The 230,686-nt window shown below is 56.1% G+C and carries 183 protein-coding genes, 14 tRNA genes and 3 rRNA genes (2 of these 200 running past the window's edge); 85 read left to right on the forward strand and 115 right to left on the reverse strand.

The genetic code is table 11. From position 1 onward, the window contains the following. On the forward strand, positions 1–279 hold the 3' portion of the coding sequence (locus JYB84_RS10385) for a DUF7832 domain-containing protein (RefSeq protein WP_207320026.1). 171 nt of this gene lie to the left of the window's left edge; 279 of the gene's 450 nt are visible here — the last part of the coding sequence; the start codon falls outside the window, past its left edge; the stop codon is at positions 277–279. 552 nt (positions 280–831) lie between these two features. On the opposite strand, the gene JYB84_RS10390 is transcribed toward JYB84_RS10385, so the two are convergent. Then, positions 832–2,382, reverse strand: a complete 1,551-nt coding sequence (locus JYB84_RS10390; protein WP_207320027.1) for a dipeptidase — start codon at positions 2,380–2,382, stop codon at positions 832–834. A gap of 199 nt (positions 2,383–2,581) precedes the next feature. On the opposite strand from JYB84_RS10390, the gene JYB84_RS10395 reads away from it, so the two are divergent. Further along, on the forward strand, positions 2,582–4,747 hold the full coding sequence (locus JYB84_RS10395) for a M3 family metallopeptidase (protein ID WP_207320028.1): 2,166 nt from the start codon (positions 2,582–2,584) through the stop codon (positions 4,745–4,747). Between the two features lie 222 nt (positions 4,748–4,969). Next, entirely contained in the window at positions 4,970–7,120 is a 2,151-nt protein-coding gene (locus JYB84_RS10400; RefSeq protein ID WP_207320029.1) for a M3 family metallopeptidase, read from the forward strand. A gap of 87 nt (positions 7,121–7,207) precedes the next feature. Here JYB84_RS10400 and JYB84_RS10405 read toward each other — a convergent pair whose 3' ends face one another. Both JYB84_RS10405 and JYB84_RS10410 read right to left on the reverse strand, forming a co-directional pair. Continuing rightward, positions 7,208–8,068, reverse strand: a complete 861-nt coding sequence (locus tag JYB84_RS10405; protein ID WP_228290968.1) for a M23 family metallopeptidase — start codon at positions 8,066–8,068, stop codon at positions 7,208–7,210. 83 nt (positions 8,069–8,151) lie between these two features. Further along, positions 8,152–9,036, reverse strand: coding sequence for a 6-pyruvoyl trahydropterin synthase family protein (locus JYB84_RS10410; RefSeq protein ID WP_207320031.1), 885 nt, complete (start codon positions 9,034–9,036; stop codon positions 8,152–8,154). A gap of 338 nt (positions 9,037–9,374) precedes the next feature. On the opposite strand from JYB84_RS10410, the gene JYB84_RS10415 reads away from it, so the two are divergent. After that, entirely contained in the window at positions 9,375–10,100 is a 726-nt protein-coding gene (locus JYB84_RS10415; RefSeq protein WP_207320032.1) for a DUF4336 domain-containing protein, read from the forward strand. A 66-nt stretch (positions 10,101–10,166) separates the two neighbouring features. On the opposite strand, the gene yejK is transcribed toward JYB84_RS10415, so the two are convergent. Next, on the reverse strand, positions 10,167–11,195 hold the full coding sequence (gene yejK, locus JYB84_RS10420) for a nucleoid-associated protein YejK (protein WP_207320033.1): 1,029 nt from the start codon (positions 11,193–11,195) through the stop codon (positions 10,167–10,169). Positions 11,196–11,272: 77 nt separating this feature from the next. On the opposite strand from yejK, the gene JYB84_RS10425 reads away from it, so the two are divergent. The 3 genes from JYB84_RS10425 to JYB84_RS10435 all read left to right on the forward strand — a co-directional run bounded on the left by JYB84_RS10425 (position 11,273) and on the right by JYB84_RS10435 (position 13,588). Beyond that, positions 11,273–11,488: a YejL family protein gene (locus JYB84_RS10425; protein ID WP_207320034.1), complete on the forward strand. Its 216-nt coding sequence runs from the start codon at positions 11,273–11,275 to the stop codon at positions 11,486–11,488. 68 nt (positions 11,489–11,556) lie between these two features. Then, a complete protein-coding gene (locus tag JYB84_RS10430; protein WP_207320035.1) occupies positions 11,557–13,341 on the forward strand; it encodes a DUF3413 domain-containing protein in 1,785 nt (594 codons plus the stop codon). Positions 13,342–13,511: 170 nt separating this feature from the next. Then, positions 13,512–13,588: transfer RNA gene (locus JYB84_RS10435), tRNA-Pro, on the forward strand. A gap of 108 nt (positions 13,589–13,696) precedes the next feature. Here JYB84_RS10435 and JYB84_RS10440 read toward each other — a convergent pair. The 5 genes from JYB84_RS10440 to JYB84_RS10460 form a co-directional block, all read right to left on the reverse strand. Then, complete coding sequence (locus JYB84_RS10440; RefSeq protein WP_207320036.1) at positions 13,697–14,266, reverse strand: DUF7010 family protein; 570 nt, start codon at positions 14,264–14,266, stop codon at positions 13,697–13,699. 362 nt (positions 14,267–14,628) lie between these two features. Then, positions 14,629–15,333 (reverse strand): hypothetical protein, encoded by a 705-nt coding sequence (locus JYB84_RS10445; RefSeq protein ID WP_207320037.1) that lies wholly within the window; start codon positions 15,331–15,333, stop codon positions 14,629–14,631. Between the two features lie 1,556 nt (positions 15,334–16,889). After that, entirely contained in the window at positions 16,890–18,119 is a 1,230-nt protein-coding gene (locus tag JYB84_RS18470) for an efflux RND transporter periplasmic adaptor subunit (protein WP_207320038.1), read from the reverse strand. A gap of 51 nt (positions 18,120–18,170) precedes the next feature. Continuing rightward, positions 18,171–20,540: an ABC transporter permease gene (locus JYB84_RS10455; protein ID WP_207320039.1), complete on the reverse strand. Its 2,370-nt coding sequence runs from the start codon at positions 20,538–20,540 to the stop codon at positions 18,171–18,173. A gap of 6 nt (positions 20,541–20,546) precedes the next feature. Further along, positions 20,547–21,263: an ABC transporter ATP-binding protein gene (locus tag JYB84_RS10460; RefSeq protein WP_228289590.1), complete on the reverse strand. Its 717-nt coding sequence runs from the start codon at positions 21,261–21,263 to the stop codon at positions 20,547–20,549. Between the two features lie 375 nt (positions 21,264–21,638). Here JYB84_RS10460 and JYB84_RS10465 point away from each other — a divergent pair, with 375 nt between their 5' ends. Further along, on the forward strand, positions 21,639–23,843 hold the full coding sequence (locus JYB84_RS10465) for a sensor domain-containing diguanylate cyclase (RefSeq protein WP_207320040.1): 2,205 nt from the start codon (positions 21,639–21,641) through the stop codon (positions 23,841–23,843). 32 nt (positions 23,844–23,875) lie between these two features. Here the strand turns inward: JYB84_RS10465 and nadE are convergent, their stop codons facing one another. Next, complete coding sequence (gene nadE / locus JYB84_RS10470; RefSeq protein WP_207320041.1) at positions 23,876–24,706, reverse strand: ammonia-dependent NAD(+) synthetase; 831 nt, start codon at positions 24,704–24,706, stop codon at positions 23,876–23,878. A gap of 223 nt (positions 24,707–24,929) precedes the next feature. Here nadE and JYB84_RS10475 point away from each other — a divergent pair, with 223 nt between their 5' ends. Continuing rightward, a complete protein-coding gene (locus JYB84_RS10475; RefSeq protein WP_207323185.1) occupies positions 24,930–25,583 on the forward strand; it encodes a LysE family transporter in 654 nt (217 codons plus the stop codon). A gap of 1 nt (position 25,584) precedes the next feature. Here JYB84_RS10475 and JYB84_RS10480 read toward each other — a convergent pair whose 3' ends face one another. After that, a complete protein-coding gene (locus tag JYB84_RS10480) occupies positions 25,585–26,931 on the reverse strand; it encodes a sigma-54-dependent transcriptional regulator (RefSeq protein ID WP_207320042.1) in 1,347 nt (448 codons plus the stop codon). Between the two features lie 37 nt (positions 26,932–26,968). Beyond that, the gene (locus JYB84_RS10485) at positions 26,969–28,651 is read right to left on the reverse strand and encodes a sensor histidine kinase (protein WP_207320043.1); all 1,683 of its coding nucleotides are present in this window, start codon (positions 28,649–28,651) and stop codon (positions 26,969–26,971) included. 378 nt (positions 28,652–29,029) lie between these two features. Between JYB84_RS10485 and JYB84_RS10490 the strand changes: the two genes are divergently transcribed. Further along, the gene (locus JYB84_RS10490) at positions 29,030–29,686 is read left to right on the forward strand and encodes a hypothetical protein (RefSeq protein ID WP_207320044.1); all 657 of its coding nucleotides are present in this window, start codon (positions 29,030–29,032) and stop codon (positions 29,684–29,686) included. Positions 29,687–29,882: 196 nt separating this feature from the next. Then, positions 29,883–30,221, forward strand: coding sequence for a hypothetical protein (locus tag JYB84_RS10495; protein ID WP_207320045.1), 339 nt, complete (start codon positions 29,883–29,885; stop codon positions 30,219–30,221). Between the two features lie 4 nt (positions 30,222–30,225). On the opposite strand, the gene JYB84_RS10500 is transcribed toward JYB84_RS10495, so the two are convergent. The 3 genes from JYB84_RS10500 to JYB84_RS10510 are packed head-to-tail and all read right to left on the reverse strand — an operon-like array spanning position 30,226 to position 33,304. Continuing rightward, positions 30,226–31,779, reverse strand: coding sequence for a PhnE/PtxC family ABC transporter permease (locus JYB84_RS10500; RefSeq protein ID WP_207320046.1), 1,554 nt, complete (start codon positions 31,777–31,779; stop codon positions 30,226–30,228). Next, positions 31,776–32,447: an ATP-binding cassette domain-containing protein gene (locus JYB84_RS10505; protein WP_207320047.1), complete on the reverse strand. Its 672-nt coding sequence runs from the start codon at positions 32,445–32,447 to the stop codon at positions 31,776–31,778. The genes JYB84_RS10500 and JYB84_RS10505 overlap by 4 nt, the downstream gene beginning before the upstream one ends. A 2-nt stretch (positions 32,448–32,449) precedes the next feature. Then, entirely contained in the window at positions 32,450–33,304 is an 855-nt protein-coding gene (locus JYB84_RS10510; protein ID WP_207320048.1) for a putative selenate ABC transporter substrate-binding protein, read from the reverse strand. A 172-nt stretch (positions 33,305–33,476) separates the two neighbouring features. Between JYB84_RS10510 and JYB84_RS10515 the strand changes: the two genes are divergently transcribed. After that, a complete protein-coding gene (locus JYB84_RS10515) occupies positions 33,477–34,151 on the forward strand; it encodes a response regulator (RefSeq protein WP_207320049.1) in 675 nt (224 codons plus the stop codon). Beyond that, on the forward strand, positions 34,142–35,485 hold the full coding sequence (locus JYB84_RS10520) for an ATP-binding protein (protein WP_207320050.1): 1,344 nt from the start codon (positions 34,142–34,144) through the stop codon (positions 35,483–35,485). The genes JYB84_RS10515 and JYB84_RS10520 overlap by 10 nt, the downstream gene beginning before the upstream one ends. A 1-nt stretch (position 35,486) precedes the next feature. Here JYB84_RS10520 and JYB84_RS10525 read toward each other — a convergent pair whose 3' ends face one another. Further along, positions 35,487–36,182 (reverse strand): 2OG-Fe(II) oxygenase, encoded by a 696-nt coding sequence (locus JYB84_RS10525; protein ID WP_207320051.1) that lies wholly within the window; start codon positions 36,180–36,182, stop codon positions 35,487–35,489. Between the two features lie 117 nt (positions 36,183–36,299). On the opposite strand from JYB84_RS10525, the gene JYB84_RS10530 reads away from it, so the two are divergent. After that, positions 36,300–37,556 carry an HD-GYP domain-containing protein gene (locus tag JYB84_RS10530; protein WP_207320052.1) on the forward strand — a complete coding sequence of 419 codons (1,257 nt, stop codon included), beginning with the start codon at positions 36,300–36,302 and terminating at the stop codon, positions 37,554–37,556. A 122-nt stretch (positions 37,557–37,678) separates the two neighbouring features. After that, on the forward strand, positions 37,679–37,996 hold the full coding sequence (locus tag JYB84_RS10535; RefSeq protein ID WP_207320053.1) for a DUF3135 domain-containing protein: 318 nt from the start codon (positions 37,679–37,681) through the stop codon (positions 37,994–37,996). An 18-nt stretch (positions 37,997–38,014) separates the two neighbouring features. On the opposite strand, the gene corA is transcribed toward JYB84_RS10535, so the two are convergent. The 7 genes from corA to gmhB form a co-directional block, all read right to left on the reverse strand. Beyond that, the gene (gene corA, locus JYB84_RS10540) at positions 38,015–38,962 is read right to left on the reverse strand and encodes a magnesium/cobalt transporter CorA (RefSeq protein ID WP_207320054.1); all 948 of its coding nucleotides are present in this window, start codon (positions 38,960–38,962) and stop codon (positions 38,015–38,017) included. Positions 38,963–39,367: 405 nt separating this feature from the next. Beyond that, a 5S ribosomal RNA gene (gene rrf, locus JYB84_RS10545) occupies positions 39,368–39,483 on the reverse strand. A gap of 226 nt (positions 39,484–39,709) precedes the next feature. After that, positions 39,710–42,602 (reverse strand): 23S ribosomal RNA (locus JYB84_RS10550). Between the two features lie 284 nt (positions 42,603–42,886). Further along, positions 42,887–42,962: transfer RNA gene (locus tag JYB84_RS10555), tRNA-Ala, on the reverse strand. Positions 42,963–43,094: 132 nt separating this feature from the next. Continuing rightward, positions 43,095–43,171 (reverse strand) — tRNA-Ile (locus JYB84_RS10560). Positions 43,172–43,370: 199 nt separating this feature from the next. Continuing rightward, a 16S ribosomal RNA gene (locus JYB84_RS10565) occupies positions 43,371–44,913 on the reverse strand. Together the 16S, 23S and 5S rRNA genes with 2 tRNA genes alongside form the textbook arrangement of a ribosomal RNA operon. A 397-nt stretch (positions 44,914–45,310) precedes the next feature. Next, positions 45,311–45,865 carry a D-glycero-beta-D-manno-heptose 1,7-bisphosphate 7-phosphatase gene (gene gmhB / locus JYB84_RS10570; protein ID WP_207320055.1) on the reverse strand — a complete coding sequence of 185 codons (555 nt, stop codon included), beginning with the start codon at positions 45,863–45,865 and terminating at the stop codon, positions 45,311–45,313. A gap of 174 nt (positions 45,866–46,039) precedes the next feature. Here gmhB and JYB84_RS10575 point away from each other — a divergent pair, with 174 nt between their 5' ends. Beyond that, positions 46,040–47,383, forward strand: coding sequence for an aminopeptidase P N-terminal domain-containing protein (locus JYB84_RS10575; protein ID WP_207320056.1), 1,344 nt, complete (start codon positions 46,040–46,042; stop codon positions 47,381–47,383). 141 nt (positions 47,384–47,524) lie between these two features. Here the strand turns inward: JYB84_RS10575 and JYB84_RS10580 are convergent, their stop codons facing one another. Both JYB84_RS10580 and JYB84_RS10585 read right to left on the reverse strand, forming a co-directional pair. After that, on the reverse strand, positions 47,525–48,808 hold the full coding sequence (locus tag JYB84_RS10580; RefSeq protein WP_207320057.1) for an NAD(P)/FAD-dependent oxidoreductase: 1,284 nt from the start codon (positions 48,806–48,808) through the stop codon (positions 47,525–47,527). Between the two features lie 3 nt (positions 48,809–48,811). Beyond that, positions 48,812–49,852 carry a proline racemase family protein gene (locus JYB84_RS10585; protein WP_207323186.1) on the reverse strand — a complete coding sequence of 347 codons (1,041 nt, stop codon included), beginning with the start codon at positions 49,850–49,852 and terminating at the stop codon, positions 48,812–48,814. Positions 49,853–50,067: 215 nt separating this feature from the next. Here JYB84_RS10585 and dapA point away from each other — a divergent pair, with 215 nt between their 5' ends. From dapA to JYB84_RS10610, 5 genes are all read left to right on the forward strand, one after another. Next, positions 50,068–50,982 carry a 4-hydroxy-tetrahydrodipicolinate synthase gene (dapA, locus tag JYB84_RS10590; protein WP_207320058.1) on the forward strand — a complete coding sequence of 305 codons (915 nt, stop codon included), beginning with the start codon at positions 50,068–50,070 and terminating at the stop codon, positions 50,980–50,982. 24 nt (positions 50,983–51,006) lie between these two features. Beyond that, positions 51,007–52,008 (forward strand): 4-hydroxyproline epimerase, encoded by a 1,002-nt coding sequence (locus tag JYB84_RS10595; RefSeq protein WP_207320059.1) that lies wholly within the window; start codon positions 51,007–51,009, stop codon positions 52,006–52,008. Between the two features lie 34 nt (positions 52,009–52,042). Next, complete coding sequence (locus JYB84_RS10600) at positions 52,043–53,590, forward strand: aldehyde dehydrogenase (NADP(+)) (protein WP_207320060.1); 1,548 nt, start codon at positions 52,043–52,045, stop codon at positions 53,588–53,590. Positions 53,591–53,694: 104 nt separating this feature from the next. Continuing rightward, positions 53,695–54,366, forward strand: a complete 672-nt coding sequence (locus tag JYB84_RS10605) for a GntR family transcriptional regulator (protein ID WP_207320061.1) — start codon at positions 53,695–53,697, stop codon at positions 54,364–54,366. A 90-nt stretch (positions 54,367–54,456) separates the two neighbouring features. Then, on the forward strand, positions 54,457–55,521 hold the full coding sequence (locus JYB84_RS10610) for a ketoacyl-ACP synthase III (protein ID WP_207320062.1): 1,065 nt from the start codon (positions 54,457–54,459) through the stop codon (positions 55,519–55,521). A 79-nt stretch (positions 55,522–55,600) separates the two neighbouring features. On the opposite strand, the gene JYB84_RS10615 is transcribed toward JYB84_RS10610, so the two are convergent. The 13 genes from JYB84_RS10615 to JYB84_RS10675 form a co-directional block, all read right to left on the reverse strand. Further along, entirely contained in the window at positions 55,601–56,170 is a 570-nt protein-coding gene (locus tag JYB84_RS10615) for a lecithin retinol acyltransferase family protein (RefSeq protein ID WP_207320063.1), read from the reverse strand. Positions 56,171–56,289: 119 nt separating this feature from the next. Further along, positions 56,290–56,970 carry an exonuclease domain-containing protein gene (locus JYB84_RS10620; protein WP_207323187.1) on the reverse strand — a complete coding sequence of 227 codons (681 nt, stop codon included), beginning with the start codon at positions 56,968–56,970 and terminating at the stop codon, positions 56,290–56,292. A gap of 11 nt (positions 56,971–56,981) precedes the next feature. Continuing rightward, the gene (locus tag JYB84_RS10625; protein ID WP_207320064.1) at positions 56,982–58,829 is read right to left on the reverse strand and encodes a DUF294 nucleotidyltransferase-like domain-containing protein; all 1,848 of its coding nucleotides are present in this window, start codon (positions 58,827–58,829) and stop codon (positions 56,982–56,984) included. Between the two features lie 128 nt (positions 58,830–58,957). Next, entirely contained in the window at positions 58,958–60,676 is a 1,719-nt protein-coding gene (locus JYB84_RS10630) for a sodium:solute symporter family protein (RefSeq protein WP_207320065.1), read from the reverse strand. A gap of 11 nt (positions 60,677–60,687) precedes the next feature. Then, on the reverse strand, positions 60,688–60,954 hold the full coding sequence (locus JYB84_RS10635; RefSeq protein WP_207320066.1) for a DUF4212 domain-containing protein: 267 nt from the start codon (positions 60,952–60,954) through the stop codon (positions 60,688–60,690). Between the two features lie 249 nt (positions 60,955–61,203). Beyond that, the gene (locus tag JYB84_RS10640; RefSeq protein ID WP_228289591.1) at positions 61,204–61,815 is read right to left on the reverse strand and encodes a thiol:disulfide interchange protein DsbA/DsbL; all 612 of its coding nucleotides are present in this window, start codon (positions 61,813–61,815) and stop codon (positions 61,204–61,206) included. A gap of 27 nt (positions 61,816–61,842) precedes the next feature. Further along, positions 61,843–62,664, reverse strand: a complete 822-nt coding sequence (locus JYB84_RS10645) for an SDR family oxidoreductase (protein WP_207320067.1) — start codon at positions 62,662–62,664, stop codon at positions 61,843–61,845. A 23-nt stretch (positions 62,665–62,687) separates the two neighbouring features. After that, positions 62,688–63,899: an HD-GYP domain-containing protein gene (locus JYB84_RS10650; RefSeq protein WP_207320068.1), complete on the reverse strand. Its 1,212-nt coding sequence runs from the start codon at positions 63,897–63,899 to the stop codon at positions 62,688–62,690. A gap of 473 nt (positions 63,900–64,372) precedes the next feature. Beyond that, the gene (locus tag JYB84_RS10655; protein WP_207323189.1) at positions 64,373–64,789 is read right to left on the reverse strand and encodes a DUF2919 family protein; all 417 of its coding nucleotides are present in this window, start codon (positions 64,787–64,789) and stop codon (positions 64,373–64,375) included. A 175-nt stretch (positions 64,790–64,964) separates the two neighbouring features. After that, complete coding sequence (locus JYB84_RS10660) at positions 64,965–65,927, reverse strand: collagenase (protein WP_207320069.1); 963 nt, start codon at positions 65,925–65,927, stop codon at positions 64,965–64,967. 169 nt (positions 65,928–66,096) lie between these two features. Next, positions 66,097–68,121, reverse strand: a complete 2,025-nt coding sequence (gene ligA, locus JYB84_RS10665; RefSeq protein WP_228290757.1) for an NAD-dependent DNA ligase LigA — start codon at positions 68,119–68,121, stop codon at positions 66,097–66,099. A gap of 83 nt (positions 68,122–68,204) precedes the next feature. Beyond that, a complete protein-coding gene (gene zipA / locus JYB84_RS10670; RefSeq protein WP_207320071.1) occupies positions 68,205–69,155 on the reverse strand; it encodes a cell division protein ZipA in 951 nt (316 codons plus the stop codon). A gap of 23 nt (positions 69,156–69,178) precedes the next feature. Next, positions 69,179–72,568, reverse strand: a complete 3,390-nt coding sequence (locus JYB84_RS10675) for a chromosome segregation protein SMC (RefSeq protein WP_207320072.1) — start codon at positions 72,566–72,568, stop codon at positions 69,179–69,181. A 224-nt stretch (positions 72,569–72,792) separates the two neighbouring features. Here JYB84_RS10675 and cysZ point away from each other — a divergent pair, with 224 nt between their 5' ends. Continuing rightward, positions 72,793–73,566: a sulfate transporter CysZ gene (gene cysZ, locus JYB84_RS10680; RefSeq protein WP_207320073.1), complete on the forward strand. Its 774-nt coding sequence runs from the start codon at positions 72,793–72,795 to the stop codon at positions 73,564–73,566. A gap of 209 nt (positions 73,567–73,775) precedes the next feature. After that, positions 73,776–76,130 carry a carbohydrate binding family 9 domain-containing protein gene (locus JYB84_RS10685; protein WP_207320074.1) on the forward strand — a complete coding sequence of 785 codons (2,355 nt, stop codon included), beginning with the start codon at positions 73,776–73,778 and terminating at the stop codon, positions 76,128–76,130. Positions 76,131–76,220: 90 nt separating this feature from the next. Here JYB84_RS10685 and JYB84_RS10690 read toward each other — a convergent pair whose 3' ends face one another. Continuing rightward, positions 76,221–76,631, reverse strand: a complete 411-nt coding sequence (locus JYB84_RS10690; RefSeq protein ID WP_207320075.1) for a GGDEF domain-containing protein — start codon at positions 76,629–76,631, stop codon at positions 76,221–76,223. Positions 76,632–76,737: 106 nt separating this feature from the next. Here JYB84_RS10690 and JYB84_RS10695 point away from each other — a divergent pair, with 106 nt between their 5' ends. Continuing rightward, on the forward strand, positions 76,738–77,865 hold the full coding sequence (locus JYB84_RS10695) for an IS110 family RNA-guided transposase (RefSeq protein ID WP_207319884.1): 1,128 nt from the start codon (positions 76,738–76,740) through the stop codon (positions 77,863–77,865). Between the two features lie 247 nt (positions 77,866–78,112). Here the strand turns inward: JYB84_RS10695 and JYB84_RS10700 are convergent, their stop codons facing one another. Genes JYB84_RS10700 through JYB84_RS10710 form a run of 3 tightly spaced genes read right to left on the reverse strand, consistent with a single transcriptional unit; the run spans position 78,113 to position 81,275 of the window. Beyond that, entirely contained in the window at positions 78,113–78,985 is an 873-nt protein-coding gene (locus JYB84_RS10700) for a response regulator (protein ID WP_207320076.1), read from the reverse strand. Between the two features lie 11 nt (positions 78,986–78,996). Continuing rightward, positions 78,997–80,118 (reverse strand): beta-ketoacyl-ACP synthase III, encoded by a 1,122-nt coding sequence (locus JYB84_RS10705; protein WP_207320077.1) that lies wholly within the window; start codon positions 80,116–80,118, stop codon positions 78,997–78,999. 14 nt (positions 80,119–80,132) lie between these two features. Next, complete coding sequence (locus JYB84_RS10710; protein ID WP_228290758.1) at positions 80,133–81,275, reverse strand: RDD family protein; 1,143 nt, start codon at positions 81,273–81,275, stop codon at positions 80,133–80,135. 210 nt (positions 81,276–81,485) lie between these two features. On the opposite strand from JYB84_RS10710, the gene cysK reads away from it, so the two are divergent. Continuing rightward, complete coding sequence (gene cysK, locus JYB84_RS10715) at positions 81,486–82,454, forward strand: cysteine synthase A (protein ID WP_207320079.1); 969 nt, start codon at positions 81,486–81,488, stop codon at positions 82,452–82,454. A gap of 61 nt (positions 82,455–82,515) precedes the next feature. On the opposite strand, the gene JYB84_RS10720 is transcribed toward cysK, so the two are convergent. Continuing rightward, complete coding sequence (locus JYB84_RS10720; protein ID WP_207320080.1) at positions 82,516–83,184, reverse strand: TetR/AcrR family transcriptional regulator; 669 nt, start codon at positions 83,182–83,184, stop codon at positions 82,516–82,518. 217 nt (positions 83,185–83,401) lie between these two features. Between JYB84_RS10720 and JYB84_RS10725 the strand changes: the two genes are divergently transcribed. The 3 genes from JYB84_RS10725 to JYB84_RS10735 all read left to right on the forward strand — a co-directional run bounded on the left by JYB84_RS10725 (position 83,402) and on the right by JYB84_RS10735 (position 90,201). Continuing rightward, positions 83,402–85,630, forward strand: coding sequence for an aminotransferase class V-fold PLP-dependent enzyme (locus JYB84_RS10725; protein ID WP_207320081.1), 2,229 nt, complete (start codon positions 83,402–83,404; stop codon positions 85,628–85,630). Positions 85,631–85,797: 167 nt separating this feature from the next. After that, complete coding sequence (locus tag JYB84_RS10730; RefSeq protein WP_207320082.1) at positions 85,798–86,784, forward strand: TDT family transporter; 987 nt, start codon at positions 85,798–85,800, stop codon at positions 86,782–86,784. Between the two features lie 708 nt (positions 86,785–87,492). After that, positions 87,493–90,201, forward strand: a complete 2,709-nt coding sequence (locus tag JYB84_RS10735) for a TonB-dependent receptor domain-containing protein (RefSeq protein ID WP_207320083.1) — start codon at positions 87,493–87,495, stop codon at positions 90,199–90,201. A 61-nt stretch (positions 90,202–90,262) separates the two neighbouring features. On the opposite strand, the gene yfcC is transcribed toward JYB84_RS10735, so the two are convergent. Beyond that, on the reverse strand, positions 90,263–91,777 hold the full coding sequence (gene yfcC, locus JYB84_RS10740) for a putative basic amino acid antiporter YfcC (protein ID WP_228290759.1): 1,515 nt from the start codon (positions 91,775–91,777) through the stop codon (positions 90,263–90,265). Between the two features lie 196 nt (positions 91,778–91,973). Between yfcC and JYB84_RS10745 the strand changes: the two genes are divergently transcribed. After that, the gene (locus JYB84_RS10745) at positions 91,974–93,989 is read left to right on the forward strand and encodes a lipase maturation factor family protein (protein ID WP_207320085.1); all 2,016 of its coding nucleotides are present in this window, start codon (positions 91,974–91,976) and stop codon (positions 93,987–93,989) included. Positions 93,990–94,056: 67 nt separating this feature from the next. Here JYB84_RS10745 and focA read toward each other — a convergent pair whose 3' ends face one another. Continuing rightward, entirely contained in the window at positions 94,057–94,980 is a 924-nt protein-coding gene (gene focA / locus JYB84_RS10750) for a formate transporter FocA (protein ID WP_228290760.1), read from the reverse strand. Between the two features lie 614 nt (positions 94,981–95,594). On the opposite strand from focA, the gene pflB reads away from it, so the two are divergent. Together pflB and pflA are read left to right on the forward strand one after the other, a co-directional pair. Beyond that, positions 95,595–97,877 carry a formate C-acetyltransferase gene (gene pflB / locus JYB84_RS10755; RefSeq protein ID WP_207320086.1) on the forward strand — a complete coding sequence of 761 codons (2,283 nt, stop codon included), beginning with the start codon at positions 95,595–95,597 and terminating at the stop codon, positions 97,875–97,877. 117 nt (positions 97,878–97,994) lie between these two features. Then, positions 97,995–98,735 carry a pyruvate formate lyase 1-activating protein gene (pflA, locus tag JYB84_RS10760; RefSeq protein WP_207320087.1) on the forward strand — a complete coding sequence of 247 codons (741 nt, stop codon included), beginning with the start codon at positions 97,995–97,997 and terminating at the stop codon, positions 98,733–98,735. A 3-nt stretch (positions 98,736–98,738) separates the two neighbouring features. On the opposite strand, the gene yfbV is transcribed toward pflA, so the two are convergent. After that, entirely contained in the window at positions 98,739–99,179 is a 441-nt protein-coding gene (gene yfbV, locus JYB84_RS10765; protein WP_207320088.1) for a terminus macrodomain insulation protein YfbV, read from the reverse strand. A 149-nt stretch (positions 99,180–99,328) separates the two neighbouring features. Between yfbV and ackA the strand changes: the two genes are divergently transcribed. The 4 genes from ackA (at position 99,329) to JYB84_RS10785 (ending at position 104,360) form a co-directional block, all read left to right on the forward strand. Continuing rightward, the gene (gene ackA, locus JYB84_RS10770) at positions 99,329–100,531 is read left to right on the forward strand and encodes an acetate kinase (protein WP_207320089.1); all 1,203 of its coding nucleotides are present in this window, start codon (positions 99,329–99,331) and stop codon (positions 100,529–100,531) included. A gap of 96 nt (positions 100,532–100,627) precedes the next feature. Next, positions 100,628–102,784 carry a phosphate acetyltransferase gene (gene pta, locus JYB84_RS10775; RefSeq protein ID WP_207320090.1) on the forward strand — a complete coding sequence of 719 codons (2,157 nt, stop codon included), beginning with the start codon at positions 100,628–100,630 and terminating at the stop codon, positions 102,782–102,784. 348 nt (positions 102,785–103,132) lie between these two features. Then, positions 103,133–103,564 (forward strand): hypothetical protein, encoded by a 432-nt coding sequence (locus JYB84_RS10780; RefSeq protein ID WP_207323191.1) that lies wholly within the window; start codon positions 103,133–103,135, stop codon positions 103,562–103,564. A 574-nt stretch (positions 103,565–104,138) separates the two neighbouring features. Then, positions 104,139–104,360 carry a hypothetical protein gene (locus JYB84_RS10785; protein ID WP_207320091.1) on the forward strand — a complete coding sequence of 74 codons (222 nt, stop codon included), beginning with the start codon at positions 104,139–104,141 and terminating at the stop codon, positions 104,358–104,360. Between the two features lie 89 nt (positions 104,361–104,449). On the opposite strand, the gene JYB84_RS10790 is transcribed toward JYB84_RS10785, so the two are convergent. After that, positions 104,450–105,367, reverse strand: a complete 918-nt coding sequence (locus tag JYB84_RS10790) for a class I SAM-dependent methyltransferase (RefSeq protein ID WP_207320092.1) — start codon at positions 105,365–105,367, stop codon at positions 104,450–104,452. 4 nt (positions 105,368–105,371) lie between these two features. Next, a complete protein-coding gene (locus JYB84_RS10795; RefSeq protein ID WP_207320093.1) occupies positions 105,372–106,448 on the reverse strand; it encodes an AI-2E family transporter in 1,077 nt (358 codons plus the stop codon). A gap of 77 nt (positions 106,449–106,525) precedes the next feature. Here JYB84_RS10795 and folX point away from each other — a divergent pair, with 77 nt between their 5' ends. Together folX and JYB84_RS10805 are read left to right on the forward strand one after the other, a co-directional pair. Continuing rightward, entirely contained in the window at positions 106,526–106,894 is a 369-nt protein-coding gene (folX, locus tag JYB84_RS10800; RefSeq protein WP_207320094.1) for a dihydroneopterin triphosphate 2'-epimerase, read from the forward strand. Positions 106,895–106,965: 71 nt separating this feature from the next. Next, positions 106,966–107,859, forward strand: a complete 894-nt coding sequence (locus tag JYB84_RS10805) for a TIGR01777 family oxidoreductase (protein ID WP_207320095.1) — start codon at positions 106,966–106,968, stop codon at positions 107,857–107,859. Between the two features lie 26 nt (positions 107,860–107,885). Here JYB84_RS10805 and JYB84_RS10810 read toward each other — a convergent pair whose 3' ends face one another. Beyond that, complete coding sequence (locus JYB84_RS10810; protein ID WP_207320096.1) at positions 107,886–110,336, reverse strand: ABC transporter permease; 2,451 nt, start codon at positions 110,334–110,336, stop codon at positions 107,886–107,888. Continuing rightward, positions 110,327–111,043 carry an ABC transporter ATP-binding protein gene (locus JYB84_RS10815; RefSeq protein ID WP_207323192.1) on the reverse strand — a complete coding sequence of 239 codons (717 nt, stop codon included), beginning with the start codon at positions 111,041–111,043 and terminating at the stop codon, positions 110,327–110,329. Before JYB84_RS10815 ends, JYB84_RS10810 begins: the two co-directional genes overlap by 10 nt. A 34-nt stretch (positions 111,044–111,077) precedes the next feature. Between JYB84_RS10815 and JYB84_RS10820 the strand changes: the two genes are divergently transcribed. From JYB84_RS10820 to JYB84_RS10830, 3 genes are all read left to right on the forward strand, one after another. After that, a complete protein-coding gene (locus JYB84_RS10820; RefSeq protein ID WP_207320097.1) occupies positions 111,078–111,686 on the forward strand; it encodes an arylesterase in 609 nt (202 codons plus the stop codon). Between the two features lie 149 nt (positions 111,687–111,835). Then, positions 111,836–112,906, forward strand: coding sequence for a DUF3083 family protein (locus tag JYB84_RS10825; RefSeq protein ID WP_207320098.1), 1,071 nt, complete (start codon positions 111,836–111,838; stop codon positions 112,904–112,906). Between the two features lie 246 nt (positions 112,907–113,152). Next, positions 113,153–113,572, forward strand: coding sequence for an Hsp20/alpha crystallin family protein (locus tag JYB84_RS10830; RefSeq protein WP_207320099.1), 420 nt, complete (start codon positions 113,153–113,155; stop codon positions 113,570–113,572). A gap of 120 nt (positions 113,573–113,692) precedes the next feature. Here the strand turns inward: JYB84_RS10830 and sohB are convergent, their stop codons facing one another. Next, positions 113,693–114,706: a protease SohB gene (gene sohB / locus JYB84_RS10835; protein WP_207320100.1), complete on the reverse strand. Its 1,014-nt coding sequence runs from the start codon at positions 114,704–114,706 to the stop codon at positions 113,693–113,695. A gap of 128 nt (positions 114,707–114,834) precedes the next feature. Beyond that, on the reverse strand, positions 114,835–117,339 hold the full coding sequence (locus tag JYB84_RS10840) for a VolA/Pla-1 family phospholipase (protein ID WP_207320101.1): 2,505 nt from the start codon (positions 117,337–117,339) through the stop codon (positions 114,835–114,837). 260 nt (positions 117,340–117,599) lie between these two features. Between JYB84_RS10840 and JYB84_RS10845 the strand changes: the two genes are divergently transcribed. Further along, positions 117,600–118,337: a YciK family oxidoreductase gene (locus tag JYB84_RS10845; protein WP_207320102.1), complete on the forward strand. Its 738-nt coding sequence runs from the start codon at positions 117,600–117,602 to the stop codon at positions 118,335–118,337. Positions 118,338–118,380: 43 nt separating this feature from the next. Further along, complete coding sequence (locus tag JYB84_RS10850) at positions 118,381–119,286, forward strand: M14 family metallopeptidase (protein ID WP_207320103.1); 906 nt, start codon at positions 118,381–118,383, stop codon at positions 119,284–119,286. A gap of 65 nt (positions 119,287–119,351) precedes the next feature. Here the strand turns inward: JYB84_RS10850 and JYB84_RS10855 are convergent, their stop codons facing one another. The 6 genes from JYB84_RS10855 to rnm all read right to left on the reverse strand — a co-directional run bounded on the left by JYB84_RS10855 (position 119,352) and on the right by rnm (position 124,251). Further along, on the reverse strand, positions 119,352–120,275 hold the full coding sequence (locus JYB84_RS10855; RefSeq protein ID WP_207320104.1) for an exo-alpha-sialidase: 924 nt from the start codon (positions 120,273–120,275) through the stop codon (positions 119,352–119,354). A 113-nt stretch (positions 120,276–120,388) separates the two neighbouring features. Next, a complete protein-coding gene (gene rluB / locus JYB84_RS10860; RefSeq protein ID WP_207320105.1) occupies positions 120,389–121,267 on the reverse strand; it encodes a 23S rRNA pseudouridine(2605) synthase RluB in 879 nt (292 codons plus the stop codon). Next, positions 121,260–121,853 carry an SMC-Scp complex subunit ScpB gene (scpB, locus tag JYB84_RS10865; RefSeq protein WP_207320106.1) on the reverse strand — a complete coding sequence of 198 codons (594 nt, stop codon included), beginning with the start codon at positions 121,851–121,853 and terminating at the stop codon, positions 121,260–121,262. The genes rluB and scpB overlap by 8 nt, the downstream gene beginning before the upstream one ends. Positions 121,854–121,895: 42 nt before the next feature. Beyond that, positions 121,896–122,684, reverse strand: coding sequence for a segregation and condensation protein A (locus tag JYB84_RS10870; RefSeq protein WP_207320107.1), 789 nt, complete (start codon positions 122,682–122,684; stop codon positions 121,896–121,898). Between the two features lie 89 nt (positions 122,685–122,773). Next, positions 122,774–123,394: an L-threonylcarbamoyladenylate synthase gene (locus tag JYB84_RS10875; RefSeq protein WP_207320108.1), complete on the reverse strand. Its 621-nt coding sequence runs from the start codon at positions 123,392–123,394 to the stop codon at positions 122,774–122,776. Beyond that, on the reverse strand, positions 123,391–124,251 hold the full coding sequence (gene rnm, locus JYB84_RS10880; protein ID WP_207320109.1) for an RNase RNM: 861 nt from the start codon (positions 124,249–124,251) through the stop codon (positions 123,391–123,393). The genes JYB84_RS10875 and rnm overlap by 4 nt, the downstream gene beginning before the upstream one ends. A 443-nt stretch (positions 124,252–124,694) precedes the next feature. On the opposite strand from rnm, the gene JYB84_RS10885 reads away from it, so the two are divergent. The 10 genes from JYB84_RS10885 to xthA all read left to right on the forward strand — a co-directional run bounded on the left by JYB84_RS10885 (position 124,695) and on the right by xthA (position 133,973). Beyond that, positions 124,695–126,227: an anthranilate synthase component 1 gene (locus JYB84_RS10885; RefSeq protein ID WP_207323193.1), complete on the forward strand. Its 1,533-nt coding sequence runs from the start codon at positions 124,695–124,697 to the stop codon at positions 126,225–126,227. Then, positions 126,224–126,853 (forward strand): aminodeoxychorismate/anthranilate synthase component II, encoded by a 630-nt coding sequence (locus JYB84_RS10890; protein WP_207320110.1) that lies wholly within the window; start codon positions 126,224–126,226, stop codon positions 126,851–126,853. Before JYB84_RS10885 ends, JYB84_RS10890 begins: the two co-directional genes overlap by 4 nt. Then, entirely contained in the window at positions 126,850–127,938 is a 1,089-nt protein-coding gene (gene trpD, locus JYB84_RS10895) for an anthranilate phosphoribosyltransferase (RefSeq protein ID WP_207320111.1), read from the forward strand. The genes JYB84_RS10890 and trpD overlap by 4 nt, the downstream gene beginning before the upstream one ends. Further along, positions 127,935–129,335, forward strand: coding sequence for a bifunctional indole-3-glycerol-phosphate synthase TrpC/phosphoribosylanthranilate isomerase TrpF (gene trpCF / locus JYB84_RS10900; RefSeq protein ID WP_207320112.1), 1,401 nt, complete (start codon positions 127,935–127,937; stop codon positions 129,333–129,335). The genes trpD and trpCF overlap by 4 nt, the downstream gene beginning before the upstream one ends. A 78-nt stretch (positions 129,336–129,413) precedes the next feature. Continuing rightward, a complete protein-coding gene (gene trpB / locus JYB84_RS10905) occupies positions 129,414–130,682 on the forward strand; it encodes a tryptophan synthase subunit beta (protein WP_228290761.1) in 1,269 nt (422 codons plus the stop codon). Further along, the gene (gene trpA, locus JYB84_RS10910; protein WP_207320113.1) at positions 130,679–131,479 is read left to right on the forward strand and encodes a tryptophan synthase subunit alpha; all 801 of its coding nucleotides are present in this window, start codon (positions 130,679–130,681) and stop codon (positions 131,477–131,479) included. Before trpB ends, trpA begins: the two co-directional genes overlap by 4 nt. Before the next feature lie 214 nt (positions 131,480–131,693). Next, the gene (locus JYB84_RS10915) at positions 131,694–132,230 is read left to right on the forward strand and encodes a cysteine hydrolase family protein (protein WP_207320114.1); all 537 of its coding nucleotides are present in this window, start codon (positions 131,694–131,696) and stop codon (positions 132,228–132,230) included. A gap of 86 nt (positions 132,231–132,316) precedes the next feature. After that, positions 132,317–132,862: a septation protein A gene (locus JYB84_RS10920; RefSeq protein ID WP_207320115.1), complete on the forward strand. Its 546-nt coding sequence runs from the start codon at positions 132,317–132,319 to the stop codon at positions 132,860–132,862. Continuing rightward, entirely contained in the window at positions 132,862–133,161 is a 300-nt protein-coding gene (locus tag JYB84_RS10925; RefSeq protein WP_207323194.1) for a YciI family protein, read from the forward strand. The genes JYB84_RS10920 and JYB84_RS10925 overlap by 1 nt, the downstream gene beginning before the upstream one ends. Beyond that, entirely contained in the window at positions 133,161–133,973 is an 813-nt protein-coding gene (gene xthA, locus JYB84_RS10930) for an exodeoxyribonuclease III (RefSeq protein ID WP_207320116.1), read from the forward strand. Before JYB84_RS10925 ends, xthA begins: the two co-directional genes overlap by 1 nt. Positions 133,974–134,052: 79 nt before the next feature. On the opposite strand, the gene JYB84_RS10935 is transcribed toward xthA, so the two are convergent. From JYB84_RS10935 to JYB84_RS10945, 3 genes are all read right to left on the reverse strand, one after another. Further along, on the reverse strand, positions 134,053–135,486 hold the full coding sequence (locus JYB84_RS10935) for a methyl-accepting chemotaxis protein (protein ID WP_207320117.1): 1,434 nt from the start codon (positions 135,484–135,486) through the stop codon (positions 134,053–134,055). Positions 135,487–135,571: 85 nt separating this feature from the next. Then, the gene (locus tag JYB84_RS10940; protein ID WP_207320118.1) at positions 135,572–136,048 is read right to left on the reverse strand and encodes a DUF1097 domain-containing protein; all 477 of its coding nucleotides are present in this window, start codon (positions 136,046–136,048) and stop codon (positions 135,572–135,574) included. Between the two features lie 106 nt (positions 136,049–136,154). Beyond that, positions 136,155–136,796 carry an MBL fold metallo-hydrolase gene (locus JYB84_RS10945; protein WP_207320119.1) on the reverse strand — a complete coding sequence of 214 codons (642 nt, stop codon included), beginning with the start codon at positions 136,794–136,796 and terminating at the stop codon, positions 136,155–136,157. A gap of 203 nt (positions 136,797–136,999) precedes the next feature. Here JYB84_RS10945 and JYB84_RS10950 point away from each other — a divergent pair, with 203 nt between their 5' ends. Both JYB84_RS10950 and JYB84_RS10955 read left to right on the forward strand, forming a co-directional pair. Further along, positions 137,000–138,289 (forward strand): alpha/beta fold hydrolase, encoded by a 1,290-nt coding sequence (locus tag JYB84_RS10950; protein WP_207320120.1) that lies wholly within the window; start codon positions 137,000–137,002, stop codon positions 138,287–138,289. Between the two features lie 264 nt (positions 138,290–138,553). Beyond that, positions 138,554–138,748, forward strand: coding sequence for a DUF4250 domain-containing protein (locus JYB84_RS10955; protein WP_207320121.1), 195 nt, complete (start codon positions 138,554–138,556; stop codon positions 138,746–138,748). A gap of 6 nt (positions 138,749–138,754) precedes the next feature. On the opposite strand, the gene JYB84_RS10960 is transcribed toward JYB84_RS10955, so the two are convergent. The 10 genes from JYB84_RS10960 to fabB form a co-directional block, all read right to left on the reverse strand. Continuing rightward, the gene (locus JYB84_RS10960; RefSeq protein WP_207320122.1) at positions 138,755–140,833 is read right to left on the reverse strand and encodes a DNA topoisomerase III; all 2,079 of its coding nucleotides are present in this window, start codon (positions 140,831–140,833) and stop codon (positions 138,755–138,757) included. A 135-nt stretch (positions 140,834–140,968) separates the two neighbouring features. After that, the gene (gene purF / locus JYB84_RS10965) at positions 140,969–142,483 is read right to left on the reverse strand and encodes an amidophosphoribosyltransferase (RefSeq protein ID WP_207320123.1); all 1,515 of its coding nucleotides are present in this window, start codon (positions 142,481–142,483) and stop codon (positions 140,969–140,971) included. A 38-nt stretch (positions 142,484–142,521) separates the two neighbouring features. Beyond that, positions 142,522–143,010: a CvpA family protein gene (locus tag JYB84_RS10970; protein ID WP_207320124.1), complete on the reverse strand. Its 489-nt coding sequence runs from the start codon at positions 143,008–143,010 to the stop codon at positions 142,522–142,524. Positions 143,011–143,115: 105 nt separating this feature from the next. Further along, complete coding sequence (gene dedD, locus JYB84_RS10975) at positions 143,116–143,769, reverse strand: cell division protein DedD (protein ID WP_207320125.1); 654 nt, start codon at positions 143,767–143,769, stop codon at positions 143,116–143,118. 2 nt (positions 143,770–143,771) lie between these two features. After that, the gene (gene folC / locus JYB84_RS10980; RefSeq protein ID WP_207320126.1) at positions 143,772–145,028 is read right to left on the reverse strand and encodes a bifunctional tetrahydrofolate synthase/dihydrofolate synthase; all 1,257 of its coding nucleotides are present in this window, start codon (positions 145,026–145,028) and stop codon (positions 143,772–143,774) included. Between the two features lie 103 nt (positions 145,029–145,131). Continuing rightward, positions 145,132–145,917 (reverse strand): tRNA pseudouridine(38-40) synthase TruA, encoded by a 786-nt coding sequence (gene truA / locus JYB84_RS10985; RefSeq protein ID WP_207320127.1) that lies wholly within the window; start codon positions 145,915–145,917, stop codon positions 145,132–145,134. A 107-nt stretch (positions 145,918–146,024) separates the two neighbouring features. Next, on the reverse strand, positions 146,025–148,436 hold the full coding sequence (locus JYB84_RS10990; protein ID WP_207320128.1) for a FimV/HubP family polar landmark protein: 2,412 nt from the start codon (positions 148,434–148,436) through the stop codon (positions 146,025–146,027). A 177-nt stretch (positions 148,437–148,613) separates the two neighbouring features. Beyond that, positions 148,614–149,630: an aspartate-semialdehyde dehydrogenase gene (locus JYB84_RS10995; RefSeq protein ID WP_207320129.1), complete on the reverse strand. Its 1,017-nt coding sequence runs from the start codon at positions 149,628–149,630 to the stop codon at positions 148,614–148,616. Positions 149,631–149,632: 2 nt separating this feature from the next. Further along, a complete protein-coding gene (locus JYB84_RS11000; RefSeq protein WP_207320130.1) occupies positions 149,633–150,763 on the reverse strand; it encodes a 4-phosphoerythronate dehydrogenase in 1,131 nt (376 codons plus the stop codon). A 97-nt stretch (positions 150,764–150,860) separates the two neighbouring features. Beyond that, positions 150,861–152,072 (reverse strand): beta-ketoacyl-ACP synthase I, encoded by a 1,212-nt coding sequence (fabB, locus tag JYB84_RS11005; protein ID WP_207320131.1) that lies wholly within the window; start codon positions 152,070–152,072, stop codon positions 150,861–150,863. Positions 152,073–152,184: 112 nt separating this feature from the next. On the opposite strand from fabB, the gene mnmC reads away from it, so the two are divergent. After that, entirely contained in the window at positions 152,185–154,026 is a 1,842-nt protein-coding gene (gene mnmC / locus JYB84_RS11010; RefSeq protein ID WP_207320132.1) for an FAD-dependent 5-carboxymethylaminomethyl-2-thiouridine(34) oxidoreductase MnmC, read from the forward strand. Between the two features lie 21 nt (positions 154,027–154,047). Here the strand turns inward: mnmC and JYB84_RS11015 are convergent, their stop codons facing one another. The 5 genes from JYB84_RS11015 to prmB form a co-directional block, all read right to left on the reverse strand. Next, positions 154,048–154,317 carry a YfcL family protein gene (locus JYB84_RS11015; RefSeq protein WP_207320133.1) on the reverse strand — a complete coding sequence of 90 codons (270 nt, stop codon included), beginning with the start codon at positions 154,315–154,317 and terminating at the stop codon, positions 154,048–154,050. Positions 154,318–154,320: 3 nt separating this feature from the next. After that, on the reverse strand, positions 154,321–155,439 hold the full coding sequence (locus tag JYB84_RS11020; protein WP_207320134.1) for an ATP-NAD kinase family protein: 1,119 nt from the start codon (positions 155,437–155,439) through the stop codon (positions 154,321–154,323). A 20-nt stretch (positions 155,440–155,459) separates the two neighbouring features. Further along, positions 155,460–156,611 (reverse strand): MFS transporter, encoded by a 1,152-nt coding sequence (locus JYB84_RS11025; protein WP_207320135.1) that lies wholly within the window; start codon positions 156,609–156,611, stop codon positions 155,460–155,462. Then, positions 156,611–157,705, reverse strand: coding sequence for a chorismate synthase (aroC, locus tag JYB84_RS11030; protein ID WP_207320136.1), 1,095 nt, complete (start codon positions 157,703–157,705; stop codon positions 156,611–156,613). The genes JYB84_RS11025 and aroC overlap by 1 nt, the downstream gene beginning before the upstream one ends. Positions 157,706–157,798: 93 nt before the next feature. Beyond that, a complete protein-coding gene (prmB, locus tag JYB84_RS11035; RefSeq protein WP_207320137.1) occupies positions 157,799–158,743 on the reverse strand; it encodes a 50S ribosomal protein L3 N(5)-glutamine methyltransferase in 945 nt (314 codons plus the stop codon). An 80-nt stretch (positions 158,744–158,823) separates the two neighbouring features. Between prmB and smrB the strand changes: the two genes are divergently transcribed. Next, complete coding sequence (gene smrB / locus JYB84_RS11040) at positions 158,824–159,354, forward strand: endonuclease SmrB (RefSeq protein ID WP_207320138.1); 531 nt, start codon at positions 158,824–158,826, stop codon at positions 159,352–159,354. A gap of 67 nt (positions 159,355–159,421) precedes the next feature. Here the strand turns inward: smrB and sixA are convergent, their stop codons facing one another. After that, positions 159,422–159,892, reverse strand: coding sequence for a phosphohistidine phosphatase SixA (sixA, locus tag JYB84_RS11045; protein ID WP_207320139.1), 471 nt, complete (start codon positions 159,890–159,892; stop codon positions 159,422–159,424). Positions 159,893–160,064: 172 nt separating this feature from the next. Between sixA and JYB84_RS11050 the strand changes: the two genes are divergently transcribed. Together JYB84_RS11050 and JYB84_RS11055 are read left to right on the forward strand one after the other, a co-directional pair. Beyond that, entirely contained in the window at positions 160,065–162,854 is a 2,790-nt protein-coding gene (locus JYB84_RS11050) for an insulinase family protein (RefSeq protein ID WP_207320140.1), read from the forward strand. A gap of 247 nt (positions 162,855–163,101) precedes the next feature. Further along, positions 163,102–167,409, forward strand: a complete 4,308-nt coding sequence (locus tag JYB84_RS11055) for an EAL domain-containing protein (protein WP_207320141.1) — start codon at positions 163,102–163,104, stop codon at positions 167,407–167,409. Positions 167,410–167,529: 120 nt separating this feature from the next. Here JYB84_RS11055 and JYB84_RS11060 read toward each other — a convergent pair whose 3' ends face one another. The 4 genes from JYB84_RS11060 to fadI form a co-directional block, all read right to left on the reverse strand. Then, the gene (locus tag JYB84_RS11060) at positions 167,530–168,036 is read right to left on the reverse strand and encodes a hypothetical protein (protein ID WP_207320142.1); all 507 of its coding nucleotides are present in this window, start codon (positions 168,034–168,036) and stop codon (positions 167,530–167,532) included. 245 nt (positions 168,037–168,281) lie between these two features. After that, positions 168,282–168,485 (reverse strand): hypothetical protein, encoded by a 204-nt coding sequence (locus tag JYB84_RS11065; protein ID WP_207320143.1) that lies wholly within the window; start codon positions 168,483–168,485, stop codon positions 168,282–168,284. 166 nt (positions 168,486–168,651) lie between these two features. Then, a complete protein-coding gene (gene fadJ / locus JYB84_RS11070) occupies positions 168,652–170,772 on the reverse strand; it encodes a fatty acid oxidation complex subunit alpha FadJ (RefSeq protein ID WP_207320144.1) in 2,121 nt (706 codons plus the stop codon). Positions 170,773–170,778: 6 nt separating this feature from the next. Further along, positions 170,779–172,089, reverse strand: a complete 1,311-nt coding sequence (gene fadI, locus JYB84_RS11075; RefSeq protein ID WP_207320145.1) for an acetyl-CoA C-acyltransferase FadI — start codon at positions 172,087–172,089, stop codon at positions 170,779–170,781. Between the two features lie 227 nt (positions 172,090–172,316). On the opposite strand from fadI, the gene JYB84_RS11080 reads away from it, so the two are divergent. The 17 genes from JYB84_RS11080 (at position 172,317) to JYB84_RS11160 (ending at position 193,090) form a co-directional block, all read left to right on the forward strand. Next, on the forward strand, positions 172,317–173,273 hold the full coding sequence (locus JYB84_RS11080; RefSeq protein WP_207320146.1) for an AAA family ATPase: 957 nt from the start codon (positions 172,317–172,319) through the stop codon (positions 173,271–173,273). Then, positions 173,270–174,193, forward strand: coding sequence for a DUF58 domain-containing protein (locus tag JYB84_RS11085; protein WP_207320147.1), 924 nt, complete (start codon positions 173,270–173,272; stop codon positions 174,191–174,193). Before JYB84_RS11080 ends, JYB84_RS11085 begins: the two co-directional genes overlap by 4 nt. After that, positions 174,190–174,696: a DUF4381 domain-containing protein gene (locus JYB84_RS11090; protein WP_207320148.1), complete on the forward strand. Its 507-nt coding sequence runs from the start codon at positions 174,190–174,192 to the stop codon at positions 174,694–174,696. The genes JYB84_RS11085 and JYB84_RS11090 overlap by 4 nt, the downstream gene beginning before the upstream one ends. After that, entirely contained in the window at positions 174,690–175,667 is a 978-nt protein-coding gene (locus JYB84_RS11095; RefSeq protein ID WP_207320149.1) for a vWA domain-containing protein, read from the forward strand. Before JYB84_RS11090 ends, JYB84_RS11095 begins: the two co-directional genes overlap by 7 nt. Then, positions 175,664–177,649, forward strand: a complete 1,986-nt coding sequence (locus JYB84_RS11100; RefSeq protein ID WP_207320150.1) for a vWA domain-containing protein — start codon at positions 175,664–175,666, stop codon at positions 177,647–177,649. Before JYB84_RS11095 ends, JYB84_RS11100 begins: the two co-directional genes overlap by 4 nt. After that, positions 177,643–179,259 carry a BatD family protein gene (locus JYB84_RS11105; RefSeq protein WP_207320151.1) on the forward strand — a complete coding sequence of 539 codons (1,617 nt, stop codon included), beginning with the start codon at positions 177,643–177,645 and terminating at the stop codon, positions 179,257–179,259. Before JYB84_RS11100 ends, JYB84_RS11105 begins: the two co-directional genes overlap by 7 nt. Positions 179,260–179,272: 13 nt before the next feature. Then, positions 179,273–179,836: a sigma-70 family RNA polymerase sigma factor gene (locus tag JYB84_RS11110; protein ID WP_207320152.1), complete on the forward strand. Its 564-nt coding sequence runs from the start codon at positions 179,273–179,275 to the stop codon at positions 179,834–179,836. Further along, complete coding sequence (locus JYB84_RS11115; protein ID WP_207320153.1) at positions 179,829–180,533, forward strand: DUF3379 domain-containing protein; 705 nt, start codon at positions 179,829–179,831, stop codon at positions 180,531–180,533. The genes JYB84_RS11110 and JYB84_RS11115 overlap by 8 nt, the downstream gene beginning before the upstream one ends. Positions 180,534–180,723: 190 nt before the next feature. Further along, complete coding sequence (gene putP / locus JYB84_RS11120; RefSeq protein WP_207323195.1) at positions 180,724–182,175, forward strand: sodium/proline symporter PutP; 1,452 nt, start codon at positions 180,724–180,726, stop codon at positions 182,173–182,175. 339 nt (positions 182,176–182,514) lie between these two features. Further along, positions 182,515–183,819, forward strand: a complete 1,305-nt coding sequence (locus JYB84_RS11125) for an OmpP1/FadL family transporter (RefSeq protein ID WP_207320154.1) — start codon at positions 182,515–182,517, stop codon at positions 183,817–183,819. A 116-nt stretch (positions 183,820–183,935) separates the two neighbouring features. Then, positions 183,936–184,322, forward strand: coding sequence for a VOC family protein (locus tag JYB84_RS11130; protein WP_207323196.1), 387 nt, complete (start codon positions 183,936–183,938; stop codon positions 184,320–184,322). Positions 184,323–184,377: 55 nt separating this feature from the next. Beyond that, positions 184,378–185,094 carry an SIMPL domain-containing protein gene (locus JYB84_RS11135; protein ID WP_207320155.1) on the forward strand — a complete coding sequence of 239 codons (717 nt, stop codon included), beginning with the start codon at positions 184,378–184,380 and terminating at the stop codon, positions 185,092–185,094. 216 nt (positions 185,095–185,310) lie between these two features. Further along, complete coding sequence (locus JYB84_RS11140) at positions 185,311–186,264, forward strand: efflux RND transporter periplasmic adaptor subunit (RefSeq protein ID WP_407696032.1); 954 nt, start codon at positions 185,311–185,313, stop codon at positions 186,262–186,264. Positions 186,265–186,274: 10 nt separating this feature from the next. Further along, positions 186,275–189,499, forward strand: coding sequence for an efflux RND transporter permease subunit (locus tag JYB84_RS11145; protein ID WP_207320157.1), 3,225 nt, complete (start codon positions 186,275–186,277; stop codon positions 189,497–189,499). Positions 189,500–189,528: 29 nt separating this feature from the next. Beyond that, on the forward strand, positions 189,529–189,738 hold the full coding sequence (locus tag JYB84_RS11150) for a YgaP family membrane protein (protein WP_207320158.1): 210 nt from the start codon (positions 189,529–189,531) through the stop codon (positions 189,736–189,738). 49 nt (positions 189,739–189,787) lie between these two features. Next, positions 189,788–190,129: a rhodanese-like domain-containing protein gene (locus JYB84_RS11155; protein WP_407696033.1), complete on the forward strand. Its 342-nt coding sequence runs from the start codon at positions 189,788–189,790 to the stop codon at positions 190,127–190,129. 573 nt (positions 190,130–190,702) lie between these two features. Then, positions 190,703–193,090 (forward strand): S8 family serine peptidase, encoded by a 2,388-nt coding sequence (locus tag JYB84_RS11160; protein ID WP_207320160.1) that lies wholly within the window; start codon positions 190,703–190,705, stop codon positions 193,088–193,090. A gap of 68 nt (positions 193,091–193,158) precedes the next feature. Here JYB84_RS11160 and JYB84_RS11165 read toward each other — a convergent pair whose 3' ends face one another. The 9 genes from JYB84_RS11165 to queA form a co-directional block, all read right to left on the reverse strand. Further along, positions 193,159–193,701: a YaeQ family protein gene (locus JYB84_RS11165; RefSeq protein WP_207320161.1), complete on the reverse strand. Its 543-nt coding sequence runs from the start codon at positions 193,699–193,701 to the stop codon at positions 193,159–193,161. A 67-nt stretch (positions 193,702–193,768) separates the two neighbouring features. Further along, positions 193,769–194,695 (reverse strand): precorrin-2 dehydrogenase/sirohydrochlorin ferrochelatase family protein, encoded by a 927-nt coding sequence (locus JYB84_RS11170; protein ID WP_207320162.1) that lies wholly within the window; start codon positions 194,693–194,695, stop codon positions 193,769–193,771. Between the two features lie 7 nt (positions 194,696–194,702). Beyond that, positions 194,703–195,062 carry a rhodanese-like domain-containing protein gene (locus JYB84_RS11175; protein ID WP_207320163.1) on the reverse strand — a complete coding sequence of 120 codons (360 nt, stop codon included), beginning with the start codon at positions 195,060–195,062 and terminating at the stop codon, positions 194,703–194,705. Between the two features lie 63 nt (positions 195,063–195,125). Next, positions 195,126–195,443 (reverse strand): putative signal transducing protein, encoded by a 318-nt coding sequence (locus JYB84_RS11180; protein WP_207320164.1) that lies wholly within the window; start codon positions 195,441–195,443, stop codon positions 195,126–195,128. 206 nt (positions 195,444–195,649) lie between these two features. After that, positions 195,650–196,597 (reverse strand): protein translocase subunit SecF, encoded by a 948-nt coding sequence (gene secF, locus JYB84_RS11185; RefSeq protein ID WP_207320165.1) that lies wholly within the window; start codon positions 196,595–196,597, stop codon positions 195,650–195,652. Between the two features lie 13 nt (positions 196,598–196,610). Continuing rightward, positions 196,611–198,461 (reverse strand): protein translocase subunit SecD, encoded by a 1,851-nt coding sequence (gene secD / locus JYB84_RS11190; RefSeq protein WP_207320166.1) that lies wholly within the window; start codon positions 198,459–198,461, stop codon positions 196,611–196,613. A 17-nt stretch (positions 198,462–198,478) separates the two neighbouring features. After that, entirely contained in the window at positions 198,479–198,808 is a 330-nt protein-coding gene (gene yajC / locus JYB84_RS11195) for a preprotein translocase subunit YajC (RefSeq protein ID WP_207320167.1), read from the reverse strand. A 28-nt stretch (positions 198,809–198,836) separates the two neighbouring features. Continuing rightward, positions 198,837–199,961, reverse strand: a complete 1,125-nt coding sequence (gene tgt / locus JYB84_RS11200; protein WP_207320168.1) for a tRNA guanosine(34) transglycosylase Tgt — start codon at positions 199,959–199,961, stop codon at positions 198,837–198,839. Between the two features lie 150 nt (positions 199,962–200,111). After that, positions 200,112–201,149, reverse strand: coding sequence for a tRNA preQ1(34) S-adenosylmethionine ribosyltransferase-isomerase QueA (queA, locus tag JYB84_RS11205; RefSeq protein WP_207323197.1), 1,038 nt, complete (start codon positions 201,147–201,149; stop codon positions 200,112–200,114). Between the two features lie 353 nt (positions 201,150–201,502). On the opposite strand from queA, the gene JYB84_RS11210 reads away from it, so the two are divergent. Together JYB84_RS11210 and JYB84_RS11215 are read left to right on the forward strand one after the other, a co-directional pair. Then, on the forward strand, positions 201,503–202,096 hold the full coding sequence (locus JYB84_RS11210) for an acyl carrier protein phosphodiesterase (RefSeq protein ID WP_207320169.1): 594 nt from the start codon (positions 201,503–201,505) through the stop codon (positions 202,094–202,096). Between the two features lie 67 nt (positions 202,097–202,163). Beyond that, complete coding sequence (locus tag JYB84_RS11215; protein ID WP_207320170.1) at positions 202,164–202,844, forward strand: RluA family pseudouridine synthase; 681 nt, start codon at positions 202,164–202,166, stop codon at positions 202,842–202,844. A gap of 173 nt (positions 202,845–203,017) precedes the next feature. On the opposite strand, the gene JYB84_RS11220 is transcribed toward JYB84_RS11215, so the two are convergent. The 8 genes from JYB84_RS11220 to JYB84_RS11255 all read right to left on the reverse strand — a co-directional run bounded on the left by JYB84_RS11220 (position 203,018) and on the right by JYB84_RS11255 (position 211,506). Further along, positions 203,018–203,434: a hypothetical protein gene (locus JYB84_RS11220; RefSeq protein ID WP_207320171.1), complete on the reverse strand. Its 417-nt coding sequence runs from the start codon at positions 203,432–203,434 to the stop codon at positions 203,018–203,020. Between the two features lie 275 nt (positions 203,435–203,709). Then, positions 203,710–204,927 carry a serine/threonine transporter SstT gene (gene sstT, locus JYB84_RS11225; RefSeq protein ID WP_207320172.1) on the reverse strand — a complete coding sequence of 406 codons (1,218 nt, stop codon included), beginning with the start codon at positions 204,925–204,927 and terminating at the stop codon, positions 203,710–203,712. 118 nt (positions 204,928–205,045) lie between these two features. Further along, positions 205,046–205,939 carry a chemotaxis protein CheV gene (locus JYB84_RS11230; RefSeq protein ID WP_207320173.1) on the reverse strand — a complete coding sequence of 298 codons (894 nt, stop codon included), beginning with the start codon at positions 205,937–205,939 and terminating at the stop codon, positions 205,046–205,048. Between the two features lie 75 nt (positions 205,940–206,014). Further along, positions 206,015–207,550 carry a phospholipase D-like domain-containing protein gene (locus JYB84_RS11235; RefSeq protein WP_207320174.1) on the reverse strand — a complete coding sequence of 512 codons (1,536 nt, stop codon included), beginning with the start codon at positions 207,548–207,550 and terminating at the stop codon, positions 206,015–206,017. Between the two features lie 31 nt (positions 207,551–207,581). After that, positions 207,582–208,052, reverse strand: coding sequence for a phosphatase domain-containing protein (locus JYB84_RS11240; RefSeq protein WP_207320175.1), 471 nt, complete (start codon positions 208,050–208,052; stop codon positions 207,582–207,584). 34 nt (positions 208,053–208,086) lie between these two features. Further along, on the reverse strand, positions 208,087–209,373 hold the full coding sequence (locus tag JYB84_RS11245; RefSeq protein WP_207320176.1) for a DEAD/DEAH box helicase: 1,287 nt from the start codon (positions 209,371–209,373) through the stop codon (positions 208,087–208,089). Between the two features lie 92 nt (positions 209,374–209,465). Further along, positions 209,466–210,002: a methylated-DNA--[protein]-cysteine S-methyltransferase gene (locus JYB84_RS11250; RefSeq protein ID WP_207320177.1), complete on the reverse strand. Its 537-nt coding sequence runs from the start codon at positions 210,000–210,002 to the stop codon at positions 209,466–209,468. Between the two features lie 61 nt (positions 210,003–210,063). Then, positions 210,064–211,506 (reverse strand): DNA-3-methyladenine glycosylase 2 family protein, encoded by a 1,443-nt coding sequence (locus JYB84_RS11255; protein ID WP_207320178.1) that lies wholly within the window; start codon positions 211,504–211,506, stop codon positions 210,064–210,066. 170 nt (positions 211,507–211,676) lie between these two features. On the opposite strand from JYB84_RS11255, the gene JYB84_RS11260 reads away from it, so the two are divergent. Next, entirely contained in the window at positions 211,677–213,515 is a 1,839-nt protein-coding gene (locus JYB84_RS11260; RefSeq protein WP_207320179.1) for an ABC transporter ATP-binding protein, read from the forward strand. Between the two features lie 247 nt (positions 213,516–213,762). On the opposite strand, the gene JYB84_RS11265 is transcribed toward JYB84_RS11260, so the two are convergent. The 12 genes from JYB84_RS11265 to gltX form a co-directional block, all read right to left on the reverse strand. Further along, positions 213,763–213,838: transfer RNA gene (locus JYB84_RS11265), tRNA-Ala, on the reverse strand. Positions 213,839–213,874: 36 nt separating this feature from the next. After that, positions 213,875–213,950: transfer RNA gene (locus JYB84_RS11270), tRNA-Glu, on the reverse strand. A 36-nt stretch (positions 213,951–213,986) separates the two neighbouring features. Next, a tRNA-Glu gene (locus tag JYB84_RS11275) sits at positions 213,987–214,062 on the reverse strand. A gap of 299 nt (positions 214,063–214,361) precedes the next feature. Then, positions 214,362–214,437: transfer RNA gene (locus JYB84_RS11280), tRNA-Glu, on the reverse strand. 39 nt (positions 214,438–214,476) lie between these two features. Further along, a tRNA-Glu gene (locus JYB84_RS11285) sits at positions 214,477–214,552 on the reverse strand. A gap of 163 nt (positions 214,553–214,715) precedes the next feature. Next, positions 214,716–214,791 (reverse strand) — tRNA-Ala (locus JYB84_RS11290). A 36-nt stretch (positions 214,792–214,827) separates the two neighbouring features. Further along, a tRNA-Glu gene (locus JYB84_RS11295) sits at positions 214,828–214,903 on the reverse strand. Positions 214,904–214,939: 36 nt separating this feature from the next. Next, a tRNA-Glu gene (locus JYB84_RS11300) sits at positions 214,940–215,015 on the reverse strand. 163 nt (positions 215,016–215,178) lie between these two features. Next, positions 215,179–215,254: transfer RNA gene (locus tag JYB84_RS11305), tRNA-Ala, on the reverse strand. A 36-nt stretch (positions 215,255–215,290) separates the two neighbouring features. Continuing rightward, positions 215,291–215,366: transfer RNA gene (locus JYB84_RS11310), tRNA-Glu, on the reverse strand. A gap of 82 nt (positions 215,367–215,448) precedes the next feature. After that, positions 215,449–215,524, reverse strand: a tRNA-Ala gene (locus JYB84_RS11315). 105 nt (positions 215,525–215,629) lie between these two features. Further along, positions 215,630–217,039: a glutamate--tRNA ligase gene (gene gltX / locus JYB84_RS11320; RefSeq protein ID WP_207320180.1), complete on the reverse strand. Its 1,410-nt coding sequence runs from the start codon at positions 217,037–217,039 to the stop codon at positions 215,630–215,632. 281 nt (positions 217,040–217,320) lie between these two features. Here gltX and JYB84_RS11325 point away from each other — a divergent pair, with 281 nt between their 5' ends. The 6 genes from JYB84_RS11325 to JYB84_RS11350 all read left to right on the forward strand — a co-directional run bounded on the left by JYB84_RS11325 (position 217,321) and on the right by JYB84_RS11350 (position 224,227). Further along, complete coding sequence (locus JYB84_RS11325; RefSeq protein ID WP_207320181.1) at positions 217,321–217,548, forward strand: hypothetical protein; 228 nt, start codon at positions 217,321–217,323, stop codon at positions 217,546–217,548. A 247-nt stretch (positions 217,549–217,795) separates the two neighbouring features. Beyond that, the gene (locus tag JYB84_RS11330; RefSeq protein ID WP_207320182.1) at positions 217,796–218,818 is read left to right on the forward strand and encodes a TRAP transporter substrate-binding protein; all 1,023 of its coding nucleotides are present in this window, start codon (positions 217,796–217,798) and stop codon (positions 218,816–218,818) included. 98 nt (positions 218,819–218,916) lie between these two features. Then, on the forward strand, positions 218,917–219,549 hold the full coding sequence (locus tag JYB84_RS11335) for a TRAP transporter small permease (protein WP_228289600.1): 633 nt from the start codon (positions 218,917–218,919) through the stop codon (positions 219,547–219,549). Next, positions 219,546–220,946 (forward strand): TRAP transporter large permease, encoded by a 1,401-nt coding sequence (locus JYB84_RS11340; RefSeq protein ID WP_207320183.1) that lies wholly within the window; start codon positions 219,546–219,548, stop codon positions 220,944–220,946. Before JYB84_RS11335 ends, JYB84_RS11340 begins: the two co-directional genes overlap by 4 nt. 90 nt (positions 220,947–221,036) lie before the next feature. Then, positions 221,037–222,845 carry a sensor histidine kinase gene (locus JYB84_RS11345; RefSeq protein WP_207320184.1) on the forward strand — a complete coding sequence of 603 codons (1,809 nt, stop codon included), beginning with the start codon at positions 221,037–221,039 and terminating at the stop codon, positions 222,843–222,845. After that, complete coding sequence (locus JYB84_RS11350; protein WP_207320185.1) at positions 222,842–224,227, forward strand: sigma-54-dependent transcriptional regulator; 1,386 nt, start codon at positions 222,842–222,844, stop codon at positions 224,225–224,227. Before JYB84_RS11345 ends, JYB84_RS11350 begins: the two co-directional genes overlap by 4 nt. Here the strand turns inward: JYB84_RS11350 and JYB84_RS11355 are convergent. Next, on the reverse strand, positions 224,202–225,440 hold the full coding sequence (locus JYB84_RS11355; RefSeq protein WP_207320186.1) for an MFS transporter: 1,239 nt from the start codon (positions 225,438–225,440) through the stop codon (positions 224,202–224,204). The genes JYB84_RS11350 and JYB84_RS11355 overlap by 26 nt on opposite strands. A gap of 117 nt (positions 225,441–225,557) precedes the next feature. Between JYB84_RS11355 and JYB84_RS11360 the strand changes: the two genes are divergently transcribed. Continuing rightward, on the forward strand, positions 225,558–226,439 hold the full coding sequence (locus JYB84_RS11360) for a LysR family transcriptional regulator (RefSeq protein WP_207320187.1): 882 nt from the start codon (positions 225,558–225,560) through the stop codon (positions 226,437–226,439). A gap of 44 nt (positions 226,440–226,483) precedes the next feature. Here the strand turns inward: JYB84_RS11360 and JYB84_RS11365 are convergent, their stop codons facing one another. From JYB84_RS11365 to JYB84_RS11380, 4 genes are all read right to left on the reverse strand, one after another. Next, positions 226,484–226,954, reverse strand: a complete 471-nt coding sequence (locus JYB84_RS11365; protein ID WP_207320188.1) for a hypothetical protein — start codon at positions 226,952–226,954, stop codon at positions 226,484–226,486. Positions 226,955–226,978: 24 nt separating this feature from the next. After that, a complete protein-coding gene (locus JYB84_RS11370; RefSeq protein WP_207320189.1) occupies positions 226,979–229,084 on the reverse strand; it encodes a S8 family serine peptidase in 2,106 nt (701 codons plus the stop codon). Between the two features lie 483 nt (positions 229,085–229,567). Beyond that, a complete protein-coding gene (gene maiA, locus JYB84_RS11375; protein ID WP_207320190.1) occupies positions 229,568–230,209 on the reverse strand; it encodes a maleylacetoacetate isomerase in 642 nt (213 codons plus the stop codon). 68 nt (positions 230,210–230,277) lie between these two features. Then, positions 230,278–230,686: the 3' end of a fumarylacetoacetate hydrolase family protein gene (locus tag JYB84_RS11380; protein WP_207320191.1), read on the reverse strand. 578 nt of this gene lie beyond the right edge of the window; only the last 409 of its 987 coding nucleotides appear in the window; its start codon lies off the right edge, out of view; it ends in the stop codon at positions 230,278–230,280.

A 230,686-nucleotide genomic window follows, 5' to 3' on the forward strand; every position in this document is an offset into this window, starting at 1 on the left:
GGCACTATGTCAGCAACTGATTTTTTGTTTCAGTACTGCGATGGCAAACTCATAGATGAGATGTTGAGCGAAACAGGTAATGCATTCGCCAAGCTTTACTACGGTGACGACGGCCTATATTTAGCTGATTATGCAAATAACTTTGATGAACTCATGTACGTAAAGCCAGAGGCAACACATGACTTTGTGAAGTTCTCGGCCATTTTGGATGCCAGGCTGAAAAGTGGCGTTCTAACAAAGGAACAACTCAAGTCCAAGCCATGGTGGAAAGTCTGGTAATACCTAACACCCCGCTTAAGTTCGCTCCTTCCTGTCGCTGTAACGCACCTTCGGCGTCTTCTTTATTCGCTGCTCGCGGCATTAGATTGGAATAAGAAATTGCTCTCTCGCATTAAGATAATCAGTTTCGGGACACAAGTAACAGCATTGCTCATTATGTTTGCATTGCTACTGATGGATGTTGAATTTTACGGACTTCTAAGCGTCTATGCATTCATAGTTTTGTGGAGCATAGACAAGGTATTTTTATGGTACATTGGCGATGACTTTGGCATAGCAAATCAGGTCAGGATTAAGAAAGGCGCGCCAAAATCAATACGCTTGCTTGGGCTATTTTTTTGTTTGTTTTTCTTGTATGTCGGAGTTACAGGGCTTATCGAACATGTATCAACATAACAATTTGCTGTGGAAATTACCTGCCACGACGTCGGTTCCAAGCTGACAAAAAAACACCCCGCATGGCGGGGTGTTTTTTATTGAGCTGGATTTATTCTCAAAGCCGGGCCGCTACCTTACTGTTGGGCCGCACGCTTCTTGCCGCTGGGGCGCCAGTTACTTCTGGGCGGCGCCTTTAACGGCCAGCTCCACCATGGCGGCTGTGTACATCTCCAGGTTCAGGTTAAGCTGCTCTTTGGTGATGAACTCGTGTTCGCTGTGGCCCGTGTATTCCACGTCCGGCATGGCGGGGCCAAAACTCAGGGCATTGGGGAACAACTTGGCGTTGGTGGAACCGCCTATGGCCACCGGCTTGGGATTGGTGATGCCGGTGAAGTGGCTGAACACCCCAAGCAAGGTCCCCAGGTGCGGCGCATCCTTGACCACATGGGGAGCACCCCAATAGGTATCCAGCCCTTCCAGCTGCACCCCATGACGCTCGGACCAGGCGGCGAGCGCTTCCCGGGTTGCGTCTTCCAGTTGCTCTGGCGTGCGCCCCTCGGGACGGCGCAGGTTGATGGTCACTTCCACCCCGTTTTCCGTTGGCTTTACCAGGGTCACGGCCAATGACATGGGCCCCATAAACGCATCGCTGTAGGCCAGCTTGCCAAATTTGTCACCATAGAGGCCAAGGCCCACCATCTCGGCAACAAACTGCGCCGTCAGGGCACCGTGGGTTTGCGGCCAATCCTCGGCCTTGAGCACTTCGGCGAGATGGGCCACGGCATTGACACCCGCCTCTGGGGTAGAGGAGTGTGCCGCCCTCCCAAGGGCCCGGATGTCCAGGGTGCCCTGTTGCAGTTCAAACTGGTAACGCATGTTTTTTTGCGCTTCCGCCCGGGCCTTGAGCCGCTGCAGCAGGGCCTCATCGGCATTCTGTATGCTGGCGTGGGCCAGTTGCGGCACCTGACTGGCGAAAGAGCCGCCCTCAAACACTTTCAGTACCGGGGTATTGGGTCCCACCTTGGCCATGGCGCGGGGGATGGTGAACTGGATTTGACTCCAGCCCTTCTCCGCCGTCACCACAGGGTATTCCGCATCCAGGGTGATATTGATGTCTGCCGGGGTATAGGTTTTGAGAAACTCCCGCAGTGGATCCCAGTCCGATTCCTCGGCCAGATACACCAAGAGCTCGATGCGGCGATCAAGGGGCAAGTTCAGATCCTTGATGCTCTTCATGGCATAGAGGGCCGTGACTATGGGGCCCTTGTCATCCTCGGTGCCGCGACCTATCAGGTGCCCCGGCTCCGACTGAGTGTCCAGTTCCCAGGGACTTTTCAGCCACTGACTGGGATCGGCGGGCTGCACATCGCCGTGGGTGATAACCCCGAGCTTGGCATCGGCCTCGCCCAGCCCCAGCAGCAACACATAGCCCCTGTCTTCGAAGCTCAGACCCAACTCCCCGGCCAGGGCCTTCATCTCGGCCTTGAAGCCGATAAAGGCGGGATCGGTCAGGGGTGTTTGTCCCTCACGGGCGCGGGTATCAAAGCGCACCAACCTGGCCAGGGTCGGCGCCATGGCCGCTTGGTAATGACTGACCGCATGGGCGGCCGCCTTGTCAGCCAGGGGGGACACAGGGATTGGCTCCTTTGCTGCCAGCGGCAGACAAATGGCGGAGGCAAGCAGGGCACTTACCCCCTGACGGAAGATCTTCAGGTTATTTTTCATCTTGTTCCAACAAGGATATCCGCAAAGCGCCAGTGTGCCACAGCCGGATGAAAAATACGCCGCCCCACAATAATTGTTACAAAGCAGCTGACAAAGCTGTGGCACTGGAATAGTGCCCCATGATAAACAAGGGGTTTTGACTGCCGGAGCCTCCAAACGAGACCGGTTTTCCCCCAAGCACATTAATCGGGAGCACATTATGAAGGGAATGACCCTCACCCCCCTGTTTGCCGCCATGGCACTGACTCTGGGCCTTGGCGCCTGCAGCGCAACGGATACCGCGCAATCACAGGCCACCAGCCAGGTTCAGGCCACCAGCGATGCCCTTGCGGGCAATCCCTTTATGGCTCCCTATAACACCTTTATGGAAATCCCGGCATTCGACCGTATCAAGGCCGAACATTTCCTGCCCGCCTTCAAGGAAGGCATAAAGCGCCAGAAGGCCGAAATCCAGGCCATCATAGACAATCCGCAAGCGCCAACCTTCGCCAATACCATAGAAGCCATGGAATTTTCCGGCGATCTGCTGACCCGGGTATCCAATGTATTCTTTAACCTGACCGGTGCCGATACCACGCCCGAGCTGCAGGCCATCTCCAAGGAAGTATCCCCCCTGCTGTCATCGGCAGAGGATGACATACTGCTGAACGACCAGCTGTTCCAAAAGGTCAAGGCCGTCTATGGGCAAAAGGACAAGCTGGGACTGAACCTGGCCCAGGCCAAGCTTTTGGAAGACACCTATAAGGGTTTCAGTCGTGGCGGTGCCAATCTGAGCGAAAACGACAAGGCCAAACTGCGGGAACTCAACGGTGAGATTGCCAAGCTGGGACTGGAATTCGGCGATCATCTGCTGGCGGAAACCAACGCCTTTGAGCTGGTGGTAGACAATGAAGCCGATCTGAGCGGTTTGCCCAAGGACGTTATCGACGGTGCCGCCGAAACCGCTGCCAAACGAGGTCATCCCGGCAAATGGGTCTTTACCACCCAGCGTCCCTCCATCACCCCCTTCCTCACCTATGCCGACAATCGCGAGCTGAGGGAAAAGCTGTTCAAGGGCTATATTGAGCGTGGCAACAATAACGATGCCAACGACAATAAAAAAATCCTGGCCAAGATGGCCTCCCTGCGTGCCGAGCGCGCCCAGCTGCTGGGCTATGCCAGCCATGCCCACTATGTGTTGGAAGAGCGCACCGCCAAGACCCCGGAAAATGTCTATGGTCTGCTGAACAAGGTGTGGCCTGCCGCCATCAAGCAGGCCAAGGCCGAAGTGGCCGAGATGCAGCAGCTTATCGACGCCGAGGGCGGCAACTTCAAGCTGCAGGCCTGGGATTGGTGGTACTATGCCGACAAGATCCGTACCGCCAAGTACAGCTTTAACGAGCAGGACACCCGCCCCTATTTCTCGCTGGAAAACACCCTCAAGGGCGTGTTCTACACCGCCAATCGCCTGTACGGCATTACTGTCAAGGAACGCACAGATCTGCCCAAGTATCATCCGGACGTGCGCACCTTTGAGGTCTATGACAAAGATGGCCAGCTGATGGCGGTCTTCATGGGCGATTACTGGGTACGCGACTCCAAGCGCGGCGGTGCCTGGATGAACTCCTACCGCAAGCAATACCAGATGAATGGCGAAGACTCCAAGCCCATCATAGTCAACGTGCTCAACTTCCCGCGCCCGGCCGGTAACGAACCTACCCTGCTGACCTTTGACGAAGCCAGCACCCTGTTCCACGAGTTCGGCCATGCCCTGCACGGCATGCTGTCCAAGGTGGAATACCGCTCTCAGGGTGGTACCGCCGTGCCCCGCGACTATGTGGAATTCCCATCCCAGGTTAACGAGAACTGGATGACCCAACCCGAGGTGCTGGCGCAATTTGCCCGCCACTACAAGACAGGTGAAGTGATCCCTCAAGCCTTGGTTGAAAAAATCCAGGCCGCCAGCAAATTCAACCAGGGCTTTGCCACTGTGGAATACATGGCCGCCACCCTGCTGGATCTGGACTGGCACAGCCTGACCGACACCAAAGAGCGCGATGCCGCCAAGTTTGAAGCGGACTCCCTGGCGCGCATGGGCCTTATTCCCGAGATAGCGCCCCGCTACCGCTCCACCTATTTCAGCCACATCTTCTCCGGTGGCTATTCGGCCGGCTACTACAGCTATATCTGGTCCGATATTCTCGGTGCCGATGCCTTTGAGGCCTTCCGCGAGAACGGCATATTTGATCCCGCCACCGCCAAGGCTTTCCGGGACAATGTGCTGTCCAAGGGTGGCAGTGACGATCCGATGAAACTGTATCAGCAGTTCCGCGGCAAAGAGGCAGGCATTGAGCCGCTGCTGCGCAGCCGCGGCCTGATGGATTGACATCAGCGTTTAACGCCAAAAATGCCCCGGTTTACGGGGCATTTTTATTGAATGGCGCCAATACAGTAAATTTTTACAATAAATTCCCCTCCCCGGCGGCATAAACCTTGTTAGCCGGTGCCTGGCCTTGCTAAGGTAAGCGCCGGGAATTAACAGCGGCTGCCAACATCCCGTGGATGTAAACCTATAACTTCGACGGCAGCCGGAATAAATGGAGTCAAGATGCGTAAATCACTTTTAGCCACCGCCATTGGTGCCACCCTGGTTCTGAGTGCCTGTCAGGATCAAGCCAAAGAAACCCCAGCCCCTGCCAAGCAGGAAGCCACCCAAGCCGCCCCCGTTGCCGAGCAAACCGCCGCCAACGTGCTGCTGAGCCCAAGTCCACTGGACTACCACGCGCCTCAGTTCGACAAGATCAACAACAAAGACTTCCTGCCCGCCTTCGAGACCGGCCTTGAAGAGCACAAGCAGCAGATAGACAGCATCATCAACAATGCTGATGCCCCAAGCTTTGACAACACCATGGTGGCCATGGAAAAGACAGGTGCCACTCTGACCCGCACCCTGAAAGCCTTCTTCAGCATGTCAGCCCTGATGTCCAACGATGAAATCCAGGACATTGAAGGCAAGATTGTCCCCAAGCTCACCGAGCACACAGACAACATCTACCTCAATGACAAGCTGTTTGCCCGTGTCGCCGCCGTCTATGCCCAGAAAGATGCCTTGAACGCCGAAGATCAGCGTCTGGTTGACCATTATTACAACCAGTTTGTCCGCGCCGGTGCCAAACTGAGCGACGCCGACAAGAACAAGATGCGTGAACTGAATGGCGAGCTGGCCAAACTGGCCACCGAATTCGGTCAGAACATTCTCAAGTCCTTCAAGGATGACGTGTTGCTGGTGACCGACCGCGCCCAACTGGCCGGTCTGAGCGATGGCCAAATCGACGGTCTGGCCGCTGCCGCCAAGGCCGCCGGCAAGGAAGGCTATTTGATAAGCCTGGTGAACACCACCCGCCAGCCTCTGCTGACCAGCCTGGAAAACCGCGAGCTGCGCCAGAAACTGTGGGAAACCTCAGCCAACCGCGCCATGGACACCAATGGTCCCCTGGCAATCCAGCTGGCCAAGCTGCGCGCCGAAAAGGCTCAACTGCTGGGCTTTAAGTCCTGGGCCGATTATGCCCTGGGCGATCAAATGGCCGCCAAGCCTGAAGCCGTGTATGGCATTCTCGACGACCTGGCGCCCAAGGCCGTGGCCCGCGCCCGTGCCGAAGCCGCCGACATCCAGGCACAAATCAAGGCCACAGGTGGCGACTTTGAGCTGCAACCCTGGGATTGGGCCTTCTATGCCGAACAGGTACGCAAGGCCAAGTACGATCTGGATGAAAGCGCAATCAAGCCTTACTTCGAATTCAACACAGTACTGAAAGACGGCCTGTTCTTCGCGATGCAGAAGCTGTACGGCATCACTATGAAAGAGCGCAAGGATCTGCCGGTTTGGAATGCAGACGTGCTGGCCTTTGAAGTGTTCAACGAAGATGACAGCCCGGTTGGCCTCTTCTATCTCGACCCCTATGCCCGCGTGGGTAAGAACGGCGGCGCCTGGATGGATGAACTGGTGACCCAGAGCTTCCTGGAAGGCAACAAGCCCGTGGTCTACAACGCGCTGAACATTCCCAAGCCTGCCGAAGGCCAACCTACCCTGATGACCTTCGATGAAGTGACCACCATGTTCCATGAATTCGGTCATGGCATCCACGGTCTGTTCTCCCAGGTGAAATACCCAAGCCTGGCCGGTACCTCCACCGCCCGTGACTTCGTGGAATTCCCGTCACAGGCCAACGAAGACTGGGCCACCCTGCCGGAAGTGCTGAGCCACTATGCCAAGCACTATCAGACAGGTGAAACCATTCCGGCCGAGCTGCTGGAGAAAATCCAGGCCGCCAGTACCTTCAACCAGGGTTATGACACCACTGAATACCTGGCCGCAGCCCTGTTGGACATGGAATGGCACTCACTGCCCGCCGATGCCAAGGTTGATGACGTCAAGGCCTTCGAGGCCCAGGTACGCGCCAAGCACGGTCTGGACTTCGCTCCAGTGCTGCCACGTTACCAGTCCACCTACTTCAGCCATGCCTTTGCCGGTGGCTATTCGGCCGGTTACTACGCCTACCTGTGGACCGAAGTGTTCGCTGCCGATGCCTTCGCCCACTCCATGGCCCAGGGCGGTCTGAAGCGTGAAAACGGTGACATCTACCGCAAGACGGTACTGTCCATGGGTAACAGCCAGGATCTGATGCAGGATTACATCAACTTCCGCGGTCAGAAACCCACTGTGGATGCCCTGCTGAAACGCCGCGGTCTGGTGAACTAAGAGTTCAAACCACACTGAAAAAAATAAAGGAGCCTCAGGGCTCCTTTATTTTTTACTGCGCTTTTTTACTCAGTTGAAAAGGCTGGCTTATTTGCCCTGCTGCCTTGGCTGACCTTGGACCGCGGGCTTTTTCGGCGCATCCAGCACCTGCTCCATGGGTGGCACCAGGGAAGACGCATCGAGGCGCATCTGGTACCAGTTGAGGCGCCAGTCCAGGTGCGGGCCGGAGGCGCGGCCGGTGGCGCCCACTTCGGCCACCATGTCACCCTGCTTGACCTTGTCGCCGGGCTTAACGTACAGCTTTGACAGGTGCAGGAAGCTGGAGCTGACCCCATAGCCGTGATCTATGATGAGGGTGCCGCCGGAATAGAACATGTCGGGCACCGACAGGCTTATCACCCCATCGGCCGGCGCCACCACCACAGTGCCGGTCTTGGCGGCCACATCCACGCCATAGTGCGGATTGCCGGGCACGCCGTTATAGACCCGCTGACTGCCGTAGACACCGGAAATGCGCCCGGTCAAGGGCCAGATAAACTCACTGCCAAAGGCTGTCAAATCCGAATCCGTGCCGCGGGCGGCCTTGACCATGGCAGCATCCTTGGCGGCGCGGGCACGGTCGGCTTCGCTCGGCTCCATGATTTTCTTGCTGATGCCGGTCACCTTTTGGATCTGGTAGTCACGCTTGGCGATTTTAAGTGGCTTAATCTCGGTCAAACCATCTGGGTACACCAGCTCCAGGTGCTGCTCAAGCTCGGCTTCCCGGTCCAGACCAAAGGCAAAACGCCCCTCGGGCGTGACCCTGAGCGCCTTGCCATTGAGGCTGACCTTGCTGCCTGCGGGCACAGTGCCGCGCACCAAAGCACCCTGCTCCAGCTTGCCTTGCAACTGCAGGTCCGCAGCCGAAGCATTCGTCTGAGCTATGCCCGAAACGCCAAGGCACAGCATTGCGCCCAGCACTCCTTTGTACAGGGAACGGGATGGGCTTGAGTGTACAGCTGGGTATAGCATCTTGGATCCTTATTCAGTCCTTATTCGGGGAGAGGCCCGGCGGAGGCTATGGCGCCCTTGCCTATGCCCTCATAGGCGATGACGCGGAAATGGCTGCCGGGAACCTTTTCCGCCAGGCTCTTGGCCATGAATTCCGCCAACAGTTCCACAGTGGTGTCGTGTGGAATGATATCGCAACTGCCCTTGGGCATGGCCAGTTGGAACTCGCCCTGGGGCGCCTGATAACAAAAACCCCAGTGACTCTCGTCATTGATGCGAGTCTGGGCCGACAGGCTGAGTTCGGACACGGAAACCAGATCTTCCTCCGTGCCCAAATAAATATCGTGCCAACGGCGGGCCCAGTATTCGTCCCACTTGGGGGCGGCCATGCCGTTCTCGAATACCTGCACCGGGCTGCGATGACCGTGGGCAATGCGCTGGCAGTTGCCGTCGTGCTTCTTCAGGCCATGGCTGTAGTGGTAGTAAGGGGTGTCGAGCTGCTCGTTGCGCAGCGTCAGTTGGATACCCTCAACGTTCTCCGGCAACGCCTCACGCAGGGCCTTTTGCAGGAAACGGGTCACGGATTCTGTGTCTATCACTTCGCTGGGAACCAGGGCAAAGGCCTGGCTGGGGCAGGCCAGGTGCATGTCGCCCACCTGACTGTCGAAATCCATCCACACCCTGTCGCCCTGCTGCTGCCAGCGGATCTGGTTGCAGGCGGTGGGTACCAGCAGGCGGTGATCGGCCACCGCATCTATGGTCTGCTTGATGGTGCGTTTGACCTTGGCAAAGTCCAGCACCATGTTCTGCTCATCGAGGCCGCCGTCCAGCAGCACATCCACTATCCAGCTTTCCCCCACCATGCCGCGCTCGGGGCACAAATAAGAAAAATCCAGTACAGTCAAATCTTTAACAAAAAGTTGCATTAAAACTCCCGGGCAGATAAACAGTCTGCCTAAATCCCTGGCGACCCTGGGTCGCCACCTTTCACCCACCCGGCAATGGCCGGAGATGAAGCGCCGCGGCAAGGGCCACGGCATTCCGGACAATTCTAATCAATTCACCGGCCGTGGGCGAGCAGAGATCCCGCCCTGGGCGCAATTAATGGCCCTTTGGCGAAATAACTTGCATCCAGAGCATAGCCAACGCTGTCGCTGAAGGTTAATAAAGCAGGCATTCAACACAAAAATCAATCAATTGATGGTTTAAATCTGCCGAAAAAACAGGCTAGGCTGGACCACCATTCTCTGGACAGGAGTCCTTGATGAAACCCTTCGGCGAAAACATCTGGTTGTTTGATGGCCCGAGCGTGCCCTTTTTCGGCCTGCCCTACAGCACCCGCATGACTGTGGTGCGCCTCAATGATGACAAGCTGTGGGTCCACTCCCCCATAGCACTGACACCTGAGTTGCAACAGCAGGTGTCCGGGCTTGGCGCTGTGACTTATCTCATCGCCCCCAATAAACTGCACTATTTATTCCTTGCCCAGTGGCAGGCAGCATTTCCCGAGTCACGCCTCTATGTGGCCCCCGGAGTGGAACACAAGCTGGCCAGAGTGGAACACAAGCTGACCAGGCTGCAACCGCCGCCGGTGACAAGCCGGCAGCTGGCCGAGATGGAAAGTGCCACCAGCCCCTGGAACGGCGACATAGAGCAGCTTATTTTCAGCGGCTCCCCCGTGATGCAGGAAGCGGTGTTTTTCCACCGTCCTTCGAAGACGCTGATTTTGACCGACCTTATCGAAAACTTCCCGCCCGAGCATTTCAAGTCCTGGCAGAGACCGCTGGCAAGGATCACCGGCATTCTGGCCCCCAACGGCCGCACCCCGCTGGACTGGCGTTTGAGTTTCAGCGGCGGCAAGTCCGAAGCCCGGGATTGCCTGGGGCAAATGCTCGCCTGGGCGCCTGAGAAAATCGTGCTGGCACACGGCCTGTGCATTGAGAAGGACGGCAGTCACTTTCTGCGCCGCTCCTTCGACTGGCTGTTATAAAACCCCCATAAAAAAAGCGGCCCCTGCCATTAAGCAAGGGGCCGCCTTATCAGTATGTTTCGGGACTTATTCGCCCTTGAGACGCCTGTCCAGCTGATCCTTGAGGTTCGCCGGCACGCCTTTGATCAACAGGGTGTCGGAGATGGGATCGTAGATCACCCGTTCGCCCAGATGACCGCCGTCGAAACTGACGGTGACGCCGCCACCTGTGCCGGAGAATTTCTTAAGCTGCCTTAAGGTCGACTTGTCCACCGGGAATTCTTCATCGAGGTCGTAGTCGCCGCCCTTGGCAAAGTCGTAGAAGGAGTCCATGCCGCTGTCGGCCAGCTCATCTGCCAGGTCCTTGATGTCAATGTCGCGACCGGCGTCGAAGCGCTCGGTGCAAAACTCAAACACCTTGTCACGGCAACTTTGGCGCTCGTCCTTGGTCAGCTCGGAACCGGCAACAAAGTCCTCCACCGCATTCATCAGGCTCTTGTTCTGCGCCTTGGGGTTGACCCCTTCGACACAGCCCATGAAATCGAGGAAGAAGTCTGCCACCTTGCGCCCGGCGCGGCCACGGATAAAGGAAATGTATTTGCGGGAGTCCTTGTCGGCCTGCCACTCGGTCAAATCGATACGGGCCGCCAGCTGGATGTTGCCCAGATCCAAATGGTTAATCTGGGTCAGCTCCATGTCGTCCAGTACCGTCATGGAGGACTTGGCACTGAGCAGGGCCACAAACAGATAGTCGCTGGCCATGTGGGTATAGCTGGCCATCAGCAAAAAGCCGCCCTGGCTGAAGTCGTATTTGCCCAGCTCGTCCTGCAGCAACTTGCTTGCCAGCGCCGAGAATTCCACAAAGCCGAGGCTGCCGCTGCGGTATTCTTCCAGTGCGTTGGCAAAGGCGGGATTGGCCTCGCCGTCATCGCCATGGGTGCCAAAAAAGCCGAAGCCCTTGCCGGATTTGCTGGTGTAGGATTGGTGCAGCTCTTCCAGCATCAGCGACACAGCCTGACCATTGAGCAAGGGTTGCGGACGCAGGCGACAGCGCAGCTGGCCCTCGTTATCCTGGGCTATCTCGTGGATGATGGCCTGTTCGATGTTAATAGTCATATGCCCTGATAGTGATAGCGGTGGAAATCCGGTATTATATGCCGCTAATCCATTCCTTTGTGAACCAATTTTTACTTATGGCTATCCAATCCAAATACACCAATACCCAAGTTGAATCCCTGATCGCCGAACTGCTGGCTGTGCTGGACAAGCATCAGGCCCCGACCGATCTGAGCCTGATGGTACTGGGTAACTGCACCAGCCACCTGCTGAACACCCAGGTGTCTGCCGCATCCCGTGGCGCCGTGGCGGAACAATTTGCCAAGGCCCTGGCCCAGTCGGTCAAGGGTTAATAAAGGCTGGCGGCGACAGGGGAAAAAAACTTAATATAGTTCAGTACTTGAGATAACAGCGGATCAATATGGCCGAACGCAAACAGCAATTGGTGCGTGACAAGGTATCGCGCCTGGTGAATTGGGGGCACTGGTTTGCCGCCTTCAACGGCCTGCTGGCCATCATAGTCGGCAGCCGCTACCTCGACACTGTGGGTTACCCCGAAACCCTTATCGGTTGGGGTTACCTGAGCCTGAGTTCCATCGGCCAATTCAGCTTCCTGGCCTTTATGGTCTACCTGCTGCTGGTGTTTCCCGTCACCCTGCTGCTGCCCTATTCCAAGATTTTGCGCGGCCTGGCGGCCACAGTCGCCACCCTGGCCCTGTGCCTGATGCTGTACGACACCATAGTCTACGACGACTATGGCATGCACCTGTCGCCCTTTGCCTTCGATCTCGCCTGGGCCGATCTCAATGCCCTGCTGCATGGTACCTCCTACATCATCACGCCGCTCGCCATCATTGGCCTGGAGCTGACCGCCGCCAACTTCCTGTGGAAGCGCATCGACAAGCTGCAGAAGCGCAAAATCGGTCCCAAGGTGGCGGGCTTTATTGCCGTCTGCTTTATCAGCAGCCACCTTGTCCATATCTGGGCCGATGCCGCCGATGTGAAAGACATCACCCGCTTTGACGATGTGTACCCGCTGTTTTACCCGGCCACAGCCAAACGTTTTATGGAAAACCACGGTCTGGACGCGCTGGCGGAAGATTTGCCCCATGAACAACAGCAGCAGCTGCAGTATCCGGTCAATCCGCTGCAATGCCAAAAGGAGCAAGGTGCCAAGGTACTGCTGCTGACCATCGACAGCCTGCGGGCCGACATGGTGACAGAAGAAACCATGCCCTTCCTCAGCATCTATGCCCGGGACAATCAACAGTTCAGCCAACATTACAGTGGCGGCAACCAGGCCTACAGCGGGCTGTTTTCCCTGCTCTACGGCCTGCAGGGCAGCTACCTTGGCAACAATGCCTTTGCCGGCCAAAGCCCGCTGCTGACCCGGGAACTGGCCCGCCAGGGCTATAGCCTGGCGCGCTTTATGGGCGAGACCAATGATCAGTTGCCGCAAAAGCTCGGCATCTATGACGACTTCAGCGCCTTTATCAGCGATGACAGCCGCTCCAGTGCCGCCGCCGATCTGGCCAGCATCCAGTCATTCCGTACCTGGCAGGCCGATCAGACCGGCCCCTGGTTCGCGCTGCTGAACCTGTCGGCGCCGGAAAATTACGATACCCCGGTCGGTTTTTCCGGCACGGCCACCATCAGCGCGCCCGAGGAGCTGAAACCGGCCCAGCGGGTGCTGTTCAATCAGTACCGCCAATCACTGCGCTTTATCGACGCCAGCCTGCAGTCGCTGCTGACCTCCCTGGATGACGACATTGTGGTGATCATCACAGGCCTGAACGGCAAGCTGTTCACCAGTAACCAGACCGAAGCCAGGCGCGATCTGTCGCCCCAGTCGGTGCGGGTGCCTCTGGTGATCCATTGGCCCGGCGAACCGGCCGCCAGGATAACCCACCGCACCAGCCATCACGGCCTGGTGCCGCTGCTGATGACCCGCCTGCTGGGTTGCAGCAATGCCATCACAGACTACAGCGCCGGTCGCCAGCTGGAGACGCCGAGCGAACAGCAGTGGGTCTATGTGGGTGACAACCGTTATTTCGCCATCTACCAGAATGACGAAGTGACAGTCATCGACCGCCACGGCAAGTACCGCATCTACGACGGCGAATTCAATCAGCGCCTGAAGAAGAAAATGAGCGCTCCCGAGCTTATCCAAGTGATGCGCGAAGGTCGGCGGCTGTATAAACATTGATTCGTTGACGCCGCAGCTGACGCTAAATTGATGCAAAATTCGCATCTTAGGCGAGAAACTAGGCAGTCAGGCAATTTTGCTTAAAGCAAGGCTTGCACTGCCCCGGCGCTCTTGGTAAAGTTCGCCTCGTTGAGACGGCACTGAGAACTGCGCAAGCCGCTCAAAACATTCGGTATGTAGCGCAGCCCGGTAGCGCACTGTCATGGGGTGTCAGGGGTCGGAGGTTCGAATCCTCTCATACCGACCACATTCAAACAAAAAGCCCAATCGAAAGATTGGGCTTTTTGTTTATCTGGATTTTGTCACTTCCGGCAGCGGCTTATGACAGCCCGTACTTTAAGCAATGTGCTTTAAGCTATGCATCGGACGGCATTGCCGGACTGACCTCCATGGGAGGTTCCTTAGCGGTAATAAATGTAAGCAATATAGCGAAAGCCACCTCTATTGCCGCGCCGACAATCGCTCCCAGGGTAAAACCCGCAGCAAACTGGTACATCGCATAGGCTGACAGCGCAAGCACACATCCCAGCAATCGGTACAGTTGTGAGCCATACATGGTGCCAAAGGTCATGTATCGACCACCAATCAACAACATCATGGCCGGAAAAAACCATTCAAGGTGTACCAAGGCCGCTGCATACACCAGTGGAAAACCAAAGATCAGCAAGGCCGTGTTCTCAAATGCCAATAGTCGCAAAGGATTATCGGCCGACACGCTTCCGCTACGTCCAATTAATTTTGTTAACAGCACGGCTACTGGATAAATAAACATACCCCCAACAAAGAAAACCAGTATCACCTGCATGGGGGGCAACCAAATTGAACATACCGCGGCCAATCCCCATACCAATGAGGAGATAAATACCCCAGGTGCCCCACCATAATAGGCATATCGCATGTCACTTTGAGCTTGCTTTAGCTGCATCCTTCTCTCCTTGTGTCGGTTATTCCTGGGATCTAAGATTGGCTGATTCCGTCCGATTTAGATTTAATTGAGTTCCGTAGCCGGGTTGGCATCGGTTCGCGCAATTGTTTTACATACTACAGTCGGCATTTTGCCAAGCGCAACTGCCATCTTGCGGTCAAATAATAGCCACCGCAGCGCCCTGCGAGAACTGGCCCAAAAGATAGCCAGCTTCATCGACAAACCCTATGTCGATGACTCACAACCAACCTCCTTGTTTGAGTAAGGCAACTCAAACATACCCATAAAAAATGGCACTCCATTTGAGTGCCCATTGAGTGGAATTTGCTGCTGCCAGCGGATTGGAAAGGTTTCAGGGTATTTCAGTAATTGGCCATGAAAACCAAATAGGCTTTATAACTGCCTAAACAGAAAAAGGTGTAGGAACCCAAGCCGAGCAACAGTGACATTATGTTCACCCGATTTCCCCAAGCGTTTCCATTTGTCGTATTAGCCGCATACAACCACTGTGATAAGTAATTAGTTCCGGTGGCAAATGCTATCAAAAACACCCCTATTACAAATTTGACCAAGCAATCAGCGAACAATGGCACTTGGTTAGAGTGATATTGCGATTCAGCTAACTTGCTGATAAATGCCAGTAGCGCAATTGAAGCACCACCGTTTAGCAAAAAAGCTGTTTTCAAAGCATTTTGACCGGCTTGAATTGCTGCCTTAAAAAGTTCTTGTTTAGTTGCATTGTGGTGTTTTTTGTCTTCGAGCAAAAATTCTATAGATTGATTTGTGCCATCTTTAGAGTCAGGGTCGACCTTAATCTTGTCTTTGTGAGTATCATCTTCCGAACTAAGTCTAAATTTTAACTGACTGGCATTGGCTGCTATACCATGGCTAACTTCTTCATTTTTTTTACCCGGTTGTTCCGATTCCTCCGTTCTCTCCGATCTCTCCGATGCTTCTTGATATAACTCCAATAATGCAATTAATTTATCTGTCTCAATAGATGAAACTCCTCGTCTTTGCACACCTTTTACTGTTCCAACCAAAGTATTAAATAATTCTTTGCGCAAAGCATAATCCCTTATTTCAAGTGATACATGAGGTTACACTTTAAGATGGTTTAAAGATGCAGTAAATACTCCTTGATTCCCCCGCCCTCCGCACTTCGCAGCGGTTGTTAAGATCGTCCACCACTTCTGACTTGGCAATCTCCACCAGTTCCGACAGTACAACTTCCGGAGGCTGAGTTTTAGCCTCTTAATATTGGGTGATATATCTCCGGCGATGGAAAGCCACATTTCCTGACTAGGCACGCCCGATACATGGGTAGAGACTTGAGTCCCTGGATTGAGAATCATAATTTTTTACCGCTGTCGTAGCGGCTATCTATTGCTTCTTCAGCAACTTCCAACATCAAGTGCAATTAATCACCTGCGGTGCGCTTTCGCACTGCCACACCTATGACCCGCTGTGAACCCATCCCTGGGCGCTCACCGGCGACGTCCTTGTCGCCGATGGTCACTGGTGCGGCAGTGCTGATAATTGGTGTTCCTCTCTCGCCCAGGTGGAACAGACAAAGTATTTCCAGCAGAAGACGATGCCGAACTAATGCACCGGATTCCCCGTTCCGACGCTGCCGAGGACGTTGCTGAAAATGGCGTGGCGAGGCATGGCCATTCTCGGGCGTCCTGCCCTCCACGGCATTGGGACTCCTGTCCGGCAGATGACTTATCAGCGCCAGTTAATCAGGGGCGAGTGTCACACAGTGACAAGCTCACGAGCGCGAGGCATGGAGCCGAGCCGGGATTGATTTACATGGACGTAAATCCGAGCGTCTGACGCGTTAGCCAATTTTCAGCATAAGGCCGAGGAGTTGTCAGCGTCGGTGGGGTGTCCTTGGGGATGCAAGGGGTATTGGACAAGCTATACCCCTTGCCCGGAGGCGGGCTGGAAGGCCGCGATTTTCTGCCGCTGGCACAGCGGCTATCTTGTGCTGCATCCACACCATCCGGCATCAGATGCCATTAATCACTTGCAGTGGGCTTTCGCACTGCCACCCCAGTGACACGGCGTGAATACGTCCTTGTAGCCTCCCCTCGCCATCCATGGCTCGGACGGTCACTGGTGCGGCAGTGCCTAATCAGGGTGTTCCGCTCAGGCATTGGCTGAACCAGCACGCCCGATAAACCGCAAAAGCAGAAGCCGAAATGTTGCACCAGACTCCCCGTTCCGACGCTGCCGAGGACGTTGCTGAAAATGGCGTGGCGAGGCATGGCCATTCTCGGGCGTCCTGCCCTCCACGGCATTGGGACTCCTGTCCGGCAGATACCGAAGCAGCGTCAGCCATATCAGGGGCGAGAGTCACGCAGTGACAAGTTCACGAGCGCGAGGCACTGACGCCGAACCGGGATGGATTTACACGGATGTAAATCCGAGCGTCTGACGCGTTAGCCAATTTTCAGCATAAGGCCGAGGAGTTGTCAGCGTCGGTGGGGTGTCCTTGGGGATGCAAGGGGTATTGGACAAGCTATACCCCTTGCCCGGAGGCGGGCTGGAAGGCCGCGATTTTCTGCCGCTGGCACAGCGGCTATCTCATGTGGCATCGGATGCCATCAATCCGAGAATACTACTCGTCCCGTTGGATGACCTTCACCCCTGGTGCCAACTGGGGATCCGGATACAGGACCACAATGTCATCCTCCGAAAGTCCTGCCAGCACCTCGGCATAACTGGCATTCTTATGCCCAATCTCCAGTGGTACCAATTCCAGACGGTCGTTAACGACCTTAAATACCGCCCAGGCGTCGCCCTGGCGAAACAGGGCACTTATCGGCACACTGAGTACCTGCTCGGCGGACCAGGTGGTGATGGTGCAATCAACCCGGAAGCCATCGCCGAGCCGCGCCCGCTCGACGGCGCTGCCGCTAAAGCGAATGAGGGTATTGACCCGCTGCTCCTCGACCCCAAGTGCCGAAAACTTGATAAATCCGCCGGGTTCGACGCGATCTACAGTCCCCCGGAGCGGCGCGCCGCCCCAGTCATTGATCTCCACCGCATCACCGGGAGACACCCGCACCGCATCAGAGGTTAAGAGCTCCACCAGCACTTCCAGTTCACGGTCGAGATCCGCAAGCTCCAGCAACAGGGTGCCGGGCAGCACCTCCTGGGCACTTTTTTGCAGCACCTGCAGCACAGTGCCTGAAATCGGTGCCAGCACGGGCACAGCGGCCTCAGTGTTTGTTTTGGCGCCCATATCGCTGCCACCGACATGGGCACTTGCATTGGTAAGAGTCTGCTGCCCGGCGAGGCGACTGGCGGCGGCCTTGATCTCAGCCTCACGCAGCGCCAATTCCGATTGCGCCGCAGTGACCTCGGCCCGGGCGTTGGCAAGATCCCGCTGCGCTCTTTGCAGCTCGGCCAAACCGACACTGTGGCCGGCATACAGAGATTCGATACGCGCGCTGTCTTGTTCTGCGAGGCGGACGTTTTCCCGGGCCTGGGACAGACGGGCGAGGCTGATGGATTTCGCCGCATGGGCGCCGTCCAGGGCCGCTGCCGCCTCGCTGTATTCCCGGCTGTCCAGCAGCCTGGCGGTTCCCGGAGCGATCATCGCCAGCAGCTGGCCCTGCTGCACCTTATCGCCCGCCTCCAGCTCAAGTCGCTGCAGGTGCCCGGCCACCGGCGCCGACACCTGAAAGCGATTGCGCACCCGGGTGCGGCCCTGCTCGCTCACGGTTTCAGCCAGCGCCCGATAGCCGACGCGGGCCACATCGACCGGTACAGGCCGCGGCCAAAAGGCAAACAGCAGTGCCGCCAGCACCGCCAGGAGTGCGACCCATTTAATGACTTGTTGCAAAGACAGATGCATTTTCAACTTAAGTTTTAACCACTGTGGTTTTAACAAGAGTCACTCCCAGGTTTTCAAGGCAATGACCAGATCGGTGCGGTCGAGATCGCGCCGAACCACCCAGGCCGACACGGCTGCGGCCAGCAGCACGGCCAGGGCCGCAATGCCGTAGCTGTGGGGATCGACCACGGCGCGTATGGTATACAGCTCGGTGCTGAAGCGTACGGCGATAAGCTTGGTCAGATAAAATCCGCCCCAGGCGCCGAGCGGTAGCGCCAGCAGGGTTGCCAAGCCCATGTCCCCCAGCAACACATAGGCTGCCTGGCCGCGGCTGTAGCCCAGCACCCGCAGGCAGGCAAGCTCGCGCACGTGTTCGGCGAAACTTATCCTGGCGCTGTTGTAAACCACACCGAAACTAATGATAGCGGCGATAAGGGCCATGATGTAGCGCACCGCGCCGGCGCCCTCGTTCATCATGCGCTCGAAAGCCGCGCGGGTCTGGGCCCTGACACTGACCCCCGCCACCGCCGGCATCGCCTTGAGGCGACGGTACAGGGCATCAACCTCAAGGGCATCGACCCGCAAGAAGGCGCCGCTCACCCTTTGCCTGTCCCGCAGCTTGGTCTCCATCCCTTTCAATGACAGGTAGGCCGGTGCGCCCAGCATGGTATCGGCGATGCGGATAACCGGCAGCACCAGCTCCCGGCGTGCCTCTGACGTCAGTTCCACCCGGACAAAGTCACCTGCGGCCAGCCCCAGCACCCGGGCCAGCGACTGGCCCAGCACCACCCCCTCGTCACGGATATACACGGGTGCCCCTTCCGCATCCAGGGCCCGGTAAAAGGCGCCCCGGCCCTTATTATCCAGCCCGGTGAGAACACCGCGATACTCCCTGAGCCCGGCCCTGAACACCACGGGCAATTGCCGCACCGGCTCCACCGCCAGCACCCCGGGCAAATGGGCGAGTTCAAACAGGGCAGCATAGGGCGCGGGCTCAACAAAGGAGACTGTGACATCGCTGCGATCGTTGAGGTTGAAATAGTCGTCTATGGCGCCATCGAAGCCACTCAGGGTACTCAGCATGGCCACACACAGGGCCATGCCGGCCGCTATGCCCAGCACAGAACTCAGGTAGCGTTTCGGGCGCCTGAGCAAATTGCGCAGCACCATCTTGGCGGCAGGATCGAGCCGGTGTTTGAGCCAGGCCCCCAGATCGAGGGTGCGACTGTGATCGGGCGGGGTCGGCGGGCGCATGGCCTCGGCGGGCATCAGGGCAAACACCTGCCACAGCACCAGTGACGCCCCGGCCAAAGCCGAGCCTATGCTGACCAGGGCGGCGATAACAAAGGCCTTGGGTTCGGTTTGAAACAACAGAAACGGAAACTTGAAGTACAACTGATACATATGGCTGATGCGGGTGCCTTCCAAAATGCCGAACAGGCAACCCAAAGCCGCGCCGCCACAGGCAATCAGCAGCAAAAACTTGACGTAATGCATTGTGACCTGGATGCGGCTGTAGCCAAAGGCCTTCAGCAGACCGATTTGCTCGCGCTCGGCGGCCAGCATCCTGGATACCACGATAAACAGCAAAAAGGCCGCCACCGCGAGAAATATCGGCGGCACGACCGCCGCCGAGGTCTTCAGGCCGGCAATTTCGTCCCGCACAAAGCGGTTGGAAAAATGGCTGTCGCGGTTAAAGGCGCCGCGGCCGCCGTAGCGTTCAAACAGGGTGTTGAGCGCCAGGATCACCCCCTCATCCTGCATGCCCGGGGTGAGCCGCACCAAGAGTTGGTTAAATGCCCCTTCCAGCTCAAGGGCCTGGGACAGCGCCTTCTCGCGCATCCACAGCACGGCAAAACGGCCATCGTCCGGCGCCAGTTCCCCCGGTGGCGTGGTGTAAACGTACTCGGGTGCCAGGGCGATACCTACCACGTGCAGTGTCCGGCGTTTGCCACGGATGGTGACCGGCAGGCTGTCGCCCGGCAGCAGATGCCAGGCATCGGCAAAGCCCTTGAGCAGCACCACCTCATCACCGCTGTGGGGCGCGGGCAAGCGCCCGCCACTGAGATACAGCCGGTTGAGCGCCGGCTCGCTGAAATCCGGCAGGGAAATCATCTGGCCGTAGACCGGGGTGGCAAATTGCGGCAGGTCGATGAGCGCGCCGCCGCTGACGCGGGTTTCCGCCCGGGCCACGCCTTCAAGTTCCCGCACCCGCTCGGCAAGCGCCTTGGGTGCCCGCACCAGATCCACAAACACATCGGCAAAGCGGAAGCGGGCGTAATAGGCATCGCGGGTTTGCTCCAGGGTGTTGATAAGGCTGGTCATCATCACCATGACCATGACCCCCAGGGCGATGACCAGCATAATGGCCAGCGCCTGGCCCTTGATGCGCCACAGATCCCTGAGCAGCTTGCGATTGAGGGGACTCATGGCCGCTTACCACACCAGTTGGTCGGCATCGAGCTGGGTGTCATTGACAAACACCTCCTGGATGCGGCCGTCACCGAAGCGGATCACCCTGTCGGCCATGGCTTGTGTGGCCGCCGCGTGGGTGATGATGATGACCGTGGTGCCAAGACGGTGATTGATCTCCTGCAGCACCTTGAGTACGGACCTGCCCGTGACGCTGTCGAGCGCCCCTGTGGGCTCATCGCACAGCAATACCGTGGGCTGCTTGGCGATGGCCCGGGCTATGGCAACGCGCTGCTGCTCGCCGCCGGACAATTGGCTGGGAAAATGATCGGCCCGCTCCGACAGGCCCACCAGCGCCAGGGCGTCCTCCGGCGTCATGGGATTATCGGCAATGTCACTGACCAGCTCCACGTTTTCGCTGGCGGTCAGCGCCGGCATCAGGTTATAGAACTGGAACACGAAACCCACGTGGCGACGGCGATATTCAGTGAGCGCCGCCTCGTCCATGGCGACCAGGGAAGTATCATTGAAGCAGGCCTCGCCAGCGCTCGGCCGGTCGAGGCCACCGAGTATGTTGAGCAAGGTGGACTTGCCGCTGCCGGATGGTCCCAGCAACACCAGGATTTCACCGCCGGGAATGTCGAGATCGACGCCCCGCAGCGCGTGCACCGCCGCCTCACCCTCGCCATAGATTTTGGTCAGGGCCGAGATACGGTAGATGGGTAAAGATGCAGTGTTCACGGGCGCAATTCCCTGGCTGCGCTTTTACTCAAGTGTAGTCCGGATTAAGGGATATTCCTTGTGTAACACCAAGTTAGCTTGGGTTGCGCTTGAATCGGGTCTGAGAGAAAGGCAAAGCCTGCGGCTGCCATGCACGTCGCGAAATAAACTTGTACTACAGCTCAGGCATGCGACCTGGCAGCTTTGTCGATTCCCGGTTGACTTGCCAGTAAAACAACGCCTTCGCCCTTGCACCCCAACTGCACAGACGCCGCTCAAAGACCTGAGTTTTCGCTCCACCAAGCCACTGAATTACCGATTTATTTACTTGTGCCGTCCCACGCTCACGGCTAGCATAGAAATGCCGACATCATTGCCTTGCCAAAGGGAGACTGGGTGCCACACATCGGAATTTCGCTGCGCCAACTCGGTCTGGCGTTGGCCTTTGGCCTGACCGGCCTGCTGCTGAACCTGTTCCCACTGCCACTGTTTGCGGCAGTGCAGCTGATTTTTGGTAATACCCTGTATGTGTTGGCGGCTCTGTGCCTGACTCCCGGCCTTGCTTTGATCACGGCGCTGCTGTGCACCCTGGGGCTTTACTGGCACTGGCACGAACTCTATGTATTCATGCTGTTTCCGCTGGAGGCCCTGTGGCTGGCGCTGGCGAGACGCCGCGGCCATTATGCCCTACATGCGGATCTGGCCTATTGGCTGCTGCTGGGTATTCCGCTTATCTACCTGTACGGCCTGCTGGCCACCGAACTGCCCAGCGCCCATTTGCTGTTTGCGGTCAGCAAACAGGCGGTCAATGGCCTGCTCTATACCAGTCTCGGCGCCCTGCTGCTGATTTTTATACCCAAACTGGCAGCCATGGGCAACCGGGTTCATGGCACCCGGCATGCCCGCTTCAGCAACCGCCTGGCCTATGTGTTTACCCTGTTCCTGACCCTGACGCTGATGGGCAGCACCCTGGCCTTCAACGAGTTCTTTCTCAAAGCCCAACAGGCCCTGATAGATGAAAATCTGCAGAATAAAACCCAGTATCTGGTGCAGGCCACAGACGACTACATTTCCGAACATAGAACGGCCATAGCCCAGGCGGCGGATTGGCTGAGCCTTGAGGTACCTGAACCCGAACAACAACAGGAAATGTTGACCCGTCTGCACCGCCACTACCCGGCATTCCTCACCATGTTGCTGACCAACGACAGGGCCAACATAGTAGCGGCCAGTCCGGCGGCGCGGCTGCTTGATCCCCTGATCCAATCCGGCGATTACAGCGTGGCCGACCGCCATTATTTTATTGAGGCCTTTTACAACCAGCGCCAATTCCTGTCACCGGTGTTTTTGGGGCGCGGTTTCGGCACCGATCCCATAGTTGCCATCAGTGCGCCACTTTTTTTGCCGGGAAATCAGCTAAAGCCCAGGGGCATAATAGAAGGGTCGCTGGATCTTGGCCGATTTGGCCAGCTGGATAAGTTAAGCAGCAAAGAGAGCACACACTTCATCATCATCACCGATGAGCAGCGCAAGGTCATCTATGCATCGCCGAAGCTGGGGCTCAAATCCCTCGCCGAACTCCCCTTGAAACCCAGTGGCGGCGGTTACCGGATTTTCCTGCCCATGGTGAACCTCAGCGAGCCGGATAACACTCACCCCGAGTACATCTATGAAACTGCTGCCACCGAATTTGGCTGGCAAGTGTATGTATTGCAACCCTTTGAACCTTTGCTGAAACTGGCTGAGTTGCAGTACCTGCGCACAGGTTTACTGATGGTACTGGCGATTCTGGCGGCGCTGTGGATGGCGATGCGGATAAGCCGCCTGTTGACTGAGCCGCTGGAGCAAATTGCCAACCATGTGGGACGGTTTGACGAGCTGGACCAACTCAATGACAGCAATGTCACCATAGAAGTGCAGTCCCTGTTCAACCGCCTCAGGCACAGCCAACAGCAACTGCTGGGTTACCAGCTGGAGTTGGAAGAAAAGGTCGCCGAGCGCACCCATGAGCTGGAGCTTGCCAACACCGAACTGCAGCGACTGGCCGAGCGCGACGGTCTCACCGGGCTATACAACCGCCACTATGCGGTTTCCCAATTTGAAACCCTGCAAGCCATGTGTGAGCGCAGTGGCGAAGCCATTACCGTCGCCATTCTTGACATCGACTGGTTCAAAAAGGTCAACGACACCTATGGCCACCTGGCCGGTGATGAATGCCTGCGTCAGGTGGCCGCCCTGCTCGGACAGGAGTTCAAACGTGATTCGGACGTGGTGGCCCGCTACGGCGGTGAAGAGTTCCTGTTATTGCTGCCCATGACCAATGCGCTCAAGATTGAAGATCACCTCAACAGCTTTCGCGCCCGGCTCAAGGACACCACAATGACCAGTCCCAGCGATGGCCGTGAATTCAGCATCAGTGTCAGCATGGGGGCCCTGGTGGCCAATGCCAGCTACGCCGGAGAGTTGGATCCCTGGATTAAGCTTGCCGACGACAATCTGTACCGCGCCAAAAACGCCGGCCGCGACAGGGTTATCTGCAGTATTTTAAAGGATCCGCAAGGAGAGCCCGGCCAACAGCCAGGTAATGCACTGCCGGAATAACACAAAGGGGCCAGTGGCCCCTTTGTCGGTGTTTAATCGTAAATGGTCGGGATCGGCTGGCGCTTGTGCTGGGTCGCCTTATAAATGGCCACCAGCTTGCCCTCCACCTCCTGACTGACGGCCTTGCCTTCGAGGAAGTCATCAATCTGGTCGTAGCTCAACCCCAGGGCCACTTCGTCCTCCAACCCGGGCTTGTTGCATTCCAGGTCTGCTGTCGGCGCTTTCTTCACCAGCACCTCGGGAGCACCGAGGAAGGCGGCCAACTGGCGCACCTGACGCTTGTTGAGACCAAAGAGCGGCGCCAGATCGCAGGCACCATCACCCCACTTGGTGTAAAAACCGGTGATGTTCTCGGCGCTGTGGTCAGTGCCCACCACCAGGCCGCCGGTGAGGCCGGCAATTTCATACTGGGCTATCATGCGCATCCTGGCCTTGACGTTACCTTTTACGAAGTCCACCTTGGCGTCATCCGGCAGGGCTATGCCGGCTTCTTCCATGGCCGCCAGGGCGGTAAAATGCACGCCGTCGACGCCGCTGTGGACATTGACTGTCACCAGCTTGCTGGGCCGGATAAACTGGCAGGCCATCTGGGCTTCGTGTTCATCCTGCTGAATATGGTATGGCAGGCGCACAGCGATAAAACGGTATTCCTGGCTGTCATGCTCGGCATTGAGTTCATCGACCGCCAACTGGCACAGGCGACCGGCAACCGAGGAGTCCACCCCGCCGCTGATCCCGAGCACCAAAGTCTTGCTGTGGGCCGCTTTCAACCTGGCCTTGATGAAGGCCACCCGGCGCTGAACCTCAAAGTCGGGGGTAATGGAGGTGAGTACTTTCATCTCACGCAGAATCTGTCCTTTCACTGTGTGCTCCGCTGACTGTCTTTGTCTGAAATCGCCATAGGGTCCCGGCAATAAAGTGCTGGCCGAGCGCCTTGGCCACCCTATAAGATGGACTGAATTGTTTCATATCGGGCCACAGATGCAACTGGAAAATGCCCTGTACTGAGCCTTGTTGGCAAGCCACAGCCAAAGGCCTGAAATCCGGGTGCATAATGCCCATCACCAATAGTAGGAGAACAAGATGCTGGACCTGTCGCTGCTTGCCACTCTGGGGGTTATTCACAGCGTGGCCCTGATGAGCCCCGGGCCCGATGTCGCCATGGTGCTGCGGGTTGCCAGCAGCAATCCCCCCAGGGTAGCCCTGCTGACCGCCACCGGGATCAGCCTGGCGATACTGCTGCACACCCTCGCCAGCCTCACCGGCCTTAGCCTGATCATCCAGAGTTCCCCCTGGCTCTTTGGCCTGGTGCAATTGGCCGGCGCCTCATATTTAGGCTGGATGGGATTGGGAGCCCTGCGCGGCGCCCTGGCCCAGTGGCGCGCCCGCAGCGATGGCGCTTTTTCCCGGGCAGCCCCGCTGCCGCTCAGTCCCTTCAAGGGCTTCACCCTGGGCCTGGCTACCAATTTGCTCAATCCCAAGGCACTGGTGTTTTTCCTGACCCTGTTTTCGGCCCTGATCACCCCACAGGTCAACCTGGCCACCAAAAGTGCCGCGGCGGTGCTGTTGCTGCTGCTGTCGCTGGCCTGGTTCTGCCTGTTGGCACTGCTTTTGACCAAGCCTGGATTTCAGGCCTGGCTCAAGCGGATGCAACTGCCGATTGATGCCCTGACCGGCGGCCTGTTCCTCTTGGTGTCTGTCGGTATTCTCGGCAATCTGCTTCTGGGGCTGCTGACCTAATTCATACCAGGCCGTGCTTTTCCAGTCGGTAAAGGAAGGCCTTGTAGCTCATGCCGAGCCACTTGGCTGCCTTGGTGCGATTGCCCTCGAAGCGCGCCATTGCCTGCGCCAGACACTGGCGCTCAAAGGCATCCCAATCCAGCCCCTCCTCGGGCAGCTGCATGCCGCCCTTGACGGTAACGGCCCCCGGGCGTGTCTCGGCCCTGAGTTCCTCTTCGTCCCCCAGCAGCACAAAGCGCTCAATGCGATTGGACAGCTCACGCACATTGCCGGGCCAGGCATAATCCAGCAACTGCTTGAGGGTACTCTTGTCGAGCACGGGCGCGTCAAAACCGTACTGACGGGCGTGTAATTTCAAAAAGTGCTCGATCAGCCGGCCTATGTCCTCACGCCGTTCCCGCAGCGGCGGCATGCGGATGGGCACCACGTTGAGGCGATAGAAGAGATCTTCCCGAAAACGGCCCTCGGCCACCTCCTGCTGCAGGTTTCTGTGGGTGGCGGCTATGACCCGCACATCCAGGGTCATTTCCTGCTGGGCACCTAGGCGGGTGATCACCCCTTCCTGCAAAAAGCGCAGCAGCTTGGTCTGTTGCAGCAAGGGCAGCTCACCGATTTCATCGAGAAACACTGTACCGCCATTGGCCGCTTCCAGCTTTCCCAGCTTGAGGCTGTTGGCGCCGGTGAAGGCCCCCTTCTCGGCCCCGAACAACTCGGCCTCCGCCAGACTTTCGGGAATGGCACCGCAGTTGATGGCCACAAAGGGCCCATGCTGCCGGGCCGACAGCTGGTGCAGAGCTCTGGCCGCCAGCTCCTTGCCGGTACCGCTTTCGCCGCCAATCAGCACAGTGGCATCGGTGGCGCTGATGCGCCGCAGCCGCTCAAACACCTGTTGCATGCAGGGCGCCTTGCCCACCAGCCCCACCAGGGCCCGCTGCTCCGACAGGGCGCTGGACAGTTCACGGTTCTGGCGCTTGAGCGCCTGAGCCCTGGCAACCTTGTTGATGGCCAGCAGCAGGGTCTGACGCTGGTAAGGCTTGGTGAGGTAATCGTCGGCACCGGCCTGCACCGCGTCCACCGCATGGCTGATGGTGCCGTAGGCCGTGGCAATGATAAAACCCAGATCCGGGTGCTCGCGCTTGACGTAATTGAGCAGATCCATGCCCGACAGCTGCCCCAGTTTCCAGTCGGAGAACACCAGATCCGGCATGTCGGCCTTGATGGCGACAATTGCCTCTTCGACACTGCCGGCAGCGCTCAGGCTATGGCCCGCTTCGGCCAACATGGCCACTATCAGCTCTCTTTGCCCGGGCTCATCTTCCACCACCAGGATTTTCAATGCATCAGCCATGACCACTCCTTATTTATTCCTTGCTCCGGTGCACGGCTCATTTGACATCCCCCGCCTGAGCGTCGGCCTGGGCTGTAGCGGCTTGTTCATCAGTGCGGGCGAAATGCACTGTGACCTGGGTGCCGCCTTCGGGATTGTCCTCAAAACTCAAACGGCCCCCGTAATGGCTGTCCAGCAAGCGCATGGCAATATACAGGCCCATGCCCGTGCCTTCGGGTTTACTGCTGATATGGGGCTGGCCCAACTGAGTGCGAATGGCCTGCGGCAGTCCGGCGCCCCAATCGCACACCCTCACCCGTATTTCACTGTCATCCTGCTCCAGCGCCACATCCAAACGCAGCGGCATGTCGGTCGTCAAAGTCCCATAGGCCTCGCAGGCATTAACCATCACAGCATGGAGAATGCTGCGCACCTCGGACTCCAGTCCGCGCACCCGTAATCCCAACTCACGACCGCTGACGTTAACTTGTGGGGACAGGCCACTGACCGACAGTTCCAGCAGTATATCCTGCACCACGGCCGCCAACGGCACCCAGTTGCGCCCGGACACGCCACTGCCGCTCAGCACCAGCAGGGATTGTATATGTTTATCCATCATGGCAATTTTTTGCTGAATTTGCGCCGCGAGCCGTTCCCGCTCCCGGGCGTCTTCCCGGCTCGCCAACGACTCGGATAGGAGCCCCAGGGTATGCAGCGGATTGCGCAGGCTGTGGGCTATGCCGCGGGTGATTTCCCCCAGTTCCACCAGATGCTGCTGACCGCGCATCTGTTGTTCCTTGCGGCTCAGCTCCGCCAGCTTGGCGCTCATGGCATTGAAGCCCGCCAGCATCTGTTTAAGCTCCTCAACCCCACGGGGCTCAAGTTGTACCCCCAGTTGCCCCTCACCCAGCAATTTGTGTCCCTTTGCCAGCTCGGACAGGGGACGGCTGACATGGTGACTGAGCCAATACGCCAGCAATATGCCAACACCGCAGGACGCCAGGATTAACAGCAAGGTCCATTCGCGGAAACGGGTCAGAGCCGAGGTGGCGCCGTCCTGGCTGACATTTATCCTGTGGAATTGCGGGATCTTGCCACTTTCAATCAATTGCACCTGGCCCCTATCAAGCCATTGGCGGGTATCCAGTTCCAGATTATCCAGGGCCCGTTCGACTTTCTGGCGATATTCACGGCCCATGACTTCACGGGCATGACGCAAATGCTCTCGCTCTTGCTGCAACTGCTCATACTGGCGCTGTAACTCCTGCTTGATATGGGCGGGAAGCTCATGCTGTTTGCCGCTGTCTGCCTGCCACTGTGACAGAGTTTGCTCCAGTGTCGCTATGGCCTTGTCCAGTTCGGCACTTTCTCGCTCCTGGAGAGCATTTTGTTTTTCCTCATCGGCACTTTGTCTGTCCAGCTCTACCCTTTGCCTCTCATTGTGGGTGGCAATTGGCTCCGGCTCCGGCTCTGGCTCCGGCTCTGGCTCTGGCTCTGGCACAGTGGATTTGTCCAACCACTCCACTTCGGCCTCAAATGCCGCCACCTCTTCGGCCGAGGGTTCGGTATCGTCCACGCTGTTAACCACCACACTGACCAGCTGCCTGGACAAGGACAACGAACTTTGCTGCAGCTCTTCATCCAGCTGGCCCTTGACATAGCCGGTGAGCAACATCTGGCTAAGCCCCAGCATCAGGATGAGGGTGGCAAACAGGATAAACAGGTAACGCTTAATCGACATTGGAACCTCTCGCAGGCCATGGCTGGCCGGAAAATGACTCAGCTTACCGGCATTATTCAATTAAGGTGCCAGCAAGGCGTCGGCAGCCAGTTTCCCACTATCATGCAATCAATTCACTGAATAATAAAGGGTTATCCCATGGCAGTACCGGGCAGGCTCAGGGCCTGTAACATGGGATAACGGCGGAATTTACTCATTTGGGGAAATGTATCTGCCCATTTGCGGCATAAGGCTGTGTTGCCACCCCAAGCTAACAAGAAATATTTCAATAAATTCACTCAGTTACAAAGTTGGCACGATTTGCGCCTTATCCCTGGCAACACCAGGAACGACCTGGCGATACAAGCAACACCATCTACCAACACAAGGAAAGCTCAAATGAATACAAGGTTCAACATCCCACGTCGCCTGAACATGTTGCTGGCCTCATTGCTCAGTGCAGGCCTTTTACTCAGTCAGGCCAGCTGCGCCGCCCCCAGCCAGGTCCCGGATGGGAGTCAGCAAGAACAAACCCACGTGCGGGTAGTACTCGATGGCAATGTTACCGAAGTCGATTTCAGTGACGACGAACTCAAGGACAGCGCCGTCATAGACAATAAGCTCGGTGCCCTGCCCGATGAGCAAAGGCAAAAGGTCGGCAGGCTGCTCAAACGCATGGGCGAAGGCAAGATGCCGGGGATGGATCCCGAGTTCGATAAAAAATTGGAAACATTGCAAGCCGAAATGGAAGAGAGACAAAAGGTCATTGAATTTCATACCAAAGAGTTTGAACAACGCATCGAATCCAAGGCCAGGGAACTCGAGGAGCGCGGCCATGAAATCGAACTCCTGGTACAGGCTCATATGCCCGATGAGGTATTGGAATGGGACGATGAAGACGGCATGGAGCTGGAAATCACCCGCGGTGACAAACAGGATGGCAGGCGGGTATTCCAGATCAGACATCACGATGTCACCGAGGCGCTGCTGGATATGCTCAAACACAACAAGCTGACCGAGGAGCAGAAAGCCAAGCTGCGTGAGGCACTGAACTGATCCTCAGAGTCACGGATGCGGGCCCCGTGCCCGCATTCTGCTTCAGATCAACCCGTGAATTTCCCTAACCGTAAACGAAACGGCAAAAGCGCGATCCGGATCACCCAGGAAAATCCATTCTGTGATGCAGCTTCATTTACGTGCCCGTCAAGGGGACTATGCTGACCTCAACTGGATTAGCAAAAGGGAAATTATCATGTGGTGGCGTACCTTTATCATTGCCTTGGCCTGCCTCCTGACCGGGGCTCACTTCCTCCGATATGACAATCTTTTACTGACTTTGGGTTGTGCCCTGCTGCCGTTGCTGTGCTTTGGGCCCAAACCGGCCTTGAGACTGCTGCAACTGGCACTCTTGTCCATGCTGATCCTGGTGTGGGGCATAAGCACCTTCGACTATGTGCAGCTACGCATGGCAGCCGGCGTGCCCTGGATGCGTTTGTTGCTCATTATGGGGGCGGTCATGACCTACATGAGTCTGGCGCTGTGGGCCAGCTTCGGCCTCGATAACCTCAGACCACAGGAAGCAAACGACTGACGCCTCAGCAGCGCTCCGGCAGCAGGCTGCGGCCCGGCGTCAGCAGCCTTCTGGCCAGAATATCCACCCCAATGTTGAGCAGCGCGGTGCAAATCATCAGCACCAGGGCGCCGGCAAAGCGGATTTCGGCAAAATTGCTGTCGATATAGAAACCCAGGGTGGCAATGCCGAGCATGCCCAAAATCGCGGTTTCACGCAAAATGACCTCAAAACGGTAAAACAGCAGGGCCATAAACCCAGGGTAAATTACCGGCAAGATCCGATAGCCGAAGCCGTCAAGGCCGGCCGGCAAGCCTTTACCTTCCCTGTCCACCGCCCTGGCGGTTAAAAAAGCAATCAGGCCGCCGTTATGCAGCGCCAGCGCCAGCATGGCCGGCAGCATGGAAGGGCCGAGCAGCAGCATAAACACAAAGGCAAACACGTATTCGGGAATGGCGCGCATCAGCAGCAGTCCCAGCCAGCGCAGCGCTCTTGGCACTCTGTCCCAGCGCCTTGGCTCACGGGTTTTCCGTCCCCAGGGCAGCAGCAACATCACCAGCACATGGGTCATGCCCAACGCCGCCAGAGCCAACACCAGTGTCGCTCCAATGCCCGGCAACGCCTGTTGCTGCAGCAAGCGCCAGAGCCAGTCGCAGGTCTGCCACAGTGCAGCGGGCACTTGACTCAAGGACGCGCCCGCCAGCAGCCACTGTTGCACGCTCGCGGGCCAGATATCCTGACTGACAAATCGCCACAGCAGACTGCCATCAACCTGGGCCAGTGGCGGCAGCGTATAGACGGCCAGCAGCAGGTAAAGCGGCACCAACCAACGGCGGCACCAGAGGGTAATAGTGCCAATCATCAGCACAAACAGCAGCAACAGCGCCATCCCCTCCGGATAATGGCCCTGGCGGAAGGCGCTTTCCAGATGGAATCCCAGGGTCGGCATACCGATAAAACCCAGTACGGCACTGCTGCGCAGTCCGCACTCAAAGCGGTATCGTACATAAGCACGCATTTCCGGCAGCACATGCACCACCTTGCCGAACACGTAGCGACTGATGCCGTCCACGCCCGCCGGCAAGGTACTGTCGGTGACTCTGGGCGCCCGGCACAACATATCGTGGAACACCCGGGCGAATGTGCCGGCGTAGGGCAAGATCAAGGCCATCACCCCGGTGAGCGGCGACAGGCCGAAAATCTGCAAGAACAGCAGGGCCCAGAACAGCTCATGGATGGCGCGCACAAAGGCGCAAGCCGCGGCTATCAAGGGATGGTGATACACCAGCGCCAAGCCAGAGCCCAGCAGCAAGCCGCCACTCACCCCGAGCAGGGCAAAACTCACCGTTTGCCACAGGGCATCAAGCAACTGCTCGGTGGCGAAAAAATCCGGCGCCAGCAGGCCAGCGAGCATGCGCCTCAGTTCGTTCCAGGGCTCAAGGGCGATAACCTCGGTGTCGGCCACCAGAAACGCCAGCGCCGACAGCAGCCACAGGGCCAAGGTCAAGCGGGTCCAGCGACCGGCAAAGGTCCAGGACCCCGGGGGTTGGGAAGATGACTCAAACAACAGCTTGTTCATGATGTGGCGTCGGCCGCGGTGTCCAGGTAGAAGCTGTCCAGGGCCGAGGCATCCAGATTGGCGGTGGGACTGTCGAGTATCACCCGGCCCTCGGCTATGCCGATAATACGATCAAAATAATTCAGTGCCTGTTGCCTGTTGTGCAGCACCATTATCGTGCTGTGGTGCCTTGCCTGAATGCGGCTCAGCAGGCGCTGGGCCATAAGTGGATCCAGAGCCGACAAAGGTTCGTCACCGATAAAAATGTCTTTGTTCTGATACAGGGCCCGCGCGAGCGCAACCCGCTGTCTTTGGCCGCCGGACAGTCGCCCCACCGCAGTGGTCAGGGGACAGTCCAATTCCAGCTCATCACACAGGGCACGGATAGCGCTTTTGTGACCGGCCAGGGGCCATGCCAGATTCAAAAGGTTATAGGACCAGTGATGACGGGCCAGGGCGCCCATATACACGTTATGAAACACGCTCAGGCCATCCACCAAACCCTGGGCCTGGGCACAGAGGGCTGCCTCGGCCGCGAGCTGTTGATGGATATGACCGAGCAAAGTGGACTTGCCGGCGCCCGAGGCACCGACAATGGCGACCCGCTCTCCCCTATGGAAACTGAGCGAGTCACAACCAAAGACCTGTCGCCCCTGATAGCCGAGCGACAGGTGTTGCAGATGCAGCATGTTCAGTCCAGCAGACCTATGGCCTTGGCCACGGTTTCCACCGGCACATAATCCTGATTGGAGGCAGGCACAAAGGACTGGCGCGGGAAGCTGGCCAGCAGATCCGGGTCTTTCATCTCCAGCAGCGCCTTGGTGAGCTTGTCTTTGAAGCCTGCACCGAAGCTGGCATCCAGACCGGCACGGGCGGTCCACTGGTAGTCAGGGTACTCAGGGCTTTCCCAGATGACGGCGACCTTGCTGGTATCCACCTTGCCCTGGGCCACAGCGGATTCCCATACCTTGTAGTTCACGGCACCGACCTGATACACGCCGGCTTCCACCTGGGCTATGGTACGGCTGTGATCACCGGAGAAACCCACACGCTTGAACAACTCTTCGGGTTTCTTGCCCAGGTGCTGCTCCACATAGAACTGGGGCATCAGGCGGCCGGAAGTGGAATCCTTGGAGCCGAAGGTAAAGGTATAGCCTTCAATGGCGGGGAAACCGTCACCCTTGGCCAGACCTGTGCTGTGGTGGGCAATCAAAAAGCTCTTGAAGAACTGATCTTCATAGCCCTGGGCTATGGCTTCTGAACCAGGCACCAAACGACGGGCCTGTACACCGGACAAGCCGCCGAACCAGGCCAATTGCACCTGGTTGTTGCGAAATGCGGTTACCGCTGCGGAATAGGATTTCACCGGCACATACTTGACCTCAACCCCGAGCTGAGCCTCAAGATAGGCAGCCACCTTATCAAAACGGCTGCGCAGCGCCAATTCATCTTCATCGGGAATGGCGGTAAAGGTAAAAGTAGTTGCACTTGCCAGCGGGGCAAGCAGGGAAAAACAAAGACCAAACAGGGCCGACAGACGTTTCATGGGGACATACTCCTAAAATTTTTGGCATTTTAAAGCATTAAAATACTGGCACAAGGGCTGAATGCAGCCATGTCAGCCCGGGTTAAGCATTTTTGCCGTAGAATGCGGCAAAGTTTTTACAGTGACCAGTGACTTGCGTACACTGGGTCCAGTTTGATTCAGGAAACCCGGTATGCGAATTCTTGTCGTTGAAGATGATCCCCTGCTGTCCCACCATCTCAAGGTGCAACTCACAGAGCTTGGCAATCAGGTCCAGGTCGCCCGCACCGCAGGTGATGGTTTCTATCAGGCAACCAACTATCCCATAGATGTGGCCATAGTGGATCTGGGCTTGCCCGACGGGGATGGCATCAGCCTTATTACCCAATTACGCAACGAAGGGCTGAAGGCGCCTATCCTTATCCTCACCGCCCGGGTCAATTGGCAGGACAAGGTCGAGGGCCTCAATGCCGGTGCCGATGACTACCTGGTCAAGCCATTCCAGAAAGAGGAATTGGTGGCACGGCTCGATGCCCTGGTGCGCCGCAGCGCCGGCTTTGTTAAGCCCAGGATCAGCAGCGGTGATCTGGAGCTGGATCTTGCCGCCAAACAGGTGACACTCAATGGCGAGCGCATGGAAGTCACGGCCTTTGAATACCTGATCCTCGAATACCTGATGCGCCACTGTCACGAGGTTGTCGCCAAGCAGCGTCTGCTGGATGTGATTTACGGTGACAAGGAAGGCGATCCCAACACCATAGAGGTCATGGTCAGCCGCTTGCGCAAAAAGCTCACCAAGGAAGGCATGGATACCCCCATAGTCACCATCCGTGGCCAGGGTTATAAGTTCAATCTGCCATGCAATTAAAACCAAAAAAGCGTCTGTTGACGCGCATGTATCTGACCTCGCTGTCGATCATTACCCTGGTGGGCTTCGGCCTCGCCTGGATGGTCAACATGCTTCATGCCCAGAACAGCTACAACGAGGAAACCGCGCAACTGATTGCCGAAATCCCCCAGGTGGCAGCCGAGCTGAGGGAGCATGATCTGATCCCGGATACCTCAGCCTGGCTGGATGAAAACAAAAAACCCGGCGGCTTTGTGGTGGTGTCCTGCGATGACAGGTTCAAGCAGGTGTGGACCTCGGCGCTGGCAGTGGACAAGGGCTTGTTCGACACCTGCGAACGTTTCAATGAAATCCGCGGCGATTCTCCCCCCTACTACCTGACCCTGGCCGATGAGCGGGGTTATTTTATCTATCTGTTGTCGGTAGAGATCAGCGGCGTTCATTACAACCTGCTGATGATGAAAGATGCCGCCCGGCTGGAGCAGGAGTCCAGCAAATATGCGCGCACCACCTATTTGCGTCTGGCATTGGTGCTGGCGTTGGCGCTGCTGCTGCTGGTCAGCGCCGCCTACTGGGGATTGAGACCCCTGACGCGGATGCAGGCCGAACTGCAAGCCATCAGTGATGGCAAGGCCAGTTCCCTGTCCGGTGGCTATCCGGTGGAAGTGGAAGGTATCACCCAGGCGCTCAACCAGTTGCTGCAGCAAACCAAATCCCAGCAGGAACGCTATCAGAATGCCATGAACGATCTGGCCCACAGCCTAAAGACCAGGCTGGCGGCCGTACATGCCATCACCGACGATTCAGCACTCGATAAAACAAGCAGCAACGAAAAAATCATGGAGCAGGTCAGCCAGATGGATCATCTGGTGAAATACCAGCTCAAGCGCGCCATGCTTGGCCGCAAAGGCCTGAAGCAGGAGCAGACCCAGGTCGCGCCTCTGGTGGAACAGCTGGCACAGATGTTGTACAAGATCCACCGTGACAAGTCGGTAAAATTTACCGCCAACATCCCACCGCTGATCCTGTTTCCCGGTGACAAGGGCGATTTGATGGAGCTGTGTGGCAACCTGATGGAAAATGCCTTCAGGCTTTGTATCAGTCAGGTTCGGGTGACGGCGGCAATCACGGATGAGGGTGAATTTGAACTCAGGGTGGAAGACGATGGCCCGGGTGTGGCTGAAAGCCTGAGGTATAAGATTCTTGAGCGCGGCGTCCGTGCCGACAGTCAAAGTCCCGGTCAGGGCATAGGGCTGGCCGTGTGCCATGAAATAGTCGAAAGTTACAACGGCAGCCTGACGATAGAAGAGTCGGCCCTTGAGGGCGCCCTGTTCCGGATCCGGATCCCGGTCTGAATCAGCGCGGCTGGCCGTACAATTGCTCGGCGCGGTTGAACATGATCCAGGACGTGGCGATATATTTATCATTGCTCAGCGGCATATTGCCCCGGTGTGAATGGGTAAAGCCCGCCGGGGCTATCACCAGGGTGCCCTTGGTGGGCTTGAATTTGCGCTGCTGATAATAAAATTCGGTTTCGCCGCCTTCGGCCACATCATTGAGGTAATACATGTACAGCACCACCCGGTGCAACGCCTCATTGTGCCCGGGCTGAGGGAACTGTTCCGAATGCCAGTGTGGATAGCCACCCAATTTTTGTGGGTACTTCTGGACATTGACCGTGCCGCTGCGGTAAAGATACTTCACCAGTGCCTCGGCACGGGGAGCGCCCAGCTCGGTGTAGTTGTCCGGATTGAGTGTGACCGGCTGGCCATTGGCGTCGGCCACTGTGACAGCCACGGCCCCCATTAATGCCATGGCGTATTTGTTGAAGTAATCTGTGGCCCCCTTAAGGGTGTACCCCAACAGTTCATTGCGGATAGGCTGAAGATCGGCATGGGCATCAAGCATCAGATCACGACTGAGCTTCTTCTCCTTGTCCACGCCGTTGCCTGTGTGACCGTCTGTGACTCCCTTGTGGGACTCAAAAGTGGCAATCAGACGATCACAGAGATCATCCGGTATCGCATTGGGATAGATTTCGATAAAATCCATAGCATTCTCGCTCGCTGCTGTCGCTCTTTTAGCCTGCTATGCTGACACGTGACTTAAGTAATTGTAAAGTCGGGTGATTGAGTTAAACTAACAAGAGAGTTAACTGACTGACATAATATGAAAAAAAGCTGTAAAGTCACGGTCAACCAGCTACAGGTCGGTAATTTCATCCGTCTGCCGGTCGCCTGGAAGGATCATCCATTTCTGTTCAACAGTTTTCGCCTTAAACAAGAGGCGCAGATCCAGCTTATCCGTAATCTGGGCATCAACCACGTTTTTGTCGATTTGGAACGCAGCGACGTGCCGCCCTTGCCACCCGATACCTTGCCCGAGCCGCAGCCGCTGCACAAGCTGGACTCCCTCAGGGAAGCCATGGACAAGGACAAGCTGGAAAAGATTGAGCAGCTGAAAAAAATGCGCCGAGAGCTGCACAAGACGGAGCAGAGTTTCAATCGCTCCATCTCCATGATGCGCAATCTGATTAACAAGTTGCGCAGTCGGCCGCTGAATGCGGTCAATGATGCCAAGGATCTGGTGCAGGACATCACCAAACAGTTGCTCGAAAGCGATAACCTGGTGCTGCATCTGATGAATGATGCCAAGAAGGAAGATGGCATCTATTTCCATTCCCTGAACGTCGCCGTGCTGTGTATGTTGATTGCGAAAGAACTGGGCTGGGGCCGGGGCGAGATTGAAGCCATAGGCCTGGGAGCGTTGTTCCATGACATAGGCAAGCTCAAGGTCCCGCAGCAAATCCTCAAGAAACAAGGCCCGCTGACCACGCCCGAGATCAACTTTATCAAGCAACATCCGTTGTTCGGGGCGGAAATGATCAAGCTGGCGGACAACTTTCCCGAAGCCGCCCTGCCCGCCATTACCCAGCACCATGAGTTTCTCGATGGCAGTGGCAGCCCCAAGGGCCTTAAGGAAAAAGATCTCGATAAGATGGCCCAGTTGGTTGCCGCCATCAACCAGTATGACTCCCTGTGCCATCCGGATGTGATGACCCATGCCAAAACCCCTTATGCTGCCTTGGGTTACCTGTATAAAAACTTCAGGACCAAGCTGAATCAGGAATACGTTGGCATGCTTATCAAGATGCTCGGCATCTACCCACCGGGAAGCGTAGTGGAACTGTCCAGCGGGCAATATGGCATGGTGATGTCGGTCAACGTGTCCAAGCTGCTGTTTCCGAGGATCATGGTCTATGACCCCCTGGTACCCAAGGATCAGGCCCCGATTGTGGATCTCGAAGCCGAAGGACTGAGTATTTTACGCTGCCTGCCACCGTCGGCGCTGCCGGAAAAGGTATTTAATTACCTCAATCCCAGGGAAAGGGTCAGCTATTTCTTTGGTTCTGAATCCAAGTCTTGAGCCTTATAACCCAAAGGGAAACCCTGCTGCTTTTTTAGTCACAACAAATCTTGCCACCCCGACGCCACTTGGCTAGCTTGAAGTAAGAGCACCCGACAATCCAATGCGGGTGGGGAGGCAAGATGACACCACTGCCTGACTTTGACACCTTGCGCTGGCTCGCCGACCACGAGCCCGACAGGCTTGAGCAATTGCAGCATCAGCTCAATCAGGAAGCCATTGCCGCCTCCGATGGTAACCAGGAACAACTTACCTGTCTGGTATTCAATCTGGAACAACAACTGGCGCGCTGCGACAATCCCTACCACAGATGCGTGGTTGCCATGGGGATGATGCGCAGCAAGCTCTATACCCTCTCCACCATAATCAACGAACCGGAAGAATTTCTGGAAACCGCGAAGATCATTCCTTTTCGCCGGCCTGCGCAGAAACCCCGATAACCAGAGCTTCAGTAGGATTCAGAGCCAGCGTTTGCGCTTAAAGAAGAAGTAAGTACCACCGGCACTGGCCAGCATCATCAGAATTGCCATGGGGTAGCCGTATTGCCAAGACAGTTCAGGCATACGGGCAAAGTTCATCCCGTAAATACTGGCGATAAGAGTTGGGGGCAGGAAAACAACTGCAGCAACCGAGAAAATCTTGATGATCTTGTTTTGCTGCAAGCCGCTGAAACCCATGGCGGCATCCAACAAAAAGTTAAGCTTGTCGAAAATAAACTGACTATGGGGGATAAGCGACTCAATGTCCGACAGCATCTCACGTAAATCTTTGAGGTTTTCATCCGAAAGCTGACCACGGTAGTAGCGCTGCATGTACCGCAGAGAGCGCTGGGTATCGAGCAAACTCAGACGCACCTTACCGTTGGCATCTTCCTGCATGGTGATGAGCTTGAACACTTCGTCGAGCTCTTCATTGGCGAAGACTTCCTCTCCGACATTTTCCAACACGGTATAAACGTCTTCAATAAGATCCGACAGGTAATCCACCTTCAGATTGAACAGCTCCAGAAACAGCTCCTGGGGCGTGGAGACCTCCAGCCGGCCGAGACGCAAATAATTGCGCAACAGACGGATAAGGCCCACATCCTCTTCCCTGATGGTCAACAGGAAGTTGGTGCGCAGGTTGAATGATACGTTGACACCGCGCACATCCTGGCCGACACGCTGCGGGAAAAGGGAGTTAATGTGCAAACCGTCGCTGTTTTGGTAAAAACGTGCCGAAGCCTCAATCTCGTTGATGTCCTCTTCGTCGGGCAACTCTTCCACCGAAAACTTTGCCAGCCACTCGCGCTCATCATCTTCTGGCTTATAAAGATCCAACCACAGGGTATTGGGAGGCATGTTGTCATGGACACTGAGCTCGGTTACCGTCAAGCGACGCTGCTCATATACATAGGCAGTGATCATACAACCTCCCTGAAACTGAGGTGGCCAAAGGGCCGGGAATAAAAATGCCGCTAGTTTACCCGATAATATGTCAATGAAAAGCGTAAAGATTCAAAGCTACTGAATTAATTACTGGTCAGATCTGGCTCAGGATTATCGCCGGCGTGCATGGTCGGGACTTATTGGAATTACCCTTTCAGAATAGCAAAAGGGACTCTCGCTTGGATGGCCTTTTTACATCTCTTTCGGATTGGTTTGATTTCACTTTTCAGCGGGAAACCAGAATCAGGCGTCTGGAACATCTTTCAGTCATTAGCATATCAGCAAGACGCATAGACCCTCCCAAAACGCAAAAAAGCCACCTTATTCAGGTGGCTTTTCGACTCTGTTTGATTTCACTTTTCAAAGTGGAAACCAGAATTAGGCGTCTGGCGATGACCTACTCTCACATGGGGAGACCCCACACTACCATCGGCGCGATTGCGTTTCACTTCTGAGTTCGGAATGGGATCAGGTGGGACCACAATGCTATTGTCACCAGACATAAAATTGTATGGAACAAATTTTAAACGCGCTTTAGCGCGGCCCGTCAGGGTCAAATACAAGGATGTATTTGATAAATTCATTCCTGAATCTGGAAAGCTGCTGCTCTTACGAGCTTGAGTCTCGACTTCAATCAAGTACTGGATATTCTTCGTACGACCTCCAGGGAAGGAGGAAGTGCTGGAAAATGTCTGGAACATTTTCAGTAAAACCCATCTGGGTTGTATGGTTAAGCCTCTCGAGTCATTAGTATCAGTTAGCTCAACGCCTCACAACGCTTACACACCTGACCTATCAACGTCCTGGTCTCGAACGGCTCTTATGTGGACTCTAGGTCCAAGGGATGACTCATCTTGGGGCTCGCTTCCCGCTTAGATGCTTTCAGCGGTTATCGATTCCGAACGTAGCTACCGGGCAATGCCATTGGCATGACAACCCGAACACCAGCGGTTCGTTCACTCCGGTCCTCTCGTACTAGGAGCAACTCCCCTCAATCATCCAACGCCCACGGCAGATAGGGACCGAACTGTCTCACGACGTTCTGAACCCAGCTCGCGTACCACTTTAAATGGCGAACAGCCATACCCTTGGGACCGACTTCAGCCCCAGGATGTGATGAGCCGACATCGAGGTGCCAAACACCGCCGTCGATATGAACTCTTGGGCGGTATCAGCCTGTTATCCCCGGAGTACCTTTTATCCGTTGAGCGATGGCCCTTCCATTCAGAACCACCGGATCACTATGACCTACTTTCGTACCTGCTCGACGTGTCTGTCTCGCAGTTAAGCTGGCTTATGCCATTACACTAACCGTACGATGTCCGACCGTACTTAGCCAACCTTCGTGCTCCTCCGTTACTCTTTGGGAGGAGACCGCCCCAGTCAAACTACCCACCAGGCACTGTCCCTAACCCCGATTAGGGGCCCAGGTTAGAACATCAACACTACAAGGGTGGTATTTCAAGGACGACTCCACGAGAACTGGCGTTCCCGCTTCAAAGTCTCCCACCTATCCTACACATGTAGGGTCAATGTTCAGTGCCAAGCTATAGTAAAGGTTCACGGGGTCTTTCCGTCTAGCCGCGGGTATACGGCATCTTCACCGCAATTTCAACTTCACTGAGTCTCGGCTGGAGACAGCGTGGCCATCATTACGCCATTCGTGCAGGTCGGAACTTACCCGACAAGGAATTTCGCTACCTTAGGACCGTTATAGTTACGGCCGCCGTTTACCGGGGCTTCGATCATGAGCTTCTCTTGCGATAACCCAATCAATTAACCTTCCGGCACCGGGCAGGCGTCACACCGTATACTTCCTCTTGCGAGTTTGCACAGTGCTGTGTTTTTGATAAACAGTTGCAGCCACCTGGTATCTGCGACTGCCGTCAGCTCGGGGAGCAAGTCCCTCCACCAACAGCAGCGTACCTTCTCCCGAAGTTACGGTACCATTTTGCCTAGTTCCTTCAGCCGAGTTCTCTCAAGCGCCTTGGTATTCTCTACCCGACCACCTGTGTCGGTTTGGGGTACGATTCCTGCTAACCTGAAGCTTAGAAGATTTTCCTGGAAGCCTGGCATCAACCACTTCAGTGCCGTAGCACCTCGTCATCAGCTCTCGGTGTATGTGTGCCCGGATTTGCCTAAGCACACCACCTACCACCTTAAACACGGACAACCAACGCCGTGCTGGCCTAGCCTTCTCCGTCTCTCCATCGCAGTTAGCAGAAGTACGGGAATATTAACCCGTTTCCCATCGACTACGCCTTTCGGCCTCGCCTTAGGGGTCGACTCACCCTGCCCCGATTAACGTTGGACAGGAACCCTTGGTCTTTCGGCGAGGGGGTTTTTCACCCCCTTTATCGTTACTCATGTCAGCATTCGCACTTCTGATACCTCCAGTGTGGGTTACCCCTTCACCTTCAACGGCTTACAGAACGCTCCTCTACCGCGTACACGTTATCGTGCACACCCGTAGCTTCGGTGAATTGCTTAGCCCCGTTACATCTTCCGCGCAGGCCGACTCGACTAGTGAGCTATTACGCTTTCTTTAAATGATGGCTGCTTCTAAGCCAACATCCTAGCTGTCTAAGCCTTCCCACATCGTTTCCCACTTAGCAATTACTTTGGGACCTTAGCTGACGGTCTGGGTTGTTTCCCTTTTGACGACGGACGTTAGCACCCGCCGTCTGTCTCCCGGATAGCACTCTTTGGTATTCGGAGTTTGCAAAGGGTTGGTAAGTCGGGATGACCCCCTAGCCTTAACAGTGCTCTACCCCCAAAGGTGTTCGTCCGAGGCGCTACCTAAATAGCTTTCGAGGAGAACCAGATATCTCCCGGTTTGATTGGCCTTTCACCCCCAGCCACAAGTCATCCGCTAATTTTTCAACATTAGTCGGTTCGGTCCTCCAGTTGATGTTACTCAACCTTCAACCTGCCCATGGCTAGATCACCGGGTTTCGGGTCTACACCTAGCAACTAAACGCGCAGTTAACACTCGGTTTCCCTACGGCTCCGCTATTCGCTTAACCTCGCTACTAAATGTAAGTCGCTGACCCATTATACAAAAGGTACGCAGTCACGGTCTCAAGAACCGCTCCCACTGCTTGTACGTATACGGTTTCAGGTTCTATTTCACTCCCCTCACAGGGGTTCTTTTCGCCTTTCCCTCACGGTACTGGTTCACTATCGGTCAGTCAGGAGTATTTAGCCTTGGAGGATGGTCCCCCCATGTTCAGACAACATATCACGTGTGCCGCCTTACTCGTTTTCATCTCTGGTTAGTTGTCGTGTACGGGACTATCACCCTGTACCGTTGAGCTTTCCAACTCATTCCACTAACACCCCAAAGACTTAAGGGCTAATCCCCGTTCGCTCGCCGCTACTTAGGGAATCTCGGTTGATTTCTTTTCCTAAGGGTACTTAGATGTTTCAGTTCCCCTCGTTCGCCTCACTACACTATGTATTCATGTAGTGATGACAGCTTATGCTGCCGGGTTCCCCCATTCGGACATCGCTGGCTATAACGGTTGTTACTACCTCACCAACGCTTTTCGCAAGTTACTACGTCCTTCATCGCCTCTGACTGCCAAGGCATCCACCGTATACGCTTAGTCGCTTAACCATACAACCCAAATGAGTTTCACTTGAGCTGTTGCGACCAGCTGGTTTTACTTGGTCTCATTTCCAGGGTTGGAAATGGACCCGCCTTGAAGAATACCCAAAACACTTGATTGAAGTGTTTGAGAACTCAATTTTTGTATTAACTGAATCCCATCTCAAAGAGAAGGTCCAGTTTCTACTATCAGCTTTCCAAATTGTTAAAGAGCGGGCTTAAAAAAGCCAAAGATAAATTCATCACTTATCTTTGGCGTCTCTATTCCTGAGACTGTCGCTGTGGCAGCGAAGTGGTGGAGCTATGCGGGATCGAACCGCAGACCTCCTGCGTGCAAGGCAGGCGCTCTCCCAGCTGAGCTATAGCCCCATTTCAGACAGCATCCGCCGTCATCACAGTCCGAAACAATGCGAGAAATCAATCTGCGCTTATGCGCGGCGTAGAGCAAGGAAGTTTAGTTGCCTAAACGACGCGCTTTACAACAAAGCAGAAGCGGAGATTTGGTGGGTCTGAGTAGACTCGAACTACCGACCTTACGCTTATCAGGCGTACGCTCTAACCACCTGAGCTACAGACCCACTTGCTTGTTTCTTTGTGTCATGCCGTCGTTACTGTCGTTCTTCGGTCGTTATGTAGCGCTGCTACACTGCCTTCCTCATCACTACAGCGTCTTGGCCTGACGCAAATTAACTGCGCAATGAAACTCTCACGCATTTGTCTCTTTTCATCTATCAAGCAATCTGTGTGAACACTCAGCACAGCGACGCATCGCTTAGGTAAGGAGGTGATCCAGCCCCAGGTTCCCCTAGGGCTACCTTGTTACGACTTCACCCCAGTCATGAACCACAAAGTGGTGAGCGCCCCCCCGAAGGTTAAGCTACCCACTTCTTTTGCAGCCCACTCCCATGGTGTGACGGGCGGTGTGTACAAGGCCCGGGAACGTATTCACCGTGGCATTCTGATCCACGATTACTAGCGATTCCGACTTCATGGAGTCGAGTTGCAGACTCCAATCCGGACTACGACCAGCTTTATGGGATTAGCTCCACCTCGCGGCTTCGCAACCCTCTGTACTGACCATTGTAGCACGTGTGTAGCCCTACTCGTAAGGGCCATGATGACTTGACGTCGTCCCCACCTTCCTCCGGTTTATCACCGGCAGTCTCCCTAAAGTTCCCGGCATGACCCGCTGGCAAGTAAGGATAAGGGTTGCGCTCGTTGCGGGACTTAACCCAACATTTCACAACACGAGCTGACGACAGCCATGCAGCACCTGTCTCAGAGTTCCCGAAGGCACCAAGGCATCTCTGCCAAGTTCTCTGGATGTCAAGAGTAGGTAAGGTTCTTCGCGTTGCATCGAATTAAACCACATGCTCCACCGCTTGTGCGGGCCCCCGTCAATTCATTTGAGTTTTAACCTTGCGGCCGTACTCCCCAGGCGGTCTACTTAATGCGTTAGCTTGAGAGCCCAGTGTTCAAGACACCAAACTCCGAGTAGACATCGTTTACGGCGTGGACTACCAGGGTATCTAATCCTGTTTGCTCCCCACGCTTTCGTGCCTGAGCGTCAGTCTTTGTCCAGGGGGCCGCCTTCGCCACCGGTATTCCTCCAGATCTCTACGCATTTCACCGCTACACCTGGAATTCTACCCCCCTCTACAAGACTCTAGTTTGCCAGTTCGAAATGCAATTCCCAGGTTGAGCCCGGGGCTTTCACATCTCGCTTAACAAACCGCCTGCGCACGCTTTACGCCCAGTAATTCCGATTAACGCTTGCACCCTCCGTATTACCGCGGCTGCTGGCACGGAGTTAGCCGGTGCTTCTTCTGTGGGTAACGTCACAGCTAGCGGGTATTAACCACAAACCTTTCCTCCCCACTGAAAGTGCTTTACAACCCGAAGGCCTTCTTCACACACGCGGCATGGCTGGATCAGGGTTTCCCCCATTGTCCAATATTCCCCACTGCTGCCTCCCGTAGGAGTCTGGGCCGTGTCTCAGTCCCAGTGTGGCTGATCATCCTCTCAGAACAGCTAGGGATCGTCGCCTTGGTGAGCCTTTACCTCACCAACTAGCTAATCCCACCTGGGCCTATCCATTCGCGCAAGGACCGAAGTTCCCCTGCTTTCCCCCGTAGGGCGTATGCGGTATTAGCAGTCGTTTCCAACTGTTATCCCCCTCGAATGGGCAAGTTCCCAGGCATTACTCACCCGTCCGCCGCTCGTCACCTCAGGAGCAAGCTCCCTTGTGTTACCGCTCGACTTGCATGTGTTAGGCCTGCCGCCAGCGTTCAATCTGAGCCATGATCAAACTCTTCAATTAAAAGTTTTGGTGTTTGGCTTGCGCCAAACTGCTCAATGAATTCTGTCGATTTTGCAACTGTAAACAGTCGCAAACTGCATGTTTGCATGGACATCATTCACTGATGAATATCGTTGTCGATGTCATCAGCTCTGCGAGTGTCCACACAGATTGCTTGATAAATTGTTAAAGAACTGTCGGCAACCTTGGCTGCCGGACCCGCTTGGGTCAACGGATGCGCATTATAGGGAGCCTGAACTTTCTTGCAAGGGCTTTATCGGGAAATGTGCTCCCCTTTGGCCCGAGTGCGCATAAATTCGCCTAAATATGTAAGATTCAACACTCAGGCTTTATAAAGCCACATTCTTGCAAACAGCTGCGCAACGGCGGGTTAACACCTTGCTATTGGCCTGAATGCTCAGGCCTTGGATTTAAGATAAGCCGGCACATCTTTGATACTGTCGAGTACCACGGTCGCCAGGGTTTCGCCCTCGGCATCCAGCTTTTTACCCGTACGCACCAGGATTTTGGTGGGGATCCCGGCAGCCTCGGCTGCTCGCATATCATCGGCCTTGTCGCCCACCATGACAGAATTGGCCAGATCCAGTTTCAGAAACTTGGCAGCGGAAACAAACATTCCGGGTTTGGGCTTGCGGCAATCGCAGTCCTGCTTGTATTCGCCTATACCTTTGTCGGGATGGTGGGGGCAATAATAGATGCCGTCGAGATCCACCCCTTTATCGGCAAAGTTCCAGTCCATCCATTCTGTCAGGCTGTGGAACTCATCTTCGGTGTACATGCCGCGGGCGATGCCGGACTGGTTGGTGACCACCACCAGCTTGTAGCCCATGGACTTGAGCGCCAGGCAGGCCTCGAACACCCCTTCGATATATTCAAACTCATCAACAGTGTGCACATAGCCGTGATCTTTATTGATCACCCCATCCCTGTCCAAAAATACCGCTCGATTCACTTTGTTACTCCGAAATTGCCACTGGCGCTATTATTCCACTCCTTTTGGGGAAATGCACCGCGAACTTGCGGCCAAAGTGCGGCCTAAGTATTTAGTGCAACCACCCTTGATTTGTATATTGCATGCAAATATTCTGAACTTTCACAGTTCATTCACCGCAAGGGTTCAATCAAGATGCAGCCCCCAACACACTTTGGATCCCGGGATAAGACCATGTATGCCGAGCGACGCCAGCAACTGCTGAACCGTCTGCCAACGGACTCACTGGCGATCCTGGCCGGCTACCCCCAGCGGGTACGCAGCAAAAACATCAAATATCATTTTCGCCAGGACAATGATTTCCTTTATCTGACGGGATTCAACGAGCCCGATGCCCTGGCACTTATGTGGCGTGAAGACCACGAGGACAAACTGGTGCTTTTTTGCCGCCCGCGGGATCCGGCGGCCGAGGTCAGCTTTGGCCGTCGCAGCGGTCCCGAAGGGGCAATAGAGCATTTCGGTGCCGATGAGGCGTATGCCATAGCGGATTTTGATGAGGTGCTGCTGCAAAAACTGGCCGGCAAATGTGACATATTCCTCGGTGATGAACTGGGGCGGCTCAACGATAAACTGTGGCCGCTGCTCAACCGGCAGCGCCACACCAGCCCCTTCGATGCGATAAAGTCTTATCCCATTCTGACGCCCCTGGCCAAGGTGTTGCATCCGCTGCGGGTTATCAAAACCGATCATGAGCTTGGCCTTATCCGTCACGCCGTAAAGGCCTCGGTGGAAGGACATAAGGCGCTGCTGCGTAAGGTGCGGCCAGGCCTCAATGAAGCGCAACTGGCGGCACACTTTATGGCAACCATTGCCGACAACCAGTGTCTCGACGTGGCTTACCCCAACATAGTTGCCGGCGGCAACAACGCCTGTTGTCTGCACTATGAGGACAATTGCTGTGAACTTAAGGACGGTGAATTGCTGCTGGTCGATGCCGGGGCCGAGTATCACCACTATTGCGCCGACATCACCCGCACTTTTCCGATTAATGGCCGCTTCGCCCCGGCCCAACGGCAAATTCATGACCTGGTACTCAAGGCGCTGGATGCCGCCATCGCCCTGGTTCGCCCAGGCCTGCCCTGGGACAGCCTGTATCAGACCTGCATGCGGGTGCTGGCCGAGGGACTCATCGAGCTGGGTTTGCTCACTGGCAGCATAGATGAGGTCATGCACAGCGAGAGTTACCACCGCTTCACAGTTCACAAGACGGGTCATTGGCTCGGTATGGATGTCCACGATGTGGGTCCCTATCACGACAGCGAAGGCAAGTGGCGCACACTGGAAGCCGGCATGGTGTTTACCCTGGAACCCGGGCTTTACTTTCCAGCCGATGCCGAGGATATCCCCGCTAAATACCGCGGCATTGGGGTGCGGATTGAGGATGATATCCTGGTCACTGAGGATGGCCATGAAAACCTGTCGCGGGGTGCACCACGCAGCGCCGCCGAGATCGAGGCCTTTATGGCACAAGCAGATTGAGCTGGAGCAACAGCGATTCCTGAGCAACAGTAAACCTTAAGCACCAGCAAACCTTAAGCACCAGTAAATAGAAAAGGCTGCCACTGGCAGCCTTTATTATTGAAGCGTTTGCTCCTGAGCTGACTGTTATTGAAGCCCCTGTTAATCGAAACGATTGGCGCTGTAGGGCCCAAGATCCAGCTCGGGTTCATCACCGGCCATCAGGGTCGATATCAGCTCCCCCGTGACAGCCGCCCAGGTCAGGCCCAGATGCTGATGGCCAAAGGCAAAAAACACCCCCGCTTTGCCGCTCGGTCCCAGCACCGGCAAACTGTCGGGCAAAGAAGGTCTGAAGCCCATCCAGCGTTCCCCCTGCTCTACCCTGGCGTCGCCCAATACCTGCGGCAGCAGCGCCTTGGCGTGTGGCAGCAGGCAATCGGCCCGCTCCGGCGACATGGGAGCCTCAAGGCCACCAAATTCCACCGTGCCCGCGAGGCGGGTGCCCCCTGTCATTGGGGTAATGATGAACTTGCGATCGAACGAGGCCACAGGACGACCGAGGCCACTTTGCTGTGGCAGCATCAGATGGTAACCGCGCTCGGTATCCAGGGGTACAGTGTTCCCGGCCGCCTTTGCCAGCGGCTTGGACCAGGCGCCGGTGGCAATCAGCAGCTTGTCGGTTGCCAGTAATTCACCCGAGTCACAGACAAGCCCAAGTCTGTCCCCCGGCAGCAGTGTGGCAACGCCTTGTTGTTCTATCTTGCCCCCCAGGGCGAGCAGCTTGGCGGCCACCGCCTGGCACAGGGCCTTGGGATCCGGCGTATGGCCCACCTCGGTAAAATACAAGGCGCCGGTGATGGCCGGGGATAGGCTCGGCTCCAATTGCCGCACCTCATCGCCGCCGAGCAGCCTGACCGCCACCCCGGCATCGGCGTACTTGTGGTATTCGGCCTCCATCACAGCTTTATCCCGGGTTTCGAACACCAGCAACGAGCCCTTGAGCACCAGCAATTCCTGGCAGCCACAAAAGTCCACCAGAGCCTGGGTGGCGGCAATTGAGCGGCGATTGAGGTCGGCTATGGCCTCGCCATTGCGCTTCCTTCTTGATGGCAACATATTGACCAGAAAACGCATAAACCAAGGCAAGGCCCGATGGAAATAGGCGGGCTTTATCCGAAATGGCCCCAGGGGGTCAAGCAACATGCCCGGCAACTTGGGCAACATGGCGGGATCGGCCAGGGGGAATACCTGCTCGGTGGCAAAGTGTCCGGCGTTGCCGCTCGATGCCCCGGCGGCCACCCCTTCCCTGTCCAACACTGTGACCTCAAAGCCCTTGCGCCGCAAATCCAGGGCGCAGCACAAGCCCACTATGCCGGCGCCGACAACTATTACGCGTCTGTTTTCTTGGACGCGCCTGTTCTCTTGGAAGCAACTGTTCTCTTCCATGACTTACCTCAGCAAAAATCCACGTGGAAAAATGTCATCCGGGTGCAACAAAAACCTGTGCTCACCGGTGATAAAGGCCCGGCCGCTGACCCTGGGGATCACCGCCTGCTTGCCATAAAAGTCACAGCTGTCGCTGGCGCTGACACCCATGCAACCGCCCACTATGCTCTCGATATGCAAGGTCTCGCCCAGCGCCACCTCACCCCTGGCCCGCAGCAGGGCAATGCGACCGGCAACCCCTGTGCCAGTGGGCGAACGATCCAGTTCACCGTCGGCGAAGATGCACACATGGCGGGAATGATTGTTGCCATCACTGACCCTGGATGAGTAAAAGATGGTGCCATAAAGAAAGCCCAGGTCCGGCTCCAACGGATGTTCCAGGTCAAAAGATCCCATGACAGCCTGCTTGATGCGCCGTCCCCAATCGATAAGCCTGGCGCTATTGTCGGGCGAACAGTCCAGATCGAGTTCATCGGCATTAACATAGGCGTAGTAGGCGCCGCCAAAGCCTATATCAAAATTGACCTGGCCTATGCCTGGCACTCCGACACACAGATCCAGCGCCTCGGCCCAGGATGGCACATTGAGAAAGCTCGCCCCAATACTGCCATCGGCATTTCGCACCGCCTGGGCCCGAATGAGTCCTGCGGGCGCGTCGATGCGGATTTCCCGCGGCTCGGTCCCAAGAGGAAGGGCGCCTGTCTCACAGACAATCTTGGTCAGGGCCAGCACCGCATGGCCGCACATGCTGGAATAACCTTCGTTATGCAGGAACAAGACGCCGAAATCCGCCCCCGGTGTCACCGGCCCGGTCAACAGGGCACCGTACATGTCGGCATGGCCCCTGGGCTCGAACATGAGCACCCGGCGACAATCATCAAGCTTTTCTTTCACATAGCGCCGCTTGGCCAGCATGGTGTTGCCCGGAATGTCGGGATAACCCGAGGTGATAATCCTCAGCGGTTCCCCTTCGGTGTGGGCATCGATACAGGTGAACTGCCTGAATTGCGACAATAATTCACTGTTGAGTGTCAAGGGTCCCATCATGTCTTCCTTTATAGATAATGTATCCAATATACTTTTGTTGTTGCATCCATGTAAAATGCGTCCGTCGCTCCGAGTAATGCTTGCACTATTGTATACAATATACTATAACTTTGCACAATGCTTCAGGTCACACTTGGCGTTATATCACACATGTTCAGCTTAATGGGTGGGCCAACGATGCAGATAAAAGACATTTTTCAAGAGGTTAGAACATGAAAGTTAACTGGCAAGGCGTGTTTCCGGCAATCTCCACCCAATTCAACAACGATGGCAGCATTAATTACGAGTCCAATGCTCGCATGTTGGAAGACCTTATCCGCGACGGTATCGATGGCATCATTGCCCTGGGTACCATAGGGGAAAACGCCTCCCTGAGTGCGGAGGAAAAACGTGCCTTCCTCAAGCACACGGTTGAGACAGTGGCCGGACGTATCCCGGTCATCGCCGGCTGCACCGAAAACACCGCCCAATTGGCCATGAGCTATGTCTGTGATGTGGAAGCCATTGGGGTTGATGGTGTGATGCTGCTGCCCGCCGTGGTCTACCGCGGCACCGACCGCGAAGTGGTGACCCATTACCAGATGGTCGCCCGCGCCACAAAATTGCCAATCATGATCTACAACAACCCCGTGGGTTATGGCGTTGATGTCAATCTGGAAATGACCGCCATACTGGCCGACGAACCCAATATTGTGGCCATCAAGGAATCCACCACGGACACCCGCCGCCTGACCGAGCTGCAGAGCCGCTTCGGTGAGCGCTTCACCCTGTTCTGCGGCGTGGATGATATAGCGCTGGAATCCCTGCTGCTGGGTGCCACCGGCTGGATCTCCGGTCTGACCAACGTGTTCCCCCGCGAATCCGTGGCCCTGTATAAGCTGGCCCGTGCCGGTCGTATCGAAGAAGCCCGCGAGATTTACCGCTGGTTTATGCCACTGCTGCGTCTGGACACCATTCCAACCCTGGTGCAGTGCATCAAGTTTGCCGAGCAACTGGTGGGCCGCGGCAGCGAGCAGGTGCGCATGCCACGCATGACGCTGATAGGTGAAGAACGCGCCTATGTGGAGCAACTGGTGAACAAATCCGTCACCAATCGTTTGGATTTGTCCAAGTACAACCTCGACTGAGTGTCTTCGCGGAGCCCGAACACTATGATCAAAGGAACCTTTTTTTGCGTCGATGCCCACACCTGCGGCAACCCGGTGCGGCTGGTCACCAGCGGCCATCCGCAGCTCAAGGGCAGCAATATGAGCGAGAAGCGCCAGGATTTCCTGGCCCACCACGACTGGATCCGCAAGGCGCTGATGTTCGAGCCCCGCGGCCATGACATGATGTCGGGCTCCTTCCTGTATCCGCCCTGCTCCGCCAATGCCGATGCTTCGATTCTGTTTATCGAGACCAGCGGCTGCCTGCCCATGTGCGGCCACGGCACCATAGGCACAGTGACAGCGGCCATAGAGTCGGGGCTGCTGCAACCGCGCACTCCCGGCAAGTTGGTGCTGGATGTGCCCGCCGGCCAGATAGAAATCGACTTTCAGCAGACGGGTGCCAAGGTGGACTGGGTGCGCATCTATAACGTGCCCGCCTTCCTGGCACACAAGGACGCGGTTTTGGATATTCCGGGTCTGGGCACACTCAAGGTCGACGTGTCCTACGGCGGCAACTTTTACGTGATTGTCGATCCCCAGCAAAACTTCCCCGGTCTGCGCCACTGGAGCGCCGCCGAGATCCTGCGCTGGAGTCCCATAGTGCGCCAGGTGGCACACGAAACCTTGAGCTGTGTACATCCGGACGATCCCACGGTTTGCGGCGTGTCCCATGTGCTCTGGACCGGCGACGCCATCACCGACGGCTCAGACGGTGCCAACGCCGTATTCTACGGCGACAAGGCCATAGACAGATCCCCCTGCGGCACAGGCACCAGCGCCCGCCTGGCGCAGCTGCACGCTCGCGGCAAACTCAAGGTGGGCGACAGCTATACCCACGAGAGCATCATAGGCAGTCAGTTTATCGGCCGTATCGAGTCCGAAACCCGGGTCGGTGATTTTGCGGCCATTCGCCCCAGCATTCAGGGCTGGGCGCGGATCTATGGTCACAACGCCATAACGGTCGATGATGCCGATCCCTATGCCTTCGGCTTTCAGGTGATCTGACCCCACTTTGATCTGATCCCCCTAAGGAACATGCATGACAATTGAACTCAACGGCGGTCACTACATTCAGGGCCGCTGGCACCAAAGCGGCGAGCATTTTCATCGCATGGCGGCGGCGAGCAATCAGGCCTTGCCGGAGCCCTTTTATGATGCCAACGACACCGATGTGGACGCCGCGGTAACCGCCGCCGAATCGGCCTTCTGGCTGTATCAGCAAAAGACCGCTGTCGAACGTGCCACTCTGCTGGACACCATGGCCGAAGAATTGCTGGCCGATGGCGCAGAGATAGTGGCCATGGCCATGCTGGAATCGGCACTGCCACAGGCCAGGCTTCAGGGAGAACTGGGCCGCACCTGCAACCAGCTCAGGCTGTTTGCTGCCGCGCTGCGCGACCCCATGGAGCCGGTAATAGTCGACAGAGCCCAGCCGGAGCGCACACCGCTGCCCAAGCCGGATATGCGTCTGGGGCAGTTGCCACTGGGACCTGTGGCCGTGTTCGGCGCCTCCAACTTCCCACTGGCCTTCTCCACCCCGGGGGGCGATACCGCCTCGGCGCTCGCCGCCGGTTGCAGCGTGGTGGTCAAGGGCCATCCGGCCCATCCGGGCACCAGTGAGCTTTGCACCCGTGCCATTGCCCGCGCCATTGAAAAGTGCGATATGCCACAGGGCCTGTTCTCGCTGTTGCAGGGCCACAGCCCCGGTTTGTCGACGGCGCTGGTCAGTCACGGCGCCATCAAGGCCGTCGGTTTTACCGGCTCCCTCAAGGTCGGCCGGATATTGGCCGATTGCTGCGCCGCCCGTGCCGAGCCCATCCCCTTCTATGGTGAGCTGGGCTCAATCAATCCCCAGTTACTGCTGCCGGGAATGCTGGAAGCCCATGCCGAGCAATTGGCCCAAAATCAGGTTACGGCCATGCTGCTGGGTCAGGGACAGTTCTGCACCAACCCGGGGCTGCTGCTGGCCATTAAGGGGCCGGGGCTGGAGCGCTTTATCGCCACCGCCAGCAACGCACTGGCGGAGCAAGGCGCCGGCGCCATGCTGACCGCCGGCATAGCCAATGCCTATAGAGAGGGGGTGGAGTCACTGCTGCCACAACTGGAGTTGCTGGCCCAGGGTCAGGCTATCGAAGCAAGCCATCAAACCCGTCCCACACTGGCAAAAGTCAGCGGTAAGGCATTGCTCGCCAATCCGGCGCTGCGCCAGGAAATTTTCGGTCCCTTTGCCCTGCTGGCCGTGTGTGACAGTGCCGATGAGTTACTGGACGTTATTAGTGCATTGGAGGGACAGCTGAGTGCCTCGGTCCATGGGTTGGAGGAAGAACTCGCTGACTTTGGTCCCCATATCCAGCGGCTGGCATTCAAGGTGGGCAGGCTTATCTTCAATCAGGCACCGACCGGGGTTGAGGTGTGTCATGCCATGCAGCACGGCGGCCCCTACCCGGCAAGCACAGACAGCCGCAGCACCTCGGTGGGCAGCGCTGCCATGAAGCGCTTCCTGCGCCCCATCTGTTATCAGAATATGCCCCAGGCACTTTTGCCCGAACCGCTTAAGGATGGAAACCCTATGATATCGGTGCGGTAAAGGCATAAATAATAAAGGGGAACCCATGGTTTCCCTTTATTTATACCCGCGTTGGCGGTAATCTTGGTCGGATTAACGAAACAACGATTTAACAGACGGAAATTATGAGTCGAAACACGCCTATCGTTCATAAAACGCGCACTCAGGTTGTGGTCGAAGTACTGCGGGAGAAGATCCTTTCAGGCGACATCGCCGCCGGTGAACCACTGCGTCAAAGTGCCCTGGCAGAAGAACTCAACGTCAGCCGGATCCCGGTCCGTGAAGCCCTGTTGCAACTGGAAGCCGAAGGCCTGGTGAAATTCGAAGCCCACAAGGGTGCCACCGCCACCGAGTTGTCCGTTGAACAGGTGAAAGAATTATTTGAGCTCAGGGCGCTGATTGAAACCGATTTGCTTGCAAAAGCCATCCCGAATCTGCAAGATGAAGACTTAATTCAAGCTGAAAAAGTGCTTGAGCAGCTGGAATCCGCCTTCAAACAAGAAGATGCGGTGGGCAGCTGGGCCGAACTCAACACCCAGTTCCATACCTGTCTGTACAAACCGGCCAACCGCCCCCATACCCTGGAAGTGGTTCACGGTTTGAATACCAATTGCGATCGTTATATTCGCTTGCAATTACTGCTTGCCGGCGGGATCCCCCAGGCAGAGCAGGACCACAGGGACCTGTTGACCCTGTGCCGTCAGCGACAAACCGATAAGGCCGTGGCCCTGCTGCGTCAGCATATTTTGCATGCCGCGGAAGCCATTCGCACTCTGGTCGCAGAACAGGTAAAATAATCAGCGACAAATTGCCGATGCCAAAGGCATGATTGTCATGATTTGAGGCAGGCCAAAGGTTCTGCCTTTTTTATTTTGAGAGATAACCACATGCAGTACGCCACTATTACTGGCTGGGGGAAATGCGTTCCTCCCGCCGTGTTGACCAACCACGATCTGGCCACCTTCATCGATACCTCGGATGAATGGATTAAACCCAGAACCGGCATCAGTCAGCGCCATATAAGCCACGTCAACACTTCGGAAATGGCCTCGGTGGCCGCCAAGCATGCCCTGGCCGCCGCCGGCATCGACGGCAGCGAATTGGACATGATCATCCTGGCCAGTGCCAGTCCGGATACCCTGATCCCCAATATCGCCTCCACGGTTCAGGCCAACATAGGCGCCAGGTGTGCCGCCTTTGACATCAATGCCGCCTGCAGTGGCTTCCTTTTCGGTCTGGGGCTCGCCAGCTCACAGATCAAGAGTGGCCAGTGCAAGAAGGTACTGGTGATAGGTGCCGAACGTTTGAGTTTCTACCTGGACTGGTCCCGCCGCGAAACCGCCGTGCTGTTCGGTGACGGTGCCGGTGCCGTGGTTGTGGAAGCCAGCGAGATTCCCGGCGGTGTGCTGGGATATGAACTGAATAACGATCCCGAAGGCCGCGACATACTCAAGGCCGGCTTTGGTACCGCCATGGACAGATTCAGCGCCGAGTCACTGGATTTCTACATCCAGTTCGACGGCCAGGAAATCTTCAAGCGCGCCATCAACGGCATGGGCAAACTCAGTGCACAGGTGCTGGAAAAGTGCGGTGTTGATAAAGACGAAGTGGATCTGGTAATCCCCCATCAGGCCAATGAACGTATTATCGATACCCTGGTGAGCCGGATGCGTATTCCCAAGGAAAAGGCCTTCGTCAACATCGCCAACTACGGCAATACCTCGGCGGCCACGATTCCCATCGCCATCTGCGATGCCCTGGACAAGGGCCTGATTAAGCCGAACCAGACCATTTTGTCCTGCGCCTTCGGTGCCGGTCTGACATCAGCCGCAGTGCTGTTCAAGTGGGGCGAGCGCGTGACACCTATCAATAGGTCCGACGCCGAGCTGCCACCCTGCGACAAGACGGGTCTGGAGCTGGTTAAACGCGCCGTGGACTATTTTTGCAAGTAAGCTTTTGCAAGTAAGTCATTGTAAGTAGAACAGAATGACAGCGTAAAAAGCCACCTTAGGGTGGCTTTTTCTTTGCCCATTAAACAGGCACAGGATCCCAATACAGGGCGCGACTGTAGAAGCTGGCCAGCAATTGATTGAAGGCCTCGAAGCTCTTGACCTCACGGTCCTCGCCGCTCAGGCACTGCCATACGAAACGGTGACAATTATTGGCAAAGAGATCGTAATCCCGAAACTGAAACAGCGCCTCGCTGGCCCGGTCGGCACAGGCTTGAGTGGCAAGAGGCTGATTATCATGATCGCAGGCAACGAAAATGCGGCTGCCGGTGCGACCGTGAAGAAAACGCTTGGCTGACACGGCTCGGATAAGACCGCTGCCATGCAGCTCGGCTATGCTGTCCCCGAGCCAAATACCTGTATGCTCCACCAGACCATAAACATGGCAACAGACTATGGCGCCGGGCACGGGCCGGACACTCGGGCCATCAAACTGCCAGACACTGGGCGCCAACACTGTGGTGGCCTCGCTAGGTTCGCGGGCGCTGCGTCCCAGGCTGCGTTCCAACAGCAGCTTGCGTCTGTGCTCGCGCTCGGCAAGCGCCAGCGCCCCGAGGGCTGCACCACCAAGCCAAATCAAGGGTAAAGCCATGGCATCCTCCGTTAAAAACGCCTTGTGCTATTGAGCTAAGGTAGATGCACTGCGCTGATTTCGGGAGGAAAATTCTGTAACCTGGTGTGTAACCGACTCACCTGCAGAGCCTGAGCCGCCTACCTGTAGAGTCTGGCCAGCTCATGACAGTGGAGGGACTTTCCAAGACAGGCACTCTGGGCCAAAAACAGTTCCGCACAGGCCAGCGCATCGGTCAGGGCGTTGTGGGCCGCATAGCGCGGTAGGCCATAACGGCTGCGACAGGCGTCAAGGCGCAAGCTGCCTTCCTTAAGCACATCTTCGCTGCGCAGCAATCTTTGCCTTTCCAGCGCCAGGGTATCTATGGCCAGCAATGGTAACCTTTCCCCCAACAGCCGCTGCGCCGCTTGCTGAAGAAAAGCCAGATCCAGTGGCGCATGGTGGGCCAGCAATATATGCCCTTCGGCCCGCTCCAGCAGCCAGTCCAACGCCACCGCCGGCGTCAGACCGCCGGTGAGATCAAGGTCGGTGATCCCATGAATGGTGGCGCTGTGCCCCACGCTGCCGTCAATGCTCACCAGCACAGAGGCAGCATCCTCAAGATGAATTTGCCGCTCAAAAACCGGTACCAGACCCATGGCAAGGATCTGATCTTTGGCCGGATCCAGGCCGGTCATTTCCATATCCAGCGCCAATATAGGTACCTGCTCCAAAGGCCGTGACAACAACTGCCGCTGGCTGTCGAAGAAATGCCTTAACCTTTGTGAGTGCAATCTCCGCGCTCGCCAACTCATTCTGGCATTGAGTGCCAGTTCATTCAGTCTGAACAAGGCTAAAAACTCCGTAAAAAACTGAGTCTCAATCCCGACTGGGCGTCATGGACCACCTTAAAGGCATCCCGCAACTGGTGCCGCACCAGGGATGACAACTCCTGGGGCTTGAGGAAGTTGCTGCTTGCCTCGCCGCGGCCATATTGCGCCCCTTGGTTGGCCAGGCGCATATGGGCAATAAACTCATGGGCATCGGCCAGATTCAGGGCATCTTTACGGTTGAGTATGCCCTGCTCCATCAAGGCGCGGATCCGCCTGGCGGTGTTGACTTCCTTGATCCCCGCCGACAGGGCATACACCCTGGCAATGTCATTGATAAGGGCGCTGCCCCTGTGCTTGAGATCTATGCCTTTAACCTCGGTGCCATCACGCTCAAGGACAAATTTGCGGAAAAAACCCAGTGGCGGTGCCTGATCCAGGCTGTTGCCTGTCATGGCCGCCAGGAAGATATCATTGTGACGGGTTTGCTCCAGCACCTTATCCTGCAGGTTATCAAACAGGCTCATGGGGCCAAACACAGGCCGCATATCGAAAAAGATACTGGCGTGCATCAGTGCCTTGGGTTCGGGCGCCAGTACCCAATCGGAGAACTTTTGCTGCCACTGGGCCAGCGACATGCGCCAGGTGGGATTGCGCGCCATGATGTCGCCGGGGCAGAAGCGATAGCCGCATTGATCCAGCCCCTCACATACTCTCTCGGTCAGGGCCGCAAAATAGCCCTGGGCCTGTTCATCGGGTTCGTGGGCCAGCAGCAGGCCATTGTCCTGATCCGAGCAGGCCGCCTGATCCTGGCGTCCCTGGGAACCAAAGGCCAGCCAGCAAAAGGCCATGGGTGCCTCACCCAGCAGCTGTTGGTTGAGCACAATCAGGCGCCGGGTCAGGGCATCGGTGACCGAGGTCAACACCCGCCCGATTTCCTCGGCCCGGGCATCGGCACTGATAAGGTTTTGCAGCAGCAAGGGGATCTGCCGACTGACAGAGATCAAACTCGGCAGGTCCTGCTGACGCTCTATTTCACCAATCAGCAGCAGCGGCTGCGATGATTGGCTACGCAGTATGTCGGTGCTGGTAACCACACCGACGGCCTCGCCTTCGTCCACCACAGGAAGATGATGAATATTGTGTTCACTCATCAGCAGCATGGCTTCGAAGACCAGCGCCTGGGGGCCGATGAACACCGGCTGCGGCGTCATGGCCTGATGTATCGGCAGGGTGCCATCAAGTCCCTCCGCCAGTACCCTGTTACGCAGATCCCGGTCGGTCAGAATGCCACACAAGCGGCCATTATCCGTCACCAGTACAGATGAAACCCGGGCCTGTCGCATACAAACAGCCGCCTCGGCCACACTCAGGTGGCAATCCAGGGTCTTGGGGCTGCGGGACATCAGGCTGCTGATACGGCTGGTGGTGGTCAACTCCCTGGCCTTGAAGCGCCCCTGATGCCGCAGCCTTTTGGCAAAGGCGCGGTTAAAGAAGCGGTCAAACTCGCGACTTTCCTGCCGCAGGGCGTTGAAACTGTCGAGATCCAGCTGATACACCAAACCATCTTCGAGGATCACCACCTTATTGGTGATGGTCTCGCCCGACAACAGCGAAGGGAAGCCGAAGAAATCGCCCTCCCCCAACCTGTCCAGGAGTTCGTTGTCACTGTCGCGCACTTCAAAAGCACCACTGCGCACTATATAAAGCATGGGGTTATCGGGGCTCAAGTGCACCTGTCCATCGGCCCGGCTGTAGTAGCAGATCTTCAGCCGCCGGGCACAGTGACACAAGGTGGTGGCACTGAGGCTGTCAAAGGGCACCAGTTGCCCAAGAAATTGCATCAGAGGCTGGATTTCGCTGGCATCCATACAAGACTCCACAAAAAGGTCTGCCATCACTATAGCCCCGTAACCAACATAGAACCATAGGACCAAAGGCCAAAGAGAATGAAAAAAGGCGCCGAAGCGCCTTTTTTATCAATACCTTGTGACAAGGATCAATGATCCCCGGCCGCTCCGGCTCCCTTGGGGAAGCGGATCGACTCGACCATCTCCTGCACTGCCATAGGTACTTGCGCTGTTACCTTGCTTACCGCCAGGGCCACACCGAAGTTCAGCAGCATGCCAATCATGCCAATGCCTTCGGGGGAAATACCGAACAACCAGTTATCAGCGACGTTGGCGCTGGGGTCAATCAGCTTGAAGTAGACGATATAACCTGCGGTAAAGGCCAGACCCACCACCATACCGGCGATGGCACCTTCCTTGTTCATCTTCTTGGAGAAAATCCCCATGACGATGGCCGGGAACAGCGAAGCTGCTGCCAGACCGAAGGCAAAGGCCACCACAGCTGCCACGAATCCGGGCGGATTAATACCGAAGTAACCGGCGATCACTATGCCCACGGCCGAAGCGATACGGGCATACAGCAGTTCCTGCTTATCGGAAATGTTCGGCATCAGGTTTTTCTTCAGCAGATCGTGTGAAACCGAAGTGGAGATTACCAGCAGCAGACCGGCGGAGGTCGACAGGGCTGCTGCCAAGCCACCGGCAGCCACCAGGGCAATCACCCAGGCAGGCAGGTTGGCAATTTCAGGGGTCGCCAACACCATGATATCGCGGTCGATATTCATCTCGTTGGCATCACCCTTGGCATAGTACATCTTGCCGTCGCCGTTCTTGTCATCCCACTTGATAAGACCGGTTTTTTCCCAGTTTTTGATCCACTGGGGCGCTGTCTCGTAAGCCACACCGGCAGAGTCGGGACCATTGATGGTCTCAATCATGTTCACCCGGGAGAAGGCAGCCAGAGCAGGAATAGTGGTATACATGATGGCGATAAACACCAGGGCCCAACCGGCGCTGGAGCGGGCATGCTTCACCTTGGGCACGGTGAAGAAACGCACAATCACGTGTGGCAAACCTGCTGTACCCACCATCAGTGCCGCGGTAATGGCAAACACGTCGATGGTGCTCTTGGCGCCCTCGGTGTACTGGGCAAAGCCCAGTTCGGTTTGCAGGCCATCAAGCTTATCCAGCAAGTAAACACCTGAGCCATTACCGGCGGCATCAAGCAATTGCGCACCGAAGCCCAGCTGTGGCAGCACATGACCTGTCATCATCACCGACAGGAAAATTGCCGGTACCATGAAGGCGAAAATCAATACGCAGTATTGGGCCACCTGGGTATAGGTAATGCCCTTCATACCGCCGAGCACGGCATAGAAAAACACCACGGCCATACCAATGTACACACCTGTATCCACTTCCACTTCCAGGAAGCGGGAGAACACTACACCTACGCCGCGCATCTGACCGGCGATGTAAGTAAAGCAGATGAAGATGGCGCAGATAACGGCCACGGTACGGGCTGCCTGGGAGTAATAGCGTTCACCAATAAAGTCAGGCACGGTAAATTTGCCAAACTTGCGCAGGTAGGGTGCCATACACAGAGCCAGCAGCACATAACCACCGGTCCAACCCATCAGGTACACAGAGCCGTCATAACCGACGAAGGACACAATACCGGCGAGCGAAATAAAAGACGCCGCCGACATCCAGTCCGCCGCCGTCGCCATACCGTTCATGACTGGAGGCACACCGCCACCGGCCACATAGAACTCCTTGGTGGAGCCCGCTCTGGACCAAATCGCGATGCCGATATAGAGGGCAAATGACAGGCCCACAATTAAATACGTTAAGGTTTGAACATCCATTGCCGGGCTCCTCAGTCTTCGTGCACGTTATATTTTTTATCGAGCGCATTGGCCTTTGCCGCGTAGACAAAGATCAGTACCACGAACACATACATGGAACCCTGCTGGGCAAACCAGAAACCCAACTTGAATCCCATAAAGCTTACTTGATTGAGAACATCCACCAGCAGGATCCCGCAGCCGTAGGAAACGGCGAACCAGATTGCCAGCAGCCCCAGCACCAGACGAAGATTCTCGCGCCAGTACCCTTGTGCCTTGTCGTTGCTTTCAAAAGCCATAGTGACTCCCCTGTGCATTTTATTGTTAAGTCCTGGTTAATCTAGCAAGCAGGAGTGTGACCACAATCACACCTTAGTCTAAGCATGGATTGCGACATGCAACCAATACACACTTACATCTTTAATATCAGTCACATAAAATATTTTTCGTAATGCTGCAAATGCAAATATTTGCAGTTTCAGCGGCTGTCACCAAGCCATAAAATGAAAAACGCCCGGCAAGCCGGGCGTTTTGTTAACAATGCGTTGTCATTTTTCGCTGAGGAAACGCACCAGTTGGGCCATTTCCTCCGTGCTCTGACCGTGGTCCCGGATCAAGTATTTACCGTTGACCAGCAAGGACGGAACGCCCTTGATTTCGGCCAGTTGCGCCAGAGTGTCGTAATTGCTGAGAGCCAAGGTGAGATCCGCCGACGCCAGCGCCTTATCCAGATCCTCAGCCTTAACACCGAGCCCAACGAAGAAGTCTTTCAGCTCGGCATCGCTGCGAAAAGGCGCCGTCTGAATTCTGTCAAACAAAGGCTTATGGCTCACCTCGGTCAACTTGAACTGCTGCGCCAGGAAGTAGGCCTTCTGGCTGAAGACCCAGGCGGCACGACCGCCTGCCACCGGGGTACGGGTGAATTCCACCTGCTTGCCAAGGGCTTGGGTCAGAGCCTCCACCGCCGGATCCTTGCGATAGCAGTGGGGGCAGTTATAGGAAAAAAACTCCCGTAGCACCGGCTGCTGCGCCTCCGGGATCCCGGCCACCTTCAGATAATCCCTGCCCTCAATAAAATTGGCCGCCTGGGCCGTGATGCCTATGACCTGCAACATCATGGCCAACAGGGTCAGGGCCAATACACGGGAAACATATGCCATTCCCAACAATCCTCTTGTCTCTGGTGATTAAAAAGCGTCCGGACTTTGCAACATTGCAAGCGGATCCGGATAGCGATAATGGAAGCCCAGATTAGCGCAAATATGCTCGCCGTCAATGGCTTTGCCTCCCGCTACATCCTCGGCAAATTGTGGTGGCGGCAACTGCAAGGCTTCGGCGGCGGCCCGGTAAAACTCGGCCTTGGTTGGATGCAGTGGCGCACAAATATTGTAACAGCTATCGGGATTGGCACTTTCAAGCACCAAGGTGACCGCAGCGACACAGTCATCCAAATGCACCAGGTTGACCGGTGCCCCACCAGCAGCCACGCCCTGGCGACCGGCAAAGAAACGTCCCGGGTGCCGCCCGGGTCCCACCAGGCCAGCAAAACGCATCAAGGTAGCATTGGGCTGCTGACCGAACATGGCCTCGGCCGTCAACAGGGTTCTGGCGGTATCACTGTGTGCCTCGGCATCCTTCTCGGTCATAGGTTGCGCCAACTCGGGATACACTCCTGTGGTACTGATAAATACCAAGCGTTGATACCACCTGTCGCCGAGGGCGCAGACAAGATGGGCAAGTCGCTGTAAATAACCGCTGTCACCGCGTCTGAGTCCCGGCGGTATATTGATCACCAGGGCATCGGCATCAAGCAATGCCTGTGTCGCCTCGGGCACAGGCTGCTCAAGATCCAGCACAAAGGCATCAATCCCCTCCCGGGTTAATTCTGCCGCACCTTCCGGACTGCGTTTACAGCCTTTTACCGAGAAACCTTTTTGCATCAGATGGCGTGCCAAAGGCAAACCAAACCAGCCACAGCCAACAATGGCAACTGTGTTAATTTTATTCATCGTGACTCCGGAAAACAGCGGACTCAGCCCTGCATGGCGCTGAAATAGAAATTGATGGCCGAGTCGGCCTGCAGCACCCGCAGGGCGGCCTCATGCAACTCTTCGGCCTTGATGACCTGATCCACGGTAACAGGTTCTTCACTGAGCAGTCGCAGCGCAGGATTGGCACCGTTGGGCTCGCAGGCCCAAACCTGAGGTTGGCGCACTTCCTTGGTGGTCATCATCACCTTGCCGACAGAGCCATCGGATAAACGCACCAGGGTCCCCGGCGGATAGATACCCAGCACCTTGACCAGTACTGAGATCAGGGTCTCGGCGTGCTTGTCGGAATGATTTTTAAACAGATAGCCCAAGGCCAACTGGGGCGAAATCAGCTTCTGACTCGACAACTGGCTGTCGAAATCATTGGCCAGGCTCACTATCTGGGTAATGATGGGGATCTTCTTGCCCTTGAGCCCATCGGGAAAACCGCTGCCATCTATGTACTCATGGTGATGCTTGACCACGTGCAGAACTTCGGGCGGGAACAGACCACTGCGGCTGAGCATTTCATAGCCAAAATTGGGATGCTGCTGCATAAAACGGGTTTCGGTTGGTGTCAGCCCGGTGCGCTTACGGCGGATGATGTCCGGCACCTTGAGTTTGCCAATGTCATGCAACAGGGCACCCAGTGCCATATCACGCATTTCCTTTTTGGGCAGATCCAGGGCCTTGGCTATCATCAGCGACAATACCGCCACGCTGATACCGTGCTGGGTGACCGAGCCATCCTGCTCGCCCAGACTCACCAGGGCCAAATAAGGGGTTTCCACTTCCAGCAAATGCACCAACATATCTTCCACCAGGGTGGCGGCCAGGCGGTAGGCCCCCTCGGGATCGGAGGTGATCTTGGAAAACAGACTGCGGCTGTTATTGACGCACTCAATAAAACGTTTCTGACTGAGGCGAATGGCCTTGCGGGTTTCCTTGCGGACATCGGGCTCCTGCAGCTGGGGTTCGATTTCTTCGGGCACCTCCAGCGGCGCCTCCTGGTTATCGGCCTCCAGCAACTCCTGGCCGTCCAGCAGTATGACATAGGGCACATTGAGACCACGGATCATCTCAATCTGCGCCGGCTCTTTGATCTCTATACGGTTTCGCAGAAAGGGGTGATCGGCCCAAGACAAAGGCAACTTGATTGTCAGGCCCAGCCGTAAGGCCGAAACAGGGAGCTGTATGGGTTCAGCCTTGGCCACCGGGCGCCTCCTGAGTCTGAGAAGTGAAAACTGGCTACATCATGGATTAATGCCAATTACCTGAAAATAAAGCGTAAATCCATAAGTAGTTTTGCGCAAACATTTTTACGGTACTGGCGCACAATTTTATCCTGAAATCACGGACACTTAGCGTTTAAGCTCATTATTTCGACCGACAACCTGAATATTTTTATATTGTATATTTTATTCATTACTTTTAAGCTGATGATGTCAGTGACCGAGTGCACCCCGAGCCAGGTCACTGACGGTGTTGCTGTCAATTGCCCTGGAGTGGTTCTCACGCTGGAACCCTTCAGTGTATTTCCTTCTTGTGTGGCCAAAAAATTGCCCTTGGGCAATTCAGGTTGCGATTCAGACGCGATGTTCATCGCGTCTTTTTTTTTTGCCCTTTCCGGTCAGACCTTGTCCCTTCAGCAGCAATGACAATATTGAGCGCCAGGGATAACTCTGGCTCAGTCTTCGGCGTCAGCTTGCCAGTCGCTCAGGTAAAGTTTCAGATGCAGGGATTTAAGCAGGTAGAGCGCGCCCCAGAACAGCATCAGGGCATCGAAGGCGGCGGCGGGACTGAACATAAAATCACTGTGCAGCAAACGCTGACCGAGCAACATGCCATCAAGGGTCAGCAAAGACCACAGGCCCCATTTCATGCGCCGGAAAACTGCCATGGGCCAGCGCCAAGCACGTTTGCGTTCGGCGATGACCAGCAAATACAAGAGTACAGCACCCAGTCCCGTCAGCAGCGCCAACAGAAAGTCATCTTTGAGCGGATAAAACAGGCGAACCAACCCTGCCCTGTCATCGGCCTGGGTCAGGGATGCAATAAACACCAGCCAGCCGCGGCCAAGAAAAGCGAGCAGCAGGTACAGCATCAGCGGTGGCCGGACGTGGCCCTTATCGTCCAGCCAGGGGACATGTTCAAATTTGAACACTGCAGATCCTAAGTAAATCACTTGTTATCAGGAGATGGATGCCGTGACCCTGAATTTCAACCCCCGGGCCACCATGAGCAGAAAAAACCCGGCACTTGCCGGGTCGAGGGGAACTCTATTGGTTCTGATTGTGGCCCTGTCTATGGCTCTCACTGTGACGCAGCAACATCTGTTCCCGCTGTGGTGAACTGGACTTGGGTGCCAGCGCCGGACTCAGTCCATCAATCCACTGGCTGAACGCAGTGCCGTAGTTGCTGGACATCTGGTTAAGGGCGGCACTGTAGCCATTGAAATCGTCCTGCTTAAGCTTGTCTGTCATCGCCAGCACCTCGGTATAATGCTGCTCAAACAGGAACCGTACCGCCAGATAGCTCCAGCGATAAATGCGGTCTGTGCTGTCACGGTAATCGGTCAGGAAAATTTCCGCCAGTGACGGACGACGTGACGGGCGGGTATTCTGGGCCAGACTCACGGCCTCGCCATTGTCTGTGCCCAGAGACAGGTATTCGGCCAAACCTTCGGCCCACCACACCATGTTGGATGGGAAATGATTGAATCCGCCGTAGCTGACAAAGCGGCCATCCAGGTAATGGATATATTCGTGGCGCAGGTTCCAGATCTGAAACTCGGGTCTGAGCCAATCGGCCTCGTGGGCATAGAAGCTGGCCTGGTTGGCCGGATCCGCTGGATTACCCTCGATATACATGCCGCCATTGTTGGTATTGATGCCAAACAAATCATAGCCATAGGTGTTGTACTGGTTGTAGTCATCAAACACCACTACCCTCAGGCTGTCGTTATAGTCATCGGCCACGGGTTGGTTACCGGTCGCCAGACGCTGGTGAAAGTCCTGCTCCTGCACCGCCAACTGAGCGCAGCTGTCGATGAGCTGTTGTTGAGTCATGTCCTGGGCCCAAACCTTGATGGTAGGACTGCATTCAAACCGTATCGGCAAGATCTGGTTCACGTCCGGCGGCGTAGTGCCCCCGCCGCTGCCGGGACGGCCCTTGGCCGCCACTGGGGCACTGCTTGCCAGTGCCAGCATCAGGGTAGAAAAGACTAAGGTATGTTTAAACATGGCTTGCTTCCATTGTTATGTTATTGTTAACGGGATATTGTATATTTTATTATCTTTGCTTTGGCAATAAAAAAACGCCAACTTAAGGTTGACGTTTTTTCATGCAGCTATTTATGTGGCGCTTTTACAGTGCCCTTTTTTCAGTCGGCCCATCTCAAGTAGCCGGGATTCAGGCGCCCAGCAGCGCCAACAGGCCATCCTCGTCCAGCACCTTAACCCCCAGCTCCTGGGCCTTGGCCAGTTTGGAACCGGCGGCTTCGCCGGCCACCAGGCAATCGGTGTTTTTCGACACGCTGCCCGCCACCTTGGCACCGAGCGCCTCCAACCTTGCCTTGGCCTCGGTGCGGCCCAGGCTGGTCAAGGTGCCGGTCAGTACCCAGGTTTGGCCCTTGAGCGGCTGGGCATCGGCCGAAGGTGCTTCAATGGCGGGCCAGTTAACGCCGGCGGCCAGCAACTTGTCTATGACTTCCAGGTTGTGGGGCTGGGCAAAGAAGTGGGCCACATGGCGGGCCACCACCTCGCCCACATCCTCCACCTGCATCAGGGCGTCCACATCGGCGGCTTGGATGGCCTCCAGGGTCAGGAAGTGCCGCGCCAGGTTGGCGGCCGTGGCCTCACCCACTTCGCGGATCCCCAGGGCATAGAGAAAACGTGGCAGGCTGGTCTGGCGCGCTTGGCCAATGGCCTCCACCAGCTTGGTGGCCGACTTCATCCCCATGCGCTCCAGCATGGTCAGCATGGAGGCGTTGAGGCGGAACAGATCGGCCGGACTCTGCACCAGTTCCTTGTCGATAAGCTGCTCCACTATCTTGTCGCCCATGCCGTCTATGTCCATGGCCTTGCGGGAGGCAAAATGCTTGATGGCCTCCTTGCGCTGGGCCTCGCAGAACAGACCACCGCTGCAACGGGCCACGGCTTCACCTTCCAGGCGCTCCACCAAGGAGCCGCAGACCGGACACTGGCTCGGAAATTCGATATCGCGGGCATCATCGGGGCGGCGTTCAGGTACTATGGCCACAATTTGCGGGATAACGTCACCGGCACGGCGAATAATCACGCTGTCGCCTATCTTGACTCCCAGACGGGCGATTTCATCGGCGTTGTGCAGTGTGGCGTTGGACACTGTCACGCCGCCGACAAACACAGGCTTCAATCTGGCCACGGGGGTGACGGCACCGGTGCGGCCCACCTGGAAATCCACTTCTTCCAGCACAGTCACTTCTTCCTGGGCCGGAAATTTAAAGGCGATGGCCCAGCGCGGCGCCTTGGCAATAAAGCCCAACTCCTGCTGCTGCGCCATGTCGTTAACCTTGATCACCACGCCATCGATTTCGAACGCCAGCTCGGCACGGCGCGCCAATATGTCGCGGTAATAGTCAAATACGGCCTCGGGCGTGGGGCACAGTTTCACCTCTGAGCTGACCGGCAGGCCCCAGGAGGCGAGGATCTCCAGCTGGCCCTTATGGTTGTCCGCCACCTCCAGCGCGGCTCCGGCCTCATCCTGCACCACCCCCAGGGCATAGGCGTAAAAGGCCAGTGCCCGCTGGGCCGTGATCCGGCTGTCCAGTTGCCTCAGGCTGCCGGCGGCAGCGTTGCGGGGATTGACGAACTGCTTGTCGCCGCTCTTAAGGGCGCGCTCGTTGAGGGCATCAAAGGCCGCCTTGGGCATAAACACCTCACCGCGCACTTCCACCAAAGCAGGCAACGCGTCTCCGTATAGGCGCAGTGGGATTGATTTAATGGTTTTGACGTTCTGGGTGATGTCTTCGCCCGTGCTGCCATCGCCGCGGGTGGCGGCCCGCTCCAGCACGCCGTTGCGGTACAGCAGGCTCACGGCCAGGCCATCGAGCTTGGGCTCGGCGCAGTACACAGGGCTGCCGATGCGATCGCCCACCCGCTTGTGAAACGCCAGGAAGTCTTCTTCGCTGAAGGCATTGTCCAGGCTCAGCATGGGCTTGAGGTGGCTGACCTGCTCAAACTTGTCCAGCGCCTCACCGCCCACCCTTTGAGTCGGTGAATCCGGCTGCTGCCACTGGGGGTGTTCGGCCTCCAGCGCCTTGAGCCTTTGCATCAGACGGTCGTATTCGGCATCCGGAATGGTGGGGGCATCCAGATTGTAGTAGGCGTGATTGTGGCGGTTAAGTGTATCGGTGAGGGACAGTATCTCGTCAAGCACAGTCTTGGACTCGGACATGGCAGAAATTTCCATTGCAAATGAATGAGGCCGCTCCCGCGGCCCCGTTTACAAATCAATTATTTATAAAACAAAAAGTTAGATTAGGCTTGAGCCCGGATACGGCGCAGATAGTCGGCCTTGGTATGCTCATCCCAGGGACGGCGTTGGCCGTCAAGCACCAGAGCATCGAGATCGTCCGCCAGTTGCTGGGCCGAGTTGAGCATGATGGAGAAGTTCATCAAGGCCTCACCGTGGCAGGGCAAGGTCATGAACAATACCACACCCTGGGTGGTGAACTGCTCCATATTGTCGGGATCGAAGGTGCCTGGTTTAAGCATGTTGGCCATGGAAAACAGCACCTTGCCGGTGCCGGCGTTATCTTCATGGCGATGGAATATGTCCATGTCGCCGAACTTGAAGTTCAGGGTCAGCAGGCTCGGCAGCAGCTCGGCGCCCATGAGTGACTGCCCTTCCCTCGCCACCACATGCAGTACCAGCACGTCACGGGGCTCGCCCAGCTCAGGTTCAGGTTCAGGCTCCGGCTTTGGCTTTGGCTTTGCTTCGCCCTGAGGTTGAGCCGCCGTGGCGTTGGTACTGAATGCCACCTGAGCATCTTCTGCCTCATCCCAATCATCGGTTTCGGCAAACAGGCTATCCTGCTGCGGCTGTTCGCTGCCAAGCCCCAACTCCATCTGGCTGATGGCAGGCTCAGTACGTTTCACCTCGGGCCCAGTTGCGGCCTTGTGGCCACCGAGCATAGGTTCCTGACGGTTGCGCGCCTTGGTGACCCTGGCCTGGGCATCAAGGGCAAACTCAGGTTCTGCAATATCTGCAGGGGCTTCGGCTGGCTTGACCTTGCGCACCCGCACTTCGCCAATGCCATCGGCATCAAAACCCTCGGCATCCCGGCGCTGCGGCGCCACAAAGGCCTGTGGCCTACTTTCTTTGATAGATCTGGGTTGCTGCTTCCTGATAGACCAAAAACCATGCACGAGTACGGCGATAATTGCGATCGCACCCAACACAAACAATACCAGTTGCAAATCTTCCATTGGTTACCCTGTGATTCCCAAAATTATCCGGCGTCGGCCAAGGCCACCGCCTCTTCAATATCTACGGCTACGATGCGTGAAACCCCGGGTTCATGCATCGTTACTCCAACCAGTTGATCAGCCATTTCCATAGTAATTTTATTGTGGCTGATATAAATAAATTGCACCGTGGCGGACATTTCCTGCAACAGACGACAGAACCTGTCGACGTTGGCGTCATCCAGCGGTGCATCGACCTCATCCAGCATACAGAAAGGCGCCGGATTGAGCCTGAAAATAGCAAACACCAATGATAAAGCGGTCAGCGCTTTTTCACCACCCGATAACAGATGTATCGTACTATTCTTTTTCCCCGGTGGCCGCGCCATGATGGTGACACCGGTCTCAAGTAAATCATCATCTGTCAGTGCCAGATAGGCACTGCCGCCGCCGAACACCTTGGGGAACAAGAGCCCCAGATCCGCATTGACCTGATCGAAGGTGGCCCTAAAACGCGTGCGGGTCTCCCTGTCTATCTTGCGGATGGCTTCTTCCAGGCTCTCAAGTGCCTGGTTCAGATCCCTGTCCTGCTCATCCAGGTAATTCTTGCGGCTCTGCTGCTCGTCAAACTCGTCGATGGCGGCCAGGTTGATGGCACCAAGGCGACTGATTTTCTGTCTAAGCTTTTCCAGTCGCCCCTGCCATTCGTCAACCGTGGCGTGAGCGGGAATATCCGGTGCCGTGTCCGCCAGCTGCACCCCGGCGTCTGTCATCAAACCCAGTTGGCTGTCCGCCTGACCCCGCAGGCCCTCGCGGCGCAGCTTCAGGGATTCCAATTGCCGACCAAGTTGCTCTATCTTGCCAACTTCTTGTTTTTGCTTCAATACCAAGGAGTCGATCTGTTCCTGAATACCGGCCTGCTCGGCGCGGTTCTGGGCCAGTGCTGTTTGCCGCTGCTGCTGGGCGGCCAGTAGCAGCTTAAGCTTATCCTCCAGCGCGGCCCGCCCCTCTGTGGTTACCGACATGGATGCGCGCTCAAGCTCAAGCTCCAGGGTGTGTATCTTGGTCACAAGCTCGCTTTGGCGTTGCTCGCCATGGCTCAGTTGCTGCCTCGCCAGCGCGGCCTCTGTCTGCCATTGACGGCACTGGGCCGACAGGGTGGCACATTGACGCTCAAGCTCAGCGCCGCGACCCTTGAGGGTGGCAAACTGCTGCGTGAGTCCGGTTTGAGCCAACTCGCACTGGTGGCGCTCGGCCTCGGCCCCGTCACGCGCTTCCTCCAGCAACTGGGCTTTTTCCTCCAGCAGCTCCAGCTCCAATGCCAGCGCCTCGGCCTCCGAGGCCTGGGTCGCCAGGGCATTGCCCAGAAATTCCAGCTGCCGACTGTCCCTTTCCTGTTGGGCACTGATGGCACTGAGCCTTGCCTGCTCGGCCAGCAAGCGGCGCTGTGCTTCATCCAGTTGTCCCTGGGTGGATGCCACTGCCGCGCGGCACGCCTCCCGCTCTGTTATGGCCTGCTCACGGACCTGCCTTTGCTGTTGGCGCCTGGCCTCCAGTTCTTCCAGCTCCCGGGACAGGGCCTCGGCTTCGGCCTTTAGGGATACACTGCCCTTGCCTCCTGGCTGCAGGCAAAACCCCTGCCCCAGCAATTCACCGCTGCGGGTCACCAGCAGGGCATCCTTGGGGAGCGAGGACAATCTGGCCTGCGCCGCCGACGCATCCTCAACAAATTCAACCCGTGCCAACCAGGGCGCGAGATTAACCGGAGCGCTGACGGGCCCAAAGTGAACAATTGGCCCCAGCATGAAACCGTCATCATGCTGTTCCGTCACGGCCTTGGAGAGCAAGGGTGCCAGCAAGGCCTCCACCGCCCGTTCCCAGCCGGACTCAACCTCCAGGACTTGCCACAGGGCATCAAGGCCCTCGGCCGGCTCAGGGGCCTGCAAGGATTGCAGCAGGGTCAGGCGCGCCGAGACGCCGCTGACGGCCTCATTGGACTCAGCCAAGGCTTGCTCATGGCGGCTGAGCGCCAATTGCGCATCCTCCAGGGCCTCGGCGGCGAGGGCTTTTTTCTCCAGCAACAATTGCTGTTCGGTCTCAAGTGCCATAAGGCCGTTATTGTCGGCCACGGCGTGCCCGCCGTGACGCAATGCAGCTTGTTGCTGGCGATATTCCTCACAGCGCTGGCGCGATTGCTCCAGGCGCTGGCGTATCATCTGTTGCTGGTTGCTGCACTGGGACTGGGCCATGGCGGCATCCGCCGCCCGGCGCTGCACCGCCAATTGCTCCTGCTGGCCGGCATGCAGTTTGTCCTGCAGTTCATCGAGCCTTGCCTGCCATTCTTCCTGTGCCTCGGTGGCCAGGGCCAGTTGGGCCTCACCTTCGGCCAGGCGGGCCTGCAAATTGTCGAGGACAACCTTGGCCTGCTGCTGACTTTCAGCCAGGGCCTTGGCATCCTGGGTGAGGCGTTCGAGCTCGGCCTTGATGCTGGCACTGCGTTCATCCAGGTGGCTCAGTTGCTGCTCAAGCCGCGCCACTTCGGTGCCATGCTGATAAAAGCTTTCCAGGGTCTGCTGCTCGTCTTCCACCAGAGAGCCCAGCGCCAGCTGACGGGTGGCCAGCTCAGCTTCCAGGGCCGTACTGTTGCCCTGGGCCAGATCCAGTTGAAATTGTATCTGCTCCAGTTCCCGTCCCAGGTGCTCGGCACTGTCCAGCAACTCCCGATAGCGCATCACCAGCAACTGGGCATGGGTCTCCCGCTCGCTGTGCTTGTATTCCCGGTAGCGCCTTGCGGCTTCCGCCTGGATGGCGAGTTTTTCCAACTGTTTGCCGAGTTCGAGGCGGATATCCCCCAGCCGTTCCAGGTTATCGCGGGTGTGCCGAATGCGATTTTCGGTGTCACGGCGCCGCTCCTTGTAACGGGAGATCCCCGCCGCTTCCTCGATAAAGACCCGCAGTTCCTGGGGCTTGGACTCAATCAGCCGCGAGATGGTGCCCTGTTCTATGATGGCGTAGCTGCGGGGGCCAAGACCTGTGCCCATAAAAAGATCGGTAATGTCCTTGCGGCGGCACTTCTGGCCATTGAGAAAATACAGGGACTCCCCGTCACGGCTGACCTGGCGCTTGATGGCCAGTTCCTGATAGCTGGCATACTGGCCACCGAGGCGGCCTTCACTGTTGTCGAACACCAGTTCGACCCCGGCCACCGACACCGGCCTGCGGGCACTGGAGCCGTTAAAGATCACATCCGTCATGGCATCGCCGCGCAGGTGCTTGGCAGAGCTTTCCCCCATGACCCAGCGCACGGCGTCAATGACGTTGGATTTGCCGCAGCCGTTGGGGCCTATGATGGCGGTCAGGGGATTGGGAAAGGGAATTTTGGTCGGATCGACGAACGACTTGAATCCAGCAAGTTTGATTTGTTTGAGTCTCATAGTGCCAGTCAGGTCGCCCGCAGGTATTGCCTATTGTTTTTTAGGAATGTTCTTATGGGGCGTTACAGCAATAAAGCCCATGGTTCAACTGAGGGCAACTGTACCAAAGCGGCCAGCATTTTGTAACGTTTTTTATCGGCTTAGCGCTAAATTGGTCCTTGCCTCACGGTCGCCCCTTGCTCACAATGCCAGTCAGGATTTTGTGTAGATAAAAAGTGAGTCCCATGCCCACAGCAACACTGCGCGGCGCCAAGAGTGGCGTCAATTATTTCATGGATGGTTTCCGCCTCATTCGCCAGCCGGGGATCCGCACCTTCGTATTTGTGCCTTTGACCATCAACCTGGTGCTGTTTGCCGGCGCCCTGTGGTTTGCCGTCGGCGAATTGCAGGCCCTGTTTAACTGGATGGATGCCCAATTGCCGGATTATCTTGGCTGGCTCGATGTGCTGCTGTGGCCGCTGGCTATTATCACCCTGTTGGTGGTGATGGCCTTTGTGTTCAGCTCGGTGATGAACTGGCTGTCGGCGCCCTTCAACGGCCTGCTGGCGGAAAAGGTCGAGCAGAAGCTCACCGGCAAGGCGCTCAATTCAGGGACCACTGTGGACCTTATCAAGGACCTGCCACGGATCCTGGGCCGCGAATGGCTGAAGCTGAAGTATTACCTGCCGCGGGCCCTGCTGTTCCTGCTGCTGTTCTGGATCCCCATTTTGGGTCAGACAGTTGCCCCCATTTTATGGTTCCTGTTCAGTGCCTGGATGATGGCCATCCAGTACTGCGACTACCCCTTTGATAACCACAAGGTGCCCTTCAAGGACATGCGCTTTGCCCTGGGCAACACCAAGGGCAGCGCCATGAGTTTCGGCGCCACAGTGACACTGTTTTCCATGATCCCGATAGTGAACTTTATCGTCATGCCGGTGGCCATCTGCGGCGCCACCGCCATGTGGGTCGACAAGTACCGCGAGGCCTATCGCCATCCGGTGATAGCCCCCGAATAACACACCATGCCGGCAACACTGCCGGCTTTTTTTTGCAATCCATTTAATAGCCAGAGTGTTACTGACACAGGCCGGTCTAACACAGGCCATTAACCTTATGTAACAAATTGCCCCTGTCAGCTTGATTCACTTTCGCTAAACTGGGCCCACTTTTGCGCTCATGGCTTTCCTCCTGAAGCGCCATAAAATCAACGATAACAATCAAACACATGACTCATAAAAAGACTTCACTGTGGCGGCGCACGCTGCTGGCAGGCCTGCTACCGCTGGCGGCCTCAAGCGCCCATGCAGGCCTCGACAGCCAGTTCAGTATCCAGATCCCCACGATAGAGACCGCGGCCAATATTGATGGCGAATTGGATGATGCCGTCTGGGCCAAGGCCGGACGCGCCTCGCTTACCTATGAAACCCGTCCATCCGAAAATGGTCCGGCGCCGGTGGCCACCGAAGCCTTTATTTATGCCAGTAAAGATACCCTCTACGTGGCATTTGAGGCCAAAGACCCCAACCCCGACGAAATGCGGGCCCACCTGCGGGCCAGGGACGATGTCTGGGGCGATGACCTCATCGGCATCAAGCTCGACACCTTCAACAGCGCCAAGCTGGCGTACCAGTTTTTCGTCAACCCGCTCGGGGTCCAGTTGGACTCCATAGAGAATGAACTGACCAAACAGGAAAGCGCCGCCTGGGACGGCATTTGGTACAGCGCCGGCACACGCACGGCCACCGGCTATCGAGTGGAGATGGCACTGCCGCTGACGCTGTTCAGCTTTGACAGCGACAAGGACGAGCAGGAATGGGGCATAGAGCTGATCCGTTTTTATCCCCGCAACGAGGATATGCGCTTTTCAACCCACAAAATAGCCAGAGACAACAACTGCCAGTTATGCCAGCTGGGTGTTGCCCGGGGATTGGAGCAAGCCGAACAAGGTAAAGGTATTCAGCTGACGCCCTCCCTGGTGGCCAAGGGGCATCGCAGCCGCGGTCCCGAGGATGGCGCCAAGTGGCAGGACGAAAAAGACCTGGATCCGGGACTCGATATGCGCTGGGCAGTTACCCCGTCGACCCTGGTCAACGCCACCCTCAATCCGGACTTCTCCCAGGTGGAGGCCGATGCCGGCCAACTGGATGTGAATACTACCTTTGCTCTGTTTTACGATGAGAAGCGCGCCTTCTTTCTCGACAACAAGGACTATTTCGATACCCGCATTAACTTGCTGCACACCCGCAACATTGCCGATCCCGATTACGGTCTCAAGCTGACCAGCAAGACGGATCAACACACCTTTGCCCTGCTGGGCAGCAATGACACCCAGACCCATTTCCTGGTACCGGGCAACCTGGGTTCGGGAATTGGCAGCATAGATAAGGAAAGCATCAATCTGGCGGGGCGTTACCGCTTTGACGCCGGCAATCATTTTGCCCTGGGTGGCCTGGTGACGACCAAATCCGCCGGCGATTATCACAATACTGTGGCAAGTGTGGATCTCAAGTATCAGCTTACAGAGCAGGATGCTGTGATCGCCCAGGTGGTGGCATCGGATACCCGTTATCCCGAGGATTTTTTCCAACAGTTTTGCCGTGGCGAAGATTGCAGTGAACCGGACTCGGCCTGCGCTCCGGGGAACTGCGCCCTCAACGAGCGGGTGCTGCGCAGCCGCAAACAGGACAGTTTTGGCGACCGCCTGTTTAACATCAAGTACGAACACAACGATCGCAACTATTACCTGTTTGCCGACTATATCGACATAGGTGAGGATTTCCGTGCCGATCTGGGCTTTGTCGACAAGGTGGACTTTCGCAAATTCACCACCGGTGGCAACTACGTCTGGTATCCCGAATCCGGTCCCTTCAATAAGATAAAACTCGGCGGTGACTGGGACAGAACCCTGAACCAGGCCGGAGAGCAACTGGAGCAGGAGCTGGAAGGCTTTCTGGAGCTGCAGGGCGGCTGGCAAAGCTATCTGGCTATGGGCTGGGTCAACCGCGACCGGGTCGGCCCCCGTCTGGATGGCAGTAAACTCGCCATTGAGGGCAATACCCGTGAATTCAATGAAACCCAGTATTGGTTCTACGGCAACATGAGCCCCCTCACCTGGTTCACTGCCCAGCTGGACAGCGCCTTTGGCGATGAAATTGACCAGGCCAATAATCGTTTGGGGCGCAAGCTGTACCTTAATCCCACCCTGACACTGCGTTTGACCGAAGGGCTGTCACTGAAAATCGCTCACACCTTCCAGACTCTGGATGTGGATGAGGGCCGCCTGTTTACCGCCAATCTGAGCGATCTGCGTCTCAACTGGCAACTGAGTATAGAGAGCTTTATCCGGCTGTCGGCCATCTATACCCATGTCAAACGGGAACCCTCGCGTTATCTGTACTTCACACCCGACCGCCTGTCGCAGCAACTTGGCACAGAACTCCTGTACGGTTACAAGCTCAATCCCTTCAGTGTCTTCTACCTGGGATACTCGGATGCCATGTCCGCCGATGACAGTTTCCCGGGCTTAAGCCGTACCGATCAGACAGTGTTTATGAAGCTGAGCTACGCCTGGGCACTTTGAAGTAATATCAGTGATACGAAACTAAAATAAAATATTTGTGATGGGGAATATAATTCCCCTTCCACTTTTATATCAATTGATTACCAATTTTTAAGAGGCAACACATACCTTATTTCGCCCCTCTGATTTAGCTCGATACAATGCAAGATCAGCACTCTTTAATAAATCCTCAATCATAGAAGCAGATTTACCAACTTCAGTCACTGCCAAACCAATACTGGAACTGATATCCAATTGCATATCATCAATAATAAATGGCAACGTTAGTAATGACTCTCTAAACTCTTCCATTAATGAAGTCGCCGTATCACATTCAACCCCGGGCATCGCAACAACAAACTCTTCTCCCCCCAGACGCGCTACTATACAATCTTGTTTAAATTTATTGCTAAGACGATGAGCAAACTCTTTTAAAACAATATCTCCAATGTCGTGACCATGGGTGTCATTCACGCGTTTAAAGAAGTCTATATCCAGCATTGCAACAGAAATAATAGACATAATGATTCCCTGTGCAGGTGTCGGCCTCCGTGTTTTCTCGTGGGTTAGTTAAACCAGAGCCACACTGTTTGTTGATCCAATAGGCAAACAATCACAGGAGGCCGACATGTCTAAAGCTAACACACTTTTTATCGGTTTGGACGTGCACAAGGAGACCACTGACGTGGCCTGGGTTTCTGATAAGCCGGCTGACACAGTGCACTACCATGGCACTGTTCCAACCAACCTGCGTTCACTTGATAAACTCTTTAAAAACCAAACAGCCAAAGCCAGCAAGCTGTGCGTCATTTATGAAGCCGGTCCCTGCGGTTTCTGGCTCTATCGTCATCTGTTGCGCCGTGGCATTGAATGCTGGGTGGTAGCGCCGGCGCTCATCCCCAAGGCCCCGGGAGACCGGGTCAAAACCGATAAACGCGATGCCATGACCTTGGCCAGACTGGCCCGCAGTGGTGACTTGAAGTCTATCTATGTTCCGGACGAACGGGACGAGGCCATCCGCGACCTTATCCGCTGCCGGGAGGATGCCATGCTCGACTTGCGTCAGGCGCGGCAACGGCTGAAATCCTTCCTGCTGCGTCATGGCCACCCCTGCAGCGGTCGCCAACACTGGACCGAAGCCTATCGGCGTCATCTGGCGGATATCAGCTTCCCGGAAAGTGCCAGCAAAATTACCTTCCAGCATTACATCCACACCGTGACCGAGCGCTATGAGCGCTTGCAGCGGCTGGAGTTAGAACTGCAAAGCCTGGCTGAAAGCTGGCGCTGGTATCCGCTGGTGCAGCGCCTGACGGTGCTGCGGGGCGTGCGTTTTCTGTCCGCCATGACCTTGTTGGCCGAGCTGGGTGACCTGCGGCGCTTTGCCTCGCCGCGTTCCTTAATGAACTTTGTCGGCCTGACACCCAGTGAACGCTCCAGTGGCCAGCGGGAACGAAGGGGTGGTATCACCAAATGTGGCAATGGTCATGCCAGGCGCATCTTAATCGAATCGGCGTGGGCCTATCGATTTCCAGCCCGGGTCTCGCGGGAGCTGGAAAGTCGTCAGCAGGCGCATTCCATCAAGTTGCAAACCCGCTCCTGGGAAGTGCAGCAACGCCTGTGCCGACGGTTCCATGCCCTGAAGGCGCGGGGCAAAGAGTACAACAAGGTGGTCACTGCGGTGGCACGGGAGCTGACCGGTTACATCTGGGACCTGGCGCAGGGCTTTGACGCCGAGAAACCAATACAAGCGTTCTGAAGCTGATTTAAGCAATCACTCTGGCAGTACCGGGCTGCGGCAGCGGTGCGAGCAACCCTCGAGGGCGTTAAGCGGTCACATCCGCGCTCCTAGACTGAGGCAAGGCTCCAACGGCGAACACAAGTAATGCGAATAACCAAACTCGCGGATATCAGCAAGGTCAACCGCCGACACTTACTCGCCCAAGCCCGTCTGCCAGAGTGTCCTTACCGGAGCGTTTTTGGCCCTCCGGTAAGGACACTATTATCTATTTGACAAAGGAAATCATATCAACGCCCTGGTAGCTTTCAGTTCCCCACAACTCTTTTAGTTTGCTCAAGAAATAGCGACGATTAAATATTCCAGTGAGGTAATCTAAATTTGCCAACTCCCAGAGTTTTTTAATCATATCCAGCGAGTCAAGCGTGTTGTTAACTCGACACAAAAATTCTTCATGCACTACCGGCTTCTGCAAAAAGTCATTAGCACCATTCTTAATAAACCTGGCCGTCAGAGACTCATTTCCTTCGTTTGAAAGACCAATAATAGCCAGTTCTTCCCTACTGAATTTTTCTCTCACTCTTAGAATTAACTCAAAACCGTCCATTCCGGGCATATTATAATCGGTAATTAACAATCTTATCCCAGACAAGTCCTGCAATAGCGTCAATGCTTTCTCACCACTATCAACATCAACAACATCAAAAAGCTGTTGTTTAAGCAAGTTTTTCAAAATTTTCCTACTGACAATCGAATCATCAACCACCAATACTTTTGTATCTATATTTCTCTGTAATGTACTAACCAGTTTTACTACATACTCATAACTAAACTTATTTTCTTTATATACATAGTCAACTATACCCATCTGAAGAAGGCGTTGCCTTTGTTTATGATCAAGTGAACCGGTTAGCACTATACAAGGAATTCCGTTTCCCAATACCAACTCGACACTTTCGCCGTTTTCCGCATCTGGCAATCTTAAATCTGTAATTGCAACAAAATAATCATTTATTTCAAACAACGTTTTAGCTGTTGCAAGATCTGGCGCTATGTCGATAATACAATCGTGTTGCTTCTTCAACATAAATTGAAGCACGCGTGCAAGTACGTTACTGTCTTCGATAATTAATATGCGCATTTTGTTGCCTACTAAATTGCTTTTAAAACCAAACTGCCAATGGAATAACCGGCACCGAAGGAGCACAGCAGACCCAGATCGCCCGCCTGCATATCGGCGCGATACTTGTGAAAGGCGATAACTGAGCCGGCAGACGCGGTATTGGCGTACTGATCGAGCACCACGGGCGCGGTCAGCGGGCTCACCTCTTCGCCCAGCAGTTTTTTCACCACAAACTGGTTCATATTGATGTTGGCCTGGTGCAACCACAGGCGCTTGAAGGCATTGGCGGTCAACCCCAGCTCGTCCAGCTGCCCATCCAGATGCTGGTAAATCATAGGCAATAATTCCTTGAACACCTTTCTCCCCTGTTGGTGAAACAGCTTGTCGGGGGCATGGGCGCTGGCGGGATCGCAGCGATTGAGAAAACCAAAATTGCTGCGGATATTACCGGAAAACTCGGTTTTGCACTTGTGACCCAGGATCTCAAAAGCCTGGGGCGCACGGCATTGGGCGGCACTCTCAACCACCAGTGCCGTGGCCACATCACCAAAGATAAAATGGCTGTCACGGTCGCGATAGTTGATTTGCGCCGAGCAAATTTCGGGGCAGATCACCAGTACCCGCAAGGCGCTGCCGCCAAGGATGGCGCCCCTGGCTGCGGCCAGGGCAAAGGTCGCAGAGGAGCAGGCCACCTGCATATCGTAGGCAAAGCCGGCACATCCCAGCTCCCGCTGAATTTCAATGGCAATGGCGGGGTAAGCTCTTTGGGTATAGGCACAGGCGACTATGACCAAATCTATTTCATGGGCGGCCAGCGAAGCGCTTTCCAGAGCCATCCGCGCCGCCGCCAGTCCCATCTCCGCCTGCAATGACAGGCTTTCGGGGCTGCGCTCCGGGATCAGCGGCATCATGATCTCGGGATCCAATATGCCATCCTTGACCATCACGTACCTGTGTTTGATGCCCGATGCTTTTTCGATGAATTCGCTGGAGGAGTAAGCCAGCGCCCCCAGGTGTCCCATGGCGATTTCACCTGCGTGTTCGGCGTTGTACTGATCCACATAGGCGTTATAACTGGCGACCAACTCTTCATTGCTGATGCCATTGGGCGGCGTAAACAGGCCACTGCCGGAAATCACTATGCTATCCATTTGAGCCACCTTGGTTAGTTGTCACTCTTGTCTGCTATTCGATCGGCAGAAGCTTTGCCGCCATTGCCTGCATTAGCCGAGGCCGGTGTGCCGGAATCCACCCCATCAGGGGTATACCTGGGGCGCAGCAAATCTATCACCACGGTACCGGCTATCTTGTCCTGGATGGCCTGGCGATTGGCATCCCAAAAAATCTGCAAAAAGCCCATTAACCCCGTGGCAAAACCGGCACCATAACCACCGTAGCGGCCGAAGGCATCCCAGAATCCGAGTTTTTTGCCGGCCAGGGAAATCACCCGGATCCCGGTCAGTTTCTTGCCCAGGGTCTGGCCATCGAACCAAGCGGTAAAGACGGTGAAATAAAATGCCGCCCAACCAAAACCCAGGCCCAGATCGTTCATGGCGCCCTTTAACCAGCCTAACACACTGTAGGGATCCTTCTGCTCTATATCCCCCGCCACTACCCGCGACTTGGCGGACTTGGCGGACTCCTCGTCACCGGCCTCAGTGCCTGCAACTGCGGGCATGCCGGCGGTGTCATCCTTACCCGCGGCCGGTTCGCTTGTCAGCAACCCGGACAATTTCGGCGTTAATTCAGCTCGCAGCAGCGCCTTGTCGGTATCCGTCAGCGGCAGCTCATCGAGAACCTCATACAACATGGCTTCGGCTTCGGGACGGTTGATTTGCTGCTCCTGCAGCAGGTCGGTCAACATGGCGCCCTTTTCCCTGGCGCAAACCATGTCCTCACAATTCGCCAGACGAATCAGGGCCGGTGCGGTCGCCAGGGCCGCTATTCCCTTACCGGCTTGGGTCTTGGGAGAGTCCGGACTGAACACATTGCCCGTGGACCAGAGCAAGCCCACCAATAAAATCGCGTAAATGATGCGCTTGGCCCACAACCCCAATTTGTCCTGATGCTTGCTGACGTAGAAAACCGCCGCCAGCAGCAACAGCATAAACAAGGGCCCGGCATGTTCGGCAAGCACAGAGACGACCAGACCATCGATGGCCATGGCAACGCCACGGCGCATGGGACTGGCGAGGGGAATGTACAGCAATTCATCGGCCACCTTAAAGGCATAGGGGGTGACCATGGTTTTAGGATCTTTGACCTGGTTATTCTCTTTACTGCCAAAGAGTTGAAGACGTTTAAGCATATATCTCCCTGTTACGGCCCCGATGCCGATGCCACTGTTATCCTGCTGTTGCAAAGAGCCTAACATATTCGTCTGACAGACAAATTAGGCATTATGAATAATAGATTTGGTCGTAATAACCAAAAAGAATAAAGAAGAACAAAGATTCACTTCTAAATGAACGATTCACGTTTATGCTTTAGTGGATAACGCCATAGGAGCACGCGATCCATGAGTAAAATTTTCGAAGACAATTCATATACTATCGGCAACACCCCTCTGGTGCGCCTCAATCGTGTCAGCAATGGCAAAGTGTTGGCCAAGGTCGAGGCCCGTAACCCCAGCTTCAGCGTCAAGTGCCGTATCGGTGCCAACATGATATGGGATGCAGAAAAGAAAGGTCTGCTGAACAAGGACAAAGAACTGATCGAGCCCACCTCAGGTAACACAGGGATCGCACTGGCTTATGTGGCGGCGGCCCGCGGCTACAAACTGACCCTGACCATGCCAAACACCATGAGTCTGGAACGTCGTAAGCTGCTCAAGGCGTTGGGCGCCAATCTGGTGCTGACCGAAGGTGCCAAGGGTATGAAGGGTGCCATTGAAAAGGCTGAGGAGATCCGCCAATCTGCTCCGGACAAATACCTGCTGCTGCAGCAATTTGATAACCCTGCCAACCCTGAAATTCACGAGAAGACCACGGGTCCAGAGATCTGGAATGATACCGACGGCCAGGTTGATGTTCTGGTGGCCGGTGTTGGCACAGGTGGCACCATCACGGGTGTCAGCCGCTACATCAAGAAGACCCAGGGCAAGGCCATCACTTCGGTGGCCGTGGAACCGGCAGACTCGCCTGTGATCAGCCAGACCCTCGCCGGTCAGCCACTGCAACCTGGACCGCACAAAATTCAGGGTATAGGTGCCGGTTTTATTCCCGGTAACCTGGATCTGGAACTGGTGGACAGGGTCGAAACAGTCACCAATGACGAAGCCATTGAAATGGCGCACCGACTGATGAAAGAAGAAGGCATTTTGGTGGGCATCTCTTCCGGTGCCGCCGTGGTGGCCGCCAATCGCATCGCCGCCCTGCCCGAATTCGCCGACAAAAACATAGTGGTGGTATTGCCTTCCGCAGCCGAACGTTACCTGTCCTCTGTACTGTTCCAGGGCCAGTTCAGCGATTTGGAAAACCTGCAGTAACTTTGCAGTAGTTCTGCATTAAAAACGCCCGGCTTGCCGGGCGTTTTATTTGTTTGCAAGGCTAACGTGCCAGCCCCAGTAACAATCCTTCCAACATACCGCGGATCAGCGTCTCGCATTCGGCCATATCCACCCGGGCCCGGCGCACCGAATAGCGATATTCAAGCAAACGGATCAGCCCCAGTACCTGGCAAGCCTCGTTCATGGGCGCTTTGGAGCCCAGTTGCGCAAAGAAGCTTTCCAGTGACCCCAGCACCGCATCATCCATGGGGATCATCACCTTGGCCAACTGCGGATTTCGCAGGGCTTCCTCCTGAAAGGCCAGCTGTAACAGCCGGTTCTCGATATTGAACACCTGACGCTGAATATGCTCACAAATCAACCGGGCAAGAATGTTGGTCAACATATCCCGGCTCTTTTTGTCTCTCAGACTCTCAGGTGTGTAGCTGCGGACGGCGGCAAAGGCACGCTCCTTGAGCTCAATGTTGTGCTCCATGGAACGTTCGGCGAAATACACCAACGCATCATGAATGAGCGCCTTGATGTCTTTGAAGTAGTAGGTTGTTGATGCCAATGGCACCCCGGCCATGTTGGCAACGGCCCTGTGTCTGACACCGCGGATACCATCGCTGGCAATCAGCGCCAGGGTAGCCTCCAGAATGGCGGCGCGTCTGGCGTGACCGTCGCTGCGACTGGTCTGGCGTCCAACATATGACTGCGAGCCTGACATGAGAATCTTCCTTACAAAGGCACTGTAACAGTGACTTGTCCCGCCCCAAGGGGCAAAGGGCAATGACCCCTTCCAAATTGGCCCAACAACATACTCTTTTCGGCCAAACCATTCAATGACGCCGGATAAAATCTCCCCTCTTGTAATGCCGAAAAAAACTGCTAGCATGTCGTTTTGCATAAGTTATTCCTAATAATAATAAGAAGGTTTTTTCCCCATGACGTCTCGCCCCCAAGCCATCTATCTTGATGCCAATGCCACCACTCAGGTACTGCCACAAGCCGCGCAGGCCGCCATGTTGGCGATGCAGGATATGTACGGTAATCCCAGCAGCAGTCACATCACCGGACTGCAGGCCAAAGCCCTGATGGAAGACACCCGCAAAGCAGCCAAACAATGCCTGGGCAGTGGCAACGGTCGCCTGGTGTTCACCAGCGGCGCCACCGAAGGCATTCAAACCGCCATACTCTCGGCCCTGGTGGCCGCACGAAATCAGGGTGGTGCGGCGGGAGGACTGCTGCTCTATGGCGCGACCGAACACAAGGCGGTGCCCGAATCCCTGAAACATTGGAATCAGGTGTTGGGGCTCAATGCCGAAGTCATGGCGATCCCTGTGGACAAAGAAGGACGACTGGATCTGGCCTTTATCGCCGACAAGGCCGCCGATGCCCTGATGATCTGTACCATGGCGGTGAACAACGAGACCGGGGTGTTCCAGGATCTGAAAGCGCTGGAGCATGCCATCCGCAGCCATAATCCAGGTGTGTTTTGGATGGTGGATTGCGTGCAGGCGCTCGGAAAAATCGATTTGGACCTGGCCCACACCAGCATTGACTATGCCCCCTTCAGCGGCCACAAGCTTTACGCGCCCAAGGGCATAGGCATGCTCTATATCCGCGAGTCGGCCCCGTTCACGCCTTTTATTGCCGGCGGTGGCCAGGAAGGCGGTCTGCGCTCAGGAACCGAAAACCTGCCGGCCATGGCCGCGCTGAAAGTGGTGCTGGACATGCTCAACGGCAAGGGGGATACCCAATTTGCCGATAAAGCCACCCTGAGCGCATACCGGTTGCGCCTTATCGCCGCGCTGGAACAGGCGTTTGGCAGGATAGTGCTCAACCACAGCCTGGAAAACAGTGTGCCAACCACACTCAACTTTGCCGTCCCCGGATTTTCCAGCAAAGAAATCATGGACCTGTTTGATGCGGCCAATATCAGGGTCAGCTCAGGCTCGGCCTGCAGCTCCAAGGTCACCGGCAGTTTCGTGCTCGATGCCATGGGATTACCCCGTTGGCAAAGTGAGTCCGCCATTCGCCTGTCCTTTGGTCCGGCCATGACGGAAGCGCAACTGGTCGAGGCCTGCGCGGCAATCAAAGCGGCCGCCGGTGCGTTGCAACATTCCTGCCTGCTGAGCGCCGAATCCAGCGACAGCAATCTAACCAAGGCCCCTTTGCAGGGACTGCTGCAGCTCAAATCCGATGGTGCCTGCTGCTGGTTGTATGTGGAACCCGGCAGCCGCGCCACAGTGATTGTCGATCCCCTGCCGGAGCTGATGGACAGGTTGCTGCAGATTGTCAATTGTCAGCAGTTGCCGGTGGTGGCGGTGCTCGACACACACGGGCACGGCGATCATCAAAGCTGCCGCACTGCCCTGTGCCAGGCCCTGGGATTGGAATTCGATTGCGATCACCTGGGCTGGCCCCAGGATAAAGGCGCCAGCTTGCCCCTTGGCGATGCCAGCCTGATACGCCTTGATACGCCGGGGCATACCGCCGACAGCCGCGCCTATCTGCTCAAAGATGGTGGCGGTGCACAGCAATTTGCCTTCGTCGGCGATACCGTGCTGCCCGGCAGCCTGGGACGCAGTAATTTTGCCTGCTCAGATACCGGCCTGCTGTATGACAGCCTTAAACAGTTGCACTCGACGCTGGGCGAAACCTCTGTGCTCCTGTCTTCCCATGACTATCACAACGACTTTTTCACCAATTTTGCTGCCGAGATCCAACAAAACCCGCTGCTTGCCGGGCTGCTGGCTGGCCGGATAAGCCGGGAGGAATTTATCCTGCGTAAGGATAACCTGGATAGCCGCCTTGAAGATCAGGTGGGCGAAGTGCTGATGTGCGGTGCCTATGATCAGTGCCAACAGGCCCAGTCCGTGGTGGAATACCGTGGTCAGAACCTGGATGACTTGCTGGCGCGCGACCCCGAAGCCTTGCTGCTGGATATCCGCGAGCCCCATGAGTACCAGTTGTCCCACAGACAGGAGCGCTGCATCAATGTGCCCCTGAGCCGACTTGCGGGCTTTGTGGCTGAAAACGCAGCCGACTACGACAGGATGCTGATACTTATCTGTCGCAGTGGCAGTCGCTCTCTGGTGGCCGCCAGGGCGCTCAAACGCCTGGGTTATCACAACGTGGCCCACGTGAACGGCGGCTACGCCCTGGGCTAACCGGGTTCCCTTGCCGGTCAAACGCCCATGGCCCCGGATGCTCTGCTTCCGGGGCCATTTTCATTGCTGCAGTAAATTTTAATTACTCAACCATTAAGATATATCAAATTTTCTTAATCGCCCCTTGGGCATACTATGGCAGCCTTTAATGCTTCAGGAACCCTGCCATGAATTCCATTCCAGCTCTGGTCAGCCGAATCGCGCACCTACCAAGTCCGCTTGGGGGCCTGGCCCTGGCCATCGCCGGTTTGGGTTGGAGCCTGGAAAACCTGGGGCCAGGATTCAATGGTCAGGCCCAATTAATGGGCGCCCTGTTGGCCACGCCCTTGCTGCTGTTGCTGATGGCCAAGTTTGTGTTGCATCCCAGGGTATTGTGGCAGGAATTGAGTCACCCTCTGCTTGGCAGCGTACTGCCCACCTTTGCCATGGGATTGATGACTGTGTCCAACTGCCTGGGTCAGTATGCCCCCCGGGTCGCTTCCGGAGTGTGGACCTTTGCCGTGCTGGTACATATCTGCTTCTTTACCCTGTTTGCCGGCCACAGGCTCCGCCGCTTTAAACTGACAGATATGGCCCCCAGTTGGTTTGTGCCACCGGTGGGCATCATAGTCGCGGCATTTGCCATGCCCACAGGTGCCTACCTGGCGCTCGCCCAGGGGTTGCTCGGATTTGGCCTGATTTCCTATGGCCTGCTGCTGCCCTTGATGCTGTATCGCTTAATTGTGTGTGCTCCGCTTGCCACCGCCGCCATGCCCTCACTTGCCATCCTCGCGGCACCCGCCAGCCTGTCGTTGGCCGGTTACCTCAGCATTACCCAGCAAGTCAATCCCATAGTGATAGCCCTGCTGCTGCCGCTGGCCCTGTTGATGACCTCTGTGGTGTACCTGGCGGCTCCAACCTTATTGCGCCTGCCGTTCAGTCCGGGCTATGCGGCATTTACCTTTCCCATGGTGATAGGGGCAACGGCCCTGTTCAAGGTCAGCGCCTGGATGAGTGCCAACGGCATGAAGGAATTAAGCGTGACTGTGCATGATTTGGCACTGGTTGAGCTGCTGATTGCCTGTCTGACCGTGCTCTGGGTCAGTATCTGCTTCTTCAAGTATTTCTTTCCAACTGCGTTTGCCAAAACCCGGCAACCGACCTTATCCACATAAAAGGCGTTTGACAGGCTGAAGATCTGCAATGGCCCAAACGCAGAATCTGCTCCATCGGCAGCTGATGGCTTCAGCTAACCCCGACACATTTCCACCAGTCTCAAAGCTTTATCAGTTCATAAATTAGCTATCACTGATTTCATCATGTAGTTGGCATTTTAATAAGATGCGTCCAAGCCCGATATAAACGCAATAAAACTGAATATTCAATCAAGCATTAACGAAATGGCATGTTGTTATATAGGTCAGAGGAAAACATATATCAAAGCAAAAATAACAACCAAAACCTCGTTATACAGAATGACAACCTTTTTACATTGTATATTTAGCATTCAGTTTCTGAACAAACCAATAATTACCCGACAACAAAATGTTGCGAAATTGCTTACCTATCACAGACTTTAAACATAGATAAATCTAATAAATATCAATCGAAAGCACACACCATTAACCATTTTAATACAATATAAGCATTGCAGTAATATTTCCGCTTATTTATTGATCCGTGTGAAATTTCCATCTGACACTCTTTAATTTATTGTTGCCATAAGGCTCATTGTTTGTTGTTTTTTACAAGAATTTACCTTGTATTGAACTTGTTATTTCCCTGTGCTTATATCTTTCCCCGAAATAAATTCTGATGCTAAAAAACATGAGCAACCGAATTTATTACGCATAAAAACACAATAAAGTGTCAGGGAGAAAAACATGCAAACCAATAATACATTGGCCAAAGCCATTCGCTTTGCGCTGATTGGCGGCGCTGCGATTGCTGCCACCCAAACAACGACTGCTTTCGCTGCCGAAGAAGGTGTAAAAGTAGAACGCATAGAAGTGACCGGTTCCCGCATCAAGCGCACCGATATGGAGAACGCCACTCCTGTCACAGTGATGAGCGCTGAAGATATGGCCAAACAAGGCTTTACCAATATCCAGGACGCTCTTGAAAGCCTCAGCTCTACCACTGGAGCCATGACCACTCAGTCTGTCCATGGTTTCACTCCTGCAGCCTCTTCCATTAGTCTGCGTAACGCCGGTGCCAGCCGTACCTTGACGTTGATAAATGGTAAGCGCCTGAACCAATACCCCAAGCCAGCCGGCGGCACTGACAATTTTGTTGACACTGCTAACCTGCCAATGGAAGCCGTCGCCAGAATTGAAGTTCTGCAGTCTGGTGCTTCTGCCGTATACGGTGCTGATGCCGTGGGTGGTGTAGTTAACATCATTCTCAAAAAAGATTTTGAAGGCGCCGCAGTAAAATATCGCCATGGTGACACTACTGAAGGTGGCGGCGCTTCTGACCGTATCGCCCTGTCTTTGGGTGCCTCTTCCGATCGCTCCAACGTATCTACCTTCATGGAATTCACCGATACTGAAGAGCTGAAAGCGTCCGAAAGGGAAGTTTTTGGTGTGCACACCGATTTGGTTCCTTATAGCCCATTTGCCGCGTACAGCTCTTATGGTGCTCGTATTGCAGGCGGTCCAAAAGGAAACTCTGTAGCCGGCAGTTTGCCAGCAGCCGAGTGTACAGCCCAAGGATTTCTGTGGATCCCTGAAAAGAACCTCTGTGGTTTCGATCGCTCTCAATGGCGCGATCTGGCTCCCGAAAGCACTCGTTTCATCAGTTCCACCAACTACAATTACGAGCTCAATGATAATCTGAGCTTCGTGGGTCGCTTCGACTACGCCCAAGCCAGCTCAACTACTCGCATTGAGCCTATGGCCATTGACAACTATACGGTCAATGTTGCCGGTGATGTGATCACATTGGGAGTGGATCTGGACGACAGTCTGACCAAGTCCTTTGACAAGGCCACTGGTCTTGGCGGTGATTTTGCCAATGCCGAAGACGGTGACTACTATTACGTTCGCCGTCTGCACGAATTCAGTAACCGCGCCGGTGAAACCAATACCCGCAATTACTTCTTCACTGCGGGCCTGGAAGGCGTTATTGCCGACGAGTACAACTGGGATGCCTCGGTAAACTACGGTCGCACAAATCTGGACATCTACAGCAGCGGCTATGCCAGTGCTGGCAGCATGTTTGCCTACCTGTCCGAAGGTGAATTTGGTCGTTCACTGCTGAATCCAATCACTGCCGCCGATGTGGAAAACATTGCCTATTCACCGTTTGAGCGTGCCCAATCGACCCAAAAGAACATCCAGGCCAACATCTCTGGTGCTGCTTTCGACCTGCCAGCCGGCAGTGTTGACTTTGCTTTCGGTGCCGAATGGACCAAGCAGGATTATGAAACCGATACGGATTCAGAATCCAAGAAAGGCAACATCCTGAGCCGCGGCGGTTCTTCAGGCCAGGGCGATCGCTCGTACTGGGCTTCCTATGTTGAAATGCGCGTACCTGTTACCGAAGAATTGGTGGTAGATACAGCCGTACGTTACGACAGATACAGTGATTTCGGTGGCAACTTGACACCACAAATCGCCCTTGAATACCGTCCAATGGACGAACTGCTGGTCCGCGCAACTGTAGGTAAAGTTTTCCGTGCCCCTGATATGCACAGGGTTTACGGTGATGCCACCAAAGGCTTTGATACAGTTATCGACTTCCAGAAGTGCGAAGCTCTGGGCGGCACGCCTGGCAAACCAAGTGCCGATGCCACCACCCACACCGTCTGTAATGAGCTGCACATAGATACCACCACAGGTGCCAACAAAGACCTGAATGCAGAGAAAGGCTATACAGCCAACATTGGCGCTGTATGGGGTGGTGATTCACTGAACGCTTCTATCGACGTATGGCAATGGAAGCTGGATGACATGGTGAGTGATATCAGCGCAGATAAAGCTGCTCGTGAATACACCACCTATGCCGACATGATCACCCGTGACGCCACCGGTACCATTACCCATGTGAACGCTGTGGCTCAAAACCTGGCATTCCAAAAAGTCCGTGGTATCGATATGACCGCCGGCTACGGTTGGGATCTGGATGCCATGGGTGAGCTGAAGCTGAACTTCAATGGTTCTTACATCCTGCTGTCTGAGGGACAAACTGACCCTACCGCAGACATTGATGATGATCTGGAAGATGGCGGCCTGCCACAGTATCGTGCCAACCTGCTCGCGACCTGGATTTTTGATGACTTTGAGACCACCCTGGGTGCGTACCATACCGCCCGCATGCACGGAGTGTCTTACAAGTCATTTAAAGCATCTGCCGAGAAAAAAGGTTTGGAATTTGATGAGAGTGCCCATGAAGTGGCTTCTCAAACCAAGTGGAATCTGAGCACCAGCTACCACGCAACCGAGTCAATCACAGTCAAGGCCGGTGTGGTCAACCTGTTCAATGTGGGTCCAAACTTCGACCCCACTGATACCTCCTGGCCTCACTACCCACGGTCTGTATACAATGCCCGTGGCCGTGAATGGTTCATCGAAGGTGAAGTGAAGTTCTGATAGCAGATTAATTAAACTAAAACGGCACCCCAGGGTGCCGTTTTTATTTCGCACTAAGCTGTCAGACAAACCCAAGATAATGGCAACCCAGCACCATCAGGCTCGCCGCGACCATTAACAGCACCAGAAAGCGCCAGATGAATCTCAGCCAGGCACCGAATTCCACCCGGCACACACCCAGGGTGGCCATCAGGGACGCCGAGGTCGGCACTATCACATTGGTAAAACCATCCCCCAACTGAAACGCAAGCACGGCCACCTGACGGCTGACACCGACTATGTCGGACAAGGGTGCCATTAGGGGCATGGTCAGGGCTGCCTGTCCCGATCCCGAAGTCACAAAGAAATTGAATACCGATTGGAACAACAGCATAAACCAGGCCGACAGCGCAGTTGGCAGCTGTCCAATGAGTTCACCCGCTGCCGCCAAAATGGTGTTGAGCACACTCGGCTGAGTAGGACCGCCGTTGCCAAGCATAATAAGCACCCCGGCCGCACCTCCCACCAGCAAACAGGGCTCCAGCATGGTGGCGGCCCCCTGTTTGAACTGTCTGGCAACCAGGCTTGGGGTCATGCCGTTAAGCCCAAAAATGCAGGCAATTAACCCTGTCACCAGCCCCATGGTAAAGAACTGACTGGCAATTTCAGGGATAAACCAGGCCTTGACCAACACACCCCAAATCACCCATACCATGGTTGCCAATAGCGTCAGCAGCACCAGGGTATCACCGAGATTAAATCGCCCCTTATGGTCCTGGTCACTCTGGGCATCACGGAAATGGGCATCGGTGGCGTAGCTGTAAGACAGCGTGGGATCCCGCTTGATGCGCTTGGCGTAGTGCATGGTGAACAGGGTGCCCAGCAGGGTGAAGCCGAACCACATGGGCATGCGCACCAGGGCACCCGACAGCACGGGAATGCCGGCGATCCCCTGGGCTATAGCGACGCTGAAGGGGTTCATCCAACTGGCACCGAAACCCACCTGGGTGGCCACATAGGTCACCATCACAGTGGTAATGCCGTCGTAGCCCAGACGTATCATTAGTGGGCAGAGAATAATGGCAAAGGCGATGGCCTCCTCCCCCATACCGAACACTGCGCCGCCCAAGGAAAACAAACCGAACAACAAGGGGATAAAGAGTTGCTCCCGCCCCTGGGTGTGTGCAATAAGGCGCAGGATGGCGTTATCCACCGTGCCCGTAGCCATCACCACACCAAAGGAGCCACCTATCACCAGCATAAACATGATGACGCCGACCGCACTGCCCCACTTGTCCCCGGACACCAGTCCCTCGAACATGAAGTTCAGCAAACCGCGACCGGAAGCATCAAACAGGGCCACAGGTGCCAGCCTGGGTTCCCCGTCCTCGTCCAGGTCATAGCGGAAAGAGCCCGGATCCACCACTGTGCGGCTCTTGGTCTCGCCATTCTGGCTGAAATGCACTTCCTGGGTATCAAAGGCCCCCGTAGGCACCAAATAGGTCAGGGCGGCGGCAAACAGGGCCACAAAGAAGATAAGCACCAGGGTATCGGGCATGGCAAGGGGCTTTTTGCCCGTGGATGTTGCGGTCGTCATTAAGGCAGTTCTCGCAGGAAACGGTGGCTTTAGCATGTGGGCAGGCAATATAAACCAAAATCATGCCCGGCCCAAATGAACCCAATTCCCACGAGTCAAAGGGAGCGGGGATAACCCAGCCACCTCATCACCAGTGGTCCCGGTTGGATTTGATAAACAGCGCCGCCCCTTTTCATTTCTGATCTATATTTGCGCTATGAATGCCCTTCCCCTGCTCATCTACGACGGCGACTGCCGCTTCTGTCAACGCTGGGTAGACTACTGGTCTCGCCAGACGGGGGCGTGCGTGTACTTTCTTCCCTTCCAGGAAATCGTTCCCCAAGAGCCAGCCCAGGGCCGCCAGACCGAGCCGTATCAGCAGTTGGACAGTGCCGCCTTTGCCAAACACATGTATTTCTTCGATGAGCAGGGGCGGCAATATCGGGGCGCCGCGGCCGCCTGCCAGCTACTTAAACGCATACCGGGCAAGGGCTTCTATGCCTGGGCCTATTTGCATCTGCCCGGCGTGGGGCGCTGCAGCGAAGCTGTCTACGACTGGGTGGCAAACCACAGGGGCTTGTGTTTTTCACTGCAGAAACTGCTGCTGGGGGAGCACTTGTATCCGGGTGACTATCGCCTGACAAGCTGGCTGTTTCTGCGTTTGCTGGCACTGATATACCTTTGTGCCTTTGCATCTTTCCACTGGCAGGCACCTGGTCTTATAGGCCATAACGGCCTACTGCCCCTGGCGGACTTTATTGACGCCAGCCGGGAGTATCTCGGACCCCAGGGTTATTGGCGCATGCCGACCCTCTTCTGGTGGGTAAATACGGATGGTGCTATCCGGGCCGTAACCCTGTCCGGCATAGCACTGAGCCTGCTGCTGTTTTTTAATATCCTATCCAGAGCATGCCTCATACTGCTGTATCTCTTGTACCTGTCACTGCTGTACGGCGGTCAGGTCTTCATGTCTTTCCAATGGGATCTCCTGCTGCTGGAAACCGGACTGTTGGCACTGTTTCTCGAACCGTTTTCCAATCCATTTTTTTCCAAACCTTTGTCCAGGCAACGGGCCACACAAGGTACTGAGTATCATCGCAGGAGCCTTGGGATCTGGCTGTTACGCCTGCTGCTGTTTCGCTTCATTCTGATGTCGGGTGCAGTCAAATTGTTCAGCGGCGATCCCAGCTGGCGCAATCTCACGGCGCTGCAATATCATCTGCACACCCAACCACTGCCAACACCGCTTGCCTGGTATGCCGAGCAATTGCCTGCTTGGAGTCTGCAGGCCTGCACGGCCTTGGTATTGGTCATAGAGCTGCTGTTGCCCTGGTTTATTTTCCTTGGCAGACGTCCGCGGCACCTCGCCGCCTGGGGCATAATTCTGCTGCAACTCGGCATACTGCTGACCGGCAACTACAACTTCTTCAACCTTCTGACCCTGGTGCTGTGTCTTTCCCTGTTTGACGACAGGGCGCTGAAAAGTCTGCTCTCCAGCGTTCCGACGAAGTTGGGGTTTGGCAGACAAAGCAGCGCCACAGGGGACAATACTTTGCAAGAAGACGCGCCGGGGGCTGAGGCTTCGCCGAGGGAAACACGGCCAATCTGGCTTAAGGGAGGGCGTTACCTGGCGGGATGGTTTCTCGGTGCATTGGGACTGATGCAAATAGCCATAGGCCTGGGGCTTACCCCACAGGGCATGCTGACGTTACAGAGCCTCCTCAGACCCTGGCAGCTTGCCAGTCCCTACGGTGTCTTTGCGGTAATGACCACAACCCGCCCCGAAATCCTTATCGAGGGTTCGACGGACGGAGAACACTGGCAAGCCTATGGCCTGCCCTACAAACCCGGGGACACCACGCGGCCACCGCAGTGGAACATCCCTTTCCAACCCAGACTCGACTGGCAGCTGTGGTTTGCGGCACTGGACAGCGACTATCCGCCGCCCTGGTTTCGTATGCTGATACTGCGGCTTTTGTTCAACAGCCCCGAAGTGTTGGCGCTGCTGCAACACAATCCCTTCGAGGGTGAAGCGCCTAAAATGGTGCGCGCCCGGCTTTTCGAATATCGCTTCACCTCCCGGCAAGAACATGCGAAGACCGGAGACTGGTGGCACGCCGAAGAAATGGGCAGCTACTTCCCCGCGGTGCAATACAGAATCAAAGTCACTCCCTTGAATGGCGATACACCTCTGCCCGAAAGCCAAGGGAACAGCTGCGTTCCCGAATGTTGATATTGGATCCAGGAGTTCAGAAAAACGCCCGGTCAAGGCCGGGCGTTTGCATCCACTTAATCTCACCTCAGTGGTCAGTGTTTTGCTCAATCCACCAGTAGCCCAGACCAACCACCAAGGCGCCGCCGACAATGTTGCCCAAGGTTACGGGGATGAGATTATGCAGGATGAAGTTACTTAAGGTCAGGTCGGCAAAGGTTGCAGGATCAACACCTATGACGCTGAAAAACTCACTGCCGGCAAAACTGTGAATGGCAATCCCCAAAGGCACCATAAACAGGTTGGCAATGCTGTGCTCAAAGCCGCTGCTGACAAACATGGCCACGGGCAACACCAGCAGCAAGGCCTTACTCAGGGTATCGCGGCAGGCAAAGGTCATCCACACCCCAAGGCATACCAGCATGTTACACAAGACCCCAAGGCAAAAGGCCTGGCTCCAGCTGTGGTGTAGCTTGTGCTGCGCCAGTTTCAAGGCACCGAGTCCCCACTGGCCGCCATCCAATTGATACAGTCCGGCGCCCATGACAAGCGCCACCATAAACCCAGCCCCCAGGGCATTACCACCAAACACCCGGCCCCAGCAAGTGAGCATCTGGGCGGTATTGATACGCTTAGCGGCCCAGGCGACGCTGGTGAGTACCGAACTGGTGAACAGTTCTCCGCCACTGACCACCACCAAAATCAATCCCAGACTGAAGGCAATGCCGCCAACCAGGCGTACCAGGCCCCAGGGGGCAGCCCCGGCGCCCGTGGTGACCGTCAGGTAAAACACAAAGGCAATGGAGATAAAGATGCCGGCAAACACCCCCAGCCCCGTCAGCGCTGTGGCGGATTTGGCAACTTTTCCGGCGCCGTACTGCTCTGCCTGTGCCACCAGACCCATTGGCGCCGGGTTTGGCTGTTGATTTGCCGTCGACGCCCCTGTGCCGCGTTGCGGCGCATCATTCTGTTCTGGACCATGAAATATCCCGACCTCTTGATTGGCTGCCATCGGCGCTTTGCTTGCCACTGCCTGCTTTGTCGTCATTGCCTGCTCACTGCTGCTTGCTGTTGATTGCCTTCACACATAAACCTTGATGTGCCCCGGTTCGCAGGCATTATCCCGCCCTGAAAATGACTGGACAGAGAGGGCCCGCCAAAGCGTGACCGCCATCACAACCCCAAGTGCATTTCTTTGAAGTCGAGCACACTAATGTAAATTGGTCTTACCAATCTTAAATCGCTCACCTTGTATTCATTGCAGAAGACTGGCGGACCAACCCCGGCAGTAAAACTGCTGCCAGCGCAAAGTTTCGCCGCTCCCAATCCAAGCCTGAAAGATAAAAATGTTAAGCTGCCAGCAAAATTCACACTCAGACAAGATGAAAGCCTGATAAGCAGATGTCAGTTGTTCGCAGTCGTGCTACTATCACCATGGACAATTGGTATTACCATTTTAAAAAATAAACTGACTCAAGCCCATAATTGCCACACTTTTCCGCTACAGTGAATTCAGAACAAGTGGCCGGGGCAAGCCCAACAATCGGGGCACGTCAGAGGACAGAATTGTAAAACTTACACCTGGCCAGGCAGCACAGAGCCAGGTAAATGAGAAGGTAGCCCGATATGACAGACAAACAAATGCAGTTTGCCAAGGCCTGGGAAGGTTTCATTCCCGGAGAATGGAGCTCAGAAGTTAAGGTGCGCGACTTTATCCAGCGCAACTACAGTCCCTATGAGGGGGATGACAGCTTCCTCGCCGGCCCCACAGAGGCCACCACGACACTGTGGGCCAAGGTGATGGAAGGCATCAAGCAGGAAAACCGCACCCATGCACCGGTGGACTTCGATACCGACAAGGTTTCCACTATCGTCTCCCATGATGCCGGTTATATCGAAAAGTCACTGGAAACCATAGTGGGCCTGCAAACCGATGCACCACTTAAACGCGCCATGCTGCCCAATGGTGGCATTCGCATGGTGGAAAGCTCCTGCGCCGCCTATGGCCGTGAGCTGGATCCAGAAATCAAGTATGTCTACAGCGAACTGCGCAAGACCCACAACCAGGGTGTCTTTGACATCTATACCCCGGAAATCATGGCCTGCCGTAAGTCAGGGGTGCTGACCGGCCTGCCTGATGCTTACGGTCGCGGCCGCATCATAGGCGACTATCGCCGCATCGCCCTTTACGGCATCGACTTCCTGATGGCCGACAAACTCACGCAGTTTGAATCGCTGCAGCAGGCCTTCGAAACCGGTGAGGATCTGCAGACCACCATGCAACTGCGGGAAGAAATCGCCGAGCAGCACCGCGCCCTGGGACAAATGAAACAAATGGCGGCCAAGTACGGCTGCGATATTTCCGGCCCCGCCACCAATGCCCGCGAAGCCATCCAATGGACCTATTTCGGCTACCTGGCCGCCATCAAGAGCCAGAACGGCGCCGCCATGTCGCTGGGCCGCACCTCCAGCTTCCTCGACATCTATATCGAACGTGATCTCAAGCGTGGCCTGATCAATGAGCAGCAAGCCCAGGAGATGATCGACCACTTCGTAATGAAGCTGCGCATGGTGCGCTTCCTGCGGACCCCGGAATATGACGAACTGTTCTCCGGCGATCCCATTTGGGCCACAGAGTCCGTGGCCGGTATGGGCCTTGACGGCCGCACCCTGGTGACCAAGTCCAGCTTCCGATTCCTGCACACCCTGTACAACATGGGTCCCAGCCCAGAGCCCAACATTACCGTACTCTGGTCCGAGAAACTGCCGGAAAACTTCAAGCACTTCTGCGCCAAGGTCTCCATTGACACCAGCTCTATCCAGTATGAAAACGATGACCTGATGCGTCCGGATTTTGAGTCCGACGACTATGCCATCGCCTGCTGCGTCAGCCCCATGGTGGTTGGCAAGCACATGCAGTTCTTCGGCGCCCGCGCCAACCTGGCCAAGACCATGCTCTATGCCATCAACGGCGGTATCGACGAAAAGCTGAAAATTCAGGTGGCTCCCAAGGCCGAACCCATCAAGGGTGAGGTACTGGACTATGACGAGGTCATGGGCCGACTGGATGAAGTTATGGAATGGCTGGCAACCCAGTACGTCAGCGCCCTGAACGCCATTCACTTCATGCACGACAAGTATTCCTATGAAGCGGCGCTGATGGCGCTGCACGACCGCGACGTGCGCCGCACCATGGCCTGCGGTATCGCCGGCCTGTCCATTGCCGCCGACTCGCTGTCGGCCATCAAGTACGCCAAAGTGAAACCGGTACGTGATGAAAATGGCATTGCCGTGGACTTCGACATCGAAGGGGACTACCCCAAATTCGGCAACAACGATGCCAGGGTAGACGACATCGCCTGCGAACTGGTCGAGCGCTTTATGGGCAAGATCCGCAACAAGAAGATGTACCGCAATGCCATTCCGACCCAGTCTATTCTGACCATCACCTCCAATGTGGTGTATGGCAAGAAAACCGGCAACACCCCGGACGGCCGCCGCGCCGGCGCCCCCTTTGCCCCCGGTGCCAACCCCATGCACGGTCGTGACGAGAAAGGCGCTATTGCCTCCCTGACTTCGGTGGCCAAGCTGCCCTTCGCCCACGCCCAGGACGGTATTTCCTATACCTTCTCCATAGTGCCGAACGCGCTGGGCAAAGAGGATGGCGCCAGACGCCGTAACCTGGCGGCGCTGATGGACGGCTATTTCCGTCACAGTCCGGTACGTGAGGGTGGTCAGCATCTCAACGTCAACGTGATGAATCGCGAGATGCTGGAAGATGCCATAGCGCATCCGGAAAAATACCCGCAACTGACCATCAGGGTGTCGGGCTATGCGGTTCGCTTCAACGCCCTGACGCCGGAGCAGCAACAGGATGTGATCGCCCGCACCTTTACCAAAGGTATGTAGTTCAGGGACTGGTAATGCAACCGAGGCTGAAGGACAATGCGCTCCTTGTTCTTCAGCCCCTATGTTCAGATGGGTCTTCAATTCCCACTATCTGCCGGTCAGTTTTCAGGAGAGGCAATGACAGTTACAGGCAGGATCCATTCGGTGGAATCCTTCGGCACGGTGGATGGCCCCGGCATACGCTTTATCGTGTTTATGCAGGGTTGCCTGATGCGCTGCCAGTACTGTCACAACCGCGACACCTGGGATCTCCACGGCGGCCGCGAAGTTGGGGTTGATGAGCTGATGGCGCAAATCCAAAGCTACCGACCCTTCCTTGAGGCCAGCGGCGGTGGCGTCACCGCCAGCGGGGGGGAAGCCATACTGCAGGCGCCCTTCGTGGCCGAACTGTTCAAGGCCTGTCGCCGGGAAGGGATCCACACCTGTCTCGACACCAACGGCTTTGTGCGCAAGTACAGCCCAGTGATCGACGAACTGCTGGACAACACGGATCTGGTGCTGCTGGACATCAAGCAGATGGATGACAAGCGCCATCAGGATCTGACCTCGGTCAGCAATCAGCGAACACTGCAATTTGCCGACTACCTGGCCAAACGGGGTCAGCTCACCTGGATCCGCTACGTGGTGGTGGACGGCTTTACCGACGATGAAGACAGCGCCATCCGCCTGGCGGAATTTGTCGGGCCCATGGCCAATGTGGAAAAAGTGGAGTTACTGCCCTACCACGAGTTGGGGCGCCACAAATGGGAGGCCCTGGGCGAGGATTATCCGTTGAAGGACATCAGGCCACCATCACGGGAGACCATGGAAAAAATCAAGGCGGTATTTGTCAGCAGAGGGATTAACGCCAGTTACTGAGGCTTAAAGCGCGTCCCAGTAACTTGCATCGAGGCGCTCAAAGGCTATCTTCAGCAGGCGGGCCATGTCCAGATAACAGGCCTTGGCTCCGAGGAGAGTGCAATCAACGCCCATGGCGTTCAGCTTCTCTCCCAGTTGATTACCCCAACTGAGCAGGGACAGCGGCAAGGGATGACGGGCGCGTTTGCCAAGCCACAGCAGGCCCTGCAGCGGCAGGCTGATGAAAAACAGCGCTATGGTGATGGCCTGGGGCAAAAAGTCCCAGCCGTGCAGATAGAGCTGACTGGCGGCGGCAGGCAGCGCCAGCGCAGGCATCCATTTGATGGCCAGCGAGGTCGCCTTTACCACCCGGTATTCGGGAAAGAAATAGCCCAGCTGCCTGACCATGGGCCAGGTTTTCATATAAGCGCGGCCATCTCTCAAGGTGGTGAACAAGGAAAACATCGACCCGGGTACCTGCTGCATAAGACATACGCTTTTACCTTAGCACAGCCGGAGGCCAAGGTAACAGCCCGACCGGTCAGTGAACCGGTCATTCAGGCCCCGCCGCAGGCGGGAACAAACTAGATTCAATTGCTTCAAAAGGTTATTACATGTCCGATAAACTGGTTTTGGTACTCAATTGCGGCAGCTCTTCGCTGAAGTTTGCCATTCTGGACGCGGTCAGCGGCGATGAGAAACTCTCTGGCCTGGCCGAATGCTTTGGCCTGGAAAATGCCCGAATCAAGTGGAAACTGGCGGGTAACAAGCAGGAAGCCGCCCTCGGCGCCTTCAGTGCCCACCGTGAGGCGGTGGAGTTTATCGTGCGTAACATTCTGGCCCAGGCGCCGGAACTGCAGGCCCAGCTCAAGGCCATAGGCCACAGGGTGGTCCACGGCGGCGAGCGTTTTACCGATTCGGTATTGATTGATGAGGCGGTGATCAAGGGCATTGAAGACTGCGCCTCCCTGGCGCCGTTGCATAATCCTGCCCACCTTATCGGCATCCGTGCCGCCATGGCGTCTTTCCCAAACCTGCCCCAGGTGGCCGTATTTGATACCGCCTTCCACCAGAGCATGCCGCCCGAGGCCTATATCTATGCCCTGCCCTACAAGCTGTACCGCGAGCACGGCATTCGCCGCTACGGCATGCACGGCACCAGTCATTTGTATGTCAGCCGCGAGGCCGCCAAGTTGCTCGGCAAGGCCCCTGAGGACACCAATGTGATTTGCGCCCACCTGGGCAACGGCGCCTCGGTGACCGCGGTCAAGGGTGGCAAGAGCGTCGATACCTCCATGGGCATGACACCGCTGGAAGGGCTGGTGATGGGTACCCGCTGCGGCGATCTTGACCCCTCCATCATCTTCCATCTGGTGCAGCAACTGGGTTACACCCTGGATGAGGTCAACTCCCTGTTGAATAAGCAAAGCGGTCTGCTCGGCATCTCCGAGCTGACCAACGACTGCCGCGGCATTGAGGAAGGTTATGCCAAGGGCCACAAGGGGGCGACCCTGGCGCTGGAGATTTTCTGCTATCGCCTGGCCAAGTACATCGCCTCCTATACCGTGCCTCTGGGACGTCTGGATGCGCTGATCTTTACCGGCGGCATTGGCGAAAATTCTGACCTCATTCGCGAAAAAGTGCTCAACCTGCTGCAAATTTTTAACTTCAGGGTCGATAGCGAGCGCAACCAGGCAGCCCGTTTCGGTAACCGCGGGCTTATCACCGCCGATGGCAGCCCCATCGCTATGGTTATCCCCACCAACGAAGAGTGGGTGATTGCCGAAGACTCGCTGCGTCTGGTGGGCAACAACTGACGTCAGCCGGGCCGCCCAATGGCGGCCCCAATTAATACACGGCGGTGAGAACTGCCACAGCAACACCCCAGGTACAGTAAAAGACAGAGGTACTTTATGTCCCGCAACATCATGTTGGTTCCCATAGGCACGGGCGTTGGCCTGACCTCCCTCAGCCTGGGCATGGTGCGCGCCCTGGAACGCCACGGCGTCAAGGTGCAATTCTTCAAACCCATCAGCCAGCTGCGCCCCCACGATCACGGTCCCGAGCGTTCTACCACTATTCTGGCCAAATCACCGACCGTCAATCCGCTGGAACCCTTTGAGATGAGCCATGCCGAGGCACTGGTCCGAACCGATCAGACCGATGTGCTGATGGAGCAGATCATTGCCCGGGCGGCCGAGTGCGCCAGCAATACCGAAACCCTGATCATCGAAGGCCTGGTGCCAACCCGCAGCCACACCTTCGCCGATGACCTTAACTATGCCATCGCCAAGGCCCTGGATGCGGACGTGATCTTTGTCGCCACCCCGGGCAACGACAGCGCCAATGGACTGAAAAACCGTCTAGAAATCGCCTTCAAGTCCTGGGGCGGTAACAAGAACAAACGCCTTATCGGCGCCATTATCAACAAGATTGGCGCACCGGTGGACGACGAAGGTCGCGCCCGCCCTGATCTGTCGGAGGTGTTTGACCACCAGGAAAACCAGCGCAGCGACACCAAGGCCATGTTCCAACTGCCGGGCAAGAGCCCACTGCGTATCCTCGGCAGCGTGCCCTATAACCTCGACCTGGTATCACCACGGGCTTCGGATCTGGCCAAGCATTTGCGCGCCAGGATCCTCAACGCCGGTGAAATGAACAGCCGCCGCCTGCGCAAGGTGACCTTCTGCGCCCGCTCCATCCCCAACATGCTGCAACACTTCCGTGCCGACTCCCTGCTGGTAACCTCGGGGGACAGATCGGACGTGATAGTGTCCGCCTGCCTTGCGGCCATGAACGGGGTCAAAATCGGCGCCCTGCTGCTGACCGGCTCCTATACACCCGAGCCCGAAGTGCTGAAACTCTGTGAGCAAGCCTTCGAAACCGGCCTGCCGGTATTTTTGGTGGACACCAATACCTGGCAAACCTCGCTCAATATCCAACGCTTCGACCACGAAGTGCCGGTGGATGATGCGGTGCGCATCGAACTGGTGCAGGAATACGTGGCCGGTCACATAGATCAAAGCTGGATTGAGAGCGTCACTGAACACTCGCCGCGGGAACACAGGCTGTCACCGCCGGCATTCCGCTACAAGCTCACCGAGCTGGCCCGCGCCGCCAAGAAAACCGTGGTGCTGCCCGAAGGCGATGAGCCGCGCACCATCAAGGCCGCCGCGATCTGCGCCGAGCGCGGTATCGCCCGCTGTGTGCTGCTCGGCAAGCCGGAGGAAATCCAACGCATTGCCGCCCAGCAGGAAGTGGTGCTGGGTGAAGATGTGGTGATAGTGGATCCCGACGAGGTGCGCGAGCGCTATGTGGAGCCCATGCTGGATCTGAGGCGCCACAAGGGCCTGACCGAAGTGGTTGCCCGCGAACAACTGGAAGACAATATGGTGCTCGGTACCATGATGCTGGCCGAAGACGAAGTCGACGGCATAGTCTCGGGCGCCGTGCATACCACGGCCAATACCATCAGGCCGCCGCTGCAGCTGATTAAAACCGCCCCCGGTTCCAGTCTGGTGTCTTCCATCTTCTTTATGCTGATGCCGGATCAGGTGCTGGTCTACGGTGACTGCGCCATTAACCCGGATCCCGATGCCGAGCAGTTGGCGGACATCGCCATCCAATCGGCAGAATCGGCCAAGGCCTTTGGCATTGAGCCCAGGGTGGCGATGATAAGTTACTCCACAGGTGACTCGGGCACGGGTTCAGACGTGGACAAGGTGCGTGAAGCGACCCGTATCGCCAAACAGAAACGGCCCGACCTGGTCATCGACGGCCCGCTGCAATACGACGCGGCGGTCATGCCGAACGTGGCCCGCTCCAAGGCCCCCGACAGTCCGGTGGCCGGTAAGGCAACCGTGTTTGTGTTCCCGGATCTGAACACGGGTAATACCACCTACAAGGCGGTACAGCGCAGCGCCGATCTCATCAGTATCGGCCCCATGCTGCAGGGTATGCGCAAGCCGGTGAATGACCTGTCCCGGGGCGCTCTGGTGGACGATATAGTCTACACCATAGCCCTGACCGCCATTCAGGCCACCCAAAACCAGGGCACAGCAGAAGATTAAGCTCGCGCGGGTTTGCGGTCCGAAAACGAAAAAAGCACTGCCTTGGCAGTGCTTTTTTATGCTTCCGGGGTCTATTTTCAGGACCCCAGCAGCAGATGGTGCAGATAGCGTCACTTTTTGAACAGCAACAATAAGCCACTTAATTCAGCAACTTAACTAATTCACCCCGAGTCTTCAACACAGTTTTCCACAGATTCTGTGGATAACCATGCCAGGTTATCTTTTTATATATGACACGATATCCCCACCAGAGCAAGACTTAAGCAGGCAGTTATGGCAATGCTTGTCCCTGGGGCGAAAAATCGGGATACTGGATCCCATTCCAAAAGATCAGACCCCATGGCGCCGATGTTACGTATCATTCTGATTGCTTTACTCTTGTTAAGCGGATGCCGCCAACAGGACGACTCTGCTACCAACCTGACCCCGGAACAGGTTTCACTGGGCTTTTTCCGTGCCATCTATGTGGACCGGGACGTGGAAAAAGCCACCCAGTTTGTGGATGCACCACTCAAGGAAGTGTTGCGGCACTATTACATCGCCGCCTCGGTTCAACGCCATATGTTGAATCTGTCGATGACGGATGTGGAGATGGAAATTGATGAAATTGACATCGACTTTTTCCGCAAATTCACCAAGGACGTCACTGTGATAGTCAAGCTCAAGGGCATCAAGGCCGGAGAGCCCTGGATAGACGACAGAACCCTGAGGCTGCACAAGCGCGGCAATGAATGGATCATTGTTGAAGTCATGAAAGAAAAACGGATTGTAAACGGCTAACCGCTGCCGGAGCGTTTTGCAGTGCTGCAAAACCCAAGATAAAAAAAAGCGCCCCGACCGGGGCGCTTTTTTATGGTCCAGCTGTCCTTGGACAGCACAATCCGTTAGTCCAAAAACGCTTCTTCGTCATGTTTCACAGGCAGAGAAGCAATCACTTCATCCTGTACCTGGTAGTAGGCGCTTTCGTAATCATGCATATCCATAACTGGCTCCGGATTGGTTGAGGTCGGGTACACAGGTCGGTCTATTCTTTGCAGACATCGTATCCTGGAGAAATCCATTCGGTGAGAACGGGATTTCATGGTTGCGGAGTATACCAGCACGCCCCCTACAATTACAAAGAAGAATTACAGAAAACTTTCAGAAATGTTTCGAGTTGAAAGTTTAAATGCCGAAATCAGCCGATTTCAGCTCCATAAAACTGAAAGTCTTTCATGCTGCCACCTCAAAATTCGCCTTTATCCGACTTGTTAGCAGTCAAAAGTATTAGCGCTTGCTGGTTACAAGAAAATGTTATAGGGAGCCGGTTTGGCTGGTGCTATTTGTTAAAGCATCAACAGCAGGAGACTGTACTATGAATGCGCTGATTGAATATGAAGCCGGCAGGCTCGCCAACCTCATGCTCCATGGGGATACTTTAGGGATCCGTCTGTTTATGGAACACATGCACATCCCTCTGGATGTGCAGGACAGGTTGTTTGCCGAAATGGCCACCTTGGATGGCGATACCTCACGGATAGCCAGCTGGCTGGAAACCCATGGCCAATCCACCATGCCGGAGCGACTCGGCAACTGACCCTTCCTGCATTCACCAGAATTTAATGGCCCGGCGCAAGCATTGGGCCAGTAAACCAAGAGTGGTGGCCGCCCGCCGCCAGCCTTGGCTTATTGTTCTGCGGGTAAGCTGTACCTTAACACCTTGAGGGATTTCTGCTCGTCCATGTCGGCATAGATGGCCGGATTGGCGAGGCGCTCAATAAACTCCAGTTGGGGCGCGACTTCCTGCACCTGGGCTGCCAAAAAATCACACCCCAATTCCGGTGCGTTGAGGCACAGCAACAAGTCGCCGCCCGGCGTCAGCAACTCGGGCAAACGCCTGAGCAGGCGCACATAATCCTTGGTGGCAATAAAGCTGCCCTTCTGGTTGCTCGGCGGATCGGCAATGATGAGATCATAAGGCCCCAATTTGCTGAGCTTGCCCCAGGACTTGAAAATGTCATGGCCAAGAAAACGAGCCCCGGCGGCAAAACCATTGAGCAAATGGTTCTGTTTGCCTATGGCAAGCGCCCCTTTAGCCATGTCCATATTCACCACGTTATCGGCACCACCGGCGAGCGCCGCCACCGAAAACCCACAGGTATAGGCAAAGAGATTAAGCACGTTTTTGCCCGCCGCCTGTTCCCTCACCCACTGACGACCGGCGCGCATATCGAGGAAGAGTCCATGGTTCTGGCCCCTGAGCAGGTGCACCTGAAATTTAAGCCCCTGCTCAGTGATATTATGGGGCTCGGGCACGGCGCCGCTGAGGATAAGGGTTTGGCTGTCGACACCGGCACGCAACTGATAGACCAGATTAGGCTCTCCAGATCTGCCATGACGGAGCCAGAATTCGCTGATGGCCCGCTGATAAAGAGCAAGCTCGGTTTCACCCAGTTCGCTGAAGCTGGTCAGCAGCAATACCGGCTCATACCAGTCCAGACACAGGTGTTCGACACCGGGATACAGGCCACCGCGGCCATGGAACATACGGCCGCTGTCTGCGGGGAACTCTACCTGCTGCAAAAATTCAACGAATAAATCCATGCTGTTACTGCTCTTTCGATGGGGCCTCAACCTTGGGCGCTACATGCTTGTCATCAACCTGATCTGCCAGCAAAATCGCCAGCCAGTTACCGCTGGAACTGGACTCCAGCGCTATCTTGACAATCATGGTCAGGGGCACGGATAACAACATACCGACCGAGCCCAGCAGCCAGCCCCAGAAGATCAAAGACAGGAACACCACCAGGGTCGACAGGCCCAGGCCACGCCCCATGAATCTGGGTTCAATGACATTGCCCATCACCATGTTGGTACCCAGGTACAGCAGCGCCGTACCGCCGGCCGCGCCGGGGCCCAGCTGAATAAAGGCGAGGAGAATAGCCGGAATGGCGGCAATAATCGAGCCTATATTGGGAATGTAATTGAACAGGAAAGCGATGACGCCCCACAGCAGGGCGTAATCCACACCGATAAGCGACAGGCCTATACCCACCACGGCACCTGTGGCCAGGCTGACCAGGGTCTTTATCACCATGTATTCATTGACCGACTGCAGGAAACGGTCGATTTGCTTGAGGCGCATATCCGGATCGTCCAGCGCCAGGTGCAACTTCTTCGGCAACTGCTGGGCCTCGAACAGCATAAAAACTATGGTCAGGATAATCAGGAACAAATTGGCCATCACATTGCCCACGCCGGAGAGCATGTTGGTGGTCATGGACAAGGCCATGCCGGGGTCAAAATAGGCCAGCACCTGATCCTTGGAGATCTGCACATTCAAAGCCTGCAACTTTTCCAGCACCCAGGCAAATTGCTGCACCAGTTGCCCCCGGTAATGGGGCAATTGCTTGGAAAACTCGTTTACCGAACTGCCCACCAGGGTTGCCAGCCACAAGCCCGCCAACACTATCACCAGCATCAGTAGCATGACCGCCAACCACTTGGGGACCCGAAAGCGCATCAGGTAAACAATGACGGGATTACAGATCACCGCAATAAACACCGACAGCACAAAGGGCACCACTATGGGGCTCGCCGCCTTGATCCCGGCCAGGATCACTATTAAAAACGCCATGATGGCAAAGCCCTTGAAGGCCATGGAAGGCCGCTCGATTGGAAACATTCCAGAAATTCCTTTTTTTCCCGGGGCCTGAATTGCTACTCTTGTGCCCCACCATACATAGATTGCAGCTGACAAAGATGACATCAGATACAGCCACCATCAGGATCAAGAACCTGCGCCTGCGTACCCACATAGGCATCAAGGAAGACGAGATAAACAACAAACAGGATGTGATTATCAACGTCCGCATCGATTACCGGGCCAGCCGTGCCATGCAAAGCGACCAAATGGATGACGCGCTCAATTATCGCACCATTACCAAAAAAATCATCGCCTTGGTGGAGAATAACCGCTTTTCACTGTTGGAACACCTGACCCGTAAGGTGCTCGACATTGCCTGCGAGCACGATTGGGTTGAATCGGCCAATGTCGAAGTGGACAAACCCCATGCCCTGCGTTTCGCTGACTCGGTATCCATGGAACTCAGGTACACCCGCGGCGAATAAATTCACCTGGGGCCAACAGCGTGTCCGCCAGGGTATATGCTTGATACAAGAGGGGCAAAGGAGACAAATCCATGAAGATCTTCATCACCGGTGCCACGGGTTTTATCGGGCGGCAATTGGTGGCCACCCTGGCCGAGCATGAGTTGCGGGTTTTAACCCGCGATGTGGGCCGGGCAAGGGACCTTCTCGGTGAAGGCATCCAATACCTGACGGACCTTAACCGGTTGGAAAATTTCAATGACGTCGATGCGGTGATCAACCTCGCCGGTGAACCCATTGTGGGCCGACGTTGGAGTGACGCCCAAAAGCATGTGCTCAAGCACAGCCGTTGGGATATCACCAGCACACTCACAGGTCTCATTCAGCAGAGCGACAATCCCCCCGCGGTATTTATCAGCGGCTCTGCCGTCGGCTTCTACGGCAATCAGGGCAATCAGGTAGTCACCGAAGCCAGCCTGCCGGTGGACGACTTTGCCCATGAAATCTGTGCCACCTGGGAACAACTGGCCCTGGAAGCCGCCTCGCCCCAAACCCGGGTGTGCATCATCCGCACCGGCGTGGTATTGGCCCTGGGCGGCGGCGCCCTGGCCAAAATGCTGCCACCTTTCCGCTTGGGTTTGGGTGGTCCCATCGGCAGCGGCAATCAGGGGATCAGCTGGATCCACATGGATGACATGATCCGTCTGATCCACTTTTTACTGAGTAATCCCGGTTGTCGCGGCATCTACAATGCCTGCGCCCCAAATCCCGTCAGCAACCGTGACTTTGCCGGCGCCCTGGGAAGGGCACTGCACAGGCCCGCCCTGCTGCCGGTACCTGAGTTGGCATTGAAACTCTTGCTCGGGGAAGCCAGCACCATGGTCACCGGGGGGCAATATGTGCTGCCACAGCGGGTAGAGGAAGCCGGCTTTCGCTTCCTGTTCCCCAAAATTGATCAGGCCATGGAAGCCATCTTCCCCGACTGATAACTGTTTTCCTGACAGTCGCAGGCTCAATCGGCCCTCAGCAAACTGGCCGCGGTGCGCTGCAGCAATTGCCGACAACGCCAATAGCCCAGGCTCGCCACCAATATGGCTCCTCCGCCACAGGCGAGCGGCCACCACTGCGGATGCAAAAAGGCTTTGAGTTCGAATACCTGGGTCTTGAGCAGGTACAGGGAAAACTCAGACACCAACACGGCCAACAAGCCGGCAATACCGCCGAGCAGGGCAAATTCCATGGCGGTAGCCAGACGCAACAAGCGCCCGGGAGCACCGAAGGTTCTGAGCACCGCCAATTCCCTTTGTCTGAGCACCATACCCGCTTCGGTTTGGGCGAACAGCACCAGGGCGCTGGCACAGAGCACCAAAGCCAGCACCAGAGACAGAGCCATGGACACCTGGGCCACTATGTCCCTGAGCTGGCCCACCATGGCGTCCACGTCTATCACCGAAATGGTCGGGAAGCCCTTGATAAGGGAAAGGATCAGCTCCCGGCGCTCCGCCGGCAGGTGGAAACTTGCCATGGAGGTGTAGGCAAAGCCCTGCAGTGCTGCTGGCGGAAAGATCATAAAGAAATTCGGCTGCAGGGTTTCCCAATGTACCTGACGCACACTGGTGACCCTGACGCTGACGGGTCTGTTGTCTATCACGAACTCCAGCTTATCCCCGAGCCCTATACCCAAACGCTCCGCGACGCCGGATTCCACCGACACAGTGTCGGCGTCCGGGGTAAACTTTCCGGACAGGAGTTCATTATTGGCCGGAATACGCTCCTGCCAGGTGAGATTGAGCTCACGCCCTATCCCTACCCTGCCGCCCTCGGCCTCTGCCTGCTCCTGGCTCACCAGGGGCTCACCGTTAATGGCCGCCAAACGTCCGCGCACCACGGGATAGATGGCAGTGGCTTCGATACCCCTCTCATCGAAGAAGGCTTTCAGCGGCACTTCATCCTCGGGCGCGATATTGACCAGGAAATAATTGGGCGCCCCTTCGGGTAACTGCTGGCGCCATTCCTGCAACAGGTCCTGGCGCAGCGCCAAAATGGTCAGCAGCAACACCAGCGCCGTGGAAAAACCCACCAGCTGCAGGGCGTTTTGCCTGGCACGGCGCCTGAGGCCCGCCAGCGCCAATTGCATCGGATTGGTGGTCCGCATCCCCAGGCCATGGCCAAGACGGATCATGGTCAGTCCCAGCACCACCAAGAGCAAGGCCAGCAATAACACGCCGGCGACAACAGACAGGGTCAGGGCCCAGGAACGGGAATAAATCCAGCCAAGGGCCGTCATGGCGCTCAGACTCAGCAGCAGATGCAACCACATGCCCGGCGTCAAGCCTTCCAGCTGGCCATTAAGCACCCGCAGCGGTGGAATGCGCAGCAACCTGAGCATGGGATAAGCCGAAAACATCAGGGCGCTGATAAGGCCAGTGGTGCAACCAAGCAGCAATGGCCTGAGTAAAGGGGCGTCGTAGACCCTGATTGAGGGGGGTAAAAAAGCACTGACGGCCGCATCCAGCGCCAAGCCCCCCAGCAACCCCAAACACACTCCGGTCAGGGTCACCAGCAACAGGTGCAGGCCGAAGATGGTGCGAATTTGCACCGCACTGGCACCGAAGGTCTTGAGCATGGCCACCACATCGTAGTGACGCTGGCAATAACGCTGGGCGGCAATGCCTATGGCGGCACAGGCGAGCGCTATGCCGAGCAAACTCGCCAGCAATAAAAAGCGCTCCGCCCTGACCACGGCCTGGGCCACAGGGGAGTCTCCCGAGGTGGGGTCTATCCAGCGCTGACTGCTACTGAGTTCAGCTTTAACCTTGGCTTCAAAGTCTGCCAATGCTGCGGGATCTCCCGCAAACTGGTATCGGTAGGTTACCCGGCTGCCGGGACTTATGACCCCCGTGGAAGCCACATCCTCCAGGCGCATCAGCACCACAGGCGCCGAGGCAAAGGGATTGAAACCGGCATCGGGCAGCTGCGCGATTTCCCCGGCCATATTGAAGTTGCGCTCACCCAGTTCAATGTGTTGCGGGTAGCCAAGCAGGCCCCCCAGGCGACTTTCGTACCAGAGGCTGCCGACTGCGGGTAATCCATCTGCCGGCCCGTCAATCATGGCAATATGCCCCTTGAGCGGATAGCCGTCGGCCACGGCCCGCACAGTCACCAATTGGAACGCCTCGCCGGCATACACCATGGAGTTGAATTGCAGGCTGTCTACCCGCCGCAACTGCAACTTATCGGCCAACGCCAGTATGGTTTCCGCTATGGGCTGGGGGGATTCAATGATGCGATCGGCAGCAATAAAACGGCTCGCCTGCCCATTGATGGCCAACTGCAGGCGCTCGCTGACCCGGGCAAGGCCGGTCACGGCCAGGACCGCCAGGGCGATGGCCAGTACAATCAGCAGCAATTGCCCCTGACGCAGTTCCCGGCGCAATAATCTCAGTGCCAGCGTCAATCCCATGTGCCGGTCTCCTTTGTCCTTGGGGTTGCAGCTGCCTCGGACAGTTCGCCGGCCTGCATCAACAGCTGCCGCTGACAGCGCTGCGCCAGAGTCAGATCGTGGGTCACCAACACCAGGGTCGTGTGACTCTCACGGTTCATGGCAAACAGCATGTCGGCAATCTTATGGGCATTGGCGGCATCCAGATTGCCGGTGGGCTCATCGGCAAACAGTACCTTGGGTTCGCTGATAAAAGCCCGGGCTATGGCCACCCGCTGCTGCTCGCCGCCGGACAACTGCTTGGGCAAGTGATTCAGTCTGTGACCCAGTCCCACCCGCTGCAACAGCCCCATGGCCCGCTCCCTGGCGTCGGCGCGTCCGGCCAGCTCCGCCGGCAACATGACGTTTTCCAGGGCCGTAAGGGTGTCAACCAACATAAAGGTTTGAAAAATAAAGCTGACCTTTTCCTTACGCAGGCTGGCACGCTGTTCTTCATCCAATACCGACAGAGCTTCCCCATCGAGCCAAATTTCCCCCGAACTTGGGGTATCCAGGGCCGCCAATAGTCCCAGCAGAGTCGACTTGCCGGAGCCTGACGGCCCCACTATCGCCAGGCTTTGACCCGGCTTGACATCCAAATTGATGCCACTCAGGATAGAAAGCTCCCCCTCCTGGGTTGAGACCTGTTTACTGAGGTTTTCCACTTTGATTACGCTGAAATCTGACATCTTGTCCTTCTCTGTGCCCAGGTTACTGCGGGGCATGCTCTTGCTGTTGACCTGTTGGGTGATGCCCCTGCGGGCCGATACCATATTAATCCTCGGTGACAGCTTGAGTGCAAGTTATGGCATGAATGAAGACATAGGCTGGGTGAACCTGCTGCGGGCCAAAATGCCCGAACACAAGATAATCAATGCGGCCATCAGCGGTGAAACCAGTGCCGGCGGATTGCGGCGATTGCCCGCCCTGCTTGACTCTGACAAGCCTCAACTGGTGTTTGTGGAACTGGGAGCCAACGATGGTCTGCGCGGATTTCCCATTGAACAATTGAAAAATAATCTTACAAAAATCATCACCCTGGCGAAGGAAAGTGGTGCCAGGGTACTGCTGTCCGAGGTCATGGTGCCCCCCAATTATGGTCCCCGTTATGCGAAGGCATTCAATCAGGTATTCCAAACCCTGGCCAAAGAGCAGAATGTGCCCCTGGTGCCCTTCTTTATGACCGACATTGCACCGCATCCCGAATTGATGCAGGCAGATGGGCTGCACCCCAACGAGGCCGCCCAGGAACAAATCAGCGACTTTATGCTGCCCTGGCTGACACCGTCATCGGCCAAAGGCAGTGCAGTGCCCGCCACCGGAAGTCACTGATGTCCCCACCGGGGGTGACAGGTGGCGAAGTCGGTCACATTTTTGTCATTCAATTGCTAATTTATTAGAGCCGATGCAACATTAGTGCAGCAAATCCACGTTAGGATAGCGCCAAGCCCCGGACAGGGTGAATAAACCAAGGAGTGTCTATGTCTGTTACCCATCAGCAAAAAGTCTATTTGCCACTGGATGCACGCACCAATCAGTACATCACGGCAGAAATCAAAGTCACGGACGCCCTGCTGAGCCAGTATCCCGATCTGATGAGCTGTTACCGGGATCTTTCCCGCCAGGTGTTTGAAGCCGCCGATAAGCATGGCCTGCGCAATGTGCATGTCATTGCCAACGACAAGTTACCGCTGGTGCGTTTTCATACTGAGGCCTACAGCCTGGAAACCGAACATCAGGTGCTGTTTTTTTACAATCCCAAGTACCATGAAGCTCAGAACCTGTTTGCCCGCCCCGATTACCGGGCCCGCAAAATCCGCTTTCTGTTCCTGGCGGTCGGCGAAGACATACGCGCCAACTCCGCAAGTTTCCACGCCCAGGTAGTCAGACTGATGGAAGAGCTGCAGCCCAAGCTGGCTCTGGAGCACCCCATCAAAATCCGCGATCATCAACACCTGACCTATGACCTTTTTGCCAGGGCCAAAGGCAACAAAAAGACCTATGGCTATAAACTGCGCGGCCTGCCCCAGCGTTACAAGGCCCGTCAGTGTCAGTTGCCCGACGATGTCAGCGCCCTGAGCTATGTGACCGTTACCCTGCCCCTGGGGCGGAGGCTGAAACAAAAGTTGCTGGGTGCCGAAATGACCCACGGCGATTACAGTGCCCTGTATCAGCAGTTGCAGGACAGGTTCCACAGTGCCGTCACCACCGGAGCCTTCAGTCGCAGTGCCATGGTGGCCAACGGCCTTATTCCCCTGGTGCGCAACAGCAAGTTTGAGCAGCTGGAAACCAATAAGGGCGTGCAGTATCTCGGCTTCGACCCCAACGCCAGCGAGCCGCAATTTGTGGCCCATTGGCAAGCCGACAATCTGGTGGAGTCGGCGCACTTTATGATAGTGGCCGGTCAGGAAGATCATAGCGACAGTGGCTTCGGACGCTTTATGAATCAGGTGGAAGACACACTGAAGCACTTTGCCCGCGCCATAGAACTGGACGGTGAGCGCGACGATCTGATTGTGCGTTTCCATCAGCACATCAGCTACAAACGATAAGATCCGCGAAGACCACCTCAAGATAGCGCCGGCAATGCCGGCGCTATTTTTTACGCTCCCACCCCGGGCTTAGCCATGCTTAAAACGCGCCCAATTTTGTTTGCCTGCCCCAAATTCACCCCGGTTTTGACGCCGGTCAAAGTCGCCTGACATATAGCCAATGGCGGTTGCACAGCGGCCTATACTATATGTCGTCGGCTTGGCGACGGGTCAAATTTGTGCAACCTCGAACAAAAGGAGCCCCATATGAGCCTGCCTTCCCAACATCAATGGCCGAGCATAGAACGGTTCTTTGATCAATTTTTTACCCCTGCAAGCCTGGAAGATAAGGGCAATATGCTCAGCCCCCGGGTCGATATTACCGACAAGGGGGACGCCCTGGAGATAATCGCCGATCTCCCCGGTGTGAAAAAAGAAGATGTCCGGGTGCAGGTTTACAACGGTGTATTGAGCATTGAAGCCCAAACCCAGAGTGAAAAAACCACGGAACAGGACAAGGTCATCCGCAAGGAGCGTTACAGCGGCCATTTCAGCCGTCAGTTTAATCTGGGACCCAATATAGGCGAACACGATATTGTCGCCCAATTCAGTGATGGGGTACTGAAGCTGACAGTGCCCAAACTGGCCCACAAGGCCCCTGAGGCAAGACAAATCAGCATCAAATAACCTTTACCCTCTCCCCGGCCGGCGTTCATGAGCCCGGCCGGGATTTTTATGCCCTTTTTTATGACAAAAAGGGCATAAAAAAGGCCCGCAATGGCGGGCCCTTTCAGCTTTGACTCACACTCACAGACCCCGGTCTTTTTCCACCAAGCGATTAATCAAGGCACTGACAGTGGTTGAAGCGCTGTGGGCTATCTTATCGGTCAACTTCTTGCGCATCTGGTATTGCACCTTAATCAGATTGCGATCGGCTGATTTTTTCAGGATAAGATCATCGCTGGTGGCAATCTCATCAACCAAGCCCAGCGCCAGCGCCTGCTGTCCATACCAATGTTCGCCCGTGGCCACCTTGGTCAAATCCAATTCGGGACGGTACTTGCCAACAAAGGCCTTGAACAACTCATGGGTTTCTTCCAATTCCTGACGGAATTTCTGCCGCCCTTCCTCGGTGTTTTCACCGAACAGGGTCAAAGTACGTTTGAAGTCACCTGCAGTGTGCTGCTCGTAATCTATGTCATGCTTTTTCAGCAAACGATTGAAGTTGGGCAACTGAGCCACCACCCCAATGGAGCCGACAATGGCAAAAGGTGCCGCGTAGATGCGCTCGGCAACACAGGCCATCATGTAACCACCGCTGGCAGCCACCTTGTCAATACAGACGCTCAGGGGGATACCGGCCTGACGCAACCTGTCCAACTGGCTGGAAGCCAGCCCATAGCCGTGCACCATGCCACCGCCGCTTTCCACCATCAGCAGCACTTCGTCTTCTTTTTCTGCCACGGTCAATATTGCGGTGATTTCCTCCCGCAAGGAGGCCACCTCATGGGCATCCAGGCTGCCGTGGAAATTGACCACAAAGGTGCGCGGCTTGGGCGGCACATCGCCCTTGTCACGGGCCTTGGCTTCGGCCTTTTGCGCTTTTTCATAGGCCTTGAAGGCAGCCTTATCCAGCAGTTCCTCTTTGAGGTGATGCTTAAGCGCATCCAGCTCCTCAGACATGTGGGTCAGTCTGAGTTCACCGCGCTCGGGTCTGTGGCGGGTTGTGGTCAACATGATCAGCACCAGCACCGCGCCCAAGGCCGCCACCAGGGTTATCGCCTTGGCAAGAAACAATCCGTATTCGTATAGAAATTCCAAACTCTGCTCCAATCTGTCTGCCGGCGGCCTCTGGCCCCGGGAAAAGTGGCGCCTATTCTAACAAGGTGGCAACGAAAACCAATAAAAAACCGGCCCTAAAGGCCGGTTTTTCAATTCAGACAAGCCTGTTAGCTACAAGGCGCCAGCAGGGTTGCATCATTCACCATTATGGTCGCTTGACCGGCAGCAGCGGTAGCAGCAAAGCCTGCCACTTGCCTTTGCATCTCTACCGTAGCTTCGGCAGCCCTGCCATCTGTGGCATCGGTTTCACTGGCACTGATGATGGAACTGTGATGTCCCTTGGCAAAACGCACCGCGCCCGAGCCCGCTAAAGTGCTGTCTCGGCATTCCAGTCCCAGGTTGGCGATCAGAGGTTCTGTGCCTGAGGTTGGGAAACCTGCCACAGTATTGGGCAGAGTTTGATCCGGCAGGTTACCGTTACCATCACCAACAACCTCAATCAAATGCACCGGCAATTGCGTGGCCTTCAGTGTGGCAGCATGGTTAACAGGATCTATGCTGTCCACCGCAGTCTGGATCGCAAAAGCGAATGTCGGTATGAATTCGGCATATACCGCCTGTACCAGGGCCGCGTACTCAGGGCTGCCTGGTTCATAGCCAGCGGTATTGGCTTTAGCAACAGCGGCCAGGAAGGTTTCATTGGTCATGATATTGTCAAACAGCAAAGGACCAAAGGTGGCAGAGCCCACAAAGCTGCCCGCCAAGCCACCGCTTGGAGCCACCAGAGATACGGCATCCAGTGCATAGGGGTTGCCGAGCGATGTGCCAGTGGCCGGGTCAAACAAACCGGTAGAGGCATAAGTGGCAAAGTCGGTGCCAATAATGCCCCCCAGACTCAGGCCCTGGGCACTAATCTTGCTGACATCAAACACCTGTGGAGCATTGGCCTGAGCCAGAGCCTGGGCGTAACCCGTCAAAACCAAACGCAGCGCCAGTTGGTCCATAACCCCCTGACGGAAGTTACCCTGCACGCTCAGGGAGCTTGCAATGTTCACGAATACCAGCGGATTACCGTTGGCATATTCAGCAGCCTTGCCGATGGCGGCACCAAACCTTGGATCGGTTGCAGATACTTCATAAACACCGTCTTTGTTGGCGTCGAAGGAACGTTCGCCGTGCAGCGGCATATCAATCGCTACACTTGCCACCCCTGCCGCGGCGTAGGTGCCGGCGTAGGTAAACACGGTTTCCTTGGCGCCACCCAGACCATGCATGGCTATGTTGGTGGGCCAACCTGTGGCTGGCTTAACTTTACCCGTCTTGGCCTCGTTGGGCAGAGTGATATAAGCGGTCACAGTCTCATACCCTTTGATCTGGGGTATGGGGTTGAACTTGGTCAGGTGGCGGGTCTTGTCTGCCGGAGTGTCATCGTCCAGGTTAAAGTGCTTACCCGCCAGCAAAGAAGGGTTGGCCAGCGCTGCTGCAGGATCTTCAATGCCCTGGGCAACGGCCTGGATGCCATAGTTCTGCTGACTCAAGGTTCCGTTTTGCAATGCCAGCAACACGGATACAGGACTGTCACCAAAGGCAGCCCAACGACCATTGATGGCCGCTTCACCGTCTTCGGTCAAACAGGCAGCAGAGGAGCAATCACCGTATATGGGCAGCTTGATTTTGGCTATATAGAGGTCAGCCATATCGGCCACTACATAAGCGGCACCTGCTGCAGGTGTCAATCCTGCCGCCTGCGCTACCGTCATGCCGGTAAAGGTGGGCTGCATTACTAAAGACGGTTTATAGGGCGCATGCTCGGGAGCAGGGCTGGCCATCAGCAACTTGGTGGTTTCATAGACGGGATTAACCGATTGGGTAGTAAACAGACCTGACAAGGTGATGCCGGCACTGTCCACACCCTTGGATTCCAGGGCCTTTTCATAGCTGTTCACCAGACCCTGCAGCAACAATTGCTCCGGGGTTTCCAGCGGCAGGGTGTTTATGTCCATCTTAACCGTGGCGTAGGTGGTCGAGGCCTTCACCGGACGAGACTCGGAATCCATGATTTTATCTGTGGTGGCATAAATATAGGACTGGCCGGCCTTGAGCGGCTTCAGTGGCACTATCACTATTTTGTTTCCGGACGCCATGGAAACGAAATCGACGCCAAATTGCAGCTCATCACCTATTTTACAGGCGGAAACCGAAGCGGCGGTTTTACACTCGGGATCAGAAGACAGGGCGCCGCCCGTGGTGGCCTCGAACAGTCTGACCGCGCCGGGTTGGGCAACGGAGGCGGCCATCAGACTCAGGCTGTTACCTTGATGATCTTTGGCCGGAGCAACATCTATGCTGATGGGCATTGTGGTTGACCAACCATCCAATGAGCCCATGGCAACACGGGGATTGGTGTAATTACCGCTGTCCGAATGTACTCCCGGTTCTATGTTTTCGCCGGGTTCTGTGGCTGAAGAAGGAATATTCAAGGTGCCGTCCAGGGTGCCGCTGAACAGCAAATCGTTTGGCAGAGGCAAGAGGGCGTTACCAGGGTCATATACCAGATGGGACTCAGGGATCAAGGCTTCGGTCTTGTCCTTAAGCTCGTTGACACTGTCTTCACCACATCCTGTGAGCCCCAAAGCAGATGCGATAGCAACACCCAAAATGAGTCTTTTCATCTTTTTTCCCCAAATCTTGTTTTAATAATTTTGTTTTCCCCAAGAAATTGGTCACAATAGCAAAATTGCAGACCAATCCGGGCTTTTCCCAGCCCGTAACTCGTCTCAAGTTAACGTAAAAATAGTGAGTTAGCTACAAATTTGTCACAAAGAATTGAGCCTCTCCGGGCCAATAATCAGTCATTTGTTTCAAACAACCGTTTAAGCTCTATTGACCGCCAGTCACGGCGGGCTGTTGTGCCATGAGGAAGTAACTATCCATGTTGGAATATCAAGCTGCTAAAGATGCCCTGAAGGGCAAAACAATACTGGTCACCGGTGCCGGAGATGGCATTGGCAAGGTCGCCGCCATGACCTACGCCGCCCACGGTGCCACTGTTATCCTGTTGGGAAAAACCGTCAGGAAGCTTGAGGCAGTGTACGATGCCATAGAGGCGGCCGGTTATCCGACACCCGCAATCATTCCTTTGGATCTCAAGGGCGCCACAGAGCAGAACTACATCGACATGGCTGAGACCATTGAAGAACAATTCGGTCATCTTGATGGCGTGCTGCACAATGCCAGCCTTCTGGGTGTACTGGGTCCCTGGGAGCACATGTCCCAATCGTCACTGGACGAGGTCATGAAGGTTAACCTGACCGCCCCGGCCATCATGACCAAGGCCCTGCTCAAGGTACTGCGCAAGGCCCCCAAGGCTTCCATTCTCTTTACCTCCAGCGGCGTTGGCCGCCAGGGTCGCGCCTACTGGGGCCCCTATGCCCTGTCCAAGTTTGCTACCGAGGGCATGATGCAGGTACTGGCCCACGAATGTGAAGGCACCAGCGTCAGGGTCAACAGTATCAACCCCGGTGCCACCCGCACCAAGATGCGCGCCAACGCCTATCCGGCTGAAGATCCTATGACACTGAAGACCGCAGAAGATCTGATGCCAACCTACCTCTACCTGATGAGCGATGACAGCGCACAGGAAAATGGCAAGGCCTTCAACGCCCAGTGATGGACCAATACCCCAGATGGACACAAATAACTGAGGACAGACTATGAGCTATCCCATAGGTACCCCGGGCACCCCATGGGGCGATGCCGAAAAGTTGGCCTGGTTCAACAGCCGCGACATTAAGCGCAGCTATGCCGGGGAAGTGCTGAACCGTATTGATGCGCTCAAGGCGCAATTTAACTGGCAACAATACGGCGCTCTCAGTCTGGATGCCGCAAAATTTCCACTGTGGGCCGCCAAAAATAACTGGCAGCCCGGCCTGCCCTGTGCCCTGGTGACAGGTGGGGTTCACGGTTATGAAACCAGTGGTGTTCAGGGTGCCCTGGACTTCCTCGAGCACAGTGCCAAGGACTATCAGGGCAAGGTCAACCTCTTGGTAGCCCCCTGCGTCAGCCCCTGGGCCTATGAAATGATCCATCGTTGGAATCCCAAGGCCGTGGATCCCAACCGCTCCTTTGTAGAGAACAGCCCAGCGGAGGAATCCGCCGCGCTGATGGCGCTGGTAGCCTCGCAGGGCGTCCAATTCGGTCTGCACATTGATCTGCACGAAACCACTGACAGTGACGAAACCGAGTTCCGTCCGGCGCTGGCCGCCCGTGACGGCAAGGACTATGAACCCGATGGCATTCCCGACGGTTTTTACCTGGTGGGAGACACGGAAAATCCACAGCCGGAATTCCAGCGCTTCGTGATTGCCGCGGTGGAAAAAGTCACCCATATAGCGCCACCGGATAGCGATGGCAAGATCATCGGCTCGGAAGTGGTGCAGCACGGGGTGATAAACTACCCGCTGCACAAGCTGGGTTTGTGTGCAAGCATCACAGGTGCCAAGCTGACCACCACCACGGAAGTGTACCCGGACAGCCCCAAGGCCACGGCCGAGGAGTGTAATGCCGCTCAGGTGGCAGCCATCTGCGCCGCCCTGGATTATCTGTTAACCCAGAACTGATACACCAGGAAAAAGTAACGGCAGCCTGAGGCTGCCGTTTTTATTGGCGCACGATTTATTTTGAATTATTCCAATTTCAAGCGGGCAAAATAGACCGAAGTTTTGCCTTCGTGGGTGGAGTAGTAGCTGACCAGCAGGGAATCCTGCTCCAATACCACACCGGCATAGCTGGTATCGCCGCCGGAAGGCAGACTCAGCAATTCGCACACATGACCCGTGGTCTCGCAGATCTCCACCAGCGCCGTGCGCACTTTGTCATCATAAAGCCGCACGACCGCCATCAATTGCCCCCGCCAACGAAAAGCAACCGGACCGCCGATGCGACAATCCAGCTCCAGCCATTGCCAATCCTTGTAGGGCGCAGTGGATTTGCCGAGCAGCCCGAGTTTCCGCTCATCCCACACGGGATCCCGCCTGAGCAGGCACAGGGCCGCATTATCTTCAAACAGCATGGATGACTCGTTGACGTAGCCCTGGTTCGACAAGCACTCGACCCAAACGGAGAACTCCTGGGCTCTAAGGGGCTGCCCTTCCCCAAGCGGAGCCCGGTACAATCGCACATCTCCATCCGGGCCGGGTCTGTAACCGACGCCATAATAACCATCCGCCCCACGGCTTACCCGCCACAGCCAGTAGCCGTCATCAGCCAGCAATTCCGCCTCGCCCCAATGGATAGCATCGGCAGAAGACCAGAATAAAGATCTGCATGGCTGCTCACTCCGTAATACCGCACTGAAGATGTATAGCCTGTCACAGGCCACAAGCAACTTGCCATCCCGTAAATCACCACCTTCAAAGGTCAGCCGGGCGACGCTGTGCCAATTTTGTCCTTCGTCACTGGAGCACAGCAACCGCAAGGCTCCATCGGGTGACACATGGGTGTCGCCTTCGCGCAGCACGCAATAGAGCTGACCGCGAAAACGAACCAGATCGGTAAAGGCGTTATGCTCCGCCTTGTCCCAAATCTTTTGCACTGACAGAATCTTCATCGCAGCCCCACTGTGATAACAGTTTGTTCCTGAAACGCTATAAGGCTTTATATAACACAAAAGGCCGCGAGCGCGGCCTTTTGACAGTGACAATTAACTGGAAGAAGAAGCTGTTAGCTGCGGGTGCGGGTTGGCTTGGGCTTGCCGGAAGCACCTGTCACCTTGTGCTTGCGTACCGCACGGCGGATCTTGGCGCTGCGCACCTGGGCGCGGGCCACGCTGTGCTTGTCGGTACCCAGCATGGAGCGGGTTTCCGGCTCCAAACCTGCCAGTTGACGCAGGTAGTTGACCTGCTCCAGCGGCAGTTCAATCCAACCGCCGCGAGGCAGGGATTTGGGCAGTTCCACCATGCCGTATCGCACACGGATCAGGCGGCTGACCTGCACTTCCTGGGATTCCCACAGGCGGCGCACTTCGCGGTTACGGCCTTCTTTCAAACCCACGTGCCACCACTGGTTAATGCCTTCACCACCGGCGGCCTTGATATAGTCAAACTGGGCCGGACCGTCTTCCAGCATTACGCCGGTACGCAGTTTTTGGATGGTGGCATCGGACACTTCACCAAAGGTGCGCACCGCGTATTCACGCTCCACCTCGTTTGAGGGGTGCATCAGGCGGTTGGCCAGCTCACCGTCGGAGGTGAACAGCAACAAACCTGAGGTGTTGATGTCCAGACGACCCACAGCCACCCAGCGGGCATCACGCACCTTGGGCAGGCGATCGAACACGGTTGGACGCCCTTCGGGGTCTTTACGGGAACAGATCTCACCTTCCGGCTTATGGTAAGCCAGCACCCGGCAGATAATGTCATCGGCAGATTTGAGCGACACGGCACGACCGTCGATACGCACCTTGGCATCGGCTTCTATCCTGTCACCCAGATTGGCAATTTCACCGTCAATACTCACTCGGCCTGCAGCAATCCATGCCTCCATCTCACGACGGGAGCCATGGCCTGCACGGGCCAAGACTTTCTGCAATTTTTCACTCATGAGTTAACTCTTCTGACTCTGATGGCACTTCGGTCCTCTGACCAAAGAGTGCCTCCAATGACTCGGTATCGGCCAATGCAGGCAAAGCTGCCAGACTGTCCAAGCCAAAATACGCTAAAAATTCTGAAGTAGTGGCATATAGCGCCGGTCTCCCCGGTACTTCCTTATGCCCCACCACTCTGACCCATTTCCGGTCAGTCAATGTTTTCAGGGTGTGACTGCTTAAGGCCACGCCCCTGACTTGCTCAATATCCCCCCGGGTCACAGGTTGACGGTAGGCAATCACCGCCAGGGTTTCCAGGGTGGCCCGTGAATATTTGGGCGCTTTTTCCTGCCACAGGGTTTGCAGGTATGGGCTCAGGGTTTCCAGTGTCTGGAAGCGGTAACCACCGGCTACCCGTACCAGATTGACCCCGCGCTCCTGATAATCGATTGTCAGCTCGGCGATGGCGGCACTGACCCGTTCCCGGGACACGGCAAAGGGCGCCAACACAGTTTCACGCAGCGCCTTGACCGTCATGGGCTTGCTTTGGACAAACAGACAGGCCTCGATAAGTTGTTTCAGCTGCAGGTTATTGATCTGCACTAGTAAGCCACCTCACACAACTTCTCGCCACCTCTCGTCGCCTCATGCCGCCTTCACATAAATGCCGGACAAGGGTTCAGCCTGATACAGCTTCACCAGCATCTCCTTGACCAGTTCCATCAGCGCCAGAAAACTCACCACCACCCCGGCCCGGCCCTCTTCAATGCTGAACAGCTGAGCAAAGGGCACAAAGGTCTCGTGATTGAGCTTGGCCAGAATCTCACTCATGCGCTCCCGGGTCGACAGCATTTCCTTGCGCACATGGTGATGTTCGCTGGCCTGGATCCGCTGCATCACAGATGCCAGCGCATAGGCCAACTCTTTCAGCGACACATCCGGCGCAATCAGCTCAGGCTTGATGCCAGGTGCCGGCTGGGCCTTGGCCTGATGCAGATCCCGCTCCAGCCTTGGCAAGGCGTCAAGGGAGAAGGCCGCTTCGCGGATCACTTCATAGGCCTTGAGCTGCTTAATCAGCCGTACCCTGGGGTCTTCTTCTTCCTCGTCATCCTGCACCATCTTGGGTAACAACAAACGGGATTTTATTTCCGCCAGGGTCGCCGCCATCACCAGGTAGTCCGCCGCCAATTCAATGCGGGCCTCGGTCAACAGGTTGATGTATTCCAGGTATTGGGCGGTGATTTCTGTCAGTGGCAAATCCACCACGTCGAGCTTTTGTTTGCGGATCAGGTACAGCAGCAAATCCAGCGGTCCTTCAAAGGCCTCGAGAAAAACCTCCAGCGCCTCCGGAGGAATAAAGAGATCCGCCGGCAATTCCCTGACGGGCTCGCCGCGCACCAAGGCCAATGGCAAACTTTGCTGCACGCCCTGCACTCAATTCCCCCGCCAATGAACCCGCGAAATGGCTCCGGCAAACCGGGCTTTTCGCCAAACGCGCGATTATACCTGAGTATTCAGCACCTTTAAAGGAATGGCGTCAGGTCACCTGCGCCTTCACGGATGATCTCCACCGCATCTTCCGACATGTCGATGATGCTGGTGGGTTTTTCACCCAGATAGCCGCCGTGGAGAATGGCATCCACCTGATGCTCCAGCAGATCGCGGATATGCTCGGGATCGGACTCGGCAAACTCTTCCCCCGGCATCACCAGACTGGTGGACATCAGGGGTTCATCCAGGGCATCGAGCAGGGCACGGGCTATGACATTGTCCGGCACCCGGATGCCTATGGTTTTCTTCTTTTCGTTTTGCAGCCGCCGCGGCACTTCCTTGGTGGCCTTGAAGATGAAGGTGTAAGGGCCCGGAGTGCAGTGTTTGACCAGGCGATAGGCCTGGTTGTCGACCCTGGCGTAGGTGGCAATTTCCGACAGGTCACGGCACATCAGCGAGAAATGATGATCGTTCTCCATCTGGCGAATGCGCACTATGCGGGTCATGGCATCCTTGTCACCCAAGAGACAACCCAGGGCGTAGCCCGAGTCCGTGGGATAGACGATAACGCCGCCGCTTTTCAGAATCGCAACCGCTTGGCTGATAAGGCGCACCTGAGGGTTAACCTCATGCACATAAAAAAACTGACTCATGATATTGTTCTCCACCGGTCTGATCCCCAGATCCAGTTAACGCCTTGAGGCTGAAATAAATTTTTCCCCAGCTCCACAAAACTGCCGGGAAAATGAAAATCGCTGCCAATGGACCCCAACAGGCCATTGAGATGGCTGAGGGCAACCAGGTTGGCCCTGTCTTCCAGGGTCTGCTGCCCCAGCACCACTTCCATGGCATCGCCACCGGCTTCCTTGAATTCCCGCACCAGCTTTTTAAGCCACTTGGCCGAGAGTTTGTAACCGCTGGGATGGGCCAGCACAGCCACCCCACCGGCGGCGTGAATAACGGCGATGGCCGAGGCCATATCACCCCAGTTGTTCGGCACATAGCCCGTCTTGTTGCGGGCCAGAAAACGCTTGAACACCGAGGCCATATCCGGCGCAATGCCTTTTTCCACCAGCACCCTGGCGTAGTGGCCCCGGCTGATGGCGGCGTTGCCGGCCAGCTCCCTTGCCCTGTCGTAACAGCCCTCGATGCCGGCCTTGGCAAGACGCTCACCTATTTCTCGGGCCCGCACCTCACGCAACATGCGTTGCTGCTCCAGGAAGGCCAGCAGTCGTGAGTCCTGCCGGTCAAGATTCAGCGCCACTATATGAATATCATAGCTGTGCCAGCGGGTAGAGATCTCCACTCCATCTATCAGCACCAGCGGTCGCTCGCTGGCATCATTGAAGCCATGGGCCTCGTCCAGTCCGGCAACAGTGTCATGATCTGTGATGGCCAGCATTTGCACGCCCATGGCCTGGGCTCGGGCAACGACATCGGCCGGCGCCAATTGGCCATCGGATGCTGTGGTGTGGCAGTGCAGATCTGCCAGAATGGATTCTGTTATCATGGCGCCATTGTACTTGAATTTACTTGCAAAAGCTTGGTCATATCACAGTTTATCCTGCCAACCCGCCGTTCATGACAAATATTCAATTGACAATTATCCGGTGCTGGGTTTTTCTATAAGCCAACACAAGTAAGGTATCGATTTCACATGAACCGGATTTTTCCAGCCCTTTTGGGCAACGCACTTCTGATTAACTGGTGGTGGCACTTCCCCAACTCGCGGGTGGTGTGACTCTCTGTGCTTGTGTGAAAAGTAACAGGATTCGACAAAAGGCCCGCAGATTGCGGGCCTTTTTCATTTGGGTCTGCAACAGGCATCAAGTATCGCAGCCCTGGCTGCCAAAGGGATAAGCAATGCAGAAACAGACAATGTCGCCGCAACAGACAGTGCTGAAACAGACAGTGCCAGGGAAAACCCTCGCCAGACTGGTCAAGCAGCACCGGATGCTGGATTACAGCGATGATCCGCTCACCCTGTACCAAAGCCTCACGGGGGATGGTGCCGACACCCTGCTGCTGGAATCGGCGGAAATCGACAGCAAAGATCATCTCAAGAGCATCATAATGACCGCCGCGGCGCTGAGGATAACAGCCCGAGGATACGACATTACTTTCGAGGCCCTGAGCAATAACGGCGCCCAGCTGTTGCCCCGCCTGCAAGCCCATTTCGGTGCCCAATCGCACCTGTTGGGGCAATGCCTGACAGTGACCCTGGCAAGACCCGCCGCCGGACTGGATGAAGACAGCCGCCTCAAGGCAGGTTCCCCCCTGGATGCCCTGCGCACCTTGCTGTCCGGCATAGATTGCGGCGCTGATGTTAACGTGGCCCCCGCCTTTGAAGATTTGTTTCTCGGTGGCGTATTGGCCTACGATCTTATCGACGCGGTGGAGCCGCTCCCCCAGGTAAAAGCCAGCGCCAACACCTGTCCCGATTTCCTGTTCTACCTGGCCGAAACCCTGATTTTGGTGGATCACCAAAGTCGCAAGGCCGAGCTTATCAGCGCCCAATATGCCTGCGACACGGCCGCGGATACCAAGATTGCCGCAGAGCTTGAGACCCAGTGTCAGGCCATACTGCAACAATGCGCCGAACCTGTGAAGCTGGCGGAACTCAAACCCGTACAGGCCGACGTCAGGGTGGATGTCAGCGACGAGGCCTTTATGGCCAAGGTGGACGCTCTCAAGCAGCACATCATTGCCGGGGACATATTCCAGGTGGTGCCGTCCCGCAGCTTCAGCCTGCCCTGCCCCAATCCCCTTGGTGCCTACCGGGCACTGAAACGCAGCAACCCCAGCCCCTATATGTTTTACTTCCGGGGTCCCGACTTTACCCTGTTCGGCGCCTCCCCCGAGAGCGCCCTCAAGTACCAGGCCCATAACAATCAAGTGGAAATCTATCCCATCGCCGGTACCCGCAAGCGCGGTAAAAAAGCCGATGGCGAGATTGATTTCGATCTCGACAGCCGCATCGAGCTGGAGCTTAGACTCGACAAAAAGGAGCTGTCCGAGCATTTAATGTTGGTGGACTTGGCCCGCAACGACATAGCCCGCATCAGCGAAAGCGGCACCCGCAAGGTGGCTGAGCTGCTCAAGGTCGACAGATACAGCCATGTGATGCACCTGGTGAGCCGGGTCACGGGCTCATTACGAAACGATCTCGATGCCCTGCATGCCTACCAGGCCTGCATGAACATGGGCACACTCACGGGAGCCCCCAAGGTGCGGGCCTCGCAACTTATCCGCGAGGTGGAGCAGCAAAGGCGCGGCAGCTACGGCGGCGCCGTGGGTTACCTTAACGGTCTGGGCGACATGGATACCTGTATTGTTATTCGCTCGGCCTTTGTCAAAGACGGCCTGGCCCATATTCAGGCCGGCGCCGGGGTGGTCTATGACTCAGATCCCAGGGCCGAGGCCGAAGAAACCAGTCAAAAAGCCCAGGCAGTGATTGCCGCCATCAAGATGGGAGGTGGCCTGTGAAACTTTACCTGCTCGATAACTTCGATTCCTTTACCTACAACCTGGTGGACCAGTTCCGCAGCCTGGGTTATCAGGTGCTCATCTACCGCAATGATGTGGCCCCCAATGATCTCGCTGCCAAAATCCTCGCCGATGAAACCTCGGCCCTGGTGCTGTCACCGGGCCCCGGCGCTCCCCACGAGGCGGGCTGCATGATGGCACTGATAGAGCTCATCGCCGGCAAACGGCCGATACTGGGGATCTGCCTGGGCCACCAGGCTCTGGTGGAACACTATGGCGGCAAGGTGGCCCGGGCTCCGAGCGTGGTGCACGGCAAGGCCAGCCCCACAGAGCACAATGGCCAGGGGATCTTCGCCAATCTGCCAAGTCCGCTGCCCGTGGCCCGCTACCACAGCCTGGTGGCGACCCGGGTGCCTGAGTGCCTGCAGGTGATAGCCCAAACCGAGGGTATGCCCATGGCCGTGCTGCACCCCCAGCATCGGGCCCTGGGTTTTCAATTCCATCCCGAGTCAATCCTGACCACCCAGGGCAGCACCCTGCTGGTGCAGAGCCTGGATTATCTTATGCAAGATACGAAACAAAAAATGAAGCAGGAAGTGACCCAGACAAGGGAGCAAGCCCTATGACCAATGCCAAGAGCACAGCCGACGTCAGCCCCTTGTTGGAGCGGCTCTATCGGGGCGAGCAATTGGATCGCCATCAAACCAAGACCCTGTTCGCGGCTCTCATTGCCGGTGAGCTGGACGAGGTCACCATAGCCGCCCTGCTTATCGCCCTCAAAGTCAGGGGCGAAACCATTGAAGAAATCTGCGGCGCCGCCGAGGCAATGCGCGAGGCTGCCAATCCCTTTCCCCGGCCGCAGTTTGACAGTGGCATACTCGACATAGTGGGTACCGGCGGCGATGGCTTCAATACCATCAATATCTCCACCACCGCCGCCTTTGTGGCCGCAGCCGCCGGCGCCAAGGTGGCCAAGCACGGCAATCGCAGCGTCTCCAGCAAGTCAGGCTCTTCGGATCTGCTGGGCCAGTTCGGCATAGATCTCACCATGAGTCCGACACTTGCGGCCCAGTGCCTTAAAAACTTCGGCCTGTGTTTCCTGTTCGCTCCCCACTACCATGGGGGCGTCAGGCACGCTGTGCCTGTGCGTGCCAAGCTCAAAACCCGCACCCTGTTCAACCTGCTGGGGCCCCTGATTAATCCCTGTCGTCCCGAGTATATGCTGCTCGGTGTCTACAGCCCGGATTTGGTCCGCCCCATAGCCGAGGCGCTGCGCGGTCTGGGGGTGTCCAGAGCCATGGTGGTCCACGGTGCCGGCCTCGATGAGGTGGCACTCCACGGCGACACCCTGGTGTGTGAACTCAAAGATGGTGAGCTGCAGGACTATCAACTGAGTCCGGCGGATTTCGGTCTCGCCCCCATTGCCGTCACCGAGCTGGAAGGCGGCGATCCGGCCCATAATGCCGCCATCACCAAGGCCATATTGCAGGGCCGCGGCCAAAGCGCCCACGCCAATGCGGTGGCCGTGAATGCCGGTTGTGGCATTTACCTGGCGGGGCTCGCCGCATCCCCCAAACAGGGCTTTGAGCTCGCAAAAACTGTGCTGGCATCGGGCAAAGGCTATGACAAACTCCAGTCACTGGCAGCGACCTGTGAACCAGCCACTGTTGGGCTGGAAGATGAAGCAAAAAAAGAGGGAAAAGCCCAATGAGCAACGTATTGACCCGCATCATCGACAGCAAGCAGGCCCATATAGCTTCGCTCAAGGCCCGTTTTACGGAAGCCTCTTTGCAACCCAAGGTATCAGACCGCAGCCTGAAAGACGCGCTCTCGGGCGAAAGCGCCGGATTTATTCTGGAGTGTAAAAAGGCCAGCCCCTCCAAGGGGCTTATTCGCGCCGACTTCGACCCTGTGGCCATAGCAAAGGTGTATGACCGCTATGCCGCCGCCGTGTCTGTGCTGACCGACGAGCAGTATTTTCAGGGCGATATGGACTATATCCCCAAGGTGCGGGCGGCCATCAGTCAACCCGTGCTGTGCAAGGACTTTTTTATCTCCACCTATCAGGTGCGGCTGGCTGCCCATCAGGGCGCCGATGCCATATTGCTGATGCTGAGCGTGCTGGATGACACCCAATATCGGGAGCTGGCGGCTGAGGCGGCCAAATATCGGCTCGACACCCTGACCGAGGTCAGCAATGATGAGGAACTTGCGCGCGCTATTGCCTTGGGCGCCCCCATCATAGGTATCAACAATCGCAATTTGCGGGACTTGTCCACAAATCTCGCCACCACAGAGGCGCTGGCGCCACGCATCCCGGAAGGGACGCTGATTATCAGCGAGTCGGGGATCTACACCCAGGCGCAGGTGCGCCGTTTGGCACCCCTGGTGGATGGTTTCCTGGTGGGCAGCTCACTGATGGCGGAGCAGGATTTGGATCTTGCCTGTCGCAGGCTGATTTTCGGCGCCAACAAGGTGTGCGGCCTTGGCCGGGAGGCAGACCTTGAGACTGTGGCCAAAGCCGGTGGCGTCTATGGCGGATTGATTTTTGCCGCCAAATCCCCCCGGGCGGTGGACTTGCCCAAGGCCAGGGCGCTTTGCGCCGCCAACGATGAAGCGCAGCAGCGGCTCGCCATGGTCGGGGTCTTTGTGGATACGGCGCCAGCGGAAATTGCCGCCATTGCGGCTGAACTGAAACTGGCCGCTGTGCAACTGCACGGCAACGAGTCCGAGGCTGATATCAATACCCTGCGAGACTTGCTACCGGCTGGGACTGAGATTTGGAAAGCGGTGGCCGTGCAGCAGGGCAAACCCGGCGCCATACCCAGCAGCATACCAAGCGCTATCCCCGGCAATGCCGACCGCTTGCTGTACGACAGCCAGAGCGCAGGGCAATTCGGTGGCACAGGTATCAGTTTTGACTGGCAACTGGACCTGCCGGACCGCAGTGAGGCCATGTTGGCCGGAGGCCTGAGCCCAGCCAACGCCTTTGACGCCGCCGGGGCCGGTTTCCTGGGACTGGATTTCAACTCAGGGCTGGAAAGCGCCCCCGGGGTCAAAGATCCGGCCCTGATAGCCGCGGCCTTTGCCGCCCTGCGCCGCTACTAGCAAACGGCCAACAGCCCTGCGCGCAACAACAGAATTTGAATATGATTGGAAAGTTTAATTATCAACGGAGACAAGCACATGGGTGACTTGAAGCTCAACCCCTACTTCGGCGAATACGGCGGCATGTATGTGCCGCAAATTTTGGTGCCGGCCCTCAAGCAGCTGGAAAGCGCCTTTGTTGAGGCCCAGCAGGATCCGGCCTTCGCCGCCGAATTCACCGATCTGCTGAAAAACTATGCCGGGCGCCCCACGGCGCTGACCCTAACCCGCAACCTGTCTCCCAACCCCAAGGTGAAAATTTACCTCAAGCGCGAGGATCTGCTTCACGGCGGCGCCCACAAGACCAATCAGGTGCTGGGCCAGGCGCTGCTGGCCAAACGCATGGGCAAGAAGGAGATCATCGCCGAGACCGGTGCCGGTCAGCACGGGGTCGCCACCGCCTTGGCCTGTGCCCTGCTGGGGCTTAAGTGCAAGGTCTACATGGGTGCCAAGGACGTGGCCCGTCAGAGTCCAAACGTATTCCGCATGCGCCTGATGGGCGCCGAAGTCATTCCGGTCACCTCGGGCTCCGCCACCCTCAAGGATGCCTGTAACGAAGCCATGCGCGACTGGTCAGGCAGCTATGACAGGGCCCACTACCTGCTTGGCACCGCCGCCGGTCCCCATCCCTTCCCCACCATAGTGCGTGAGTTCCAGCGCATGATAGGCGAAGAAACCAAGGCGCAGATGCTGGAAAAAGAAGGTCGCCTGCCCGATGCCGTCATTGCCTGTGTCGGCGGTGGCTCCAACGCCATCGGCATGTTCGCCGACTTTATCGATGAGCCCTCGGTGGAGCTTATCGGGGTGGAACCTGCCGGTAAGGGCATAGACACGCCGATGCACGGCGCACCGCTCAAGCACGGCAAGACAGGGATTTTTTTCGGCATGAAGGCCCCCCTGATGCAGGACTGCCACGGTCAGATTGAGGAGTCCTACTCCATTTCCGCCGGCCTCGACTTCCCCTCGGTGGGCCCCCAGCACGCCTATCTCAATGCCACCGGCCGCGCCAGGTATGAGTCGGCCACCGATGATGAGGCGCTCGATGCCTTCCAGCTGCTGGCCCGCAGCGAAGGGATAATCCCGGCGCTGGAATCGGCCCACGCCCTGGCCTATGCCCTGAAATTTGCCCGTGAATGCACCGAGGACAAGATATTGGTGGTCAACCTGTCCGGTCGCGGTGACAAGGACATTTTCACAGTGTCAGACATACTGGAGGCCCGCGAGTCGGCAAGCGCCAGCCAAGCAAAAGAAAGCAGCCAGGTAAACGAAAGCAGCAAAGCAAACAACAGCGAGGGAGAGCCCCAATGAACCGTTATCAAACCAGCTTTGCCCGCTTAGCGGCCGAAGGTCGCGGCGCCTTTGTGCCCTTCGTGACCCTCGGTGACCCAACACCAGACCTCAGCCTGGCCATTGTCGATGCCCTGGTGGCGGGCGGCGCTGATTGCCTGGAGCTCGGCTTCCCCTTCTCCGATCCCCTGGCCGATGGCCCGGTTATTCAGGGCGCCAACCTGCGGGCGTTGCAGTCGGGCACCACCCCGGACACCTGTTTTGCCATGATTGCTGAAATTCGTGCCAAATACCCCGAGCTGCCCATAGGCCTGCTGCTGTACGCCAATCTGGTGTATGCCAACGGCATAGATAATTTCTACGCCCGGGCCAAGGCCGCCGGTGTGGATTCGGTGCTGATAGCCGATGTGCCGGTGGAAGAGTCTGCCCCCTTTGTGGCCTCAGCCAAGGCCCACGGCATAGCGCCGATATTTATCGCCCCGCCCAATGCCGATGCCGACACCTTGAAGCAGGTGGCCGAGCTGGGTGAAGGCTACACCTATCTTTTGTCCCGGGCCGGAGTCACGGGCACAGATACCAAGGCCGGCACACCTGTGGAGACCATACTCCGCACCCTGGCCGAATTCGATGCCCCGCCGCCACTGCTGGGCTTTGGTATTGCCCAGCCACAACAGGTCCGGGACGCCATTGCCGCCGGCGCCGCCGGGGCGATTTCGGGGTCGGCCGTGGTCAAGCTGATTGAGACCCACAGGGATAATCCAGCCGCCCTTATCGCCGAGCTAAAGAGCTTTAGCCAAGCCATGAAGGCCGCGACTTAAGCGCTCCCGGCAAGCCCTTATTTTGCCTTCCAAGGCACATAGAGAATCGCTGATGACATTGAGGGCCACCCACAAACCGGGTGGCCCTTTTTATATCCGGCCCTGGAAGCTGGCCAACAGTTTGAAAAGATTGACTCTCTTTGATTCTTGCCCTACAAAAGAGGCTTAATCCCAGATCCGGTATTGGAAGCAGGATCAGCTAAGGAGCGGTCTTATGACCAAGGCATTATTGGTTATCGATGTACAGAAGCTGCTGTTTGAGAACGGCAATCCCCCCCATGAGGCACACGCCGTCATCGACAGGATCAACAGCCTGAGCCAGCAGGCGCGGGATTCCGACATGCCGGTTATCTTTATCCAGCATGAACAGGAAGGTACACCCATCGCCCGTGACAGCGACGGCTGGCAACTGGCCACGGGCCTTGTGGCCGAAGAAGATGACTTTCGGGTTGGCAAAAGCACCCCGGACTCCTTCAATGGCACAGGGCTCAAATCCCTGCTGGACGAGCTCGATGTGACCGAACTGGTGATCTGCGGCTATGCCAGCGAGTTCTGCGTTGACACCACGGTGCGCCGCGCCCTGGCCCTGGGTTATCCCGTGACCCTGGTAACGGATGCGCACACCACAGCCAACAAGCCCCATTTGGATGCCGCCAGCATAATCGCCCACCACAACGCCACCCTGTGCAGTATCAAAAGCTTCGGTGTGGTTGCCACCGGCGTCAGCACTAACGATTGGCTAGCGGAATAATGGGCCGCCAAGCCGCCCGGGAGCCTGTTTAACGGCCTGCCCGGGCGTGCTACACTCGCTGCTTTGCCGTCTTGTTTGGGATTTCCATGAAACAACTGCTGGACTTTCTGCCGCTGCTGGTCTTTTTCATCGTCTATAAATTTTTTGATATCTATGCAGCCACCGGCGCACTTATCGCCGCCAGTGTGCTGCAATTGATAGCGACCTTTGTTATCTACCGTAAAATCGAAAAGATGCTCTGGTTCACCTTCACCCTGGTCTTGCTGTTCGGCAGCATGACGCTGATTTTCCACAATGACGCCTTTATCAAATGGAAGGTCACCATCATTTATGGCGTGTTTGCCACTATCTTCGCCGTGACCCAGCTGATGGGCCGCCCCGTACTCAAGTCACTGCTGGGGCAGGAACTGAGGGTGGCAGACAAATATTGGGCCAGGGTCAGCTGGTACTGGGTGGCATTCTTTGTCAGCTGCGGCCTTGGCAATATCTATGTGGCCTTTGAGCTGCCACTGGAAGTCTGGGTGAATTTCAAGGTGTTTGGCCTCACGGCTCTGACCTTAATCAACCTGTTTGGCACAGTATTTTATCTCTACAAGCATTTACCCGAAGAGCAACAGAAGGAACTTAAATGATGTGGTACATGATCTCTTCCCAGGACGTTGAAAACAGCCTGGAAAAACGTCTGGCAGCCCGTCCCGCCCATTTGGCCAGATTACAGGAGCTGGCCGATGAAGGTCGCCTGTTGACCGCGGGCCCACATCCGGCCATCGACAGCGAGAATCCCGGCGAAGCGGGTTTCTCCGGCTCCCTGGTGGTTGCCGAGTTTGAATCCCTGGAAGCGGCCAAGGCCTGGGCCGATGCCGATCCTTATATCGCCGCCGGTGTCTACGCCAGCGTGATAGTCAAACCCTTCAAGCGAGTGCTGCCCTGATGAAGATTGTCTCCTTCAATATCAATGGCCTGCGCTCTCGCCTGCACCAGTTGCAGGCGCTTATCGATACCCAGCGGCCGGATATCATAGGCCTGCAGGAAACCAAGGTCCACGATGAGGCCTTCCCTCTGGAAGACGTGCTGGCCATGGGCTACAAGGTGCATTACCACGGTGGCAAGGCCCATTACGGGGTTGCCCTGCTGTCCAAAGAAGAGCCTGAATCTGTGTCCAAGGGTTTCCCCTGGGATGAAGAGGACGCCCAGCGCCGACTGATCATGGGCCAATTCCGTCAGGCCAATGGCCGACTGTTGACAGTGATCAACGGCTATTTCCCCCAGGGTGAAAGCCGTGACCACGAAACCAAGTTCCCCGCCAAGCGCAAGTTCTACGCCGATCTGCAGCGCCTGCTCAGCGAGTCCTTCAGTCCGGATCAGGATATTGCCGTCATAGGTGATATCAATATCTCGCCAATCGATCTCGACATAGGCATAGGCGAAGTGAATGCCAAACGCTGGCTCAAGACCGGCAAGTGCAGCTTCCTGCCGGAAGAGCGCGAGTGGCTGGCAACCCTGAAATCCTGGGGCTTTGATGACAGCTTCCGTCTGCTGCATCCGGAGCAGGATGGGGTTTACTCCTGGTTCGATTACCGCAGCAAGGGTTTCGATGACAATCGTGGCCTGCGCATCGATGTGATCCTGACCACAGCCAGCCTGAGCCAAAGGCTCAAGGCCTCAGGTGTGGACTACGAGTTGAGGGCCATGGAAAAGCCCTCGGACCATGCCCCGGTGTGGAGCGAGTTCAGCCCGGCCTGACACGGCTAACATGACACAGCTAAAAAGGGGCGCTCACGGCGCCCCTTTTCTATTCAGACAGGTTCATTCAAACACTTAATCAGACACGGTACCTGTGCAGTATGTCATCCAGACCAGCCGACGCCTTGTCGAGATCCTGTGACAGGGCCAGGGCCCTGTGGGCGTTGTCGCTTATCACTCCGGATTGACTGCGGATCTCATTGAGCTGATGGCTTATCTCCCGACAGGCCACACTTTGCTGCTCAGCCGAAGCGGCTATCTGACTGGCCATGTCAAACACCTGATTGACCGAGTCGGCCATTTGCGCCACATCATCCCCCACCAAGGCAATGGCCTCACGGCGGGTATCGGCCTCTGTCACTATCTCCCCGGTAATGTTCGCCAGTCCCCGGGTACCGGATTGCAGACTCTCTATCATGCCCTGAATTTCCACCGTTGCCTGCTGGGTGCGCCCGGCCAGGGTACGCACCTCGTCAGCCACCACGGCAAAACCCCGACCCTGCTCGCCGGCGCGGGCCGCCTCAATGGCGGCATTCAGCGCCAGCAAATTGGTCTGCTCGGAAATACTGTTGATTGTGGTCACCACCGCATTGATTTCGGTCGCTTCACGGGACAGGGCACTGACCGAGTCCGAGGCGCTGCCAATCTTGCCCGACAGGGTCGCAATGCCCTGCACGGTTGCCGCAATCCGCTGCTGACTGGCGTTAACGGCGCCGGCGTTGGACTTGGTTTGGCTTGACGTCAGACTGGCATTGGCCGAAACCTCTTCGATGGCATTGGCCATTTCAGACATGGCCACCGTCACCGAATCAAGAAAATGATGTTGGTTGCGGATAAGGTCATCGCTGGCCTTGGCCTGCTGATTGAACTCCCTGGCCGCCTTCGACAGGGTTTCGGCGTTGCCGCCGATGGCGGCCACCATATCGCTCATGTTATCCGCGCAGCGATCGATTTCCCTGGCAATCAAACTGAAATCATCGGTACCGAAAAAGTTGAGTCTTTGGGTCAAATCTCCGTCTGCCAGACGCTTGATGGCCATGTACATGTCCCATAAACCACCCCCAAGGGAAGTGGAAATCCAGTAGCTGAGCTGAAACAAGGGCAACAAACCCAGGGCAGCGAGCCACAGCATCAAGCTGGCATCACCGCGGGCCTCGGCCTCACGACTTCTTACCTGCTCGCTGTAGCCCAGGCTTTGCCCCTGCCATTGCCCGGTGGCCGTGACCGTATCACCGCGCCGCCCGGCTCTGGATTGGGGTTCAAGCCCAAGTGCCGTCATCAACGCCGGTCTGGCATCTTCGGATACCGAATCCAGGGCTGCCAATTTGGCATCCAGGGCAGCCTGCACGGCCCTGGCACTGCCATCTTCAATCAGTTTCAGCTCAAGACGGTAATTGGCCAGCGCCACAGCGGCCGTGATGGCCGCCACCATGGAGCACACGACCCAGAACTTGCCATTAAGGCTCAGCTTGATCAGTAGAGCGTCAATTTTACGAAAGGTGATTTGTTTCATCTTATGCTTCCTTCACCGTTGCGCGGCTGCATTGCCAAGTATAGTTGGCCGCAACCGGAACACAGTGTGGCTATGTTCCCAAGTCCTATGCCTTAAGCCCTTCAATACCCAGATATTGCAGCAGTTGCTCTATGGCCGAGGTCAGCTTGGCCATGGCCAGCCCCAAGGCCGCGCCCAACATAAGGGGGAGCAAAGCCACCACAGGCTCGCCACCGGCCACAAACAGGCCGCAGCAGCCGATAAAAGCGGCAGGAATAAAAGACAGGGCCCTGTGGCAAGCCTGCAGGCACATGGCGGAGGTAGCCACACCGGTCAGCAGATAACCGAGCCAGGGAGTCGGCATAGCGCCACCGCCCTTGAGTATCAGCCAGGCCCAGAACAGGCCCGATATTAAGGTCAGGTTGCAATATAACCAGCCCTTGGCATCAAGCCGGCCTTGGGCGAAGAAGGCGCTGCAACCGAGAAAGCCTGCCACTGTCAGCAGGCCGAAGTGATCGGCAAACGCGGCCCAAACGGCCGCCAATAGCCCGGCAGCGATCGCCGCCGGCATACGGTTCCACATGATTAACCCCGGATTTTGTATTTTTAGTTTGGTAAAAATACGTCAATCAAGGCTGCAAAAACCGGACTTGGGGCAAAGTTTATGAAATAAAACACCAAAACCGGCATCAGCCAAATCGGGGATCCGCCACGAAGGGGTTGCTGAGGCGCTCTCTGGCAAAGGTCGACATGGGGCCATGGCCGGGTATGAAGCTGACGTCACCGAGCGGCCATAACTTGTTTTTGATGGAGTGCAGCAACTGCTCATGATTGGAGCGTGGAAAATCGGTGCGACCTATGGAGCCATTGAACAGCACATCCCCCACCAGCGCCAGCATGTCGGCACGATGGAAAAACACCAGGTGGCCCGGCGTGTGGCCCGGGCAATGCAACACTTCCAGGCGCTCTTCCCCTATGCTGATGACATCCCCTTCCACCAGGTAACGACTGGGCTCAAACGCGGCACAAAGGGGAAAACCAAAACGTTGACTCTGCTGCGGCAGCATCTGCAACCAGAAACTGTCATCTTCATGGGGCCCGAGGATCTCTACCCCAAAGCTTTCGGCCATTTCAACCGCGGCGCCCACATGGTCCAGGTGCCCGTGGGTTAGCAGCACTTTTTCCAGACTCAGACCAAGGCGGGATATTTCGGCGCGGATCCGCTCCGGGTTACCACCGGGATCGACCACAGCGGCCTTGAGGCTGCTTTCACACCAGAGCAAGGTGCAATTTTGCTGAAAGGGCGTCACAGGAATAATGAGATACTTCATAAAAACTTTTGATAACAACCAGTGCGTGGAAAAACTGGCCCTAGAGTACGCCAGCCGAATGATAAATTGCCAGCCTGCAGCGGATAAAACCTGCAAACTGCGATCTGTCCGCGTCGACCGATTTTGCGCTGAAAAAGGCTAATGGCTGCCACAGGCCGGTATTTTTGTATACAATTCGACGCACATGTCTTTCGGAGTCAGAAATGCACAGCACCCAAAAACTCGCCGGCGTTATTGCCCACAAACACCAATTCCAGGTCCCTCTGGATCACAGTCAGCCCAATGGGGCCAAGATTGATCTTTTCGTGCGCGAACTGGTCCGTTGCGGCAAGGAAAACGCCGAACTGCCCTTCCTGGTGTATTTCCAGGGCGGCCCGGGATTCGCGGCCCAAAGGCCCATGGGCGATTCAGGCTGGATTAAAAGGGCATTGGATGAATACCGGGTGCTGCTGCTCGACCAGCGTGGTACCGGGCTGTCGTCGCCCATCAATTACCAAAGCCTCGCCGGCCTGAATCCCAATGAACAGGCCGAATACCTGAGCCATTTTCGCGCCGACAACATTGTCAGGGATGCAGAATGGGTTCGGGGCAAACTGAGCCCAGACACGCCCTGGACCATATTGGGGCAAAGTTTCGGCGGCTTTTGTGTGCTCAACTACTTAAGCTTTGCACCACAGGGACTCAAAGAAGCCTATATCACCGGCGGCATACCGCCTCTGAGCCTCAATGCCGATGCCGTATACCGCGCCACCTATAAGCGGGTACTGCAGAAAAACCGCGACTTTCACCACCGCTTCCCCGATGCCCAGGCGCTGCTCGACAAACTTGCCGCCCATATAACACAGCACAAGCCCAGGCTTGCCAGTGGTGAAACCCTGACGGTGGAAATGCTGCAGCTGCTCGGGATCCAATTGGGTATGGAAGGCGGCCCCGAAGCCGTGTATTACCTGCTGGAACAGGCACTGTTGCAAACCACCCAGGGCACTGTGCTCAATCCCTTTTTCGCGGTGCAATTCAGTCAGATGCTGGATTACAACAGCAATCCACTGTTTGCCGTGCTGCACGAGGCCATCTATTGCCAGGGCCAGGCGTCCGACTGGGCCGCCCACAGGGTAAGGAACGACTATCCCGAGTTTCACTACGATGCCGACAAGCCTTTATTGCTGACCGGAGAAATGATTTACCCCTGGATGTTTGAGCAATTTGCCAGCCTTCGCCCCCTGCGCGATGCCGCACACCTGCTGGCAGCCAAGCAGGACTGGCCTGCGCTCTATGACGAGCAGCAACTGGGGCAAAACCAGGTACCCGTCGCAGCGGCCATCTACAGCGAAGACATGTTTGTCGAGATGGAATACAGCCTGGCCACGGCGGCCAAGGTCAAGGGACTGCGCTACTGGCTGACTTCTGAATATGAGCACAATGGCATCCGCATGGATGGTGAGCGGGTGCTGAACAGGCTAATCGCCCTTAACCGTGGCAAGCTGCTGCGCTGAGCCAATGGCGTAAGCAGATGATAAAGCGCATGACTTGGCGATAAACCGAGCTGATTCAGTCTCGGTTAAGGCTCGTGGGGCACAATCAACAGTGTTCCAACCGTTCCGTGAATTGATCATTGCTTTTAGAGCAAGCCCGCTTTGGCTTGCTCTTTTTTTTTGCTTGTTGCGCACTGCCAGGCCTTCTGCCCTCGCCTGTGGCTTGCCCGGGCCGGTACCCTGACCGATACTGTGAAAGAGCCTTTCACAAGGAGACCCAAACAGATGGATATTCACAATCCCCAAGCCCTGTCGCCGGAAATTTTGCTGGGTATAGTCAATGAGAAATTGCGGCTGCAGTGCAAGGATAAGGCCGAACTCCTGTACGAGCTGGATATGGATGGCGCCGAGCTGGACAGGCGTCTGGCCCGCTGCGGCTATCGTTACGATCCGATCAGCAACCAATATCGAGCCAAATAACTTAGCTCAGGCAATGGCACTGCTACGACTTTTGCCTGCCCCAGTCCCTTTGACAGCACTTCTCCTTGTGCTGCTGCCTGCTGTAGCGCCTGTCTTGGGTTTGGCACTATTACCTTTCGCAGTGGTTCCTTTGCGAGAATAGCTTTTAGAAGAGTTGCTTTTAGAAGAATTGCCTTTGGATGAATAGCCTTTGCGTCCAGCCCGGCCCTTTTTCCAGGCGGGTTTGGCGCTCACGCCGGCAAGCGCCGTCGGCACACTGGCGGCCGCCTCGGCAATCAGCCCCTGCAACTGCTCGGTCAAAGGTGCCATAAAGGCCTGATAGGCCAGTTCCCTGTGGCTGATGCCATTGAGCCGGCTTTCCCACAGCGCCGTCATATCGGCCGTGGTGGCCACCTCGGGCAGACTGGCGATAAGCCCCTTGCCGGCGTCGGTGGCCAATATCTGCTTACCCTGACGCACCAGAAAGCCCCGCTTGAACAGCAATTCGATAATCCCCGCCCGGGTCGCCTCTGTGCCCAGACCATCTGTTTCTTTGAGGATTTTCTTGATGTCGGCCGATTGCACATAGCGGGCTATGCCCGTCATGGCCGCCAGCAGTGTAGCATCGGTAAAATGCTTGGGGGGCTGAGTTTGCTTGCTGAGCAGTTCACCGCGCTCACAGTGCAGCGGTTCATTGGCATTGAGGGCCGGCAGATTTGACTGTCCCTCATCCTCTTCCAGCTGCTGGCCGAAGAGCGGCTTCCAACCGGGGCGGGTTATCCGTTTGGCCTTGCAGCCAAAGCGGCCACCGGCGATTTGCAGCAGCACCTCGGTCTCATCATATTCATGGTGGGGATAAAACTGTGCCAGGTACTGGCGGGCAATCTGGAGGTACAGTTGCCGCTCCCTGAGCGCCAGACTTCCCAGGTTGGCAACCTTCTCTGTCGGCACTATAGCATGGTGGGCATCGACCTTGCTATCGTCCCAGGCCTTGGACACCCGCTTGGGATCCGGCGCATCCAAACCCGCAGTCAGCTCGGCGGCGCCCTGGGCTATCGCAGCCAAGGTGGTCGGCACCTGTGCCAGCTGCGCCTTCGGCAGATGGCGACTGTCCGAGCGCGGATAGGTGATAAGTTTGTGCTTTTCATAGAGGGCCTGGGCGGTATCCAGCACCTCCTTGGCACTCATACCAAAACGTTTGCCGCAATCAATCTGCAGTGCCGACAAACTGTAGGGCAAGGGCGGCGCCTGTCTTTTGGGCTTGGTTTCCAGAGTTAACAACTGCGCCGGCTGATTGCCTATGCTGTCCACCACCTTTTGCGCCAGGCGCTGGGACAAGACCCGTCCTTCCTCATCCATGTAAGGCTGACAGGCGTCACTCGGTTGCCACTTGGCACAAAAGCGCTCGCCCCGGGTGGTGATGATATGGGCCATTACCTCGTAATAATCCCTGGGCAGGAAATTGGCTATCTCGGCATCGCGGCGCACCACCAGTCCCAGCAGAGGTGTCTGCACCCGGCCCACGGACAATACCCCCTGATAGCCCACCTTGCGCCCGGCCAGGGTATAGGCCCGGGTCATGTTCATGCCATAGAGCCAGTCGGCGCGACTGCGCGCCAGGGCCGAGGTGGCGAGCGGCACAAATTCCTTGTTGGACCTTTGCTGCGCCAGGGCCCGTTTCACCGCTTCGGGGTTGAGATCGCTGATCAGCAGCCTGCGGGTGTTGGCGAGCCTCGCCGCATCAACTCCGGCGAAGGACAGCACCTCGTCCACCAACAACTGCCCTTCCCGGTCGGGATCGCCGGCATGCACTATGGTGCTTGCCTGTTTCAGCAGGCGCTTGACCACGGCCAATTGCCCCTTGGCACTGGCTTTGGGCACCAGTTGCCAGCGCTCGGGCACTATGGGCAAGTGCTCAAACTGCCAGGATTTGAAGGCGGGATCGTAGGCATCGGGCTCGGCCTGCTCCAGCAGGTGGCCTATGCACCAGGTGACGCAATCGCCGTTACCGAGCTGGATATAGCCGTCACCCTTGGTGTGTGGCCTGGGCAACACATCGGCAATGGCCCGCCCCAGGCTGGGCTTCTCGGCAATATAGAGGATCATGGCGTTTAAAATACTGGATGAATTTACAGTAAAATGTAAACCAGCTGCGCTGACAAGGCAAGTTGGCCCCAGGGATCCGGCCGCAAAAACAACAACGCCGGTCACTTGGACCGGCGTTGCTCAAGCCAACATCTATCAGGGATGGCAGACGTTGTGCAGCTCAAGGTTGGTGCCAATATCCTTGTTGCGATTGGCCTTGGCGTCATCGTTGCGCAGCTGGGTCAAATGATCCAGGTAGGCCTGATCCACATCGTTGGTGATGTAGTGACCATCGAATACCGAGGTCTCAAAGCGCTTGATCTCCGGATTCTCCATACGTACGGCTTCCACCAGATCGCTCAGATTCTGGAAAATGATGCCATCGGCACCAATAAGCTTGGCAATCTCATCGGCATCACGACCATGAGCTATCAGCTCGTTGGAAGTGGGCATATCGATACCGTACACGTTCGGGAAACGGATTTCCGGGGCCGCAGAGGCAAAGTACACCTTCTTGGCGCCGGCTTCACGGGCCATTTCGATAATCTGCTCTGAGGTGGTACCGCGCACTATGGAGTCATCCACCAGCAGCACATTCTTGCCCTTGAATTCGGCGTTGATGGCATTGAGCTTGCGGCGCACCGACTTCTTGCGCTCCTGCTGACCGGGCATGATAAAGGTCCGGCCAATATAGCGGTTCTTCACGAAACCCTGGCGATATGGCAGATCCATGCAACGGGCGATTTCCAGTGCGATATCACAGGAAGTTTCGGGAATAGGGATCACCACGTCAATGTCATGGTCATACCATTCTTTCTTGATCTTCTCACCCAGCTTGGCGCCCATGTTGACCCGGCTGGCATACACAGACACCTTGTCTATGGTGGAGTCCGGACGGGCAAAATATACGAATTCGAAGATACAGGGTGAGTAGCTCGGCGTCGCGGCGCACTGGCGGGTAAACAACTGACCATCGAGGGTGATGTACACGGCCTCACCGGGGGCCACATCGCGCATCACCTCAAAGCCGACCGCGTCCAGGGCAACACTTTCGGAAGCCACCATGTACTCGGTACCTTTGGCAGTTTCGTGCTTGCCGAGCACCAGAGGGCGAATACCGTAAGGATCGCGGAAAGCCACCAGGCCTTCACCCACTATCATGGCCACCACGGCATAGGCGCCGCGGGTCTGGGCATGCACCTTGGTAACGGCCTCGAACACCTGCTCGCTTGAGAGGTGCTGGGTCTGCAACTGTTGCAGTTCATCGGCCAGCAGGTTCAACAACACTTCGGAATCCGAGGTGGTGTTTACGTGACGGCGTTGCTGCTTCAGACGTTCGGCCAACTCCAGGGTATTGGTCAGGTTACCGTTATGGGCCAGTGATATACCGTAGGGGGAGTTGACGTAGAAGGGCTGGGCTTCGGAGGCACTGGAGCTGCCGGCGGTAGGGTAACGCACATGGCCGATGCCGGCGTTACCCTGGAGACGTTGCATATGCTTGGGCTCGAACACATCGCGTACCAGGCCGTTGGCCTTGCGCAATCTGAAGGCGCCACCATCAACAGTGACTATGCCGGCCGCGTCTTGACCTCTGTGCTGAAGCACGGTCAAGGCATCATAGATGGTTTGGTTAACCGCTGAATGGCCAACAATTCCGACGATACCACACATGTGAGAGTTTCCTCGTATTTAAGATGTGATTGTATTTTTTATATTTTGGGTACAAAGCTAGAGGTATTTTCCAGGTAATGGAAAAACCACTGGATGACCACCCCAAACTCGGGGACCAAACGCGATGCCTTCCACCATGGGGTATTGGGCGCGCCGGTAAAGGCATCCAGGAAAAACAGCATGGCGCTGACGATCAATGCGCCGCGCAGGGCACCGAAGCACAGGCCAAGCAGCCTGTCGGTACCCGATAATCCGGTTTTGGCCACCAATTGGCCAAGCAAGTAATTGATGAGCGCGCCGAGGATGAGGGTGGTGACAAAGAGTATGGCAATGGCAATGCCATTGCGCAGCATTTCGTCGGCGACTTGGGTCAGTTGCTGTGCGAGATCCAGGTAAAACTGGCTGGCAATGAAAAAGGCCGCAAACCATACCACCAGAGACATGGCTTCTTTGGCAAAACCGCGGATCAGACTGATTAAGGTCGACAATCCGATGACAAAAATGATGGCGTAGTCAATCCAGACCATGGAATGGGCTTTCCGGCACAGGCTTCAGGACGGCGCGATTCTAACAGAGAAGCGGGAGATTCTCACCCCCGCGACGGCAAATAAATTGTTCGCAAGTGGCAACACTCAGCTTTCCAGTGGATCGTAAGCCACGACCTTGCCCTTGAGCTGGGTCAATTTCTCCACATCGGCAAGCAGGCGCGTGAGCTTCTCCTGGGATACATCGGGGCCGATATACACCTTGGTTAACTTGCCATCCACGGGCTTGGCCGGCAGGGTATAGGCGCTGAAACCAGCCTTGCGCAGCTTCTTCACCAGAGCCTGCACATTGGCAGCGTTGCTGAAGGCGCCCAATTGCACAGTCCAGGCCGCCTGCTTGGCGCTGCGCTGGGTTTGGGTCTGTACCGGCTTGGCCTGAGTTTGGGGCTGAGCCTTCGCAGTTTGCTTGACCTCGGCCTCTGTTGGTTTAGTCTCAGAACCACTGGGCTTGCGCTCAGGTTCACTTGGTTTGCGCTCGGGCTCAGGCTCGGCAGTGGCGGTTTCTGCCGGCAGCTCTTCGGCCGCAGACGACGCACCTGCATCCTCATCCTCAACCAGACTCTCGGGTTCAAACTGACTGGCGGGCAACAGCTCGGCACTGGCCTCCGGACGCAGGGGGATCTCGGCGAACTGCTCTTCCACCCGCGCCTTTTTGCCATCAAGAATATCGGGCAGGAAGATAACCCCCAGGGCCACCAACACCACGGTACCGACCAAACGGTTATGAAACTGACTCGACAAACCTAGTTACCACCCATCAATGACTTGAACCCGGACACAGTGTAAAAGGAGCCAAACACAATTACCACCTCATCCTTGCCGGCGTCGGCAAGCACGGCATCCCTGGCCTCGTCCATCCCGGCAAAACAGCGCACATTGGCGCTTGCCGGCAAACAGTCGCGCAAGGTGTCGGCACTTGCCCCGCGCTCCCCCCCCAGGCTCACCAGATACCAGTCGCTGATAACGGGCGTCATAATCTGCATCACGCCGGCGATATCCTTGTCTTTGAGCATGCCGCATACGGCGCGGATGCGCTTGCCGTCATAGGCGGCAAGTTGTTTTACCAGGAAACGGGCCGCATGGGGATTGTGGGCCACATCAAGGATGATGTCAGGCGCACTGGCTATCTGCTCCATCCTGCCTGTGAGCCGCGCCGCGGCAATGCCCCTGGCAATCTGCTCATCACTTATGTTCAGTGGCAATTGCTCAAGCACCGCAATCACGGTTGCGGCATTGGGCAGTGGCAACTGCGGCAAGGGTAGATTCTTCAGGCTGCGCAACTGCCCCTGGAAGTGCCACAGCTTGCCATCGTCACCATAGGAAAACTCCTGACCGACACGGTAAAGCCTGGCGCCTTTTTCTGCGGCAACCTCGAGTACTGTATGGGGCAGATCCGCCTCCCCCACCACGGCAGCCTTGTTCTCGCGGAATATGCCTGCCTTTTCCCGGCCAACGGCCTCGCGGGTGTTGCCAAGGAACGCCTGATGGTCCAAATCCACCGCGGTGATCACCGCCACATCGGCATTAATCAGGTTGGTGGCATCCAAACGCCCCCCCAGGCCCACCTCGAGGATCACCACATCCGGCTCGGCGGCAGCAAACAGCATCAGCCCCGCCAGGGTGGCGTATTCGAAAAAGGTCAGGGAAATCTCACCGCGAGCCGTTTCTATGGCGTCAAAGGCGGCAATGAGATCGGCATCGGCGGCATCTTTGCCCCCGATACGCACCCGCTCGTTGTACTTCAGCATATGGGGCGAGCTGTATACCCCGACACTGTAGCCGGCTCCGGCGAGCACAGATTCCAGCATGGCACAGGTGCTGCCCTTGCCATTGGTGCCGGCGACGGTAACCACCAGGCTCTTGGGTAAGCTGTCGACGCCCAGTCGCCTGGCCACGTCGGTCACCCGGCCAAGGCCCATTTCAATTTCGGTGGGATGGATGGACAGCTGGTAATCCAGCCATTGTTGCAGGGTTGAATCCCTGCCGGGGCGCATTTCCATAAAAGACAACTCGGTTGAATAAGGCGCGTGTTGGATAACAAGGTATGTAGTTAACAACGTAAGCCGCGCCCGGATGGCTCAAAAATTAGCACAGGGCCAAGATTCAGTCCAGCATGAACAAGGGGCCCAAAGCCAATTTAGGTATTTGAAATTCTTCGGGATAAGTCACATCAACCAGATAGAGACCATGGGGTTTGGCCGTGGCTGCAGCCAGGGTTCTGTCCTTGGCCTCAAGCAGGGTCGCCATCCAGTCCAGGGGCTGATTGCCAAGACCTATCTCCAACAGGGAGCCGACAATATTGCGCACCATATGGTGCAGGAAGGCATTGGCCTGGATGTCCACTATGATGTACATCCCCTGGCGGCTGACACTGACCTTGTGCACGTTGCGAAACGGGGTCTTCGACTGACAGCCTATGGCGCGAAAGCTGGTGAAATCCCGCTCCCCCAGCAGCGCCTGAGCCGCCAAATGCATCTTTTGCTCGTCTATGTCGCCATGATAATGACTGACCCCGTGACGCAGGATCCCGGGGCGGAAATTGTGGTTGTATATGACATAGCGATAGCGTCTGGCTGTGGCTGAGAAGCGGGCATGGAAGTCCTCGCTCACGGGTCTGGCCCAGCGCACGGCCACGGCATCGGGGAGATGCACATTCACCCCCAAGGTCCAGGCCCCGTCCTTGCGTATGGCCTGAGTATCAAAATGCACCACCTGGCCCGTGGCATGGACACCGGCATCGGTGCGACCGGCGCACTGCACTTCTATGGGTTCATTGGCCACAATGGACAGGGCCCGCTCCAATTGCGCCTGCACCGAGTCCACCTCGGCCTGGCGCTGCCAGCCATAAAATTTGCTGCCGTCGTATTCAATTCCCAGGGCAATGCGCATGTCTATTCTCACATATCTCGAACAAGGCGGCGGATTTTAGCATAGTCACGGCGCCAGTCCCGAAAAAAAACGGCGCCCGGGGCGCCGTTTTTCGCTGTTGTCAGAACTTAGTCAATTTCCGCCAGCAAGGCTGCAGCCTCATCTTTTTGGCGGGCGTTGCCGTCGATTTCCACTTCCCGCAGCAGCGCCCTGGCACTGTCTTTATCGTCAATTTCGATATAGGCACGGGCCAGATCCAGCTTGGCATTGACCGAGTTTTCCTCGTCATCCACATCAATCATGGAGGTGTTACCGAGCAGACTGTCCATTTCCCCCAAATCCATATCCACATCCAGTGCAGGATAAGGCTCGAGTTCCGCTTCACTCTCGCTTGCTTCATTGAGCAGACGGTCTATATCGATAAAACCATTTTCTTTTTGGAAGGAGCTGAGCTCTTCTTCTTCCACCTTGCGCGCCGGTTTCTTTTTCTTTTCTGTCGCGGTCAAGGCCGCCAGAGCTTCATCCATCGACAAGTCATCATCTTCAAGGCTGAAACCTTCTTGTTCCTGCTCGGCAAATGCTGCCAGCAAATCATCATCGCTGATATCTTTGGCTGATATGGCCTTGGGATCTTCACTTGGCTCCTCTGCCTCATCCGGGCTATCCCACTCCAGCGTCTTAGCCCCTGGCTTGCCGGCCTTGAGATCGTTGAAGAAACCAGAATCCCTTTCCTTATTTACTTTGGGTCTGTCTTCCTTATCGAGAGTGAACTCCAGCGGCGCGTTTTTATCTTCCTTGGTCTCAACCTCGTCCAATGTGGGCTCGCTTTCAGCAAGCGAATCTTCAATGAGGCTGTCCAGGTCAAAATCAGCGCTCTCAACCTCTTCAGGCTCATCGGCCTTGGTCATTTCCCGCTTGAGTTGATCCAACTCCTCCTGACTGAGGGCCTTCGGACCTTTTACCGGCTCATCGGTTTCCGGTGGCAGGTTGAACTCGGCCAGCAGAGCATCGAGATCGTCCTCCATGTCCTGGCTGCCCAGTTCTTCTTCCAGTTCTGCCGCAATTTCAGCGCTCAGATCTTCCTGTTCCGCGTCTTGCTCAGGCTCGGCCGGGGCATCAAAACCGGCCAACAGGGCATCCAGATCCTCTTCGCCAACATCAGGCCCTTCACCCAGCTCCTCATCCAATTCAGCAGCAATTGAGTCCCGGGTGTCCTGCTCGATATTGTCGTCGGCCGGAATTTCCATATCGGCCAACAAGGCGTCCAAATCTTCCTCTGCCTCAACCTCTGGTTCGGCTTCACTTGCCTTGACTGGTTTATCTTCTGTGGTCTCCAGCCCCGCCATCAAGGCATCAAGATCCTCATCGCTGACCTCACCGTCTTGCTCACCCATGGCTTCGGCCCAGAGGTCGTCCAAACTCTGACCTTCCTCATCGGCGCCGGTATCAACGTATACTTCGGCCTCTTCAGACGGCTCCGGCGCCACTGTGACATTGCTCATGTCCAGCAGCGAATCTATGCTGTCGTCGGCATCTTCATCCAGATGCACGGCCATTTCGTCTTTGGCATCCTGCTGTGAGGTTGCCACGGCTGCTGCAACAGGTGCTGCCACTGCGGCTTCCGCCATAGCCTTGGGCTCGGTCCTCAATTCCTGAGCACCACGGCGACGACGCATAAACATCCACACCAGCGCCAATATCAACACGGCAGGAATGGATGCGCCCAAGATCAACAGCAAGGGGCTGTCCACCAGGCTACGCCATTGTTCTCCGGCTTTAGTGGACTCTATCTGAGCCAGCGCCTGGGCTTGCTTCAATGACTCATTGTCGGTCTGCAAAGCTGCGTTTTGCTCCCTTGCCGCAGCCAGGGCTTCTTCCAGGGTGGCGATGCGGGTATTGAGTTCCTCAACCTTGACCTGTAAGCCTTCAACATCGTTGTTACGCACTTCCAGCTGATCTTTCACCCGCCCCAGCTCGTCGGTCAGGGCCAAATTCTGCCCCTGGGCTTCCTCGAGCTTAGCGCTCAACTGCTTGACCGTCTCATCCTGCTTTGGCAGCACAGGTTTGGGCGGCATCTTGGCCTCTGGCTCAGGCACAACTTCGGTCACAGCAGGCTTTGCCGGCTCAGGTTTGGCTGTGACTGTGCCACTGCGCCATGCCTTGTCCTGGGATTCTGCCCGCTCCTTTGCCAATGACTTGGGAATGGCCAGCATGGCCTCCCGGGATGGGATCAGCAGTATCATGCCCTTTTCAAGACTGTTGTAATTGGCCGTGGCGAAGGCATGGGGGTTGGCATCGTATATAGCCGCCATCACCTGGTAGATGGTGACATCGGTATCGGGACGGACTTTCTGCGCTATGCTCCAGAAAGTATCTGAGGTGGTCGTTGGGCCATACTGACGTTGGCTCTCACGGGTTTGACCATCTGGGCCGGTGATTTTCAGCGGCTCTGCGGCTTGTACAGCGGGAAATTGGGGGGCAGCAAGGGTAATAAAAACGGCAGCGACCAGGCCACCAAGATAAGAAGTGCGAAAGTTCATCAATCCTTCCCTTTCAAGCGCGCATGTTCACCGGGCGGCGACAGGCTTTAGGCAATTGTATTTATTCAGATTACTATAAACCAGAAATTCATGCCCTGCTACTGTTCACATTTGTAAAACAAAAAAAGCCCGCTGCATGCGGGCTTTTTCTACAAACTCACTGACTTTTCTTACTTTTTACAAATAATCGCGGATCAGGATCTCACCGATTTGCACACTGTTCAGTGCCGCGCCTTTGCGGATATTGTCCGACACTACCCAAAGGTTAATACCATGGGAATGGGAGATATCCTTGCGCACCCGACCCACATACACGGGATCCTGACCGGCACCGTCGGTTACAGCGGTTGGATAATCGTCATCATCCTCGAACAGCACCACACCCGGAGCATCACGCAGTACGGCCTTCACGTCCTCGGCATCCACCTGGGCGCGGGTCTCGATATGCACGGCTTCGGAGTGACCATAGAACACGGGCACACGCACGGCCGTAGGGTTAACCACTATCTCATCGTCACCGAGGATCTTGCGGGTCTCCCACACCATTTTCATTTCTTCCTTGGTGTAGCCGTTATCCATGAATTTATCTATGTGCGGCAATACGTTAAAAGCAATCTGCTTTTTGTAAACGCTGGGCTCAACCGGCAGCCCCTGCAGCAGCTTGGCACACTGGCCGGCCAGCTCTTCGATGGCCTTTTTACCGGTACCGGACACGGACTGGTAAGTGGCCACATTGATGCGACTGATGCCAAAGGCATCGTGGATAGGCTTTAGGGCCACCAGCATCTGAATAGTGGAGCAGTTGGGGTTGGCTATGATGTTGCGGTTACGGAAATCGGCAATGGCCTCGGGATTCACCTCGGGGACCACCAGCGGAATGTCGATGTCGTAACGGAAGTGTGAGGTGTTGTCTATCACCACACAACCATGCTCGGCGGCTATGGGGGCCCAACGGGCCGACACATCGCCACCGGCAGAGAAGAAACCAATCTGTGCCTGGGACCAATCAAAGCTCTCAACGTCCAGAATTTCCACCTGTTTCCCATGGAAGGTCACGGTGTCGCCGGCACTGCGGGCACTGGCCAGGGGAAAAAGTTTGGCAACGGGGAAATTGCGCTCCTCAAGGATCTCTATCATGGTTTGACCCACGGCGCCCGATGCACCCAATACGACTACGTTAAATTGCTGCGACATGTTTATGAACCGATTCCAGTGAAACCTAATTGGGACAACCAATCTACCTCAGATGCCCCCGTGTGTGCCAGCGCCAGGGCACTGAATTCCCGGCGATGGCGGTGATTTTTTCTCATATTGTCAAAACCGCGCCCATCAAGGCCTTCACGGCGAAAGACCCAGTCATCATCACGGAGGTCGTAGACACTGCGACACAGACCCAGCAGCTGTCGTTCGTCGATGTTTTGCGCCAGGGTCACACCGGCCAGATGGAAGGGCGGCAACAGGCTGTTGAGGCCGGCACTCGGGGTAATGCCAAGCTCCCGGCACAGGGCCTGGTAGAGCATATAAGTACCGCGGGCCTTGCCTTCGAGGCTGTAACCGGCGATATGGGGAGTGGCGAGATCCACCAGCGGAACCAACTCGGCCATGGGATTGGGCTCCCCTTCCCAGACATCCAGCACCAGGCGCAGGTCCGCCCGCCGACTCTTGACCCGGATAAGCGCCCTGTTGTCTATCACCTCGCCGCGGCAACAGTTAAGCAACCAGGCATTCTGTGGCAGCTTATCCAGCCTCTGCTCATCGAACAGATACCAGGTGGGGTGCGGGCCTTCGCGGGTTAATGGTACATGCAGGCTGATGACATCAGCCCAGCCCAGCAGCTCGTCGAGGGCATAAAATTCCCGCTTATCGCCGCTTTGCGCCAACAAGGGATCGCACAGTCGGTAGTCGACCCCGTAAGCCGCCAGACAGTTGGCCAGAGCCGTGCCTGTGTTGCCGGCGCCTACTATGGCGACCCTTTTATCCTTGAGACGCCCGCCATAGCGCTGTGCCAATTCCAGCATGGCAATAAAGGCGAATTCACCGACGGCGATGGCGTTACAGCCGGGGGCATTGGCAAAGGGAATACTGCGGCTCGCCAAATAATCCCGGTCCACGTGGTCCGTGCCTATGGTGGCACTGCCGACAAAATGCAGTTGTTGATTGGTCTGCAGCAGGGCCTCATTGACCTTGGTTACGGAGCGCACCAGCAGCACATCGGCATCGGCCACTGTCGCGGCATCCAAAGTACGACCGGACACCTTGACCACCTGTCCCAGTTCACCGAACAGCTCGTCAACATAGGGCATGTTTTCATCGACCAGGATTTTCATTACCAGCTGAGACTCCCAAGGACTAAGTGGGTGCATTGTAACAATAAAAAAGGGAAGCATAGCTCCCCTTTTTTGTGTATTTGTGTAGCGTTGCCGCTTACTTGTACTTGCGCATTACCAGCGTCGCGTTGGTGCCACCGAAGCCGAAGCTGTTGCTCATGATGGTATTGAGCTCGGCATCGCGGTATTCACGCACAATCGGCATATCCTTGGCGGCTTCGTCCAGATTGTCGATGTTGATTGAAGGGGCGATAAAGCCGTCCTTCATCATCAGCAGGCTGTAGATGGCTTCATGGACACCGGCTGCGCCCAGGGCGTGACCAGTCAGAGACTTGGTGGACGCAATTGGCGGCACCTTGTCCTTGAATACTTCGCGGATGGCTTCCAGCTCACGCACGTCACCTACCGGAGTAGAAGTACCGTGGGTGTTGATGTAGTCGATAGGGGTATCCACATCGGCCAGGGCCATTTGCATGCAGCGCACCGCGCCTTCACCGCTTGGGGCCACCATGTCATAGCCGTCGGAAGATGCACCGTAGCCGATGATTTCGGCGTAGATCTTGGCGCCACGGGCCAGAGCGTGTTCCAGCTCTTCGACAATCACTATGCCGCCGCCACCGGAGATCACGAAACCATCGCGATCCGCATCATAGGTACGGGAGGCTTTCTCTGGGGTGTCGTTGTACTTGGTTGACAGGGCGCCCATGGCGTCAAAGCCCATGGTCAGGGTCCAATCGATCTCTTCGGCACCGCCGGCAAAGACCATGTCCTGCTTACCCATTTGGATCAGTTCAACCGCGTGACCGATACAGTGAGCACTGGTGGCACAGGCAGAGCTGATGGAATAGTTCATACCCTTGATTTTAAAGGGTGTCGCCAGACAGGCACTGGCGGTGGAGGACATGATGCGCGGCACAATGTATGGACCTACGCGCTTGACGCCCTTTTCACGCAGAATGTCGGCAGCCTGCACCTGGTTGGAGGATGAAGCCCCACCGGTACCGGCGATCAAACCTACGCGGGGGTTGGAATATTGCTCTTCGGTCAGACCCGCATCTTCAATGGCTTCCTGCATTGACAGGTAAGCGTAGGCGGCGGCGTTGCCCATGAAGCGCATGGCTTTGCGATCAATAAGCTCAGCGGGATCCAGTTTGATGTTGCCCCACACATGGCTGCGCAGCTGCATTTCTTCAAATTGCGCAGAGTGAGTAATACCACTGCGTCCGGCCTTCAGTGACTCGGTCACTTCCTGCTTGTTGTTACCTATGCTTGACACAACGCCAATGCCGGTGATCACGACTCTTTTCATGTTCTACTATCCATTCCGTACAATCAGTACCAATTTTAGTGCGCCAATAGTATCCCCTTTGGCGCTTTTAAGTGGTCAGCTTTCCATAAAGGCAGGTAAAATAATGCCTATTATGCAACACAGAGTAAATGCTTTGACCCCGACCGAGCCCAGCTTCCTCTCCTATCACGCGCTGCTTCTGCCCTTGAAAAACCAAGCCCTGGACAGGCGCGCAACCCTGGTGCTGCATGCCAGCAAGCCAGAACATCTGGCCGGTGCCGACAGCCTGTTACGAGCGCTGCTGACCGAGGGACTAAGCCTCAAGCTGCTGCTGTGCTGCGACAGTATGCCTGAGCTGAATGCGCTCTATAGCAACACAAAATTTGAAAAAGATCATTCTGTATTCAAGCAATTGCTCGAAAGTGAACCGCTGGCACTCAAAGAAGGACAAAGGTTGCAGCTAGAGGACGGTCGCTTGTGGCTGGATCTGCATTTGGGCGATGTTGCCACCACCCTCGCCGCCCTGCCCTGCGGCCCGCAGGGTGCGGTCGATGCCTGGTTGGAACTGTTACCCGGCCGGGAACTGCTGCGCCTGTCCCGGGATGGGGCTCTTTGCCTGGCAGAAGGTACAAGGCATGAGCTGGATCTGTCCGAGCGCCTGGCGCTGTGGCACGAATACCGCCGCAAGCACAGGTTGCCGCTGACGGTCGGAACAGTAGAGCCCAAAACCACGGCCATTATCGGTGGAGGTATCGCCGGTGCCTGCATGGCGCTGGCGCTGACCATGAGGGGCCAAAGGGTCAGCCTGTTTTGCGCAACAGCTGAGTTGGCGGGGGCCGCCTCCGGCAATCGCCAGGGCGCCATTTACCCCTTGCTGACCCCTGAGGATGGCGAGCTGTGCCGCTTCTTTATCCAGGCCTTCCTTTACAGTCGCAGGGTAATAGAGCAGTTGCAGTCTGCCGGTCACGCCATTGCCCATGATTTTTGCGGCGTACTGCAAACCGGCCACGATCAACGCTCGGCGGAGCGACTGGAAAAAATCATCCAAGCCAGCCATTGGCCGGACAGGATAGCCAGACGGGTCGATGCGGCCAAAGGCGCAAGGCTTGCCGGGCTCGGCATAGACAGTCCGGGCATTTTCTATCCCCTCGGCGGCTGGGTCAGCCCCGCTGAGTTTTGCCGCGCTGCGGTGGCCCAGGCCCAACAAAGCGGCCTGTTGGACTTGCACCTGGGCACCCGGGTGACGGCGTTTAAGCAACTGGAGCAACTTAAGCAGCTTGAACACGGTTGGCAGCTTGAGGGCCCGGACGGCGTCCTTGGGGAGTTCGACCAACTGGTGCTGGCCTGCGGTGAAGGCATAATGCAGTTTACCCAGACCCGCAGCCTGCCGGTGAGTCCTTTTCGCGGTCAGGTATCCCATGTACCGAGTCAGGGCGCGCTGCCGCAGCTGAAAACCGTGCTTTGTTCCCAGGGTTACTTCACGCCGGGGCACATGGGCAGTCATTGCATGGGGGCAAGCTACGTTAAGGGGGCTCAGGATGGCCATTACAGCGAAGCCGAGCAGCGGGGGAATCTGGACAAGATGCGGGACAGCTACCCGCAGCAGCAGTGGCTTGAGGATCTGGATATTTCGGCGCAAAGCGCCAGGGTTGGAGTGCGCATGGTCACCCGGGATCATTTCCCCATGATGGGTGCCGTGCCCGATACTCAAGCCCTGATGGACATGTATCAGGCCCAGGGCGTGGGCCCGGCGGCGGCGCGCTTTTGGCAGCACAGGGCTCTGCCGGAACTGCCGGGACTCTATACGCTGGCGGGCTTGGGTTCCCGAGGCATCAGCTCGGCGCCACTGGCGGCCGAGTGCCTCGCAGATATGATGCAGGGCGAAGTGCCGCCCCTGAGCCAGGCATTACTCGATGCCATGGCCCCGGGCAGAATGTGGCAGCGCAAACTGCTCAAGGGTAAATCACTGGACTGACAGCCGCAGCCCGGCAAGCACTTAGGCCGCGATACTGGCTCTCAGCTCGTCCCAGGCATTGGCCACCAGGGCGAAATCTGCAGGGGCCAACTCGCCCCTGGCGATGTCAAGGCAGGCAGCCATCTTGGTGTCGAGGCGCTCGCTGTCCACATCCCCCTCGGCTTCCAGTTCGGCCAGCGCCACAGCAAAATGGCCCTGCAGATAACCGCTGGCAAACATAGCATCGTCATCGCCGTTGGCCACTATGCCCGCGATCCACTGATCCAGGGCGTTTTCATACTTCTCAAACATCTCTTACTCCGACGGGTTGGCCACCTGGTACATCACATAATCCCGATAGCCGGTGACAATTCGGTAATAGCCACTCAGGGCCTTGTCCAGTTCCGGGTCGCCACTATCCACGATCAGCGGCCTTCCTTCAAGGGCTTTCAACTTGGTTTTGGTTGCCAGGATCACAATATTGTCCTTGCCGATGCGGCGAATAAGGGCCGGTGACAGCTGCTGATTGCCACGCCCCAGAATGTGTCCCTGGCCACCTATCAGAGTGATAACCAGTTTAACCTTTTGATTTTCAGTGGCTTCAAGCAATTGTGCCGCGGTGAGATCAGACGCCATTAATTGACGGTCCTGCACCAGGTCGACCCCCAGCAGGGTGTTGTCGAGTCCCAGCTCCTGCATCACAGCGGCCACGGTTGAGCCCGAGCCCATGATATAGAGGCTGTCATCCATCTCATCGATAAGCTCGGCGGCGATATCGGCAAGCACCAGCTCATCCACTTCCTTGCCGCCCATTTTCACCGCCTGCACATAGCGGGGCTCCGCTGGGACCCGCATCTCACCAAAACGGCGGGCACGGACTGTGCCCTCGCGGAATGCGGCTTCGTCTATGTCCATCACATCGGCTTCCATCAGGGACACCAGTTCACCTTGCAGCAGCAGGCGTACCACTATGCCCGCGGCCTTGGGGGTGATGCCATAGACGCCGGAGTGGATCTTGACCCCGGCAGGCACGCCGAGTACCACCTGCTGCTCATCGACCACAGCGTACACATCCCGGGCTGTGCCATCACCGCCTGCGAACAGCAACAGGTCCGGCTGCAGCTTGCAAAGCTCGGCAACTGCTGACTTGGTGTCGCCGGCCTCGGTATTCAAAGGCGCCTGGTAGCAGATCTCAGTTTCAAAGCCCATGGCACGGCACACATCTTCGCCCATGGCACCGGAGGCGGTATAGACAATGATCCTGTCCTTGAATTCCAGCAACTCCTCCAGGGCTGTGTGCATCCGCAACCCGGCCTTGGGCTGTGCGCCGAGCGCCAACGCCTCGGCCGCCACACCGTCACTGCCCTTGAGGGCAACGCTGCCGCCCAGTCCGGCCAATGGATTGATAATGAGTCCCAGGCGAAATTTGCCCATGGAATGCCTCCAACAAAAAATCAGTTAGGTTTAACCCGTCCCGGCAGGGGGAGCACAGCCAAGGCGGCCAGCAAGGCGCACACGGCGGCGAAAACCCAGCACAAAGAAGGATCTATGCCCCAGATATGGCCACAGAGCCAGGTGCCTATGGCGCCGCCCACGCCGAAACTCAGACTGGCATACAGGGCCTGGCCTTGGCTGCGGCGACGGCTGTCAAACTGTTGGTGAATAAACTGAATGGATGCCGCGTGCACCAGACCAAAGGTAAAGGCATGCAGCGATTGACTTAGTGCCAGCCAAAACAGGCTATCGACACCAAAGGCCATCATCAACCAGCGGGCGCTGGTCAGCAGGATACTGATAAACATCAGCGGTTTGCTGCCATAGCGGCCCAGCAGACGTGGTGCCAGCATAAACATCAGGATCTCGGCCACTACCCCGAGGGCCACAGCCAGGCCCGCGGCAAACTCGGTATAACCTGCCTGCTTGAGGTAGAGCACGAAAAAGCCGTAAAAGGGCCCGGCGCTCATTTGCAGCAAGATGGCCGACAGTAAAAACCAGGCGATGGGCCCCCGCAGGCTGAAGCCGCCAGCGGCTTCAGCCTCTACCTTGACCCGGTTGGCCGGCAAGGGCAAACAACTGGCCAACATGCCGACAAACAGCGTCATGCCAATGTAGGGCAGAATTTCCGGGCCCCATTGGCCTATGGCAAAGCCTGCCCCTACCACCAGGCAGATATAGCCCAGGCTGCCGTAGCTGCGGATGATGCCGTACCTGTGGGCCCTGTCTCCCAGGGTTTCCAGGGTGATCACTTCCAGTTGCGCCAGGATGGCATTCCAGAAAAAGGTGTAGATGGCCAGGCTCAGGGCCATATAGCCAAAGCTGCCGGGATAAAAGAAGCTGACATAGGTCAGGGCCCCTGCCCCGGCCCCAAGCTTGATAAGTTCGGCGCGCATGCCGGTGCGATCGGCGACCATGGCCCACAGGTTGGGGGCCAGAATGCGGGTGGCCATCAGGATCGCCAGCAGTAAACCGATTTCACTGGCATTGAAGCCCCTGGCGTCAAAGAAGACCCCAAGGTAGGGCACCATGACCCCGAGAATGGCGAAAAAGAAAAAGTAACAGGCACTGAGCCAGCGCAATTGTGCCTCAGTGCTCATGGTTCGGGTCATCAACGCATTCCGATGGCGGGGGTCTGGCTGTGAACGTCCAGATTTTGGGCGCGGTGGCGCAGCAGATGATCCATCAGCACTATGGCAAGCATGGCTTCGGCAATGGGTACGGCGCGAATGCCAACGCAAGGGTCGTGACGGCCCTTGGTTACCACCTCGGCCGTGGTGCCCTGCACCGTCATGCTCTCGCCGGGAATGCTGATGCTGGATGTGGGCTTAAGCGCCATATGGGCGATGACGGGCTGACCCGAGGAAATGCCGCCGAGCACACCGCCGGCATGGTTACTGGCAAAACCCTGAGGTGACATAAGATCCCGATGCTCGGAGCCCTTCTGGTTCACCACGGCAAAACCGTCTCCGATCTCCACGCCCTTGACCGCGTTGATGCCCATCAGCGCGTGGGCTATGTCGGCATCCAGGCGGTCAAATACAGGCTCACCCAGGCCCACGGGCACATTGGTGGCCACCACGGACACCTTGGCGCCGATGGAGTCGCCGGATTTTTTCAGCTCGCGCATGAATTCATCCAGGGCGTCGAGCTTGCCGGCATCGGGGAAGAAAAACGGATTCTGCTCAATCTGCTCCCGGTCAAACGCCTCATAGCCTATGGGACCCAGCTGTGACAAAAAGCCATAGATTTCTATGCCATGCACCTGCTTGAGGTATTTTTTGGCAACGGCACCGGCCGCCACCCGCATGGCGGTTTCCCGGGCCGAGGAACGGCCACCGCCGCGATAATCCCGCAGGCCGTATTTTTGCTGGTAGGTGTAGTCGGCATGGCCGGGACGGAACAGATCCTTGATATTGGAATAGTCCTGGCTGCGCTGATCGGTGTTTTCAATCAACAGACCTATGGAAGTGCCCGTGGTTTTGCCTTCGAACACACCGGAAAGAATTTTGACCTCGTCGGCCTCGCGTCTGGCTGTGGTATACCTTGAGGTGCCGGGACGACGACGGTCAAGGTCGAGCTGCATATCCGCCTCGGTCAATTCCAGGCCGGGAGGACAGCCATCAATAATGCAACCCAGTGCCTTGCCATGGCTTTCACCGAAAGTCGTGACGACAAAATTCTGACCTATGCTGTTACCCGCCATGCGCCTGCTGTACCTCTTGATTGACCGAAAGGAGATGGAGTAACCCGTTTAAGGGTTAGCGCCGGGCCTTATGGGCCCGACGGCTGCAACACATTATTCCCTATCTTTGTAGATGGCGAACAGTGATTCATTTTCAACAAGCTGATCCCGGGTCAGAACAAAGACCCCGTCACCGCCACGCTCAAAGCTGACCCAGGTGAACGGCACTTCGGGGAACTGCTCAATCAGGTGCACCATGGAATTGCCCACTTCCACCACCAGCAACCCATTGGGGGTCAGGTAGTCGGCGGCATTGGCGAGGATACGCTTGGTCAGGTCCAAACCGTCTCGGCCCGAGGCCAGACCCAGTGCCGGCTCGTGATGATACTCTTCCGGCATATCGCCCAGATCTTCGGCATCCACATAGGGAGGGTTGGAGACGATAAGATCGTACTGCGGCGCCCTTGGAATGGCGGAGAACAGATCCGAGGCCATGGGGAACACCCGCTCCATTACGCCCAGAGTCTCGACGTTAATCTGCGCCACGTTCAGGGCATCTTCGCTGATGTCGAGGGCATCGACCTCGGCCTCTTCAAAGGCGTGGGCACAGGCGATGGCGATACAGCCGCTGCCGGTGCACAGGTCGAGGATACGGTTGACCGGCTTGTTGTACAACCAGGGGCTGAAACGCTGCTCTATCATCTCGGCGATGGGCGAACGGGGAACCAATACCCGCTCATCCACATAGAATTCCAGTCCGGCAAACCAGGCCTTGTTGGTCAGGTAAGGTACGGGAATACGCTCGCGCACCCGGCGGATGATCAGCTCAACAATTTTGTGCTTTTCACTGCTGGTGAGATTGGCGTTGATAACCGTGGTGCCCAGGTTGTCCGGCAGGTGCAGGGCGTGAAACACCAAAGAGACGGCTTCATCCCAGGCGTTATCTGTACCGTGACCGTAATAAATGTTGGCGTCGTTGAAACGGCTGACGGCCCAGCGCAGCATGTCGCCTATGGTTCTCAGCTCGGTGACGGCTTCGTCTACAAAAATCTTATCCAAGGGAGGCTCCCGCAATCCAAAATTGCCGCCATTGTAACTGAAGTCTGTTCAGTTGACACAGGATTCAATAAAATAGCCCGATGAACAAAGCATTGAATCACGAGGGCCTGGAGGCCTTCCAGGAACTGGTGAAGGGCGTTAAACCCCTGACCCAGGACAAACAACATTTCGGTACGCCGCTGCCAGCCAAGGTGGTACGCCAGGAACTGGCCCCCAAATTGGCGGTGCAGCATTATTTTTCCGATACCTTTCAGCCGTTGCTGCCAAGCGACGGCCCCATGCGTTGGCGCGCCGAACATGCGGACAAGCAGGAACTCAAGCGGCTGCGCCGCGGCGATTATCCGCCGGATCTGATCCTGGACCTGCACGGTATGCGTCAGACCGAGGCCAAGCTGGAACTCGCCGCCCTGCTGGAAGCCTGTATCAGGGAACAGTGCCAATGCTGCTGCGTGATGCACGGCTATGGCACCGGCATTCTCAAGCAGCAGTTACCCCTGTGGCTGGCGCAGCATCCCAAGGTTAAGGCTTTCCATCAGGCGCCAAAGGAATGGGGGGGCGATGCCGCCTTACTGGTACTGGTGGATATAGGCGATCAGCCCTTCAGGCGCTGATGCCGCGTTAGATGAGAAAGCAAAAAAGCAGCCCGGGGCTGCTTTTTTATCGGCTTAATGCTGTTAATCAGCTGATGTTATGGGGCGCTTTCATCCACACCTGATGTGCCTGCTCCATATGCACATCGATAAGACACACGCCGGAGGTGGCAAACAGCGGCGGCTCTGTGCCGCGGACCAATTCGCTCACCATATACCCCAAGAGCGGCATATGGGCAATCACCAACACCTTGTCGGCCTTGAATTGCTCGGCGTAGGCCCTGACCAGATCGGCCGCAAGCGTTGGATCGGCAGAGGGCACCAGCTCATCGAGCACCAGCCACTTGCGCGGCTCAGGAAAATGACTGCTGACTTCCTGCCAGGTCTGCTGTGCCCGCAAATACGGGCTGACCAGCACCAGATCAAATTCAGTCACCAGACCGTTAAGAAAATTGCTCATCAAGCGGGTGTGATAACGTCCGGTGTCGGTCAGGATCCTGTCTCTGTCCGTCTGAGCCTGGTAGCTGGCTTCGCCGTGTCTCATCAAAAATAGTTGCATGCTTATTATTGTCACCCGGATATCTCAGTGTTCGCGCCAATTGTAGCCCGAATTCCTGATTGAACAAACTGCATTTGTCTTAATCTTTGGTCGATAAGCACAAGAGATGTTTGCTAAAAAGGGCTTCGCCGCTCAATATATAACGAGCAAAAACACCCGGGGAGACACCCACTTGTCCAGCAGCAATTCGCTCATTGCCAGTCCCAACGATCACCGCCGCTACCTGTATCTGACGCTGGACAATGCCCTGCGGGTGCTCTTGGTGGAAGACAAACACAGCAGTGAAGCCGCCGCCTCCATGGCGGTCAATGTGGGTCACTTCGACGATCCTGCCTCCCGCTTTGGTATGGCCCATTTCCTGGAGCACATGCTGTTTCTGGGCACGGAAAAATTTCCCGATCCCGGTGAGTATCACGCCTTTATCAATCAGCATGGTGGCAGCAACAACGCCTGGACGGGCACCGAGCACACCAACTTCTTTTTCAGCATTCATGCCGATGCCTTTGAAGAATCCCTGGACAGATTCAGCCAGTTTTTCATTGCCCCGAGTTTCAATCTGGAACTGGTGGACCGGGAGCGCCGGGCCATAGAGTCAGAGTTCAGCCTCAAACTCAAGGATGATGTGCGCCGCATCTACCAGGTGCACAAGGAAACTATCAATCCGGCCCACCCTTTCAGCAAATTCTCGGTGGGTAATCTGGAAACCCTGGGCGGTGAGCAAGCGGATCTGAGGGAAGAACTGCTGGCCTTTTACCGAGCTCATTACAGCGCCAACCTGATGACCTTGTGTCTGGTGGCCCCCTTGAGTCTGGAGCGCCAGGAAAGCCTGGCCAGGCAGTTTTTTGCCGCTATACCCAACCACAACCTCAGCAAGTCTTATCCTGACGAACCTCTGTACAGGAAGGAACAGCTTTGCCAATGGGTACAGATAGTGCCGCTTAAGGAGCAAAAACGCCTGACCATGAGTTTCGCCCTGCCCGGAATTGACCGCTATTACCGCCACAAACCCCTCACCTATGTGAGCCATCTGCTGGGAAATGAAAGTCCCGGCAGTCTGTTGTCATACCTCAAGGAGCAGGGATGGGTAAATCAACTGTCGGCCGGTGGCGGCATTAATGGCTACAACTTCAAGGATTACAACATCAGTTTTCAATTGACTGATCGTGGCCTGCAGCACCTGGATGACATTATTCTCGCCAGCTTTGAATACATCAGTCTGGTGCGTGAGCAGGGGCTGGAAGATTGGCGCTATCAAGAGCGCAGCAATCTGCTGGCGTTGGCGTTTCGGTACCAGGAACAAATCAAGGTGCTGGATTTGGCCAGTCACCTCAGCATCAACATGCACCATTACCACCGTGAAGATCTGGTATTCGGTGATTACCGTATGGATGGTTTGGATAAAGCAGAGGTACTGACACTCCTGGATATGATGACAGCGGACAACATGCGTCTGCAGTTGGTCAGCCAGGAGGTTGATACCTCAAACAGGGCCGCATGGTACCACACCCCATACGAGGTTAAGGCCTTCAGTGCCGGGGAAATTGCGCGCTGGCAGGTGGACGGCATCAGAGCAGAACTGAAATTGCCTGAGCCCAATCCCTTCATTGTCAGTGACTCTCAGGCCCGTCCAGACAAGGCCAGTTCACCTGTGCCCATTACAGTTGCGGAAGCGCCGGGTTACCGGATCTGGCACAAAAAAGATGATGAGTTCAACGTGCCCAAGGGACACCTGTATCTGTCATTGGATTCGGAGCAGGCCAGCCCGACACCACGCCACGCTGCCCTCACCCGCCTCTATGTGGAGATGTTGCTGGACTATCTGACTGAGCCCACCTATCAGGCGGAGGTTGCCGGACTCAGCTACAACATTTATCCCCATCAGGGAGGCTTGACGCTGCACCTCACGGGGTTTACGGGTAACCAGGAGACCCTGCTGGCACTGTTGATAGACAAGGCCAGGGAACGCAACTTCACCCAAGAGCGGTTCAACATAATCAAGCGGCAATTGCTGCGCAGTTGGTACAACTCTGCCCAGGCCAAACCCATTTCCCAGTTGTTCACCAGCCTGACGGTGACCTTGCAGCGTCGCAGTTATGAGCCAAGACGAATGGCGGAGATGCTCGAAGACATCACCCTGGAAGATCTGCACGAACATGTCAGAAGCTTTTATGAACGCATCTATCTGGAAGGATTGGTCTACGGTGACTGGCTTGAGGAAGAAGCCAAGGCGCTGGGCAAACGCCTGAGCCATCTGCTGTCCCTGGTGTCCAGCCCCAGCGGCGAATCAGCGCGGGAGCTCATTGATTTACGCGGCAATGGCACCCTGCTTCGCGAACTCAGCATTGCCCATCAGGACAGTGCCATCTTGGTTTACTACCAATCACCTGTGGCCAATCCCACAAAAATGGCCCTGTTCAGCCTGCTTAACCATGCCATGTCATCCACTTTCTTCCACGAGCTGCGTACTAAACAGCAGCTGGGTTACATGGTAGGCACGGGGTATTTGCCGCTAAACAGGCATCCGGGGATGATCTTTTATATCCAGTCCCCCACCGCCGGACCACTACAGTTACTGGAAGCCATAGACGAATTCATTGCCGACTTCAGTTACGCCATCATGCAGATAACCAAGGAACAGTGGGAAGACACCAAGTCGGGGCTCATCAACCAAATCATGGAACACGATGCCAACCTCAAGACTCGCAGCCAGAGGTATTGGTCCAGCATAGGCAACAAGGACTACGGATTTAATCAAAGGGAATTGGTGGTTGAGGAAATCGAACAACTGACCCGTGCCGATTTGATCCGCTTTATGATGCAAAAAATGCGCACCAAGCATTGCGACCGCCTGGTACTGTTCAGTTGCGGCGAACAACACAGGCACCAGCAACCCCTGACCTCGGACAAGATGATCACAGACCTCCGCAGCTTCAAACTTCAGGCTGACAAGTTCACTTTCTAACTTTCCATCTGACTTTGGCCAAATAATAACCCCATGCTTTTGCCAAAAGACCTTTGACTCGATGATTGAACAGATAATGCTGAGAGGGCCACGGCCCAAAGGTCTAAGCATTTGCAGAAATTTCACCCATCCGTCTGCTATGAAAAGACTTTTTTCTTACGAATTTTGACAAATCACACACTTTCTGAAAAAGTTAGCTTACACCAAAGTATCATTGCATCAGCTGATAATAACTAAGACAACCATTATGCCCACTGCGCTGAAAACTTGTTTCCTTCTATGCCTTTTTGCAATCGCAAATTTTGCGATTGCCCAAGATCACGCCCAATCAGTTAGTAGCGAAATGAATGTTGAATCTCCTTTTTTGCTTCAAGCTGAAGTATTTGGTGTTCCAGATGGACTAACTCAAAGCACTGTCACTTCGATGGTACAGGATTCTAACGGTTTTCTATGGATTGGTACTTTGAGCGGTCTTAATAGATTTGATGGGGATGTGTTTAAAACATACTCTAAAGGGAATACTGTTGGACTTAAAAGTTCTTTCATTCAAGTACTTTTTTATAGAAATAACAAACTATTGATTGGTACCGACAAAGGCCTATCTATTTATGATCCTGAGCGTGATGTATTCACTGATACAAATGAAATAAACAGTCCTATATCGGCAATCTCTGAGTATAATGATGGATTCTTAATCGGAAGTAAAGATGAAATATTTATACTCGATAATAAGCTATCCATTATCAGTCAATACAAAAACAACTCATTCTCTCTAATTAAAAAAGTTATAGTTTTGGCAGAACATTTAATTGTCAGGAATTATAGCGGGCAAGTTTTTAGGTTTTACCCAAAGACAAATACAACCAAACTAATCGCAAATACGTCACTAGATATTAATAAATCTGGTGGAAATATAATTATTGACACTGACAGCGGAGAGTGGGTTGTCAAGCAAGAAACAGTTGACAATATAAGTAATAATTCATTCGACTCTGTATTTTACAGCAATAAAGGCAAGCTTACACTAAACGGCAGGAAAATATATTTACACCAAAGTAACGGTATAGGAAAAGAATTTGGGGAAATACCTGCAAATTTAAACATACAAAATTCATCTATATATCAATTCAACAATTATATTGCACTATCACCAATAAATAATGGATTAATAATAATTAAAGAAAAAAGTAATCTAGTCAGGAGAGTGAAAACTTTTAATCAGAGTAATATATGGTCAATTAATTACAATAAAGAAAAAATTATTGTTAGTGACAACGATGTTCATGTCAACATATTAGATAAAAACCTTAATGTTATTGATAAATTTAATATAGGGGAAAAAGGATTCAAGACCGCTACCCTACTTAATGACAACTCTATTGTTTACGCATCTGAATCCGGTGTATATAGAAAAGCAAGCTCCAATAGCGATAGCATTAAATTGATTAATGAATCTGTGTATTCTATTGAATATTCTGAAAAAGATAACTCATTTTGGCTATCATCAGATAACGCTGAAATTATGAGGTACGACTTAGAAAAAAATGATATTACATATAAGCACTCATTACATTCTAATGTTTCTGTATTTGCTTTGCTCCCCGCTCCTTTAAATGGTATTTTTATAGCACACCAAAATGGACTAACTTACTTAATAGGCGATGATGAGTTTACAATTTTTGATGCTGGCCCAGTTTATTCCCTAGCGTCAACTGATGATGGCGATATTATTTTTGGAACTGAGAAGTCTGTATACAGATATAACCAAAAGACTAAAAGTACAGAGACAGAAATCAGTACCGAAAGCCCTATTTACTCTTTAGTGTATAGCGACAGTGAAATATACGCGGCGTCAATAGGAAAAATATATCACAAAGACAATAGTGGAACACATGTTATTACTACAGATTTTGGTGCTCAAGAAGAGTACAATACTCAAAGCGGTGTTATAATTGATGATTCCATAATATTCGGTGGTGTATCAGGATTATCTGTCCTGAATATTAATGATTTAAAGGGTTATCTGAAAAATGAATATCAAGATAAAACTATACTTTCAAAGCTTTTTATATTTAACTCAGAAATTCCTACAGGTTCCGATTTACTTCCGACATCATTAAATAACGCTCCTTCCATAAAGATAGGTTACTCTGATTACCCTTTTGCAATTTATTATTCCTCTCCAGAATCATCCTCTGTTGGAGTAGATTACAGCTATAGAATGAACGGACTATCTGAAGATTGGGTTCCTGCTAAAGGTAACAATATCGCGACCTACACAAACCTCTCCCCAGGAAATTACCAATTTCAAGTTTATACAACAGACAAATTATCAAATAAAAATGGCCCCATTAAATCATTAAATATAATAGTTACACCACCTTGGTGGTTGTCTGCTACCGCAAAGACTGCATACACTTTCGTCATTTTGATGATCATCAGCATAATCTTTAAAGCTGTGATGCGCCGTCGTGAAGTACAGCGCCAAATTGCCATCAGTGAGGAACGACTGAAACTGTCCTTGTGGGGCAGCGGCGACGAAATGTGGGACTGGGACATAGAAACCGGCAAGATTTATCGTTCCAACATCTGGGGTTCGTTGGAATTCCCCCGTGACGGCCAGCGTTCGGGCGCAACTGATGAAGAGAGCAATATACATCCATTGGATCAGGAAAGGGTCCGCGAGGCTCTGAATCGCCACTTCTATGGCGAAACCGATCACTTTGAGGCCGCGTATCGGGTCAAGAGTAAGGACGATCATTGGTTATGGATCCTTGACCGCGCCAAGATAGTAGAGCGGGATGATAAAGATCAGGCTCTGCGGATGACTGGGACCATTAAAAATATCAACCAGTTCAAATTGGCAGAAGAACAATTAAGGCTGTTTGAACGCGCCATCGAAAATATCTCTGAAGGCATGTTTATTCTCGACAGTGATTTTCGATTTGTGGAGGTCAACGATGCCTGTTGTAATCTATGTCAACAGGACAGAGAGCAATTTATTGGCAGCCAGTTCAATTTCCAGCGCTATCCTGAATCTTTTTCGACTCAGATCCGTGCCATGCTCAAGCAGCAAGGACGCTGGACCGCTGAAGTGGAAGCTGCGCGTGGAGACGGCAGCTTCTTTCTGATGGAACTCACGGTAGACGCCATTTACGACGAACAGGGTGATTTGTCCCACTATGTAGGGGTATTCTCCGACATTTCCCGTCGAAAACAGCAGGAAGAAGAGCTTCGAAAGCTCACCAACAATGACCTGTTAACGGGCCTGCCCAACCGCTCCAACTTGCAGGTGACTTTGGGTAACCTGGTAAAAAAGGACACCCATCATACCCTGATGGTGCTTGATCTCGATAATTTCAAGAAGATTAACGACTCGTTGGGCCACAAGGTCGGCGATGACCTGCTGTTAATGGTCTCGGAGCGGATCCTGGCGACAGTTCCCGACCACACAAGTTTGTACCGTCTCGGCGGCGATGAGTTCGCTATATTGATCGATAAAAACCCAGACATAGGTTCCAGTGCGGCCATTGCCCACAGGGTTATCGATGCCTTTAAATTGCCCTTTGAATTGGCCGATGAGAAATTGGTGGTGGGCTGCAGTATTGGCATAGTGTTCTACCCTGAAGATGAACAGAACGAACAGGCATTGCTGCGCAAAGCAGATATTGCCATGTACCATGCCAAGTCCGCGGGTGGTAATCGCTATCAATTTTACTCAGAGTCTTTGAACCGCAACGCCATCCGGCAGCTGGAAATAGAGAACCTGATCCGGGAAGGCTTACGCGACGATTTGTTTGAGGTCTATTACCAACCCAAGGTCGACCTGAAGCGATCCTGCCTTGCCGGTATGGAAGCCTTGGTAAGACTGAATCACCCTGTGCATGGTCTGATCCCGCCCTCGGATTTTATTCCTTTGGCTGAGGACACCGGCCTTATCATTGAAATTGGTGAGCTGGTGATGCGCAAGGCATGTTTTGCCGCCCAAAAATGGCGTGAAAAGGGCCTGTTTAATGGCCGGGTAGCCATCAATTTGTCATCAAGGCAATTCGCCCTCCCCGATCTGCAACAACGCATTGAGTCTATTTTACAGCTGACGCAGCTGCCGGCAGCCAATCTTGAACTGGAAATCACCGAAGGCACAGTGATTAAGCAGCCTGAGAAGGCCATCAAGGTTATGCAACAGCTATCCAAGATGGGGGTACACCTGGCGCTGGATGATTTCGGGACCGGTTATTCATCGCTGTCTTACCTTAAGCGCTTCCCCATCCACAGTCTGAAAATTGACAAGGCGTTCGTCGATGACATTGATAAATCAGACCGTGATCTCAAGATGGTCGACTCCATCATAACCATAGCTCACAACATGGGCCTGACAGTGGTCGGTGAAGGCGTCGAAGTCCCCTCGCAGCTTAATATACTGCGGGCGCTGAACTGTGAAGAGATCCAAGGCTACATCTACAGCAAAGCATTACCCGAGGCAGAGTTCGGTGCCCTGCTGGAGCAAGACATGGCCGAGTTTCTCAGTCAACGTCTGAGCGCCAACTCAAGATAAATTCAAATTCATAGCAATATTGGCATAACACCTGCATTAATTCTCTCAGTGTCAAAAAACTAATTGTTGAGAGAGAAGAAAATGATCAAAGGAATTGTGACCTCTATAGCCCTGGTGTCTTTAACTGCTGCCGCATCCATCTCTACCGATAAAAGTGAACTGACTGGTGCTCCCAACGTTCGCTGGCTCGACACCCAAGTCGCTGGGGCCCCTAATGTTCGCTGGCTCGACACCCAAGTCGCCGGGGCTCCTAATGTTCGTTGGCTCGACACCCAAGTCGCCGGGGCTCCTAATGTTCGTTGGCTCGACACCCAAGTCGCCGGTGCTCCTAATGTTCGTTGGCTCGACACCCAAGTCGCCGGTGCTCCTAACGTTCGTTGGCTCGACACCCAAGTCGCCGGGGCTCCTAACGTTCGTTGGCTCGATACCCAAGTCGCCGGGGCTCCCAACGTTCGTTGGCTCGATACTCAAGTCGCCGGTGCTCCCAACGTTCGTTGGCTCGACACCAAAGTCGCCGGTGCTCCTAACGTTCGTTGGCTCGATACTCAAGTCGCCGGGGCGCCCAACGTTCGTTGGCTCGACACCCAAGTCGCCGGAGCTCCTAACGTTCGTTGGCTCGACACCCATGTCGCCGGGGCTCCCAACGTCCGCTGGCTTGACAGCGAAATTGCCTAATTGTTTAAAGTTGGAACCGGGAGATTACTTATGTTGAATTCAATGCTGAAAGTACTGGGCCTGACCAAGCCAGAACGTAAGAAAGTCAAACTGCCCAAAGGTATTACCGAACTGCAGGTAGTGACCGCCAAGGGTTGGTGGAACTGAGGTTTCACGACTAGTGATAAGGGAGCCATAGGCTCCCTTATCATTTGTGCTTAAAGCAATATTTCTGCTGTTTCACCAAGCAAGCGCTTTCGTTCCGCCAAGTGTTTATGGGTCGAGAACAGCGGATAGGCAGCAGGTCCCATCAGGAAACCGGCGCAGATCCAACGCCTGACAGGCATGCCTGAATGGAAGGCCGTTATTCCCAAATACCAGGCTGAGCCGACACTCGCCAACACCATCAATAACAGAGCCATGACTTCTCCCCGGCACTTTGCTTAACAGCCCAAGCGGCAAAAATGAGCCGGAATTGTACATTAAAACCCCAACATCGGCGATGCTTTTTCAGGCAATTTGCTGCCGCCGGCAATAAAAAAGCGGCAAAATGTTGCCGCCTTTTTATTGGTTTATTGCAGAATTGTTTCAATAAAAACGTTTGTTTTCTGCTGCCATGGTCTTGAGCAAGGGCGCTGGCGCAAACCTGTCACCATACTTGTCTTGGTAACCTTCAAGGATTGATACCAATTGGCCGGCCCCCAAAGTGTCCATATAGCGGAATGGCCCCCCCAGGAACGGCGGGAAGCCGATACCAAATATGGCGCCTATATCGCCGTCACGGGGGGAAGCAATGATCCCGGCCTCCAAACAGCGCACGGCTTCGTTGAGCATCTGCACCACACAGCGCTGGGCAATTTCTTTGGGCTCTCTGGCGGTTGCCGGTTTCAGTCCAAGCACAGCATAGACGCTTTCATCCACCTGCTTACCTTTTTTGCTGGCTTTGCCATACACATAGAATCCCTTGCCGTTTTTGCGCCCTTTGCGGTCATCGGCAAGCAACTTGTCAAAGGCGGCAGGCGCCTTGAAACGCTCACCCAACTCCTTTTCCAGGATAGGGGAAATCTTGGCCCCGACATCTATGCCAACTTCATCGAGCAAGGTCATTGGTCCCACAGGGAAGCCGAACTTCACCAACGCCTTGTCCAAATGGTCAACACTTTGACCTTCCAGCAGCAACTGCGCAGCTTCATTCATATAGAGGGCAAGAATACGGTTGACGTAGAAACCGGCACCGTCCTTCACCACAATAGGGGTCTTACCCTGCTTGCGGGCAAAGGCCACTGTGGTGGCTATGGTCTCAGGCGACGTTTTCTCATGGGCAATCACTTCAACCAGCGGCATTTTCTCCACCGGAGAGAAATAATGCAGGCCAATCACGTTTTCCGGCCGACTGGCAACTTCAGCTATCTGAGTGATAGGCAAAGACGAGGTATTTGACGCGAATATGGTGTGCTCGCTGCACTCGCGTTCAATATCCTGCACCATCTGGTGCTTGAGTTTGAGATCCTCAAATACCGCCTCAACCACTATGTCGGCATCCTTGACGCCTTTGTACTCGGTGGTAGTGGTCATCAAGGCCATCAACTTGTCTCGTTCGGCCGCCGACATGTATCTGCGTTTCACGCCCTTGTCGAGCAACTTGTAAGCATATCCCAACGCGTTGGACAGACCTTTCTCGTTGATGTCCTTGACCCTGGCCGGGATCTTGGCCTTGGTGGTGGTCACAGAAGCAATGCCGCCGCCCATCAGGCCACCGCCGAGGATCACTGCCTTGTTCAGCGGTCTTGCGGTTGCATCGCCGGCACCGGTTTCCTTCTTCATTTCCGTGGTGGCAAAAAAGATGGAGCGCAGAGCCGCAGATTCAGCTGTCGCTACCAGCTCACCAAAATGACTGGCTTCAACTTCCAATCCTTTCTCCATGCCCTTGGCCATACCCTGGCGAACACAGTCAATGATTTTCATCGGGGCGGGATAATTGCCCTGGGTCTTCTTCAGTACCTGTTTGCCGGCTTGATCAAACATGATGTTGCGCCCCACGGGTGTGCCTTCCAGCAACCTGGTCACCAAAGACTGCTTCACAGGTTTGCGCGCCTTTTTGCCTGCTTTGGCCAATTCAATGGCACTGTCCAGCAAAATGCTCTGGGGAACCACATCATCCACCAAGCCCATTTTCAGAGCCTGTTTGGGACGAATCTGTTTGCCGGTCAACATCAGATCCAGTGCCTTGGCAATACCCACCAGCCGAGGCAGCCTCTGGGTACCACCACCGCCGGGCAAGAGTCCCAACTGCACTTCGGGCACACCCAGCATGGTTTTGGCGCTGTCACTGCAAACGCGACTATGACAGGCCAGGGCCAGTTCCAGACCGCCCCCCAGGCAAGCACCATGAATGGCGGCCACCACGGGGATATTCAACCCTTCGAGCTCGGCAAACACATGGTGGCCCTGACGCGACAGCAATCGCGCATCTTCGGCGCTTTGGCAGGCATCTAACATGGAAATATCGGCACCGGCGACAAAAGAATCCGCTTTGCCGGAGATCAGCACCAGACCCTTGATGCTGGTATCATTCTTGATCTCCTGCAAAATGGCGGTGATCTCGGGGGCAAACTGGGCCTTGAGGGTATTCATGGTCTCGCCCGGCACATCCATGGTCAGCAGGGCAATACCGTCTTCGCGGCGGCTCAGGTTAAAAGTCTTATCCATATTCTGTTACTCCACTTCCACTATCATGGCCGCACCCAAACCGCCGGCCGCACAGGCAGTGGTCAGGCCGACACCGCCACCGCGGCGCTTAAGTTCATTACATACCTGAGTGATCAGGCGGGCACCCGTGGCCGCAAAAGGATGGCCATAGGCCAGTGAGCCGCCGAGCACGTTGAATTTGCCCATGTCTATCTCGCCAATGGCGCGACTCTGACCGAGCTTTTCTTCGGCAAATTTTTTCGAGGCAAACATCTTCATGTTGGCCAGTGCCTGGGCGGCGAAGGCCTCGTGCATTTCAACCAAGGTCAGGTCTTCCAGCTGCATACCGGCACGCTTCAATGCCAGCGGCGTGGCATAGGACGGTCCCATCAGCATATCTTCCCAGACATCAATGGCGGCAAAGGCATAGCTTTTGATGTAACCAATGGGGGTGTAACCCAGGGCCTTGGCGCGACCTTCGCTCATCAACAGGATGGCGGAAGCACCATCGGTCAGTGGAGTGCTGTTGGCGGCAGTCACGCTGCCGTGTTTGCGATCAAACACCGGTCTCAGCTTGGCATAGGATGCCAATTCCGAGTTTTCACGTATGTTATTGTCACGGTCGATAAATTGCTTGTAGGGCGGTACGTGGGCCACCATCACCTCGTCACGGAGCACGCCGGAATCCCAGGTTTGGGCTGCCAGTGTGTGTGAGCGGTGAGCCAGGGCGTCCTGATCGGCGCGGCTGATGCCATGGCTCTTGGCCATCTGTTCAGCGGTTTGGCCCATGGACAGGCCGGTGGAGTATTCAGCCACCGCCGGTGGCACCGGCAGCAGGTCCCTGAGGCCCAAGCGGCGGAAAATGGCCAGTTTCTGACCAAGAGTTCTGGCCTTGCTTAAATCCACCAGGGCGTGTGCCAGCTTTTTCGACACACCTATGGGCAACACGGAAGATGAATCGGCACCACCGGCAATACCAATCTCGATATTGCCGGTCATGATGCTCTCGGCAATATTCACTGTGGATTGGAAACTGGTGGCACAGGCGCGGGTAACACTGTAGGCATCGGTGGCCACATTCATGCCGGTACCGAGCACAATTTCACGGGCGATGTTGGGAGCGGCGGGCATCTGCACCACCTGGCCGTACACCAGCTGTTCCACCAGCTTGGGATCCAATTCGCTGCGGGCCAACAATTCATTGACCACCATCTTACCCATGTCCAGGGCCGACACCCCGTGAAATGCAGTCGCCTGCTTGGCAAATGGCGTCCGCAGACCTGCCACTATGGCAATCCGCTCACCGCGGGCGTTGGTTACCTGTTGTCTGTCACTCATCTTCCACCCTCTTTATATGCCTGTTGGCCCAAAGCCACCGGCTGGTTATTCCTTTCTGACCTGAACCGCTTACAACAGGTCGGACCATTAAAGTGTGATTCGATTCTAATTTCTTTTTATCAGGTTTTAAACACTTGTTTGCTTTTTTAACACTAGCCAAGCACAACGGGAATTTTTTACCATAGGTAAGGTCTATAGCTCACAATCAGAATAAAACGAGTAGCATCATGCCTTTGAGCCGATTTCATGCATTGCGGAACTATCTCAACACCCTGATCCTGGGGCAGCCAACACTCACTGAAAATCTGTTGATTGCCCTGGTGGCCAATGGACACCTCTTGGTAGAGGGCCCGCCGGGCCTGGCCAAGACCCGCGCCGTCAAGGCGCTGTGCGATGGGGTTGAGGGAGATTTTCACCGCATTCAGTTCACCCCGGATCTGCTGCCGGCGGATTTGACCGGCACCGACATTTACCGCGCCCAGACCGGCACCTTTGAATTTGAGTCCGGTCCGATTTTTCACAACCTGATCCTGGCCGATGAAATCAACCGTGCCCCGGCCAAGGTGCAATCGGCCCTGCTGGAAGCCATGGCCGAGGGACAGGTAACGGTTGGTAAGAAGAGCTACAAGCTGCCGCCCTTCTTCCTGGTAATGGCAACCCAGAACCCGCTGGAAAACGAAGGCACCTATCCCCTGCCAGAGGCCCAGCTGGACCGTTTCCTGATGCACCTGAACCTGGACTATCCTGATGCGCAAACGGAACGGGAAATTATGCGTCTGTCCCGCAGCGAGGCGCTGCACCAGGCGCCGCCGCAGATGGATCCCATAGCCCAGGCCGACATATTTGAAGCCCGCACCGAGGCGCTGGAACTCTACCTGGCCGAACCCCTTGAGCAATATATAGTCGACATAGTCATGGCTACCCGCGAAGGCCACAAGTACAGCGAAGAGCTGGGCAACTGGCTCTCCTATGGTGTCAGCCCCCGCGCCACCCAGGCGCTGGAGCGCTGCGCCCGTGCCCGCGCCTGGCTCAATGAGCGTGACTTTGTTGCGCCGGAAGACATCCAGGCGGTGGCGCCCAATGTGCTCAGGCACAGAATGCTGCTCAGCTACCAGGCCCAGGCCGAAGGCATCAATGCCGACGCCGTCATTGCCCACATTCTGTCCCAGGTGGCCGTGCCTTGAACAAGCTGCCTTTGTTTGCTGATGGCATCCATCTGAGTGAAAAGGAATTATTGGCGACCCAGGATCTGGCCCGCGCCCTGCCCGACCGCCCCAGCCGCGCCCGTGCGGCCCAGGCCGGTCACAGAGCCAGCATAATCAAGGGCCGAGGCATGGAGTTTGCCGAAGTGCGCCACTACCAGCAGGGTGATGATATCCGCACCATAGACTGGCGGGTGACGGCGCGCACCGGCAAGGCCCACACCAAGCTGTTTGTGGAAGAACGTGAACGGCCGGTGATCATACTGCTGGATCTGAGCCACAGCCTGTATTTTGGCTCCAGCCTGCTGCTGCAGGCGGTGCAGGCGGCGCATTTGGCCAGCACCCTGGGCTGGCAGGCGGTGCGCCACGGTGATCGCCTCGGTGCCCTTATCGCCTGTGAGCACGAACATCTGGAACTCAAACCCCGCAGCCGCCACACCGGCATATTGCAACTTATTCAGGGCATTTGCCGAACCCACAGCCATCAGCTGAACAACTTCAGCAAGGGCAGTGGCGATGGTCAGCATTGGCTGCGAGCCTGCCAGCGTCTGGCCAGAATCGCCAAACCCGGCAGTCTGGTGTGGCTTATCACGGATGGCAGCGCCGTCAACGCCGATTGTCTGGCGCCCCTGTCGGCCCTGAAACGTCATTGTGAACTGGGGGCTTTCCTGATGACCGATCCCCTGCGCACTGGTGAGTTGCCGCTGCCGGCGGATATTCAGCTGCCGGTACGCGAAGCCGGCGTTGACACAATGCTGGACCGAGCCGGATACCACAACTGGCTGGCACGGGAAGCGCAGCGGCGTGACGAATTCTGTCGCCTGATGACAAGCCTTGGGGTCCAGACCCGCAGCATCAGCGCCGGTAACACCTTGCAATCTCAACTGGAAGTTTTGCGTTGACTCAATCACTCCCAACTCAGCCCCAGGCCGGCAATCCCATGCTGGCCCAGATGCAGGACATACAGCTGCCGCCCGACATCAGCCTCTGGCCCCTGGCTCCGGGCTGGTATCTCATACTGGCACTGGTCCTGTTGTTGTGCCTGACTCTGGCCTGGTACATACGTAAAAGGCAACGCCATTTGGCGCCCCAGAGAGCTGCGCTGCAGGAATTGTCCCACTTGAATGCCCACACCCCGGAGCTGGCCTGGCAGGTCAGCACCCTGCTCAAGCGCGTCGCCCTGCATTATGGCCCAAGGGAAAAAATAGCGGCTCTGGGCGGCGATGCCTGGAGCGCCTTGCTCGACGAGGCACTGCCCCCGGGCGATGCCGGTTTTGCCGTCCTGCTTGGCAGTCGTTACACACCTCAAACATTAAGCCCTGAGCAGGCCCAAACCCTGCTGTCTCTGGCCGAACTCTGGCTTAAACAGGCGCCCAGATGGCTTGCCGGGAGGTTCCCATGCTGACCCTGGCCTGGCCCTGGCTGCTGATGCTGTTACCCCTGCCGCTGCTGATAAAAAACAACGCTTCCCGGGACAGCGATGCCCGGCTGCATCTGCCCGGAGTGGCAGGCCTGGCGCGGCCCAAGCTGCAGCGCACATCGGCCGCTGGCCGCAAAACCCTGCTGTTGCTCTGGGCCCTGTTGTTACTGGCATTGTCCCGGCCCCAATGGCTTGGCGATCCCATTGAACTGCCAAGCAAGGGGCGGGATCTGATGCTGGCGGTGGACCTGTCCGGCTCAATGCAGATTGAAGACATGGTGCTGAACGGCGCCACCGTCGACCGCTTTACCCTTATCCAGCAAGTGGTCAGCGACTTTATTGAACGCCGTAAAGGCGACCGTCTGGGCCTTATCCTGTTTGCCGATCACGCCTACCTGCAGGCGCCCTTAACCCAGGACCGGCGCTCGGTGGCGCAATACCTGCGCGAGGCTCAAATTGGTCTGGTGGGCAAACAAACCGCCATAGGCGAAGCCATTGCCCTGGCAGTGAAGCGCTTTGACAACCTCGAAGACAGCAACCGCATCCTGGTGCTGCTCACCGACGGCTCCAACAATGCCGGCGACATGGCCCCGGACCAGGCTGCCGCCATTGCCGCCGAGCGCAAGGTCAAGATCTACAGTATCGGGGTGGGTGCCGAAGCCATGGAGCGTCGCACCCTGTTTGGCCGCGAGCGGGTCAATCCCTCCATGGATCTGGACGAAGCCCAGCTGCAATCCCTGGCCAACACCACGGGCGGAAAATACTTCCGCGCCCGTAATACCGAAGAGCTGGAGCAAATCTATCAGGCCATAGACGAACTTGAGCCCGTGAGCCGGGATCAGCAAAGCTTCAGGCCCAGTGCCGATCTCTTTTACCTGCCACTGTCCCTGGCGCTGCTGCTCAGTCTTTGGCTGGCACTGCGCGGCCGGCACCGTTTTGCGGAGGCGCAACCATGAGCCTGCATTTTATCCGCCCCTGGTGGCTGTTGGCGCTGCTGCCCTTGCTGGCGCTGCTTTGGTGGCTCTACCGCCACCGCAGCAGCCGTGGCGCCTGGAATGCTTACATTGCACCACATCTGGCCGCCGTGCTGCTGAGCGGCACAAACAGCGCCCGTCCAAAGGGCATAGGCATCTTGGGTGCCGCCTGGTTGGTGGCCGTGCTGGCCCTGTCCGGCCCCGCGGTGCAAAAGCAGGCCCTGCCGGTGTTTGCCACCGATGCCGGGCGGGTGCTGCTGATGGACATGAGCCTGTCCATGTATGCCACGGATCTCGCGCCCAATCGCCTGACCCAGGCAAAATTTCGCGCCACCGACCTTATCCGTTCCCTGTCAGAGGGGGAAACCGGTCTGGTGGCCTATGCCGGGGACGCCTTTACCATTGCGCCCCTGACCCGCGACAGCAATACCCTGCTGAATTTGTTGCCAACCCTGTCACCGGACATCATGCCGGTGCGCGGCTCCAGTTTGAGCCAGGGTGTGCGCCGGGCCATGGACTTGCTTAAACAGGGCGGTCACCTCAAGGGCGACATACTGCTGCTGACCGATGGGATCAGCGATACAGAATATCGCGACACCAGCGAATTGCTCGATGGCGGTCAATATCGACTGTCCATCCTGGCATTTGGCACCCCGCAGGGGGCCCCCATCAGGTTGCCCGATGGCAATTTGCTGCGCGACTCAGGCAATGAGCTGATCATAGTGAAAACCGATTTGGCCAGGCTCGCCGATCTTGCCCGCAAAGGCGACGGCATGGCGCTGGCGGCGAGAAATGACGGCAGCGAATTGCCACTGCTGCTTAACTGGCTTGAGCGCGGCACAGATGCCAAGGCCACAGAACTGACCGGTGACAGCTGGCAGGATCTCGGCCCCTACATTGCCCTGCTGCTGTTGCTGCCGGTGCTGCTCAGTTTCCGCTTCGGCATGCCAGCCGCCGTGCTGCTTGCCTGTATCTTGCCACTGGGCAAGAGCCAGGCCGCACTGTTTCAGACCCGGGATCAACAGGCCATGGAGGCATTTAAACAGGGCGAATTCCAGCAGGCGGCGAACAGCTTTACCCTGCCCACCTGGCGCGGGGCTGCCCATTATCGGGCCGGTGATTACGAGTCCGCCCTCAAGGATTTTGAGCAGGACGACTCCGCCATGGGCCTCTATAACCAGGGCAACAGCCTGATGCAGCTGGGGCAATATCAGGAGGCGGAAAAACGCTACCAACAGGCATTGGAAAAACAACCGGATTTGGACGCGGCCAAGGCCAATGCCAAGCTGGCGGAACAACTCGCCAAGCAGCCCCCCCAGCAGCAATCCGGCTCGGGCTCGGACCAGGGCCAATCGGGCGATAATGACGCCAATGGCCAACAGGGTCAGTCGGGTGATAACAGCGCCAATGATGATCAACAGGGACAAGAGTCTCAGGGAAGTCAGCAAAACGGTCAGGGTTCGGGAAACCAAAACCCTGAGCAGCAGGAATCCTCATCCGACAACCAAGGCGCCGGGGATGATGCTGCGGCAAATGACAACCCACCGCAGGATGGGCAAGAAGGCCAGCAGCAAGCCGAGTCCGAGCAGAACAGTGGGCAAGGCAACTCCGGCAGCAGTCAGAACAACGACGCGCAAATGCAGGCTGACCCCAAGGCCGCTGACAAACAGCAGCAAGCAGGCACGCAGGCCGCCGGGACTCAAGCCGGGGTCGACGAAGGAGAGCCGGAAAAGGCACAGTCGGCCACACAAGCCATGGCTGGCGCTGACAAGGCACCTGAGGATGGGGAAGAAGCCACCGCCCTGACGGCCACCGAGCAACCAGGACAAATGTCACCCCAGACTGAGCGTGCCCTGCGGGTCATCAACGACGACCCCTCGGTGCTGCTGCGTAACAAGATGCAACTTGAATATCAGCTGCGCCGGGCGCGCGGCGAACACAGGAAGGAAAAGGAACAGTGGTAAGAATCGCATTTGCTCTCCTGCTGACCACACTTGTAACTGGCCCCGCCTGGGCACTCAGCAAACTGGAAGCCACAGTGGACAAAAACCCTGTCGCCCAGGACGAATACCTGGTGCTGAGCATCAGTGCCGATGATGAAATTGACGCCGGCAAACTCGATACGTCAGCCCTGCTGAAGGACTTTATCGTCGGCCGAACCAGCATCAGTCGCTCCACCCAGATGCTCAATTTCGACACCCACAGGGAAACCCGCTGGCAGATCCTGCTGGCCGCCAAACAGCCCGGCGAGCTGACCATTCCCGCCTTCAGCCTCGACGGTATATCGTCCGAGCCCATCAAGCTCACGGTATTGGCCGCCGATGCCGAGCCGGTCAAGATGAAAAACCTGTATTTGGAGACCAGCCTGTCCACCAGCGAAGCCTATGTGGGCCAGCTTATCACCTACAAGGTCAAGCTGTTCCTGGCCCAGGAGCTGCAGCGTGGGGTGCTCAGCGCCCCTGTGCTGGAGGGGGCCCAAATCAAACAGCTGGGTGAAGACAAGGACGGCACTGAGATTGTTGACGGTCGCCGCCTGCGGGTTATAGAGCGCACCTATGGCATCATTGCCGACAAGGCCGGAGAGCAAGCGCTCCGCGGCGCCCGCTTCGAGGGCGACGTGCTGGTGGAAGCCCCGCGCCGTGGCGGTATGTTCAGTTTCAACGAAAGCCGCCCCATCCAGGCCAAGGCCGAAGACAGCAGTCTCAAGGTACTGCCGCTGCCGGCGGGATTCGATCCCAAAGGCTTTGTCAGCGATCTGGCGCTGCTGAAAGATAACTTCACCGAGGAGAAGCAGGAATTTGAGGTGGGGGCCCCCATTTCCCGAACCGTTACCCTGGTGGCATCCAATACCGATGAAACCAGCTTGCCGGAACTGGAATTGCCCCTGCCGGCATCACTCAAATCCTATCCTGAAAAGCCGCAGCGCCAGACCTTTATGCGCAACGGCAGGCTGGTGAGCCAGATAAGCCTGACCCAGGCCATAGTGCCGACCGCGCCCGGCACCTACACCCTGCCCAAGGTGGAAGTGCCCTGGTGGAATCCAAGACTCAGGCGCCAGGAACTGGCGGTACTGCCGGCGCGCACCATTGAGGTCACGGGCGCGGTACCCGCCCCCGTTGCGGTCGCCGCGACCACAACCCCGGCAGTGCAAACCGGTGGCGCTGCCGGCTATTGGCCCTATCTGACCGGGTTGTTTGCAATAGCCTGGCTGCTGACCCTGGGGCTTTGGTGGCAAAACCGTAAAACAACCTCAGAGCCTGAACTTCAGCAGAGCACATCAGAGGTTTTGAGCACGGATTTAACCGGACTGCGCCGCGCCTGCGCCGGAACGGATGGCGGTGCCATGCTCAATGCCCTCTGCAGTTATATGGCCGCCGAGGGCTACAGCGGTCGGCTGGTCGATATCGCCGGGCTGTCGCCGGAGCTTGCCAAGGCCATAGCGCAAATCCAGCAAGCCGCCTACGCCCGAGGTGCCCATGGCGTTAACGGTGATGCGCTGCTGCAGGCGGTACTGGCCCTGCCAAAAGCCGCATCCGCCAGGCAGGCTCCGGCCCTTGGCCCGTTGAATCCCTGAGGGGCAATAAATTATGTTTGCCAAAGGGCGCAATAAATCCAAATCCGACTCGGTCATGTCTGACATGCTGAGTAAACAACGACGATACGATGCCCTGGTCCGGGCACTGCACACCGACGTGTTCCGCTATGCCTTCTGGCTTTGCGGTGACAGACAGGTGGCAGAAGACATCACCCAGGAGACCTTTCTCCGGGCCTGGCGCTCCCTCGACTCCCTCAAGGATGAAAAGGCGGCCAAGGCGTGGCTGATCACCATTTTGCGGCGCGAAAATGCCCGCCGTTTTGAGCGCAAGCAGTTTGATTATTCCGATGTGGATCAGGAGCACTTAAGCGATGCTGCCGCTCACACCACCGAGGATGCCGCCGAGCAGTATTGGCTCAGGCGGCAAATTGCGACCCTGGAGCCCGAATACCGGGAACCCCTGCTGCTGCAGGTTATCGGCGGCTTCAGTGGTGAGGAAATCGCCGAGATGCTGGAGCTGAACCGCAATACCGTCATGACCCGGCTGTTCCGGGCCCGTAATCAGCTAAGAGAATTGTTGGAACATCCATCTATCCGAGGTCAGTCAAATGGATGAACTTGAGTTTCGCCGCCGTGCCTATAGCGACCCCCAAAGCCAGGATCCCGAATTTTTGGCGGCCATGGCCGAAGAAGAAAACCGTGGCGCCTTTGTCAGGGAACTGAAGCAGCTCGATGCCAAATTGGCCCGGGCCATGAACGTGGACGTTCCCGAAACCCTCGCGGCGCGTCTGCTGCTGCGCCAGCAATTGCTGGCGCACAGACAAAGCAAACGCCGCACCACCTGGTTGATGGCCATGGCGGCATCAATCGCCTTTGTCATTGGACTGGGATTCAGTTGGCTGCGTCTGGGGCCGGTGGATCTGGGTGAGCATGCCCTGGCCCACGTACACCATGAGCCCATGGCACTGACCATGGAACAGGCGGTAGACCTGCCCACCCTCAATGCCAGCCTGGCCAGCATCTCCGGCCTTAAGGGAGCGCATTTCAATGCCCTCCCCGGCAAAGTGGTATTCAAGGCCTTCTGCGATTTTCGGGGAGTGCAGAGCATACATCTGGTGCTGGAAGGTGAAAACGGCAAAACCACCCTGTTTATCGTCCCCTTGGAAGAGCGGATGCAATTGAGCGAGCGATTTGCCGACAGCACCCTGAAAGGTCTGGGATTCCGCACCCGAGATGCCTTCCTGATGTTGGTGGGCGATGAGCAGCAATCGCTGACTGCACTGCAACAAACCATACGTCAGGATTTCATCTAGATCTGACAAGACAATGGCAAAAAGGCCGCGGGGCAATACCTGCGGCCTTTTTAATTTGCCGGCCGATAGTGGCCATTTGACTGGTCTGAGCTGACGGGCCAGCATCCCGGCTATTGGGATCCTGCATTGACTTCTGCTAGCATGCCAAACCAATGCATATCACTGATAACTAAATGACAACGGATAAAGCATAATGATAGCGACACCGGTTTTAATCACCTTTGCGGGCTATTTGGCCCTGATGATGGGCCTGGGATTTTGGGCCTACCGCTCAACGGATACGGTCGATGACTATATTCTCGGTGGCCGCAAAATGGGGCCAGGCGTCACGGCGCTCAGCGTCGGAGCCTCGGACATGTCCGGTTGGCTGCTGCTGGGATTGCCCGGCGCCGTATACCTGGGCGGTCTTGGCGAGGCCTGGATAGGCATCGGCCTGGTGGTCGGTGCCTGGCTCAATTGGCTGCTGGTAGCCAAAAGGCTCAGGGTCTACACACAGCAAGCAGACAATGCCCTGACCTTGCCGGACTTTTTCGAAAAACGCTTCCACGATGACAAGGGCTCGCTCAAGCTGGTATCTGCCGTCACCATTTTGGTGTTTTTCACCTTCTATGCCTCTTCCGGCATGGTCGGCGGTGCCATTCTGTTCGAGAAGGTCTTTGGCCTCGACTATAACGCCGCCCTGGTCATAGGTTCGGCCATTATTGTCGGCTATACCTTTATCGGCGGTTTCTTTGCCGTGTGCTGGACCGACTTTTTCCAGGGCTGCTTAATGCTGATTGCCCTGCTGATCGTGCCTGTGACCATCTTCTCTCATCCCGAAAGCCATGCCAATCTGGATACCCTGCCACCGCAAATGTTGAGCCTGGTCAGCAGCGACACCACTGTCATAGGTCTGCTGTCCCTGCTCGCCTGGGGCCTGGGTTATTTCGGTCAGCCCCACATACTGTCGCGCTTTATGGCCATAGGAAAGGTGGAAGATCTGCCGCTCTCCCGCCGCATTGCCATGGGCTGGATGATACTGTCACTTTTGGGCGCCCTCGCCACCGGCATTGCCGGCAGTCTGTACTTTGCCGGCAAGCCCCTGGACAATCCTGAAACCGTGTTTATTCACCTGTCCCAGGTGGCCTTCAATCCCTGGATTGGTGGTCTGCTGATCGCCGCCATTCTCTCGGCCATCATGAGCACCATAGACTCGCAACTGCTGGTGTGCTCATCTGTCATCACCGAAGACTTCTATCGCAAGTGGCTCAGACCCAAGGCCGACGATCGCGAACTGATGATGGTGGGTCGCATTGGCGTGCTGACCATAGCCATTATCGCCGGAGTGATAGCCCTCAATCCCCAGAGCAGCGTGCTGGGGCTGGTGAGCTACGCCTGGGCCGGTTTTGGCGCCGCCTTTGGTCCCGTGGTGCTCTTGTCCCTGTTCTGGCGCGGTTACAGCCGCACCGGCGCCGTGGTTACCATCATCAGCGGTGCCCTGACCGTGGTAGTCTGGAAACAGCTGAGCGGCGGCCTGTTTGATCTGTATGAAATCTTGCCGGGCTTTGTGCTGGCCACCCTCGCCGGTATGCTGGCCAGCAAGCTTGCCAAGCCCTGTGAGCGGGTGGAACAGGAGTTTGATCGCTTCCACAACAGCCTCTAACCACGGCTGAAAATAGCCAGAGAAAAAGCGTACATATGTACGCTTTTTATTTATCCGCTTGTCCGCTCCTAAAACCTCCAAGGTGCCCTGCCGGATTCAAATGGCAAATTCAAATGACTGTCGCGCGGCAAACACCCTGGCCACGGGCACCCGGGCGCAGAATTCAAGCGCTCCGCAATAAACGCGCCCAGATACCGTACAAAAATCCGTTTATCTTTTCACCACTTGCGATGGAGCTTTAGCTCTGGTCGGACTTGTTGCGTACAACTGTACTCCCTAAGATGCCGCAGCAACTTCCTGCGCCGCTTGGGCCGGGACAACCAGCAAGAGATGAAAATAATGACGTATTTCAACAAGACACTATTGGTTTCTGCCCTCGCCCTGGCCTGTGGCCAGACAATGGCTGCCGGATTTCAACTGAACAGCCAATCCGCCACGGGTATCGGCCGCGCCTTCGCCGGTGATGCCGTTATCGCCGACAATGCCTCGGTACTGGCCCGCAACCCTGCCGCCATGGCCATGTTTGACAAGGCCGCCCTGTCACTGGGCATGACCTACGCCGATATCGACGTCAAGGTCAAAGACGTACAGGCAGCCGGCATGCCGCTGGACTTTGGCAGCGAACATGATGCCGCCGACGCCAAATTTATTCCCAACTTTTATTACATTCGCCCACTCAGCGACAAGCTGACCTTTGGCATGGCCGCTTTCAGCAACTTCGGCACCGGCACCGACACTACGGCCCTGGCCAACAACGCGGTGACCATCCCGGGTCTGGGCACTGTGCCGGCACCCGTTGATTTGCTCGGCAACACCGAAGTCACCACGGTCAACCTCAACACCAGCCTGTCCTACCGTTTCGACGAGCACCTGAGTATCGGTGCCGGTATCGACATTATTTATGGTCAGGGCAAACTGAGCCGCGAAGGTACCCTGCCGCTGGGTCCCAATGGCGCCCTGGTGAACGCCAAGCTGGTTGACGTGGATGCCGATGGCTGGGCCCTGGGCGGGATTGTCGGCCTGGTGTACGAGTTCAATGCCGAGCACCGCATCGGCGCCAGTTACCGCCTCAGCCCCGAGTTCACCGCCTCAGGTGACATCAATGTGTTCAATACCCAGGCCATGGCCAATGTCAGCTTCGATGAAATTGCCATCCCCATGCCCGATATCTTCCAGGTTGCCGGCTTCCATCAGCTGAGCGACAGCTTTGCCCTGCACTACACGGCCCAGTACACCAGCTGGGGCGACTTTAAAGAAATCACGGTCAAGGACGGCTCATTGCCAAACGGCATGGCCGTTGGCAACGCCCAACTCAAGCACTACGCCTGGGACAATTCCTGGTTGTTCAGCATCGGCGGCACCTACAAACTGAACGCCGACTGGAGCCTGCGTGCCGGTTACATGCACGATCAGGGTGTGGTGGATCAATTGAGCTCACTGTCAATTCCTGATTCTGACCGCAACTGGTACACGGTCGGCACCACCTTTGCTCTGGACAAGCAGTCCAGCGTCGACTTTGGCCTGGCCTTTGTCCGCGGCGAAGATGTGGAAGTGCACGAAATGAGCGCCCTGATTGGTGAGGTCATAGCCCACACCCGCTCCAACGCCGTTTACTACTCCATGCAGTACAGTCGCAGTTTCTGATAGCCTGCCGACAACAATGCCGCCCCGGGGCTCCCCTGCTCCGGGGCGGCTTTTTTGTATCCGCTCAATTTCTTGCCTACATTTAAGCGAACAATAATCACATTGCGATAATGGAAATGGCACGAGTCATAGGTCTTGGGGGGATCTTCTTCAAAAGCCCCGATCCGGCAGCGCTGGCAAACTGGTATCAACAACATCTGGGTATGGATATAGAACACTGGGGCGGCTGCGCTTTTCATACCGCGCAATTGCCAAGTGGCAGCTACCATGTCTGGAGTCCATTTAACGCCGACAGCGACTATTTTGCCCCCTCAAACAAGGGGTTCATGTTCAACCTGATGGTGGATGACCTGGCCGGTGCCCTGGCGCAGCTGCGTGCGGCCGGAGCCCAGGTGATGAATAATACCGAGGACTCAGAGTTGGGGCGTTTTGGCTGGTTTATCGACCCCGACGGCAACAAGGTGGAACTCTGGCAAGCGCCCGGTAATAGGAAACAGGACTGATGCCGGCCAGGCGGCAACAGGTTATGCTGAAGCTTTGTTGCTTACAGGAGTTTACATGGAAAAGTCCCTTACCTTGCCGGCCCTTGCACTGGGTCTTAGTCTCAGCGCAGGTCTGTTGGCCACCGGCTTATATCTCAAGCAAACCGCACTGGAACTCAAGGCCAGTGAGCGGACCGTGACAGTCAAGGGTCTGGCCGAACAGGACGTCGACGCCAATATCGCCATCTGGCCTATTCGCTTTACCGAAGTCGAAAACGATTTGCCCCGCCTGTATGACACCCTGGAGCAGAAAAGTGCCAAGGTGCTCGACTTTCTCAAACAACAGGGGTTTGATGACAGCGAGATCAGTTTGGGCTTGCCCGCCATAGAGGACAGACAGGCCCAGGGTTATGCCGATCCCAACCTCAAGTACCGTTACACCGCCAAGGTCACCATCTCCCTCTACAGCAGCCAGGTGGCCAGGGTCCTGGAAACCCGCAGACAACTGGCAACCCTGGCCCGGGAAGGCATAGCCATTGGCGGCAATGATTACGAAAACCGCACCGAATTCCTGTACACGGATCTGAACGCAGTCAAGCCGGCCATGGTTCAGCTGGCCACAGAGAATGCCCGCGAAGTGGCGGACAAGTTCGCCCATGATTCGGGCTCCCATCTGGGCAAGATAAAGAGTGCCAGCCAGGGACAATTCACCATCAGTGACCGTGACAGCAACAGCCCCCAAATAAAGCGTATCAGGGTGGTTTCCACTGTCACCTACTACCTGACGGACTGAAAAGAAGGCGCTGATGCGCCTTCATTTTTTTGCGCTGGGCCACAATCCATTAATTTTTTCTAATGAAATGGATTGCTGGATACACCACATTCCATTAGAATTTTCTCATGGATTTAATTGGAGTTCCCCATGAAGGCTAATTCACTCTTGCTGACCCTGCTGGCACAAAGCACCTTAACCCTGGGTGCCTGGACCCTGAGCGCATTGCCCACAAGTATGGCTGCCTACGCGGCCGAACCTCAAACTCAGGTCCTGAAGGCCGAGGTGCACCCCCAGTACCTGACACTGGATGCGGTCATCGAGCCGGTGCGCGCTGCAACCGTGTCGGCGCAAACCTCGGGACGGATCATCAAACTCAATTTCGATGTCAATGACAAGGTTCCGGCCGGCGCTGCCCTGCTGGAAATCACCAGCAAGGAACAGGGCGCGGGCCTCGAGGCCGCCGAAGCCGAGCTTGCCAAGGCACAGGCGGTGAATATTGAGGCTCAGGCCCAGCTTAAACGAGTCAGCGAACTCTTTCCCAAGGGCGCGGTATCGCGCAACTCCATGGATGAAGCCATCGCCCGAGCCCGCAGCACCGAACAAGCCGTGACGGCCGCCAAGGCCGGTCTGACCCGGGCGAGGGAATCACTCAATTACACTGTGGTGTACGCCCCCTTTGGCGGTGTCCTGACTGCGCGCCATGTGGAAGTCGGTGAAACCGTCAATCCCGGTCAGCCATTGCTGTCCGGTTATGGCAGTGATGCGATGCGCGCCGTGTTCAGCCTGCCGCAGCAATGGATCAGCGCCTTTCGCGGCAACGCCAAGGTGGAACTGCAATTGGCCGATGGCAGCAAGATAGACAGTGACCGCATCGAACTGTTCGACTTTGCCTCCGCCGGTGGTCACAGCCAAAGAGTGCGGGTCGCGTTGCCCGAGCATGCCGCCGTGACGCCCGGCTCCTGGGCCAAGGTGCGCTTTATCAAGGAAATGCGCTCACAGCTGCGGATCCCCAAAAGTGCCCTGATAGTGCGCAACGAACTCAATGCCGTTTACCTCAAACAGGCCGACACTTTTGTGCTGACTCAGGTGCGCCTGGGTCAAGAGCAAGGTGATGAGCTGACCGTGCTTTCAGGACTTGCAGAAGGGGACGAAATCGCCCTCAATGCACACCAGGTTACGGCCAGGTAAGGGAGGCAAAATGACCAAGCAATCCCAGGGCCTGGGTATTTCGGGCCGCATCGCCGCCAGCTTCCAGCACAGTGCCATAACTCCCTTGCTGGCCCTGTTGGCCCTGTTGTTGGGCCTGTTCGCAGTGCTGATCACCCCCAAGGAAGAAGAGCCACAGATAGATGTGACTTTTGCCGACGTCTTTATCCCCTTCCCCGGCGCCACACCGGCGGAAGTCGAGCAATTGGTGACCCTGCCGGCGGAGCGGGTGATATCGGAAATCAAGGGTATTGATACCCTGTATTCCTTTTCCCAACCCGATGGTGCCCTGATCATCGTCATCTTCGAGGTGGGGGTAAAACGCCATGACGCCATAGTCAAACTTTACAACCAGATCTATTCCAACCTGGATAAGGTGCCACGCCTGGCCGGTGTCGGTGAGCCACTGATCAAACCCCGCGGTATCGACGATGTGCCCATCGTCAGCCTGACCCTGCACAGCAATGACCCCAAGGTATCGGCCCAGCAGCTTACCGACGTGGCCAGAACCCTGGAAGCCGAGCTCAAGCGCATTCCCGGCACCCGGGAGATTTCCGCCATGGGCCAGCAGCAACTGGTGCTCAATGTGCGCATCGATCCCCAGGCACTGTCGGCCTACGGTCTGAGCCTGACCCAGTTGGAAAGTGCCATTCGCGGTAATAACCTGATGGCGGCCAGCGTGCCCCTGGTACAGGACAACCAGGAAATCCGGGTGCAAACCGGCGAGTTTTTGCGCTCCGCCGACGATGTGGGTTTACTTGTGGTTGGTGTATTCCAGGAAAACGACGGCAGCCAAACTCCCGTATACCTGCAGGACGTGGCGACCATCAGCCTCAAGGCAGATGCTCCCAGGCAACAGGTGTTCCATGCGGACCGTGAAGGCACGGTTCCGGCCGTAACCATAGCCATAGGTAAGCAAAACGGCAGCAACGCGGTCGATATTGCCGATGCGGTACTGACCCGCATTGAGCAACTCAAGGGCCAACTGGTGCCTGACAATGTGCAGCTGACCGTCACCCGCAACTATGGGGTTACTGCGGCAGATAAATCCAATACGCTGATTTTCAAACTCATTTTTGCAACCGCCGCCGTAGTGGTATTGGTGCTGTTTACCATGGGTGCCCGTGAAGCCCTGGTGGTGGGCGTGGCCATCATTATCACCCTGGCCCTGACCCTGTTTGCCTCCTGGGCCTGGGGATTTACCCTGAACCGGGTATCCCTGTTTGCGCTGATATTTTCCATTGGCATTCTGGTGGACGACGCCATTGTGGTGGTGGAAAACATCCATCGCCATATGGCGCTCGGCAAACGCAGCCTGCTGGAATTAATTCCGGTGGCCGTCGATGAAGTAGGCGGTCCCACCATATTGGCAACCCTGACGGTTATCGCGGCCCTGTTGCCCATGGCCTTTGTTTCGGGCCTCATGGGCCCCTACATGAGCCCAATTCCCATCAATGCCAGCATGGGGATGCTGATTTCCCTGGCAGTGGCCTTTGTGCTGACCCCTTGGCTGAGCCGCAAGTTTATCCGCCACCAGCACCATGAGCCCAATGCCGAGTCCGAGACCGAAACAGGAGCCAGCGAGCACGCCGGTGCCGATCCCCGCCTGCTGACACTGTTCACGCGCCTGATAGGTCCCTTCCTCAAGGGGAGCGAGGGTCGCAAAGCCAGACTGGGACTGGGATTGGGGATAGCCGGACTTATCCTGGTGGCCCTGGTGCTGCCGGCGGTGCAACTGGTGGTGCTCAAGATGTTGCCCTTTGACAACAAGTCCGAATTTCAGGTGATGCTGGACATGCCCGAGGGCACGCCCCTTGAGCAAACCCAGAAGGTGCTGAAAGCCTTGTCAGCCGAGTTGGTGAAGCTGGAAGAAGTTGAACACCTGCAGCTTTATGCGGGAACGGCGGCGCCGATGAACTTCAACGGTCTGGTACGCCACTATTATCTGCGCTCCAGTCCTGAGCTTGGCGACATTCAGGTCAACCTGCTGGATAAGCGTCACAGACACAGAGACAGCCACAGCATAGCACTGGCCGCCCGGGAAGCCCTGCGTCCGGTCGCCGAGCGTTATGGCGCCAATGTCAAAGTGGTGGAAGTGCCACCCGGCCCTCCGGTCTGGTCACCGATAGTGGCCGAGATCTATGGCCCGGATCAGCAAACTCGTGAGAACACGGCCCGGGAAATTCAGTCCCTGTTTGCTGCCACGACGGATGTGGTCGATATAGATATCTTTCTGCCCGATCCCCAGCAAAAATGGCAGGTGCAGATAGACCGCAGCAAGGCTGCCCTGCTTGGCATCCGCTATGACACCATAGTGGATCTCATCAGCAGCGCCGTCGGTGGCAAGGACGTGGGCGTATTGCACCTCAAGGGACAAAGCAAGAGCGTGCCCATCCGTTTGCAGCTGGAAGAAGGCAGCAAACTGGACCTGTCAGAGTTGCTGGCGATGAACATCAGTGGTGCCCAGGGGCAAAGCTTTCCCCTGGCGGCAGTGGTGGCTATCCGAACCGAGGTGATGGATGCGCCCATTATCCATAAGAACCTCAATCCCATGGTGATGGTGGTGGCCGATATGGCCGGGCCTTTGGACAGCCCGCTATATGGCATGTTTGAGATGGCGGCGGACATTGATGCCAGGGGCGGTATTGAGCAGAACTACATCCAGCAGCCATCCGGATTGACCATGCCGGGCATACTCTGGGACGGTGAGTGGAAGATCACCTATGAAACCTTCCGCGACATGGGTCTGGCCTATGCTGTGGGCATGATAGCCATTTACCTGCTGGTGGTGGCCCAGTTCCGTTCCTACCTGGTGCCGCTGATAATCATGGCGCCTATCCCACTGACAGTCATAGGCGTGATGCCGGGGCATGCCCTGCTCGGGGCCCAGTTCACCGCTACCTCCATGATAGGCATGATTGCCCTGGCGGGGATCATAGTGCGCAACTCCATATTGTTGGTGGATTTTATCAATCAGGAGTCCGCCTCCGGTGTGCCCTTTGAACGGGCGGTGATCCACTCGGGCGCCGTGCGGGCCAAGCCCATCATGCTGACGGCGCTGGCCGCCATGATTGGGGCCCTGTTTATACTCGATGATCCCATATTCAACGGTCTGGCCATCAGCCTGATCTTCGGTATCTTTATATCAACCCTGCTGACTCTGGTGGTGATACCCGTGCTTTACTATGCACTGATGCGCCACCGTATGGAGTCATAACCCAATGCGCCCAGGCGCGAGGAGTCATTATGTCACTTGAACGTTCTGTTATGGCATTTGCCGGTTTTATGGTGCTGCTGTCACTGCTGCTGACCGCCTTTGTACATCATAATTTTGTCTGGCTAACGGCTTTTGTTGGCGCTAACCTGTTTCAAAGCGCCTTTACCGGCTTCTGCCCCGCCGCCATGCTGATGAAAAAGATGGGGATCAAGTCAGAGGCCGAGTTGGCGAAGAAATAATCCACTCACACAAGGAGAGACTGTGAAATTACTGACACTTTGGCGCGGCTTGGTGCTGTGCCTGACCCTGCTGTTGCCAATAGCATCTTGGGCCGGAGAGGGCAAAGATCCAGCCGTCGCCTGGCAAAAAATCCAGGCCGGCGCCATGGTGGTGGATGTACGCACCGCCGAGGAATACGCTGCCGGACATATCGACGGTGCCATCAACATCCCCTTCGAGCAGATTGCGGCCGAGTTTGCCAAGCGCGGTATCGCCAAGGATGCAGAAGTGGTGCTTTACTGCCGCAGCGGTCGTCGCAGCGGCATTGCCCAGGACAGCCTGGTGGCCGAAGGGTACGAGCACACCTATAACGGTGGCGGCTTTGAATCCCTGGCGGCAGCCAAACCCTGATTTCAGCTACCCCTGATTTCAGCTACATTGAAAAGGCACCCTTGGGTGCCTTTTTTATTGCCGCAACGTCCTTTTCACAGAGGCGACATTGTTGAATCTTCTCTCCACGCCGAATGTGCACATCAACATTTTTGGCGCGCTTGTCGGCATCGAAACTGAACCACGGCTGAACAGAATACCTGTTGCTTGCACATCACCACGAATATAGGGATAACTTATTCCATATTAGAATAAGAAAAAATACTTACGTATTTTCATAACGATATAACAGTAAAACCCGATTTAGGCGCATAACAGACGCACAAACGTCCGTATGCCGTCCAACTACCCACAACGAATATTGATGCGGTTTCAGCCAATTTAGTGAATAAAACAATCACACTCGTGCATATTCAGTCACAAAAAGCATTCCTGCCAGCCTGAAAAACCACACGACATTCCGTTAACATTTGTTTTACATGTGTAGCATCAGTAGTTAAATTCACTGCCGGAGTAACGGCTTTGTGCGGCTTTTGCTGGCAAAGCATCCAATAACAACGATTAGTTCTGACTCTTGCAACACGGAAGATAAGTATGACAATCAATAATAAAGCCAAAATGGTGTTGGGTTTATCCACCCTCGCCCTCGCCATATCCGCCAGCGTGCAGGCAGCTCCTGCTGCCGGTGGCCTTTTACCCGCCAAGGAACAGGTATCACCGCTGCCAAAGCGCTACGTGGTGAAATTCAAGAATGAAATGGCTGCCGCCAACGCCGCTTCAGCTGCCCAAAGCATGTCCTATGAACCAGCTGCTCTGGAAGTCTCTGGTCATCACAAGGCCCTGAACGCCGTAGCAGCCAAAGAAATGAAGCGTATTGGCCGCAGCAACGCCTACAGCGCCAAGCTTGATGCCAAAGGTATCAAGGCTCTGCGTGCCCGCGCCGACGTGGAATACGTTGAAGAAGATATGCCACGCCACCTGATGTCTGAAACCACCCCTTGGGGTCAGAACTTCGTTGGCGCCACTCAGCTGTCAGACAGCATGGCCGGCAACCGCACCATCTGTATCATCGATGCTGGTTACGATCGCAGTCACTCCGATCTGTCCGGCAACAACGTGACAGGTACCAACAATTCAGGCACAGGCAACTGGTATGAGCCAGGCGTGGATAACGCCCACGGTACTCACGTTGCCGGTACCATTGCCGCTATCGCCAACGGTGACGGCGTTGTGGGTGTGATGCCCAACCAAAACGCCAACATTCACGTGATCAAGGTATTCAACTCTTCAGGTTGGGGTTACTCCTCTGATCTGGTGGGCGCGGTAGACACTTGCGTGCAAAACGGTGCCAACGTAGTGACCATGAGCCTGGGTGGTTCAGGTTCCAGCACCACAGAGCGTAACGCTCTGGCTGCCCACTACAACAATGGTGTACTGTTGATCGCCGCCGCTGGTAACGCCGGTGACAACACCCACAGCTACCCAGCCTCTTACGATGCGGTAATGTCTGTGGCTTCCGTTGACAACCACAAAGATCACTCTGCTTTCTCCCAGTACACCAACCAGGTAGAAATTTCAGGTCCGGGTGAAGCGATTCTGTCAACCGTTACCCGCGGTGAAGGTCGTCTGGCTGACATAGTGATCAATGGTCAGTCTTACTTTGACAAAGGTGTGGTCCCCCATCACCGTTTCGTCAAATCAGGCACCAGCTACGTTGGCGCGCCCATCAACGGCACCGCCACCGGCACCCTGGCCGAATGTACCGTGACCAACGGCACCTTCAGCTGTGGCAACATGACCAACAAGGTGTGTCTGGTTGAGCGTGTGGGTAATCAGGGCACCAGCTACCCAGAAATCGATGCTGCCAAGGCCTGTCAAACCGCCGGCGCCGCGGCCACCATCGTTTACTCAAACACTGCCCTGCCCGGTCTGCAAAACCCCTTCCTGGTGGACACCAACAGCGAGCTGACCAAGGTGTCGGTATCTGTTGACCGTGCTACCGGTCTGGAGCTGCGTAATCTGGTAGGTTCCAGCGTGACCGTATCCAACACCGGCGGCCAGGACTATGAGTACTATAACGGTACTTCCATGGCCACCCCACACGTGTCCGGCGTTGCTACCCTGGTGTGGAGCTACCACCCAGAGTGTACCGCAGCCCAGGTACGTCAGGCCCTGAAAGCCACTGCAGAAGATCTGGGCACAGCCGGTCGTGATGATATGACTGGTTATGGTCTGGTCAACGCGGTTGCTGCCAAGGAATTCCTGGACGCCTCCTGTAACGGTCCTACCGGTCCTGTTGGTGGCAACGTGCTGGAAAACGGTGTTGCCAAGACCAACCTGAGCGGTGCCAAGGCTGAAGAAGTTCACTTCTCCATGGATGTGCCAGCCGGCGCCACCAACCTCAGCTTTGCCATGAGCGGTGGCAGTGGTGATGCGGATCTGTACGTGAACTTCGGTGCAGCCCCAACCACCACTGACTACGATTGCCGTCCATACAAGGGTGGTAATGCCGAGTCTTGCCCAATCAGCAACGTTCAGGCCGGTACCTACTATGTGATGTTGCGTGGCTACAGCGCCTTCAGCGGCGTGAGCCTGGTAGGCAGCTACACCGAAGGCAGCACTGGTGGTAGCACAGGTCCTGTGACCTACACCAATGACAGCAACTACAGCATCCCTGACAACAACGCCACAGGTATCACCAGCCCAATCAGCGTGACCCGTACCGGCGATTCAGGCACTGTGACCGTAGCAGTGAACATTGTTCACACCTACATTGGTGATCTGAAGGTTCAACTGGTGAGCCCAACCGGTCAGGTAGCGACCCTGCACAGCAACACAGGTTCAGGCACAGACAACATCAACAAGACATACACTGCCGACATGTCAGGTGTTGAGTCCAGCGGTACCTGGAAGCTGAAAGTGGTTGACAGCGCCAGCCAGGACACAGGCTATATCGATTCCTGGTCTCTGAGCTTCCAATAATCGATTTTGCTTTAAACGAAACGGGAGCCACTGGCTCCCGTTTTTTTTATTCTATTGTAGGCACTTGCTTACAGCGGCTTGAGCACCACGGGCTCAATCAGCACCGAGTCACTGTCGTTGGACAACCATATCTGCCCTTCATTGATGGAGCAATTGAGCTTCATGCTGCGGCCAACCAGGGTGGCCATGGCCTTGACCTGGGCCTCGGGGATCTCAATCACCTTCAGGTTGCGGTAGCGCTCAAGGGCCTGGGCATTTTGCTGCCACCAGATGGGCACACTGCGACCGCCGTAGGCGAACAGCTGCACCTCTTGGGCGCGGCCGGCGGCTTTGCGCAGCCACTTCTCATCGGCCTGGCCAAATTCAATCCACAGCCTAATCTCACCGCTCGGCTCCCTGTCCCACAGCTCGGGCTCGTCATCGACGCACAGCCCCTTGCTGAAGGCCAGGCTGTCGCTGGCGTTCAAAGCAAAGGCCAGCAAGCGCACCATCATGCGCTCGTCGGTTTCGGAGGGATGTTGCGCCAGGGTCAGCGCATGCTGTTGATAATAATGTCTGTCCATGTCGGCGATATCCAGCTCGACCTTGAACACAGTGGCCTTGAGTGCCATGGGAACTCCCGCATCCAAATAGGCGGCAGTCTAGCCGATCAAAAGGGCCAGGCCCAGCAAAAATGCCTCAGAGGGCGCCGGGGCGTAAATGCCTGGCCATGGGAAACTGCGCCTTGAGCCTGTCTATGTCGTCGGCACTGCCATAAACCAGCAGCCGCTGGCCGGCCTCCAGGGCGTGGCTCAACTCGCTTGAAGCTGGCAGGACCTTGCGGTCGGCGTCCCGGCGCAGCAGCTCGCTCAGCTCCAGTGGCAGCGATATATCGCTGCAGATACAGTCAATACGCTGCAAGGGGGCCAATGCCGCAATAGGCAACAGGTCGGCTCGGGTGGCATCGTCGATAAGCCACAGTTCGCCATCCCGTCCTTCACCGCCCCAATTCTCACAGCCAAAGGCCTGCTCGAAATGATCCAAAGTGCTGTCATCGAACCTGTCGCCATTGAGGGCAAAGAAACGCTCCCAGAAGCGGCGCCGCTGGGGCACTGAGGCCAATCTTTGCTGTACCTGCGGACGCTTGTCAGCAATAAAATCAAACAGCGGTGCCAGGGAGGACGGCAGCCAGGTTTCCAGCCGGGCCCTGATGTCACGGGCAAACACCGGCGCGGCTCCGGCCGTGCTGATGGCCACCACCAAACGGCCACGGTCGACTATGGAGGGGGTGATAAAACGGCATTCGGCGGGACTGTCGACCACATTGACCCAAATGCCCTTTTGCCGGGCGAGATTGGCGTAATGGCGATTAAGCTCGTTATCGGCGGTAGCAAGATAGAGTAAATCCCAATCGCTGATGTCCGCTTCGCAGATAGGGCGTTGCAACAGCTGCACATGACCGCTGGCGGCCAGGGCATGCACTTCATCGCAAACGTCCGGCGCAATAACGGTTATCTGCGCAAAAGTGCGGCTCAGCAGCGCCAGTTTACGGGCGGCTACATCACCGGCACCCACCAGTAACACCTTGAGATTATGGGTGTCGACAAACAGGGGAAAATATTGCATCTGACTCTCAGTCGTTGACCAGGGGCAGATCCCGAGCCACCCAGGCCTTATAACCACCGGTCAGGGAAGCGACCCGGGTATAACCCATCAGCTGCAGATTGTAGGCCGCCAGAGCCGAGCGATAGCCGCCACCGCAGTAGAGCAACAAGGGGGTGCTTTTATCCGGATAGCGGGTTTCGATATCGCGCTCAAGAATGCCACGGCCCAAATGACGGGCTCCCGGCAGGTGATCCTTGAGCCATTCATGATCTTCACGCACATCCAGCAATTGCCAGCTGTCGTCGGCCTGATAGGCCTCGACGCTGACTTCGGTGACCTTGGGCAAAATAGACTCGACCAAGGCGATAAATCCCGGATTATGTTGCATTTTGAACTCCTTATCCCAACCTTTGGCTCAAGTGTAGTGCCGTGCCAAAAGGGAAACAAGTGTTCAGTTGTGGGCCTCGCTGCGTTCGGCACTGCAGTGCCAACAGAGCTCAAAACTGCCCTCATTGAATTCGTGACACTGAACACACTGCCACTTGGGCAGATCGCATTGCAGGCTGTCGAGTTGCGCCTGGGCCTGGGGCAATTGCGACTGGCTCACCCACAGCTCGACGTTTTGCAGATCCACTGGCAATTCACCTATGCCACCCAAGAGGGCCTCTCCCCTGAGTTCTACCTCAATGCCACTGATCTGCAACAGCCCTTTCCAGGTGTGGGCCTGCAGCAGATTACCGCCGGTCAGCAAACATTTGCGCTCTTCCATGCTACTACCTGTCTATGGAGTTTATTTTTGTTATGGGCCGGGAAAATCCTCTGCTGTGAATTTTCAGTTCCAGAGTTTTTTCCGGGCGGGGTACGGGCCCATGCTAACGGGAAAATGTGACAAAATCGAGCATATATTCCACAGTTTCCGCCGATAAAAAAGCCACCCTGAGGTGGCTTTTAACTGTGAAGCGTGAAATTTGGCTATCAGGGCATCATGGATGGCTGATCGGCGCCTTCTTTCTCCACTTCCACCGGCATCATGTGCTCGCGGCACACGCCCAGGCGAATCGCCAGATAACTTGCGATATAGATGGAAGAATAGGTACCAACAAAGATCCCCAGCAGCAGTGAGGTCGCAAAACCGTGGATCAGGGTGCCGCCCTTGAGGAACAGGGCAACTACTGTGATAAGCGTGGTACCCGTGGTGATAATGGTCCGGCTCATGGTCTGGGTGATGGAGGCATTCACCACTTCCCGTGGTGTGGATTTGCGCATCTTGAGGAAGTTCTCACGAATGCGGTCGTACACCACTATGGTATCGTTGAGCGAGTAACCAACCACGGTCAGCACACCGGCCAGTACCGTCAGGTCGAACTCCAACTGCAGCACGGAAAACACGCCCAGGGTCACAATCACGTCGTGGGCCAGTGCCGCCACCGAACCCGCCGCCAGGCGCCATTCGAAGCGGAAAGACACGTAGATCAGGATACAGATCAGTGCGACCACGACCGCCAGGCCGCCCTGCTCTGCCAGTTCCTCACCCACTTGGGGGCCAACGAACTCGACACGCTTTTGCACCACGGCGGCATCCAGCTTGGTGGCTTCGGCCAAGACCAGCTTGACCTGATCATCGCTTTTGATGCCTTCACGTACCTGCAAACGCACCAGAATATCGCGGCTGGAACCAAAGTTCTGCACCACTGAGCCACTGGTTTCCGGCCGGTCGAGGGCCACACGCAGCTTGTTGAGATCCTGCGGTTGGGAGAACTCCATCTCCACCACGGTACCACCGGTAAAGTCCAGACCCCAGTTGATACCAACTGTGGCCAGCGACACCAGAGAGGCCAGCACCAGGATGCCTGACATGATGCTGATCGGCAGCGCGTGCTTGAGAAAATCTACCGAGCCTTTGAGGGTTAAAATCTGAAACATTATAGTCGCTCCCTCAGATTGACAGTTTCTTCACGCGTTTGCCGCCCCAGAGCGCGTTAACTATCGCACGGGTACCCACAATTGCGGTGAACATGGAAGTCAAAATACCTATCATCAGGGTCACGGCGAAGCCTTTAACGGCCCCGGTACCCACGGCGAACAGAATCAACGCCGTGATGAAGGTGGTGATGTTGGCATCGGCAATGGTCGAGAAGGCGTTACCGTAACCCTCGTGAATGGCCTGCTGCACGCTGCGACCGGCGCGTAATTCCTCACGGATCCGCTCGTAAATCAGCACGTTGCCGTCAACCGCCATACCGACGGTCAACACCATACCGGCAATGCCCGGCAGGGTCAGCACCGCCCCCGGGATCATCGACATCACACCGACCACCATGATGAGGTTAGCGGACAGGGCCAGGTTGGCTATCACACCAAAGGCGCGGTAGTAGACCATCATGAACAGCAATACCACTGCCATACCCCAGATCATTGCCTGCAGACCATTATTGATGTTCTCGGCACCCAGGCTTGGGCCTATGGTACGTTCTTCAACAATGGAGACCGGGGCAATCAGGGCACCGGCACGCAGCAACAGCGCCAGGTTCTGGGACTCGGCATGGCCAAGACCTGAGATCACGAAGTTACGACCCAGGCGCGACTGAATGATGGCAACCGAAATCACTTCCTCTATCTTCTTCATCTTCACGCTGCCGTCGGCATTGCGCTCACCACTGTCCTTGTACTCGATGAACAGGGTCGCCATTCGCTTGTGAATATTGTCCTTGGTGACATCGGAGAAGATGCTGCCCCCCTTGGCATCCAGCTGAATGGATACCTGGGGACGGCTGTATTGATCGAAGGAAGGCTGGGCACCGGTTATATGATCGCCGGTCAGCATCACTTCCTTCTTCAGCACCACAGGGCCGCCCTCGCGTTGCTGATACAGCTCGGAGCCTGCCGGCACACGACCGGCAACGGCGGCGGCCACGTCGGCCTTTTCATCCACCATGTGGAATTCAATGGAGGCCGTGGCGCCGAGGATTTCCTTGGCGCGGGCAGTGTCCTGCACCCCGGGCAATTCGACTATAATGCGCTCGGCACCTTGACGCTGTACCACGGGCTCGGCCACACCCAGCTCATTCACCCTGTTACGGATAGTGGTGATGTTCTGGTTCAGGGCCTCTTCCTTCACCTGACGCAGGTAGGTTTCGCTCATGGTGGCCAGCAGCACAAAGTTACCGCCACCGGTTTGCTCGCTGAACAGCATGTCATTGCCGCGGGACTTGAGAAAAGCCTCCGCCTGGTTCAGGGTGTCGGCATCACGGAACTTGATTTCTATGCCCTTGACCGTGCGGTTTACACCGGCGTAGCGGATTTTCTCGTCCCGCAACTGGGTGCGGAAATCGGCAATCTTGGCTTCTTCCATCTTGCGGATGGCCTCGCCCATGTCCACTTCCATCAGGAAATGCACGCCGCCGCGCAGGTCAAGACCCAGCTTCATGGGTGAACCACCCACAGATTCCAGCCATTCAGGGGTCGCCGGGGCCAGGTTCAGCGCCACGGTGAACTTGTCACCCAGGGTGTCACTGATGGCTTCGCGGGCCTGCAGTTGATCCTCGGCATTGTTCACGCGCACCAGCAACTGGCCTTTTTCCAATTCACTGCGTTTAACCGCTATGCCCTTGCCGGCCAGCAGTTCGCTGACCTGGGTCTGGGTAGACACAGTCACTTCAGCGCCGCGGGTTGCCACCACCTGCACCGCATAGTCTTCACCGAACAGGTTCGGTATTGCATAGAAAAAACCAACGGCGATGATGAGCACCACCATCAGGTTTTTCCACATTGGGTATTTATTTAACACGCCTTAGCCCTCTTGGCTTACAGGGACTGGATAGAGCCTTTAGGCAATACCGCCGCTATGTAGTCCTTTTTAATGGTGATCTGGGTGCTGTCATTCAGGGCCAGCAGTATGTAGTCATTGTCGTCGCCTATCTTGGCAATCTTGCCAACAATGCCACCACTGGTGAGCACTTCGTCACCCTTGGACAGGGAGGACATCAGGTTCTTATGCTCTTTGACCCGCTTGGACTGGGGACGGAAAATCATGAAATAGAAAATCAGGCCGAAAATCGCCAACATCAGTACCAGTTCCATGGTACCACCGCCCTGGGGAGCCGGGCCTGCCGCATATGCGTTTGCAATGAACATAGTTTTTCTCTTCTTTTTAGCTAGTTAATCAGTCTTTTAACTCGGGAACTTCGCGCCCTTGACTGGTATAGAAGTCCTCAACAAAGGCGTCTAATGTACCCGTCTCTATGGCGGTGCGCAAACCCTCCATCAACCTTTGGTAATAACGCAGGTTGTGTATGGTGTTCAGGCGGGCACCGAGTATCTCGTTGCAACGATCCAGGTGGTACAGATACGCCCGCGAATAGTTTTTGCAGGTGTAGCAGTCACACTTGGCATCCAGCGGTGAAGTGTCATCGCGATGACGGGCATTGCGGATCTTGATCACCCCTTCACTGGTAAACAAATGGCCATTTCGGGCATTACGGGTCGGCATAACGCAGTCGAACATGTCGACACCGCGGCGTACGCCCTCCACCAGGTCTTCCGGCTTACCAACGCCCATCAGATAACGGGGCTTGTCAGCGGGGATCTGCGGGCAGACGTGCTCAAGAACTCTGTGCATGTCTTCCTTGGGTTCACCCACGGCCAGACCACCAATGGCATAACCGTCGAAGCCGATTTCCAGCAGCCCCTTGAGGCTCTCATCCCGCAGGTCCTCATAAACGCTGCCCTGTATAATGCCGAACAATGAATTGGGGTTCTCCAGCCGGTCGAACTCGTCACGGGAACGCTGGGCCCAGCGCAGCGACATCTGCATCGACTTGCGGGCCTCGTCCTCGGTGGCTGGATACGGGGTGCACTCGTCAAAAATCATCACCACGTCACTGCCAAGGGCGTGCTGGATCTGCATCGACTTTTCCGCATCCATAAAGATTTTTTCGCCGTTGATGGGCGAGCGGAAATGTACCCCTTCCTCGGTGATCTTGCGGATATCGCCGAGACTGAACACCTGGAAACCACCCGAATCGGTAAGGATTGGCCGCTGCCAGTTCATAAAGTCGTGCAAATCACCGTGCTTGCGCATGATCTCTTCCCCGGGACGCAGCCACAGATGGAAGGTGTTGCCGAGCAGTATGTCGGCTCCGGTGGCACGCACTTCCTCGGGCGTCATACCCTTGACCGTGCCATAGGTACCCACGGGCATAAAGGCCGGAGTTTCCACCACACCGCGTTCAAATATCAGGCGGCCACGACGGGCACGACCCTGGGTAGTATCCAATTCAAATTTCATAATGACCTCGTCAGAGAAACAGTCTGACTCTTCAAATGGCATCAAGCCGTTGTTTACACATGGGGACACCGCCATCCGGCTTCAAGCCGGCGCGGCCAAAAAAATGCCCAACCGTCAGGTTGGGCAGGCATTTTAAAACAAAATTCCCTGTCAGGGGGCTTTTTTAGTTACAAACATGGCGTCGCCATAACTGAAAAAGCGGTATTTTTGCGCAACCGCGTGCTCGTAGGCCCGCATCACTTCGGCATGGCCGGCAAAGGCACTCACCAGCATGATGAGAGTGGACTCGGGCAAGTGGAAATTGGTCACCATGGCATCCACCACCCTAAAGCGGAATCCTGGGTAAATAAAGATGTCGGTATCACCACGGAAAGCCTTCAGCTCACCCTCGCTGGCACGGGCCGCACTTTCCAGTGAACGTACCGAGGTAGTGCCCACGGCGATGACTCTTTTACCTGCGGCCTTGGTGGCGAGAATTTTGGCCACCACCTCTTCGGGTACATCGGCCCACTCGGAGTGCATCTTGTGTTCCAGCACATTGTCGACCCGTACCGGCTGGAAGGTGCCGGCACCCACATGCAAGGTGACAAACGCCATGTCGATGCCCTTGGCCCTGAGATCGGCCAGCATTTGCTGGTCAAAGTGCAGTCCGGCGGTTGGCGCCGCCACGGCACCGGGCTTCTGGTTATAAACGGTCTGGTAGCGTTCCTTGTCGGCATCCTCATCGGGTCTGTCGATATAGGGTGGCAGCGGCATATGGCCTACGGCCTCCAACACATCGAGAATGCTGAGCTCATCTTCCAGCGCCAATTCAAACAGGGCATCGTGGCGGGCCAGCATGGTCATGCGGTAACCACCGTCGAGCAGGATCTCGGTGCCGGGTTTGGGGGACTTGGAGCTGCGCACATGGGCCAGGATGCGTTTGTCATCCAGCATACGCTCCACCAGGATTTCCAGCTTGCCGCCGCTGGCCTTTTGGCCGAACAGGCGGGCCGGGATCACCCGGGTGTTGTTGAATATCATCAGATCGCCCGGCTCGATCAACTCGAGCAGCTCAACAAACTGCCTGTCTGCCAGGGCGCCGCTGTTGCCATCCAGGGTCAAAAGCCTGGAGGCACTGCGTTCCGGCATGGGGTAGCGGGCAATAAGCTCATCGGGCAATTCAAAGGAAAAATCGGCTAAACGCATGGGCAAGTTACTCTGCTTGGCTTGGTAAGGGATCCATTCACCAGGCAGGTCAGGACCCCTCGTTGTCGGGCTTGGGCCCATTATTTATGGGCTGCCGCTGATTTTCGGCGCGGTATTCGTGCAGTTCCATGGGGATCTCCACCTGCACCCGTTTTCGCTGCGGCTGCGGACGTATCCCCAACATTTTAGTGAACCAGTTCCACATCATCCATGATCCTCAAACCGTTTCATGATGGATTACTCAATTGCTATCCTGGCACGACATCCTCAAGGTTCCCTTGCCGCATTGCGGGGGTTCCTTCGTACCGGCGCGCATGATACCGTGAAACCCGGATATTCACCAAGTGTAAATTATGAACTTTCTCGCTCACTTGCATCTTGCAGACATCAGCAATACCAGCCTTGCAGCCAACCTTGCCGGGGACTTTTCCAAAGGTGCCATCGCCGGTCATCCGCAATCACTGCGCCAGGGGATCTGGCTACACCGCCAGATAGACAAAATTACCGACGAGCATGAACTGAGCCGGGAATTACTGGCCAAGTTTCCAAAAGGCCTCACCCGCGGCGCCGGCATTCTGATGGATTTGGCATTTGATCACATGCTGGCCCGCTACTGGGATGAATACCATCATCAGCCACTGGCCGAGTTCAGTCAGCGTGCCTACGCCAGTCTCAAGGCCAGCGCCGATTTACCCGAATCACTGCGGGCAGTGTTACCACGCATGGAGCAGGAAGACTGGCTGATGGCCTATGCCGGTCGTCAGGGCTTGAACCAGGCCATCAGTGGCGTGCGTAAACGCCTCAGTCGCCCCGAGCTGCTGGACAATGCCGAAAAAGTGGTGGAAAAAATGGATGTGGAAATCGAGATTGCCTTTCGCACCCTCTATCCCCAACTGATGGCCTACAGTCGGCGCCTGGCACGTACCACACCGGCCGAATTTCTTTGATGGCGGACCGAAGCGGGCTCACAAGGGTCCGACTTTAAGGTAGAATGCCGCGCCAAAGGAGTTCCAGATGCAAATTTTCCACTACCAGCCACCGGCCCTGCCCTGGCTCGACATTCGATACCGCGATCGCGACCTGATTGTGATAAGCAAACCCTCGGGGCTATTGTCCAATCCGGGGCGCGCTCCGGAAACCCACGACTGCGCCCTGACCCGGCTGCAACGGCTCTATCCCGACACCTTGCTGGTACACAGGCTCGACTGCGCCACGTCGGGGATAATGGTGTTTGCCCGTAACAAAAAGGCCGAGTCCAATCTCAAGACCCAGTTTCAGGACAGGCACACAGAGAAGCTGTACATCGCCGAAGTGGCCGGTATTGTGGTGCCGGATGAGGGCGAAATCGATTTACCACTGGGGGCGGATAAATTGAACCCGCCCTGGCAGCAAGTGGACATTGAGGGGAAGAGTGCCCTGACCCGGTTCAAGGTACTGGAGCGACGCCAGGATTCGACCCTGCTGCAGCTGATGCCGTTAACCGGACGCACCCACCAGCTGCGGGTACACATGCTGGCCCTGGGCCATCCCATACTGGGTGATGACTTTTACGGCCAGGACACGCCTTTCGCCGATACCACGGTTGAATTGGCACGCCCACGCCTTTGTCTGCACGCCCAGAGCCTGAGCCTCAGCCATCCTTACAACGGCAAGCCCTTGCAGTTTGTCAGCCGCCATCCCTTCAGCGGAAGCTAACGCTGGAAAATTAAAAAGCCAAGGCACAGTGCACCTTGGCTTTTTAGTCACATCTTTTGCCACGCCGTTTTTGGCGCCCGAATTTTTCTATTTCTTTATCAGCGGCATCTCTTTGGATACCTGGAACCGAACAGTCAAATGCTGTCGGCTTAATTGCGTATGTCGCCCGATTTTCAGGCCACCATCACAGCCGGTGCCACCGGTGCTGTGTAATAGCAGCCTTTGAAGTTGCAAAACTGCAGTCCAGCTTCGACCACGATGAAGTACTCACCGAAGAAGTTGCCACCCTTGTCTTCCAGTTTGAGTCCCGACTCGGTTTCAGTCGCCAGCATGTCATCCAGGCTGTGACAACCATCGTTAAACCAGGTTTCCAGCAGGTAACGCTCACCCTCGCGGTACAGGGTGATCCTGTCCCCCAATTCGGGCCTTTCATCCAACCAGGATCCCACAATTTCTCGTGCGCTCATTGTTGCCTCCCGCCAATGCAGGCGTTTGCGTTTTTCTATCGCGGATACATTTGCATTCCTATGCAGTTCGAATGCCGTCTCATTCAATCCAGAATATGAGGAAGCGTTAAGCATGGAAGCCATTGGCGTCATCACTCCAAAAATACCCCAAGTGTTAATCACGGGTTACAAAACAGTAACATGCAAGGACAAAACACCCGGTTGGCCACTCGGTTCGCCATGCCCCTTACCTACGGCGGAAAGTGTAGCCTAATTTGCGGACAAAAACGCGATCAAATTCACTTTTTCTGCTGGAACATGCAAAGGGGGTTGGTAAAAGCCGACGGACGGCGCATTTTGGAAAAGGGGCAATAAAAATGGCAGCCCGGGCTGCCATTTACTGAGGGACGTTTCTGCTATCAGCCTCGCTGCTCGGCAGCCTCACAGGCGGCAGCGGTAAAGAGCACATCGGTGGAACTGTTCAACGCTGTCTCGGCCGAATCCTGGATAACGCCTATGGTGAAGCCCACGGCGACAACCTGCATGGCCACATCATTGGGAATATTGAACAGGCTGCAGGCCAGCGGGATCAGCAGCAGCGAACCGCCCGCCACGCCAGAGGCACCACAGGCAGACACAGAGGCGATGACGCTGAGCAACAGCGCAGTGGGCAGGTCGACCTGGATCCCCAGGGTATTCACCGCCGCCAGTGTCAGCACTGTGATGGTGATGGCCGCCCCGGCCATGTTGATGGTGGCGCCCAGAGGAATGGACACTGAATAGGTGTCCTCATGCAACTTCAAACGCTCACACAGGGCCATGTTGACCGGGATGTTGGCGGCCGATGAGCGGGTAAAGAAGGCCGTCACACCACTCTCGCGCAGGCAGGTCAGCACCAGTGGATAAGGATTGCGGCGGATCTTGAGGAACACAATCAGCGGGTTCACCAACAGAGCAATTATCAGCATGGCGCCGAGCAATACCGCCAACAAGCGCAGATATCCACCGATAGCGGCAAAACCTGTCTGGGCTATGGTCTCGGTCACCAGACCAAAGATCCCCAGCGGCGCCAGACGGATCACCACCCGCACCATTTGCGAAACACCGTGGCTGACATCTGACAACACAGTCTTGGTGGTTGTGCTTGCCTTGTGCAGTGCCAATCCCAGACCCGCGCCCCAGGCAAGGATCCCTATGTAGTTGCCCGTCATCAGGGCATTGATCGGGTTATCCACCACCTTAAACAGCAGGGTATGCAACACCTGGCCTATGCCCTGGGGCGGAGTGGCACCTGCGGCCGCATCCTGCAATACCAGAGTGGTGGGAAACAGAAAGCTCAGTGACACGGCGGTTAGGGCCGCGGCGAAGGTCCCCACCAGGTACAACACCAGAATGGGACGCATATGGGTGTGGCTGTGGTGATTCTGATTGGCGATGGAGGAAGCCACCAGCACAAATACCAGCACAGGGGCTATGGCCTTGAGCGCGCCAACAAAAAGATCGCCCAGAAATGCCAGCTGATGGGCCCACTCAGGGCTGATACTGGCCAGGGCGACACCAATGATGATCCCCACAAGAATTTGCAGCACCAGGCTGCCGCTGGCGAGTCTGGCCAGCAAAGAGTTGTTATTATCCATGTTTTAACCCGTAGCTTTTATGCAGTTATTATAATGGTCACGCCCGCCTCCCGGGCGGGTCGCGCAAGACTTGGTCCCATGGCGGTTTTACAGGGACTCGAACGCCTTGTCCAGAGGATCAATTACCGCTGACCTTGTGTGCACCACGCAACATGGCAGCGATAAGCTCCTGGGCGTCAAATTTGGTGAGCGCCTCATCGGCCCCCACCTGATGGGCCTGACTGACGCTGATCTCGCTGGAAAGCGAGGTATGAAGAATAATATAAGCCTTTGACAAAGCGGGATTATCCTTAACCTCAAAGGCCAGTTCATAGCCATCCAGGCCGGGCATTTCAATGTCACTGACCAAGAGTTGCACCGGCCTGTGATCCCGGGCATTTTGCTCCATGATGGCCAGTGCGTCCTTGCCGTTACTGGCAACCTGATAGGGAATGTTGATCGCATCCAGTGCGTCGCTGAGTTGCTTGCGGGCCACCTTGGAATCGTCCACCAGCAGTATGTTGAGCGGCTTTATCTGTTCCCGCTGCACATCGGTCAAAATGGCGATGCGCTTGTCGTCCCGAATGGGGAACACCTTGGACAACAGCAGTTCCACATCCAGTAACTGCACCAGGCGGTCCTGATAGCGGGTCACCCCGGTCAGAAAGGCCTGTTTGCCGAGGTTATCCGGTGGCGATTCTATGTCACGCCAGTTGCATTCGATGATCTTGTCTATGCCCCGCACCAGAAAACCTATCAGCATCCGCTGACAGTCGGTGATGATGATGTAGCAACTGGCGCGCTCATCCTCTGTGACCGGGGGATAACCCACTGCCGCAGCCATGTCCACCACGGCGATGGTTTGGCCCCTTACCGTCGCCGTTCCCATCACGGCAGGATGGGACTGGGGCAAAGCGTTCAGCTGGCTGTAGGGTACAAGTTCGCGGATCTTCAGGGTGCCAATGGCGAACAGCTGGGTCTTGCTCAAATGGAAGAGCAATAGTCCTTGCGATTGATTAGCCTTGCTTTTCATTCAGTTAACCTTGATGAAACCTCAATCTCTATCCTAACAGTTTATGGCCCGGCAGAAAGGGGGCAAAGCACCCAATTATAAAAGTTTTTCGATGGGCAACCAGGCCAGCAAAGTCACCAGCAGGCGGCGCCAGACACCGGCCTCGGGCTCCCGGCGCCACACCCTAGCGGTTTGTGGATCCCGCCAGCCCATGCCCTCAGCATCCCAAATCAGCTGATAAGCCTGCCTGGCGAGTATCCCTGACAGTACCTGATCCAGATTAGCCACCAAGGCCGGGGTTTCCAGCATCACGCCCATTTCTGTGTTGAGCCAGGCTGAACGGGGATCGAAATTGAATGAACCGACGAACAAGCCTGCATCATCAAACACAAAGCTCTTGGCATGCAGACTGGCACGGGAGCCCCGCCAGACACGGCGACGGCGCCGCACCTGACTTTTAAGCTCATAAATCTCGACACCGGCCTGCAGCAACGCCCGCCGGTAACCTCGGTACTTGCCATGCACCAGGGGCACGTCGGTTGCCGCCAGGCTGTTGGTGATCACCCTGATGGCCACGCCCCGGTTTCGCAGAGAGGTCAATAATTCCAGACCGGCGCGGGAAGGCACAAAATAGGGAGAAATAATGACAAGTTGCTTTTTGACCATCCGCATACGCTGCGCCAGGGCCATTATCAGCCAATCCCTTTGACTGTCCTGCCTTGCCTTGTGTGCCGGGTCACTGAGTACACTTGCCGGGCCCCAATACCAGCCCAAATCTCTATTTGAGAGGGCATGTAACAGACTGCTGCTTGCCAAGCGTTCCAGATAGGGGGAATGGTCCAGCCTTGGCCGCGCCCGCTCGATGTCGTCCTGCAAAGCGGCCAATCCCAAATCATCTTCGGGCCTGATGGTCTCTATACCAAAGGTATCGGGTCCATCCCAGAAGGCATTGAATTGGGTAGACACTTGCTGCACCACGGGCCCGGTCAACAGGCAATCAAGATCGCCAAACTCCAGTTCGGTATCGGCGCCAAAGTATTCCCGACCTATGTTACGGCCACCGACTATGGCCAACAGGCCATCCACCGTCAGCGATTTATTGTGCATTCTGTGGTTGAGGCGGGCGAAATCAGACAATAAAGACAGCGAGCGCCAACGGCGCAGGCGGGCGGGATTGAACAATCTGACGCTGATTTGAGGGTGACTGGACAAGGCGCGCAGCTCGGCATCCTGACGCATACCCGTGGTGTCATCGAGCAACAAACGGATCCTGACGCCGCGATCGGCAGCTTCAAGCAGTTGCCAGATGAGCAATTTACCCACCTCATCGTGGCGGAACAGATAATATTGCACATCGATACAATGTTTGGCGCTGCGGATCAGCGCCAGGCGGGCCACCATGGCATCGACACCATCGTACAGCGGTAGTGCGCCGCATTGATCCGGTCGAGAGGCGCCGAGTAAGGTTAAATCCAGGGGGGAAGTTTCGGGCCCGGCCATTACCGGTGATTCGACAGTCTGCGCCTCACGGGCACTTCGCGCCTTGGCCAGATCCCGCAAGGGCACATACCCGAGCAGCGTCAGCAGTCGATTGCGCAGTCGTGCCAAGCGTTTGCTGCCCCGGCGAACCATCGCTGCTCTCCTGCCCTGTTACTGACCTTGGTTAATTTTGCATCCGGTAGAGCACGTCGTAAACCAATTGATCCCAACCCTCGGAACTGAAGGCCGTCTCGCGGATACTGCGCACCTGACTGACGGCATGCACAGGGGCTGCGCCCTTGTGCATCAGATAACAGGCCATCAGGATCCCGGTTCTGTCCCGGCCGTTGCGACAATGCACCAGCACAGGTACACCGCGCGCTTCATGCTCCAGCAGCCAAGCGAGCGCCTTTTCGGCCTGTTCGGCACACAGCGCGTCATCGCCCGGCAAGGGCGGCACATTGGTGGAAAATGGGAAGCAGGCATAGTCCAGACCGGCCTCCGCCAGCACCTTTGGATCGCAACCTTCCCCACCATTGACCGACAGCACGGCACCTATGCCGGACGCCCTCAGGGCACGGGGATCCCAAGCATCCTTGTTGGGACCACTGCGACCGGCCAACACACCTTCAATCAACCAGAATACCTGTTGCATCAGCGGCACTCCTCAAACAAGCCAGACACTCACACTATGAGGGTTTGCGCCAGATCCCGGCATTGACCGGGGGCAAGTTTTTACGCTTTTTCTTGCCGGTGCCTTCGGGTTTGGCTTGGGGTTTGGCGATATCGACTCCCTCTGGCGCATCGGCGCTGGCCTCAAAGCCCGGGATCTGCTCCCGCTCAAGCCTCAGCTTGTGTTTCTTTTCTATCACCCGGAAGTGGTGATACTCCCCGTGGCAAATCAGCGACAGCGCCAGTCCCTCGCGCCCTGCCCGGCCGCTGCGGCCGATGCGGTGCATATAGTCCGCCGGACTGCGGGGCAGCTCAAAATTGATGACAACAGGCAGGTCATCTATATCGATACCGCGACCGGCGAGATCGGTGGCGATCAGCACCCGGGTATGGCCGCTGCGAAAATCCTCCAGGGTACGATCACGACTGCCCTGGCTCTTGTCACCGTGAAAGACCTGGGCCTCTATGCCGGCCTTGGCGAGCTTGGTACACAGGTGCTGACAGCTGCTCTTGGCACTGGCAAACACCAGCACCTGGCGCCAGTCGTATTGTTTGATAAGGGACGCCAGCAGCGCCGCCTTGTTTTCCTTGTTGACTGTGATCACCCGCTGCACCAGGGTGGAGGCCTTGGGTTGGCTCAGTTGCAGCTCCTGAAATCCCGGTTTCAGCCACTGGGGCAACAGGGATTGCAGCTCCTCACCGAAAGTGGCGGAAAACAGCGCCGTCTGGCGTTTGACGGGCAGGAGTTCACGGATGGACGCCAGCTCCTCGGCAAAGCCCAGGCTCAACATGCGATCTGCCTCATCCAGCACTAGGGCTTCCAGGGCATCGAAGCGCACGGCATTGCTGCCGTGCAAATCCAGCAAACGTCCAGGCGTCGCCACCAGCACATCGGCGCCGCCACGCAGTGCCAGCATCTGGCTGTTGACCGAGACACCACCATAGACGGCAAGGATTTTGGCGCTGTGGCCCTTGGCGGTTTCGCAGAAACTTTCGAACGCGCTGGCAACCTGCTGCGCCAATTCCCGGGTCGGCACCAACACCAACAGACGTACCTGATTACCCTGGCCGCGGCGACGGGCGCCCTTGGCCAGCAGATCCAGCAGCGGCAAGGCGAAGGCGGCAGTCTTGCCCTGGCCCGTGTCTGCGACCGCCAGCAGGTCTTCACCTGCCGCCAGCTTGGGGATGGCCTGCCATTGCACCGCCGTTGGGGTCTTGAATCCCAAGGCGACAAGCCTTTCCTGCAGGGCAGCAGATAAGGTTAAGGCAGCAAAACCCGCGTCCGGGGCTGAAACTTCAATCATGGCAACACCGTTAAATTCAAATGACCGGGTATTCTAAAAGAAACGGGCCCCAAAGGCCCGTAAATTCAGCAACGCGAACCAGCCAGGCCCTTTTATCCAGCTGCCGGAGTTTCCAGATCCAGCAGCGCCTGCTTCATCGTCAGACCCCAGGCATAGCCCACCAGCTTGCCGCTTTTGCCTAACACCCTGTGGCAGGGCACGATAATGGCTATCGGATTGGCGCCGTTGGCGCTGCCCACGGCCCGCACCGCCTTGGGATTGCCTATCTCATCGGCCAGTTCGCTGTAACTGCAGGTGGCGCCGGGGGCTATGGCCACCAAGGCTTGCCAGACCCGGCGCTGAAAGGCGGTGCCCTTGGGAGCCAGCATCAACTCAAAGCCAAGGCGCTGGCCGGCAAAATACTCATCGAGTTGCACTTTCGCCTCAGCAAGGTGTCCTTTGGCACTTGCCAGGGCCGCTTCGTCCCCCTGCCCCAACGCAATCCCGGTCAAGGGGGCCGCCGTCAAATGGGTTAATCCTGCGGCACCTGCCGCCAAATACAGCCACCCCACGGGAGACTGATACTCGGCGGTGGCCAGCACCTCGGCCGCGGCCTGCCAGCAAATGCGGTTGCTGCTGAGTGGTTTCATTGCACGTCTCCTACATTCTTCCAAATTAAATGCCTGCTCATGCCCATGCTCATATTCATGCTCATGACGGCGAGTCTTCCATGGCCCACAGCGCCAACGTCAGGTAGCTGCCCCAGGGGGCCACCTGTTTGGCCAGGGCATCCGTGTCTATGGCCTCCCCCTGGCGATGCGACACGGCCTGCAGGCGTTTACGCACCACAAGATCGCCCACCAGCAACACATTGGGATCGCCCTCGCCGCGCATTCTGGCGTAATTGACGGTCCAGGGGCCTATGCCCTTGATGGCCAGCATGGCATCGGCGCCCATATCGGGTTCCGCGTCCAACTTGGCCCCCAGGGCCCGCAGCGCCTCCTTGCGACTGCCGGGCATCCGCAGCTCATCCAGGGTGGCTTGCGCCAGGGCGCCGGCTGCCGGGAAAAACCACAGTTCACGCCCGGCCACGGTACACCTCTCGCCGCATTCCCGAACCAGCTTGCCCAGCAATTGGGTGGCCTGTTTGACACTGACCTGTTGCCCCAATATGGCGCGGCAGGCCGCCTCAAACATGCTGCCGGCCCCCGGCAGACGCGGCAGCGCCTTGCCTTCGGTGACCAGCCCAAGCGGCAGGCAACGGGCGACGCTGTCCATATCGGCGTCGAGATCCAGGATACGGCGAATGGCCATGACAAAGGGGCGCAGCTGACTCATATCGCTGCCATCGGCAAGGCCGATACGTACCCTGAATCTGTGCTGCTCGGGCTCATGGCAGGCCTCAAACCAAGCCAACAGGCCGTTGAGTCTCAGGGTTCGCCCGTAACAGGGTTCGCCTTCCTGACTGGTGAACCACTCCATGCCATCGACCGCCCGCAGCCGGAAAAATGCCAGCATGGCCTGCGCATCATAGGGCGGGCGGTAGTTGAGCAAGAGGCAGGTCTGTGCCTGCACACTGCGTTTCTGCCTCAGCTGACTCGGTGTCAGTTGCAGGGTGTCACGGAATACTTCGTTAAAGCGCCGCAGACTGCCAAAACCGGCGGCCATGGCCACGTCTGTGATTTTCATGTCCGTTTGATGCAACAGCTGCTTGGCAAACAGCAGCCGTTGGTAATCCGCGTATTGCTTTGGCGACAGCCCCAGTTGCTCCTGAAACAGGCGCCGTAAATAGCGACTGCTGATCCCAAGCCGCTCAGCCAGATGTTCCATGGCCTGGTTGTCGCCGCTGTCATTGAGCAGCCCCTGGTCAATCAACTTCAGCGCCCGCTCCAGCGTGGTGCCCGTGCCCTTCCAGGCAAAGGAGCCCGGAGCCGACTCGGGACGGCACCTCAGGCAAGGACGCAGCCCCGCATGGGCCGCGGCCTGGGCACTGGCAAAATAACGCACGTTTTCTTCCTTGGGGGCTACGGCCGGACACACGGGGCGGCAATAAATGCCCGTTGTCAGCACCCCGACAAAGAACAGGCCGTCAAAGCGGGCATCGCGACTGAGTCTGGCTTCGCGGCAAGCCTGGGGCGTAGGTAAGTTGGACATGGCAATCAGCCTCAATGGCGGTCTGGCTTGGATTTCTGTAACCAGAGTAACCAAAACCGCTGGCCCCCACCAGCGATAATCGGAACCGAACCGAAAGCACAGGTGCACATGAGGCATCCGGATTGAAAAGCGGATATGCTAAGCACTGGTTGGATAATGAAGAACATAAAATGGATAAACTTTTTTCCCGCTTCGAGCGCTGGACCAATCCGCTGCCGGCCGACGAGGCCACGCAGCCGCCCCGCGGCCTTTATGCCTTTTGCCGCCATTACACCCGCGGCTTTGAGCTGCAGTTAATTATCATGTCGGTGCTCACCGCCATGCTGGCCATGCTGGAAGTGTCGCTGTTTGGTTTTATGGGGCAGCTGGTGGATTGGCTGGTGGACAAGGATCCCAGCACCCTGTTCGCCGAGGAAGGCAGTACCCTGCTGTGGATGACGCTGTTGCTGCTGGTCGCCATTCCAGTACTGGTATTACTGCATGCGTTAATTGTCTATCAGAGCCTGCTCGGCAACTACCCCATGGCCATACGTTGGCTCGCCCACAGATATTTACTGCGCCAGAGCGTATCTTTCTATCACAATGATTTTGCTGGTCGCATTGCCACCAAAGTCATGCAGACGGCGCTCGCCGTACGGGAAACCGTCATGAAACTGCTGGACGTGCTGGTCTACATACTGGTGTATTTCTCCACCATGGTGGTGATGATAGCCAAGGCCGATCTGCGCCTGGTGCTGCCCATGTTGCTGTGGCTATGCTGCTATATCGGTCTGCAATGGTATTTCGTTCCCAGACTCAAGCGTGTTGCCACTGAGCAGGCCGACGCCCGCTCCACCATGACAGGCCGCATTGTCGACAGCTACACCAATATCACCACGGTTAAACTGTTCGCCCATACCCAGAGAGAAGCAGATTATGCCCAATCCTCCATGGAGGGCTTTTTGCAGACTGTGTACCGGCAGATGCGCCTGGTGACCGGCATCAACGTCAGCGTGCAGATCCTAAACTACCTGCTGGTTTTTTGCGTCGCCGCCATGTCCATTTGGCTGTGGAGCGAGAGTGCCATCACCATAGGCGCCATCGCCATTGCCGTCAGCTTGGCGCTGCGACTCAACGGCATGTCCCAGTGGATCATGTGGGAAGTCAGCTCGCTGTTTGAAAATATAGGCACAGTGGCCGATGGCATGAATACCCTGTCGAAGCCAACCCAGATCCAAGATGCGCCGGATGCACCGCCGCTGACCGTCAATCACGGCCAGATAGACATACGTAATGTCAGCTTTCACTATGGCGAATCACACGGCGTCATAGAGGGACTGGATTTATCCATCGCCGCCGGCGAAAAGGTCGGCTTGGTGGGCCGCTCCGGCGCCGGCAAGTCAACCCTGGTGAATCTGCTGATGCGCTTCCACGATGTGGAGCGCGGTGACATCTGCATCGATGGCCAAAATATCACCCAGGTCAATCAGGATTCACTGCGGGCCCACATAGGCATGGTGACCCAGGATACCTCGTTGCTGCATCGTTCCATTCGGGAGAACATTCTTTATGGTCGTCCCGATGCCACTGAAGAAGAATTGCTGCAGGCGATCCGCAAGGCCCAGGCAGCAGACTTTATTGCCGAGTTGTCCGATCCCGATGGTCATCAGGGACTGGACGCCAAGGTGGGAGAGCGCGGGGTCAAACTCTCGGGCGGCCAAAGGCAACGTATTGCCATCGCCAGGGTGCTGCTCAAGGATGCGCCGATATTGATCCTGGACGAGGCCACCTCGGCACTGGATTCCGAAGTGGAAGCGGCCATCCAGGAAAGTCTGTATCAACTGATGGAAGGCAAGACTGTGATAGCCATTGCCCACCGCCTGTCGACCATAGCGGCCATGGATCGCCTGATAGTGCTCGATGAAGGCAGAATTGTTGAACAGGGCAGCCACCAGCAACTGGTGAAAAGCGGCGGTATCTATGCCCAGCTTTGGGCACATCAGACTGGTGGCTTCCTCGGCGTAGAATGATCGCGATAACAGCGGCTTGCCGGTTCGCCGGCAGCCTCTTTGTTTTTCCGCTACCAAGACAAAGACACATGGCTTTGTAAGCCACGTCATTCAACACCATAAACGCACCAGTTCCCGGGCTCGAAGATAGCTGGCCGATGAGCTATGGCAGAACTTTTTTTGGCTTGATTTAATTAGCTGATTGGGAAAGAAAACATTGAAAACAAGAAAGCCACCCTAAGGTGGCTTTTTCTGCCTGAGCAGTATTTGGTGGAGCTAGACGGGATCGAACCGTCGACCTCTTGCATGCCATGCAAGCGCTCTCCCAGCTGAGCTATAGCCCCGAAATCTTCGCTGAATGGCAAACATTTCAGAATTTGTGGCATCCCCTAGGGGATTCGAACCCCTGTTACCGCCGTGAAAGGGCGGTGTCCTAGGCCTCTAGACGAAGGGGACCCTGGACCTAAGTGTTTAGACTCGCTTAGAAGAGTGTGGCATCCCCTAGGGGATTCGAACCCCTGTTACCGCCGTGAAAGGGCGGTGTCCTAGGCCTCTAGACGAAGGGGACCCTGGACGAAACCTGTTTTGACTCCGGCTTCAAGGAGTGTGGCATCCCTGGGGGGGATTCGAACCACCGTTACCGCCGACTCTCTACCAGAGAAAGTGGGCGGTGTCCCAGGCCTCTAGACGTAGAGGACCCTGAACGAAAACCTGTTTTGACTCCGGCTTAAAGGAGTGTGGCATCCCCGAGGGGATTCAAACCACTGTTACCGCCGACTCTCTACCAGAGAAAGTGGGCGGTGTCCCAGGCCTCTAGACGAAGGGGACCCTGGACGAAACCTATTTTGACTCCGGTTTCAAGGAGTGTGGCATCCCCTAGGGGATTCGAACCCCTGTTACCGCCGTGAAAGGGCGGTGTCCTAGGCCTCTAGACGAAGGGGACCCTGGACGAAACCTGTTTTGACTCCGGCTTCAAGGAGTGTGGCATCCCCTAGGGGATTCGAACCCCTGTTACCGCCGTGAAAGGGCGGTGTCCTAGGCCTCTAGACGAAGGGGACCCTGGACGAAACCTGTTTTGACTCCGGCTTCAAGGAGTGTGGCATCCCCGGGGGGATTCAAACCACTGTTACCGCCGACTTTCTACCAGAGAAAGTTGGCGTTGTCCCAGGCCTCTAGACGAAGGGGACCCTGGACTCACAGTTAAACTCTGTGAAGAGTATTTGGTGGAGCTAGACGGGATCGAACCGTCGACCTCTTGCATGCCATGCAAGCGCTCTCCCAGCTGAGCTATAGCCCCGAAATCTTCGCTGAATGGCAAACATTTCAGAATTTGTGGCATCCCCTAGGGGATTCGAACCCCTGTTACCGCCGTGAAAGGGCGGTGTCCTAGGCCTCTAGACGAAGGGGACCCTGGACCTAAGTGTTTAGACTCGCTTAGAAGAGTGTGGCATCCCCTAGGGGATTCGAACCCCTGTTACCGCCGTGAAAGGGCGGTGTCCTAGGCCTCTAGACGAAGGGGACCCTGGACGAAACCTGCTTTGACTCCGGCTTCAAGGAGTGTGGCATCCCCGGGGGGATTCAAACCACTGTTACCACCGACTCTCTACCAGAGAAAGTGGGCGGTGTCCCAGGCCTCTAGACGAAGGGGACCCTGGACTCACAGTTAAACTCTGTGAAGAGTATTTGGTGGAGCTAGACGGGATCGAACCGTCGACCTCTTGCATGCCATGCAAGCGCTCTCCCAGCTGAGCTATAGCCCCGAAATCTTCGCTGAATGGCAAACATTTCAGAATTTGTGGCATCCCCTAGGGGATTCGAACCCCTGTTACCGCCGTGAAAGGGCGGTGTCCTAGGCCTCTAGACGAAGGGGACCCTGGACGAAAACCGATTAAACTCAGGTCTCCAAGAGCATTCAACCTACCGTCTAGGTAGGTTGACCAAGGCAAAGATAACTTGGTGGAGCTAGACGGGATCGAACCGTCGACCTCTTGCATGCCATGCAAGCGCTCTCCCAGCTGAGCTATAGCCCCAAGCTATCTCACCTCGCATTTGAGTGCGTTGCCAGCGTTAGCGGCCCCTTGTCTCAACTGCGAGGCGCATTCTATGCAGCACACCCAAATGTGTCAACGCCTTTTTTAGGCATTTATTCTATCTGCTACAAAATCAACCGCTTTGGAGATTCTTTGCTCAGAACGGGCCTTTCCAATCAATAACAAAGTGAGATCCAACGCAGGCGATTGACCGGCACCTGTGACGGCCACACGCAGAGGCATTCCCACCTTGCCCATACCCACGTCCAGTTCGGTAGCCGTGGCCTCAATAGCCTGATGAATTGCTTCCTGGGTCCACTCAGGCAATGCCGCCAATTTCTGCTGTACCAGCTTCAATGGTTCCAGTGCCACGCCGCGCAAATGTTTCTTGGCTTGCTCGGCATCGAACTCTTCGAAATCTTCATAGAAGTAGCGGCTGGAAGCGGCCAGTTCCTTGAGGGTCTTGCTGCGTTCGGCCAGGGCCGATACCACTTCAGCCAAGGCAGGACCATTACTTGTGTCTATACCCTGGTCCTTCATGTGCCACTCAAGGTGACTGGCCACGTAAACGGGATCCAGGCTCTTGATATAGTGCTGGTTCAGCCACAAGAGTTTTTCGGTGTTGAAAGCTGAGGCCGCCTTGTTAATATCATCCAGGCTGAAGTATTGCTTCATTTCCTCGATGGAGAACACCTCCTGATCGCCATGGGACCAGCCCAGACGCACCAGGTAGTTCAGCAGCGCCTCAGGCAGGAAACCATCGTCCCGGTACTGCATCACACTTACGGCACCGTGACGCTTGGACAGCTTGGCGCCATCATCACCCAAAATCATTGAGACGTGGGCATACTCAGGGATAGGGGCACCCAGGGCCTTGAGAATATTGATCTGACGGGGGGTGTTGTTGATATGGTCTTCACCGCGCACCACATGGGTAATATGCATATCCCAGTCATCCACCACCACACAGAAGTTATAGGTGGGGGTACCGTCGCTGCGGGAAATGATCAGATCGTCCAGCTCTTCGTTGGCAATCTCGATACGACCACGCACGTGGTCATCAAATACCACACTGCCCTCTTGCGGGTTCTTGAAGCGCACCACAAACGGCTCGTCGGTAGTGCGCGGAGCAGCATTGCGACAGCAGCCATCGTACTTCTGGCGTTCGCCCTTGGCGGCCTGCTCTTCACGCAGTGCTTCGATACGCTCGCGGGAGCAATAACATTTATAGGCGGTGCCTGCTTGCAGCATCTGGGCGATGATCTCGTTGTAACGATCAAAGCGCTTGGTTTGGTAGTAAGGGCCTTCATCCCAGTTCAGGTTCAGCCACTGCATACCTTCCAGAATGGCGTCACAGGCTTCCTGGGTAGAACGTTCAATATCGGTGTCTTCAATGCGCAGCACAAATTCGCCTTGATTGGCGCGGGCGTGGAGCCAGGAATAAAGCGCGGTACGGGCACCGCCCACATGCAGGAATCCTGTTGGGCTGGGAGCAAAGCGGGTTTTGATTGTCATAAGCGGACATTAACCTATATAGAAGAAACGGCCCTTGAGCCGGACACAGATAAAAAGTGGCGGTATTCTACCAGCCAAATCAAGGATTGGAAAACCATCCACGCCAGTCAGCCCTTCCCGCCACCGGCACAGTCCCGGGAAAGTCTGATGTGCCCTGCCCCAAGACGCCATATTGGTCCCTCGCATTGGGCACCGCAAAACCCGCATCTACAGCGCCGTTTTTTAGTAAATCATCCCCCGCTGAACTATGCTTTGCCTTAGGTACAGCACAGGACACGACCATGGCACACGTCAGTCAATCAGCTTCGCTTACCAGTATCGCGGCCTATCTTAAACTGGCACACAATTACGATGAGCAAACCGCCCTCAGGGAAGCCCGGGAAGTCATGCACAATCTGGTCACCATGCGTCAGAAGGGATTTATTGATGGCTGGTACTTTGATGAACAGGGCCACCTGGAACTCCTGCCCAGCGATGCGGTACTGCGCCGTCTGGGTGCCTCCAAATAAATGGGTGGAAACCCACCCATACCCCACATTGGCGTGAGCGATATCTCACCCAAACCAGCCAGGTTCGTGACCCAGATCATATTCATAACACCCTGATGTTAAATGAGTTAACCAATTGTAAATCGAGTTGGCTTGGCTTTTGCCTATACTGTTTCATACCTCGAGGGATTTCAAGGCAGTAGATCCCCCAAGGCAGGACAGCTGTCCCGCCGAGGACAATACCCACGACAACAAAAGGGAAACCAAAATGAAACACAGCTATCAACAAGGCTTTCGCAATAAACTCTTTGCCCTGACCAAGGTTACCGCACTCGCGGCACTGCTCGGCGCCAGCTTTGGTGCTTTGGCGGAGCCGGTAGAGATCAAGTTTTCCCATGTGGTGGCAGAAAACACCCCCAAGGGTCAGATGGCACTCAAATTCAAGTCGCTGGTGGAAGAGCGTCTTCCCGGCGAGTACAAGGTCAGTGTGTTTCCCAACTCACAACTGTTTGGTGACAACAACGAGCTGGCGGCCCTGCTTTTGAACGATGTGCAGTTGGTTGCCCCTTCTCTGTCCAAGTTCGAACGTTACACCAAGAAATTGCAAATTTTTGATCTGCCCTTCCTGTTCGACGATATGGCCGCCGTTGATCGCTTCCAGCAAAGCGAAGCCGGCCAGAAGCTGCTGAACTCTATGAACCGTAAAGGCATTGTCGGCCTGGGTTATCTGCACAACGGCATGAAGCAATTTTCTGCCAACAACCCACTGCACCTGCCAAAGGACGCTGAAGGCGAAAAATTCCGCATCATGGCCTCCGATGTGATTGCCGCCCAGTTTGATGCCATAGGTGCAATACCGGTGAAGAAACCCTTCTCCGAAGTGTTTACCCTGCTGCAAACCCGCGCCATCGACGGTCAGGAAAACACTTGGTCAAACACTTACTCCAAGAAGTTTTATGAAGTCCAAAGCCACATCACCGAAAGTAATCACGGTGTGCTGGATTACATGGTGGTCACCAGCGATACCTTCTGGAAAGGCCTGCCAAAAGACAAGCGCGATGTCATTAAAAAGTCCCTCGACGAAGCTATCGCATTCGGCAATGAAATCGCTGCAGCCAAGGATGAAGAAGACAAGCAGGCTATCCTGGCATCCGGTCGCAGCACCTTGGTTACCCTGACACCCGCCCAGCGCCAGCAGTGGGTCAATGCCATGAAACCCGTGTGGGCCAAGTTCGAAGATCAGATTGGCAAAGACATGATTGAGGCCGCTTTGGCAGCCAACAAGCAATGACGAAACCGTCCGGCCCCATACCCGGGGCCGGACACGCGCAAGCGCACCAGGGATGGTTCCAAATGCCAGGAGGCTGTGGCTAAGTTGGGGAATACAAAGTGATATCTCGTATTTTGGGTTATTTTGAAGAAGGGTTTCTGAACCTGCTGATCACCCTCATGACCTTGTTGGTGTTCGGCGAAGTTATCGCCCGTTTTTTCTTCAATACCGGTTTCCTGTGGATTGAAGAGCTGACGCTGACCATCTGCGGCTGGTTTGTACTATTTGGAATGTCCTATGGCGTTAAAGTCGGGGCCCACATTGGGGTGGACGCCTTTGTGCGCACCCTGTCACCCGGCCCCCGCAAGATAACCGCAGTAATTGCCGCCCTGGTGTGCCTGGTGTATTGCGGCATGTTTCTGGTGGGTAGCTGGGATTATCTGGGTCAGATGTACCAGATAGGCGTGCCCATGGAAGACATAGATTTTCCCCACTGGCTGATTGCCAAAATGGATCCCGATTTTACCTGGGACACACTTCGAATCGACCCGGAAGACCCCGCTGTTCCACTGTGGATTTCCCAGAGCATTCTGCTGCTCGGTTTTTCCATGCTCACCTGGCGCTTTATCGAGCTGTTCATTGCCATACTGCGCAATCAATCCGTGGGATTCAGTTTCCACGATGAAGCCAAAGAAAGCATGCACCTGATTGACGCTGATACCGATAAGAAAGATAACGAGGCCCAGCCATGACAGTCGCCACCCTGTTTTTATCCCTGTTTCTGTGCATGCTGCTGGGCATGCCCATCGCCATTGCGCTGGGCTTCTCGAGCATGTTAACCATTTTGCTCTTTTCCAATGATTCCCTGGCATCGGTAGCGCTGAAACTCTATGCCTCGACCGCCGAACACTACACCCTGTTGGCCATCCCCTTTTTCATTCTGTCCTCCGCCTTTTTGTCCACCGGCGGGGTGGCGCGGCGGATCATCGATTTTGCCATGGACAGTGTCGGCCATATTCGCGGCGGTCTGGCCATGGCCTCTGTCATGGCCTGTATGCTGTTTGCCGCAGTATCCGGCTCTTCCCCCGCGACCGTAGCTGCCATTGGTTCAATCGTTATCGTCGGTATGGTGCGCGCCGGTTACCCTGAAAAATTTGCCGCCGGTGTTATCACCACCTCTGGAACCCTGGGCATTCTCATCCCGCCGTCCATTGTGATGCTGGTCTATGCCGCCGCCACCGAAGTCTCGGCGGCCCGTATGTTTATGGCCGGTTTAATCCCCGGTCTGCTGATGGGCTTTTTGTTGATGCTGGCCATCTACATAGTCGCCCGCTGGAAAAACCTGCCTTCACGGCCCTTTCCCGGAGTGAAGCTATTACTGAAATCCAGTGCCAAGGCCATGGGCGGATTGGCGCTGATTTTCATCGTGTTGGGCTCCATCTATGGCGGTGTCGCCAGCCCCACAGAAGCGGCGGCGGTGGCCTGCGTTTACGCCTACCTAATCGCCGTCTATGGCTACCGTGATATTGGGCCGATGAAAGGCATTGCCTGGCGTAATCCAGGTGAAAACCTGCTCAAAGCCTGTGGCCGAAATGTGTGGTTCAGTCTGCTGACCCTGATCAAAACGCCGGTGGACAGGGAGATCCGCCAGGTGGTGCGTGATGGTGCCAAGGTCAGCATCATGCTGCTGTTTATCATTGCCAACGCCATGCTGTTTGCCCACGTGTTGACCACGGAACGTATCCCTCACGTCATTGCCGAAACCATAGTGGGCTGGGGCTTGCCGGCCTGGGGATTCCTCATCATAGTCAACCTGCTGTTGCTGGCAGCGGGTAACTTTATGGAACCTTCCGCCATTTTGCTCATCATGGCCCCGATTCTGTTCCCCATTGCCACCCAGCTGGGGATAGACCCAATACACCTTGGCATCATCATGGTGGTCAACATGGAAATAGGCATGCTGACACCACCGGTGGGGCTGAACCTGTTCGTGACCGCAGGCATTACCGGACGCAGCATAGGCTGGGTAATCCATTCCTGCCTGCCCTGGTTGTTATTACTGCTGGGCTTCCTGGTGCTTATCACTTACGTGCCGCAAATTTCACTGTTCTTGCCCGAATACCTTGATGCACTGCAAGGTTATAAGTAAGTACCGGGCAACAGCCTTGATTCTCGTTGATTTTTAAGCGAGCCTTAGACCATGCCAAGTGCATGGTTTAAGGTTTTTCGGGAGACATAGATGCTGCCTGTGACGGCAAAAATCCGCAGAAAAATGCTATTGGCACTGCTCATTGCAGCCGGCCTGTTCCTGACGTTAAGACTGACAGCCTGGTACCATGTGCACCAGGGTGAAAAAGTGCTGGCTCAGGAGTCACGGCAGCAGCTGTCACAATTGATCAGCCTGCTCGACGGCTTGCTGTCCCGATTCGAAACCATACCCCATGTACTGTCAACCAACCCTACCCTGGCAAGTGCCCTGCTCGACCAACAAAATGACCAGAAGCGCCGTGAGCTGAACCTGTATCTGGAAGAACTGCAACACGTTACCGAAGCGTCGGATATCTACCTGGTTGATGCCCTCGGGGTCGCTGTGGCCGCCAGCAACTGGAAACAAAGCATCTCCTTCATCGGCCAGGATTACTCTTTCAGACCCTACTTTATCGAGGCTATTTCAGGGCGACTTGGCAGCTACTATGCCGTGGGCACCTCAAGCGATAAACGGGGTTTTTATTTTTCCTACCCCATTTACGACCGGGGCACCATATTGGGTGCCATAGTGGTCAAGGTTGATATTGCCGATATAGAGCAGCAGGCTACCGGCATTGCCGAAGCCGGCCAGTATGAATATTTGATAACCGATCCCGACGACATAGTGTTTTTATCCAGCCGGGCCGAATGGCGCTTGAGCTCACTGACACCTCTGACCCAAAGTAAACGTTTTGCCCTCAATGCCAGCAAGCGCTACGCCAATCGCGCCATCAATGAGCTGCTGATCCGCCCGCCATACAGTCGAGCAGGCAAGGAGCAGACACCCCAACGCTACCAGATCCCAACGGATGGAAAGCGTCTCTACTACATGGATACTGAGCAGGAGATGGCCAAGGCTGGTTGGCGAGTGCACGTGTTATCGCCCATGAAGCCACTCCATGATGAATTGCCCATGCTGCTGTTGCTGGCCGCCAGTTGTTATGGCTTGCTGGTGGTGGGGCTGCTGCTGCATAACGAGCGCAAACGCAGCCTGGCCCGCATGCAGCAGGCCAGGGATCAGTTGGAACAAAGGGTGCGGGAACGCACCCGGGATCTGGAAGCCGCCAATACCAAATTAAAAGACACCCAGGATGAGCTTATTCAGGCGGCCAAGCTCACCGTCATCGGCAGCCTGTCAGCCAGCATCAACCATGAGCTCAACCAGCCGCTGGCAGCAATCCGCAGCTATGCGCAAAATACCCAGACCTTCCTGGCCAGAGACATGCGTGAACGGGCTGGCGACAATATCCGCATCATAGTGGAGCTCACCGACAGGCTGGCTGAAATCGTCGGCCAATTTAAAAGCTTTAACCGCAAGAGTCAGGGCACGGACACGGCCACCGACATAGGTGAATGCATACGTCAGGCCCTGACCATAGTGCAGCCGGAAATCGACAAGCAAGGGGTGGAGCTCAAGTTGGCACTGCCGGAACAAAAAATTGAAGTCTGGGGCGATAAGGTACGATTGCAGCAGGTGTTGGTGAACCTGATGAGCAACGCCATAGTGGCCATGGCCCAATGCCCTCACAAGAGACTGCAACTCAGCGCCATCGTCGATGAAAAACTGCGGATCCGCATTCAGGACAACGGTCCCGGGGTGCGTGAAAGCCAGATGCAGAAAATATTTGAACCCTATTACACCACCAATGAACGCCAGGGACTTGGCCTGGGGCTGTCCATCTCCCAAAGGATTATCGAATCCATGCAGGGCAGCATCCAGGTGTCCAATGCCGATACTGGCGGTGCCGTTTTTGACATTATTTTGCCGCTATATCGGCACGAAGGATCCCACGCGTCATGAGCAGTCCGCAACTTGAAAATATCCAGGTACTTATCGTCGATGATGAGCATCATATAGGCACAGTGTTGGTGCAGTTGTTTGAGCTGGAAGGCTTGAGTGCGGTTCACACCACGGATCCGCGCACCGTGAGCGCCGCCCTGAGCCGCGATTGGCCCGGCGTCATAGTATCGGACGTCAACATGCCGGCCCTTGACGGTATCAGCCTGCTCTCCAAAATTCGCGCCATCGATGCGGATCTGCCTGTGGTGCTGCTCACCGGCTTCGGCGATATCGCCATGGCGGTCAATGCGCTGAAACAAGGCGCCTACGATTTCCTGGAAAAACCCTTCAATAACGAGCATATGCTGGATGTGGTCAAACGGGCGCTGGAGAAACGGGCCCTGACGCTGGAGAACCGAAACCTGAAACGGGAACTGGAATCCCACAAGGTGCCCGGGCCAAGGATCCTCGGCCACAGCCCCGGCATAGTGCACATGCGTCATATCATCGACAGGGTGCTGGATACCCCGGCGGATGTGCTTATCGAGGGCGAAACCGGCACCGGCAAGGAACTGGTGGCCCGCTACCTGCACGATCACAGTAATCGCCAGGGAGCCAACTTTGTCGCCATCAACTGCGGCGCCATTCCGGAAAATCTGATTGAGAGCGAACTGTTCGGCGCCGAGGCCGGGGCCTTTACCGGGGTCGACAAAACCCGTATCGGCAAGTTCGAGTACGCCAATGGCGGCACCCTGTTTCTCGACGAAATCGAAAGCACCCCAATGTCCTTGCAGGTCAAGCTGCTGCGGGTATTGGAGGACAGACGGGTGGAACGCCTGGGGTCAAACAAAAGCATCCCCCTGGACATTCGGGTGGTTGCGGCCACCAAGGTGGATCTCAAAGCCTTGTCCGACAAAGGTGAATTTCGCCAGGATCTGCTCTACCGCCTCAACCTGGTGACTGTGCCCATCCCGCCGCTGCGGGAGCGCCGTGAAGACATTCCGTTGTTGTTCCTGCATTTCGCCCGCCTGGCGTCGGCCCGTTATCACAGGGAACTCATAGCGCCAAGCAGCGCCCAGCAGGCACTGATGAGTTCACACGACTGGCCCGGCAACGTCCGCGAGCTGCGCAATCTGGCCGAACGCTACGTGCTGCTGGGGGCCGAAGCGGCCTTTGCCGGCAATCTGGGAACAAGCAGCCAGCTGCATTCGAGTATGTCATTAACCCAAAGGGTGGAGTTTTTCGAGAAGATGTTGCTGGAAGAGGCCCTCAGTCACAACAAGGGATCCATCAAGTTGACCATGGAGCAGTTGGAGCTGCCCCGTAAAACCCTGTACGACAAGATGCGCAAGTATGAACTCGACCGCAAACACTATCTCAATTTCGACAGCGGCGAAGATTGAGCGAAGCCTCCTGCTGACGGGCTTTCGCCAGGTGCTGCCAGCGCCACAGAGCCAGGGCATTGGCGGCAATCAACAGCAAGGATCCCGCCACCACGCCCTGCCAATGCCAGGTCTGCCAGAAGGGCATTAAAAAGGGGCCGCCCAGGGCCGCACCGAGATAATAGCTGCACAGGTAAAGCGCCGTCGCCTTGGCCCTGTGCTGCTCGGCGCCCAGAGCCACCAGGCTGTTACAGCAGGCATGGATCAGAAAGAAACCACAGGCGCTGCAAAGGAATCCCAGGCAAATGGCCAACTCGGTATTGGCAAGGGTCAAAATGCTGCCCAGCGCCATCAGGCCAATGGACAGAATAAGCAGGGGCACAGTGCCCAGCTTGGTCATCAACCTCGCCGACTGACCAGAGCTCAGGGTACCGCTCAGATAACACAAAAATATCAAGGTGGCCTGAAACCGGTTCCAGCCAAAGGGTTCGGCCATCAGGTGCAGCTGAATAAAGCTGAACTGGTTCACCATCACCATAAAAGCCAGTCCCCCCAGAAGATAGAGACCACGCAGATACGGATTGCCAAGGTGCAGCACAAATCCCCCCAAAGCCCCCTGCCCCTGGCGTTCATGGCGTCCGTCGGCGCCCCTGTCTATGCCGAGCAGCCATTGCGCCGAGGCCACCAGCAGCAGGGTCAACAAGGTCAGTAGCAACACGGCCTGGTTCCAGTCCAGATATTGGGCCATCACGCCCCCCAGCAAACGACCGGCTATGCCGCCGAAACTGTTGGCAGCAATGTAGAACGCCGCGGCCGTCATCAGCATCACGGTCGGTAGTCTGTCCTTAAGATAGGCCATGGCGATGGCCGGTACCGAGGCCAGCAGCATGCCCTGCCCCAGGCGCAACCACAGCAGTGCATCAAAGTCAGGCACCCAAAACAGCAAGAGATTGGACAGAGCCAGCAGCCACAGGCTGGCGATTAACGGACGGCGGCGGCCAATTCTGTCAGACAACAAGGCATAGCCCAGCAGAGAAAGCGCCAGCGAAAAGCTGGTTACCGATACCACCAGGGTACTGTGACCGGCACTGACATCGAAACGTTCGGCCAACATGGGCAGCATGCCCTGGGTCAGATAGAGGTTGATGAAGATAGCCACAGAAGCCAGCGACAAACCGTAAATCAAACGTCGGCCATCTGTTCCGGAGAGAGAGTGAGTCTGAGAATCGGCCATCTTGCGCCCCTGATAGTTGGCAATGGACACAGGATATCAAGCCCAATAACATAACCATAATAGATGTTTGTTATACGATTGATTACTGCATTTTATATTTGAATCATTGGGGGCCCCATGGATATCAAACAGCTGAATCATCTGCTGCAATTGAGTGAAGCCGGCAGCTTCACCCGGGCCGCCAAACGCCTCAATCTGGCACAGCCGGCACTGAGTCAAAGCATCAAGCGCCTGGAATCGGAACTGGGGGTCACCCTGGTCAACCGCAGCCAGGGCATGGCTGACAGGCAGCTGACGCTGACGGCAGAGGGACAATTGCTGCTGGGGCATGCCAGAAGCATAGTGCAGCAGCTGGAGCAGGCAAAACAGCAAATCCGCGCCATGGCCAATCTGACCCGGGGCGAGGTACGCATTGCCGTTCCCGGCATGTTGGGCTCCTTTTACCTGCCTTCGCGCTTAATGGCGTTCCGCCATCGTTATCCGGATCTCAAGCTCAGTCTGTTCGAAGGCGGTACCCGCGATGCGCTGCGAATGTTGGAGCAGGAAGAAGTGGATATTGCGGTGATCACCGCCCAGGATCTGAAGCCGGAATTTGATTCCTGCCTGCTGGTGCGCCAGCAGATGGTGGTGGCCATGGGCCAGGAACATCCGCTTGTTCAGCAAAGCAGCGTCAGTCTGGAGGATTTCTTCGAGCACGAGCTGGTGATGTTCAAGCCCGGCTATTTTCACCGCGAATGGATCCTGGGGCGGGCAAAAGAGCTTAACAAACAACCCAATATTGCCTTTGAGACCAACCTTATCAATCTGATAAAGCAGGTGGTCAGCCAGGGCTTTGCCATCACCAGCGTGTTGGAAATGGTGATCAACGAGCGCGATAACATAGTGGCCCGCCCCTTTTCCCCACCTGTCTATCTGGACCTGCATATCAGCTGGAAAAAAGACCGGCCCGTGAGCCTGGCCGACCGCGCCTTTGTGGATTTTCTGCTGGAGAGCAGATAAAAAAGCAGGGCCTAAGCCCTGCTCTTCAATCATGCCCCATCAGATTACATGGGTTCTTGCTTGTTGGCAGCCCGGTCAAGCTTGGCGCGCAGTACCTGGGGATTGGCCTTCAGCCGTTCCAGCAAGCCCAGCAGATCGGCGTCGGCGGCTGCGGACAAGAGCACCAATTGGTTGCTGCTCTGCCAGTCAAGGCGCAGATCCATGGACTTGGCAAATTCATCGGCGGAAACCCCTTCAGCCAACTTGACCACCAGCTTACCGGTCAGCACTGCAAAAGGCTCGCCGCCCTGAGTCACCAACTCATTGCCCTTTTTCAACGACTTGGCAGGTTGGACACCCTTATCTGTTTTGACCAGGTATTGATCCTTAAGCCCAAGGAAGTCAGCACGGCTAAATGATTTCACCAGCGTGTTGCCATCGGCTGCCGGCAGCTTTTCATGAGCAGAAGCATTGGCGGCACCGCAACACATCAGGCCGGTCAGGGTTGAAGCCAGTACTAATTTAGACAATTTCATAATCTATTCTCCTTATCTTACGGCTCAGGCCTTGTGGCCGTGGAAACGGATTGACCAACCCTTAAGTTTACCGTTGGCTTCGTTGGGGATCTCAACGTCAGCTACTTTGTAAATCTTGAAGCTATATTCACCGCTGTTAACGTCTATCACCTTCAGTGTCCATTCACCCTTGCTGCTCTCACCATAGAAGGCGTTGGACAACATGGGCGTGGCATCGTAACCCGTTACCAGATCTGTTGGATCGGTAGGATCCATGACGCCCTGGTAGACCATGCCGTTGTAGGGCGTCATCAGCACGCTGCGGGTGCCGGCGGGAGAAATCAGCTCCACCGCCACATCCGGCAGACGCAGATGGTCGGCGGTCAGTTCAATTTGTACCGCTTCAATAACCAAGTCTTCCTCCACGCTGATGGCATCGGTCACACCGGCCACCTCGGCATCGGGAATGGCCTTATCCAGCTCGTCATTGCCTTGCCATTCGGTCACCTGGTATTCGCCCAGATTGGCCTTATACTCCTTGGCCATCTTAACTGCGGCGCCCAGGTCGATCCGACCAAAACCATATTCGGTGTGGAAATGGTAGCCGGCAGCATTGGTAATCCAGCTTGGAATGGCATCGTACTGAGGCGCGTCTTCACTCTTACCGACCGCCACAGTTACAGGGGCTATCTCTGCGTCTACCTGGGTCGCTGTGGAAGCCAGGATATGACGCACATCACGCCAGCTCAGGTTGGGATTGGCGCTCAATATTGCGGCGATGGAACCCGAGGTGTTCGGCGCAGCGGAAGAAGTGCCGTTCATCACCGAGGTGTAATCACACTCCAGGTTCATTGGATGCAAGCCGCCATGGAAAGGTGTGGAAGGCCTGTCTTCGGTCACTGCCCAGCCCTTGTCACAACCGGCTCTGTCTGTGGTCACTATGGCAGGATGATCTTCGCCGTACTCACCGCCCGGTGCGGTTACAAAGATGTTGGCTCCTACCGAAGAGTAGCTTGAGCGCACCCCATCGGCATTGATGGCACTGACCACCAGGTTATAGACGTTGCCGTTATCGGTGGACATGTTGGAGTTGTGGAATGGCAGGCCATTATTGGCCGCTATGCCTGCCTTACGGGCATCAAAGTAATCAATTGGCATCCAGTAATAGCCCATGGAACGGAAGTAGTTGTATCCGTTGCCGGCAGACTTCACAAAGATACTGCCCTTGCCATCGGCACTCTCGGTAGTCACTTCCTGATAGAGATCGTTTTCATCTTCATCGAAACCATGGGGGAAAGGCACTGAGTAACCATAGCTTTGGTTGAATACCCGGGCGCTGTCGCTGTAAGCGCTGGCGCCGTGGCTCAGGGCAAAGTTTTCAAAGGTTTGCACACTCTTCACTTCACCTGTTGGGTCATCATCCAGATAGTTAAAGCCAATAAGCTTGGCCTTGGGTGAGACACCCCGGCCACCAATACCGTTCCAACCTTCTGCTGCAATAATGCCACCCACAGCGGTACCGTGGGCAGACTCGTCGTCAAAGGGAGTGGGATCGATAGTGCCAGTGATCAGATTATGGGAGCCCCCTGCGACCACGTTGGCACGCAGATCAGGATGGCTTATCTCCAGACCGTCATCCACCACGGCAACCGTGATGCCCTGGCCCATGGCGCCCTGGGCAACGGCACCGGCGACATTCATATCTTCACCGGCCTTGCCGCGCATTTTGGCAAAGGCATTCTGGCCGGTGTTTTTCAGGTGCCATTGCTCGGCATACAGGGGATCGAATCCATCAATCTTGATGGTCAGGGTAGAAATGGATTCTGCCTTGCCGTCGCTGACCTTGAAACGCACCACTTCGGTACCGCTTTCGGCCTCGGTCACATAGGTAAAGGCGCCGGTCGCGGCATTGGTGATGGTCAGGGTGCCCAAAGTCACTTCGGCCGGATCCACCAGGGAGAAGCTGACACTGCCCTCGGCATCAGCACCTTCAAGTTGACCATTAAGGGTCAGCGATTGGCTTATGCTGTAGGCCACATCCTGGCTGGTGGGCGCGGTATTGGGTTTGGGTTTGGGAGCCGGGGCCTTGTCACTGCCACAGCCGGTGAGCAGGGCTGCCGTGATACTTAAGGCAATAACAGACTTACGCATTCTGAACATTCCTTCTTGTTAATTGAATCATCCATGGAACGCCATTCCAATTAATTTGGTGACCATGAATGTGTTGCGATTACTTATTAATGTGTGCTCTATCGGCGGCAGATTTTTAGCACAGGAAAGTTAAGTTGAAAACAGAAGGTTAACAGAACAAAAAACGGTATTAACCCATAAACTCACAGCTTGTAACATATTGAATGTTAAAGCTGAATGCTAACTGAATGAGTCAGCACTTTTTTATGTGTCAAGTATTTGAATTTCGGTAATGCCGCATACTTTATTGCGGATTGAATACGGCAAAATAGCTTGAAAAATTCTCAATAATATTTTTCGCCAATTTAATAAATTTATTTATAAGAAATAAAACCTCCGAAAATTAATCAGTCAAAGTGACTACAACATGGCGGGATGAAATACCGTATTTTAAATGAAGTAGATAAAAGAAAAGCGACCCTGGGGTCGCTTTTTTCTGTCTGCCTACTGGGCATCCGGCTGGTTCTCCGGCAACGCATCGATGAATGCCGGCAGGGCATTACAGTTGGCGCAAATGCGGACTATGTTGGGATACCTGTCCATCGGCACCTTGAAACGCTCGGCATTGTATACCTGGGGCACTAGGCAGACATCGGCCAGGGTGGGTTTATCGCCGAAGCAAAACCGACCAGCGTGCTGCTGCAATTGCTGTTCAATGGCGGCAAAACCCGTGTGGATCCAGTGGTGATACCAGGCATTCTTGGCCTCATCGGACAGGGCCAAATCCTTGCTTAAGTATTGCAGCACCCGCAGGTTGTTCAGTGGATGTATGTCGCAGGCAATGGACAAGGCCATGGCCTGTACCTGCGCCCGGGCAACTGCGTCTTTGGGGAGCAAGGGATTGTCGTCGTTTAGACCATCCAGGTAATCCATGATGGCCAGGGATTGAGTCAGGGCTGTACCATCGTCCAACACCAGGGTCGGTACCAGATGCTGGGCATTGAGCGCCACATAGTCATCCTGATGCTGCTGACCACCGTCTTTCACCAGATGCACAGACTGCTGCTCACAGCTCAGTCCCTTGAGGTTGAGGGCGATACGCACTCTGTAGGCCGCGCTGGAGCGCCAGTAACCGTATAATTTCATGTTTGCCTCCATACAGAAAACGGGGCCAGTGCCCCGTTTTATTCAACTTGACATTAAAGACAGCGCGCTCAGCGCTGGTATTGCACCACTTGCTGATCGATGGCGCCGAAGATGCTGTTGCCGGCATCGTCAAACATCTCGATACGCACCCTGTCACCAAACTGCATAAAAGGCGTGCTCGGCTTGCCATCGGCAATCACTTCCAGCATGCGCTTCTCGGCCAGACAGCTTGAGCCGGCGCTGCGATCGTAGTTGGAGATGGTACCAGAGCCTATGATGGCACCGGCGCCAATGGGGCGGGTCTTGGCCACATGTGACACCAGTTGGCTGAAGTTGAAGGTCATGTCGACACCGGCATTGGGCTTGCCGAACAGCTCACCGTTGAGATGAGTCACCAGCGGCAGGTGCACCTTGCTGTCCTGCCAGCGCTCACCCAGCTCATCCGGGGTGATGGCCACGGGCGAGAAACTGCTGGAT

Source organism: Shewanella cyperi (assembly GCF_017354985.1).
GTDB classification, from domain to species: Bacteria; Pseudomonadota; Gammaproteobacteria; order Enterobacterales; family Shewanellaceae; genus Shewanella; species Shewanella cyperi.

Excerpts from the sequence above, each read along its gene's own strand:
- JYB84_RS11160 (WP_207320160.1), top strand. The coding sequence starts at position 190,703 with ATGACAATCAATAATAAAGCCAAAATGGTGTTGGGTTTATCCACCCTC.
- JYB84_RS10960 (WP_207320122.1), bottom strand. The coding sequence starts at position 140,833 with ATGATCCTCTATATTGCCGAGAAGCCCAGCCTGGGGCGGGCCATTGCC.
- JYB84_RS10675 (WP_207320072.1), bottom strand. The coding sequence starts at position 72,568 with ATGAGACTCAAACAAATCAAACTTGCTGGATTCAAGTCGTTCGTCGAT.
- JYB84_RS10605 (WP_207320061.1), top strand. The coding sequence starts at position 53,695 with ATGAGTCGAAACACGCCTATCGTTCATAAAACGCGCACTCAGGTTGTG.
- JYB84_RS11165 (WP_207320161.1), bottom strand. The coding sequence starts at position 193,701 with ATGGCACTCAAGGCCACTGTGTTCAAGGTCGAGCTGGATATCGCCGAC.
- JYB84_RS10640 (WP_228289591.1), bottom strand. The coding sequence starts at position 61,815 with ATGGCATATGTTTCCCGTGTATTGGCCCTGACCCTGTTGGCCATGATG.
- JYB84_RS10535 (WP_207320053.1), top strand. The coding sequence starts at position 37,679 with ATGACACCACTGCCTGACTTTGACACCTTGCGCTGGCTCGCCGACCAC.
- JYB84_RS10745 (WP_207320085.1), top strand. The coding sequence starts at position 91,974 with ATGAATGCCCTTCCCCTGCTCATCTACGACGGCGACTGCCGCTTCTGT.
- JYB84_RS10810 (WP_207320096.1), bottom strand. The coding sequence starts at position 110,336 with ATGGGATTGACGCTGGCACTGAGATTATTGCGCCGGGAACTGCGTCAG.
- JYB84_RS11350 (WP_207320185.1), top strand. The coding sequence starts at position 222,842 with ATGAGCAGTCCGCAACTTGAAAATATCCAGGTACTTATCGTCGATGAT.
- JYB84_RS10425 (WP_207320034.1), top strand. The coding sequence starts at position 11,273 with ATGGCTATCCAATCCAAATACACCAATACCCAAGTTGAATCCCTGATC.
- yajC (WP_207320167.1), bottom strand. The coding sequence starts at position 198,808 with ATGTTCATTGCAAACGCATATGCGGCAGGCCCGGCTCCCCAGGGCGGT.
- JYB84_RS10940 (WP_207320118.1), bottom strand. The coding sequence starts at position 136,048 with ATGTGGAACCGTATGCCGGCGGCGATCGCTGCCGGGCTATTGGCGGCC.
- JYB84_RS10480 (WP_207320042.1), bottom strand. The coding sequence starts at position 26,931 with ATGGCTGATGCATTGAAAATCCTGGTGGTGGAAGATGAGCCCGGGCAA.
- JYB84_RS10790 (WP_207320092.1), bottom strand. The coding sequence starts at position 105,367 with ATGGATTTATTCGTTGAATTTTTGCAGCAGGTAGAGTTCCCCGCAGAC.
- fadI (WP_207320145.1), bottom strand. The coding sequence starts at position 172,089 with ATGAGTGACAGACAACAGGTAACCAACGCCCGCGGTGAGCGGATTGCC.
- JYB84_RS10600 (WP_207320060.1), top strand. The coding sequence starts at position 52,043 with ATGACAATTGAACTCAACGGCGGTCACTACATTCAGGGCCGCTGGCAC.
- zipA (WP_207320071.1), bottom strand. The coding sequence starts at position 69,155 with ATGGAAGATTTGCAACTGGTATTGTTTGTGTTGGGTGCGATCGCAATT.
- JYB84_RS11100 (WP_207320150.1), top strand. The coding sequence starts at position 175,664 with ATGAGCCTGCATTTTATCCGCCCCTGGTGGCTGTTGGCGCTGCTGCCC.
- ligA (WP_228290757.1), bottom strand. The coding sequence starts at position 68,121 with ATGTCCGAGTCCAAGACTGTGCTTGACGAGATACTGTCCCTCACCGAT.
- focA (WP_228290760.1), bottom strand. The coding sequence starts at position 94,980 with ATGGCAGCCAATCAAGAGGTCGGGATATTTCATGGTCCAGAACAGAAT.
- JYB84_RS10695 (WP_207319884.1), top strand. The coding sequence starts at position 76,738 with ATGTCTAAAGCTAACACACTTTTTATCGGTTTGGACGTGCACAAGGAG.
- JYB84_RS11220 (WP_207320171.1), bottom strand. The coding sequence starts at position 203,434 with ATGGCTTCCATGCTTAACGCTTCCTCATATTCTGGATTGAATGAGACG.
- JYB84_RS10925 (WP_207323194.1), top strand. The coding sequence starts at position 132,862 with ATGTGGTACATGATCTCTTCCCAGGACGTTGAAAACAGCCTGGAAAAA.
- JYB84_RS10395 (WP_207320028.1), top strand. The coding sequence starts at position 2,582 with ATGAAGGGAATGACCCTCACCCCCCTGTTTGCCGCCATGGCACTGACT.
- JYB84_RS10825 (WP_207320098.1), top strand. The coding sequence starts at position 111,836 with ATGTCTGTTACCCATCAGCAAAAAGTCTATTTGCCACTGGATGCACGC.
- yejK (WP_207320033.1), bottom strand. The coding sequence starts at position 11,195 with ATGACTATTAACATCGAACAGGCCATCATCCACGAGATAGCCCAGGAT.
- JYB84_RS11025 (WP_207320135.1), bottom strand. The coding sequence starts at position 156,611 with ATGACCCGAACCATGAGCACTGAGGCACAATTGCGCTGGCTCAGTGCC.
- pflA (WP_207320087.1), top strand. The coding sequence starts at position 97,995 with ATGACAGTTACAGGCAGGATCCATTCGGTGGAATCCTTCGGCACGGTG.
- JYB84_RS10700 (WP_207320076.1), bottom strand. The coding sequence starts at position 78,985 with ATGCGCATATTAATTATCGAAGACAGTAACGTACTTGCACGCGTGCTT.
- JYB84_RS10795 (WP_207320093.1), bottom strand. The coding sequence starts at position 106,448 with ATGTTTCCAATCGAGCGGCCTTCCATGGCCTTCAAGGGCTTTGCCATC.
- JYB84_RS10705 (WP_207320077.1), bottom strand. The coding sequence starts at position 80,118 with ATGGATAGCATAGTGATTTCCGGCAGTGGCCTGTTTACGCCGCCCAAT.
- JYB84_RS11370 (WP_207320189.1), bottom strand. The coding sequence starts at position 229,084 with ATGCGTAAGTCTGTTATTGCCTTAAGTATCACGGCAGCCCTGCTCACC.
- yfbV (WP_207320088.1), bottom strand. The coding sequence starts at position 99,179 with ATGTTTTCCTTGTTCACCACCTTGAGAGATGGCCGCGCTTATATGAAA.
- JYB84_RS10725 (WP_207320081.1), top strand. The coding sequence starts at position 83,402 with ATGACGTCTCGCCCCCAAGCCATCTATCTTGATGCCAATGCCACCACT.
- JYB84_RS11095 (WP_207320149.1), top strand. The coding sequence starts at position 174,690 with ATGCTGACCCTGGCCTGGCCCTGGCTGCTGATGCTGTTACCCCTGCCG.
- JYB84_RS10805 (WP_207320095.1), top strand. The coding sequence starts at position 106,966 with ATGAAGATCTTCATCACCGGTGCCACGGGTTTTATCGGGCGGCAATTG.
- trpB (WP_228290761.1), top strand. The coding sequence starts at position 129,414 with ATGGGTGACTTGAAGCTCAACCCCTACTTCGGCGAATACGGCGGCATG.
- JYB84_RS10625 (WP_207320064.1), bottom strand. The coding sequence starts at position 58,829 with ATGGATGCCAGCGAAATCCAGCCTCTGATGCAATTTCTTGGGCAACTG.
- JYB84_RS11230 (WP_207320173.1), bottom strand. The coding sequence starts at position 205,939 with ATGAAAAGCAAGGCTAATCAATCGCAAGGACTATTGCTCTTCCATTTG.
- JYB84_RS10485 (WP_207320043.1), bottom strand. The coding sequence starts at position 28,651 with ATGTCGATTAAGCGTTACCTGTTTATCCTGTTTGCCACCCTCATCCTG.
- JYB84_RS11015 (WP_207320133.1), bottom strand. The coding sequence starts at position 154,317 with ATGTTTGAGAAGTATGAAAACGCCCTGGATCAGTGGATCGCGGGCATA.
- JYB84_RS10885 (WP_207323193.1), top strand. The coding sequence starts at position 124,695 with ATGCTGGATTACAGCGATGATCCGCTCACCCTGTACCAAAGCCTCACG.
- JYB84_RS10830 (WP_207320099.1), top strand. The coding sequence starts at position 113,153 with ATGAGCCTGCCTTCCCAACATCAATGGCCGAGCATAGAACGGTTCTTT.
- JYB84_RS11140 (WP_407696032.1), top strand. The coding sequence starts at position 185,311 with ATGGCTGCCTACGCGGCCGAACCTCAAACTCAGGTCCTGAAGGCCGAG.
- queA (WP_207323197.1), bottom strand. The coding sequence starts at position 201,149 with ATGCGTTTAGCCGATTTTTCCTTTGAATTGCCCGATGAGCTTATTGCC.
- JYB84_RS10845 (WP_207320102.1), top strand. The coding sequence starts at position 117,600 with ATGTTGGAATATCAAGCTGCTAAAGATGCCCTGAAGGGCAAAACAATA.
- JYB84_RS11340 (WP_207320183.1), top strand. The coding sequence starts at position 219,546 with ATGACAGTCGCCACCCTGTTTTTATCCCTGTTTCTGTGCATGCTGCTG.
- pta (WP_207320090.1), top strand. The coding sequence starts at position 100,628 with ATGTCCCGCAACATCATGTTGGTTCCCATAGGCACGGGCGTTGGCCTG.
- JYB84_RS10530 (WP_207320052.1), top strand. The coding sequence starts at position 36,300 with ATGAAAAAAAGCTGTAAAGTCACGGTCAACCAGCTACAGGTCGGTAAT.
- JYB84_RS11060 (WP_207320142.1), bottom strand. The coding sequence starts at position 168,036 with ATGGGTGTCGAGCCAACGAACGTTAGGAGCTCCGGCGACTTGGGTGTC.
- JYB84_RS11240 (WP_207320175.1), bottom strand. The coding sequence starts at position 208,052 with ATGCAACAGGTATTCTGGTTGATTGAAGGTGTGTTGGCCGGTCGCAGT.
- JYB84_RS11325 (WP_207320181.1), top strand. The coding sequence starts at position 217,321 with ATGGCACACGTCAGTCAATCAGCTTCGCTTACCAGTATCGCGGCCTAT.
- JYB84_RS11360 (WP_207320187.1), top strand. The coding sequence starts at position 225,558 with ATGGATATCAAACAGCTGAATCATCTGCTGCAATTGAGTGAAGCCGGC.
- JYB84_RS11130 (WP_207323196.1), top strand. The coding sequence starts at position 183,936 with ATGGCACGAGTCATAGGTCTTGGGGGGATCTTCTTCAAAAGCCCCGAT.
- JYB84_RS11235 (WP_207320174.1), bottom strand. The coding sequence starts at position 207,550 with ATGGTTCGCCGGGGCAGCAAACGCTTGGCACGACTGCGCAATCGACTG.
- JYB84_RS11125 (WP_207320154.1), top strand. The coding sequence starts at position 182,515 with ATGACGTATTTCAACAAGACACTATTGGTTTCTGCCCTCGCCCTGGCC.
- smrB (WP_207320138.1), top strand. The coding sequence starts at position 158,824 with ATGAACAAAGCATTGAATCACGAGGGCCTGGAGGCCTTCCAGGAACTG.
- JYB84_RS10455 (WP_207320039.1), bottom strand. The coding sequence starts at position 20,540 with ATGAGTCCCCTCAATCGCAAGCTGCTCAGGGATCTGTGGCGCATCAAG.
- JYB84_RS10580 (WP_207320057.1), bottom strand. The coding sequence starts at position 48,808 with ATGGAAGAGAACAGTTGCTTCCAAGAGAACAGGCGCGTCCAAGAAAAC.
- JYB84_RS10945 (WP_207320119.1), bottom strand. The coding sequence starts at position 136,796 with ATGAAGTATCTCATTATTCCTGTGACGCCCTTTCAGCAAAATTGCACC.
- JYB84_RS10820 (WP_207320097.1), top strand. The coding sequence starts at position 111,078 with ATGCTCTTGCTGTTGACCTGTTGGGTGATGCCCCTGCGGGCCGATACC.
- folX (WP_207320094.1), top strand. The coding sequence starts at position 106,526 with ATGACATCAGATACAGCCACCATCAGGATCAAGAACCTGCGCCTGCGT.
- JYB84_RS10520 (WP_207320050.1), top strand. The coding sequence starts at position 34,142 with ATGCAATTAAAACCAAAAAAGCGTCTGTTGACGCGCATGTATCTGACC.
- JYB84_RS10935 (WP_207320117.1), bottom strand. The coding sequence starts at position 135,486 with ATGAAACAAATCACCTTTCGTAAAATTGACGCTCTACTGATCAAGCTG.
- JYB84_RS10505 (WP_207320047.1), bottom strand. The coding sequence starts at position 32,447 with ATGCTGCATCTGCAACACCTGTCGCTCGGCTATCAGGGGCGACAGGTC.
- JYB84_RS10655 (WP_207323189.1), bottom strand. The coding sequence starts at position 64,789 with ATGCTGTACCTGCTGCTCGCTTTTCTTGGCCGCGGCTGGCTGGTGTTT.
- JYB84_RS10510 (WP_207320048.1), bottom strand. The coding sequence starts at position 33,304 with ATGAAACGTCTGTCGGCCCTGTTTGGTCTTTGTTTTTCCCTGCTTGCC.
- JYB84_RS10840 (WP_207320101.1), bottom strand. The coding sequence starts at position 117,339 with ATGAAAAGACTCATTTTGGGTGTTGCTATCGCATCTGCTTTGGGGCTC.
- JYB84_RS11145 (WP_207320157.1), top strand. The coding sequence starts at position 186,275 with ATGACCAAGCAATCCCAGGGCCTGGGTATTTCGGGCCGCATCGCCGCC.
- JYB84_RS10785 (WP_207320091.1), top strand. The coding sequence starts at position 104,139 with ATGAATGCGCTGATTGAATATGAAGCCGGCAGGCTCGCCAACCTCATG.
- JYB84_RS11175 (WP_207320163.1), bottom strand. The coding sequence starts at position 195,062 with ATGCAACATAATCCGGGATTTATCGCCTTGGTCGAGTCTATTTTGCCC.
- JYB84_RS10595 (WP_207320059.1), top strand. The coding sequence starts at position 51,007 with ATGATCAAAGGAACCTTTTTTTGCGTCGATGCCCACACCTGCGGCAAC.
- JYB84_RS11345 (WP_207320184.1), top strand. The coding sequence starts at position 221,037 with ATGCTGCCTGTGACGGCAAAAATCCGCAGAAAAATGCTATTGGCACTG.
- JYB84_RS10390 (WP_207320027.1), bottom strand. The coding sequence starts at position 2,382 with ATGAAAAATAACCTGAAGATCTTCCGTCAGGGGGTAAGTGCCCTGCTT.
- JYB84_RS10685 (WP_207320074.1), top strand. The coding sequence starts at position 73,776 with ATGACTCATAAAAAGACTTCACTGTGGCGGCGCACGCTGCTGGCAGGC.
- JYB84_RS10440 (WP_207320036.1), bottom strand. The coding sequence starts at position 14,266 with ATGCAGCTAAAGCAAGCTCAAAGTGACATGCGATATGCCTATTATGGT.
- JYB84_RS11365 (WP_207320188.1), bottom strand. The coding sequence starts at position 226,954 with ATGAAATTGTCTAAATTAGTACTGGCTTCAACCCTGACCGGCCTGATG.
- JYB84_RS11330 (WP_207320182.1), top strand. The coding sequence starts at position 217,796 with ATGAAACACAGCTATCAACAAGGCTTTCGCAATAAACTCTTTGCCCTG.
- JYB84_RS10610 (WP_207320062.1), top strand. The coding sequence starts at position 54,457 with ATGCAGTACGCCACTATTACTGGCTGGGGGAAATGCGTTCCTCCCGCC.
- JYB84_RS10735 (WP_207320083.1), top strand. The coding sequence starts at position 87,493 with ATGCAAACCAATAATACATTGGCCAAAGCCATTCGCTTTGCGCTGATT.
- mnmC (WP_207320132.1), top strand. The coding sequence starts at position 152,185 with ATGCAACACAGAGTAAATGCTTTGACCCCGACCGAGCCCAGCTTCCTC.
- JYB84_RS10815 (WP_207323192.1), bottom strand. The coding sequence starts at position 111,043 with ATGTCAGATTTCAGCGTAATCAAAGTGGAAAACCTCAGTAAACAGGTC.
- JYB84_RS11245 (WP_207320176.1), bottom strand. The coding sequence starts at position 209,373 with ATGATTGAAGTTTCAGCCCCGGACGCGGGTTTTGCTGCCTTAACCTTA.
- cysK (WP_207320079.1), top strand. The coding sequence starts at position 81,486 with ATGAGTAAAATTTTCGAAGACAATTCATATACTATCGGCAACACCCCT.
- gltX (WP_207320180.1), bottom strand. The coding sequence starts at position 217,039 with ATGACAATCAAAACCCGCTTTGCTCCCAGCCCAACAGGATTCCTGCAT.
- JYB84_RS11135 (WP_207320155.1), top strand. The coding sequence starts at position 184,378 with ATGGAAAAGTCCCTTACCTTGCCGGCCCTTGCACTGGGTCTTAGTCTC.
- sstT (WP_207320172.1), bottom strand. The coding sequence starts at position 204,927 with ATGGATAATAACAACTCTTTGCTGGCCAGACTCGCCAGCGGCAGCCTG.
- JYB84_RS10415 (WP_207320032.1), top strand. The coding sequence starts at position 9,375 with ATGAAACCCTTCGGCGAAAACATCTGGTTGTTTGATGGCCCGAGCGTG.
- folC (WP_207320126.1), bottom strand. The coding sequence starts at position 145,028 with ATGGAAATGCGCCCCGGCAGGGATTCAACCCTGCAACAATGGCTGGAT.
- JYB84_RS10410 (WP_207320031.1), bottom strand. The coding sequence starts at position 9,036 with ATGCAACTTTTTGTTAAAGATTTGACTGTACTGGATTTTTCTTATTTG.
- JYB84_RS10720 (WP_207320080.1), bottom strand. The coding sequence starts at position 83,184 with ATGTCAGGCTCGCAGTCATATGTTGGACGCCAGACCAGTCGCAGCGAC.
- JYB84_RS10920 (WP_207320115.1), top strand. The coding sequence starts at position 132,317 with ATGAAACAACTGCTGGACTTTCTGCCGCTGCTGGTCTTTTTCATCGTC.
- JYB84_RS10850 (WP_207320103.1), top strand. The coding sequence starts at position 118,381 with ATGAGCTATCCCATAGGTACCCCGGGCACCCCATGGGGCGATGCCGAA.
- purF (WP_207320123.1), bottom strand. The coding sequence starts at position 142,483 with ATGTGTGGTATCGTCGGAATTGTTGGCCATTCAGCGGTTAACCAAACC.
- xthA (WP_207320116.1), top strand. The coding sequence starts at position 133,161 with ATGAAGATTGTCTCCTTCAATATCAATGGCCTGCGCTCTCGCCTGCAC.
- yfcC (WP_228290759.1), bottom strand. The coding sequence starts at position 91,777 with ATGACGACCGCAACATCCACGGGCAAAAAGCCCCTTGCCATGCCCGAT.
- JYB84_RS10875 (WP_207320108.1), bottom strand. The coding sequence starts at position 123,394 with ATGAGTCAGTTTTTTTATGTGCATGAGGTTAACCCTCAGGTGCGCCTT.
- dapA (WP_207320058.1), top strand. The coding sequence starts at position 50,068 with ATGAAAGTTAACTGGCAAGGCGTGTTTCCGGCAATCTCCACCCAATTC.
- rnm (WP_207320109.1), bottom strand. The coding sequence starts at position 124,251 with ATGATAACAGAATCCATTCTGGCAGATCTGCACTGCCACACCACAGCA.
- JYB84_RS10630 (WP_207320065.1), bottom strand. The coding sequence starts at position 60,676 with ATGGATGTTCAAACCTTAACGTATTTAATTGTGGGCCTGTCATTTGCC.
- JYB84_RS10990 (WP_207320128.1), bottom strand. The coding sequence starts at position 148,436 with ATGAACTTTCGCACTTCTTATCTTGGTGGCCTGGTCGCTGCCGTTTTT.
- JYB84_RS10730 (WP_207320082.1), top strand. The coding sequence starts at position 85,798 with ATGAATTCCATTCCAGCTCTGGTCAGCCGAATCGCGCACCTACCAAGT.
- corA (WP_207320054.1), bottom strand. The coding sequence starts at position 38,962 with ATGATCACTGCCTATGTATATGAGCAGCGTCGCTTGACGGTAACCGAG.
- rluB (WP_207320105.1), bottom strand. The coding sequence starts at position 121,267 with ATGAGTGAAAAATTGCAGAAAGTCTTGGCCCGTGCAGGCCATGGCTCC.
- JYB84_RS11180 (WP_207320164.1), bottom strand. The coding sequence starts at position 195,443 with ATGGAAGAGCGCAAATGTTTGCTGACCGGCGGTAATCTGCTGCAGGCC.
- ackA (WP_207320089.1), top strand. The coding sequence starts at position 99,329 with ATGTCCGATAAACTGGTTTTGGTACTCAATTGCGGCAGCTCTTCGCTG.
- JYB84_RS11115 (WP_207320153.1), top strand. The coding sequence starts at position 179,829 with ATGGATGAACTTGAGTTTCGCCGCCGTGCCTATAGCGACCCCCAAAGC.
- JYB84_RS11355 (WP_207320186.1), bottom strand. The coding sequence starts at position 225,440 with ATGGCCGATTCTCAGACTCACTCTCTCTCCGGAACAGATGGCCGACGT.
- JYB84_RS10690 (WP_207320075.1), bottom strand. The coding sequence starts at position 76,631 with ATGTCTATTATTTCTGTTGCAATGCTGGATATAGACTTCTTTAAACGC.
- JYB84_RS10490 (WP_207320044.1), top strand. The coding sequence starts at position 29,030 with ATGAATACAAGGTTCAACATCCCACGTCGCCTGAACATGTTGCTGGCC.
- JYB84_RS10400 (WP_207320029.1), top strand. The coding sequence starts at position 4,970 with ATGCGTAAATCACTTTTAGCCACCGCCATTGGTGCCACCCTGGTTCTG.
- truA (WP_207320127.1), bottom strand. The coding sequence starts at position 145,917 with ATGCGCATTGCCCTGGGAATTGAATACGACGGCAGCAAATTTTATGGC.
- cysZ (WP_207320073.1), top strand. The coding sequence starts at position 72,793 with ATGCCCACAGCAACACTGCGCGGCGCCAAGAGTGGCGTCAATTATTTC.
- JYB84_RS10855 (WP_207320104.1), bottom strand. The coding sequence starts at position 120,275 with ATGAAGATTCTGTCAGTGCAAAAGATTTGGGACAAGGCGGAGCATAAC.
- JYB84_RS11210 (WP_207320169.1), top strand. The coding sequence starts at position 201,503 with ATGAACTTTCTCGCTCACTTGCATCTTGCAGACATCAGCAATACCAGC.
- JYB84_RS10970 (WP_207320124.1), bottom strand. The coding sequence starts at position 143,010 with ATGGTCTGGATTGACTACGCCATCATTTTTGTCATCGGATTGTCGACC.
- trpCF (WP_207320112.1), top strand. The coding sequence starts at position 127,935 with ATGAGCAACGTATTGACCCGCATCATCGACAGCAAGCAGGCCCATATA.
- fadJ (WP_207320144.1), bottom strand. The coding sequence starts at position 170,772 with ATGGATAAGACTTTTAACCTGAGCCGCCGCGAAGACGGTATTGCCCTG.
- trpD (WP_207320111.1), top strand. The coding sequence starts at position 126,850 with ATGACCAATGCCAAGAGCACAGCCGACGTCAGCCCCTTGTTGGAGCGG.
- JYB84_RS10915 (WP_207320114.1), top strand. The coding sequence starts at position 131,694 with ATGACCAAGGCATTATTGGTTATCGATGTACAGAAGCTGCTGTTTGAG.
- JYB84_RS11250 (WP_207320177.1), bottom strand. The coding sequence starts at position 210,002 with ATGAAACCACTCAGCAGCAACCGCATTTGCTGGCAGGCCGCGGCCGAG.
- JYB84_RS10955 (WP_207320121.1), top strand. The coding sequence starts at position 138,554 with ATGGATATTCACAATCCCCAAGCCCTGTCGCCGGAAATTTTGCTGGGT.
- JYB84_RS11110 (WP_207320152.1), top strand. The coding sequence starts at position 179,273 with ATGTTTGCCAAAGGGCGCAATAAATCCAAATCCGACTCGGTCATGTCT.
- tgt (WP_207320168.1), bottom strand. The coding sequence starts at position 199,961 with ATGAAATTTGAATTGGATACTACCCAGGGTCGTGCCCGTCGTGGCCGC.
- JYB84_RS10780 (WP_207323191.1), top strand. The coding sequence starts at position 103,133 with ATGTTACGTATCATTCTGATTGCTTTACTCTTGTTAAGCGGATGCCGC.
- JYB84_RS10710 (WP_228290758.1), bottom strand. The coding sequence starts at position 81,275 with ATGCTTAAACGTCTTCAACTCTTTGGCAGTAAAGAGAATAACCAGGTC.
- JYB84_RS11000 (WP_207320130.1), bottom strand. The coding sequence starts at position 150,763 with ATGAAAATCCTGGTCGATGAAAACATGCCCTATGTTGACGAGCTGTTC.
- JYB84_RS10500 (WP_207320046.1), bottom strand. The coding sequence starts at position 31,779 with ATGAACAAGCTGTTGTTTGAGTCATCTTCCCAACCCCCGGGGTCCTGG.
- JYB84_RS11255 (WP_207320178.1), bottom strand. The coding sequence starts at position 211,506 with ATGTCCAACTTACCTACGCCCCAGGCTTGCCGCGAAGCCAGACTCAGT.
- JYB84_RS11055 (WP_207320141.1), top strand. The coding sequence starts at position 163,102 with ATGCCCACTGCGCTGAAAACTTGTTTCCTTCTATGCCTTTTTGCAATC.
- JYB84_RS11170 (WP_207320162.1), bottom strand. The coding sequence starts at position 194,695 with ATGCAATATTTTCCCCTGTTTGTCGACACCCATAATCTCAAGGTGTTA.
- JYB84_RS10645 (WP_207320067.1), bottom strand. The coding sequence starts at position 62,664 with ATGAATAAAATTAACACAGTTGCCATTGTTGGCTGTGGCTGGTTTGGT.
- JYB84_RS10950 (WP_207320120.1), top strand. The coding sequence starts at position 137,000 with ATGCACAGCACCCAAAAACTCGCCGGCGTTATTGCCCACAAACACCAA.
- JYB84_RS11020 (WP_207320134.1), bottom strand. The coding sequence starts at position 155,439 with ATGGGCAAATTTCGCCTGGGACTCATTATCAATCCATTGGCCGGACTG.
- aroC (WP_207320136.1), bottom strand. The coding sequence starts at position 157,705 with ATGGCGGGTAACAGCATAGGTCAGAATTTTGTCGTCACGACTTTCGGT.
- JYB84_RS10405 (WP_228290968.1), bottom strand. The coding sequence starts at position 8,068 with ATGCTGTGCCTTGGCGTTTCGGGCATAGCTCAGACGAATGCTTCGGCT.
- JYB84_RS10575 (WP_207320056.1), top strand. The coding sequence starts at position 46,040 with ATGCAGCCCCCAACACACTTTGGATCCCGGGATAAGACCATGTATGCC.
- JYB84_RS11150 (WP_207320158.1), top strand. The coding sequence starts at position 189,529 with ATGTCACTTGAACGTTCTGTTATGGCATTTGCCGGTTTTATGGTGCTG.
- JYB84_RS10430 (WP_207320035.1), top strand. The coding sequence starts at position 11,557 with ATGGCCGAACGCAAACAGCAATTGGTGCGTGACAAGGTATCGCGCCTG.
- sixA (WP_207320139.1), bottom strand. The coding sequence starts at position 159,892 with ATGCAACTATTTTTGATGAGACACGGCGAAGCCAGCTACCAGGCTCAG.
- JYB84_RS10660 (WP_207320069.1), bottom strand. The coding sequence starts at position 65,927 with ATGTTTAAACATACCTTAGTCTTTTCTACCCTGATGCTGGCACTGGCA.
- JYB84_RS10515 (WP_207320049.1), top strand. The coding sequence starts at position 33,477 with ATGCGAATTCTTGTCGTTGAAGATGATCCCCTGCTGTCCCACCATCTC.
- JYB84_RS10585 (WP_207323186.1), bottom strand. The coding sequence starts at position 49,852 with ATGGGACCCTTGACACTCAACAGTGAATTATTGTCGCAATTCAGGCAG.
- JYB84_RS10615 (WP_207320063.1), bottom strand. The coding sequence starts at position 56,170 with ATGGCTTTACCCTTGATTTGGCTTGGTGGTGCAGCCCTCGGGGCGCTG.
- JYB84_RS10995 (WP_207320129.1), bottom strand. The coding sequence starts at position 149,630 with ATGTCGCAGCAATTTAACGTAGTCGTATTGGGTGCATCGGGCGCCGTG.
- JYB84_RS11260 (WP_207320179.1), top strand. The coding sequence starts at position 211,677 with ATGGATAAACTTTTTTCCCGCTTCGAGCGCTGGACCAATCCGCTGCCG.
- JYB84_RS10635 (WP_207320066.1), bottom strand. The coding sequence starts at position 60,954 with ATGGCTTTTGAAAGCAACGACAAGGCACAAGGGTACTGGCGCGAGAAT.
- trpA (WP_207320113.1), top strand. The coding sequence starts at position 130,679 with ATGAACCGTTATCAAACCAGCTTTGCCCGCTTAGCGGCCGAAGGTCGC.
- JYB84_RS11215 (WP_207320170.1), top strand. The coding sequence starts at position 202,164 with ATGCAAATTTTCCACTACCAGCCACCGGCCCTGCCCTGGCTCGACATT.
- JYB84_RS11065 (WP_207320143.1), bottom strand. The coding sequence starts at position 168,485 with ATGGCTCTGTTATTGATGGTGTTGGCGAGTGTCGGCTCAGCCTGGTAT.
- maiA (WP_207320190.1), bottom strand. The coding sequence starts at position 230,209 with ATGAAATTATACGGTTACTGGCGCTCCAGCGCGGCCTACAGAGTGCGT.
- JYB84_RS11080 (WP_207320146.1), top strand. The coding sequence starts at position 172,317 with ATGCCTTTGAGCCGATTTCATGCATTGCGGAACTATCTCAACACCCTG.
- pflB (WP_207320086.1), top strand. The coding sequence starts at position 95,595 with ATGACAGACAAACAAATGCAGTTTGCCAAGGCCTGGGAAGGTTTCATT.
- JYB84_RS10495 (WP_207320045.1), top strand. The coding sequence starts at position 29,883 with ATGTGGTGGCGTACCTTTATCATTGCCTTGGCCTGCCTCCTGACCGGG.
- JYB84_RS10525 (WP_207320051.1), bottom strand. The coding sequence starts at position 36,182 with ATGGATTTTATCGAAATCTATCCCAATGCGATACCGGATGATCTCTGT.
- secF (WP_207320165.1), bottom strand. The coding sequence starts at position 196,597 with ATGTTTCAGATTTTAACCCTCAAAGGCTCGGTAGATTTTCTCAAGCAC.
- fabB (WP_207320131.1), bottom strand. The coding sequence starts at position 152,072 with ATGAAAAGAGTCGTGATCACCGGCATTGGCGTTGTGTCAAGCATAGGT.